The organism is Pantoea sp. SS70 (assembly GCF_029866845.1).
GTDB lineage: Bacteria > Pseudomonadota > Gammaproteobacteria > Enterobacterales > Enterobacteriaceae > Pantoea > Pantoea leporis.
In genome coordinates, this window is sequence record NZ_CP117199.1 from 4,031,645 (window position 1) to 4,223,253 (window position 191,609).

At 52.2% G+C, this 191,609-nt stretch carries 184 protein-coding genes, 1 tRNA gene and 3 rRNA genes (1 of these 188 cut by a window edge); 108 read left to right on the plus strand and 80 right to left on the minus strand.

All coding sequences use genetic code 11. The features are described from left to right. Nucleotides 1–323, minus strand: partial view of a bifunctional aspartate kinase/homoserine dehydrogenase II gene (locus PO881_RS18635; protein WP_176972238.1) — the beginning only. Its footprint begins 2,110 nt before the window's first position; 323 of the gene's 2,433 nt are visible here — the first part of the coding sequence; it begins with the start codon at nt 321–323; its stop codon lies off the left edge, out of view. A gap of 2 nt (nt 324–325) precedes the next feature. Further along, a complete protein-coding gene (gene metB / locus PO881_RS18640) occupies nt 326–1,486 on the minus strand; it encodes a cystathionine gamma-synthase (protein WP_101760640.1) in 1,161 nt (386 codons plus the stop codon). Between the two features lie 274 nt (nt 1,487–1,760). Here metB and metJ point away from each other — a divergent pair, with 274 nt between their 5' ends. Continuing rightward, nucleotides 1,761–2,078 (plus strand): met regulon transcriptional regulator MetJ, encoded by a 318-nt coding sequence (metJ, locus tag PO881_RS18645; RefSeq protein ID WP_007885403.1) that lies wholly within the window; start codon nt 1,761–1,763, stop codon nt 2,076–2,078. 77 nt (nt 2,079–2,155) lie between these two features. On the opposite strand, the gene rpmE is transcribed toward metJ, so the two are convergent. Beyond that, the gene (gene rpmE, locus PO881_RS18650; protein WP_007885402.1) at nt 2,156–2,371 is read right to left on the minus strand and encodes a 50S ribosomal protein L31; all 216 of its coding nucleotides are present in this window, start codon (nt 2,369–2,371) and stop codon (nt 2,156–2,158) included. A 210-nt stretch (nt 2,372–2,581) separates the two neighbouring features. Here rpmE and priA point away from each other — a divergent pair, with 210 nt between their 5' ends. The 6 genes from priA to rraA all read left to right on the plus strand — a co-directional run bounded on the left by priA (nt 2,582) and on the right by rraA (nt 9,650). After that, nucleotides 2,582–4,780, plus strand: coding sequence for a primosomal protein N' (gene priA, locus PO881_RS18655; protein WP_192415334.1), 2,199 nt, complete (start codon nt 2,582–2,584; stop codon nt 4,778–4,780). Between the two features lie 166 nt (nt 4,781–4,946). Then, nucleotides 4,947–5,984, plus strand: a complete 1,038-nt coding sequence (gene cytR, locus PO881_RS18660; protein ID WP_061720292.1) for a DNA-binding transcriptional regulator CytR — start codon at nt 4,947–4,949, stop codon at nt 5,982–5,984. A gap of 151 nt (nt 5,985–6,135) precedes the next feature. Continuing rightward, a complete protein-coding gene (gene ftsN, locus PO881_RS18665; RefSeq protein WP_192415333.1) occupies nt 6,136–7,041 on the plus strand; it encodes a cell division protein FtsN in 906 nt (301 codons plus the stop codon). Nucleotides 7,042–7,130: 89 nt separating this feature from the next. Continuing rightward, nucleotides 7,131–7,667, plus strand: coding sequence for an ATP-dependent protease subunit HslV (hslV, locus tag PO881_RS18670; RefSeq protein WP_101760642.1), 537 nt, complete (start codon nt 7,131–7,133; stop codon nt 7,665–7,667). Between the two features lie 5 nt (nt 7,668–7,672). Further along, complete coding sequence (hslU, locus tag PO881_RS18675; RefSeq protein ID WP_007885388.1) at nt 7,673–9,010, plus strand: HslU--HslV peptidase ATPase subunit; 1,338 nt, start codon at nt 7,673–7,675, stop codon at nt 9,008–9,010. A gap of 154 nt (nt 9,011–9,164) precedes the next feature. After that, nucleotides 9,165–9,650, plus strand: a complete 486-nt coding sequence (rraA, locus tag PO881_RS18680) for a ribonuclease E activity regulator RraA (RefSeq protein ID WP_061720294.1) — start codon at nt 9,165–9,167, stop codon at nt 9,648–9,650. Nucleotides 9,651–9,700: 50 nt separating this feature from the next. On the opposite strand, the gene zapB is transcribed toward rraA, so the two are convergent. Then, nucleotides 9,701–9,940, minus strand: coding sequence for a cell division protein ZapB (gene zapB / locus PO881_RS18685; RefSeq protein ID WP_007885384.1), 240 nt, complete (start codon nt 9,938–9,940; stop codon nt 9,701–9,703). Between the two features lie 420 nt (nt 9,941–10,360). On the opposite strand from zapB, the gene PO881_RS18690 reads away from it, so the two are divergent. The 3 genes from PO881_RS18690 (at nt 10,361) to glpX (ending at nt 13,855) form a co-directional block, all read left to right on the plus strand. After that, nucleotides 10,361–11,209: an MIP/aquaporin family protein gene (locus PO881_RS18690; RefSeq protein ID WP_061720295.1), complete on the plus strand. Its 849-nt coding sequence runs from the start codon at nt 10,361–10,363 to the stop codon at nt 11,207–11,209. 30 nt (nt 11,210–11,239) lie between these two features. Then, nucleotides 11,240–12,748 carry a glycerol kinase GlpK gene (gene glpK / locus PO881_RS18695; RefSeq protein WP_110868179.1) on the plus strand — a complete coding sequence of 503 codons (1,509 nt, stop codon included), beginning with the start codon at nt 11,240–11,242 and terminating at the stop codon, nt 12,746–12,748. 96 nt (nt 12,749–12,844) lie between these two features. Beyond that, a complete protein-coding gene (gene glpX / locus PO881_RS18700) occupies nt 12,845–13,855 on the plus strand; it encodes a class II fructose-bisphosphatase (RefSeq protein ID WP_280172206.1) in 1,011 nt (336 codons plus the stop codon). On the opposite strand, the gene emrD is transcribed toward glpX, so the two are convergent. Further along, complete coding sequence (gene emrD, locus PO881_RS18705) at nt 13,845–15,041, minus strand: multidrug efflux MFS transporter EmrD (protein ID WP_280172207.1); 1,197 nt, start codon at nt 15,039–15,041, stop codon at nt 13,845–13,847. The two genes, glpX and emrD, sit on opposite strands and share 11 nt — an antisense overlap. A gap of 289 nt (nt 15,042–15,330) precedes the next feature. Here emrD and fpr point away from each other — a divergent pair, with 289 nt between their 5' ends. The 3 genes from fpr to tpiA all read left to right on the plus strand — a co-directional run bounded on the left by fpr (nt 15,331) and on the right by tpiA (nt 17,662). Then, complete coding sequence (gene fpr / locus PO881_RS18710) at nt 15,331–16,077, plus strand: ferredoxin--NADP(+) reductase (RefSeq protein ID WP_110868182.1); 747 nt, start codon at nt 15,331–15,333, stop codon at nt 16,075–16,077. Nucleotides 16,078–16,183: 106 nt separating this feature from the next. Next, nucleotides 16,184–16,774: a YiiQ family protein gene (locus PO881_RS18715; protein ID WP_280172208.1), complete on the plus strand. Its 591-nt coding sequence runs from the start codon at nt 16,184–16,186 to the stop codon at nt 16,772–16,774. A 120-nt stretch (nt 16,775–16,894) separates the two neighbouring features. Beyond that, nucleotides 16,895–17,662, plus strand: coding sequence for a triose-phosphate isomerase (gene tpiA / locus PO881_RS18720; RefSeq protein ID WP_008109693.1), 768 nt, complete (start codon nt 16,895–16,897; stop codon nt 17,660–17,662). An 83-nt stretch (nt 17,663–17,745) separates the two neighbouring features. Here tpiA and PO881_RS18725 read toward each other — a convergent pair whose 3' ends face one another. The 5 genes from PO881_RS18725 to PO881_RS18745 all read right to left on the minus strand — a co-directional run bounded on the left by PO881_RS18725 (nt 17,746) and on the right by PO881_RS18745 (nt 23,205). After that, nucleotides 17,746–18,504, minus strand: a complete 759-nt coding sequence (locus tag PO881_RS18725) for a CDP-diacylglycerol diphosphatase (protein ID WP_280172209.1) — start codon at nt 18,502–18,504, stop codon at nt 17,746–17,748. A gap of 63 nt (nt 18,505–18,567) precedes the next feature. Then, a complete protein-coding gene (hisD, locus tag PO881_RS18730; RefSeq protein WP_101760649.1) occupies nt 18,568–19,866 on the minus strand; it encodes a histidinol dehydrogenase in 1,299 nt (432 codons plus the stop codon). Then, the gene (locus tag PO881_RS18735; protein WP_280172210.1) at nt 19,863–21,017 is read right to left on the minus strand and encodes an ester cyclase; all 1,155 of its coding nucleotides are present in this window, start codon (nt 21,015–21,017) and stop codon (nt 19,863–19,865) included. The genes hisD (PO881_RS18730) and PO881_RS18735 overlap by 4 nt, the downstream gene beginning before the upstream one ends. A 152-nt stretch (nt 21,018–21,169) precedes the next feature. After that, nucleotides 21,170–22,138, minus strand: coding sequence for a nuclear transport factor 2 family protein (locus PO881_RS18740; protein WP_110868187.1), 969 nt, complete (start codon nt 22,136–22,138; stop codon nt 21,170–21,172). Next, nucleotides 22,138–23,205: a LacI family DNA-binding transcriptional regulator gene (locus PO881_RS18745; protein ID WP_280172211.1), complete on the minus strand. Its 1,068-nt coding sequence runs from the start codon at nt 23,203–23,205 to the stop codon at nt 22,138–22,140. Before PO881_RS18745 ends, PO881_RS18740 begins: the two co-directional genes overlap by 1 nt. A gap of 298 nt (nt 23,206–23,503) precedes the next feature. Between PO881_RS18745 and PO881_RS18750 the strand changes: the two genes are divergently transcribed. From PO881_RS18750 to PO881_RS18785, 8 genes are all read left to right on the plus strand, one after another. Then, nucleotides 23,504–24,739, plus strand: coding sequence for an MFS transporter (locus tag PO881_RS18750; RefSeq protein WP_110868189.1), 1,236 nt, complete (start codon nt 23,504–23,506; stop codon nt 24,737–24,739). After that, nucleotides 24,736–26,037 carry an amidase gene (locus PO881_RS18755; protein ID WP_280172212.1) on the plus strand — a complete coding sequence of 434 codons (1,302 nt, stop codon included), beginning with the start codon at nt 24,736–24,738 and terminating at the stop codon, nt 26,035–26,037. Before PO881_RS18750 ends, PO881_RS18755 begins: the two co-directional genes overlap by 4 nt. A 170-nt stretch (nt 26,038–26,207) precedes the next feature. After that, the gene (hisD, locus tag PO881_RS18760) at nt 26,208–27,527 is read left to right on the plus strand and encodes a histidinol dehydrogenase (RefSeq protein WP_101760655.1); all 1,320 of its coding nucleotides are present in this window, start codon (nt 26,208–26,210) and stop codon (nt 27,525–27,527) included. Nucleotides 27,528–27,537: 10 nt separating this feature from the next. After that, entirely contained in the window at nt 27,538–28,299 is a 762-nt protein-coding gene (locus PO881_RS18765) for an SDR family oxidoreductase (RefSeq protein WP_280172213.1), read from the plus strand. Nucleotides 28,300–28,309: 10 nt separating this feature from the next. Next, complete coding sequence (locus PO881_RS18770) at nt 28,310–29,491, plus strand: MFS transporter (RefSeq protein ID WP_158238591.1); 1,182 nt, start codon at nt 28,310–28,312, stop codon at nt 29,489–29,491. Nucleotides 29,492–29,493: 2 nt separating this feature from the next. Further along, the gene (locus tag PO881_RS18775; RefSeq protein ID WP_192415324.1) at nt 29,494–30,210 is read left to right on the plus strand and encodes an alpha/beta hydrolase; all 717 of its coding nucleotides are present in this window, start codon (nt 29,494–29,496) and stop codon (nt 30,208–30,210) included. Further along, nucleotides 30,192–30,974, plus strand: a complete 783-nt coding sequence (locus tag PO881_RS18780) for an aldolase/citrate lyase family protein (protein ID WP_192415322.1) — start codon at nt 30,192–30,194, stop codon at nt 30,972–30,974. Before PO881_RS18775 ends, PO881_RS18780 begins: the two co-directional genes overlap by 19 nt. Nucleotides 30,975–30,984: 10 nt before the next feature. Next, the gene (locus tag PO881_RS18785; protein WP_192415320.1) at nt 30,985–32,154 is read left to right on the plus strand and encodes a cupin; all 1,170 of its coding nucleotides are present in this window, start codon (nt 30,985–30,987) and stop codon (nt 32,152–32,154) included. Between the two features lie 45 nt (nt 32,155–32,199). On the opposite strand, the gene PO881_RS18790 is transcribed toward PO881_RS18785, so the two are convergent. The 4 genes from PO881_RS18790 to cpxP form a co-directional block, all read right to left on the minus strand. Then, nucleotides 32,200–33,189 carry a sulfate ABC transporter substrate-binding protein gene (locus tag PO881_RS18790; RefSeq protein ID WP_192415318.1) on the minus strand — a complete coding sequence of 330 codons (990 nt, stop codon included), beginning with the start codon at nt 33,187–33,189 and terminating at the stop codon, nt 32,200–32,202. Between the two features lie 146 nt (nt 33,190–33,335). After that, nucleotides 33,336–34,298 (minus strand): 6-phosphofructokinase, encoded by a 963-nt coding sequence (pfkA, locus tag PO881_RS18795; protein ID WP_101760662.1) that lies wholly within the window; start codon nt 34,296–34,298, stop codon nt 33,336–33,338. Between the two features lie 209 nt (nt 34,299–34,507). Further along, the gene (gene fieF / locus PO881_RS18800) at nt 34,508–35,410 is read right to left on the minus strand and encodes a CDF family cation-efflux transporter FieF (protein WP_280172214.1); all 903 of its coding nucleotides are present in this window, start codon (nt 35,408–35,410) and stop codon (nt 34,508–34,510) included. Nucleotides 35,411–35,612: 202 nt separating this feature from the next. Further along, the gene (gene cpxP, locus PO881_RS18805) at nt 35,613–36,125 is read right to left on the minus strand and encodes a cell-envelope stress modulator CpxP (RefSeq protein ID WP_101760664.1); all 513 of its coding nucleotides are present in this window, start codon (nt 36,123–36,125) and stop codon (nt 35,613–35,615) included. A gap of 150 nt (nt 36,126–36,275) precedes the next feature. Between cpxP and cpxR the strand changes: the two genes are divergently transcribed. From cpxR to trmL, 3 genes are read left to right on the plus strand one after another with little or no spacing between them, the layout of a single operon-like run. Further along, the gene (gene cpxR, locus PO881_RS18810) at nt 36,276–36,974 is read left to right on the plus strand and encodes an envelope stress response regulator transcription factor CpxR (protein WP_007885339.1); all 699 of its coding nucleotides are present in this window, start codon (nt 36,276–36,278) and stop codon (nt 36,972–36,974) included. Then, nucleotides 36,971–38,347, plus strand: a complete 1,377-nt coding sequence (gene cpxA, locus PO881_RS18815; protein WP_101760665.1) for an envelope stress sensor histidine kinase CpxA — start codon at nt 36,971–36,973, stop codon at nt 38,345–38,347. The genes cpxR and cpxA overlap by 4 nt, the downstream gene beginning before the upstream one ends. Before the next feature lie 35 nt (nt 38,348–38,382). Next, nucleotides 38,383–38,856, plus strand: coding sequence for a tRNA (uridine(34)/cytosine(34)/5-carboxymethylaminomethyluridine(34)-2'-O)-methyltransferase TrmL (gene trmL, locus PO881_RS18820; RefSeq protein WP_101760666.1), 474 nt, complete (start codon nt 38,383–38,385; stop codon nt 38,854–38,856). Here trmL and cysE read toward each other — a convergent pair. From cysE to PO881_RS18845, 5 genes are all read right to left on the minus strand, one after another. After that, nucleotides 38,853–39,668 carry a serine O-acetyltransferase gene (gene cysE, locus PO881_RS18825; protein WP_007885334.1) on the minus strand — a complete coding sequence of 272 codons (816 nt, stop codon included), beginning with the start codon at nt 39,666–39,668 and terminating at the stop codon, nt 38,853–38,855. The two genes, trmL and cysE, sit on opposite strands and share 4 nt — an antisense overlap. A gap of 69 nt (nt 39,669–39,737) precedes the next feature. Next, nucleotides 39,738–40,757 (minus strand): NAD(P)H-dependent glycerol-3-phosphate dehydrogenase, encoded by a 1,020-nt coding sequence (gpsA, locus tag PO881_RS18830; RefSeq protein ID WP_101760667.1) that lies wholly within the window; start codon nt 40,755–40,757, stop codon nt 39,738–39,740. Further along, nucleotides 40,757–41,221, minus strand: coding sequence for a protein-export chaperone SecB (secB, locus tag PO881_RS18835; RefSeq protein WP_101760668.1), 465 nt, complete (start codon nt 41,219–41,221; stop codon nt 40,757–40,759). The genes gpsA and secB overlap by 1 nt, the downstream gene beginning before the upstream one ends. 40 nt (nt 41,222–41,261) lie before the next feature. Next, nucleotides 41,262–41,516 carry a glutaredoxin 3 gene (gene grxC / locus PO881_RS18840; protein WP_007885328.1) on the minus strand — a complete coding sequence of 85 codons (255 nt, stop codon included), beginning with the start codon at nt 41,514–41,516 and terminating at the stop codon, nt 41,262–41,264. An 18-nt stretch (nt 41,517–41,534) separates the two neighbouring features. After that, entirely contained in the window at nt 41,535–41,966 is a 432-nt protein-coding gene (locus PO881_RS18845) for a rhodanese-like domain-containing protein (RefSeq protein WP_008109709.1), read from the minus strand. 249 nt (nt 41,967–42,215) lie between these two features. On the opposite strand from PO881_RS18845, the gene envC reads away from it, so the two are divergent. The 3 genes from envC (at nt 42,216) to PO881_RS18860 (ending at nt 45,624) form a co-directional block, all read left to right on the plus strand. Next, a complete protein-coding gene (envC, locus tag PO881_RS18850; RefSeq protein ID WP_137386767.1) occupies nt 42,216–43,517 on the plus strand; it encodes a murein hydrolase activator EnvC in 1,302 nt (433 codons plus the stop codon). Between the two features lie 3 nt (nt 43,518–43,520). Beyond that, nucleotides 43,521–44,417, plus strand: coding sequence for a divergent polysaccharide deacetylase family protein (locus PO881_RS18855; protein WP_192415316.1), 897 nt, complete (start codon nt 43,521–43,523; stop codon nt 44,415–44,417). Nucleotides 44,418–44,547: 130 nt separating this feature from the next. Further along, nucleotides 44,548–45,624 (plus strand): glycosyltransferase family 9 protein, encoded by a 1,077-nt coding sequence (locus PO881_RS18860; RefSeq protein ID WP_277974244.1) that lies wholly within the window; start codon nt 44,548–44,550, stop codon nt 45,622–45,624. A 94-nt stretch (nt 45,625–45,718) separates the two neighbouring features. On the opposite strand, the gene PO881_RS18865 is transcribed toward PO881_RS18860, so the two are convergent. Genes PO881_RS18865 through rfaD form a run of 4 tightly spaced genes read right to left on the minus strand, consistent with a single transcriptional unit; the run spans nt 45,719 to nt 49,577 of the window. Next, nucleotides 45,719–46,618, minus strand: a complete 900-nt coding sequence (locus PO881_RS18865) for a sugar glycosyltransferase (RefSeq protein ID WP_280172215.1) — start codon at nt 46,616–46,618, stop codon at nt 45,719–45,721. Next, on the minus strand, nt 46,619–47,581 hold the full coding sequence (gene rfaC / locus PO881_RS18870) for a lipopolysaccharide heptosyltransferase RfaC (RefSeq protein ID WP_280172216.1): 963 nt from the start codon (nt 47,579–47,581) through the stop codon (nt 46,619–46,621). A 2-nt stretch (nt 47,582–47,583) separates the two neighbouring features. Continuing rightward, a complete protein-coding gene (gene rfaF, locus PO881_RS18875) occupies nt 47,584–48,627 on the minus strand; it encodes an ADP-heptose--LPS heptosyltransferase RfaF (RefSeq protein ID WP_280172217.1) in 1,044 nt (347 codons plus the stop codon). A 17-nt stretch (nt 48,628–48,644) separates the two neighbouring features. Then, nucleotides 48,645–49,577, minus strand: a complete 933-nt coding sequence (gene rfaD / locus PO881_RS18880) for an ADP-glyceromanno-heptose 6-epimerase (protein ID WP_101760676.1) — start codon at nt 49,575–49,577, stop codon at nt 48,645–48,647. A gap of 231 nt (nt 49,578–49,808) precedes the next feature. Here rfaD and PO881_RS18885 point away from each other — a divergent pair, with 231 nt between their 5' ends. Together PO881_RS18885 and tdh are read left to right on the plus strand one after the other, a co-directional pair. Continuing rightward, a complete protein-coding gene (locus PO881_RS18885) occupies nt 49,809–51,017 on the plus strand; it encodes a glycine C-acetyltransferase (RefSeq protein WP_210081794.1) in 1,209 nt (402 codons plus the stop codon). After that, complete coding sequence (tdh, locus tag PO881_RS18890; RefSeq protein WP_101760674.1) at nt 51,014–52,042, plus strand: L-threonine 3-dehydrogenase; 1,029 nt, start codon at nt 51,014–51,016, stop codon at nt 52,040–52,042. The genes PO881_RS18885 and tdh overlap by 4 nt, the downstream gene beginning before the upstream one ends. 35 nt (nt 52,043–52,077) lie before the next feature. On the opposite strand, the gene PO881_RS18895 is transcribed toward tdh, so the two are convergent. After that, nucleotides 52,078–53,160, minus strand: a complete 1,083-nt coding sequence (locus tag PO881_RS18895) for a glycosyltransferase (RefSeq protein WP_280172922.1) — start codon at nt 53,158–53,160, stop codon at nt 52,078–52,080. Nucleotides 53,161–53,365: 205 nt separating this feature from the next. On the opposite strand from PO881_RS18895, the gene PO881_RS18900 reads away from it, so the two are divergent. Beyond that, nucleotides 53,366–54,331, plus strand: a complete 966-nt coding sequence (locus PO881_RS18900; protein WP_280172218.1) for a polysaccharide deacetylase family protein — start codon at nt 53,366–53,368, stop codon at nt 54,329–54,331. On the opposite strand, the gene PO881_RS18905 is transcribed toward PO881_RS18900, so the two are convergent. After that, nucleotides 54,312–55,343: a glycosyltransferase family 9 protein gene (locus PO881_RS18905; protein WP_192415304.1), complete on the minus strand. Its 1,032-nt coding sequence runs from the start codon at nt 55,341–55,343 to the stop codon at nt 54,312–54,314. The two genes, PO881_RS18900 and PO881_RS18905, sit on opposite strands and share 20 nt — an antisense overlap. A gap of 166 nt (nt 55,344–55,509) precedes the next feature. On the opposite strand from PO881_RS18905, the gene PO881_RS18910 reads away from it, so the two are divergent. From PO881_RS18910 to coaD, 6 genes are all read left to right on the plus strand, one after another. Continuing rightward, on the plus strand, nt 55,510–56,499 hold the full coding sequence (locus PO881_RS18910) for a glycosyltransferase (RefSeq protein WP_280172219.1): 990 nt from the start codon (nt 55,510–55,512) through the stop codon (nt 56,497–56,499). A gap of 73 nt (nt 56,500–56,572) precedes the next feature. After that, nucleotides 56,573–57,649, plus strand: coding sequence for a putative lipopolysaccharide heptosyltransferase III (rfaQ, locus tag PO881_RS18915; protein ID WP_192415300.1), 1,077 nt, complete (start codon nt 56,573–56,575; stop codon nt 57,647–57,649). Then, complete coding sequence (locus PO881_RS18920) at nt 57,642–58,775, plus strand: glycosyltransferase family 4 protein (RefSeq protein ID WP_192415299.1); 1,134 nt, start codon at nt 57,642–57,644, stop codon at nt 58,773–58,775. Before rfaQ ends, PO881_RS18920 begins: the two co-directional genes overlap by 8 nt. Before the next feature lie 85 nt (nt 58,776–58,860). After that, nucleotides 58,861–60,135, plus strand: a complete 1,275-nt coding sequence (gene waaA, locus PO881_RS18925) for a lipid IV(A) 3-deoxy-D-manno-octulosonic acid transferase (RefSeq protein WP_101760684.1) — start codon at nt 58,861–58,863, stop codon at nt 60,133–60,135. Nucleotides 60,136–60,138: 3 nt separating this feature from the next. Next, nucleotides 60,139–60,915, plus strand: a complete 777-nt coding sequence (locus PO881_RS18930; RefSeq protein ID WP_192415297.1) for a glycosyltransferase family 2 protein — start codon at nt 60,139–60,141, stop codon at nt 60,913–60,915. Then, nucleotides 60,912–61,397 carry a pantetheine-phosphate adenylyltransferase gene (gene coaD, locus PO881_RS18935; protein WP_192415295.1) on the plus strand — a complete coding sequence of 162 codons (486 nt, stop codon included), beginning with the start codon at nt 60,912–60,914 and terminating at the stop codon, nt 61,395–61,397. The genes PO881_RS18930 and coaD overlap by 4 nt, the downstream gene beginning before the upstream one ends. A gap of 1 nt (nt 61,398) precedes the next feature. Here coaD and mutM read toward each other — a convergent pair whose 3' ends face one another. The 4 genes from mutM to radC all read right to left on the minus strand — a co-directional run bounded on the left by mutM (nt 61,399) and on the right by radC (nt 63,593). Next, entirely contained in the window at nt 61,399–62,208 is an 810-nt protein-coding gene (mutM, locus tag PO881_RS18940) for a bifunctional DNA-formamidopyrimidine glycosylase/DNA-(apurinic or apyrimidinic site) lyase (protein ID WP_280172220.1), read from the minus strand. Between the two features lie 69 nt (nt 62,209–62,277). Continuing rightward, nucleotides 62,278–62,445 (minus strand): 50S ribosomal protein L33, encoded by a 168-nt coding sequence (gene rpmG, locus PO881_RS18945; protein WP_001051798.1) that lies wholly within the window; start codon nt 62,443–62,445, stop codon nt 62,278–62,280. 11 nt (nt 62,446–62,456) lie between these two features. Then, on the minus strand, nt 62,457–62,693 hold the full coding sequence (rpmB, locus tag PO881_RS18950; protein ID WP_007885297.1) for a 50S ribosomal protein L28: 237 nt from the start codon (nt 62,691–62,693) through the stop codon (nt 62,457–62,459). 243 nt (nt 62,694–62,936) lie between these two features. Then, nucleotides 62,937–63,593 carry a DNA repair protein RadC gene (gene radC, locus PO881_RS18955; RefSeq protein WP_101760688.1) on the minus strand — a complete coding sequence of 219 codons (657 nt, stop codon included), beginning with the start codon at nt 63,591–63,593 and terminating at the stop codon, nt 62,937–62,939. Between the two features lie 185 nt (nt 63,594–63,778). Here radC and coaBC point away from each other — a divergent pair, with 185 nt between their 5' ends. The 3 genes from coaBC to slmA all read left to right on the plus strand — a co-directional run bounded on the left by coaBC (nt 63,779) and on the right by slmA (nt 66,148). After that, complete coding sequence (gene coaBC / locus PO881_RS18960; protein ID WP_280172221.1) at nt 63,779–64,999, plus strand: bifunctional phosphopantothenoylcysteine decarboxylase/phosphopantothenate--cysteine ligase CoaBC; 1,221 nt, start codon at nt 63,779–63,781, stop codon at nt 64,997–64,999. Beyond that, nucleotides 64,977–65,435: a dUTP diphosphatase gene (gene dut / locus PO881_RS18965; protein WP_167391166.1), complete on the plus strand. Its 459-nt coding sequence runs from the start codon at nt 64,977–64,979 to the stop codon at nt 65,433–65,435. Before coaBC ends, dut begins: the two co-directional genes overlap by 23 nt. A 116-nt stretch (nt 65,436–65,551) precedes the next feature. Further along, the gene (gene slmA, locus PO881_RS18970) at nt 65,552–66,148 is read left to right on the plus strand and encodes a nucleoid occlusion factor SlmA (protein WP_008109747.1); all 597 of its coding nucleotides are present in this window, start codon (nt 65,552–65,554) and stop codon (nt 66,146–66,148) included. 41 nt (nt 66,149–66,189) lie between these two features. On the opposite strand, the gene pyrE is transcribed toward slmA, so the two are convergent. Further along, nucleotides 66,190–66,831 (minus strand): orotate phosphoribosyltransferase, encoded by a 642-nt coding sequence (gene pyrE / locus PO881_RS18975; protein ID WP_008109749.1) that lies wholly within the window; start codon nt 66,829–66,831, stop codon nt 66,190–66,192. Between the two features lie 49 nt (nt 66,832–66,880). Then, complete coding sequence (rph, locus tag PO881_RS18980) at nt 66,881–67,597, minus strand: ribonuclease PH (RefSeq protein WP_101760691.1); 717 nt, start codon at nt 67,595–67,597, stop codon at nt 66,881–66,883. A 144-nt stretch (nt 67,598–67,741) separates the two neighbouring features. Between rph and PO881_RS18985 the strand changes: the two genes are divergently transcribed. After that, complete coding sequence (locus PO881_RS18985; RefSeq protein WP_110868217.1) at nt 67,742–68,926, plus strand: nucleoside transporter C-terminal domain-containing protein; 1,185 nt, start codon at nt 67,742–67,744, stop codon at nt 68,924–68,926. Between the two features lie 31 nt (nt 68,927–68,957). On the opposite strand, the gene PO881_RS18990 is transcribed toward PO881_RS18985, so the two are convergent. Continuing rightward, nucleotides 68,958–69,401 carry a DUF3574 domain-containing protein gene (locus PO881_RS18990; protein WP_210081787.1) on the minus strand — a complete coding sequence of 148 codons (444 nt, stop codon included), beginning with the start codon at nt 69,399–69,401 and terminating at the stop codon, nt 68,958–68,960. Nucleotides 69,402–69,557: 156 nt separating this feature from the next. Here PO881_RS18990 and PO881_RS18995 point away from each other — a divergent pair, with 156 nt between their 5' ends. After that, on the plus strand, nt 69,558–70,421 hold the full coding sequence (locus PO881_RS18995; RefSeq protein ID WP_280172222.1) for a YicC/YloC family endoribonuclease: 864 nt from the start codon (nt 69,558–69,560) through the stop codon (nt 70,419–70,421). Between the two features lie 233 nt (nt 70,422–70,654). Then, nucleotides 70,655–71,866, plus strand: a complete 1,212-nt coding sequence (locus tag PO881_RS19000) for a site-specific integrase (RefSeq protein ID WP_280172223.1) — start codon at nt 70,655–70,657, stop codon at nt 71,864–71,866. A 4-nt stretch (nt 71,867–71,870) separates the two neighbouring features. Here the strand turns inward: PO881_RS19000 and PO881_RS19005 are convergent, their stop codons facing one another. Further along, the gene (locus tag PO881_RS19005; protein WP_280172224.1) at nt 71,871–72,527 is read right to left on the minus strand and encodes a hypothetical protein; all 657 of its coding nucleotides are present in this window, start codon (nt 72,525–72,527) and stop codon (nt 71,871–71,873) included. A gap of 130 nt (nt 72,528–72,657) precedes the next feature. On the opposite strand from PO881_RS19005, the gene PO881_RS19010 reads away from it, so the two are divergent. After that, a complete protein-coding gene (locus PO881_RS19010) occupies nt 72,658–73,131 on the plus strand; it encodes a hypothetical protein (RefSeq protein WP_280172225.1) in 474 nt (157 codons plus the stop codon). 28 nt (nt 73,132–73,159) lie between these two features. On the opposite strand, the gene PO881_RS19015 is transcribed toward PO881_RS19010, so the two are convergent. Next, nucleotides 73,160–74,662: a DNA methylase gene (locus PO881_RS19015; protein ID WP_280172226.1), complete on the minus strand. Its 1,503-nt coding sequence runs from the start codon at nt 74,660–74,662 to the stop codon at nt 73,160–73,162. Further along, a complete protein-coding gene (locus tag PO881_RS19020; protein WP_280172227.1) occupies nt 74,662–75,771 on the minus strand; it encodes a DNA methyltransferase in 1,110 nt (369 codons plus the stop codon). The genes PO881_RS19015 and PO881_RS19020 overlap by 1 nt, the downstream gene beginning before the upstream one ends. Nucleotides 75,772–75,952: 181 nt before the next feature. On the opposite strand from PO881_RS19020, the gene PO881_RS19025 reads away from it, so the two are divergent. From PO881_RS19025 to PO881_RS19050, 6 genes are all read left to right on the plus strand, one after another. After that, nucleotides 75,953–76,339 carry a hypothetical protein gene (locus PO881_RS19025; protein ID WP_280172228.1) on the plus strand — a complete coding sequence of 129 codons (387 nt, stop codon included), beginning with the start codon at nt 75,953–75,955 and terminating at the stop codon, nt 76,337–76,339. A gap of 183 nt (nt 76,340–76,522) precedes the next feature. Further along, nucleotides 76,523–76,999: a hypothetical protein gene (locus PO881_RS19030; RefSeq protein WP_280172229.1), complete on the plus strand. Its 477-nt coding sequence runs from the start codon at nt 76,523–76,525 to the stop codon at nt 76,997–76,999. A 202-nt stretch (nt 77,000–77,201) separates the two neighbouring features. Next, a complete protein-coding gene (locus PO881_RS19035) occupies nt 77,202–77,594 on the plus strand; it encodes a hypothetical protein (RefSeq protein ID WP_280172230.1) in 393 nt (130 codons plus the stop codon). An 18-nt stretch (nt 77,595–77,612) separates the two neighbouring features. Then, nucleotides 77,613–78,710: a relaxase/mobilization nuclease domain-containing protein gene (locus PO881_RS19040; protein ID WP_348273499.1), complete on the plus strand. Its 1,098-nt coding sequence runs from the start codon at nt 77,613–77,615 to the stop codon at nt 78,708–78,710. Between the two features lie 296 nt (nt 78,711–79,006). After that, nucleotides 79,007–79,594 (plus strand): DUF4755 domain-containing protein, encoded by a 588-nt coding sequence (locus PO881_RS19045; RefSeq protein ID WP_280172232.1) that lies wholly within the window; start codon nt 79,007–79,009, stop codon nt 79,592–79,594. A 41-nt stretch (nt 79,595–79,635) separates the two neighbouring features. Further along, complete coding sequence (locus PO881_RS19050) at nt 79,636–80,202, plus strand: hypothetical protein (protein WP_280172233.1); 567 nt, start codon at nt 79,636–79,638, stop codon at nt 80,200–80,202. 158 nt (nt 80,203–80,360) lie between these two features. Here the strand turns inward: PO881_RS19050 and PO881_RS19055 are convergent, their stop codons facing one another. The 10 genes from PO881_RS19055 to PO881_RS19100 form a co-directional block, all read right to left on the minus strand. Continuing rightward, nucleotides 80,361–80,765, minus strand: coding sequence for a hypothetical protein (locus tag PO881_RS19055; protein WP_280172234.1), 405 nt, complete (start codon nt 80,763–80,765; stop codon nt 80,361–80,363). 90 nt (nt 80,766–80,855) lie between these two features. Next, on the minus strand, nt 80,856–81,254 hold the full coding sequence (locus tag PO881_RS19060; RefSeq protein WP_280172235.1) for a hypothetical protein: 399 nt from the start codon (nt 81,252–81,254) through the stop codon (nt 80,856–80,858). After that, a complete protein-coding gene (locus PO881_RS19065) occupies nt 81,247–83,016 on the minus strand; it encodes a hypothetical protein (protein WP_280172236.1) in 1,770 nt (589 codons plus the stop codon). The genes PO881_RS19060 and PO881_RS19065 overlap by 8 nt, the downstream gene beginning before the upstream one ends. Then, complete coding sequence (locus PO881_RS19070) at nt 83,000–84,331, minus strand: tyrosine-type recombinase/integrase (RefSeq protein ID WP_280172237.1); 1,332 nt, start codon at nt 84,329–84,331, stop codon at nt 83,000–83,002. Before PO881_RS19070 ends, PO881_RS19065 begins: the two co-directional genes overlap by 17 nt. A 1-nt stretch (nt 84,332) precedes the next feature. Then, nucleotides 84,333–85,511, minus strand: coding sequence for a site-specific integrase (locus tag PO881_RS19075; RefSeq protein ID WP_280172238.1), 1,179 nt, complete (start codon nt 85,509–85,511; stop codon nt 84,333–84,335). Between the two features lie 327 nt (nt 85,512–85,838). Next, entirely contained in the window at nt 85,839–86,132 is a 294-nt protein-coding gene (locus PO881_RS19080; protein WP_280172239.1) for a hypothetical protein, read from the minus strand. A gap of 20 nt (nt 86,133–86,152) precedes the next feature. After that, the gene (locus tag PO881_RS19085) at nt 86,153–86,353 is read right to left on the minus strand and encodes an AlpA family transcriptional regulator (protein ID WP_280172240.1); all 201 of its coding nucleotides are present in this window, start codon (nt 86,351–86,353) and stop codon (nt 86,153–86,155) included. Between the two features lie 156 nt (nt 86,354–86,509). Then, nucleotides 86,510–87,337 (minus strand): DUF6387 family protein, encoded by an 828-nt coding sequence (locus PO881_RS19090; protein WP_280172241.1) that lies wholly within the window; start codon nt 87,335–87,337, stop codon nt 86,510–86,512. A 62-nt stretch (nt 87,338–87,399) separates the two neighbouring features. Continuing rightward, nucleotides 87,400–87,870 carry a hypothetical protein gene (locus tag PO881_RS19095; RefSeq protein WP_280172242.1) on the minus strand — a complete coding sequence of 157 codons (471 nt, stop codon included), beginning with the start codon at nt 87,868–87,870 and terminating at the stop codon, nt 87,400–87,402. Nucleotides 87,871–88,418: 548 nt separating this feature from the next. Next, entirely contained in the window at nt 88,419–89,348 is a 930-nt protein-coding gene (locus PO881_RS19100) for a haloacid dehalogenase-like hydrolase (RefSeq protein WP_192415289.1), read from the minus strand. Nucleotides 89,349–89,826: 478 nt separating this feature from the next. Here PO881_RS19100 and PO881_RS19105 point away from each other — a divergent pair, with 478 nt between their 5' ends. The 15 genes from PO881_RS19105 (at nt 89,827) to PO881_RS19175 (ending at nt 104,274) form a co-directional block, all read left to right on the plus strand. Continuing rightward, nucleotides 89,827–90,354 carry a fimbrial protein gene (locus tag PO881_RS19105; RefSeq protein ID WP_280172243.1) on the plus strand — a complete coding sequence of 176 codons (528 nt, stop codon included), beginning with the start codon at nt 89,827–89,829 and terminating at the stop codon, nt 90,352–90,354. A 72-nt stretch (nt 90,355–90,426) separates the two neighbouring features. After that, nucleotides 90,427–92,943 carry a fimbria/pilus outer membrane usher protein gene (locus PO881_RS19110; RefSeq protein ID WP_280172244.1) on the plus strand — a complete coding sequence of 839 codons (2,517 nt, stop codon included), beginning with the start codon at nt 90,427–90,429 and terminating at the stop codon, nt 92,941–92,943. A gap of 71 nt (nt 92,944–93,014) precedes the next feature. Then, nucleotides 93,015–93,764, plus strand: a complete 750-nt coding sequence (locus tag PO881_RS19115) for a fimbria/pilus periplasmic chaperone (protein ID WP_271461475.1) — start codon at nt 93,015–93,017, stop codon at nt 93,762–93,764. Between the two features lie 11 nt (nt 93,765–93,775). Next, nucleotides 93,776–94,279, plus strand: coding sequence for a fimbrial protein (locus PO881_RS19120; protein ID WP_277974284.1), 504 nt, complete (start codon nt 93,776–93,778; stop codon nt 94,277–94,279). A gap of 11 nt (nt 94,280–94,290) precedes the next feature. Beyond that, the gene (locus PO881_RS19125; RefSeq protein ID WP_277974285.1) at nt 94,291–94,782 is read left to right on the plus strand and encodes a fimbrial protein; all 492 of its coding nucleotides are present in this window, start codon (nt 94,291–94,293) and stop codon (nt 94,780–94,782) included. Next, nucleotides 94,783–95,250, plus strand: a complete 468-nt coding sequence (locus PO881_RS19130; protein WP_277974286.1) for a fimbrial protein — start codon at nt 94,783–94,785, stop codon at nt 95,248–95,250. A 5-nt stretch (nt 95,251–95,255) separates the two neighbouring features. Continuing rightward, the gene (locus tag PO881_RS19135; protein ID WP_277974287.1) at nt 95,256–95,771 is read left to right on the plus strand and encodes a fimbrial protein; all 516 of its coding nucleotides are present in this window, start codon (nt 95,256–95,258) and stop codon (nt 95,769–95,771) included. Next, nucleotides 95,771–96,568 (plus strand): hypothetical protein, encoded by a 798-nt coding sequence (locus PO881_RS19140; RefSeq protein ID WP_277974288.1) that lies wholly within the window; start codon nt 95,771–95,773, stop codon nt 96,566–96,568. Before PO881_RS19135 ends, PO881_RS19140 begins: the two co-directional genes overlap by 1 nt. A 13-nt stretch (nt 96,569–96,581) precedes the next feature. Next, nucleotides 96,582–98,294 carry a Wzy polymerase domain-containing protein gene (locus tag PO881_RS19145; protein ID WP_280172245.1) on the plus strand — a complete coding sequence of 571 codons (1,713 nt, stop codon included), beginning with the start codon at nt 96,582–96,584 and terminating at the stop codon, nt 98,292–98,294. A 296-nt stretch (nt 98,295–98,590) separates the two neighbouring features. Continuing rightward, nucleotides 98,591–99,514, plus strand: coding sequence for a kdo(2)-lipid IV(A) palmitoleoyltransferase (gene lpxP / locus PO881_RS19150; protein ID WP_101760701.1), 924 nt, complete (start codon nt 98,591–98,593; stop codon nt 99,512–99,514). A 138-nt stretch (nt 99,515–99,652) separates the two neighbouring features. Continuing rightward, the gene (locus tag PO881_RS19155) at nt 99,653–101,092 is read left to right on the plus strand and encodes an efflux transporter outer membrane subunit (protein WP_280172246.1); all 1,440 of its coding nucleotides are present in this window, start codon (nt 99,653–99,655) and stop codon (nt 101,090–101,092) included. A gap of 115 nt (nt 101,093–101,207) precedes the next feature. Further along, nucleotides 101,208–102,350, plus strand: a complete 1,143-nt coding sequence (locus PO881_RS19160; protein ID WP_280172923.1) for an alanine racemase — start codon at nt 101,208–101,210, stop codon at nt 102,348–102,350. A gap of 106 nt (nt 102,351–102,456) precedes the next feature. Then, complete coding sequence (locus PO881_RS19165; protein WP_101760704.1) at nt 102,457–102,852, plus strand: polyketide cyclase; 396 nt, start codon at nt 102,457–102,459, stop codon at nt 102,850–102,852. 436 nt (nt 102,853–103,288) lie between these two features. Continuing rightward, complete coding sequence (locus tag PO881_RS19170; RefSeq protein ID WP_137386792.1) at nt 103,289–103,555, plus strand: hypothetical protein; 267 nt, start codon at nt 103,289–103,291, stop codon at nt 103,553–103,555. 74 nt (nt 103,556–103,629) lie between these two features. Beyond that, entirely contained in the window at nt 103,630–104,274 is a 645-nt protein-coding gene (locus tag PO881_RS19175; protein ID WP_137386793.1) for an oligosaccharide flippase family protein, read from the plus strand. An 80-nt stretch (nt 104,275–104,354) separates the two neighbouring features. Here PO881_RS19175 and PO881_RS19180 read toward each other — a convergent pair whose 3' ends face one another. Then, complete coding sequence (locus PO881_RS19180; RefSeq protein ID WP_280172247.1) at nt 104,355–105,047, minus strand: LuxR C-terminal-related transcriptional regulator; 693 nt, start codon at nt 105,045–105,047, stop codon at nt 104,355–104,357. Nucleotides 105,048–105,338: 291 nt separating this feature from the next. On the opposite strand from PO881_RS19180, the gene PO881_RS19185 reads away from it, so the two are divergent. Beyond that, nucleotides 105,339–105,956 (plus strand): trimeric intracellular cation channel family protein, encoded by a 618-nt coding sequence (locus tag PO881_RS19185; protein ID WP_008109765.1) that lies wholly within the window; start codon nt 105,339–105,341, stop codon nt 105,954–105,956. Here the strand turns inward: PO881_RS19185 and ligB are convergent. Beyond that, nucleotides 105,870–107,639 (minus strand): NAD-dependent DNA ligase LigB, encoded by a 1,770-nt coding sequence (ligB, locus tag PO881_RS19190; RefSeq protein ID WP_280172248.1) that lies wholly within the window; start codon nt 107,637–107,639, stop codon nt 105,870–105,872. The two genes, PO881_RS19185 and ligB, sit on opposite strands and share 87 nt — an antisense overlap. Before the next feature lie 240 nt (nt 107,640–107,879). Here ligB and gmk point away from each other — a divergent pair, with 240 nt between their 5' ends. Genes gmk through recG form a run of 5 tightly spaced genes read left to right on the plus strand, consistent with a single transcriptional unit; the run spans nt 107,880 to nt 113,742 of the window. Next, entirely contained in the window at nt 107,880–108,503 is a 624-nt protein-coding gene (gmk, locus tag PO881_RS19195) for a guanylate kinase (protein ID WP_008109768.1), read from the plus strand. Nucleotides 108,504–108,560: 57 nt separating this feature from the next. Next, complete coding sequence (gene rpoZ / locus PO881_RS19200; RefSeq protein WP_007885265.1) at nt 108,561–108,836, plus strand: DNA-directed RNA polymerase subunit omega; 276 nt, start codon at nt 108,561–108,563, stop codon at nt 108,834–108,836. Nucleotides 108,837–108,856: 20 nt separating this feature from the next. Further along, the gene (spoT, locus tag PO881_RS19205; RefSeq protein ID WP_101760709.1) at nt 108,857–110,968 is read left to right on the plus strand and encodes a bifunctional GTP diphosphokinase/guanosine-3',5'-bis pyrophosphate 3'-pyrophosphohydrolase; all 2,112 of its coding nucleotides are present in this window, start codon (nt 108,857–108,859) and stop codon (nt 110,966–110,968) included. A gap of 3 nt (nt 110,969–110,971) precedes the next feature. Further along, complete coding sequence (trmH, locus tag PO881_RS19210; protein WP_101760710.1) at nt 110,972–111,667, plus strand: tRNA (guanosine(18)-2'-O)-methyltransferase TrmH; 696 nt, start codon at nt 110,972–110,974, stop codon at nt 111,665–111,667. Next, on the plus strand, nt 111,664–113,742 hold the full coding sequence (gene recG, locus PO881_RS19215) for an ATP-dependent DNA helicase RecG (protein ID WP_277974292.1): 2,079 nt from the start codon (nt 111,664–111,666) through the stop codon (nt 113,740–113,742). The genes trmH and recG overlap by 4 nt, the downstream gene beginning before the upstream one ends. Here the strand turns inward: recG and PO881_RS19220 are convergent. Next, entirely contained in the window at nt 113,739–114,224 is a 486-nt protein-coding gene (locus PO881_RS19220) for a MarR family winged helix-turn-helix transcriptional regulator (protein WP_110868425.1), read from the minus strand. The two genes, recG and PO881_RS19220, sit on opposite strands and share 4 nt — an antisense overlap. A gap of 70 nt (nt 114,225–114,294) precedes the next feature. On the opposite strand from PO881_RS19220, the gene PO881_RS19225 reads away from it, so the two are divergent. The 3 genes from PO881_RS19225 (at nt 114,295) to PO881_RS19235 (ending at nt 118,510) form a co-directional block, all read left to right on the plus strand. Then, the gene (locus tag PO881_RS19225) at nt 114,295–115,230 is read left to right on the plus strand and encodes a zinc-binding alcohol dehydrogenase family protein (protein WP_280172249.1); all 936 of its coding nucleotides are present in this window, start codon (nt 114,295–114,297) and stop codon (nt 115,228–115,230) included. Nucleotides 115,231–115,322: 92 nt separating this feature from the next. After that, nucleotides 115,323–116,708, plus strand: coding sequence for a uracil-xanthine permease family protein (locus PO881_RS19230; protein WP_008109781.1), 1,386 nt, complete (start codon nt 115,323–115,325; stop codon nt 116,706–116,708). Nucleotides 116,709–116,830: 122 nt separating this feature from the next. Beyond that, nucleotides 116,831–118,510 (plus strand): AsmA family protein, encoded by a 1,680-nt coding sequence (locus tag PO881_RS19235; RefSeq protein ID WP_280172250.1) that lies wholly within the window; start codon nt 116,831–116,833, stop codon nt 118,508–118,510. Between the two features lie 92 nt (nt 118,511–118,602). Here PO881_RS19235 and fabY read toward each other — a convergent pair whose 3' ends face one another. The 5 genes from fabY to typA form a co-directional block, all read right to left on the minus strand. Further along, nucleotides 118,603–119,550: a fatty acid biosynthesis protein FabY gene (gene fabY, locus PO881_RS19240; RefSeq protein WP_280172251.1), complete on the minus strand. Its 948-nt coding sequence runs from the start codon at nt 119,548–119,550 to the stop codon at nt 118,603–118,605. A gap of 59 nt (nt 119,551–119,609) precedes the next feature. After that, nucleotides 119,610–120,047, minus strand: a complete 438-nt coding sequence (gene dtd / locus PO881_RS19245) for a D-aminoacyl-tRNA deacylase (protein WP_101760716.1) — start codon at nt 120,045–120,047, stop codon at nt 119,610–119,612. After that, a complete protein-coding gene (locus PO881_RS19250) occupies nt 120,044–120,916 on the minus strand; it encodes a virulence factor BrkB family protein (RefSeq protein ID WP_101760717.1) in 873 nt (290 codons plus the stop codon). The genes dtd and PO881_RS19250 overlap by 4 nt, the downstream gene beginning before the upstream one ends. Further along, entirely contained in the window at nt 120,917–121,513 is a 597-nt protein-coding gene (gene yihX / locus PO881_RS19255) for a glucose-1-phosphatase (RefSeq protein WP_101760718.1), read from the minus strand. 184 nt (nt 121,514–121,697) lie between these two features. Beyond that, a complete protein-coding gene (typA, locus tag PO881_RS19260) occupies nt 121,698–123,518 on the minus strand; it encodes a ribosome-dependent GTPase TypA (protein ID WP_008109794.1) in 1,821 nt (606 codons plus the stop codon). Nucleotides 123,519–123,957: 439 nt separating this feature from the next. Between typA and glnA the strand changes: the two genes are divergently transcribed. From glnA to glnG, 3 genes are all read left to right on the plus strand, one after another. Next, the gene (gene glnA, locus PO881_RS19265; RefSeq protein WP_007885243.1) at nt 123,958–125,367 is read left to right on the plus strand and encodes a glutamate--ammonia ligase; all 1,410 of its coding nucleotides are present in this window, start codon (nt 123,958–123,960) and stop codon (nt 125,365–125,367) included. A gap of 187 nt (nt 125,368–125,554) precedes the next feature. After that, a complete protein-coding gene (gene glnL, locus PO881_RS19270; protein WP_008109798.1) occupies nt 125,555–126,604 on the plus strand; it encodes a nitrogen regulation protein NR(II) in 1,050 nt (349 codons plus the stop codon). Nucleotides 126,605–126,611: 7 nt separating this feature from the next. Beyond that, complete coding sequence (gene glnG / locus PO881_RS19275; protein WP_008109800.1) at nt 126,612–128,021, plus strand: nitrogen regulation protein NR(I); 1,410 nt, start codon at nt 126,612–126,614, stop codon at nt 128,019–128,021. A 51-nt stretch (nt 128,022–128,072) separates the two neighbouring features. On the opposite strand, the gene hemN is transcribed toward glnG, so the two are convergent. Together hemN and yihI are read right to left on the minus strand one after the other, a co-directional pair. Further along, nucleotides 128,073–129,446, minus strand: a complete 1,374-nt coding sequence (gene hemN, locus PO881_RS19280) for an oxygen-independent coproporphyrinogen III oxidase (protein ID WP_280172252.1) — start codon at nt 129,444–129,446, stop codon at nt 128,073–128,075. Nucleotides 129,447–129,682: 236 nt separating this feature from the next. After that, nucleotides 129,683–130,204, minus strand: a complete 522-nt coding sequence (gene yihI, locus PO881_RS19285) for a Der GTPase-activating protein YihI (protein WP_280172253.1) — start codon at nt 130,202–130,204, stop codon at nt 129,683–129,685. A gap of 555 nt (nt 130,205–130,759) precedes the next feature. On the opposite strand from yihI, the gene yihA reads away from it, so the two are divergent. After that, nucleotides 130,760–131,401 carry a ribosome biogenesis GTP-binding protein YihA/YsxC gene (gene yihA / locus PO881_RS19290; RefSeq protein WP_101760721.1) on the plus strand — a complete coding sequence of 214 codons (642 nt, stop codon included), beginning with the start codon at nt 130,760–130,762 and terminating at the stop codon, nt 131,399–131,401. 395 nt (nt 131,402–131,796) lie between these two features. Here the strand turns inward: yihA and polA are convergent, their stop codons facing one another. From polA to PO881_RS19310, 4 genes are all read right to left on the minus strand, one after another. Then, the gene (gene polA, locus PO881_RS19295) at nt 131,797–134,589 is read right to left on the minus strand and encodes a DNA polymerase I (protein WP_280172254.1); all 2,793 of its coding nucleotides are present in this window, start codon (nt 134,587–134,589) and stop codon (nt 131,797–131,799) included. A 367-nt stretch (nt 134,590–134,956) separates the two neighbouring features. After that, the gene (gene dsbA / locus PO881_RS19300) at nt 134,957–135,586 is read right to left on the minus strand and encodes a thiol:disulfide interchange protein DsbA (protein WP_110868418.1); all 630 of its coding nucleotides are present in this window, start codon (nt 135,584–135,586) and stop codon (nt 134,957–134,959) included. A gap of 26 nt (nt 135,587–135,612) precedes the next feature. Then, complete coding sequence (locus PO881_RS19305; RefSeq protein ID WP_277974950.1) at nt 135,613–136,599, minus strand: serine/threonine protein kinase; 987 nt, start codon at nt 136,597–136,599, stop codon at nt 135,613–135,615. Nucleotides 136,600–136,645: 46 nt separating this feature from the next. After that, the gene (locus tag PO881_RS19310) at nt 136,646–136,921 is read right to left on the minus strand and encodes a YihD family protein (protein ID WP_277974951.1); all 276 of its coding nucleotides are present in this window, start codon (nt 136,919–136,921) and stop codon (nt 136,646–136,648) included. A 72-nt stretch (nt 136,922–136,993) separates the two neighbouring features. Between PO881_RS19310 and mobA the strand changes: the two genes are divergently transcribed. After that, nucleotides 136,994–137,569, plus strand: coding sequence for a molybdenum cofactor guanylyltransferase MobA (mobA, locus tag PO881_RS19315; protein WP_280172255.1), 576 nt, complete (start codon nt 136,994–136,996; stop codon nt 137,567–137,569). Next, complete coding sequence (mobB, locus tag PO881_RS19320) at nt 137,566–138,069, plus strand: molybdopterin-guanine dinucleotide biosynthesis protein MobB (RefSeq protein WP_192415268.1); 504 nt, start codon at nt 137,566–137,568, stop codon at nt 138,067–138,069. The genes mobA and mobB overlap by 4 nt, the downstream gene beginning before the upstream one ends. Before the next feature lie 76 nt (nt 138,070–138,145). Here the strand turns inward: mobB and rrf are convergent. The 5 genes from rrf to PO881_RS19345 form a co-directional block, all read right to left on the minus strand. Beyond that, nucleotides 138,146–138,261: ribosomal RNA gene (rrf, locus tag PO881_RS19325) — 5S ribosomal RNA — on the minus strand. Nucleotides 138,262–138,362: 101 nt separating this feature from the next. After that, nucleotides 138,363–141,267 (minus strand): 23S ribosomal RNA (locus tag PO881_RS19330). 215 nt (nt 141,268–141,482) lie between these two features. Beyond that, nucleotides 141,483–141,558 (minus strand) — tRNA-Glu (locus tag PO881_RS19335). Nucleotides 141,559–141,646: 88 nt separating this feature from the next. Then, nucleotides 141,647–143,186, minus strand: a 16S ribosomal RNA gene (locus tag PO881_RS19340). The 16S, 23S and 5S rRNA genes sit together here with 1 tRNA gene alongside, the layout of an rRNA operon. 403 nt (nt 143,187–143,589) lie before the next feature. Next, complete coding sequence (locus PO881_RS19345) at nt 143,590–143,802, minus strand: hypothetical protein (protein WP_167391204.1); 213 nt, start codon at nt 143,800–143,802, stop codon at nt 143,590–143,592. On the opposite strand from PO881_RS19345, the gene mdtD reads away from it, so the two are divergent. Beyond that, entirely contained in the window at nt 143,741–145,144 is a 1,404-nt protein-coding gene (mdtD, locus tag PO881_RS19350; RefSeq protein ID WP_101763927.1) for a multidrug transporter subunit MdtD, read from the plus strand. The genes PO881_RS19345 and mdtD overlap by 62 nt on opposite strands. On the opposite strand, the gene rbsR is transcribed toward mdtD, so the two are convergent. The 7 genes from rbsR to PO881_RS19385 form a co-directional block, all read right to left on the minus strand. Beyond that, nucleotides 145,141–146,124 carry a ribose operon transcriptional repressor RbsR gene (rbsR, locus tag PO881_RS19355; protein ID WP_192414456.1) on the minus strand — a complete coding sequence of 328 codons (984 nt, stop codon included), beginning with the start codon at nt 146,122–146,124 and terminating at the stop codon, nt 145,141–145,143. The two genes, mdtD and rbsR, sit on opposite strands and share 4 nt — an antisense overlap. A gap of 13 nt (nt 146,125–146,137) precedes the next feature. Continuing rightward, nucleotides 146,138–147,067: a ribokinase gene (gene rbsK / locus PO881_RS19360; protein WP_280172256.1), complete on the minus strand. Its 930-nt coding sequence runs from the start codon at nt 147,065–147,067 to the stop codon at nt 146,138–146,140. A gap of 64 nt (nt 147,068–147,131) precedes the next feature. Then, nucleotides 147,132–148,007, minus strand: coding sequence for a ribose ABC transporter substrate-binding protein RbsB (gene rbsB / locus PO881_RS19365; protein ID WP_008106759.1), 876 nt, complete (start codon nt 148,005–148,007; stop codon nt 147,132–147,134). A 26-nt stretch (nt 148,008–148,033) separates the two neighbouring features. Beyond that, the gene (gene rbsC, locus PO881_RS19370) at nt 148,034–149,005 is read right to left on the minus strand and encodes a ribose ABC transporter permease (RefSeq protein WP_008106756.1); all 972 of its coding nucleotides are present in this window, start codon (nt 149,003–149,005) and stop codon (nt 148,034–148,036) included. Next, nucleotides 149,002–150,510: a ribose ABC transporter ATP-binding protein RbsA gene (gene rbsA, locus PO881_RS19375; RefSeq protein ID WP_101763923.1), complete on the minus strand. Its 1,509-nt coding sequence runs from the start codon at nt 150,508–150,510 to the stop codon at nt 149,002–149,004. Before rbsA ends, rbsC begins: the two co-directional genes overlap by 4 nt. A 7-nt stretch (nt 150,511–150,517) precedes the next feature. Further along, nucleotides 150,518–150,937, minus strand: coding sequence for a D-ribose pyranase (rbsD, locus tag PO881_RS19380; RefSeq protein WP_101763922.1), 420 nt, complete (start codon nt 150,935–150,937; stop codon nt 150,518–150,520). 172 nt (nt 150,938–151,109) lie between these two features. Then, nucleotides 151,110–151,505, minus strand: a complete 396-nt coding sequence (locus PO881_RS19385; RefSeq protein WP_176973313.1) for a YgiW/YdeI family stress tolerance OB fold protein — start codon at nt 151,503–151,505, stop codon at nt 151,110–151,112. A 180-nt stretch (nt 151,506–151,685) separates the two neighbouring features. Between PO881_RS19385 and qseB the strand changes: the two genes are divergently transcribed. Both qseB and qseC read left to right on the plus strand, forming a co-directional pair. Beyond that, nucleotides 151,686–152,348 carry a quorum sensing response regulator transcription factor QseB gene (gene qseB, locus PO881_RS19390; RefSeq protein WP_137386813.1) on the plus strand — a complete coding sequence of 221 codons (663 nt, stop codon included), beginning with the start codon at nt 151,686–151,688 and terminating at the stop codon, nt 152,346–152,348. After that, a complete protein-coding gene (gene qseC / locus PO881_RS19395) occupies nt 152,345–153,676 on the plus strand; it encodes a quorum sensing histidine kinase QseC (RefSeq protein WP_192414266.1) in 1,332 nt (443 codons plus the stop codon). The genes qseB and qseC overlap by 4 nt, the downstream gene beginning before the upstream one ends. An 11-nt stretch (nt 153,677–153,687) precedes the next feature. Here the strand turns inward: qseC and kup are convergent, their stop codons facing one another. Beyond that, on the minus strand, nt 153,688–155,556 hold the full coding sequence (gene kup, locus PO881_RS19400) for a low affinity potassium transporter Kup (protein WP_101763918.1): 1,869 nt from the start codon (nt 155,554–155,556) through the stop codon (nt 153,688–153,690). A 297-nt stretch (nt 155,557–155,853) separates the two neighbouring features. On the opposite strand from kup, the gene ravA reads away from it, so the two are divergent. The 24 genes from ravA (at nt 155,854) to PO881_RS19520 (ending at nt 182,452) form a co-directional block, all read left to right on the plus strand. Then, nucleotides 155,854–157,350 (plus strand): ATPase RavA, encoded by a 1,497-nt coding sequence (ravA, locus tag PO881_RS19405; RefSeq protein ID WP_192414269.1) that lies wholly within the window; start codon nt 155,854–155,856, stop codon nt 157,348–157,350. Continuing rightward, on the plus strand, nt 157,347–158,807 hold the full coding sequence (gene viaA, locus PO881_RS19410; RefSeq protein WP_280172257.1) for an ATPase RavA stimulator ViaA: 1,461 nt from the start codon (nt 157,347–157,349) through the stop codon (nt 158,805–158,807). Before ravA ends, viaA begins: the two co-directional genes overlap by 4 nt. A gap of 67 nt (nt 158,808–158,874) precedes the next feature. Further along, the gene (ovoA, locus tag PO881_RS19415) at nt 158,875–161,001 is read left to right on the plus strand and encodes a 5-histidylcysteine sulfoxide synthase (RefSeq protein ID WP_280172258.1); all 2,127 of its coding nucleotides are present in this window, start codon (nt 158,875–158,877) and stop codon (nt 160,999–161,001) included. A 106-nt stretch (nt 161,002–161,107) separates the two neighbouring features. Beyond that, entirely contained in the window at nt 161,108–161,569 is a 462-nt protein-coding gene (gene asnC / locus PO881_RS19420; protein WP_008106733.1) for a transcriptional regulator AsnC, read from the plus strand. A 154-nt stretch (nt 161,570–161,723) separates the two neighbouring features. Continuing rightward, a complete protein-coding gene (gene mioC / locus PO881_RS19425) occupies nt 161,724–162,164 on the plus strand; it encodes an FMN-binding protein MioC (protein ID WP_064738315.1) in 441 nt (146 codons plus the stop codon). 442 nt (nt 162,165–162,606) lie between these two features. Beyond that, nucleotides 162,607–164,496 carry a tRNA uridine-5-carboxymethylaminomethyl(34) synthesis enzyme MnmG gene (gene mnmG, locus PO881_RS19430; RefSeq protein WP_280172259.1) on the plus strand — a complete coding sequence of 630 codons (1,890 nt, stop codon included), beginning with the start codon at nt 162,607–162,609 and terminating at the stop codon, nt 164,494–164,496. A 48-nt stretch (nt 164,497–164,544) separates the two neighbouring features. Then, nucleotides 164,545–165,162, plus strand: coding sequence for a 16S rRNA (guanine(527)-N(7))-methyltransferase RsmG (rsmG, locus tag PO881_RS19435; RefSeq protein WP_280172260.1), 618 nt, complete (start codon nt 164,545–164,547; stop codon nt 165,160–165,162). A 713-nt stretch (nt 165,163–165,875) separates the two neighbouring features. Beyond that, nucleotides 165,876–166,256 (plus strand): F0F1 ATP synthase subunit I, encoded by a 381-nt coding sequence (atpI, locus tag PO881_RS19440; protein WP_064738312.1) that lies wholly within the window; start codon nt 165,876–165,878, stop codon nt 166,254–166,256. 8 nt (nt 166,257–166,264) lie between these two features. Then, complete coding sequence (gene atpB / locus PO881_RS19445) at nt 166,265–167,083, plus strand: F0F1 ATP synthase subunit A (protein WP_007893608.1); 819 nt, start codon at nt 166,265–166,267, stop codon at nt 167,081–167,083. Nucleotides 167,084–167,132: 49 nt separating this feature from the next. Beyond that, the gene (gene atpE / locus PO881_RS19450; protein ID WP_003849523.1) at nt 167,133–167,372 is read left to right on the plus strand and encodes a F0F1 ATP synthase subunit C; all 240 of its coding nucleotides are present in this window, start codon (nt 167,133–167,135) and stop codon (nt 167,370–167,372) included. 107 nt (nt 167,373–167,479) lie between these two features. Beyond that, complete coding sequence (gene atpF / locus PO881_RS19455; protein WP_007893603.1) at nt 167,480–167,950, plus strand: F0F1 ATP synthase subunit B; 471 nt, start codon at nt 167,480–167,482, stop codon at nt 167,948–167,950. Between the two features lie 14 nt (nt 167,951–167,964). Then, entirely contained in the window at nt 167,965–168,498 is a 534-nt protein-coding gene (gene atpH, locus PO881_RS19460) for a F0F1 ATP synthase subunit delta (RefSeq protein ID WP_008106723.1), read from the plus strand. A 14-nt stretch (nt 168,499–168,512) separates the two neighbouring features. After that, nucleotides 168,513–170,054, plus strand: a complete 1,542-nt coding sequence (atpA, locus tag PO881_RS19465; RefSeq protein WP_008106721.1) for a F0F1 ATP synthase subunit alpha — start codon at nt 168,513–168,515, stop codon at nt 170,052–170,054. A gap of 52 nt (nt 170,055–170,106) precedes the next feature. Then, nucleotides 170,107–170,973, plus strand: a complete 867-nt coding sequence (gene atpG / locus PO881_RS19470) for a F0F1 ATP synthase subunit gamma (RefSeq protein WP_101763910.1) — start codon at nt 170,107–170,109, stop codon at nt 170,971–170,973. Nucleotides 170,974–171,036: 63 nt separating this feature from the next. Further along, on the plus strand, nt 171,037–172,434 hold the full coding sequence (atpD, locus tag PO881_RS19475) for a F0F1 ATP synthase subunit beta (RefSeq protein ID WP_008106718.1): 1,398 nt from the start codon (nt 171,037–171,039) through the stop codon (nt 172,432–172,434). 24 nt (nt 172,435–172,458) lie between these two features. Continuing rightward, complete coding sequence (locus PO881_RS19480; protein ID WP_008106717.1) at nt 172,459–172,878, plus strand: F0F1 ATP synthase subunit epsilon; 420 nt, start codon at nt 172,459–172,461, stop codon at nt 172,876–172,878. Between the two features lie 163 nt (nt 172,879–173,041). After that, the gene (gene glmU / locus PO881_RS19485) at nt 173,042–174,412 is read left to right on the plus strand and encodes a bifunctional UDP-N-acetylglucosamine diphosphorylase/glucosamine-1-phosphate N-acetyltransferase GlmU (RefSeq protein WP_280172261.1); all 1,371 of its coding nucleotides are present in this window, start codon (nt 173,042–173,044) and stop codon (nt 174,410–174,412) included. Nucleotides 174,413–174,542: 130 nt separating this feature from the next. After that, nucleotides 174,543–176,372, plus strand: coding sequence for a glutamine--fructose-6-phosphate transaminase (isomerizing) (glmS, locus tag PO881_RS19490; RefSeq protein ID WP_222185620.1), 1,830 nt, complete (start codon nt 174,543–174,545; stop codon nt 176,370–176,372). Nucleotides 176,373–176,548: 176 nt separating this feature from the next. Next, nucleotides 176,549–177,592 carry a phosphate ABC transporter substrate-binding protein PstS gene (pstS, locus tag PO881_RS19495; protein ID WP_049852409.1) on the plus strand — a complete coding sequence of 348 codons (1,044 nt, stop codon included), beginning with the start codon at nt 176,549–176,551 and terminating at the stop codon, nt 177,590–177,592. A gap of 89 nt (nt 177,593–177,681) precedes the next feature. Next, on the plus strand, nt 177,682–178,644 hold the full coding sequence (gene pstC / locus PO881_RS19500) for a phosphate ABC transporter permease PstC (protein WP_101763907.1): 963 nt from the start codon (nt 177,682–177,684) through the stop codon (nt 178,642–178,644). Next, nucleotides 178,641–179,528, plus strand: coding sequence for a phosphate ABC transporter permease PstA (pstA, locus tag PO881_RS19505; protein ID WP_101763906.1), 888 nt, complete (start codon nt 178,641–178,643; stop codon nt 179,526–179,528). The genes pstC and pstA overlap by 4 nt, the downstream gene beginning before the upstream one ends. A 43-nt stretch (nt 179,529–179,571) precedes the next feature. Then, nucleotides 179,572–180,345, plus strand: a complete 774-nt coding sequence (pstB, locus tag PO881_RS19510; RefSeq protein ID WP_101763905.1) for a phosphate ABC transporter ATP-binding protein PstB — start codon at nt 179,572–179,574, stop codon at nt 180,343–180,345. A 14-nt stretch (nt 180,346–180,359) separates the two neighbouring features. Then, nucleotides 180,360–181,094 (plus strand): phosphate signaling complex protein PhoU, encoded by a 735-nt coding sequence (gene phoU / locus PO881_RS19515; RefSeq protein ID WP_007893583.1) that lies wholly within the window; start codon nt 180,360–180,362, stop codon nt 181,092–181,094. Nucleotides 181,095–181,213: 119 nt separating this feature from the next. Next, nucleotides 181,214–182,452, plus strand: a complete 1,239-nt coding sequence (locus tag PO881_RS19520; RefSeq protein ID WP_101763904.1) for an MFS transporter — start codon at nt 181,214–181,216, stop codon at nt 182,450–182,452. A gap of 173 nt (nt 182,453–182,625) precedes the next feature. Here PO881_RS19520 and yieH read toward each other — a convergent pair whose 3' ends face one another. Next, on the minus strand, nt 182,626–183,288 hold the full coding sequence (yieH, locus tag PO881_RS19525; protein WP_280172262.1) for a 6-phosphogluconate phosphatase: 663 nt from the start codon (nt 183,286–183,288) through the stop codon (nt 182,626–182,628). Nucleotides 183,289–183,439: 151 nt separating this feature from the next. Here yieH and PO881_RS19530 point away from each other — a divergent pair, with 151 nt between their 5' ends. Then, the gene (locus tag PO881_RS19530; RefSeq protein WP_280172263.1) at nt 183,440–184,753 is read left to right on the plus strand and encodes an NCS2 family permease; all 1,314 of its coding nucleotides are present in this window, start codon (nt 183,440–183,442) and stop codon (nt 184,751–184,753) included. Between the two features lie 28 nt (nt 184,754–184,781). On the opposite strand, the gene PO881_RS19535 is transcribed toward PO881_RS19530, so the two are convergent. After that, the gene (locus tag PO881_RS19535; protein ID WP_280172264.1) at nt 184,782–185,528 is read right to left on the minus strand and encodes a 4'-phosphopantetheinyl transferase superfamily protein; all 747 of its coding nucleotides are present in this window, start codon (nt 185,526–185,528) and stop codon (nt 184,782–184,784) included. A 294-nt stretch (nt 185,529–185,822) separates the two neighbouring features. Here PO881_RS19535 and PO881_RS19540 point away from each other — a divergent pair, with 294 nt between their 5' ends. Further along, nucleotides 185,823–186,332 carry a flavin reductase family protein gene (locus tag PO881_RS19540; RefSeq protein WP_192414279.1) on the plus strand — a complete coding sequence of 170 codons (510 nt, stop codon included), beginning with the start codon at nt 185,823–185,825 and terminating at the stop codon, nt 186,330–186,332. A 46-nt stretch (nt 186,333–186,378) separates the two neighbouring features. On the opposite strand, the gene PO881_RS19545 is transcribed toward PO881_RS19540, so the two are convergent. The 6 genes from PO881_RS19545 to rpmH all read right to left on the minus strand — a co-directional run bounded on the left by PO881_RS19545 (nt 186,379) and on the right by rpmH (nt 191,007). Further along, on the minus strand, nt 186,379–186,969 hold the full coding sequence (locus tag PO881_RS19545; RefSeq protein WP_137386827.1) for a malonic semialdehyde reductase: 591 nt from the start codon (nt 186,967–186,969) through the stop codon (nt 186,379–186,381). Nucleotides 186,970–187,161: 192 nt separating this feature from the next. After that, complete coding sequence (gene mnmE, locus PO881_RS19550) at nt 187,162–188,526, minus strand: tRNA uridine-5-carboxymethylaminomethyl(34) synthesis GTPase MnmE (protein WP_137386828.1); 1,365 nt, start codon at nt 188,524–188,526, stop codon at nt 187,162–187,164. A 96-nt stretch (nt 188,527–188,622) separates the two neighbouring features. Further along, complete coding sequence (gene yidC, locus PO881_RS19555) at nt 188,623–190,269, minus strand: membrane protein insertase YidC (RefSeq protein WP_101763898.1); 1,647 nt, start codon at nt 190,267–190,269, stop codon at nt 188,623–188,625. Between the two features lie 2 nt (nt 190,270–190,271). Beyond that, nucleotides 190,272–190,529: a membrane protein insertion efficiency factor YidD gene (gene yidD / locus PO881_RS19560; RefSeq protein ID WP_007893564.1), complete on the minus strand. Its 258-nt coding sequence runs from the start codon at nt 190,527–190,529 to the stop codon at nt 190,272–190,274. Continuing rightward, the gene (gene rnpA, locus PO881_RS19565; protein ID WP_036648555.1) at nt 190,493–190,852 is read right to left on the minus strand and encodes a ribonuclease P protein component; all 360 of its coding nucleotides are present in this window, start codon (nt 190,850–190,852) and stop codon (nt 190,493–190,495) included. The genes yidD and rnpA overlap by 37 nt, the downstream gene beginning before the upstream one ends. Nucleotides 190,853–190,866: 14 nt before the next feature. Then, nucleotides 190,867–191,007 (minus strand): 50S ribosomal protein L34, encoded by a 141-nt coding sequence (rpmH, locus tag PO881_RS19570; protein ID WP_003849659.1) that lies wholly within the window; start codon nt 191,005–191,007, stop codon nt 190,867–190,869. Between the last annotated feature and the right edge of the window lie 602 nt (nt 191,008–191,609).

The window sequence follows — 191,609 nt, forward strand, 5'->3', positions numbered from 1 at the left end:
CTTTCCAGATCGCGTATAAAGGAAGACGTCAGGGTTTCGGCATATTCAGCAGGCAGCAGCGCAGCAATTAACTCGCTGTGAAAACGCCGTAAAGCCTGTTGCACCTGATGAGCAGATAAGCGATCGCTCTGGCTCAATTTCAGCCAGCTGATCAACTGGTTAGTGGTGCTGCCTGCGGCAGAGACCACCATTAAGTCGCCTGGCTGGCTGTAATCCGCCATGATGCTGGCCACGCGCTGATAGCAACGTGCGTCGGCCAGGCTACTGCCACCAAATTTATGCAACTGCTTGATCGGCGTTCCCGCGCCCACTGAACTCGTCATGATTACTCCTCGGCTGCGATCCGGAATGCATTATCCAGATCGGCGATTAAATCTTCGTGATCTTCAATCCCAACAGAAATACGCAGCAGTGTTTCCGAAATTCCCGCTGCCGCGCGTGCTTCTGCAGACATGCCAGCATGCGTCATGGTCGCGGTATGCGAAATCAAACTTTCTACGCCGCCCAGCGATTCGGCCAGCGTGAACAACTGCAGCGCTTTCAGGAAGCGGCGCAGGCGAGCCTCATCGGCATCGATTTCGAAACTCAGCATGGCACCAAAACCACGCTGCTGACGTACCGCAAACTCATGACCGGCATTTTCCGGCAGGGACGGATGATACAGTTTTTTCACCAGCGGTTGTTGCTTCAGGTAATCAACTATCGCCAATGCATTGCGTTGTGCAGCGGCGATGCGCGGTGACAGCGTGCGCAAACCGCGCAGCAGCAGGTAGCTATCAAACGCCGCGCCGGTTACACCAATATTATTCGCCCACCACGCCAGATCGGTGGCCATCGCTGGATCTTTCGCAATCACCGCGCCCGCCACCACATCAGAGTGACCATTCAGGTATTTGGTGCAGGAGTGAACAACCAAGTCGGCACCCAGCGCCAGCGGGTTTTGCAGCGCCGGGCTGAGGAAGGTGTTGTCTACCACGCTAATGGCGCCAGCTTCACGCGCGGCGGCGCAAATGCTGGCGATATCGACCACACGCAGCAGTGGATTACTTGGGCTTTCAACCAGCACCAGTTTTGGCTTCTCGGCCAGAGCAGCGGCCAGCGCAGCTTTATCGCCCTGATCGACAAACTTCACGCGATACGCGCCGCGCTTGCTCAGGCTATCGAACAGGCGATAGCTGCCGCCGTAACAGTCGTGTGGCGCCACCAGCAGATCGCCCGGCTTCAGGAACACGGTTGTCACCAGATGAATCGCTGACATGCCGGTATTGGTCAATACCGCGCCTGCGCCACCTTCCAGTTCTGCCAGCGCGCGCTGAACCACATCGCGCGTTGGGTTACCACGACGTGAATAGTCATGCGCACGCGGCTCATTGAAGTCGAGGAAGTTATAGGTGCTGGAAAGATGAATCGGTGGGACAACGCAGCCATATTGCTCGTCATCATTCAAACCGCTACGTACTGCGATGGTTGCCTGTTTACGCGTCATGGTGCTTACTGTTCCTGAAGAAAAAGAAGAGCAACAGGATAACATTCCGCACATAGACGTCAATACATCTGGACATCTAAATGTCTTTGCGTATAGATTGAGCAAATCATCAATAACCGCTAAAATTGTCCGTCATCGCCTGGTGTTCAGCGCGCTTTCCTTTGCAGAAGCGGTGCTCAAGCATAAAACCTGCGGTTTAAGGGGTCAGGCATCGAAAAATCGGGCATAATCAACGGATTTCCCCATATTCAACTTTTATTGATTAAGGTAACCCATGGCTGAATGGAACGGCGAATATATCAGCCCTTACGCTGAACATGGCAAGAAGAGCGAGCAGGTTAAGAAAATCACAGTTTCTATCCCGCTGAAAGTGCTGAAGATTTTAACGGACGAGCGCACCCGCCGTCAGGTGAACAACCTGCGTCACGCCACCAACAGCGAACTGCTGTGTGAAGCCTTTTTGCATGCTTTCACCGGGCAGCCTCTGCCGAACGATGTCGATTTGCGTAAAGAACGCAGCGATGAGATTCCGGAAGAAGCGAAACAGATTATGCGTGAAATGGGCATCGATCCCGATAGTTGGGAATACTGAAGCCAGAAATAAAAAAACCCAGCCGAGGCTGGGTTTTTTCTTGCTGCCGAATCGCGAAGATTCGACGGCCAAAAATCTTATTTCTTGCTTGCTGGCACGCTGAAACGCTTGTTGAAGCGATCTACACGGCCACCGGTGTCAGCAATACGCTGCTTACCAGTGTAGAACGGGTGGCATTTGCCGCACACGTCCAGGTTCAGACCAGAAGCCATGGTTGAACGGGTGTTGATCACGTTACCGCAAGAGCAAGTCATGGTTACTGCTTCGTACTTAGGGTGAATACCTTGTTTCATGGGAGAACCTCATAAAAGGCCGTGTCGCTCTCCGTGCCAGGCTCAGCCTGCACAGCACCACACGCGGTTGAACATTAAGTGTATGCTCCGACAAGTGATCTCATCGAAGGCGGCATAGTATACAGAAATTAACCGGTTTTAGCAAATAGCCGCTTCCTAATTAGCCGTGTACACTACTTCTCCTTACTTCAGAACCGGATAGAGATTCAGATGCCCGTTGTTCAGGTTGCCCTGCCCGTTCCGCTACCTCGCCTGTTTGATTACTTGCTGCCTGCCGATGCGCCGCAGCCGGTGGCGGGCGCACGCGTGAATGTGCCGTTCGGCAGTCGCAAAATGATCGGCATTGTGATCGGCACGTGTGAGACCAGCGATCTGCCGCTGACGCAGCTCAAGCAGATAGAGAGCGTGCTCGACGATCAAAGTCTGTTCTCGCCCGCCCTGTGGCGCATTTTGCATTGGGCCGCCAACTATTATCATTCGCCGCTCGGCGAAGTGCTGAGCCATGCGCTGCCGGTGCTGCTGCGTCAGGGCAAACCCGCGCAGGAAGCGCCGCTGTGGCAATGGGTGATTAATGATGCTGGCCGTGAAGTGGCGATGGAGAGCCTGAAGCGCGCGCCGAAACAGCAGCAAGCGCTGGCGATGCTACGTCAGCGACCGCTCTATCGTCATCAGGTCAGCGAACACGATTTTACCGATGCCGCGCTGCAAGCGTTGCGCGCAAAAGGCTTGTGCGAACTGCGTGAACACACGCCGCAGATGCACGACTGGCGTACCAGCTTTGCCGTCAAAGGGGATCGCCTGCGCCTGAATACCGATCAGGCGATGGCGGTGGGCGCGATGCGCAGTGAAGACGATCACTATGCGCCGTGGCTGCTGGCTGGCATTACCGGCTCGGGTAAAACTGAAGTGTATCTCAGCGTGCTGGAGAACGTGCTGGCACGCGGCAAACAGGCTTTGGTGCTGGTGCCGGAAATCGGCCTGACGCCGCAAACCATCGCCCGCTTCCGTGAGCGCTTTGATGCGCCGATTGATGTGCTGCACTCGGCACTGAATGACAGCGAACGCCTCGCCGTCTGGCTGCGTGCGCGCAGCGGCGAAACGGCGATTGTTATCGGTACACGCTCGGCGCTGTTCACGCCGCTGGCGCGCCCCGGCGTCATCATCATTGATGAAGAGCACGACAGCTCGTACAAACAGCAGGAAGGCTGGCGCTATCAGGCGCGCGATCTGGCGGTGTTCCGCGCGCATGAGGAAGACATTCCGATTGTGATGGGTTCCGCCACGCCCGCGCTGGAAACCTTGCACAACGTGCGCGTCGGCAAATATCGCCAGCTCAATCTCACCAAACGCGCGGGCAATGCTAAACCGGCGTTACAGCAGCTGATCGATCTTAAAGGTCAGCAGCTGAAAGGCGGATTGGCGCCAGCACTGCTCGGCAAAATGCGTCAGCACCTGCAGGCCGACAATCAGGTTCTGCTGTTCCTCAACCGCCGTGGCTTCTCTCCGGCGCTGATGTGCCACGATTGCGGCTGGCTGGCCGAGTGCCAGCGCTGCGATAGCTACTACACGCTGCACCAGAACCATCGCCAGCTGCGCTGCCACCATTGTGACAGCCAGCGCCCGCTGCCAAATCAGTGCCCAAGCTGTGGTTCAACGCATTTGATGCCGGTCGGCGTCGGCACCGAACAGCTGGAACAGCAGCTGGGCACGCTGTTCCCCGACGTGCCGGTATCGCGCATTGATCGCGACACCACCAGCCGTAAAGGCGCGCTGGAGCAGCATCTGGCCGATGTGCATCGCGGCGGCGCGCGCATTCTGGTGGGCACGCAGATGCTGGCGAAAGGCCATCATTTCCCGGATGTCACGCTGGTGTCGCTGCTGGATGTTGATGGCGCGCTGTTCTCAGCCGATTTCCGCGCCGCCGAGCGTTTCGCTCAGCTCTACACGCAGGTCGCGGGTCGCGCCGGTCGTGCGGGTAAACAGGGCGAAGTGTTGCTGCAGACCCATCATCCGGAACATCCATTGCTGCAAACATTACTGCATCGCGGCTATTTCGCCTTTGCCGATCAAACGCTGCTGGAGCGTCAGTCCGTTCAGCTGCCGCCGTGGACCAGCCATGCGCTGTTCCGCGCTGAGGATATGGATAACCAGCAGGCGGCGGAATTCCTCACACAGCTGCGTAATTTGCTGGAAGCCAGCCCGCTTAAAGATGAGGCGATGTGGCTGATGGGGCCGGTTCCGGCGTTGGCACCGAAGCGCAGTGGACGCTGGCGCTGGCAGCTGCTGTTGCAGCATCCGTCGCGCAAACGTCTGCAACAGCTGTTGAGCGGATCGCTGCCGCTGATCGCCACCTTGCCGGCGTCACGCAAAGTGAAATGGACGCTGGATATCGATCCCACCGAGAGCTAAGCCACGCCACAACTGCGAGCCAGATCGAAAAAAGTCGCACAAGTCACAATTTTTATGCAAATTAAGTAACAACCCGACGCGACCTTGGGTTAACAATAGTGCCGACCCGGTTGAAGCCCGGTAATGTCTGAAAATCAATGCGCTGTACCGCGTCAGGAGTTATACGTTGGACCAGAAGCAACCCTCCACCGCCGCCACCATGAAAGATGTGGCCGAGAAAGCAGGCGTTTCAACCGCTACGGTTTCACGTGCGTTGATGAATCCAGAAAAAGTCTCTGCTGCTACCCGGCTCAAGGTCGAAAAAGCGGTGATTGCCGTGGGTTATGCGCCGCACGGTTTGGCGCGCAATGCCAAACGCGGTGAAACGCAAACCATTCTGGTGATTGTGCCGGACATCTGCGATCCCTTCTTCAGTGAGATCATTCGCGGCGTGGAAGTCACCGCTGCGCATGAAGGTTATCTGGTACTGATTGGCGATTGCGCGCATCAGAATAAACAGGAAAAAACCTTTCTGAATTTAATGCTGACGCGACAGATCGACGGCATGGTGCTGTTGGGTTCACAGCTGCCGTTTGAGGCGGGCATTGAAGATCAGCGCAACCTGCCGCCGATGGTGATGGGTAACGAATTTGCGCCGGAGATGGCATTACCCACGGTCCATATCGATAACCTCACCGCCGCCTTTGAAGCGGTGAATCACCTGCTGCAGCTTGGTCATCGCCAAATTGCCTGTATCACCGGGCCAGAACACATTCCGCTGAGCCAGTATCGTTTGCAGGGCTACATTCAGGCGCTGCGTCGCAGCAGCATCGCCATCGACCCAACGATGATTGTGCATGGCGATTTCACCTTTGAAGCCGGCGCGAATGCGCTTAAGCAGTTGATGAGTTTGCCGCAGCCGCCGAAAGCGATTTTCTGCCATAGCGATTTGATGGCGCTGGGCGCGATGAACCAGGCGCGTAAACTTGGCATGCGCATTCCGCAGGATCTGTCGGTGGTGGGCTTTGATGATATCGAACTGGCGCAATACTACGATCCGCCGCTGACCACCGTGGCCCAGCCGCGTTTTGCCATCGGCCGAGAAGCGATGCTGCTGTTACTTGATGAGCTGCAGGGTAAACGCGTGAATAACGGTTCGCGCCTGCTGGATGCGGAGCTGCGCGTGCGCGGCAGTACGGCACCGGCGGCAAAACGGGAAAAATAGTGCGTAGACGCCTGCATTTTCAGCGGATTCTGAAGGCAGACTGTGCTGGTCAAAGTTCCAGCCCTTGCGTAACATGGCGCATTCATTGCCGGGCAATTAACAGCACATTTACATGCCCATTGGCATTTTTTTGAAGGGTAGCAGAACGAAAGTGGCACAGAAAGATTATGTAGGCCGCGGGCGTTCAACAGGGACGCGTCGCAAAAAACCCGCCAGCCGCAGCAAGAAAAGCAAAGGCGGATCAGGCACTTCAAAGCTCATGATGGTACTGGCCGCGGCCGTGCTGGTCACCTTTGCCGGTGGTTTATGGTTTATCTCGCATCATAAGAAAGAAGAGATTGAGGTCATTCCAAACCACAAAGCCAACGGTAACGGCCTGCCGCCGAAGCCGGAAGAGCGCTGGAAGTACATCAAAGAGCTGGAAAATCGCCAAATTACCGTTCCGTCGCCGACTGAGCCTTCGGCTGGTGGCGTGCAATCACAAACGCAGCTGACCGATGAACAGCGCCAGCTGCTGGAGCAGATGCAGGCCGATATGCGCCAGCAGCCGACGCAGCTGAACGAAGTGCCGTGGAACGAACAAACCCCGGCGCAGCGCCAGCAAACGCTGCAGCGTCAGCAGGTGCAGCAACAGCAGGTTCAGCAACAACAACAGCAGCAGTTGCAACGTCAGCAGCAACAGTTACAACAGCAGCAACGCCAGCAACAGTTGCAGCAACAACAGGCCGCGCGTCAGCAGCAACAACAAGCTGCGCCGATCACGCGTGAGCCAACGCAGCAAACCAAGCCGCAGGAAACGGCCAAGGCGAAAGCGGAAGAGAAAGCCGCTTCACAACGCTGGATGGTGCAGTGTGGTTCGTTCAAAGGCACCGATCAGGCGGAATCTGTGCGCGCCGGTCTGGCATTTGAAGGATTTGAGAGCCGCATTACCACCGGCGGTGGCTGGAATCGCGTGGTGATCGGGCCGTTCAAAGATCGCAGCAGCGCCGACAGCACAGTCAAACGCTTACACAGTTCCGGCCACGGAAGTTGTATTCCCCTCGCTCTCGGGGGTTGAAACCCCTTTTTCCTACCCCATATCTGGTTGCATGATACTCCGCGCCGAGTGCGCGGAGTTCCTTTTCTACTGCAACAAGGGGTCTGCCCGTGACAACAATAGTAAGTGTACGACGCAACGGCCAGGTAGTGATTGGCGGTGATGGCCAGGCTACGCTCGGCAATACCGTAATGAAAGGCAACGTTAAAAAAGTCCGTCGTCTTTACAACGATAAAGTGATCGCCGGCTTTGCTGGCGGTACCGCAGATGCCTTCACCCTGTTTGAACTGTTTGAGCGCAAGCTGGAAATGCACCAGGGCCATCTGGTGAAAGCGGCGGTCGAACTGGCTAAAGATTGGCGTACCGATCGCATGCTGCGCCGCCTTGAAGCGCTGCTGGCGGTGGCCGACGAAAACGCCTCATTAATCATCAGCGGCAACGGCGACGTTATCCAGCCGGAAAATGACCTGATCGCAATTGGTTCTGGTGGGCCTTACGCCCAGGCAGCGGCACGCGCGCTGCTGGAAAACACCGACATTGGTGCACACGATATCGTGGAGAAAGCGCTGAACATCGCTGGCGATATCTGTATCTACACCAACCACAATATTAACTTCGAAGCATTACCGTCTAAGGCTAAGGACTAAACATCATGTCTGAGATGACTCCACGCGAGATTGTCAGCGAGCTTAATCGCTTTATCATCGGCCAGGACGGCGCAAAGAAGGCGGTCGCGATCGCCCTGCGTAATCGCTGGCGCCGCATGCAGCTCGACGAAGAGCTGCGCCATGAAGTGACGCCAAAAAACATTCTGATGATTGGTCCAACCGGTGTCGGTAAAACCGAAATCGCCCGTCGCTTAGCCAAACTGGCGAACGCACCGTTCATCAAAGTGGAAGCCACCAAATTCACCGAAGTCGGTTACGTCGGTAAAGAGGTTGATTCCATCATTCGCGATCTGACCGATTCTGCCATCAAGATGGTGCGCAGCCAGGCAATCGAGAAGAACAAGTACCGCGCGGAAGAGATGGCGGAAGAGCGCATCCTGGATGTGCTGATCCCACCCGCGAAAAATAACTGGGGCCAGGCTGAACAAGCGGCTGAGCCATCGGCAGCGCGTCAATCCTTCCGCAAGAAACTGCGCGAAGGCCAGCTGGATGACAAAGAGATTGAGATCGATCTGGCCGCTTCATCGGCTGGCGTTGAGATCATGGCGCCTCCGGGCATGGAAGAGATGACCAGCCAGCTGCAATCGATGTTCCAGAACCTCGGTGGGCAGAAGCAGAAACCGCGTAAGCTGAAAATCAAAGAAGCCATGAAGCTGCTGATTGAAGAAGAAGCGGCCAAGCTGGTGAACCCGGAAGAGCTGAAGCAGGATGCCATCGATGCGGTTGAGCAGCACGGTATCGTGTTCATCGACGAAATCGACAAAATCTGTAAGCGCGGCGGCCAGAATGCGGGCGGTCCAGACGTGTCACGCGAAGGCGTACAGCGCGACCTGCTGCCGCTGGTGGAAGGTTGCACCGTTTCCACCAAGCACGGCATGGTGAAAACCGACCACATTCTGTTTATCGCTTCCGGCGCGTTCCAGGTCGCCAGCCCGTCAGATCTGATCCCAGAACTGCAAGGCCGTCTGCCGATTCGCGTTGAACTGCAGGCGCTGACCGTCAATGACTTCGAGCGCATTCTTACCGAGCCAAACGCCTCGGTTACCGTGCAGTACAAAGCGCTGATGGGCACCGAAGGGGTCAACATCGACTTCACCGATGACGCAGTGCGGCGTATCGCCGAAGCCGCATGGCAGGTGAACGAGACCACCGAGAACATCGGTGCGCGTCGTCTGCATACCGTGCTGGAGCGTCTGATGGAAGATATCTCCTATGACGCCAGCGATCGTAACGGTGAGTCGATCACTATCGATGCCGAGTACGTTGGTAAGCATCTGGATGAGCTGGTGGCCGACGAAGATCTCAGCCGCTTCATTCTGTAAGCTTCACCCGCGAAATCTCTGCCCGGCCACTGTGCCGGGCTTTTTTTTACGCAGGATATTGATGCAACGCTTTTTTTGGCGGTTGATGATTTTGCCAACAATCGCCAGATAGCGATATACTTAGCGCTCCTGTGGCAAACAGACGAAAACCCTCATGAAATACGATACATCTGAACTCTGTGACATCTACCACGAAGCTGTGAATGTTGTTGAACCGCTTTTTTCGAACTTTGGTGGGCGCAGCTCATTCGGTGGTCAAATCACCACAGTGAAATGTTTCGAAGATAACGGCTTACTCTACGATTTGCTGGAAGAGAACGGTCGGGGTCGCGTATTGCTGGTGGATGGCGGCGGTTCGGTCCGTCGCGCACTGGTCGATGCTCAGCTGGCGAGTCTGGCGGCGCAAAATGAGTGGGAAGGCATTGTGGTGTACGGCTCGGTGCGTCAGGTTGACGATCTCGAAGAGCTGGAAATCGGCATTCAGGCGATTGCGGCGATTCCGGTGGGAGCAGCGGGTGAAGGCATTGGCGAAAGTGACGTGCGCGTTAACTTCGGCGGCGTGACTTTCTTCTCTGGCGACCATCTGTATGCCGACAATACCGGCATCATCCTGTCTGAAGACGCGCTCGACATCGAGTAAGCCGCAACAAAAACGGGTGCCGCGGCACCCGTTGGTTTAAGCATTGACGCTTAAACTTCTTCCATTTTTCCCAGCAGTGCCCGCAGACGATCCTGCCAGACATGCTGCTCTTCTTTCAGATGCTGATTTTCACGCACCAGTGCATCCTGGTTGCCTGAAGCCTGGCTGACTTCGTTTTTCAGCGTGTTGTTTTGCTCTTTCAGCTCTTCAATTTCCATCTGCAGCAGAGTGATGGTATCAATCGCCTGCTGTACTTTCGCTTCCAGTTTCTCGAACACTTCAAATGACATCTTTCTGACCTCTCCTAAATCTTGCAAGGCGTTGATGGGGCTAGTGCATGCCTTATTACAGTGCGCTCAGCCACGATGACTCGATTGTATGTAGCCAAACCCAGCAAGTCCAGCGGCACAAGGCCTGCGAGGGCAGTCTGTAACACTTTTCAGTCTATGCCTAAAAAAATGCGCATCTTCGCGCATCTGTGTGCGCGATCACGTCAGCATCGACCAGTAAAGCGCGGTGAATGGGCCTTAAAGAAACGCAAAAGACGCGAAAACGCGCATTTTTATGACGCAGTACACAGTTTTCAATTTCGCTATTTCTCGTTTATGCTCGTTAACGATAAATTCACATCAACCCTACATTGATAGCTGGGCGACTCATGGATGAGAACAAAAACTGATAAAATTTAACCTCGCTTCAGGAATGCCATTATGAGTCAGACAACTAACACACTAAAAGGTCAGTGCATCGCTGAATTTCTCGGTACAGGTTTGATTATCTTCTTTGGTGCAGGCTGCGTTGCTGCACTGAAACTGGCCGGTGCGTCATTCGGTCAGTGGGAAATTTGTATTATCTGGGGTTTAGCCGTCTCCATGGCAGTCTATCTGAGCGCAGGCGTTTCCGGCGCGCATCTTAACCCAGCCGTTACCGTCGCGCTGTGCCTGTTTGCTAATTTTGAAGGTCGCAAAGTTGTTCCCTATATTCTGGCGCAGGTTGCCGGCGCGTTCTGCGCTGCCGCGTTGGTTTACGGTCTCTACTACAATCTGTTCTTTGATTACGAAGCGGGCCATCAAATGGTGCGCGGCAGTGTTGAAAGCCTCGATCTGGCCGGTATCTTCTCGACTTACCCGAACCCGCACATCAGCGTAGCTCAGGCGTTCCTGGTTGAGATGGTGATTACAGCGGTGTTGATGGCAGTGATCATGGCGCTGACCGATGACGGCAACGGCGTGCCGCGTGGTCCGCTGGCTCCGCTGTTGATTGGTCTGTTGGTGGCGGTCATCGGTGGCTCAATGGGTCCACTGACCGGCTTCGCACTCAACCCGGCGCGTGACTTCGGTCCAAAACTGTTCGCGTTCTTCGCTGGTTGGGGCAACGTCGCCTTCACCGGTGGCAAAGATATTCCTTACTTCCTGGTTCCGATTTTTGGCCCGCTGGTCGGTGCTTGCCTCGGAGCCTTTGGTTACCGTTCGCTGATTGGCCGCCATCTGCCAGTTAACGTCGCGGAAGCCAGCACAGCAGAAAAACCGGTTGCGCGCGCTCAGCAGCGTAAAGCGTAAGTTTCATCGATACCACATCAGGACAGCACAATGACTACTGATAAAAAATATATCGTTGCACTCGATCAGGGCACAACCAGCTCACGCGCCGTGGTGCTTGATCATGATGCCAACATCGTTGCGGTTTCTCAGCGCGAATTTACCCAGATCTACCCGAAAGCGGGTTGGGTTGAACATGACCCAATGGATATCTGGGCGTCACAAAGCTCGACGCTAGTGGAAGTGCTGGCGCACGCCGACATTAACTCCGATCAAATCGCGGCGATTGGTATCACCAACCAGCGTGAAACCGCCATCGTATGGGATAAAGAGACCGGCAAACCGGTTTACAACGCTATCGTCTGGCAGGATCCGCGCACCGCAGATTACTGTAACAAACTGAAGAAAGAGGGTCTGGAAGAGTACATCCAGCACACCACCGGTTTGGTGATTAACCCGTACTTCTCCGGCACCAAAGTGAAGTGGATTCTTGACCACGTTGAAGGCGCACGTGAGCGTGCAAAACGCGGCGAACTGCTGTTCGGTACCGTTGATACCTGGCTGATTTGGAAAATGACGCAGGGACGTGTGCACGTCACCGATCACACCAACGCCTCACGTACCATGATGTACAACATCCACAAGCTGGAGTGGGATGAGCGCATGCTGGAGATCCTCGATATCCCGCGTGAAATGCTGCCAGAAGTGAAAGGATCTTCCGAAGTGTACGGCCAGACCAACATTGGTGGTAAAGGCGGTACGCGTATTCCTATCGCCGGAATCGCCGGTGACCAGCAAGCGGCGCTGTATGGCCAGCTGTGCGTACAACCGGGTATGGCGAAAAACACTTACGGCACCGGCTGCTTTATGTTGATGAACACCGGCACCGAAGCCGTGACGTCTACGCACGGCCTGCTGACCACCATCGCTTGCGGCCCACGCGGCGAAGTGAACTATGCGCTGGAAGGTGCGGTGTTTATCGGTGGTGCGTCGATTCAGTGGCTGCGCGATGAGATGAAGCTGATCAGTGATTCAACCGACTCTGAATACTTCGCGTTGAAAGTGAAAGACACTAACGGCGTATATATGGTGCCGGCCTTCACCGGTTTGGGCGCGCCTTATTGGGACCCGTATGCACGCGGCGCGATTTTCGGTCTGACGCGCGGTGCGAACGCTAACCACATCATCCGTGCCACGCTGGAGTCGATTGCGTACCAGACGCGCGATGTACTGGAAGCGATGCAGAACGATGCTGGCACCCGCCTGCAGTCACTGCGCGTGGATGGTGGTGCGGTCGCCAACAACTTCCTGATGCAGTTCCAGTCTGACATTCTCGGCACGCGCGTTGAGCGTCCGGAAGTGCGTGAAGTCACGGCGCTGGGTGCGGCGTATCTGGCTGGCCTGGCCGTCGGTTTCTGGGGCGACCTGGAAGAAGTTCGCGCTAAAGCGGTGATTGAGCGTGAGTTCCGCCCAAGCATCGAAACCACCGAACGTAACGTCCGTTACGCCGGCTGGAAGAAAGCCGTCGCTCGCGCTAAAGCGTGGGAAGACGAAGAGTAACATCCTGCTGACCCGCGGTGCCCTGCCGCGGGTTTTTCCCCCGTCCCGCTTCCCCGCTGTGTTAAACTGCCTGCCTGTTTTTTGTCAGGTGCCACCATGAAACGAGAACTCGCGATTGAATTTTCCCGCGTGACCGAAGCCGCCGCTCTGGCGGGCTATCACTGGTTAGGACGCGGCGATAAAAATGCGGCCGACGGCGCAGCCGTTCACGCCATGCGCATTATGCTCAACACTATCAATATCGACGGCCAGATTGTGATTGGCGAAGGCGAAATCGACGAAGCGCCGATGCTGTATATCGGTGAGAAAGTCGGTACCGGCCGCGGCGACGCGGTGGATATCGCGGTCGATCCGATCGAAGGCACACGCATGACGGCGATGGGCCAGGCCAATGCGCTGGCGGTGCTGGCGGTTGGTGATAAGGGCAGCTTCCTGCACGCACCTGATATGTACATGGAAAAGCTGATTGTTGGACCGGGCGCACGTGGCGCCATCGACCTCAATCTGCCGCTTGATATCAACCTGAAAAACATCGCGCTGGCATTGGGCAAACCGCTCAGCCAGTTAACGGTATCGATTCTGGCCAAGCCCCGCCACGATGCGGTGATTGCCCAGTTTCAGCAGCTCGGCGTGCGCGTGTTCTCCTTCCCGGATGGCGATGTCGCGGCCTCGATTCTGACCTGTATGCCGGATAGCGAAGTGGATGTGATGTACGGCATCGGCGGCGCGCCGGAAGGTGTGGTGTCGGCGGCCGTGATCCGTGCGATGGACGGCGACATGCAGGCACGCCTGCTGGCGCGCCATCAGGTGAAAGGGAATAGCGAAGAGAATCGTCGTCTGGGCGAGAATGAACTGCAACGCTGCGCCGAGATGGGCATTGAAGCGGGTCAGGTACTGAAACTGGATCAGATGGCGCGCAACGATAACGTTATCTTCGCGGCCACCGGCATCACCACCGGCGATTTGCTAAAAGGCATCACGCGTAACGGCAACATCGCCACCAGCGAAACCCTGCTGGTGCGCGGTAAATCGCGCACCATTCGCCGCATCCAGTCAATCCACTATCTGGATCGCAAAGACGCGGCGCTGCATCAATTTATCCTGTAATCGCCTGCTTGCCGCTCTCCGGATGACGTGAGAGCGGCCACCAGCACAGCAGCATCACCAGCGACGTCACGAACATCAGCATGCCAAGGCTGGATTGATCGTGCTGCGGCAACAGCGCAGAAAGCCACGCCACCACGCCAGAACCGAGATTCTGCAAGCCTCCGATTAACGCACCCGCGCTGCCCGCCAGCCACGCATACGGCTCCATCGCGCCCGAGGTTGCCAGCGGAAACAGCATACCCGCGCCAAAGAAGAACAGCGCAGCCGGCACCAGCAACGTCCAGATGTTCATCACGCCAAACCAGGCCGGAACCCACATCAGCAAGCCCGCTAACAGGCAGCTGTTCACGCCGTACCACATCAGCGTGTGCCAGGATTTCTGCTCACGTCCGGCAAACCAGGCGCCAAAGAACGCCGCCGGAATCGGCAGGATAAACAGGATGCTGACGGTCAATCCATCCAGCCCCAACACGCCGCCCATCAGCACGCCACAGCTGGCTTCAAACACTGCGATGCCCGCCAGCGCGCCAATCAGCAGCAGCAGGTACCGCACAAAGTTGCCGTCGCTCAGCAAAGTGGCATAACGGCGCAGGAACGGCGTGGCGGGCGTATCCGCTGGACGCGTTTCCGGCAGCCAGCGCGCCATCGACGCGGTGACGCCGACGCACAGCAGCAGCAGGAAGGCGAAACAGGCGTGCCAGCCAAACAGATGCGTCAGCAGCGCCCCAATCACCGGAGCCAGCAGCGGACTCACCAGAATGCCCATATTAAGCAAGCTGTTCGCCTGGCGCAGTGCGATGCCGGCGTAGAGATCGCGCGGCATGGTGCGCGCCATCACGCCCGCCACGCCGGTACCTAAACCTTGTACCGCGCTGCCCAGCACCAAAATATCCAACGAGGGCGCGAACATAGCGATCAACGCGCCGACGGCAAAGATCGTCATGCCAATCAGGATCACCGGACGTCGGCCAAAACTGTCCGACAGCGGGCCGTAGATCAACTGCGATCCGCCGTAGGTCATCAGGTAGGCGGCCATCACCTGCTGGATCGCCCCGCTGCGCACATTGAGCGTTTCGGCCATGTGGGCCATCGCTGGCACATAGATGGTTTGCGCCATCTGCCCAACCGCCACCAGCACGATCAGCATGAATAACAGAAAGCGATTTTGCGTTTTACTTATCAACATGGAACAAAATGTCTGCCTGAGAAACAAAGAATAAGCAGCACAAAAAAGGCCGCCTCGGATTTATGGCGGCAAAAATATCAGGATTCAGTGACAAATCGAGAGGTGCGGGCAAAGCTGTATGTCTTCAGCCGTCAAGTTGGTAGTCCAGATTGTAAACCGCCCGCTACAGTTGCTGATCTGTGCGCTGCGTTTGTCGCTGAGAGCCCTTTACTGGGTGCAGGGCTGGAAATTTATCGGATAGATAACGATGATAATCATGTGCCTGAATATTCAACACTAAGGAGTGAGCATGGCTGAGTGGATCAATGCTGAAGTGAAAGAGGTAAAAAACTGGACCGACGCACTGTTCAGCCTGCGCGTTGCAGCGCCGATTGATACCTTTACCGCGGGTCAGTTTGCCAAGCTGGCTCTGGAGATTGACGGTGAGCGCGTGCAGCGTGCCTATTCGTACGTCAACGCGCCGCAGGATCCGCTGCTGGAGTTTTATCTGGTCACGGTGCCGGAAGGCAAACTGAGCCCGCGTTTGCAGGCGCTGCAGCCCGGCGAGCAGGTGATGATCACTAAAGAGGCGGCGGGTTTCTTTGTGCTCGACGAAATTCCAGATTGCCAAACGCTGTGGATGCTGGCGACCGGTACGGCGATCGGCCCCTATTTATCGATCCTGCAACAGGGCGAAGATCTGGATCGTTTCGACAATATTGTGCTGGTACACGCCGCGCGCTTCGCCGATGACCTGAGCTTCCTGCCCTTGATGCAGGCGTTGCAGCAGCGCTATCAGGGCAAGTTACACATCCAAACGGTGGTGAGCCGCGAAGAGATCGCCGGTTCGCTGCACGGCCGCGTACCGCAGTTGATTGAAAGCGGAGAACTGGAGCGTGCGGTTGGCTTGCCGCTGACGGCAGAAACCAGCCATGTGATGCTGTGCGGCAATCCACAGATGGTGCGCGATACCCAGCAGCTGCTGAAAGATACGCGTGAGATGCGCAAACATTTCAAACGCAAACCCGGCCACATGACCAGCGAGCATTACTGGTAATCGGCGCGGAGCGAATAATCTGAGATTTTTCCCAGTGTGGGTTTTGACTTTGCCCGGTAAAAACCGTTCTAATCGTGGGCTAAGTGAATGATTTAGGGCCGAAGCAATGAACAACCTGCCAGTCGCGCTGCTGCTTGGCCTCGCACTGACATTTCCCGCCTGGGCGGACGATGCACCCGCGTTGGATCGTAGCGATCATCTGCCTGCAGCGCCCTATCTGCTCGCGGGTGCGCCGACGTTCGATATGACCGTTGCTCAGTTCCGTGAGAAGTACAACGCGGCTAATCCCAATGCATTGCTGCAGGAGTATCGCGCGATTGATAGTCGCGGCGATAAAAGCAATCTGACGCGTGCCGCCAGCAAAATCAGCGAAACGCTGTATGCCTCAACTGCGCTGGAGCAAGGCACCGGAAAAATCAAAACCCTGCAAATCACCTGGCTGCCGGTTCCCGGCCCCGATATGAAAGCCGCGCAGGCTCGCGCCATGGATTACATGACCGCCCTGCTGCGCTTCTTCATTCCCGGCTTGTCGCCTGAAGAGGGGCGTAAAAAACTCGATTCCCTGCTGAGCGTCGGTAAAGGTGCGCGCTATTTTGCCCGCACCGAAGGTGCATTGCGTTTCGTGGTGGCAGACAACGGCGACAAGGGTTTGACCTTCGCCGTTGAACCGATAAAACTGGCGCTCGCGACGCCCTGATCGCACCGGCAAAAATGACGAAAAGCAAAGCCAGCAACACATTTGATCTCTATACTGTCTCGCAGACATCGCTGCCCGATGGCAGCGCTATTTCATGAATCGCGTTATGCGGAGGAAAGAATGCGACATCCACTGGTTATGGGTAACTGGAAACTGAACGGTAGCAAGCAGATCACCAAAGAGCTGATTGAAGGCCTGCGCAAAGAGCTGTCTGGTGTTGATGGTTGTGGCGTCGCGATTGCACCGCCAGCCATCTATCTGGACCTGGCAAAACACGCCATTTCCGGTAGCCACATTGCTCTGGGTGCTCAGAACGTTGACGTTAATCTGTCTGGCGCATTCACTGGCGAAACTTCCGCAGACATGTTGAAAGACGTTGGCGCGAAATACATCATCATCGGCCACTCTGAGCGCCGCACCTACCACAAAGAGAGCGACGAGTTCATCGCGAAGAAATTTGCCGTAGTGAAAGAAGCGGGTCTGGTGCCGGTTCTGTGCATCGGTGAAACTGACGCAGAAAACGAAGCGGGCAAAACGGAAGAAGTGTGCGCACGTCAGATCGACGCCGTGCTGGAAACGCAGGGCGCCGCGGCGTTCGAAGGCGCAGTCATCGCTTATGAGCCAGTTTGGGCTATCGGTACCGGCAAATCTGCTACGCCAGCGCAGGCTCAGGCGGTGCATAAATTCATTCGTGACCATATCGCGAAGAAAGATGCGGCTATCGCTCAGCAAGTGATCATTCAGTACGGCGGTTCGGTCAACGACAAAAACGCCGCTGAGCTGTTCACCCAGCCAGATATCGATGGCGCGCTGGTTGGCGGTGCTTCACTGAAAGCGGATGCTTTTGCGGTAATCGTGAAAGCGGCAGCAGCAGCGAAAAACGCGTAACTTAGCGTTTAGATGCAGATTAAGGCGGCTGATTAGCCGCCTTTTTTATTGGCCGCTATTAATTGCGTCCCTACGAAAAAGGGTTATTGCGGCAATATGCTGCAGTTATGATCCTGCAGCTCTTCCGCCGAGCCGCTGTTCAGTTTCAGCCAGTTACGTTCCAGCGCCAGCAGCGCTAAACGGCCATCCGGCAGCTGTGCCAGCGCCAGGCCATATTTCCCCATCTCGCTGCGCGCATGCGGCACTTCATCCGCCAGACGGATAAACGCACTCTGCTGCGACAGCTCTTGCTTAGAAAGCGCCCGCACCAGATAACCATGCTTGCGCAGCGTTTCACTCTGCCACTGTGCATTCAGTCTCGGTGCCAGCGCATTCAGCTGCTGGCGCACATCCGGACGCAGACAGGAAATATGAATATGCAGCTGATTCTGCGTACGCCCGTATTGCGCATTGATGGCCAGCGACAGCGCGCTATCGGGAATCGGCGCGCCGTGCCTTTGCGCCAGTAATGCGCGCTGTTGCCAGGCTTCGGCAAACAGATTTGGCGTTGCAGGTTCAAGAATGATGGGACTTTCCATGCCGGTGATTTTTTCGACCGGCATCAGCAGATACTGCAACGGCCCGTTGAGATCTTTTAGCGTGACGTAACCCTGCGCGCTATTCACCTGCTGGCATGGCGCTGGGTTGCCCGTCGCCGCCATATTCGGCACGCACTTTTCGCTGATGATCTGCCATAAGGCGTTGGCGTTTTTATGGAAATGGATGGCGCCGGCGATCAGTCCGACAATCAACAGCACCAATAAAGCGGTAAGTAACTTCAGGGTACGACGACTGCCCTGCATAGCCCGATTCCTCTGTTCATCACCTGCCAGCATCCTCGCCTGGCAGGTGATGAAAGTCACGGACTAATCCTCCGCGCCACGCAGGATGGCGTCGAGTTTTTCTGGCTGCAAACGAATCTGCGCTGCACGACGATGCGCCTGCATCCCTTCGGTACGGCTCTGGCGCACCGCAGGAGCAGCGATGGCGGCGATGCCCTGATCGTCAATCCATTGATGCGTGCAGGTTTTCAGATACGCACCGACCCACAATCCGCCGGTGTAACGTGCCGCCGCCATGGTGGGCAGAGTGTGGTTGGTGCCGCAGCATTTATCAGAAAACACCACGCTGGCGTTTTGCCCGATAAACAGCGATCCGTAATTGCGGATGCGCGCCGCCAGCGCATGGGGATCGCGCGCATGGATTTGCAGATGCTCAGTGGCGATTTCATCGGTGTACGCCACCATCGCATCCTCGTCGGCACAGAGAACAATTTCGCCCTGACGCTGCCACGCCTCACCAGCCGTTTTCGCCGTCGGCAAGGATGCCAGCTGCGCCTCAATTTCCCGCAATGTTGCATGCGCCACGCGCTCGCTGGTGGTGGCCAGCCCAACACGCGTGCGCACGTCATGCTCCGCCTGCGCCAGCAGATCCGCTGCCAGCACGCGCGGATCAGCACTGTCATCGGCGACGATAAAGATTTCGCTCGGCCCCGCCAACGCATCAATACCCACTTTGCCAAATACCTGACGCTTCGCCTCATTGACGAAAGCGTTGCCCGGCCCGACGATCTTGTCCACCGCCGGCAGCGATGCGGTGCCGTATGCCATCGCGGCAATGGCCTGCGCACCACCAACTTTGAAAATGCGGTGCGCTCCGGCCAAGTGGCAAATTGCAATCATTGCCGGATGAGCGCCCGGCGGCAGACAGGCGATGATGTTATCGCAGCCCGCCACAACCGCTGGCACGATAGACATCACCGGCGCGGAGAGGATCGGATAGCGTCCGCCCGGCACATAGCAGCCCACGGTTTCAATCGGGATGATGCGATGCCCCAGATGAACGCCCGGCAACGTCTCAATCTCCAGCGGCTGCAAGGTGGCGCGCTGCGCTTCGGCGAAGCGGCGCACCTGCGCAATAGCAAACTCACTGTCCTGGCGGGTTTGATCGGCGAGTTGCGCCAGCGCCTGCTCGATCTCTGCTGCCGAAACTTCCAGCTGCTCCGGCGCGACACCATCAAATTTCTGCGAATAATCACGCAGCGCCGCGTCTCCGCGCTGACGCACGTTGCTAATAATGTCGCTCACGGTGGCGATCAGGCTGGCATCCGCCTGCGCATCCTCGCCCGCGGCTTGCTTGATAAACTGCACGCGTTGTTTGCTCATACTTCCGTCTCCGCCAGTTGTCCCAATTTGATCTGCGCCAGCATCGCCAGGTGATCGTAAACCACCCATTCATCAACAATTTTGCCGTTTACTACGTGATAATGGCTCATGCCCATCACCAGCAGACGCTGTCCCGTCGGTTTACCCAACTCGCCGTAGCCAAGATGATGCCCTTCCATTACCCAGCGCACCGCCACTTTGGTGCCGCCCTCTTCACATGGATTGGAGCAGATATGCTGCGGCATCCATGCGCCGTCCGGGATCATGCCGATCAGCGCCAGCGTCTGATGGATCACCGATGCCTGACCATACAGCTCTTTCATCAAAGGGCCGTGCCACTGCACATTGCTGGCGTAAACCTCTTTCACTTTGCCCAGCATGCGTTTGTTGTAAATCTCGTGCAGCCAGCCCAGCACCTGTGCTTCGGTATCACTGTGCGCCAGCGTGTAATCCGGATCGCTTTCCGGCGGATACTGGCCGAGCAGACGACGGTTTTCGCCAATCTCCGTCAGTCGGAAACCCTTATCAAACTGCTCTTTCGCCATGTTGTAGGCGATCTGATCGGTATCCAGCCCCAACTGACGCATCAGCGACATGTTGTCGCTCACCACCCATTCGCGGTAAATCTTGTTTTCCAGAATCATGCAATCCGCCACGGTACGCGTGGTAAAGGTGCGATTAGTGGGTTTACCGTACTGGCTTGGCTGCGTGTGGCGGCCGCTACCGGTAACCAGATGCGAGGTGTAAAAACCGTCAACGTCGTTGCCGTTCCAGATCACCTGCGTTGCCATGCCGCGACGTTCCGGGAAGGCGACCAAACGTTGCAAGGTATCGAGCACTACTTGTTCACGGGTATAAATGGTGCCCAATGCGTTATATAACACGCAGTTATGGGTGTAATGGCTGTAGATCAGCCCGACATCGCGCTCATCCCAGATCTTGTGGGTACAGCGCACGATGTAATCAACGATATCGGTATAGCAGGGATCGAAACCGCGCATTGGCTGCACCCGCGCACGGTTTTCTGGAACCAGATCGACAAAATCCCGTCGCTCAACCTGCAAAACCGGTTCGGCCTGGGTGCGTGCTGAGGTTTTTTCTGCGCTCTTTTCACTGGCGGTGGCTTTATTAGCCGTGTCCGTTGTAGACATAAACACTCCTGCTTTTGACGAATTAAGGGTGAGCGCGGTCCTCGCAATCAAGCGCTGCCGATTCACCCGGCTGAATTCAGGGTGCAGAACGCCGTCGGTAATTAAGGGATTAATTACCGTGACGTGATGCGTTATTTAAAAGTGCTGATTAATCAGCTGAGTAGCTGTAACCAGATTGAGAGTTCATCAATACCTAAATATTCCCGCATGATGACGCCATCACGTAATTCCAAATGAGAAATACCGGAAATACACACTGGCTTGCGCGACGGCGGACCAAACTTTCCGTAGCCGTCATGCCAGCTCAACAGTGACCAGCGCAGGCTGATGCGCACCGGTTCGTTGGCATCGCGGCGCACCACCAAATGATGCAGCTGCGTTTCGCTGTCAGCGAATGAGGCGCGATAGCCGGAAAGGAAGCTGCCAATCTCCTGCTCGCCGGTAAAGCTGCTGTGGCCCGGTCCGTGCAAGGTGGCGGCAGGATGATAAACACCTGGCACCACACCGCTGTTGCCGCCGGCCCACATGCTGAGATAGCGCTCAATCAAGCCCGCGATGGTTCCTTCGGCATCATCGCCATCCGGGCCGCCAGCCCAACGCGCTTCCAGCTCTTCGGGCGCGGGCATCTCCAGCCCTTGCTGCTGGCGCATCTGCGTTAGATGCTGGGCAAACTCCGCCACGTTGGTACCAATCTGCGCAAGAATGCCCGCGCGATCCTGCAGCAGCCACTCTTGCTCCACCAGCCCATCACGACAAATACGATCGGCGAAAGTACGTACCCAAACCGTTTTGCCACTCGGCGCGCCAAAGAAGCCTTCGCCCAGATGCTGAATACGTGCCTGCGTGCGCTGCGAGGCGTACCAACAGGTATCGCCTTCACGCGCGGTGAGAATATCTTCGGTCAGCACCTGACGCTGCGGGAAGCAATGTAACGCTTCCAGCGTCAAACGCATGAAATCGCTGAGTTCGGTCAGGCGCTTTTCCGGCGTGTGAAATACCACCGGCGTGGCGTAGAAATCAGCCAGCTGCCCGATATCCTTCTGCTCCCATACCACGTGGGTTAACGTCAGAATAAACTGCTGAATAGAATCAAACTGGGGACTGAAACCCGGCAATCGCATTACTCAACCTCCTCTGAACGAAATAGCAGCTGGCCGTTCTCTTCTACCACGCCGTGACGCGGACGCCGCGCGGAGTGGCGTACTACCAACGTGCCGGGAATAACAATTTGCTCGGGTGCCATCACCGCGCTGTCGATTTGCTGCATTAGCAGGCCAATGGTGCGTTGCACCATCACTTCAACCGGCTGACAGATAGACGTCAGCGCATACGAAGGCCAGCCCGCTGGCCCAACATCGTCATAACCCACCACCGACACATCCTGCGGAATGCGCAGACCAAACTCGTAACGCGCCACATCCATAACCGTCAGCGCCATATGATCGTTGACGGCAAACACCGCATCGGGTGGCGTGCCGCTGCTGAACAATTGACGCGCCGCCTGTGCGGTTTGCTCGCTGTCGTTTTGACCCGCTAACACCGTGACGTCGATGTTGCGCGCGCGCAATGCCTCGCGAAAACCGTCCAGCCGTAGCTGATTTACCGAAGCGTTGTTCGCGCCGGTAATGCAGGCAAAGCGTTGATGTTCGCCTGCCAACAGAAATTCGGCGATCTGACGTGCGGCGGCACGGTTATCGGTATTCACGCTTGACGCCATTTCGCTTTCGGCGGTGCGGTTGAACAGCACCACCGGAATGCCCGCGCCGTGGCACTCTTCGGATAAGGCATCGGATAACGCGCCGGATGCCAGCACAATGCCATCCACGCGGTACTGCATGATCTGATCGAAAATGCGGTCAACATTGCTATCCCGATCGCTGACGAACAGCAGCAGATGGTAGTTAAGCGCATCCAGTTCACGCCCCAGCGCTTCCAGCACATGGGGATAAAACGGATTATCGAAACAGGAGATCACCACACCAACGATGCGCGAACGTGCGGTGTTCAGCGATCGCGCCAACGCGTTGGGTCGATAACCCAACTCACGGGCAGACTGCAGCACCTTTTCACGCGTGGCCGGTGAAATACTGGCGCCCGGCGTGAAGGTACGCGATACCGCAGACTGTGAAACGCCGGCGTGCTGCGCAACTTGTTGTGAGGTCACTGGACCGAAGGTCTTACGTTTCATGGCGTTATCTTCCTGTTTAGCACACTGATGCACGGGTGACTGCCGGGCATTGTAGCCAATTTCATCAACCGGACTCACCTGCTTCGGTGTGTGTTTTTTACTCTTACACCTTTTTTGCATGCGTATGCAACACTCAATAACTTTTTTTTCACATTGCCAAGCACACACTTTACAAACATGAAATCATTTCGTAACTTCGGCCGTTGAATACGTATTCAATGCATGCAACATAACCGACCCGGACTCAGGATGAAACCCGCGTTTTTAGTCACTTATCTGTGTTGATAAGAGGTTTAACATGTTTCGAGCACTGTTTAGCCGTCCCGAGCTGTTGACGTTTTTCACCATGAGCGTGCTGTTTTTTATCTGCATTCACGGCTTCGATGCCTTCATGGCGCCTTACATGGTGAGATTAGGCATTGAACCGCAAACCATCGGCATGATCATGGGCGCCTCTGGTTTGGCGTCGCTGTGTATCCGTTTTCCGCTCAGCGTCATCTCTGACGTGATGAAAAATCGCAAAGTGTTTATGCAGTTCGCCCTGCTGCTGCCGGTGATTGCCTGGCCGCTGGCGTGGATGTTCCCCGCTGCGCTGACATTCTGGCTGGCCAAGCTGGCCTGCGGCATCGCTGCCGCGAGTTGGGTGCTCTACAACATCATTTTCATCCGCTATTTTCCTCGTGATGACGCGCCGGCTGCAGTGGCGCTGTTGGCATTGGCCGGGCCGATTGGCGTATTTATTAGCAATGCCATTTGCGGTGCCGTTGCCCTATGGCTGGGCAGTACGCAGGCGTTTTTTGTGCCAGCGATTGCCGGTTGCCTGGCGCTGCTTCTCAGCCTGCGCGTTCGTGAAGAGGAAGATAGCCACAAAGCGCCGCACCTCAAAGCCTGTATCGACAGCGCTAAACGCCAGCTAGCGGACCGCTCAATTTGGTTTATTGGGCTGCTGGCGACGGTGGTGATTTTGGTCCCGTTTGCCACTCGCGACACGCTCACGCCCATATACGCTCAGCAGTTAGGTGCCAAGGCGGGCACGCTGGCAGTGCTGAGTAATATCCACTTGTTGTTTTATGGTGTGGCCGTGGCATTGTGCAGTTCCGTGTTTTATCAGCGGCTGGGCTTGGTTAACACCGCGCTGGTGGGCATCGGATTACAAATCATCTCGTCAATTTTCGTCCCCTTGACCAGCAACATGTGGCTGATTTACCTGTGGCAAGGTCTGGCCGGTTTTTCCTTTGGCATGGCGTTTGCCGTGTTTATGTCCTTGAGCGTGGTTAACACTTCGGAACATGAACAAACCACCCGGATGGGTCTGTTTCAAACCATCTATTCGTGCGGCATGTTTTTCGGCCCGGTGTTGATGGGCGTGTTGTTGCAACACGTCAATGTCTACGCGGGTTATTGGGTGATTGGTGGCTTGTGTCTGATCGCTGGCGTGTTAACACCGCTAGCGGCAAAACGGGTGCAGCAGCGTCAGTTGCCGCCAGCGGCACGTAAAGCGAGCGGCATGCTGTCGCAGGATGCGGTGAAATGAGTGCCGCGCGCCTGCAACCGCAGCGCAACAGTGCGGAAGAGGTTGAACGCCGCTTAGCCGCTATCAACGCAGGTCGCGCGCTCAACGCGATTATCAGTATTAATCCCCAGGTGATGAAAGAGGCACAGCGCTGCGATCGCTTATGGCGTAGCGGCGCGCCGGTTGGCGTGCTGCACGGCATTCCGCTGGTGATAAAAGATAATATTGATTGCGTCGGCATGGCTACCACGCTCGGCTGCCGGGCGCTGGCCGAAGCACAGCCACGTGAAGATGCGCGCGTAATTGCACGCCTGAGAACTGCGGGTGCGCTGATTCTCGCCAAAGCGAATCTGTCTGAGTTCGCCTTTGACGTACGTTCGCGCAGTTCGCTCGGCGGCGATGTGCGCAATCCCCTGAATCCACAGCTGACCGCCGGTGGCTCAAGCGGCGGCAGCGCAGCGGCGGTGGTGGCCGGTATGGCGGATGCGGCACTCGGCAGTGATACTGGCGGATCGATTCGCATTCCCGCGGCATGGACCGGTCTGGTGGGACTGCGTCCGGCATTTCGCCGCCGCCAGCTGCGCGGCGTCGCACCGCTTTCGCTCAGCAAAGACACCGTTGGGCCGATGACATGGTGCGTGGATGATGCGGCGCTGCTGCATCAGGTAACGCATGGGCTGCCGGTGCGCCCGCTAGCGCAGCGAACCTTGCGGGGTGTGCGGCTGGGTATGATTAACGATCTGTCAGGCGATGATGACGCGCAACGTCAGGCATTAGCACTGGCTTTCTCTCGTCTGCGGCGGGCAGGCGCCACACTGATTCCGCTGCGGTTACCGCTATCATCGCGCGTGGCGCAGGAACCTTGTCTCAGCATGCGCGAATTCCATCCGGCGATGTCCCGCTGGCTAAGCAAAATGGACCATGCGCCTGCTTCGCTTTCGGATCTGCTGGCACGAGGCGAACATCTCGCCGAGTTCGATGAACTGCTGCAATTACACCTCACGCGCAGCGCGCTGGTGTGTGCCGCATGGCGCGAGCAACGCCGTTTTCAACGCCATTTGCGTCAGCAACTGCAACAGCAGATGCAGGATCAGCGGCTGGAGGCGCTGATTTATCCCACCAGCCAGCGCACTCCGATTTCACTGGAGAAGATGCCGCCGGGCTGGGCGCCGGAGCTGGCGGCCATCAGCGGCTTACCCGCCGTAACGTTGCCGTTTGGTCAATTGACTAACGGTTTGCCGCTGGGGCTGGAACTGCTCTATCCAGCGCCTGATGAAGAAGCATTGCTGGCGCTCGCTTTGGCGATAGAGCGACTGTAAAACCAGAAAATTCATCATGTTAATCCCCGTTCTGCGGGGCTTTCTGCTGCCTGCAATTTGAAAAAACTGCGCACATTCTCACTTTTCATCTTTTCCCCTTTCAGCCTCTTTACGCTCTTTGCATACGTATGCAAACCTGATTAACAGCAATCAATGATGAGGAAAAGAGCATGGCAATCTGGTTAAAACAGGCGGCAGCGAAAGCAGAACGCCAACAGCAGCAACAGCGCGTTCGCAGCGATGTGGAAGCAGTGCTGGCGCAAATTGAAGCGCGCGGCGATGACGCGGTGCGCGAACTCTCGATTAAGTTCGATGGCTTTGCCCGCGATGATTTCCGCTTAACGCCGCAGGAGATCAATGCCTGCCTGCAACAGCTGACCAAACAAGATATTCGCGACATCGAATTCGCTCAGGAGCAGGTGCATAACTTCGCTCAGGCGCAAAAAAATTGCCTGACCGATTTGGCGATTGAAACGCGTCCGGGCGTGATACTTGGCCATCGCAACATTCCCATCAGCAATGTCGGCTGTTACGTGCCGGGCGGCAAATACCCGCTGCTGGCTTCGGCGCATATGTCGATCATTACCGCCAAAGTCGCAGGCTGCGATCGCATCGTGAGCTGCGCCCCGCCGTTTCACGGTAAACCGGCTGCAGCCATTGTTGCGGCGCAGTCGATGGCCGGCGCCGACGAGATCTATGCGCTCGGCGGCATTCAGGCGGTGGGCGCCATGGCGATTGGTACTGAGCGGATTGCGCCGGTCGATATGTTAGTCGGGCCGGGCAACGCGTGGGTGGCCGAAGCCAAACGCCAGCTATTTGGCCGCGTTGGCATCGACCTGTTCGCTGGCCCGACCGAAACGCTAGTGATCGCCGATGACAGCGTTGACGGTGAACTCTGCGCAACCGATCTGCTCGGCCAGGCGGAACATGGCCCCACCTCACCCGCGATTCTGCTGACCTGCTCGCGCCAGCTGGCGCAGGAGACCGAGCGCTATATTCACCAGCTGTTGCTGCAACTGCCTACCGCCGATGTGGCGCAACAAGCCTGGCACGACTATGGCGAAATCATTCTCTGTGCCGATCACGACGAGATGCTGGCAGAAGCCAACCGCATCGCTTCTGAACACGTGCAGGTGATGACCGATCGCGATGACTGGTATCACCAGAACATGCGCAATTACGGCGCGCTGTTTCTCGGGCCGCGTACCAATGTGGCTTATGGCGACAAGGTGATCGGCACCAACCATACGCTGCCCACGCTGGGTGCATCGCGTTATACCGGCGGCTTGTGGGTGGGCAAATTTATGAAAACCTGCACCTGGCAGCGCGTCACCAGCGATGCGGCTTCGGCAGAAATCGGCGCTTACTGCTCGCGCCTGGCGCTGCTGGAGGGCTTTGCCGGTCATGCCGAACAGGCCAACATCCGCGTGCGCCGCTACGGCCAGCAGGAAGTGGCCTACGCCGCACCCGCGCCGGTTACGGTGAAATAAGGAGGCGCGCATGGTTCCGACTACCCCTTTATTTCGCCTGGATGGACAGCGCGCGCTGGTGACCGGCGGCTCGCGCGGTATCGGTTTTGCCGCCGCTATCGCGCTGGCCGACGCCGGAGCGCAGGTGTGGATTGCCGCGCGCGACGCCGATCGCCTGGCGCACGCCTTGCAGCAGGCGGCGAGCGCCGGCCTGACATTGCATCCGCTGCCGCTCGACGTCTGCAACACGCACGCGGTGCGCCAGACACTGCACGATTTGCCGAGCTTTCATGTGCTGGTCAACAGCGCCGGGCTGGCGCGCCATCAGCCGTTTAGCGAGGTCAGCGAAGCCAACTTTGATGCGGTGATGGACGTCAACCTGCGCGCCACGTTTTTCCTGTCGCAGCAGGTCGCAGCCGGTATGCAGGCCGCCAGACACGGCGGCAGCATTATCCATCTCTCTTCGCAGATGGCGCACGTCGGCGGCCCGCAGCGCAGCGTCTACTGCGCATCAAAAGCGGCGCTGGAAGGGCTGACGCGTGCCATGGCGCTGGAGCTGGGACGCGACGGCATTCGCATCAACACCTTGTGCCCCACCTTTATCGAAACCGAACTGTCGCAGGCCTCGCTGGCAGATGAAGCGTTTCGCCAGCAGACGCTGCGCCGCATTCAGATTGGTCGTCTTGGCACGCTGGAAGATGTGATGGGGCCGGTGGTGTTTCTGGCATCACCGGCCGCAGCGTTGATCACCGGCAGCGCGCTGAAGGTGGATGGCGGCTGGACGGCTTATTGAGGAACTCATTATGAAAGCGTTATTGCGTCGTGATGTGCTGCTATTTTTCATTATTAGCTTGCTGTTTTTTATCAGCATTCACGCCTTTGATCCGTTTCTCGCCCCCTACATCATGTCGCTGAATGTCGAGGCGCGCGTGATGGGAATCATCATCGGTGCGACCGGATTGGCCTCGATGCTGCTGCGTTTTCCGACCGGCATTCTGTCGGACCGCTTTCGCCGCCGCAAACGCATTATCCAGATTGGCTTGTTGTTTACGCTTATCGCCTGGCCGGTGGTTTACCTTTGGCCGACACCGGAAACACTGTTTATCGCCAAGCTCGCCGATGGCGTCACCAGCGCGACGTGGGTGGTGTATAACGTGATGTTCGTGGCTTACTTCCCGCCGCTGGAAGCCGCCGCCGCGATCGCCATGCTGAGCGTCACCTCGCCGGTAGGCACTTTTATTGGGATTTCGGTGGCAGGATTTATTGCCCGTCATTTCGGTGCCGAATCGAGCTTTTTGGTGGCGTCCGCTGCCGCGCTGCTGGCTTTTTTGCTGACGTTCTTTATCCGTGAAAAACGCCCGGAAGCGATGCCCACGGCGCAACGTCTCTCTGCGGTTCGCACTCAGCTGCGTGATCCTTCGGTGTGGTATCTCGGCGGACTCTGTGCACTGGTGATGATGGTGCCATTTGCCACGCGCGACACGCTGACGCCGCTACTGGCAGAAGGCTTTGGCATGGCGGCCGCTTCGCTGGCGACGCTAAGCGGCATCCATCTGTTCTTTTATGCGCTGGCCACCGCGCTGTGCGCGCCCTTCTTCTATCGCCTGCTGGGCTTACGCAACACGGCAATTATCGGCGGCGTGCTGCAAGGGGCCGTAGCGATAGCCATGCCTTACGCGCCCAATATCTGGCTGCTGTATGGCTTGCAGGCGCTGGCGGGCTGTGCCTTCGGCATGATCTCCACCGTGCTGAATTCGCTAATCGTCACCCGCACGCCCGCCTGGCAGCAATCCACTCGCGTTGGGCTATATCAAAGCATCTACTCCGCCGGGATTTTCTTTGGCCCGGTGCTGGTCGGCTACATCAAATACTACTTCGCGATGCAGCAGGGCTTTATGGTGATTGGCATTATTTCATTGCTGTCGCTGCTGCTGGTGCGCCATGTGATGCGGATGGTGAATGCCCGTCCTGTGGCGGAGGGCTAATCATGTCACTGCCTTTGGTGTTACTGGGCGGTACCTTGTGCGACGGCGCGTTGTGGCAACCGCTTTGCCGCCATCTACCGCAGCAGCCGATGATCATTCCCGAGATGAGCGGTGCTGACAGCGCCGAACAGCTCGCGGCGCAGCTGCTGACTGACTTGCCGGCGCGCTTTTTACTGGTGGGATTCTCGCTGGGTGCGCTGGTGGCACTGGAGATGCAGGCGCAAGCCGCGCAACGCATCGCGGGCCTCGCGCTGCTGGCGGTGAATCCGTTGGCGGATGCGCCGGTCAACGCTGCGGGACGTATTGCCTTGCTTGATCGAGCTGCGAAAAACGGTATGCGATCGGTGATTGAGCAACTCTGGCCGCGCTATGTGCATGCATCGCGGCTGGCGGATCGCGAGCTGCTTGGCGCGCTGGTGACGATGGCAGAACGCAGCAGCGTTGAGCGCTTTCGTCAACAGACCGCCATCGCCATACAACGTCGCGATTTACGGCATACCTTACCGGCGCTGCAGGCACCGCTGTTGATCCTCAACGGCGACAGCGACGCCATCTGCACCCCCGAACACCATCACCTGCTTGTCAAAGCGGCTCCCGCCGCACGCCACATCACGCTTGAACAGTGCGGACACTTTCTGCTGCTGGAGCAGCCGCAAGCCTGTGCCCGCGCGCTGCAAACCTGGATTAAGAGGAGTGAATTATGCGTATCAACCCTTTAAAACAACGCCGCGGACCGATTATTAACGGCTGGCTGGCGATCCCCAGCAGCTACAGCGCCGAGATTGCCGGACATCAGGGCTTTGATGCCGTCACCGTTGACCTGCAACATGGCCTGATCGATTTCGCCGCCGCACTCAGCATGTTGCAGGCGCTATCCTCCACACCCGCGACGCCGCTGGTGCGCGTCTCGCACAACGAGCCGGCGCAGATTATGCGCATGCTGGATGCCGGCGCCTACGGCATTATCTGCCCGATGATCAACGATGCCGCCGAAGCGCAGCAGTTTGTCGATGCCTGCCGCTATGCGCCGCAAGGTTCGCGCTCGTTTGGTCCAGCGCGTGCGCTGCTGTATGGCGGCAAAGATTATCCGCAGCATGCTAACCAGCAAATTCTGACGCTGGCGATGATTGAAACACGCGCGGGGTTGGCCAATCTTGATGCCATTCTCGACGTCGAGGGATTGGACGGCGTGTTTATCGGCCCCAACGATCTGTCCCTTACGCTCACCGGCCAGGCCAGCGCCGAATCGCAGCATCCTGAGATGTTAAATGCCATTGAACGGGTGCTGAGCCGCACCCGCGCCGGCCACAAACTGGCCGGTATTTTTTGTACCAGCGGAGAAGCCGCCGCACAGCGCATCGCACAGGGCTTTCAGTTGGTGACCCCCGCCAATGATGTGATGCAGCTAACGCATGCCGCACGCCACGCTGTCGCCACCGCGCGCGGTGAGGCGTTGCCTGTTCGTTCTGGTTCGGGTTATTGAGGAGAAGAAGATGAAACAGCAAACATTGTCCGCTACAGCAGCACGTGCGCGCCTGATCGCGCCGCAAGATATGGTGTCGTGCAATCTGGCGTTTATCGACTGCAAACTGCCGGGTTCGCATCTCAAGCAGAATTACTCATTTATCGGGCCGGGCGTGACGCAGTCGTCTGAGCAGGTGATCAATATTCCTGAAGCGCACGGTTTTAACATTGGCGCGGCAGCGATGCCAAAAGGCGTGACCAATAATCTGCATCTGCATTTCACTGCCGAAGTCTTCCTGATCCATGAAGGCCGCTGGCGTTTCCGCTGGGGGAATAAAGGCGAAGAGTCGCTGGAGCTCGACGCTCCGGCGATTGTCAGCCTGCCCACCTGGATTTTCCGTGGCTTCACCAATGTGTCGGCTACCGATACCGATGGCTGGGTATTTACCGTGCTGGGCGGCGATAACACCGGCGGCATTATCTGGCATCCCGATGTGATGTCGGCGGCGGCGGAGTATGGACTCTATCTCAGCCCCAATAACATGCTGATCGATACCTCAACCGGCGCGGCGATCCCGCCGGTTGCAGAGCGTATGCCGCCGCTGCCCGAGGCGGAGATGGCGCATTTACAGCATTTTACGCCCGAGCAGATGGCGCAGTTTGCCGTCACCGGTGAGCAGCGCGCCTGGAGCGAACACGCGCTACTGGATGCCATGTTGCCGGGTCACGGTGCGCGTATGGCACCCGTTATCGGCTATGGCATCAATCAGGATCGTCAGGTCGCTCCGCCCATCAACACGCCACACGGCTTCTCGGTAGAGTGGCTGGCTTTGCCAAAAGCGGGCGAAATGGGTACGCATCGCTGCGCACAGGTGCAAGTACTCATGGTGTTTAAAGGCACGCTTACTGTGACCTTCAATCGTGATGGTGAAGAAGTGACGATGACAGCGCCGGAGCGTTCGGTGATTTCCGTGCCGGCAGGCAGCTGGCGTCGCTATCAGGCACCCGATCATGCGTGTGAAGTGGTGATTACCACTGCGGGTGACGGACGGAAAAAACTGGAATGGGATAAAGCGATTGTCGATGCCGCTGCTGCGTTAGGTTGGGGGCTGGATCCAGATGGCTATCTGGTACGTCAGGCATTGTTGCCGCTGGTGGCCCAGCGTGCCGGTCGGCGGTTGGCGACGCAAGAGGCGTAATGGTATGTAAAAAGGTCGCCATAAATGGCGACCTGACGATGTACGTTATGGCTTCATCACCTGGTCGTAGCTGCCGCCATCGGCGAAGTGGGTTTTCTGGGCTTGCGTCCAGCCACCAAACTTGTTGTCGATAGTGAACAGTTTTACCGGGGCGAATTTATTGGCAAATTTCTCCGCAACGGCTTTATCACGTGGACGATAGAAATTTTCCGCCGCGATAGTCTGACCTTCCGGCGAGTAGAGATACTTGAGGTAATCTTCGGCTACTTTGCGGGTGCCCTGCTCGTCAACCACTTTATCCACTACCGAAACCGTTGGCTCCGCCAGAATCGATTCGCTTGGGGTGACGATCTCAAACTTATCTTTACCCAGCTTATTTACCGCCAGATAGGCTTCGTTCTCCCACGCTATCAGCACATCGCCAATGCCGCGTTCCACGAAGGTGTTAGTGGCACCACGTGCGCCGGAATCCTGCACTTCTACGTTCTTAAACAGCGATCTCACGTAAGCCAGCGCTTTGGCTTGATCGCCGTTGTTCTGATCCAGCGCCCAGCCCCATGCAGCCAGATAATTCCAGCGTGCGCCGCCTGACGTTTTCGGGTTTGGCGTGATGACGGAAACGCCCGGTTTGATCAGATCTGGCCAATCATGAATGCCTTTCGGGTTGCCTTTGCGCACCAGGAACACGATGGTTGAGGTGTAGGGTGCGGAGTTGTCCGGCAGGCGTTTAATCCAGTCTTTATTGATACGACCACGGTCAGCAATAGCATCGACATCAGATTGCAGCGCCAGCGTAACCACATCAGCACGGATGCCATTGATCACTGAGGTTGCTTGTTTACCTGAACCGCCGTGTGACTGGCGAATCACCACGTTGTCGCCGGTTTCCTGCTTGTAATGCGCGCTAAACGCTTTGTTGTACTGCTCGTACAGCTCACGGGTTGGATCGTAAGAGACGTTTAACAGCTGAATATCCTTTGCCAGAACACTGGTTGAAGCCAGTAACAGGGTGACACCAATACTCCACTTATTCATTGCTTGCTCTCCCGAGGTCGTTATAGAACAAGACTGACACAAACTTATCCACGGATTAAAGAATTAAAAATAAGCTGTTATAACCGCACGGAATATGAGCAGGCATAAAAAAGGCGCGAATCGCGTCGCGCCTTGATGCTGAATAATCAGTAGAGTTTTTTCGCGGTATCCAGCCAGTCGCGTTTGAATGGACGCTTCATATTTTCAATCGCATCGATGATGTCGTGATGCACCATCTTCTCGTTCTGAATACCGACGCAGCGGCCGCCGTAGCCTTGTAGCAGCAGCTCGATGGAGTAGGAACCCATGCGCGAGGCCAGAATGCGGTCATAGGCACAAGGTGCGCCGCCACGCTGAATGTGACCGAGAACGGTAGCGCGGGTTTCGCGTTTGGTTTCAGCTTCGATGAAGTGCGCCAGATCGTCGATATCGCAGATGTGCTCGGTGATCGCCACGATGGCGTGCTTTTTACCTTTGGCAATGCCGGCTTTGATTTCAGCAACCAGCTCTTCACGGGTATACGGGATTTCAGGCAGCACGATGAACTCGCAACCACCGGCAATCGCTGCCGCCAGGGTTAAATCGCCGCAGTAACGGCCCATCACTTCCACGATGGAGATACGCTGGTGGGAAGATGAGGTGTCACGCAGGCGGTCAATCGCTTCAACCACGGTTTCCAGCGCAGTGAAATAACCGATGGTGTAATCAGTACCTGCTACGTCGTTATCAATGGTGCCAGGCAGGCCGATGCACGGGAAGCCCATTTCGGTCAGGCGCTTAGCACCCATGTAGGAACCATCACCGCCGATAACCACCAGCGCATCAATACCACGCTTTTTCATGTTATCAATCGCGGTCTGGCGCACTTCATCGTTGCGGAATTCTGGGAAGCGGGCGGAACCGAGGAAGGTGCCGCCGCGGTTGATCATGTCTGACACGCTGTAGCGGTCAAGGTTGATCATGCGATCTTCGTACAATCCCAGATAGCCGTCGTAAATACCAAAAACTTCCAGTCCTTCACTCAGCGCGGAACGTACAACTCCGCGAATGGCTGCGTTCATGCCTGGGGCGTCGCCGCCGCTGGTCAGTACTCCGATTTTTTTGATCATGACAACCTCTGGATTGTTCAAAAACTAAGGATTATTCCTGCCATGTGTCCGGCGTGGACCAGCTCGCGATCGCATGGCTTAATAGTTGCAAAATAGTATATCAAACGCTTGATGCTGAATTGATTCAGGTCAGACAAGTTTTCGCTAATTTTTTACAGAGTTGTTAGCGTTACGTCACTTTTTTTGTGTAATTGCATGATTTTAAATCGCTAACCTTGAAAAAATCCATGTTGATTGTTCGGCACAACAGAACAGGGATCTTGATGGATGATGACGTCCGAGCCGGGAAACTTCTTGAGTAACGCCTGCTCAATTTGATCGGCCACCTGATGGGCCTGCACCAGCGGCAGCTGATCTTCCATCTCCAGATGCAGCTGGATAAAACGCGTGGGGCCCGATTGTCGCGTGCGTAATGCATGCGCGCCGCGTACGCCCGGCCAGTTGGTCACCACGTTGATAATCTCCTGCGTTTCATGCTCGGGCAAAACGCGATCCAACAGCGCCTGTACCGCGTCATAACCCATCCGCAACGCGTTATAGAGAATGTAAACGCCGATGCCGAGCGCGAACAACGCATCCGCCCGTACAAAACCATAGCTGCTCAAACCGAGGGCGACCAATATTGCGCCGTTCATTACCACGTCAGATTGATAGTGCAGCATGTCTGCGCGAATCGCCTGGCTGCGCGTGCGTCGCACCACCCAGCGCTGGAAGGCAACCAACGTCAGGGTTGAAAACAGCGCAATCACTGTCACCACAATGCCCACCAGCGGCGCATGTAAGGTTTCGGGCGAGGCCAGATGCTGAATGCCGGTGAGAAACAGAAACAGCGCCGAGCCGGAGATAAACATGCTTTGCGCCAGCGCGGCCAGTGATTCGGCTTTACCGTGGCCGAAGGTGTGATCGTCATCGGCCGGCTGCAGCGAATAGCGCACCACCAGCAAGTTGGTTAGTGAAGCGGCGATATCCACCAATGAATCCACTAACGCCGCCAACATACTGACTGAACCGGTATGCCACCAGGCGAAAATTTTCACGATTAACAGCAACGTCGCCAACGTAGTCGCCGCCAGCGCCGCCCGATTCACTAACTTTGCATAGGAAGAATCCATGCTATGCCTCGCCGGGTCGCACGCTTCATAGGTGCGGCCTTTAGGTCTCAAGATGGCTAAAGTTTATCATCGGCATAAGTGTGCTGCGTGATTGAATTTTAAGGCAATGATGTTAGAGAGAAATGACAGGCAAAAAAAACCCCCGCATCATGCGGGGGAAGACAGGGATGGTGTCTATGGCAAGGAAAACAGGGATACTATGTTACTGGTTACTGCTGGTACTACTCACTGCTTGCAGCGGTGATGATGGCTGCAATCCTGAGAGCCGACGAACTTCAGCTAATCGTCGCTCATAATTTTTCTGCAATGTCGCTTGCTGTGCAGGCGTTAGCAGGTGATACATCTGATTACGAACCCGAGCCATCTCGACTTGCTGTTCTACCGCTGCGCGGGCTTGTTTCTCTGCCTGCTGTCGGATAGCCGATTCGTTAAATTTGTCTGCAATGACAAGGTCATGCATAGTTTCTATATCTTGAACGCTGATGGTTGGGCGTTCGTGTCGCGCTTGCTGCATCAGGTCTCGCATCTGTTGCCGCTGTTGTTCAGTCAGCTCAATGCCATCGAACATGTAGCTTTGCGGATTTTGCGTCATACTGCCTGTCGTCAATCCGCTGTTCGGATGCATCTCGTCAATCGTCGTCGTGTCTGCTGCTTCGGCGCTGGCGTGACTGAGAACCATCGCTGAGGCAATGACGACGGCGGTTAAGTAGCGCATCGTTAACTCCCAGTTCGTTCCGTTTTGCGATTCAACGAGAGCCAGTGTACGGCGGTGGCTGCAAACATCCGTCAGGGGGTGTAAAACTACGTAAAGCGTTGGATTGCAAGTCAAGGAACACGGTATTTTGCCTGCGGAGGGCAATAAAAAATGAATAAAATCCTGTTGGTTGATGACGACCGCGAATTAACTTCGCTGCTTAAAGAACTGCTTGAGATGGAAGGTTTTGAAGTCATTGTGGCAAGCGATGGTGAGCAGGCGCTTAACCTGCTAGACAACACCGTGGACTTGCTATTGCTTGATGTGATGATGCCGAAGAAGAATGGTATCGACACTTTGAAAGAACTACGCCAACAGCACCAAACTCCGGTCATTATGCTGACTGCACGTGGCAGCGAACTGGACCGCGTTCTGGGCCTCGAACTGGGTGCAGATGACTATCTGCCTAAACCGTTTAACGATCGTGAACTGGTAGCGCGTATTCGTGCCATTCTGCGCCGTTCAAACTGGAGCGAGCAGCAACAGCAGCACGATAACAGCTCACCCACGCTGGAAGTCGACTGCCTGCGCCTGAATCCGGGTCGTCAGGAAGCCAGCTTCGACAGCGAAACTTTGGACCTCACCGGCACCGAGTTCACCCTGCTCTATTTGCTGGCACAGCATCTGGGTCAGGTAGTATCGCGTGAGCACCTTAGTCAGGAAGTGTTGGGCAAACGTCTGACACCGTTTGACCGCGCTATCGATATGCACATTTCTAACCTGCGTCGTAAATTGCCGGAACGTCGTGATGGTCATCCGTGGTTTAAAACCCTACGCGGACGCGGCTATCTGATGGTTTCGGCATCATGATTGGAAGTTTAACCACCCGCATCTTCGCCATCTTCTGGCTCACGCTAGCGTTGGTGTTGATGCTGGTTCTCATGGTGCCTAAACTCGATTCGCGCCAGATGACCGCGTTACTGGAAAGCGAGCAACGTCAGGGCACCATGATTGAACAGCACGTTGAAGCGGAGCTGTCTCAGGATCCACCCAACGACTTAATGTGGTGGCGTCGCCTGTTCCGCTCCATCGACAAATGGGCGCCGCCCGGTCAGCGTTTATTATTAGTGACCAGCGAAGGCCGGGTGATTGGCGCGCAGCACAATGAAATGCAGATCATCCGCAACTTTATTGGGCAGTCGGATAACGCCGACCACCCACAAAAGAAAAAGTATGGTCGCGTGGAGATGGTTGGACCTTTCGCGGTCCGCGATGGCGAAGACAACTATCAGCTCTACCTGATTCGTCCTGCCACCAGCTCGCAGCTCGATTTCGTTAATCTGCTGTTTGACCGCCCGCTACTGCTGCTGATTGTCACGATGCTGATCAGCTCGCCGCTGCTGCTGTGGCTGGCGTGGAGCCTGGCGCGCCCCGCGCGCAAACTTAAATATGCGGCGGATGAAGTGGCAAGCGGCAATTTGCGCCAGCATCCGGAACTGGAATCGGGGCCGCAAGAGTTTCTGGCTGCGGGTTCCAGTTTCAACCAAATGGTGAGCGCGCTCGAACGCATGATGACGGCGCAACAGCGTCTGCTATCCGATATCAGCCATGAATTGCGTACGCCGTTAACTCGCTTGCAGCTGGCAACCGCGCTCCTGCGTCGGCGTAACGGTGAAGGCAAAGAGCTGCAGCGCATTGAAACGGAAGCGCAGCGTCTGGATGGCATGATTAACGATCTGCTGGTGCTGTCGCGAACGCAGCACAATAACGCGTTGGTTAGCGAAGCGATGAAGGCCAATCAGCTGTGGAATGGCGTGCTGGAAGATGCCAAATTTGAAGCCGAGCAGATGGGCAAACTGATGGAAGTGCCCTATCCGCCTGGCCCGTGGCCGCTGTACGGTAATCCCCATGCGCTGGAGAGTGCGCTGGAGAATATCGTGCGTAATGCGCTGCGCTATTCGAATTCGCACATCAGCGTCAGCTTCTCGGTGGATATTGCGGGCATCACCATTCATGTCGATGATGATGGTCCAGGAGTCAGCCCAGAAGATCGCGAGCAGATTTTCCGTCCGTTCTACCGCACCGATGAGGCGCGCGATCGTGAGTCAGGCGGCACCGGATTGGGCCTGGCGATTGTCGAAACCGCCATCCAGCAGCATCGCGGCTGGGTTAAAGCGGATGACAGCCCGCTCGGCGGTTTACGCCTCACGCTGTGGCTGCCGCTGTACTCCGCCCGTCAATAATTTGTTATGCTTCGGCCCTCGTTTCTGGGGGCCTTATGCTAAACATTGTCTTATTTGAACCTGAAATTCCGCCAAATACCGGCAACATCATTCGCTTGTGCGCAAATACCGGTTTCCAGTTACACCTGATTGAACCGCTGGGCTTTGCCTGGGATGACAAGCGCCTGCGCCGCGCCGGGCTGGATTACCACGAATATACCGCCTTAAAAAAACACGCCAATTACGCAGAGTTTCTGGCAACAGAAACGCCACAGCGCATGTTCGCCCTCACCACCAAAGGAACGCCTGCGCACAGCGCGGTGAGCTATCAGAAGGGTGATTATTTGGTGTTTGGTCCGGAGAGTCGCGGTTTACCCGCAGAAATTCTCAACGCGCTACCCGCTGAGCAGAAAATCCGCATTCCGATGATGGCGGAGAGCCGCAGCATGAACCTGTCTAATGCAGTATCAGTGGTGGTGTATGAAGCGTGGCGCCAACTCGATTATGCTGGCGCACTGATCAAAGGCTAGATGCCGTCGCCGTACTCAAAGCCTGCGCCGTTGAAGTGCTGATCCATATCCATCGAGGGTTTATCGCTGGTCGGTTTACCGACAATGCGCGCTGGTACGCCGGCCGCCGTGGTATGCGGCGGTACAGGCTGCAGGACAACCGAACCGGCTCCGATTTTTGCGCCGCGCCCCACTTCAATGTTGCCCAGAATCTTGGCGCCGGCGCCAATCATCACACCTTCACGGATCTTCGGATGGCGATCGCCGCTGGTTTTACCGGTACCGCCGAGCGTCACCGATTGCAGAATAGAAACATCATTTTCAATGATTGCCGTTTCGCCGATGACAATGCCGGTGGCATGGTCAAGCATGATGCCGCGACCAATGCGCGCCGCCGGGTGAATATCCACGGCAAATGAGACGGAGATTTCGTTCTGCAGATAGACAGCCAGCGCGCGGCGGCCCTCTTTCCACAGCCAATGGCCGATGCGATAAGCCTGCAAGGCGTGGAAACCTTTGAGGTAAAGCAGCGGCGTAGAGTATTTATCAACGGCGGGATCGCGCTGGCGTACAGCCTGAATATCGTAGGCCGCAGAGACAATCATCTCTGGGTCTTCACGATAGGCTTCTTCCACGATTTCGCGAATAGCGATAGCGGGCATGATCGGGTTCGCCAGCTTGTTAGCGAGCATGTAGCTGAGCGCGCTGCCGAGGTTTTCGTGTTTGAGCAGTGTCGCATGGTAAAAGCTGGCCAGCATCGGTTCACAGTCGGCCAGGGCTCTGGCTTCGGCTTTGATATGGTTCCAGACCAGTTCTAACTCTTCAGACGACATTGCTGTTTGCTCCCGATAAAAAAAGCGCCTGATGGGGCGCTACAGGTGGTGACGCTGGCGCATCCTGCTTTAGCTTTGGCTGTTTTCGTCCTTCCTTGCACGGCCAAGTAAGGTCAATGCTGCCTCTCGCGCTGATTTTCCGCAATAGAGCACCTGATAAATCTGCTCGGTAATCGGCATTTCTACGCCGACGCGCGCGGCCAATGCTTTGACTTCTTTGGTGTTTCTGTAGCCTTCTACAACTTGTCCGATAATGCGTTGCGCCTCGTCTACGCTCTCGCCTTGCCCCAGCATCATGCCGAAACGACGGTTGCGCGACTGATTATCGGTACAGGTCAGCACCAGATCGCCTAAACCGGCCATGCCCATAAAGGTGGTGGCATCGGCGCCCAGCGCTGCGCCAAGACGGCTCATTTCCGTCAGGCCGCGAGTGATCAAGGCGGTACGCGCGTTGGCACCAAAGCCAATGCCGTCAGAAATCCCCGCACCAATCGCAATCACGTTCTTCACCGCGCCGCCTAACTGCACGCCGATGAAATCCTGATTGTTGTAGACGCGGAAACTTTTGCCGCAGTGCAGCTTCTGCTGCAGGTCTTCAGCGAACTCCGCATCGGTGGATGCCAGTGCGATGGCCGTTGGCATGCCGGCTGCCAGCTCTTTTGCAAAGGTAGGTCCGGAAATCACCGCGAGTGGAATCGCATCGCCGAGGATTTCACGCGCCACATCCTGCAGCAACCGGCCGGTCTCTTTTTCCAGTCCTTTAGTCGCCCAGACAATCCGCGAATCGGCACGCAAATGCGGCTTAAGCTGCGTCAGCACGTCGCCAAATACATGGCTCGGCACGACGACCAGCAGATCGCGACTGGCGTTAACCACGGTTGCCAGATCGGCTTCAGGAACAAGATTATCAGGGAAAGGGACATCGGGCAGGAAAGCGGCATTGCAGCGGTCAGCTTGCAGCTGCGCCACGCTTTGAGGATTGTGGCCCCAGAGCAGAACCGGATGGCCGTTGCGGGCCAGCGTGATGGCCAATGCGGTGCCGTACGAGCCGGCACCGATGACGCTAATTGAAGCGTTGAGTGTAGTCATCAGGCATCCTGATGTGGCGCTTCGCCTTCACCTTGCTGCTGCAGATAGTTCATGAACAGCGCATCGAAGTTCACTGGCGCCAGGTTGAGCTGCGGGAAAGTACCACGAGACACAAGGCTGGTTACGCATTCGCGTGCATACGGGAACAGAATGTTCGGGCAGTACGCGCCGAGGCAATGCGCCATCTGCGTGCCTTCGATACCGCTAATGGTGAAAATGCCCGCTTGCTGTACTTCACACAGGAATGCGGTTTCTTCGCCAACGGTTGCCGTTACGGTAACGCGCAGAACGACTTCAAAAACGCCATCAGCTAACTGAGAAGAGGCGGTGTCCAGATCCAGCTTCACTTCCGGTTCCCACTCTTTCTGGAAAACCTGCGGTGCATTTGGCGCTTCGTAAGAAACATCTTTGGTGTAAACACGTTGAATCTGGAACTGCATTTCGCTGCTGCTTTGCTCTGACATGTGACTAAATCCTGTGAGTTAAAATTGTCTGACCGAAAAGTTATGCCTGGAGTAAAGGATCAAGTCCCTGACGCCCATCCAGCGCGTAAAGATCGTCACAGCCGCCAATGTGCTGCGCATCAATAAAAATCTGTGGCACCGTAGTGCGGCCGCTGCGTTGAATCATCTCTTCACGTTTCGCCGCGTTCCCGTCAATGGGAATCTCCTGGAACGACACGCCTTTCTGATCCAACAACGCCTTTGCACGGTGGCAATAAGGACAAGTGACTTTGGTGTAGATCTCTACATTCGCCATACGGTTACCTCTGAGAAGTTATTTACCGCGCACCAGTGGCAGATTTTCACCACTCCAGCCGCTCACGCCATCTTTCAGAACGGAGACTTTTTCAAAACCCGCTGCGCTCAATTTCGCTGCAGATTCACCCGCACTTTGACCGGTCGCGCAAACTACAATTATGTGCTGTGACTTGTGCTTTTCCAGCTCGCCAAAGCTCTCTTTTTTGATGTCTGCTGCCGCTACGTTGATAGCCCCAGAAATGTGTCCTTTGCGGTAATCGTCACGTGAACGCACGTCTACCACCACCGCGTCCTCTTTGTTAATCAGGTGGGTAGCTTCACCACGGCTGATAGTTTTTACTTTAGAGAACATACCTTTAACGGTGGTCACAATCACGAGAACGAGTAAAGCGACCCATGCCAGACTGAGGATGGGGTGATTGCTTGCAAACTGCATAATTTCTTGCATGAGGGGTAACGACTCCAAACCGGGCTGATAAGCTAAAACAAGGGTTCTGAGTATACCTGCGCCACTTCGCATGTACAGTCGCTAAGGGGACAGAGTTACGATTTGTGCGTCATTTTCCAAAAAAAGTGTTCTAATCCCAAAATTAAGACAAAGTTTATGCCGGTAAGCTCGGCACAGACATTTTTAGTAAAGTAAAACCCGGCCGGGCTAACTGGTAAGCGGCTGTTCATCGTGGAATAATTATCGACTATGAAGGGAAAAGCGACCGTTACACACACAAGGACCCGTTACAACGGCACTGCGCTTCCGTTGTCATTTCGCTGGTCCGAAATCTCCCTGAGTCTGCTTCTGGCGGGCACATTATTACTTCCTGCCGCTGCACGCAGTGCGGATGACAGTAAAACGCAGTTGAAGTCCATTCAGCAGGACATTGCCGAGAAAGAAAAGAGCGTTAAAGCGCAGAAAGTGCAGCGCAGTAAGTTGTTGGATCAGCTGCAAAGCCAGGAAAAAGTGATTGCGCAGGCCAGCCGTCAGCTGCGCGAAACGCGTAACAGCCTCAGCACGCTTGAGGGTGAAATCGCGCAGGTCACCTCTTCTATCTCGCGGCTGGAAAAGCAGCAAGCACAGCAGGAAAAACTGCTGGCACAACAGCTTGATGCCGCCTTCCGTCAGGGACAGCATAATGGTCTGCAGTTGCTGCTCGGAGGCGAAGAAGCCCAGCGCAGTGAGCGCATTCTTGCCTATTTCGGCTATCTCAACGCCGCACGCCAGAAAAACATCGACGATCTCAAACAAACCCAGCAGCAATTAGCGGAACAGCGTCAATCATTGCAGGGCAAACAGGAGCAGCAAAAATCGTTGTTGGCCCAGCAGCAGACGCAGCAAAGCAAGCTGGAAGTCGCCAGCGCGGCGCGTAAGAAAACGCTCACCATACTGGAAAGCTCGCTGGAGAAAGATCAGGCGGACCTGGTTGAAATGCGTGAGAACGAAAGCCGCCTGCAAAGCAAAATCGCTAAGGCAGAGCGTGAAGCACGCGAACGTGCGGAACGCGAAGCGCGCGAGGCGGAAAAAGTGCGTCAGCGTCAGGCGCAGGCGAAAGCCAAAGGATCAAGTTATCAGCCAACGCAGAGTGAGCGCGAGCTGATGGCGCGTACCGGCGGATTAGGCAAGCCCGGCGGGCAAGCGGTTTGGCCGGTACGGGGACGTATTGAACATCGCTTCGGTGAATCGATGCAGGGCGAATTGCGCTGGAAAGGTCTGGTCGTCGATGCGCCAGAAGGTACCGAAGTGAAAGCCATCGCTGATGGACGCGTATTGATGGCCGACTGGCTGCAAGGCTATGGTCTGGTTGTCGTTCTGGAACACGGTAAAGGTGATATGAGCCTTTATGGCTACAACCAAAGCGCACTGGTGAGCGTGGGTGCTCAGGTGAAGGCAGGACAGCCTATCGCCCTTGTGGGCACCAGCGGCGGCCGCGGCACGCCTTCGCTCTACTTTGAAATCCGACGCCAGGGACAGGCCGTCAATCCACTACCGTGGTTAGGAAGATAAGTTTTGTTTCAACCCTCTAAGCTCTCGGCCGCCCTATGCGGCCTGTTTCTGTCACTTTCCGCCCATGCGGGAAAACTCTCCATCGTGATCGATGACTTTGGTTATCGGCCAAAAGAAGAGAATAAAGTGCTGCAGATGCCCACCGCGATTTCCGTTGCGGTCCTGCCGAATGCGCCCCATGCGCGTGAGATGGCCACCAAAGCGCATCAGGGTGGTCGCGAAGTGCTAATTCACCTGCCGATGGCACCGCTCAGCAAACAGCCGCTGGAGAAAGACACGCTGACGCCCGAGATGAGCAGCACGGAAATCGAGCGGATTATTCGAGAAGCCAGCGGCAAAGTGCCTTTTGCGGTTGGCCTGAATAACCATATGGGCAGCAAAATGACCTCCAGCCTGCCCGGCATGCAGAAAGTGATGCAGGTGCTCAATCACTACAACTATTACTTTCTCGATAGCATGACGATTGGCAATAGTCAGTCGATCCCAGCCGCGCAAGGTACCAACGTTAAAGTCCTGAAACGCCGCGTGTTCCTTGATGATAGTCAGGATGAGGCTTCAATCCGCGCGCAGTTTACCCGCGCAGTGAAACTTGCGCAGCGCGATGGTTATGCCATTGCGATTGGTCATCCGCATCCGACGACGGTGCGCGTACTGCAGCAGATGCTGCCGACATTGCCAGCCGATATCACGCTAGTGCGGCCAAGCCAGTTGCTGAATGAGCCGCTGCATCAGGGTGCGACTCCGCCGCCATCCAAAACCCAGCCGCCACGCTTCCGTGCGCCAGGCGTGTGTAAGCCGGGCAAACCATTGCCGCCCGTGCCGCAGCACTATGCCGTTGAGTTGATTAGTGAAAGCATTGCGCAAAGCCCATTGTTCAAGCATTTAGAGTCTTTGTTCTAAATTAAGTCAAAGTGCAAATCGGCCTTAACGTTAGCCTCTATACGGGGCTGATGTTTTTTTCGTTATAATGGCGAAATTATTTTTTGCTATGGCTGTCGAATAGTCAGATTCTCTAGGGTAAGCCGTATTAATGAAAAAGCGTTGGAAAATAAATCTAATTAACTCCGTGCTGAGTCTGCACGCTAAACTGAGCCAAATCGACAGAAATAAGTCCCCGCTGAGCGCGACCCATGAGTTCGAGCGCATCGTTATTTTTTCGACGACGGCATTAGGTGACTTGCTGTTTAACACACCAGCAATAAAAGCGATTAAGCGCCGTTATCCATCCGCCAAAATCATGCTGGTTTCCAGCGATAAAAACCGCGATCTGGTTGAAGACAGCGAATGGTTTGATCAAGTGGCTATTTGGGACAATAAAATTGTCCGTGCGCCTAATCTGATCAGGAAACTACGCCGTTTCAAACCTGATCTAACGCTGCTACTGCACTCCAGCTTAGGCTACGATATTCTTTGCGCGCGGTTAAGCGGCTCAAAATATCTGGTTAGAGATAATTTCGGTAGCGATAATCCTGTATTTAATCATTGGCTTGATCTCTACTCACCGCGAGCAGAATCACACATTATTCAACGTAAACTGAATCTTATTGGTTCATTAGGCTGTGACACCACTGATATCCGCATGGAATTTCCTATAAAAGTTGATAATGGTCACCAGCAGGAAAGCTCAACCATTGTCGGTTTTCAAATGGGCGCATCAGGTGATAACCGTCGCTGGCCCGTGGAACACTTTGCACAATTGGCAGAACGTATTTTTAGCCATAGTCCAGAATCCACTTTGGTTCTGACTGGCGCCGGCCAGGATCGCCCGATCGAAAGCGCCTTCTTTGCACTACTGCCAGAAAAGTATCATCATCGGGTCACTTCATATATTGGCAAAACGCGTCTGCCCGAACTGCTTCAGCTTATTAAGCGAATTGATGTATTGATAACGGGCGATACGGGGCCATTACATATTGCTGTTACCGCGCAAACGCCGACGGTAAGTCTGTATGTGGGTGCCAATCCTCGCCATACTGGACCTTATCAGGATCTGGATATTCACCAGATAATCCGTATTGAGCCTGAGGAAAATGATGACCCACAATTTCCTATGCGGAAAATCAATGTGGAACAGGTCTATAACGCAGTGTTGAAAACGTTAAATTGATAATATATACCAGGTTTTAATGTGAAGCCTGGTATAGTTTTTTATAAATTAGAAAAATAAAAAAGAATAAATAGATTTCAGGTTGTGATCTATTTTAAAAAATAGCTTCTGGTGTAGCCTTCTCAAAAATATTCTCATCAAGAGCACTTTCTAATGAAAGGTTATACGCTTTAATCCCCGCTCGTTCTAATTCCCGGCTTGCATGGATAAAGGCGGGTTTAATAACCGCGCTAAAGTTAGATTCAAGTAGGCTTGGAAGCTTATCATTGTCGCTTTCATAAAAGCGCGGCGCTGAAAAATTATTCATATCAACGCCAGCTAATAAAATACGACTGGCACCCAGCCAGACGGATATCTGCAAGGCCCAATAAGCAACCGTGCCAGCATCGAAAACCCCCTGACATATATCCCAGGAAAAACCAGATATGAATGGCGTTTCAGAGAGAGAGATCCCCATTTTCCCCTGATAATTGAGGGCATATTCTTCAGGGCGAACGATACTTCTGAATACTTTAAAGCTGAGATCTTCAATAATTGCCAGGCGGCACTTAACGTCCCGTAAATCAGCGCGCTGCAAGATATCATTGAAGCAGTGCACGGTTGTAAACAGAACCAGCTTTTCGTCATTAATAATATCAGTGACAAGATCGAATCTTTTATCGATAAATCCCCGATCGACGATGACATAATATGCAAAGGTAATTCTATCGCGCAGATTATAGGCGCCATTCACGCCCACAAATGTGGTGCTGGCAAGTTTCTCAATGTCTAATGATTTAACCGAAGGGCCAGTAGCCAGGATTGTCACATCTCCCGTTATCGTGGCACGCAATGCGATGAGATCCTCAATCTTAACTTGCTTTCCCCAGTAGCTTAGCCGCTGAATATTATCGGTTTTGGCTCGGCGGATCTTAATATGGGGCCACAAGTTTTCGTTATGTCTCAATGCCCTTGCATGAGTATAACGATAGATTTGTTTAAAAATTGAGGTCATTCAGAGCAGTTCCTTCAATTTTTCCATAACCATCTCGGCCGTAATTGCCTGCATGGTACCATCGCTTGCTTTTAATTCATGCTGATTCTTGCCATACCCGCCAATCAATCCCGGATCGGTGGGACCAAATAGCGTGATATTCGGAAGATCCAGCGCTGCCGTCAGATGACTTAAACCGGTATCTACCGACACCACCGCGCGCGCACCAGCTAATTCTTGCGCTACCTGCTCCAGCGTTAACTTAGGCAATACCTCAACATGGTCGAAGCCTTCGGCCAGACGCTGTGCGCGTTGATGTTCATGCTCTGCGCCCCACGGCAATTTCACGCGCAATCCTGTTGGCTGAACTAACTCAATCAGCGCACGCCAGTGTGACTCCGGCCAGTGTTTGTTATCACGCGTGGTAGCATGCAGAAACACCAGATAAGGCTGCGTGTCATTGGGCAGCGTAGAGCGGAAATGGCCGGCAATCGCGTAGTCGCCCTGCGTTGCAGGCTTTTCATAGCCGAGGCTTTTGGCAAACAGCTCGCGCGTGCGTTCGACGGCATGCTGTTGCTTGTTGATTTCATGGCGTTTGTCATACCACCAGCTGGCGAAAGGTTCGCGTGCGCTGCGGCTGTCCTGCCCGTGCTTCTCGCCTTTTGCCAGGCGCGTCACCAGCGCGGCGCTTTTGATCAAACCTTGCGCATCCAGCACTACATCATACTGACGCGATTGCAGCTCACGCTTAAATTGCACACGCTCTTCACGCTGCTGGCTACCGAACCAGTGCTTGCGCCAGCGGCGAATCGCCACCGGCAGCACTCTATCCACAGCCGGATGCCAGGCGGGAATTTGAGCAAAGTTTTCTTCAACCACCCAATCAAACTTGATGCCAGGAATCGCCTGCATCGCATCCGTGAGCGCGGGCAAGGTATGCAGCACGTCTCCCATCGAGGAGGTTTTAACAATCAAAACGTGCATCTTTACTCCTGCACCGGATGCAACAGCGCGCTCAATTCCTGATGGACGCGCGCTGGCTGAATATCAATCAGGCTCTGGTGATAACCTTGTTCGGCATCACCTTTGCGGACTTTGTGATAGCCGGTGATTAAACGAATAATGCGCGCGTGCTGAGACAACGGCGGAGTGAAGTCCGGGCTGCTTGGACCATACAGCGCCACCAGCGGACGATTAAGCGCCGCAGCGATATGCATCAGGCCGGAATCGTTACTGACCACCGCCGCACAGTTCGCCAGCAGAATCACGGCTTGCCCAAGTTGCGTTTCACCCGCCAGATTTTTACAGTGCGCACGCGCCGCTTCTGACAGCGTCTGCACAATGGTGTCGCCGGTTTCACGATCTTTCGCCGAACCGAACAGCACCACCTGATAACCTTCGCCAATCAGCTGCTCTGCCAGCGCGGCATAATGATAATGCGGCCAGCGCTTCGCCGGGCCAAACTCTGCACCCGGACAAAATCCAATCACTGGACGATCGGCTGACAGCGCAAATTGCGCCGCCGTCATCCGCTTTTCATCGTCATCGACGCGCAATTGCGGCCACAGCAACGGCTGCGGCAGCTGCTGCGCGGAAGCAACCGGTTTGTCATAGCCGAGCGCCACATAGCGCTCAACCATCAACGGAAAGGCCGCTTTGTCCAGCACGCGGACATCATTCAACACGCCATAGCGCATCTCGCCGCGCCAGCCGGTGCGACGTTTGATCCCGGCGAAAAACGGCACCAGCGCAGATTTGAAGGAGTTCGGCAGCACATAGGCGCGGTCATAGCCGCTGGCCTGCAGGGTTTTCCCCAAACGACGACGCTCGCCCAGCGCCAATGCGCCGTGGCCGAGCGGCATCGCCAGCGCCTGATTCACTTCCGGCATACGCGACAGCAATGGGCGGCACCAGGCCGGCGCCATCACGTCGATCACCGCTTCAGGATGCTCAGCCTTGAGCGTGCGATAGAGACTTTGCGACATCATCATATCGCCGACCCATGATGGGCCAATAACCAGAATTTTCATCGCTGCTGCCGGTTTCCTTATACGTTACGGTTCAGCCAGGCCATGTATTCGCCCACGCCTTGCGCAACGGTTTTGAACGGCTTGTCGTAACCGGCTGCACGCAGATTGGTGAGATCGGCTTGGGTAAACGCCTGATAACGGCCTTTCAGCTTGTCCGGGAACGGAATGTATTCAATCTGGCCTTTCTGATGGAAGTTCAGCACCGCATCCGCCACTTCCTGGAAAGATTCAGCACGGCCTGTTCCGCAGTTGTAGATACCGGAAACGCCGTTTTCCCAGCACCACAGATTTACCGCAACCACGTCATCAACATGGATGAAGTCGCGGCGGAAATCGTCGCTGCCTTCGAACAGTTTTGGATTTTCACCGTTGCTAATTTGCGTATTGAGGTGGAACGCGACGCTCGCCATACCGCCTTTGTGGCCTTCACGCGGACCGTACACGTTGAAGTAACGGAAGCCGCACACCGGTGAGTCTGCTTCAGGCAGAATCTGGCGCACGTAGTGATCGAACAGCATTTTTGAGTAGCCGTACACATTCAGCGGCTGCTCGTACTGGCGCTCTTCGATGAAGTTCTCATTGCGGCCGCCGTAAGTGGCAGCAGATGAGGCGTAGAGGAACGGGATTTCGCGCTCGAGGCAGAAGTGCAGCAGATCTTTGGAGTACTGATAGTTGTTATCCATCATGTACTTGCCATCCCACTCGGTGGTTGCGGAACACGCACCTTCATGGAACACGGCTTCGATGGGGCCGAGATCTTCGCCAGACATGATGTAGCTGAGGAATTCCTCTTTATCCATGTAATCGGCGATGTCGAGATCCGCCAGATTCACGAACTTGGTGCCATCCTTCAGATTATCCACCACCAAAATGTCGGTCAGACCGCGGTCGTTCAGCGCTTTAACAATGTTGCTGCCAATCATGCCAGCGCCACCGGTTACGATAATCATATGCTTTGCCTTTAAAGAGTTGGGGGGAAACAGGAGGTTTCACCCACGAATGCCTATCATCATAACATTTCAGCCAGACGCAGGCAGCCAGATGACGCCGTATGCGCTGCACAAATCCTGTTCGCAGCGTGAACTATGCTGCAAAACCGAGATATTGATGGCTAAAATGTCGTTGATTCGCTTTTCGATCAGTAATATGTGCCAAATATTTGCTATCTGAGGAGCATAATCATGTCCAGTCAGTTTTATTCGCAAATTCGTCAACAACTTGAGACAACACGTCAGGACGGATTGTTCAAACAAGAACGCACCATCACGTCGGCGCAGCAGGCAGAAATCAACGTTGCCAACAGCCCGCCCGTCATCAACTTCTGCGCCAATAACTATTTGGGTTTAGCCAATCATCCGGCATTGATCCAGGCGGCGAAAGACGGCATGGATTCGCACGGTTTTGGCATGGCCTCGGTGCGCTTTATCTGCGGCACGCAGGACATCCACCAGCAGCTGGAACACAAGCTGGCTGCGTTCCTCGGCATGGAAGACGCGATTCTGTTCTCGTCCTGCTTTGATGCCAACGGCGGCCTGTTTGAAACGCTGCTCAGCGCCGAAGACGCGATTATTTCAGATGCCCTTAATCACGCATCGATCATTGATGGCGTGCGTTTGTGTAAAGCGCAGCGCTATCGTTACGCCAATAATGACATGAGTGAGCTGCGTGCGCGTTTACAGGAAGCACGCGACAAAGGCGCGCGCCACATCCTGATTGCCACCGATGGCGTGTTCTCGATGGATGGGGTGATTGCCAATCTGCAGGGCATTTGCGATCTGGCCGATGAATTCGATGCGCTGGTGATGGTCGATGATTCCCATGCGGTGGGCTTTGTGGGTTCTGCCGGACGCGGCACGCACGAATATTGCGGCGTGATGGATCGCGTCGACATTCTGACCGGCACGCTGGGTAAAGCGCTGGGTGGCGCATCGGGCGGCTACGTGGCGGCGAAAAGAGAAGTGGTTGAGTGGCTGCGTCAGCGCTCGCGTCCGTATCTGTTCTCCAACTCGCTGGCGCCTGCGATTGTGGCTGCCTCGCTGCGTGTGCTGGAGCTGCTGAGTGAAGGTGACGGTTTGCGCCAGCGTCTGTGGGAAAATGCCCGCTTCTTCCGCGAGAAGATGACTGCCGCAGGCTTCACGCTGGCCGGCGCCGATCACGCCATCATCCCCGTAATGCTGGGCGATGCCAAAGTGGCGCAGCAATTTGCCAGCCTGTTGCAGCAGGAAGGAATCTACGTCACAGGCTTCTTCTATCCGGTGGTACCGCAAGGTCAGGCACGTATCCGCACGCAGATCTCTGCCGGACATACGCAGGCGCAGCTGGAACACGCCGTGGCGGCCTTCACCCGTATTGGTCAACAGCTGGGCGTTATTTCAGGAGCAGGGAAATGAAAGCACTCGCCAAATTAAAAGCCGAAGAAGGCATTTGGATGGTCAAGGACGCGCCAATACCTGAACCCGGCCATAACGACCTACTGATTAAGATTCGTAAAACCGCTATCTGCGGTACCGACGTGCACATCTACAACTGGGATGACTGGTCGCGCAAAACCATTCCGGTGCCGATGATCACCGGCCACGAATATGTGGGTGAAGTGGTGGGAATGGGCCAGGAAGTTAAGGGCTTTGCCGTTGGCGATCGTGTTTCCGGTGAAGGCCACATCACCTGCGGCCATTGCCGCAACTGCCGCGCTGGACGCACGCATCTGTGCCGCAATACGGTAGGCGTTGGCGTCAATCGTCAGGGCTGCTTTGCCGAATATCTGGTGATTCCGGCGTTTAATGCCTTTAAAATTCCCGACAACATTTCTGACGAACTGGCGGCGATTTTCGATCCCTTTGGCAATGCGGTGCACACTGCGCTTTCGTTCGATCTGGTGGGCGAAGATGTGCTGATCTCCGGTGCCGGGCCGATTGGCATCATGGCGGCGGCAGTGTGCAAGCACGTCGGCGCGCGCCATGTGGTGATCACCGACATCAACGACTATCGCCTCGATCTGGCGCGCAAAATGGGCGTAACGCGCGCCGTCAACGTGGCGCAGGAAAATCTGCGTGATGTGATGGCCGAACTCGGCATGACCGAAGGTTTTGATGTCGGTCTGGAGATGTCTGGTGCGCCACCGGCGTTCCGCACCTTGCTGGAGGTAATGAACCACGGCGGCCGCATCGCGCTGCTGGGCATTCCGCCGGGCGAGATGTCCATCGACTGGAATCAGGTGATCTTTAAAGGCTTGTTCATCAAAGGCATCTACGGCCGCGAGATGTTCGAAACCTGGTACAAGATGGCGGCGCTGATTCAGTCCGGCCTCGATCTCACCCCTATCATCACCCATCGCTATCACATCGATGAGTTCCAGCAGGGCTTTGATGAGATGCGCTCGGGAAGATCCGGCAAAGTGGTGTTGAGCTGGGATTAAGCACTCATAAAAGGGAGCAATGCTCCCTTTTATGATTATTCAGCCAGCGCCAGATAGCGCTGGCAAATCACTTTGGTATCAAAAGCAGCGAACTCATCAGCATGGAGCTGAGGCGGAGCCTGATAAATCTCCAGCATCTTTTCTGCCACTGATTCAGGTGTTAAATCCGCCAGTCCGCGCGCCAAATCGCCTTGTAGTAACGAAGCTGGCCCACCCGGACAGCGCGTACTCACCACCGGCGTACCGCACAGCATCGCTTCAATCAGGACATTACCAAAACCTTCGCTGTCCGAGCTGACTATCAGCATTGTTGCCCGGCTAATCCACGCATAAGGATTGAGCGTAAATCCCTGAAAGATGACGCGATCCGCAATACCCAACTGCTGGGCCAGCGTCTGCAGCGCAGCTTTACGCTGCGGTGATCCCTGGCCTAATAACACCAGCGGCAGCGGTATGTTGCTCAGTGCATAGGCTTGCAACAAGCGATCATGACGTTTGGTTTCGTGAAATCGCCCCACATGGACCAGAAATCCTTGCGGCGGCACATCAGCCGGCTCGGCTGCACGTTGCATAATATCTTCGATATCGAACGGATTACCAATCACGGCCTCGCGCGCCGGCGTAACCGCAAAAGCAGTCTTTAGGTCTTCCACCACAGCAGCAGAGACGCCAATCACGTTGCGTGCCTGATAAACACGGTGAATTTTGCGTGCTTTTAACCAGCGCGATAGTCCCGCACGATGGCCCAGATAGGAGGCGGAGAATACACCGTGTAGACAAAACCAGGTTTTACGAGGCAAGAGGGTTCGACAACGGCGCACAATACGATCGGTTTTGTGTAAATGAGATACCACTAAATCGTACTTACCGGCGCTCTGCTCCGCCCGCAGAACAGCGTCATCCAGCAATCTGGCGCGACGCGTTAATTCGGTCAGCTTGCGCCAGGGCTGACGATTAGTATCCTGGATGACCTGATAATCAACGCCGTCAGGCAAAGGGTAATCGCATACTTTGCGCAGCGAAAACAGCGACACCCGATGTCCCAACTCAAGCATACCGGTCACCAACGTCAGCACGACTTTTTCGGCTCCACCGCCCGGTAAACCATCAATCACCATCAGTATGCGCTTTGACAAAATGCTCCACCTGTCTGATTTTAAAACTCTGTTTGACTAAATAATGCCGCGTGAATCTTAACGCAGTCTGCTAGCAAATCCGATTTTTCACGGCGCTATTTTCGCTTTAAGCATCCGCAGCAATTAGTTTTGCGTCACTGAAAAGCACAGCGTAACATTGCGATTTTATTGGCCTCAGGCGGCAAACATGACCCGGCATGCTTTCCTTATTACCATAGACACCGAAGGCGACAACCTTTGGCGCAATCATCGCTCCATCACCACTGAAAATACCGGCTATTTGCCACGCTTTCAGGCTTTATGTGAGCGCTATGGTTTTAAACCTACCTGGCTAACCAACTATGAAATGGCAACGGATCCTGCTTTTGTCGAATTCGGCAAAGATGTGATTGCACGCAACCAGGGCGAAATCGGCATGCATCTTCACGCCTGGAACAGCCCACCGGAAGCGCCACTCACCGATGATGACTGGCGCTGGCAACCTTTTCTGATTGAATATCCCGATGCAGTACTGCGGGATAAAGTTGCTTATATGACTGATCTGCTGGAGGAGAAGTTCCAGACAAAAATGCTCAGCCATCGTGCCGGACGCTGGGCTTTTGATGAGCGCTATGCGGCGATCTTAACTGAACTGGGCTATAAGGTAGACTGCTCCGTCACACCGCGCGTTAACTGGGCCTTCACCCGTGGTGCGCCGCAGGGGAAAGGCGGCACGAACTACACTCACTTCCCGCATAAACCTTATTTTATCGATCCTGACGACATCTCACGCAGCGGTCGCTCCTCGCTGCTCGAAATCCCCATGAGCATTCAATACAAGTATTCACCGCTGATGAATACGGTCAAACAGGGTCTGTACCGCTTACGCGGCAAACAAAAGAGTCCTGCCGTTTATTGGTTACGTCCATCAGGCGGGAATCTGGCTGACATGAAACGCGTGGTTGAAATGTCGCTGGCCGAAGGCCAGGATTACGCCGAGTTTATGCTGCACAGCTCAGAATTTATGCCTGACGGCAGTCCAACGTTCAAAAACCAACAGGATATCGAGCGACTGTACGAAGATTTAGAAGCGTTGTTTAGCTGGTTAGCCCCCCGCTTCGTCGGACAAACACTGTCGGAGTATCACGACAACTTCAAATTGCAACAGGCTTAACGCTGAGTTGCTGCCATGCTTCCCATACTGCTTCTGGCGAGACATCCTGACATTCGCCCGAAGCGGTCTGCATGATCCGGTATTCCCCTGACCACGGATGCCACCGGCTGGCATTGGTATCACCAAAAAACACCACCTGCTTTTTGTGCAGCCCGGCGGCAAGATGCATCTGCCCGCCATCGCTACACAGAATCTGCTCACAGCGATCAAAACCCGCCACCAGTTCGCGCACAGATGCGGTGGGATAGCGCGCCACACGCGGCGAATTGACCAACTGCATCAGCTCATCGGTGCGTACTGCATCGCCTTTATCATTGAAATCAAGCGTTCCCTGCGGCGACCAGAATACCAGCACGCGCGCCTGCTCATCTTCCAGCAGCTTATTGATAAAGGCCGCATAGGATTCAACCGGCCAGCGGCGCTTTGGGCTGCGGCTACTGATGTGCACGCCGTAAACCTTGCCCAATGAGGGGAACAGAGCGCTGATGCGTTTGCCAGCTGCTTCACGTTCGCTGGTGGAGAGATAGAGATTCACAGCGGGTATAGCAGGCGGCGTGCTGGTTAGCGCAGAGAGATAAGAGTAAGTGTGTTCAACCTGATGCTCGCCGTGGAAATCACTTTTCTGGAACGGATGATCAAGCTGTGCGTCATTCTGAGCCGCGCCAATCACATTCCCTGCACCGGCCATTTTCGCCAATCGCAGACTGTATTTACACGGCACAGGATTCGCCAGAATGGTCGCATCAAAGCGCGTTTTACGCAGCGCCAGCATGACCTTTATTCGCTGCCAATAGACACCTAGCGTGGTTTCGTTTTTAGCGCGGTGCTTAGCTTTCTTGTAAACATACAGGCGATCAACATGCGGATTATGGCTCACCACATCCTCAGCAACTTTGTTTACTAACAAGGTCAGTTTTGCCTCGGGAAAGGCCCGTTTTAATCCTTCCAGTAGCGGGGTGGTACACACCATGTCGCCAATGTTATCGCGCCTAATCACGAGAATATTTTTCATGCTGATGCCCAGATTGAGGAGCGTTGTCTCGCTTATCCACTAAGACAAACTCAAAAAAAAATGCGGAAAACCAGGGAACAAAAGGCTTTTGACCATTAATGTGCAAAAAGTTCTGAATTCCTTACTAATAATTGATGTAATAAATTTGTAAATTATTAGATGAACAATGTCGCAAACTATCCCTTTGCTCTCGGTCATCACGCCCCTGTTCAACGCTGGCGTGATGTTTGAGACGTTTATGAATTCGCTGCTGGCTCAAACTCTCACCTCACTGGAAATTATCATTGTCGATGATGGTTCCACTGACGGTTCGGGCGAACGTGCTGATGCTTATGCGCAGCAGCATCCCCATGTTCGCGTTATCCATCAGACCAATGGCGGCGTATCGCGCGCGCGTAATGCGGGCTTAGCGGTGGCGCGCGGTAAGTACGTTTCGTTTCCGGATGCTGACGACACCATGGATGCCGCGATGTATCAAACGCTGGTTGAGATGGCGGAGCGCGACAACCTGGATGCCGCACAGTGCAACGCGGAATGGTTTTTCAAAGCCAGCCAGCAAGTAAAACCGCTGATTCCGCTCGATCGCCTCACCAGCACCGAGGTACTGAGCGGCCCTGAGTGGCTTAATAAGGCGCTGCAAACGCATCGCTACATGCATGTGGTTTGGCTGGGCATTTACCGCCGAGAGTTGATCGAACAGCTCAAACTCTACTTTGAACCCGGCCTGCATCATCAGGACATTCCATGGACCACCGAGTTCATGCTCAACGCGCAACGTGTGCGTTACACCGATAAAGTGTTGTACTGCTACTACATGCATGATGCTTCCATCAGCAACCGTAAGCGCACCGGCCAGCGTAATGTGGAATATCAGCGTCACTACCTGAGAATCGCGCAGTTGCTGGAAGAGCTCAATGCACGCTACCGTCATAAGGTAAAAATCTACCCGGCATTTCACTACCAGATTACGCATGAGGCGCTCAGCGTCTGCCACAGTATCCGACGCGAACCCGAAGAGAGCGCACGTCAGGCGATGATTGCCGATCTGTTCGCTACGCAAACTCACAGGCGCATGCTGCGTAACGCGCGCGGTATAAAGCAATGGTATCAACTGCTGCTGTGGCTAAGCCGGATTTACCGCTGGCGCAAGAAATAAGCGCCGCGTCCGGCTTTCACGCCTTTGGGGTTTGCCTTACAATCAGCTGACTGAATTCTGAGATCATTTGAGTATGGCAAGCCCGATTCCAGACCAATTTGCACCGAAAAATATTCTGCTGATCAAGCTGCGTCATCACGGCGACATGCTGCTGACCACGCCCGCGATAAACGCGCTGCGCCAACGCTATCCTCAGGCGAACATCGACGTTCTGCTCTACAAAGAAACCCGTCCAATGCTGGAGGCGCACCCGGCCATTCGCCAGTTGCACATCATCGATCGCAACTGGAAGAAGGAAGGCGGCTGGCAGAAATTCCGGCATGAAATGGCCCTGCTTTCCGCGGTGCGCGCGTGCCATTATGACCTGGTGATTAACCTCGCCGATCAGTGGCGCAGCGCCATCATTACCGGATTCTCTGGCGCGCCGGTGCGTATTGGTTTCGCCTTCCGCAAACGTGATAACGCCTTATGGCGCTGGATGCACAACCATCTGGTCAGTACGGAAGATCATCATCAGCTGCATACGGTTGAACAGAATATGGCCGCGCTGAAGCCGCTGGGCATCAGCGCCGCCGGCGCAAAAGCCTCGATGCATTTCAGCACAGCCGATCAACAAAAAGTGCAGGATGTACTGGCTCATCATGCGGTGAAAATGCCGTTTGTTGTGCTGCAACCCACTTCACGCTGGCTGTTTAAATGCTGGGAAGATGAAAAAGTCGCACAGCTAATTGATGCGCTCGCTGCCGAAGGCCGCACCGTGGTACTGACGGCGGCGCCGGACCAGAAAGAAATGGCAATGATCGCCAATATTCAGTCGCTGTGTCGCAGCCACAATGTGGTGTCGCTGGCGGGAGAATTATCCTTGCCGCAGCTGGCGGCGCTGATTGACGCGGCACAGCTGTTTATCGGCGTAGATTCTGCGCCGATGCACATGGCCGCCGCGCTGGAAACGCCGTGTCTTGCGCTGTTTGGACCGACCAAGCTGCAACACTGGCGTCCGTGGGGCGATCATAATCGCGTGATTTGGGCCGGTGATTACGGCCCGCTACCCTCGCCAGACGACATCGATACCAACACGCAACAGCGCTATCTTTCTGCCATTCCCGTTGAGGATGTGGTGGCTGCCGCCCGGAGTTTTTTGCATGAGTAAGTTACGCCTGGCGATTGTCCGGCAGAAATACCGCCCAGACGGCGGCGCTGAACGTTTTATTTCGCGTGCGCTGGAAGCGCTGGATAGCGAGCAGCTCGATCTCAATATCATCACTCGCAGCTGGCAGGGCACGCCGAATCCGGCCTGGCATCTGCACATCTGCAATCCAGCGAAATTCGGTCGCATCTCGCGCGAGCGCGGTTTTGCGTGTGCCGCGCGTGCATGCTGGGAACGCGAAAAGTTCGATATTGTGCAAAGCCACGAACGCATCGCCGGTTGCGATATCTTTCGTGCCGGTGATGGCGTGCATCGCGTCTGGCTGGAGCAGCGCGCGCGCATTGTGACGCCGTGGCAGCGCTTAAGCGCCCGCCTTAGTCGTTATCATCGTTATGTGTTACAGGCGGAAGCCGATATGTTCAACGCGCCGTCGTTGAAAGCGGTGATCTGTAACTCAGAGATGGTGAAACAGGATATTTTGCGTCATTTCAGGCTCGATGCCAGCAAGATCCATGTGATTCACAACGCGATTGATAGCCAACGCTTCCAGCCAGCCAGCGAAGCGCTGCGTCATGCAGCACGTCAGCAGCTCAAACTGCCGCAGGATGCCACGGTGATGATTTACGTGGGTTCGGGTTTTGAGCGTAAAGGCTTAAAAGCGGCGATTGAAGCGGTGGCGAAAAGCGATCGCTATCTGGTGGTGGTCGGCCAGGATAAGCAGCTGTCGCGCTATCAGCAGCTGGCAAACCAGCTCAATTGCCTCGATCGCTTACGCTTCGTCGGCGTGCAGCAGGACGTGCAACCGTTCTACCATGCAGCCGATGCGCTGCTGCTGCCTACGCTTTATGATCCCTTCCCAAATGTAGTGCTGGAAGCGATGGCTTGCGGCCTGGCGGTGATCACCAGCACCGGCTGCGGCGGCGCAGAGTTTATCACTGCGGGTCAGGAAGGTTTTGTCTGCGATGCATTAGATATCAACGCGTTAAACGAAGCCGTGCTGGCAACACCGGCGCTTTCACACAATTCTGCCATGGGCGAAGCCGCACGTCGCAGAATTGAACCTTATGGTCCGCAGCGGCTGGCGCACGCGCTGACCTCGCTGTATCAGCAAGTGCTGCAGACCAGCTGACGAAGTGGTATGAGCAGGCGGTTAATTTCTGATAACATGCCGCCTTTCATCTGTTTTTTGACGCGATTCTGTCGTAACGGTAACTATGACGACTCTATACACAGCCTTGCTCTACCTGATTCAGCCACTAATCTGGTTGCGCCTGTGGCTGCGCGGTCGAAAAGCACCGGCCTATCGTAAACGCTGGGCAGAACGCTACGGCTATTGCAGCGGAAAAGTGCTGCCACATGGCATTGTGCTGCACTCGGTTTCCGTCGGCGAGACGCTGGCGGCAGTGCCGCTGGTGCGCGCGTTGCGCCACCGCTATCCAACGCTGCCGATTACCGTCACCACCATGACGCCAACCGGCTCCGAGCGTGCGCAGTCCGCGTTTGGCAAAGATGTACACCACGTTTACCTGCCCTACGATCTGCCAGGTTCGATTAACCGTTTCCTCGATACCGTCGATCCGCGACTGGTGATCATCATGGAAACCGAGCTGTGGCCAAACATTATCCGTATTCTGCATCAGCGCAAGATTCCGCTGGTAATTGCCAACGCGCGCCTATCTGAGCGCTCGGCCAAAGGCTACAAGAAACTCGGCGGCTTTATGCGCGACCTGCTGCAGCGCATCACGCTGATTGCCGCGCAAAACGCCGAAGATGGCGACCGTTTCCTCAGCCTTGGCCTGAAACGTTCGCATCTCACCGTTACCGGCAGCCTCAAGTTTGATATCTCCGTAACGCCAGAGCTGGCGGCAAAAGCGGTCACGCTGCGTCGTCAGTGGGCGTCGCGTCGTCCGGTGTGGATCGCCACCAGCACTCACGAAGGCGAAGAGGCAATTGTGCTCGATGCGCATCGACGTCTACTGCAGCAGTTCCCCGATCTGCTGCTGATTTTGGTGCCGCGCCATCCGGAACGTTTCAAAGATGCCTGCGACCTGACACAAAAACGCGGCTTCAGCTTTATCCTGCGTAGCAGCGGCGAAATTCCATCAAGCTCCACGCAGGTGGTGATTGGCGACACCATGGGCGAGCTGATGATGCTGTACGGCATCGCCGACCTCGCCTTTGTTGGCGGCAGCCTGGTTGAGCGCGGCGGCCACAATCCGCTGGAGCCGGCAGCGCATGCCATTCCGGTGCTGATGGGCCCGCACATCTGGAACTTCAAAGATATCTGCGCCAAGCTGCAGCAGGCCGAAGGGCTGATTACCGTTACTGACGTGGTATCGCTGCAGAAAGAAGTCGCTAACCTGCTGCAGGATGACGATTATCGCCGCTATTACGGCCGTCATGCTGTGGAAGTGCTGCATCAAAATCAGGGCGCATTACAGCGTCTGCTACAGTTACTCGAACCTCACCTACCGCCGCGAGCTCACTAATTCATGTCGCAACGCCAACGTCTCTCCGTGGTGATGATCGCCAAAAACGAAGCTGAACTGCTGCCGGAGGCGCTGGCTTCTGTCAGTTGGGCAGATGAGATTGTGGTGCTCGATTCCGGCAGCAGCGACAACACGATGCAGGTCGCTCGCGAACAGGGCGCGCAGGTTTTCCAGGCTGAAGGCTGGCAGGGGTTTGGCAAGCAGCGCCAGCGCGCGCAGGCCCATGCGCAAGGCGAGATGATTTTGATGATCGATGCCGACGAACGCGTTACACCCGAATTGCGTCGCGCTATCGAGCAGGTTCTCGCACAGCCTGCCTCGGACAATGTTTACAGCCTCGGTCGCAGCAACCTGTTTCTTGGCCGCTTTATGCGCCACAGCGGCTGGTATCCCGATCGCGTTATGCGCCTCTATCCGCGCAAGTTCAATTACAACGACAATCTGGTGCATGAATCACTGGAGACGCAGGGTGCGCCGGTAGTGAAGCTGGCGGGCGATCTGCAACATCTCACCTGTCGTGACCTGATTGCGTTTCAGCGTAAGCAGATGAACTATGCCGAAGCCTGGGCAAATGAGCGTTTCCAGCGCGGCAAACGCTGCGGCTTGTTCTCGATCTTTAGCCACACGCTCGGCGCATTTGTTAAAACGCTGCTGCTGCGCGCCGGTTTTCTCGATGGCAAGCAGGGCTGGATTCTGGCGGTGGTTAATGCGCAGTACACTTTCAACAAATACTCGGCGCTCTGGGCGCTGCATCACACCTCAACACAAGGTCGCGTATGAGTACGAAAGCGATTTATCCCGGCACCTTTGATCCCTTCACGTTGGGTCATCTGGATATTGTGACGCGTGCAGCGAAGATGTTTGACCACATCGTCGTGGCGATTGCCGCCAGCCCGAGTAAAAAGCCGCTGTTTAGTCTCGATGAGCGCGTGGATATGGCGCGTCAGGTGACGGCACATCTGCCGAATGTCGAAGTAATCGGGTTTAGCGACCTGATGGCGAACTTTGCCCAGGCGCAGAATGCCAATGTGCTGGTGCGTGGATTGCGTGCGGTATCGGATTTCGAATATGAGCTGCAGCTGGCGCAGATGAATCGTCATCTGTTGCCCACGCTGGAGAGCGTGTTTCTGATGCCGTCAGAAGGTTTCTCGTTCGTCTCTTCTTCGCTGGTCAAAGAAGTCGCGCGCCATGCCGGTGACGTGCAGGCATTTCTGCCTGCCGTTGTGCACAAGGCGTTACTGGCGCGACTGGCGCAGCCTTAACTCAGTGCTGGCAGCGTGGACACCAGAAGGTGCTGCGCTGACCATGTTTGCCGCTGACAATCGGCGTACCGCAGGCACGGCAAGGTTCGCCGGCGCGGCCATAAACCTGCAACTGCTGCGCGAAGTAGCCGGGTTTACCGTCCGTTTGCAGGAAATCTCGCAGCGTGGTGCCGCCCTGCTCAATCGAGCGTAACAACACCGCTTTGATGGTGTTAACCAGCAACTCGGCCTCTTCCTGACTCAAACTCATTGCCGAACGATCGGGCAAGATCCCGGCAGTAAACAGTGATTCGCTGGCGTAGATGTTCCCGACGCCCACCACCACTTTGTTATCCATCAGCCACTGTTTAATCACGGTGCGTTTGCCGCGTGACTTTTCAAACAGATAGGCACCATCAAATTCGCTGCTGAGCGGTTCCGGACCGAGATAGGCCAGCACGCTGCTGCCTGCGAGGTCATTGCTCCACAGCCAGGCGCCAAAGCGACGTGGATCGGTGTAGCGCAACACTTTGCCGTTGCTCATCACCAAATCGACATGGTCATGTTTGGCGGCCGGTTGTTCGCCGGGTAGCACGCGCAGACTGCCGGACATGCCGAGGTGAATGATGATCCAGCCATGCGGCAGTTCGAGCAGCAGATATTTAGCGCGACGCTGCACGCTCAATACGGGTTGATCGCTCAGCGCGTGGATTTCATGCGAGACCGGCCAGCGCAAACGTGGATTGCGCACCACCGCATGCAGAATCGTGGCACCCACCATGTGGGGTTCGATACCGCGACGACTGGTTTCTACCTCAGGTAATTCAGGCATCTCATCTCCTCAACGAATCGCAGAAACAAAAAACCCGGCCGAAGCCGGGTTTTTCACAGAACACTAAAATTACTTAATTTTAGCTTCTTTGTAGATCACGTGCTGACGTACAACCGGATCGAACTTTTTCAGTTCTAATTTCTCTGGTTTAGTACGTTTGTTCTTCGTGGTGGTATAGAAGTGACCTGTACCAGCAGAGGAAACCAGCTTGATCTTCTCACGAATACCTTTAGCCATGATTCAGTTCCTTAGTACTTCTCACCACGGGCGCGGATTTCGGTCAGAACCGTATCGATGCCCTTTTTATCAATAACACGCATACCTTTAGCAGATACACGCAGAGTAACGAAGCGCTTTTCGCTCTCAACCCAGAAACGGTGAGAGTGCAGGTTCGGCAGGAAACGGCGTTTCGTCGCGTTCATTGCGTGGGAACGGTTGTTACCCGTTACCGGACGCTTTCCAGTTACCTGGCAGACTCGTGACATTTCTATTCTCCAAAAATCAAATCAGCTCGAGCTTTAAAAACTAGGTTTTGGCCGCCTCGTCAGGCCTTAGCCCGCCCAGGCGAGTTCCATGTGAACCCGCTAAGCTGGCCCAAACGCCAAACCCGAGATTCTCAAAGGTGGCGTAGTATACGCCGCTCAGCCCGAGTGCTCAAGTCCCGAACAGATAAAGATCCCTCTGGATCGCGCAAAAATGCCCTATTTCTGTTCAGTTGAATCGATGAATTACAACCAACCGCGCTCGGCGAAAGAGGTAAACTCGCCGTGACCGATCACCAAATGATCAAGTAAACGGATATTGAGCAGCGCGCACGCTTGCCCGACTTTTCCGGTAATATCGCGGTCGGCGCGACTGGGTTCAGCGATTCCCGACGGATGATTGTGCGCCAGAATCACCGCCGCCGCGTTAAGTTTCAGCGCTTCGCGCACGATTTCGCGCGGGTGAACCTCCACGCTGGCAATCGAGCCGGAAAACATCTTCTGCGCCTGCAACACGCGGTGCTGATTATCGAGGAACAGCGCCATAAACACTTCGCGCTCCTGATGCGCCAGCACGCTTTGCAGGTAATGGCGCGTCACCTGCGGATTCTCCATCACGTTTTCCCGCGCCAGCTGGCTGGCAAAAAATCGCCTTCCCAGTTCCGCGATGGCATAAAGCTGCGTCATTTTGGCGCTGCCCACGCCTTTAATCTGCCCGAGTTCCTCTTTGCTGGCCGTCATAATGCGATAGAGCGAACCAAACTCGTTCAACATCTGATGCGCCAACAGCAGCACGCTGGTGCCGCTGATGCCGGTACGCAAAAAAATCGCCAGCAGCTCAGCATCACTCAACACTTCAGCGCCCATTAACATAAGTTTTTCCCGTGGTGCCAGTTCCGTCATGACCATCTCCTCCCTGCGATGCGGCGATTCTGCGCGTCAGCCACCGTCAGCGCCAGCACGTGCTGAACGATTTCAGAGCCAGCTCGCAAAGGCCGCAGGCAGTGAAAAGGCGCACTGTGGATTTTGTGATAAAGTTGCCTGCATCTGCCGCCCCTGACGCGGCAATTTGCTTTGAGGCGAACAACATGACGGGATTAGCTGGAAAGAAAATTCTGCTGGGCGTGAGCGGCGGCATTGCTGCATACAAAGCGCCGGAGCTGGTGCGTCGGCTGCGCGATCGCGGTGCTGATGTGCGCGTAATGATGACCGAAGCGGCCAAGGCCTTTATTACTCCGCTGAGCCTGCAGGCGGTTTCCGGTTATCCGGTATTTGATGATTTGCTCGACCCGGCAGCCGAAGCGGCGATGGGCCATATTGAACTGGCGAAATGGGCCGATTTAATTGTGCTGGCGCCGGCTACCGCCGATCTGATTGCCCGCGTCACTGCCGGCATGGCGAATGATTTGGTCACTACCGCGAGCCTGGCAAGCGCAGCGCCGGTTGCCATCGTCCCGGCCATGAATCAGCAGATGTACCGCGCGGCGATCACGCAAGAGAACCTGCAGCGTCTGCAGCAGCGCGGCGTACTGATTTGGGGCCCCGACAGCGGCAGCCAGGCGTGCGGCGATGTGGGTCCCGGCCGCATGCTCGATCCGCTGGCGATTGTGGCGCACGCGCTTGAATGGGCTGCGCCCGTCAACGATCTGCAACATCTCAGCATTATGATCACCGCCGGTCCAACCCGCGAAGCGCTGGATCCGGTGCGTTATATCAGCAATCACAGCTCGGGCAAGATGGGCTTTGCGATTGCTGCGGCTGCGGCCAAACGCGGTGCGAAGGTGACATTAGTTACCGGCCCAGTGGCGCTGCCAACGCCAGCTGGCGTGCAACGCGTGGACGTCGACAGCGCGCTGGAGATGGAAGCGGCGGTGATGGCGCAAATCCAGCAACAACATATTTTCATTGCCAGCGCAGCCGTGGCAGACTACCGGGCGGCTAACATTGCCGCAGAGAAAATCAAAAAACAGGGTGGCGACGACAGCGTCACGCTGCAGTTGGTGAAGAACCCCGATATTGTCGCAGGCGTCGCGGCGCTGCAGGAAAATCGCCCTTATGTTGTGGGATTTGCTGCCGAAACCCAGAATGTGGAAGAATACGCGCGGCAAAAACGGGTGCGAAAAAACCTGGATCTGATTTGTGCCAACGATGTGGCGCAGGCGGGTCAGGGCTTCAATAGCGACACCAATGCTCTTCACCTTTTTTGGCAGGAAGGAGAAAAAGTCTTACCGCTCAGTGATAAGACGCTCCTTGGCCAACAATTACTAGACGAGATTGTCAGCCGTTATGATGAAAAAAATCGACGTTAAAATTCTTGATGCACGCGTGGGCAACGAATTCCCGCTGCCGACTTATGCAACCTCTGGTTCCGCAGGCCTCGATTTACGCGCCTGCCTGGATGATGCGCTTGAAATCACACCAGGCATGACCACGCTGGTTCCCACCGGTTTGGCGATTCACATTGCCGATCCTGCTCTTGCCGCCGTGATTCTGCCGCGCTCCGGTCTTGGCCATAAACATGGCATCGTGCTGGGTAATCTGGTCGGTTTAATCGACTCCGATTATCAGGGCCAACTGATGGTTTCCGTGTGGAACCGCGGTCAGGACAGCTTCACGCTGCAGCCAGGCGACCGTTTAGCACAGCTGGTCTTCGTGCCGGTCGTGCAGGCCGAATTTAACCTGGTGGAAGATTTTGACACCAGCGACCGCGGCGCAGGCGGCTTCGGTCACTCAGGCCGCCAGTAATACGCGACACTTTTCGCTTAGCCATCTTTTTATTTCTTGTCGCCACAGGCCGCTATGTCTGTGGCAGATGAGGCAGTATTGCCTGTTTTTGGTGAATTTCAGGGGTGTTGAAGGTCATGGCAGAAAAAAAAGTCGCGAAACGGAATCGTCGCGAAGAGATTTTGCAGGCGCTGGCGCAAATGCTGGAGTCGGGCGATGGCAGTCAGCGCATCACCACCGCGAAGCTGGCCGCTAATGTCGGCGTGTCGGAAGCGGCGCTTTATCGCCACTTTCCCAGCAAAACGCGCATGTTTGACAGCCTGATCGAGTTTATTGAAGACAGTCTGATTACCCGCATCAATCTGATCCTGAAAGATGAAAAAGAGACGCTGACGCGCCTGCGTTTAATCGTGCAGCTGATTCTGGGATTTGGTGAGCGTAATCCGGGGCTGACGCGTATTTTGACCGGCCACGCGCTGATGTTTGAACAGGATCGCCTGCAAGGGCGTATTAATCAGCTGTTTGAGCGTATTGAAGTGCAGCTGCGTCAGGTGATGCGCGAGAAGAAAATGCGTGATGGTGAAGGTTTCCAGAACGACGAAACGCTGCTGGCGAGCCAGTTACTGGCGTTTTGTGAAGGGCTGTTGTCGCGCTATGTGCGCTCCGAATTCCGCTTTCGTCCAACCGCAGATTTCGAGAGCCGCTGGCCGCTGATGGCGGCGCAGTTGGTTTAAAAGACCAGGTCGGCATAAATGCCGACCTCATTACCGAATAATTAAATCCCGTACTCTTTACGATACGCGCGCACTTTCGCCAGATGGTCAGCCATCTCCGGCTTCTCTTCCAGGTAATCAATCAGCTCAGCCAGGGTAATAATCGCCGTCACTTTGCACTTATAGTCACGTTCCACTTCCTGAATCGCCGAAATATCGCTGCGACCGCGTTCCTGACGATCCAGCGAAATCAACACGCCCGCCAATGTCGCGTTATGCGCACTGATGATATCCATTGATTCACGAATCGCGGTACCGGCGGTGATCACATCATCCACCAGCATCACTTTGCCTTGCAGCGGGCTGCCCACCAGCAAACCGCCTTCGCCGTGATCTTTGGCTTCTTTGCGGTTGAAGCAGTAAGGCACGTCACGTTCATGATGATCGGCCAGCGCCACCGCGGTAGTGGTGGCAATTGGGATGCCTTTGTACGCCGGGCCAAACAGCAGATCGAAATCAACGCCGCCATCAACGAGCGCCTGCGCGTAGAAACGGCCTAACAGCGCTAAATCGCGACCGGTATTAAACAGACCGGCATTGAAGAAATAGGGGCTTTTACGTCCCGATTTCAGGGTGAACTCACCAAACTTCAGCACCCCTTTGTTCAGGGCGAATTCAATAAACTGACGCTGCCAGGCTTTCATTTCTCACTCCTCAAATAAAGAAAAGGCGACTCTATGGTCGCCTGTTACATCAATTAGTTAGCGCCGCTTTCTGCGCCTGAATCAACTGCTCAATGCCGCCTCGCGCCAGCGCCAGCAGCTGCAGTAACTCGTCGTGGCTGAAGGGCTCACCTTCTGCGGTGCCCTGCACTTCAATCATGCGGCCGTCTTCGGTCATCACCACGTTCATGTCAGTTTCTGCGGCGGAATCTTCCACATACTCCAGATCGCACAGCGCTTCACCGCCGACGATACCCACAGAAATCGCCGCCACCATACCCTTCAGCGGGCTGGCTTTCAGCTTGCCAGCCGCCACCAGCGCATTCAGTGCATCGGCCAGCGCCACGCAGGCGCCGGTAATAGATGCAGTACGCGTACCGCCATCGGCCTGAATCACGTCGCAATCCAGCGTGATGGTGAATTCGCCTAGCGCTTGCAAATCCACTGCTGCGCGCAGTGAACGGGCAATCAGACGTTGAATCTCCAGCGTACGTCCGCCCTGTTTGCCTTTGGCGGCTTCACGCGCCATGCGGCTGTGGGTCGAACGCGGCAGCATGCCGTATTCAGCGGTGATCCAGCCTTGACCTTTGCCTTTGAGGAAACGCGGCACGCTCTCTTCGACGGTTGCGGTGCACAGCACTTTGGTTTCGCCGAATTCAACGAGCACAGAGCCTTCTGCATGTTTGGTGTAGTGACGAGTGAGTGTGACGGGACGTGTTTCAGATGCACTACGGCCTGCTGGACGCATGGTTTCTCTCCGGCTTGCTTAGGTTTGGCTGCGCATTATACGGACTTCAGCTGCGGCTGTCCCGCCCGCGATCGCCACAATCCTGGATGAAATTCTCTGGTGGCTGTGGCTAAATGCGCGTTTCCTCCCTTAAAAAGATAAATGATGATCGCGATACTCCATTTCCTGCTGGCGCTGGTGGTGATATTTGCCCTTGCGCTGTTGGTCAGCCACGACCGCAAACGCATTCGTCCCCGCTTTATTATTCAGCTGCTGGTTGTCGAAGCTGCGCTGGGCTGGTTCTTCCTGCACTCGGCGGGCGGACAATCGGTGGTCACTGCGGTGGGCGGCTTCTTTGAAACCTTATTAACCTACGCCGCGCAAGGAACCAACTTTGTCTTCGGCAATATGGCAGATCAGGGATTAGCCTTTATTTTCCTCGGCGTGCTCTGCCCGATTGTGTTTATTTCCGCACTGATCGGCATTTTGCAGCACTGGCGCATTCTGCCGCTGCTGATTCGCGCCGTAGGCACTCTGTTGTCAAAAGTGAATGGCATGGGCAAGCTGGAATCGTTTAACGCCGTGAGCACCTTGATTCTCGGCCAGTCGGAAAACTTCATTGCCTATAAAGGCATTCTCGCTGATATTTCCGCGCCACGCATGTACACCATGGCGGCGACGGCGATGTCGACGGTTTCGCTGTCGATTGTTGGCGCGTATATGTCGATGATTGATGCCAAATATGTGGTTGCGGCGCTGCTGCTTAATATGTTCAGCACCTTTATTATCCTGTCGATCATCAATCCAACCCGCCCGGAAAACGAAGAGCAGATTGCGCTGGATAAGCTGCATGAAGATCAGAGCTTCTTTGAGATGCTGGGCGAATACATTCTCGCCGGCTTTAAAGTGGCGATGATCATCATGGCGATGCTGATTGGCTTTATCGCGCTGATTGCAGCAATCAATGCGCTGTTTTCTGCGGTATTTGGCTACAGCTTCCAGCAGCTGCTTGGCTACGTTTTCTATCCGTTTGCATGGCTGGTTGGCATTCCCTCCGCCGATGCTTTGCAGGCGGCGAGTATTATGGCCACCAAACTGGTAGCGAATGAATTTGTTGCGATGATCGAGCTGAAGAAAGTGGCGGCTGAAATGACGCCACGCGGACTGGGGATTCTGTCAGTGTTCCTGGTGTCGTTCGCTAACTTCGCCTCAATCGGCATCGTTGCCGGTGCGATTAAAGGCCTGAACGAGAAACAGGGCAATGTGGTTTCCCGTTTTGGCTGGAAGCTGGTGTATGGCTCCACGCTGGTGAGCTTGCTCTCGGCCGCGTTCGCCGGGCTGTTTATCTGATAACGCATGGCGGCTGCATGGCCGCCATTTTTTAAAACGCCACGCACACCAGTGAATCAACCCGCATCACCGATTCCTGCTCGAAGCGCTGTTTATACACATCACGAAGTTTGTTGATGCTGTCAGAACTCGCCACATCCGGAGTGTGAATCAGCATCAATGCTTTGCTGTTTTCCCGCGCCAGCTTACCGTTCTCGCCCAGCCACTGACCTTTGGCGTCATATACCGATAAACCGTCTTTGAAACGCGGCGTCACATCGTTATCGACAAACTGCTGCCATTCGCTGCTGCTGACGATGCCACCTTTCGGTTTGTTCATGCCAAACCACAACGTTGTTTGCATCATCACGTCACCAGAACCGCATACCGCAACCGGCGCGGTGTTGGGCGGGATCTGATGCGTTTTCGTCGACGGAGCCTGACAGCCAGCGAGCAGTAAGGTTAATAAAGCAGGAAGAGCCAGAGAGCGGAACATCACTTCATCCTTTTAAGCGAACCAGCGCTAAGCATAAGTGTCTGTCGGTAAAAGAGGTAATTTTTTGTTATTCACGCTTAAGTGCGCTTATGCCTGTTAGCGTCGAGGCTGCCTCGCTATACTTCACCCAACATTTCTGAAAAAGAGAAGACGATTATGATCCGCAGTATGACCGCTTACGCCCGCCGCGAAGCCAAAGGCCACTGGGGCAGCGCCGCCTGGGAAATTCGTTCGGTTAACCAGCGCTATCTGGAAACCTATATCCGTCTGCCGGAGCAATTTCGTGGCCTGGAGCCGGTCATCCGCGAGCGCATCCGTAATCGCCTGACGCGCGGTAAAATCGAATGCAACCTGCGTTATGATGCCGATGCCAGCGCACAAGGCGAACTGCAGCTGAATGAATCACTGGCCAAACAGCTGGTGCAGGCCGCCAACTGGGTGAAGATGCAGAGTGATGAAGGCGCGATCAATCCGCTGGATATTCTGCGCTGGCCGGGCGTGATGTCCGCGCAAGAGCAGGATCTCGATGCCATCAACGCCGAACTGCTGGTGGCGCTGGATGGCGCGTTAGATGACTTTATCGAAGCGCGTGAAAGCGAAGGCACCGCGCTGAAAGCGATGATTGAACAGCGTCTGGAAGGCGTATCGCACGAAGTCAGCAAAGTGCGCGCGCAGATGCCAGATGTGATTAAATGGCAGCGCGAGCGTCTGGTCACCAAGCTGGAAGAAGCCGAAGTGCAGCTGGAAAATAATCGCCTGGAGCAAGAGCTGGTGATGATGGCGCAGCGCACCGATGTGTCGGAAGAGCTGGATCGCCTGGATGCGCACGTTAAAGAAACCTACAACATCCTGAAAAAGAAAGAAGCCGTTGGCCGCCGCCTCGACTTTATGATGCAGGAGTTCAACCGCGAGTCGAACACGCTGGCTTCAAAATCAATTAATGCCGAGATCACGACATCAGCGATTGAGCTGAAAGTGTTGATTGAACAGATGCGTGAGCAGATTCAGAATATTGAGTAAACTCCACTTAAGACCAATAAAATTCACAAGCCCATGTTAAATGGGCTTTTTTATGCAATTCACTTTCCAATAATGAACATATATCTCCACTAAAATCCACAGCTTTGTGGTGAGTGGATTGGTGAGTAGTTTCCGTTTACTAGTCAAAATTCATAAGTTATAAGTAACCACTCCCCATTACCAATGGTAACTCCTTACACACAGAGGGTTATCTCAACTAGAAGGATTCATTTATGGGTTCGCTAACCGTAAAAACTGTTCAGGCTCTTGTTAAAACAAGACAGCCCGGTAGATACAGTGACGGCGAAGGTTTGTATCTGAGGATTCCTAAGGAAGGTGAATCATACTGGATGCTGAGATACACAATCAGCTCTAAGAGGAGAGAAATCACCTTAGGTAAGGTTTCTGTAGTGTCACTCGCAGAAGCTCGCAACCTTGCGGGAGATGCTCGTAGGAAGGTAGTGACCGGAAATGATCCTATTGCAGAGAGAAAACTAAACCGTCCTAAGTTACTGACTACAGTGAATGATCTTTTCGAAGACTGGTATAAGGATCTTGTTAGAAGATTAAAATATCCGGGCATTCCTGAGAGGGTTTACCGAAAAGACATTGCTCCGACCATTGGTGGACTTGCCTTAAGCAAAGTTACTCCCATAGATGTTAGAGAAATTCTTCAAAATATTACGAAAAGTGGAAGACTAACTATTTCTAATGATGCTCTTCTATACATGAAGCAGCTATTCGATCACGGCATTAAGCTTGGCTTGATTCAGAACAATCCAGCAGCAGCATTCAAAGTAAATGATGCCGGAGGAGTTGAGAAGAGCAGAGAAAGAACATTGAGCCTGGATGATATTGCTTATGTTTTTAAAGTGTTCAGAGAACACTCAGATAGCTTCTCTCGTGATAATTATCTTGCCTGTTCATTACTTCTGGTGCTGGCAGTTCGGAAAAGTGAACTCACAGAAGCACCTTGGAAAGAATTTAATTTAACCGAAAAAAAATGGTTCTTACCAAAAGAAAGAAGTAAATCTGGTGTTGGTATTGTCATCCCTCTTCCAGAAGTAGCTGTTGAAATTTTGAACGAACTAAAAGTCAGATCCTGTGAATCTCAATTTGTCTTTCCAAACCGGCGGGTCAGTAAGTCCCAACATATGGGAAAAGATACTCTCAACAGGGCTATAGCTAAGCTTTTTGGCATTGAACCTGGAAAGAAGAAACAACCCCCTAATGTCATGGGACACATTGAATATTTTACTGTTCATGATTTGAGAAGAACCAGTAGAAGCTTGCTTGCTTCACTGTCCGTTCCTCCACATGTTGCTGAGAGGTGCTTGAATCATAAACTTAAAGGTGTTGAAGGAATCTATGACAGATATGATTATTATGATGAGAGAGTAGAAGCACTTTGTAAACTATCCACTAAATTAAAAAGTTGCATATAATTAGCTATTTTCTTTTTGTCCAAATTGATTCAGAAAAATCAATTGAAGTTTTACAATAAAAGAAGACCAAGAGGCAGACAATAATTGACGAGCTGACTAAAAGAGTAACAGGCCAATTAATTGAGTATATTAAAGAAAACTCTGGCAGTGAATATACTAATAATATAACCCAAAGTATTGTGACATATAAACTAATAATTTGATTAATCTTTGATACTGACATTGGTTTTGAACCAGTAAGAAAGTGGCGAACTCTACCTGATAATCCTTTGATTTTCTGAGGAGAAGCTACAACTTTATATAAAGGCCCTGAAATAGAATCTTCAAGAGAATCGACATGTTTCTCCCAATTCTCCTGCCAAAATTTACTACCTCTATTTACGCAATACCATGAAAAAGAAAAAACCAAACCTAAGCAGCATATCAGTATTGTTAATATTTCTTTAGAGGAGGCTTGAGTCGAAGACAAAGATTGTATTGAGATAAATCCAACTAAGCTGGCTCCTATGAAAGTCCAAAAGTAAGAAGCTCTTTTCCAATATAAATCTATTTCGAACTTGCGGATTTCAAGAGCATAAGTTAAAGCTATTTTATTCTTTTCTGGATCTGACATAAATTCCCGGTGGTAGTCAAAACCACCCAAGCCATTGTTTTCTAACAATTTGAAACTCCTTTAACTTCCAGACTTGTGCTTTAGATTCAAATAATCAGTTTACACACATAAATTTACATGTACTATCAATAAAAACATAGATATAATTAAGACTAATCTTAGTTATTTGGGGAAAGCTATGTATAATCAGACACTTATTGTGGTTTTGGTAGATTCTGATACTAATAGAATCATGGCAGATTATGGCGAAAAAGCAGGGAAAGGAACTCAATATATTTGGTTGAGCATGAGTTGTGAAGACTTTTTTCCTCCACTCGATCAGAGAAATAACCGTGAAAAAGTCGCAGTTTTTACCTACATAAATTTACATTATGTTGATTTGAATGAAACAGACTCTGTTAGAGTTACTCATGAATTAAATAACAACTCCGATTTCCGATTATCCACAGGAGAACTCAAGTTTACCAAATTAGCAAGAACTGGAGATATAGCCTGTATAACACGAATTGGCGAAAGAGATTATGAGTTAAGGCTAATAAGCCAAGAATCATCTCAATTTGAGTATCTAAGCAGATTCGCAACAACTTCAGTCGGATATAAAGGAAAGAGAATTGGTTATATACCAAATGAAAATCTTTATGAGATTCTATAATGGTCATGAGGGCATTTTGCCCTCATTACTATTTTTTCAAAATAATCAATCTTTCGCTATCGATAGAGTTCAACTTATGAAGATCATATCTTTTATAAACTTCTAAAGTAATGTCATCATGTAAAGTCCATCCTACCAATTTCGCAATATCAATAAGATAAGATGGTGTATCTAACTTGAACAACCTGCCACCAAGAGTAGTTGCATTGTGACCAACCACTAAAGCAAATTTAGCATCATATTTCATCATTGAGAAAACATTTTCAAACATTTTTTTCATGTCAGAAAAATATCGGTATACAATAAAAGGCATTGCTTGTCTTCTAAAACCATCTTTATCTGTTAGGCTATTAAACATCTCAATGCATAATTCATGTAAGCTAACAGGGATTTCAAAAGAATTTTCAATCAAAGACTTCATTAAGTCTCTCTTGAGTGATGGAGATAACTCCCGAGAACCTATTAAATCCCGGTCTAATTTCTTTACTTCATCAGGCGAAGCTAAACCAAGCCATATTATGCTAAGTCTCTGTGTATCGATATAAGGTAAAGCTGTAGCATAAGGAGGACTGGTTATTGCACAATCAAATCCTCGAAATCCTTTCAAAGCTTCGCTATCTCTTATATCAATATTAACAGCTTTAGAATTAATACTTCTAAAATTAGTAATATTATGTAGTGATTCTATGTTGTCACAAACCGAATTCACTTTTCGATCAACTGCCTCCCAGAAATTAATTTCTGGCATTTCTGAGGTTCTTCTCCTGATTCTTAGATCCGCAGGCTCCTGTAAAGAATACTCTCTAACTAAATCGCTAACTAAGGCAAACAGTAAGTTACCAAACTTTAAGTTATTAGCTTCTAACACTACAAAACGAAAAGCCTCTAATTTTTTTAAGGTTTCAATTTCAAACCATTTTTTTAAATAAATTAACCTTATATCATTTTCAATAACAAAATCTTTAGCCAAATTCATGGCTGCATCAATGCAATTTCTTGAAAAAGACTTAAACTCTTTGATGTCCATATCCAAAGTGGATAACTTAGCATTACTAATGAAGCAAGCTAATGGATTATAATCGAATCCTACACCTTCTAAATTATTTAAAGCAGATTCATAAAGAGTTGTTCCGCTACCGCAAAAAGGTTCTAATATTTTAGAAGCTTTATCAACCTCTAAAATGTTTAAGATCGAAGAAACAATTTGAGGATTAAATTTACCCTTGTATTCGTGCAATCCATGTGCACCATATCGTGTAGGCTGCCTTTTTTTGTTCCCACTTCTAAGGCAAGATTTTTCTTTGAACTCCTGCAAGGATGCGACAGAAAATCCATCTTCGTTTATTAATCTTAAAAAGGTTAACTTACTAACCTGAAACTTTTGGGCATCATTCAAAGAGTTTAAATTAATACAATAACCAAAGTCAGACTTATGAATCTCTTCTGATGGGAAAACTTTAGCAAGTTCTTTTATTGCGAGCTTTTTTTCGTATTCAAAAAGCTTGTAGTTTGGAAATTTGAAATTTAACATCACTTCTTCCTAAGAACCACAATTGTTTCTTCTTTAATTTTCGCATAAGAAAGATTAAATGATTTCCTATTAGAATTCATATTTCTGTTAAATCTTTCAGAAATATCAAAACCAAGATTTTCTGCTGCTTCAATAATGAGGTCAGCATTATCTATGTTTTTTCCATGAATGATGGATCTGCCTACCACAAAAGCGGCATACCCTCCGACTATAAGCACGGAGTCGATGAGCTTAAGTGTTCCATACATTTGATGGTAGAAATCCCTCTCAGTATGATGATTTTTTTTAAAGAAATGTGCTCTAGCCCCAATTTCTCTTTCTTTAACTTCTTTAGGATCGAAACCCAACCACCACATTCTATATTTATGATAAAGCCAATATTCATATGCATTTGGATAAGGTGGTGAAGTAACGACAAGACCTATTTTTGAATGAATATCATCCGGTGCCACTGTTAATATGTCTTTATTAATAATCTGACATGATAAATCATCATTATAATGTAACAATGAACTGTTTAATTTCTCGCAAGAAATTTCAAATAAATCAAAAACATCTTTAGCATTTAGATTTTTTTCAATAGCAGCATATCGAGTGTCACTTTCCTGGTTAGATGCTTTAACAATAATCGAAGAAAAAGCAACACACAGAGCATCGAAACTATCATGACCAAAGAATTCGTTAATGCTTTTTTTCAATTTTAATAAATTAGTTTGAATATCTAATTTAAACCAATGATTCAAATTAGGAATTAATCCTAACTCATTAATATCAACTTTCTTTGATTTCGCATTAGCTATAACGGCTTTAAAAACTTTTTCGAAATCCACAGGTGTTCTGGATGTCTTAACTTTAGACACCAAACAAGCAATAGGATTCAGATCAACTCCAACACTCGAAAAACCAAGTGACTGTGCAACTTTTAAAGTTGTCCCAGACCCACAGAAAGGATCTAAGATCGATGTGCCTTTTTTACAACCTAAATGATTAATTAGCTGAAACGGAATCTCCGGTATAAACTTGGCAGGATAAGGATGGATTCCGTGAACAGAATCTTTGATAATTTTCTCTTTGAAATCCCAATCCAAGTCAGTAATCAGTTCAGCCATTTGCATCACGCCCTTAAAATTCAACCCTAAAATTTACCATAATTCACAATAGAAAACAATGGGATTTTGCCGTCATTTATATTGGATAATATTATAAATACTTACTATAGTTAAAACAGTTTCACAATCCGATTTGCACACCTCATTTTTCAACTTTCTAAGATTAGTTAAGGAATTTGTAATGGAAAAAATCGAAACTTTCGACGAAAACTATGATGTTTGTGGAGAAATTGACACACAAACAAATAAACCAAAATTATTTGGAATTTCTCTCACAAATTCAACAGTAATTATAAGTCCAATGTTTGGTTCAATTGATGAGGCTCGAAGCCATGCCAGAAGTCTTGTCGAAGAATTTAAAAGAAGAAAATCACAGGCCGTTCTTGATACAAGTAAAAATGAAAGTGGTAAATCTAATGAAAACAGAACAACCGATACTGAAGTTGAAAATAAAGAAATTGATGAACTCTCATCAATTACAGAAAGCATAGAAGAAGAAATAACTGATCATGACCCGTCACCAGTCGTAGATAAACATAAGCCTTCTTCAAGAAGGAAACTGAGTTAGTATTTTTTAGACTTGACGCCTCCTTTATAATATTTTAATTTCAAATAATAAATACTATAATAGGAGGCAGTATGCTAATAAACTTTTTAAGTTTTTTTTCTGGATTCGTCTTTAGTAAATCAGTCAGATAAAAACGGCAGGACACCAATATTTTACTCAAGCGATCCCTTATTCACTGAAATTATGGTTGCTAATGGTGCTAACATTAATCATACAGACAAATTTAATAGGAATTCTTTGTTTTATCCTTGGCCTCAAGATGAAAAAATAATTGATCTTTTTTTTCGAAACGGGATTGACCTGGCTCATTTAGACTGTAATAACTTAACCTCATTTTCTTATTCCCTTTTTTCAATGTTTCCAGAATCTTATATCAAACATATTAACAAATTTAATTTCAAAGAGATTAAAATAGCAAACCTATATTTATCATCAAGCACTGCATTAGAAAAATTGATAGCACAGGGTATTAAAATAAAATTAGAAAGCTCTGTTAAAATTCATTACCCTCCTAAATTATGTAATACTGAACTTCAGGATGTTTTTAAATTACTCATTAAAAATAAAATAGATGTCGAAAACATCCGCTATTTCACAAGCGACTCAATGAAAGTAACATCTCTGTTAAATTATAAAGATCTGACACAGTTAATAAAGTAGCAAACAGTAAAATAGTAAAATAGTAAATAGCAAGGGCTAACCGAGCGATGCTCAGTTGCCTTGCTTTTTCTTCCTTATAGTCAGAAAAAGAAAAAACAACATCAAACCAATACATAATGCATTGACACAATTGCATATTATGATATTCATTTATACATAGCATATGGACTTGCTATAAACCACATAATCAAAAGGAGTTGATATGGGAAAAATTAATAATATGTTTGATGACGAATTCCCTTCGTCGTTCAGTGATGATCCGAAAGCAAAGAAACTACCACCTAACCGCATCCGCAAGCACACAGTAACGGTTCGTCTTAACGATTTTGAACTCAAGCAAGTGAATGACTCTCGGAACCAGCTCAGCAAAAGCTGTTGGCTGAGATCTTCAGCTCTTCAGCAACTCCCTCCAACAGTTCCAGAACCCAACAAAGAAGCCTGGCACCAACTAACGGCTTCACTACAGAAACTCAACGATCTTGGGTCATTCCTTCTTCGCAGAGGGGAAGATGCTCAGCCTCTCTCACAAGAGTTAACTGCTTTGAAAGTGAAGCTGTCGCATGTAAGAGAGGCTCTGCTGACACTCGATAAGTAAACATCCTATATGAAGGGAATGAACAGGATTCGCCGGGGTAAAAACTTTAGTGGGGTCATCTCGTATGCTCTTGCCCCTGCTCCTCATCACAAAAGAGTGCCAATAATAATTGGTGGAAATATTATTGGTTCTTCTGTTGCCGAAATCACCACTGAGTTCATGCGAACTCAGAATCTTCGCTCAGATGTGCAGAAACCTGCTTGGCACAATTCTCTCCGTCTTCCATCTGGCGATTCGTTGACCAATGAGCAATGGAAGCTTTTGGCTGACGACTATATGACTCGCATGGGCTTCTCAAACACTCATCTTCGCTGTTATGTCCTACATGACGATGAAGCTGGTCAACACATACATATCATTGCTTCCCGCATAAATGTTTTGGTGGATGGCCAACTCTATCTCGGTAGGAACGAGAATCTGATAAGCACCCGTATAATCCAAGATCTTGAGAAAGCACACCATCTTACCCAAACTGCTGGCCCTCCGCCTGCCATAACTACTCAGAAGCACAGGAAACTCACCCGTAATGAAAAGATGATGAAGGATAGGACAAAAGCTAAAGTCCCTAAGGAAACGATCCAGGAAGCGATAGATGCGGTTCTCACATTCTTCGATACCATCACTATCGAAGACTTCGTAGGTGAACTGCGAAAGCAAAATATAACTGCAAATCCAAACATAGCCTCAACAGGTAAAATGAGTGGATTCTCGTTCGAGTATCACGGCATTGCTTTCAAAGCTTCACAACTGGGAAAAGCATACAGTTGGTCAAACATGAGCAAGCGAATCATTGTGGCTCAACCAACAGAGGCTATCACTCCTGTATTCACTCCGGTGAATGTTAACTTCCCGATTCTCACTGAGGTTCATTCTACAGCTACTTTAACCCCACTTACGGTAAGTTCCAGTGAACATAGCCGATACCGCTGGTTACAGTGGATACCTTACCTTGAAGAACTTGTTGCAAGTTTAAAAGCTATTGGTTTGACGATTCTCAAGCCTGTTAAGAAAACAGTCCTCATCAAGAAAATCATGGATGAAAGCCCAAAGCCTGTGCAATTTTCAAAAGTGGATTCTCAAGATTTAGTAAGAAAATCGCCCTTCAATCCTGTTTAACTAACTAGTTTTCAGTGAGTTAAAATCAGTCACTAAGTCAAACCTCATAAATATTTTCATTCCTTTTCAAATCGATAGGCAAAAACGATCGATCGTTATTACTGATCAATATATTACTCATGATAGTCATGGGCTATCAAAAGAAAGCGATCGATCGGTACAAATGATTTGCTAGACCCTGTTTCTAAGTCGTAATGTAACTTCAAACGAAACCTCGTAGCACACTGATTTATCGGCAGAATAAGCTGATGCATACGTGCGCCTTCGATTCTGTGAAACTAAACCTGGAAGAACCTATGACAGCAATGACTGAAGTAAAACAGCCCAACTTCCTTATGATGAAAAGAGTGTGGATTGCTATTGCACTTCCGATTGTCATTTTCTATTTCTCTGGTCTTAAAGGTTTGGTTCAGCTTGCAATTGTCTGGGTTTTTGCAAGCATCATGCTCTTGATGTTTGCCTACAAAAAATTTCGAATTAAAAAATGGAATGCAGGCACTAAGGATTTTTTCAATAATAATAATGATGGAATTTGGAGTCATGAATTTGGTCCAACATGGATGAAAATCGATGAACACAAGGGATTAATTCATCTTAAAGAAGAAAACAAACAAAAGAGTTATCCATTTTCCGCTGTAAAAGAGTGGAGGTATAATTTAACTACCAACATGCAACGGACTGGCACCCAAAGAGAACTTGATAGAAAAAATAACTTCCATGAATCAGGATTTTTCATCACCGTCGATGATATTCAACATCCTGAATGGCGAGTTATGTTTTTCCCCACAAGTGGTGATTTCAACTCGCAAGAAGGTTCTCGTAATACAGAAATTCAATTAAAAAGATGGATGCAAGTTTTTGATAATGTGATCAATAAAAATTAAGAAAAAATCATTCTAACATATTTACTAAATTAGGAATAAAAATGTCTTCAACTAATAAAATGACTTTTGTTGCTGGTTTATTTCTTGTCTCTGGCTGTCAAGAATTACAAAGCGGTATTAATGGTATTGATTCTTCCATTCAATCTTTGAATCAAAAGTTATCACCTAACAGTGTTAAGTCAGAAACTAAAGAATTAAATAAATATTCATCAGCCATGAGTGTTAATGGATTAAAAGAAATCTGTGCAGATTACACTGGCAATGCAATGTATGCTGAAAAGAAATGGACAGGAAAAGCCATCTCTATAAAAAATGCAAAAATCATCCGTGTATCAGAGTTTAACAGTGCAAGAACAATGGGTGCAAATGTGCATGGTGAATACGGAATTTTTTTCAAAACCTCTGATACCAACAAATGCTTAGGAAGGTTGCATATCCAATATTACTCTGGTTTAGAAAATGACATTATGAGACTTAAGAAAGGAAGCTCTGTTAATTTGTCTGCTAAGTTCAATGGTTTCACTGACCTCAGCAATTGGAGTGAATACACAGCGACTGAAGGAAGCTCAACCGTAGTTGATCTAACAGGTGTGATTTCAAATCAATAACAATATATTATTGAAGTGGTAAAAGCGTTTTCATTATAAGCATAACCTATTAAAAATGCCACAGGATCTGTTTGCAGAACACTTCCCATTTGTTTGAAGTGAACAGATCCTGTGGCATTTATTATTATAACATAGATAAAGCTTCGCAATCATCTTTGTCAAACTCGTCTTCTCACTTCAACTTTTGGCTTGGCTGAATGGACATGTTCAAAACTCTGTTTTTGACTATTAAATGTTTTCTCAACTTCATATTCATTCCAAATGATATATTCAACTATAAATTTATAGAAATATAAAACACGTTCTAAGCTTATAGTATTTGGTATGGTATAAAAATTGGGACTTAAAATTGCGGAAGATAGAACAGCTATGATATTGGTTGCCCCTTGTAAGTGTGGGTTTTCATAGTCACTTTGATATTTTAAAAAATAGCCAACACAAAAGAGATAAGCATCTTTAACTATTTTTTGCTTATTGCAATTTGATTCATCATATCTAAGAATAAAGCGATTAAGTAGTATCAAAAATCTTTGGTCGGGTAAATATCTGTTTAATTTATTCATAATAAGCATCCTTGCTATTTGTGAAATGTCATCCTGACAAGTAAAGAAATATCATAATATTCAATCATGTCAATAGTTAAAACCTATCAATTAAGTATTTTTCTTGGATAAAGGCTTCTCTAATTGCTCACGGGTAATATGATGAAGCAATGCATTGTATTGCCAAATAATAAATTGTTCAGAAAGTTTGTTGTTAATTTTAGTTAAAGATTCAACTTCTGCCTTTAATCTTTTTATTCTTTGGGCAGCTATTTTTAGGTTAGCAGGTTTGATAATTTCTTTTTCACCGTTTTTTATTTTTAATTTCTTTTCATTAAATACTTCTGCAATCAATTTATGACTGCTAAGTGATTGTCGTGTAGGTCTCTTTCCGACGATCAAAGTTACTTCATCACACAAAGCCTCCCATGAAATCTTTTGGTTTTGAGGCCAAGCATTAATAACATCAATTATATTTTTTTGATCAAGTCTCGATAGATGTTTAGCCATTTAATTCTCCTAAGGTTATAATTTTAATGTGAAATTCTTTCCATTTTTCTGCACCCTGATTGCCTTTTTTAAAATCAGACTCAGCAATCGAGTGAATTTTTTTCTGTAAGCTAATAACTTCTTCTATTTCCGATCCTGATTCATTAGCAGGGTAATACATGCATGGTTGCATTGCATAATTAAGTCTGCAAAGCCCATGCTTGCTCACTAAAGTAGAACCGTTTATTTCTTTATCTTCAACAGGTTTATTATAGAATATCTTTTTTATAGGTATTGCATCTCCAATTTTTTCCAAAGCTTTTGTTTTTACAGCCTGGGCAACCATATGAGCATGTGGTGTGTGATTATAAACACTATTTTGTGCTATACATTGTCTTCCAGACCACCTTGCTAAGTCGAATTCTGACATACCCGCTATTTGTGCCAAGGTGTTTAAAAAATGCCTTATTGAGTGTGTTTTAAAACATGAAATTGAATCACCCTGCCTTTTGGGTCTGGAAAATAATTTTCCATTATTAATGTCAGTATAAATGCATGATCGGGTCGGCTTAATTAATATATTACTGTTTGTTTTAAATAATCCTTGAAATTCAAATCCACTTAGTAAACAAAGAGCATTTGAGTATTTGATCTTTTTTTTCCTGTCATACCAAGGGAAATTATCTGGTGCTTTTTCCCTAAGTGCATTTTTCAGGGAATTAAAAGAGTATGCATAATTGTTAGGATTTAAATTTAGCGAACTCAGCTTTTTTTCCATCGACGAGCCAGATATAAATTCTAAATTCAATACAATACAAACTTGTTCTGCTGTTAGCAAACAATTATCACTAATGTCATTTTTAAGTGAGTTTTTATAAACTACAGATCCCTCCAAATATTTAGCCAATTCCCTACCGCTTTTTGATAAATATCTTAACCTTGCAATGGCTTTTATAGCAACAGGAACCATTGATGATGGAATCCATTTCACATCGCCCTCGTAACCTTTTGATGAAAAGAATCTAATTCCATATTTCTCATAACCGTTACTGTCTGTCTCCCATACTTCGCAGTCCGCTGGTAAAGAAAGAATTTCACTTATTCTACTCGGTGCACACATCAGTAAAGTTAAGACTGAGGAAGTGAACATAACCCTTTTCGAAAGTTCTTTATCATCCAGTGCGAAGACTTTTGCGAGTTCAACTAAAGATAAAGTATCAGGCAACTTGTCATGTCCTGAAAGATTATGATCATAACTTTTAACTTCATATGTTGGCCTTTTAAGAGGATTGAACCATTGCACATATCCTAAATCTGCTAAATTGAACTCCCTCAAGAAATTTTCAATTTCTTTGAGTTCTTTCCCAGCTTGATATGCACTTACCTCAGAGTAAACATGAGTGAAAACTTCCACACACTTATCGAAGACAAAACTATTACAATTATATAATTTTGCCGATTCAAACTCATTCAACAAAACACTTTCCAGTATTTTCAATACACTCATTCTTGGGTTGTAATCCTTTCTTCTTCCATGAGAATGCAAATATTTCATATATGCTTTTGCAAATTGAATAAAATCAGAATCAAGAGGAATGTTGTTTCGCTTTCCCTTAACAAAATTATATTTATAAAAATTATAATACCGATTCCAAGTGAGAGAATCCCATATCATTCTATTATTTTCAATATAGAAATCACCTTCCATTTCTTTTATGAAATTATCTATATTTTTTGAATAGGATAAATTTTTTATTTCTTTAATATCACTTGTTTTGTTCATATTGTCCTTCCCAACTTTCAAAAAACCTACAGTTTTTACAATGAATATTTTTATTCTCAATTTCTGCAACTTGAAAAGTAGCTCTCATAAGATCTTTAAACCTATCTGTATTAATTTCAGATTCTACTCCTAAAAATATTTTTGAGAGTGGTTCCAAAAATACATTCATTCTTTTGTCTATTTCAGAAGCATTGTCAGCATGATTTTTAATGTAAATACCTGAACAAGCTACACTGCTGTGGTCTAATGCTTTTGCAATTGTGTCTATTGAAACACCTTTCCTTGCTAATTCACTTCCTAATGTATATCTAAAACGAGCTGGATTAACCTTTAGTGGCTTGTCAGCTCGTGAAGATAAAACTGGATTTATCCTGAAAAGATTATTTATTCTCTTTGTTAAACTTCGGTTTTTAGAGTGGAGAAAATCAGAATCTAATTTACTAATTAAATCATCCTTATTTGAGCAAAGAGCCAGTTCTCTTCTACTAAAAAACAATGGTAATTCTTTATATAAATCATCGCTCAATCTATCTCCTATTTGTTTCTCAACGGTATTTAATACTAACTTTGAAAGACTATTAAGTTTGCAATATAAAAAATGATTTATTTCAACAGAAGAAAACTCACTTCTGAAATTATATCTTTGTTTAATTCTCGGTATATTTAAATAAAAATCACCATCAATATTCATTATATCCTTGATACGAAGTGAAGAAATTTGCTGTGTTCTTCTTCCTGTATAGATCAGTAATAAAAGAAAGCAATAAGTATCAATCCTTAACTTACCATCATTATTGAGATCGCGTAATTTTTTCAGTATCCTTTCAATTTCACTCTGAGTAAAAGATCCGCAATCAGGATCTTTTCTTTTAACTGAATCACCATAAGTTGCACTCTTGATATATAATTTACCAAGTAGTTGAACTGAAGGGTAATCCACTCCATAATAACCAAATTCATGCCACTTTAAGATGAAGTTTTTAATAATTTTGATTTTGTATTCTTGTTCCTCACCAAGATACGATTTGAACTCCAGAATAGTCTTCTTATCGATTAAGGTTATTCCCAGCTCCTTTACCCAACGAGTAAATATTTGATTGATTTTTCTTGTATGCCCAGAGCTATATTCCATAGCGAAAAAGGCCAATGTTTTGAGATATCCCTCTTGCATTTCTGGCTTTAAATATTGAGTGACATTTTTTGAATATACAATAATATCCTTACTCAGTTTCCATCCATCTTCATTTAAGTAAAAATGATACCCTCTCATCCTTGCATGATAAACATCTTCATTAATTTTATTGTTAACTAACATTTTATTTACCTGCTAATATTCTATTTCTATAATCGTAAAGTGATTTAATGACTTCTTTTTCAGTTTCAACAAGAAACTTACGATTATAAACCTCGCACATTTTGGAATTATCTGACCAACCCATAAGATAATTCCTCAATTTATCTTCTGAACATGTTTTAAGTTTATCTTTTGAAACAGATCTTGAAAATGCATAGTTCCAAGAGTGTCTTAACATATGCCCGGACAAATTATTCAAAATAAAGTTTTTATCTTTTATAGTTGATATGATTTTTTCATATGCATGGACAGTAAGAGGTTCTCCTTTATTTTTTCCATTACCATGAGTTACAAGTAGATAATCATGGATTTTATTCTTCGCATGTTCTTCTCTATCATTAAACACATAATCATAAACTGCATCAATTAGTTCCTCTTTTAATGGTATCTCTCTACTAAGAGTTTTAACTAATGGTTGTATTTTACGAATATCACTCTTGTCATCATGCCTTCTCTTAATTGTTACGATTTTCTTAACAAAATCGAAATCGATAATTTTCAAGTTTAGTAGCTCACCAGCTCTTATACCAAGATGATACAGAAGCAAAAAAACCAATCTATTACGAAGTCTCACATCAGAACTGAAGGGATTTTCATTGTTATCAATTTCCAGCAAATTGAATAGGGTAAAAATCTGTTCATCATTTAGTGTTTTTTCTTTTGCTTTAAAATTTTTATAGGATTTAGGGTTTGGTTTATTTGCCTTTATATTATCAATAAAGGAATTAACTTTTCGTTTGTCATTAATGCCATTTGCTTTATGAATTATGTCACATAACCATTTCAGGTATGTGCAAATTGTGTGTATTCGATATCCAAAAGTCCCTTTAGCAACATGGTTATCTATGGGTAATAATTTTTTCTTTTTTTTCAAATCTGATAAGTTTCTTCTTAAAACCTCAACAAGGTCCTCTATTTCAACAAGGGTAAAATACTGCCCTGTAGAAATCCTTTCCTCCAAGTCAATTTTATTTCGATTTAGAAATCGCATGAGGGCAATGATATTTGATGATGCAATTTCTACGGTTGAAACCGAAACTCTTTTTTTCCTTAATACGGAAGTAATGAAGAGGTTGGGATAGTATAATGGCATATCGTCCCCTTTATTAACGATTAGACAATATCTTTCACCATCACTCATAATTAACCTTCTAATTTTGTAGGGCATATTTTTATTAACCTCCTAAATTTTTACATTAAGTTATCATTCCGACATAATTTCTATTTGAATAGATTTTATTTTGCAAATTTTTTTTAAATAATCAGAGTTAATATAAAATAAATTTCGCTAAATTAATGAGTTAAAAAAAATTTCTTTCACGTGAAAGAAACCGGTATGGCTAGTTACGGATATCCCTACTCGATATTCAGTAAAACTTATTAAACCTTAAAGAAAAAGCGGTGCGAAAAAAAACGTTAAGAATTTCGTAAATTATAGATGTTTTCTAATTGAAAAAATTAACGGTTTTCAATAATAGAACTTGAAAATAGTTAAACATAATCGACTTAATTCTTCCGGGCATTTAATCAATGAGCACCATGTTTCAAAGATTTCAAATTGCTCCTTGTAGGTTTTAGATTTTATAAAATATAACGGATCTTCCACATTACCCACTAAATACTGACTTAATAATAAGACCTTTTCTCTATTTGCCATATTGTCTTCTAAAACTTCAATTTCGTGATAATTGAAGATGTAATGAAGTTGTTCTCCTAAATTTGCCATATGGTTTTCATCACTAACAAAAATTTCAATTTTCATTTAGCACTTCCTCTTTTTTTTTAAAACTTTCGTGACTCGCTGATTTTGTTGGCAATCCATTGGTCAACTTCTTCTTCAATAAAGGCTACTGATCTAACACCTAATTTGATAGGTTTAGGAAATAAATCCTTTGATATTAATAGGTAAATCCAAGATTTCCTGTATCCGGTTTTCCTAAGCACTTCTGTGAACCTAATTAATCGTGATTGTGATTTGTGCATGTGCAGTTCTCCCCATCTGTCGTTGGAGTGATACTAGCCTGCTGTCAAAGAGTGAAGAAAGGGACCAACAAAGAGGAAATATTTAGGAGGAAAATTTTAGATAAATTTTTGAAAGGATAAATTTTATTTTAACTTACCCCTTGACTCTGAATTTTATCATTTCAAAGACATGTGATCTTTGAGAAGTGTATCTCTGAACTCTCTGTTTTTATTGATGTAATGTTCTAAACTTCTACCTGTCTCACCCAATAGAATCCTATCGGCCATAGGACGGTCAGTGTCTTTAATATTGTCTTCACTTCTCAGAATTTGGCTCTCATGCGGATAGAGAACCCGAGCTATCACTGCATTTGGCATTGTAAATCCTTGCAAATTTGCCCAAATCAACAGATCAACGAGAGCCATAATTCTGAACTCAATGATTTTTTTCGTTTTACCGGGTCCATATTTCTCAATGGATTGTGGATTAGGGACTTTATGATGGTTTCTAAGTTTTTTTAGCTTGTGGTTCAATGAAGCAATAATTTCATCATCAGTGGACTTGTTTATATCGAATGATATAAATACTTCTGTCTTATTGGATTTAAATATAGATTTTTTTAATAATATTGAGATTGGTGATTTCATTCTTTCAGGTTTCATACTTCCTGATTTTTGATATATATCTTCAGAGTATTTCTTTAAGTGCCTTTCTATCTTCGCAATATCATTGAAGGTGATTTCATTTAAAACTTCAGATTTGTCATAAATTTCACTATTAGTATTAATATAATTGCTTAATATTACTTCACCAGTAAGTATACGTTCCATTTCATTTTCTTTAGTATGTGGTAATCCAAACATGCTAACTGATTCGTAAAATTCCTTCCTTATAAACATCTCCTTTTTTAAAGTTTCGAGACTGATATCCTCAAATGCTTTGTATTTTTTCAAATCGAACCATTCCAAAACCTCACTGTATACATCTTCTAATCTCTTTTTCATTTATGTAACTCACCTGAATTTATCAAGAATCAATTGTTTCATTACTACACCACAATTGTGGACTAAATCTTTCTCAAAGGTTTTCTGGCACCAGGATTTGCAAATTTTGATTGGTAAGAACCTATTGACTCTTCACCTGACTTAGGTGACTTATGATATAAACTGACAATACTATAAAATGGCTTGTTATTATCGAGTTGATATTCTAATACAAGAAAACACTCTGGGGCCAATCTGACATATAAATTTGTCTTGAATTTTTTGTTACCTTTATAGAATGATCCTCCACCCGTTGATAACTTTGCCCAAATCAATTCGCATGGTTCTCTTCTCAGTTTTTCAAACCATTTACCATGCCTTAATAAAATGTGTGTTAACCCAAATTCATTATCTCCCACTCGTAACCTGATAGGCATATCTCTTTTTTGACCTTTTATCGTATATGCGGGAAGTGTAGCCCAATCAATGTGACCATCAACTGTGACATACACATTGGGATGTCCTGTCATAGGAGAAAAAAATGGCTGTGACATATGATTCTTGATATATTATTAATTAGTTATAAACATATTTATACTATGACTTCTCCTTTTCCTAAAGCTTTTCTTGACTCTACTGATTATTTATGCCATCATTTCATCGTGCAGTTAGGAAGATGAGGTAGGATCGAACAAGTTGAGTCCCTGTTCCCTACGAATGCCATTGTGTTACCAACACCCTGTATAGGGTTCACAAAAGCGAGCTTGGCTGGGTTGAAAGTTACCCTAACCCTCTTCTAGCGAAGTCGGTCATACGAAGCTCGGCTGCACAACAAAAAGACCGCTTAATTGCGGTTTTTTTGTGTCTATTTTCGTCTCTAAGAACCCAAACTTTTTATCTTCACCCAGATAAATTTCTTTGTTCACACTGGTGGGTAGAAAGGGGAGTGGAAAAATTATTTCACTCACCATCATCGCTCAAGTCAATGATATTTAATACCTTTCTTGCAGTAGTCAACATTCAGATTCAGAATATTGAGTGATCACGCCCTCCATTAATAACGTCAAGTCCGTCATCCTACGGGCTTGACGGTTAATGTGGGTTAACGATTTATTGAGCGTGCCATGCGCGTGTAAGTATGTCGGATACCGCGAATGGCAATGCTGTAAGCCATGATATTTTCAGGCAATGCCATCCCGATGTAACCGGTGTCACCAATATGATGAAGATCTGCGCCCGCCATCTTACTCATTAACGCGATTTGACGAATGGTATTCACATCTGCCCCCTCTTGCGATGTCCCGATCGCGGTCATAGCCAAAGCGCCATGCGAATGAATACATTCAATGAGTGAGGCAACTTTCTGCTGACTCATACCCGGTAGTGTGCCGGGTGCAGGCACCAACACCACATCAACCCCTTGCTGCACGAACTCAGCAATATCTTGCTCGGTGAGGATGTCGCTGCCACTCTCCTGAACAATGCCAGCACCATGCATCTTACCGGTGATAATGAGTGCGCTGTTACCAACCGCCTCGCGGATCATTTTCGCCGCTTTAGCCAGCGCACGATTGCTCACACCGTTATTAGGATTGCCCGTGAGAACCAAAATTTTGGCTCCCATTTGCACCAAACGGCAGGCGTTTTCCGCTGTTGCCGCGCGCCCTGGCACCATTTGTAATTCATCAAGATGCGTGGCATCAAAATCAGGATCTACCGCTTCAAGATTGACCCCAATAATACGCCCGGTCAGCCGGCATATTTCATGTAAAGTTTGTTCCGGCGCAATGTTTGCGGGCATGCCATGAATAACAGGGTTTTCACTGTCGAACATGTTGATCAATACAATATCAGCCCCCTGAGAGGCCGCCAATTCGGCGTTAGTAATATTATGCAGCAAGGGTGAAGTCATGCCGATAGTTTCGCTGACTACTACCCGTCCTTCGCTGGCACGCACAGCATATATCAACGCATCTTTATCCATCGGCAGCAGCTCGGAAGCTGAGCAATCCAGCAAACGTTTATGTGTCATAGAATTTATTCTCTTTGGTAAGCATCAGATTAAGATCGGGAAATTATGCATAAAATAACAGTTAGGGATCCAAAAGATATTCGCCCTGATCAACTCTTCGTAAATATCCCCTGTACCAGGTAGCGAAAGCTATACATGAAAAAAATGTTCATCATCAGGCAACGCCTTATTTCATTTTAAATAAGACATTTTCTTTTCCGTGTATAAGAAATGTCTCTAATTTTAAATTTTCTCCTTAATATCTCTAGCACAAAACTTATTAATGCCCTAAGGATGAAAAGAAAAATACCCTGTTTTTCTGAATATTACTCGTGATCGTAATATTTTACTTTTCCTATTAATTTTTTCGAGAAACCTGTCGCCCTTCAATTCGTGCACATGCAATGGATCGTTTAAGGAAAGCGAATTTTATGCTCATCACTGTCGCGGTTCTTTTCCTTTGCGCCTTCAAACACCCATATAGGAACAGGTAAATATTATGAGATTTAACAAGATGTCAGTCGCACTCGGCTTGGGATTGATGATGACCGCCAGCATGGCTAACGCTGTCAATAGCCAGGGTGCAGGTACTGTCACCATTAAGGGCTCAATTATTGATGCACCTTGTTCAATCAACCCAGGCTCGCAGGATCAAACCATTGATCTGGGTCAGGTATCGAAAAAGCAGTTGGCAGCGGGTGGTAAATCAACACCGGTACCCTTCAACATCAAACTGGAGAATTGCGATTTCACCGCAGGTAAAGATGTGAGTGTGACCTTTACCGGACAGGCCTCTGCTGCCGTACCGACTCTAATTGGCATGACCGGTACCGCTAGCGGTGCCAGCATTGGCCTGACAGATGGCTCAGGCCAGCTAATTAAATTGGGTCAGCCATCAACCATGACTCTGCAGAATGGTAGCAACACTTTGTCGTTCTCTGCATATCTGCAGGGTGATGGTGCCTCTGCAACCATCACACCGGGGGTATTTCAAAGCACCGTCGACTTTAGCCTGGATTATCAGTAATCGTTTTCCACGCTAATTAGAGACATGCGTAATCTGCGCATCTCTTGTTTATTTCAACAGGGTGTTAGTAGTATGTCAGTCCATACCAGGAACTCATTTCCTTTTCAAAATAACTGGCGCTTACGCCCGTTAGTAATTGCTTTATCATTGGCTTTTTTTAGCAGTGCATTAGCAGAGGAAGTTGAGTTTAATCTGGACAACATGGATATTTCCGACCGGGAAAACATTGATATGAGTCAATTTTCCCGGGCAGGTTATATGATGCCTGGTCAATATGACATGGCAATCAAAATTAATGACAATGAATCACCCACCGAGGAGGTTACTTTTTTACCGTCTGAACATGATGAAAACGAAACTGTCGCCTGCTTAACACCAAAAATGATGGCAGGCTTCGGTTTAAAGAAGTCATGGTTAGATAAAGTTACCTACTGGAATAATGAAAAATGTGCCCGGCTTGATATCATGCCGGGTATCATTTTGCGTCCTGATCTCGCGTCATCAACGCTCTACATGAGTGTTCCTCAGGCATATATTGAATATCAAACTGCTAACTGGGATCCCCCTTCACGCTGGGACGAAGGGATTGCTGGATTTATTGCGGATTATAACACCAATTTTAATTACTCCTCCCCGGCACAAGGCAGTGAATCACGCGAATTAAGCGGTAATGGCGTGGTAGGTGTCAACGCCGGTCCCTGGCGTATGCGTGCGTTCTGGAATGGTACTCATTACACTGCCAATAACACTAAAACCTCTACTTTTAACTGGAATCAATATCAGGCATTTAGGGCAATCAAACCTTGGGGCGCAAAATTAATTATTGGTCAAAATGACCTCGCCAGTGATGTGTTTGAAAATGCACGCTATGTTGGCGCCAGCCTTATTAGTGATGATAGCCAGTTACCCCCCAATTTGCGTGGATACGCACCGGAGGTCCGTGGCGTGGCGAAGACCAATGCAAAAGTCACCATTAGTCACGCTGGACGTGTGTTATATGAAAGCCAGGTGGCTCCCGGTCCTTTTATTATTCAGGACTTGAGCGACTCTATTACTGGCACGCTGGATGTCAAAGTTGAAGAGCAAGATGGCAGCATTCAGACCTTTCAGGTCGAAACCGCATCTGTTCCCTATCTTAGTCGCCCTGGACAGGTTCGCTTTAAGGCGGCGGTAGGGCAAACGACAGACGATAGATTTCATCTGCAGAATGAAAGGTTAATGGCAGGGGAATTCTCATGGGGTATTAGTAACGGTTGGTCGCTGCTCGGGGGTGGATTATCCTCTGGAAAATATCATGCCGCGTCGTTGGGTGCAGGGCGTGACCTCTTATCGTTTGGGGCCCTGGCACTCACCGCAACCCAATCTTATGCAAAGCTGCCTAATAACCAAACGCGCTCTGGCGGCTCCTATAGCCTGAGTTATTCTAAACGCTTCGAAAACTATGACACGCAGGTTACCTTCGCAGGTTATCGCTTTACGGAGAAGAGCTATCTTAGTCTAAATCAATATCTTGAGGCGAGCCGTAAGCATTTGGTTATTCGTAATAATGCAGCGAATAAGCAGACCTATACCGTTTCACTTAATAAACAATTCCGTACACTCGGCGTCAGCGCATTTTTAAATTATAACTATCAGACTTACTGGAATCGTCAGGCGACCAGCCGCTGGAATATGTCGTTTGCGCGTTATTTCGATGTGGGAAATTTTAAAAACGTCAGTTTCAATCTCTCCGCCTATCGCGCACAAAATTCAGGTATACAAGATGACGGAGTGTTCTTAAGCCTGAACGTGCCTTTCGGGACCTCATCGGGCTTGAATATCAATGCACAAAATTCAGATGCCGGCCAAATCAATAGCCTGAGTTGGTATAACCGCATGGATGAACGCAACAGTTATCGCTTAGGCGCCAATGTCGATCGCCAACAACGAAGCGCTTACAGTGGCTACTACACCCATACCGGCGATAACACGCTAACGAACTATAGTGCCAGTTATAAACCCGGTCAGTATCGCTCCGCAGCCCTGTCCATGCAGGGGGGATTAACGGCCACAGCACATGGAGCAGCATTACATCGCACCATAATACCTGGAGGCACGCGTCTGATGCTGGATACTGAAGGTATTAGCGATGTGCCCATTAAGTCTTCCGGTGCGGCCACTCATAGCAACAAATTCGGAAAAGCGGTACTGGCGGATGTCAGTAGCTATATACGTAATCAGGCACATCTGGATATCAACCAACTCAACGATGACATTGAAGCGGAGTCGCCCGTTTTGCAATTAACCTTAACCGAAGGCGCCATTGGCTATCGTCGCTTTCGATTAATTAAAGGTCAAAAGCTAATGGCGGTTATTCGCCTAAGTGATGGCAGTTATCCGCCGTTTGGCGCGAGCGTATTAAGTAAAGGGCGTGAGACCGGCATTGTTGATGAGATGGGTAGCGTCTGGCTTAGTGGTGTAAACCCTGAAATGCTGATGGATGTTCGCTGGAACGGCAATATTCAATGCCAAATTACCTTCCCAAAAATATTACCCATTGATGAGAGTGGAGAAACAAACCTGCTGCTTCCGTGTACAGAAAAAGAATAATTTTGCGCATTAAAGTTTGTTGAGTATCTGTCGCTCTATTACCCCAGACATATAGAGTGAGTATTAATTTTATGAACCTGAAGGCTTCTCTCGCTACCGTGGCGATGCTGTTTGGCGCTATGATTTTTTCACAAAGCACGCTGGCTGCTGTTGCATTGGATCGCACCCGCGTCATTTATGACGGCGCTGAACGCTCAATCAGTTTGAATATCAGCAATGAAAATAAAGCGCGTCCGTATCTGGCGCAAAGCTGGCTGGAAGATGAGCAAGGAAAAAAAATAAAGTCGCCGCTTATGGCGCTCCCTCCAGTTCAGCGTATTGAGCCGGGTCATAAAAGCGCGATTAAAATCCAATCTTTACCTGCCGCAAAATCATTGCCTCAGGATCGTGAATCTTTGTTTTACTTTAATTTGCGCGAGATTCCGCCACGCAGTGAAAAACAAAACGTATTACAAATTGCGTTACAGACCCGCATCAAACTATTTTATCGTCCAGAAAAATTAATGATCGATCCACGAGCTTCAATCAAACCCGTACAAAATCAACTCACGTTGAAAAAAAACGGTGATCAATACACGGTGATAAATCCTACCGGATATTATGTCACGCTGATTACTGCAGCCAGTCATGTTGATGGTAAAGAAGAAAGTGATTTTAAACCGATCATGATTCCGCCACAAGGCAGTGCCGCTATTAACGTAAAAGCCAGTAAGTTAGGTTCGCATCCGGTATTAAGCTATATCGACGATTTCGGCGGTCGGCCAAAATTGACATTCAGTTGCAAAGCCAATGTGTGCCGTGTCACCGATAGCCGCGAATAAGCATGAACAGCATGAAGTGGCTGGTCATCTTCTTCGCACTGCTGCACTGCAAAATGCTCTTCTCAGCGCCGATCGCGCCGCATGAAGAAATTATCCCCGGCACGAATAGATATCCAATTAATGTGTCGGGGATTATCGTCAGCTCCCAATGTACTTTGAATGGTGATCGAGAAAGTCGTGTTAACTTCGGCGATATCATCATTCAACTAATTGATGGTATCCGGTTCAGTAAATCGGTGCCATTCACCGTCACGTGTCCGGGAGCTTTCAACGGGGAGCAGGAAGTTTTTATCTCAGCTACAGCGGCGGTGTTTGATAAAAATGTCATTTCTACCACCAACAGCAATGTGGGCATCAAATTAATATTAAACGGTAAAGACATTGAAATAAATAAAGCACACAATATTGACTGGCGAGTATCAAACACATTGATTGCCGTACCGGTTAAAAACAAGGTCAAAGTCACAGCGGGGGAATTTACTGCAACCGCTACCATGGTATTGAATGTTCGTTGAGAAGACGCGGAATGCAGATCTTAAAAATAATGTTCTGTCCACTGATCATTACATTTGCGTTGCATAGCACGTTGTCTAGTGCCAATGCAGGCGTCAATTTTTCAGGAAAGCTGATTAACGTCCCGTGTAAAATTGACAATAATAATGATATTGATGTTAACTTTGGCGACAGTGTGGATATTAATGAAATAGATGGCCTGAAATACACTGAATTGCTAACGCTGTCGATTAAGTGTGATGAAAACTATTCCGAAAACCTTTACTTCCGTGTATCGGGCAACGCAGCAATATTTGATAAAGCAGCAATACGCACTAACATCACTAACGTTGGGATAAAATTCATCAATGGTAAAGATGGCACACCACTCGAAATAAACAAAAAATACAATTACGTGCAGACAGGTGATTTTTCTCTAAAGGTGGTACCTGTTAAAAAATCTGGTTCAATACCCTTGCCAGGTAAGTTAACAATAAGTGCTCAACTGATTGTCGAGCCTCAGTGAATGAAAACTGCAATGCTCATACTGTCACTCTTTATTTATTGTTGTAATTCACACGCTGTGAAAATAAATTTTTCAGCCACACTGATCAGTATTAATTGCGTAATAAACAATGACAAACCGGCAGACGTTGATTTTGGTGATGCAGTAGGAGTAAATCATGTTGATGGTGTGAGATATCAACAGCGTGTTCCCATCAGTATCGTATGTCGGACCCCGCCGGGAAAACAGCTGGAACTGGCATTTTTGGGCATAACCAGCAATTTTGATGCCAGCGCATTATTCACAGGGATTGATGATTTAGGTATCAGGATAATGCAAAATAATCAACCCATTATAATCAATCAGCGCTTTACGCTTGATGATCTTACGCAGCCAATATTTTATGCCGTTCCGATAAAGCGAGCTGGCAGCGCTTTGAAAAGCGGACGTTTTAAAGCGCTTGCAACGCTTGTTATTAAATACGAGTAATGATTATGCGCTTCCATATTATGTTAATAACTCTGCTATCAACATGTTCTATAAACGCCTTTGCAGCTGCTGACTTTTCTTTTACAGGCGGATTAGTGCAGGAACCCTGCATTCTCGACCCCAACAGCAGTGATATTGTTATTGATTTTGGCAGCGTCATTAATAAATTTCTTTATCGCTATCAACGTACCGCAGGTATTTCCATAACGCTTAATTTACAGGGTTGCGATACCTCAACATCCGATAAACTCTCAATCACCTTTAAGGCAACAGAAGATGTGCAACAAGCGGGCATGATGGCACTTGATCCATCCAGTACCGCAAAAGGCATCGCCATTGGCGTTGAAGAAAAAGGTATTTTTATTCCGATAAACAAAAGCGTCGAGAGGATTTTCCATTCTGGTGACAACAAAATGGTCTATCACTTATTCCTGTCTGCTAATCGTGAAAGCATTAAAAATAACGAATTACATCCCGGTACAATCAATGCCAGCGCAACCGTAGAACTGGAGTATCACTAATGAGCATTTTTAAACTCATCATTTATTTTATTTGCATAATTACTCCTGCATCAGCACAAGCCACAATCATCAGCCATAATGTTTATTTTTCCTGGGTAGGGAAATATACTACCTTTCGTGTTTATGTTGATCACTGGGATGAAGATAGCCCTTTAAAAAATCCGTGTTATAAGCAGCCGGGCTGTAAAATCGCGTCCTTTCCCGAAAATAATAATGTTCCTGCTGACATTCATGCGCCAAATGTTTTATTCGCAGAAAACTATGCAACCATTGGCGAACTGGGAAAAGCGTATAAAGCTAAATATCCTTTATCGACAGAACATACCTTCCAGATAGACGGATGGTCCACTGATTATAATTGTTTCCGACTGGCAACATTTCAAAATGATTGGCATGATGCAACCTTTCTGCCTGATAATATATGTATCAGAGATCATAAATATCCTGTTAGTTGTTCACTTTTGGGTGATACTAATCTCTATCACGGCTATGTTTCTGATAAAAGCATAAACGGTAATACTGCTCAAACGCAGTTAACACTATCCTGTAGCTCAGCGGCAACGGCAAAAATTTACGCGGTAGGGTTTAACACCAATATTGTCTCACTCCGTTCGGATGACAGTTTGCAGACTGAATTAAAAGTCAACGATCAAGATGCTTCTGAAGGCATTGAGATTGAAGTTAATTCAGCCGACTCGCTGGCAACGTTTACGCTTAGCTCAACGCTGCGTACTCATGGAGCAGTCACACCTGGCGCATTTAATGGTGCCGGCACGCTCATCATTTCCGCTTATTGATTAGAAGAAAACCATGTTTTTCAGCCCTACTGTTCGCAAGCCCCCATTTACTACATTGCTTGTTTCATTGGTCGTGGCGAGCGACTTAATATTGATGCTGCAAGTTTACGTTGCCAATATGGGCGGTTCAGGTTTTCGCCTGCCGCAAAATCTTATTACGCTCATTTTTATGGGCACCTGTATTTTTATCGTGGCAATAAAATGCCTCTTTTCGCCCCCCTCAACGGACGGGGTGCGAGTGGCAAAGGTGACACCGACATGGCTGCTAGCGTTTCTGATCCTTAGCCAGCCCGTACTCTGTACGTTTTACGGCAATCATGATGTGACCTTACTCCCCCAGTTAACTGCCTATGCTCTGGCAGTGCTGTTTTACCTGGCCATGCTACAAATCCCCCTTTCGCCAAACGTTAAAAGGCTCTGGCTGGTATGCATTATTGCTGCGGCCGTGGCGCAAGCGATGCTGGCGCTATGCCAACTCTTCATGACGGGGGCAAATAACTGGATGGAATTTCCGGCAGATGGCACCCGCATCTATGGCATTTTCCAGCAGGTAAATTTACTGGGTAGTTTTCTGGCTACTGGCTGGACATTAGCCCTGTATTTTAGCTTTAAGGCGCGTCATGGCGGGCTTCGTTTACTATCGGCAGCGATCATGGCTGTATTGCTGGTGATTTTGATGATCATCCAGTCTCGCGTTGCCTGGCTTGGTGCGTCGGCCAGTAGCGCTTTACTTATCTGGACATTCCGCCGGCATCGCCATTGGCGGCAACACCTCTTGATTGGCTTACCGATTGCATTAGCAATTGTGATAGCTTGCCAGACCCTGCTCGCGTATGCCCCCATGGCGGGATTACAAAAAGTGGATAAAACCCATTCAACGGCAGGCCGTGTGCAGATGATCACGCACAGCCTGCATATGATCGCCGAACGTCCTTTACGTGGTTGGGGTGCCGGTCGTTTTGAGCACGATTATCTGCTGCACGTACGTGAGGAAACGGCGCATCCGTTGAATTCTCGTCCCCCAACGCACCCGCATAATGAAATCCTGTTTCAGTGGGTGGAAAATGGGGTTATTGCGCTGGCGGGAGTGGCACTAATAATTTGGGCGTGGTTCAAGCCCGTCGTAACCGGTAGCCCTTATGCAAGACGACGCGCCTTTACGTTTTGGGCGATGACCTTACCTATCGTGACCCATCTGCTTTTTGAGTATCCACTCTACCAGTCCGCGCCGCATGGTCTGGTATTACTACTGCTAATCCGTCTGATGCAATCTGAGTCAGATCTGCAAAGCCTGACTCTGCGCCCGTTAGCGCATTACGCTGCAACTGGGTTTGTCACCCTTTTTGCTCTCGCTTTGATGGTTTTTGCGGCAACAGGTTTGCACACCAATGCCATCCTGACGCAAATTGAGCGCAACAGGTTTGCTGATTTTTCCCATGCTGAGCAACTTATTAATCCTTACGCCCAATGGGAGCGCTATCAGTTTGATGCAAACCTTCATCGTCTAATGACGTTCAACAGCACAAACGATGTCGGGCAATTAATCCAATTCAAAGTGTGGGCCAGGGAATACCTGACAAAGCACCATGATGCCAATGTAACCTACTCACTGCTTAAAATTGCCATGTTGCAGGGAGACATGGAATGGCAACAGAGACTGCATCAGCGCGGTCATCAGCTTTTTCCTGAAGACAAACGCTTTAATCTTCCTGAGCAAAGTAAATAAAGCGTAAAGATTAGTGTGTCCTTATTAACAGACAGTTCTTAATCCACTATGTGATGGCTATTTTGACTTCTTTAGGACGAGTTTACCCTGCTGTTTTTAAAGGGAATGAATAAAAGGTGATAGAATGAGGCCGTTCTAACCATGAATGTGCTCAATCCTGAGGATTGCAGAGATTGGGTAACATTGACGGCACTTTTTGCTAAAGTGCTGGTCGTAATCAATACAGTTGTACCGCTCCAGGAACTCAGGGACCCTTTTTCTTCGTGCGATACATTTTTCCCCGACATGAAGGCGTTATGACGAAATCCAGGCAGTTCCGTTCCAAACTTCTGCATCCCCGTTATTGGTTTACCTGGTTTGGGCTAGGTGTGCTGTGGCTGCTGGTGCAACTTCCTTACCCCATTCTGATCCGGCTTGGTGCTGGCGCTGGCAAATTGTCGCGTCACTTCCTGAAGCGCCGCGAACGCATCACCCGTCGCAATATCGAGCTGTGCTTCCCCAATATTAAGGAAGAGAAAATCGAGGCGATGATCGCCGGCAACTTCGAATCGCTAGGAATGGCGCTGGCAGAAACCGGCATTGCCTGGTTCTGGTCTGATGCACGCGTGCGTCGTTACTTCGAAGTGCATGGTCTGGAAAACCTGCAGCACGCACAAAGCCACCAGCGTGGTGTGATGGTCATCGGTGTGCACTTTATGTCGCTGGAGCTGGGCGGCCGCATTACCGGTTTATGCCAGCCAATGATGGCGATGTATCGTCCGCACAATAATCAGGCGATGGAATGGGCACAAACCAAAGGTCGCATGCGTTCGAATAAAGCGATGATCGATCGTCGCGATTTGCGCGGCATGGTGCAGGCGCTGAAAAAAGGCGAAGCGGTTTGGTTCGCACCGGATCAGGATTACGGCCCCAAAGGCAGCGTGTTTGCTCCGCTGTTTGCGGTGAAACAAGCGGCGACCACCAACGGCACCTATGTTTTGTCTCGTCTGGCAAAACCGGCAATGCTGACCATCGTATTGATTCGTAACCAGGATAAGAGCGGTTATCAGCTGATTATTCAGCCTGAACTGGAAAATTATCCGTATGAAGATGAAGCCGCTGCCGCTGCTTACATGAATCGCGTGATTGAGAATGAAATTCTGCGCGCGCCCGACCAATATCTGTGGCTGCATCGTCGCTTCAAAACCCGTCCGCCGGGTGAAGCGTCTCTCTATATCTAATGTCTTGATGCAGCAGGTCTTCACCTGCTGCTCATTTTCTCTGCTCACATTTAACAACCATTCTTAACGAAAAACAGGTTTGTCAAAATCTGCCCCGCCTCTTGTAATGGTCGCCTTCACCTCTCTTTGACCAGAACCATGACACAGCACTTTCACTGCAAATTTCTCGCGCTGGCCGTTGCCACTGCGCTGCTGGCCAGTTGTGCCAATCCACACGGCTTACACCCCAAAAACACGCTGCTTGATGCTAACGCTCTGCAAGCCAGTCAATCCCTGAAAAACGCGCATTTCAGCGCCGCGAATTGGCCAAAAAGCGCATGGTGGCAAGGTTTTAACGATGCTCAACTCAATCGACTGATTAATGATGCGATGGCATCCAGCCCGGATTTGCAGGTAGTCAACGCGCAAGCGGATAAAGCCAATGCACAAGTGATTGCCGCCGATGCCGAACGCTATCCGGATGTCGATCTCAACGCGGGCATTACGCGCTCGCGTGTGGCAAAAGTGGATGATCCGCTGCTGGAGGGGAAAAGCTATAGCACGCTGCGCACCGCTAACGTTGGCTTGAGCTACACCTTCGATTTATGGGGCGGCAAAAAAGATGCCGCTGAAGCCGCATTGGGTCAAGCACGTGCCAGCGAGTTGGATCGTCAGGCCAGTCAGTTAACGCTGGCCGCGAACGTGACGCGAGCGTGGAACAACCTTAATCTCGCCTGGAATAATGCCGAACTGGCGCAGCAGAATGCCGAACGCGCGGCGGGTATTGCCAAAATCCAGCAGCAATATGTCAGCGCTGGACTCACTTCCGATTACCAATATAAGCAGGCGCTGTCGCAGCAGAAAACCGCGCAAGCCGAATTGACGCAAGCTAAACAGCAAGTCACTGATGCCGGTATTCAGCTTTCGACGCTGATAGGTAAAGGCCCGGATTACTGGCATCAGCTAAAACCGGCGCAGATGAATGTTCCAGTCGCCGCCATGCTGCCAAACGCCATTCCGGCCGAACTGCTGGGTCGTCGTCCGGATGTGGTGGCCGCGCGCTGGCGCGTTGAAGCGGCATCAAAACAGATCGCCGCCAGCAAAACCGAGTTCTATCCCAACATCAATTTGGTGGCCGAAGCCGGCACCAAATCACTGCTCAGCGATGCCTTCTTTGGTGCGCCAAGCCGCTTCTTTAATGTGGGACCGAGTTTATCATTGCCAATCTTTGACGCGGGCAAACGTCGCGCCGATTTAGCAGAGAGCGACGCCGATTACGATCTGGCGGTGGCGCAGTACAACAAATTGCTGATTAGTTCACTGGGCAATATCAGCGGCACCATTACTCAGTTGCAGTCGATTCAGGATCAGCTGGCGCAACAGGAAAGCGCCAACCAGCTGATTCACAGCGCGTGGGATGATTTGCATCGTGAATACGCAGCGGGCTTGCGTCCTTATCTTGATGTGCTGACAATCCAAAATCAGCTGATTGAATCCGACCAAAAACGGGTGGCGCTGAAGGCGCAGCAGATTAACCTTGCAGTGGTTTTGATAGAAGATTTGGGCGGCGGATTCCAGAGCTCCAACTCTAAAGTTTAAAGAGTCACCATCAATGGCGGCACTACGCAGGAATGTGCCGATTTTGTCGGCTGGCATTCTACCGTGCATTGATGAATCATAGTCCGCACTGTGTAATTACCTGCGGACTATTATGATGGAACAGAATATTGAGGCTGGCTGGTTGCGGCCTCTGATTGCCGACCGACTAACACCCTACCTCGAAATTGATGCAGCGCGCCTGCAACGCAACCTGCAACAGATGCAGCAAAAAGCCGATGCCGCTGGCGTCACGCTACGTCCTCATATCAAAACCCATAAAAGCGTCTGGATTGCTGAGCAACAGCGCATGCTCGGCGCGCGCGGCATTACCGTATCTAAACCGAGTGAAGGCATCGCTTTTATTATCGGTGGGGAACGCGATCTGCTGCTGGCTTACCCAATTGTGCATGCCGATACGCTGAAAGAACTTTTGGCGGTGGCCGTACAACATCAGGCGCGCATTACCTGCATTGCGGATTGCACGCATGGCGTGGCGGCAATAGCGGCTGCACATCAGCGCCAGCCCGATTGCCAGCTGGCGTTAGCCATCAAAGTGGATGTGGGATTACATCGCATCGGTGTTGATCCGCACGGCGATGCCGCCGTTACGCTGGCGCAGCAGATACAGGGTGCGGGCCTCACGTTTGCCGGGCTGGTTTCTCATGCCGGTCACGCTTATGGCGCAGGCAACGCCGCAGCGATTGCCGACGTTGCCCTGCAGGAAATCACATGGATGCGTGCTCTGCAGCAGCGCCTGATTGCCGCTGGTTTTGCGCACTGCCCGATTTCAGTCGGTTCAACGCCAACGGCATTGGCGGCACCCGTCGCGCAGGGCAGCGATGAAATCCGCCCCGGCAATTATGCGCTGCTCGATCTTACCGCATGGCGTTTAGGTCTTTGCACGCCAGAGGCGTTGGCGCTGAGCGTGGTAACGCGCGTGGTAGCGGTCAATCCGCACTTCGCCATTATTGATGCCGGTTCCAAAATGCTTAGCTCTGACAAAGGGCCGCACGGCACCAATGCCAGCGGATTTGGTATCGCCGTCGATGAGCAAGGCAATCATTATGAAGTATTGAAGCTGTCGGAGGAGCATGGTTTCCTGCAATATGCTGAACAGGCACCCACCGTTGGCGCGCTGCTGCGCATCTTCCCTAACCACAGCTGCGCGGTGGTTGCGCAGTCCGATCGCTTCGTGCTGCGCCATGCTGATGATACGGGTGAAGAGCAGGCTATTCAGGGACGCGGCAAGTTTATCTGATTACAGCGTTTTCACGGAAACCGCTGCTGACCCACACTTCCATGACCGGGCCGTTTGCAGCCCGGTATCAGCGTGCTTTAATGGCTGTATCACATCAGGAGGTCCCATGCTGCCATCTCAGACCGTCACACTAACGGTTCCACGCAACTGGTTAGATTTGTATGAAACCATCTGGAAACCGGAATGCTTTGCCAAATGGGCTAGCGGACTCAGCGCCAGTACGCTGACGCAGGAAGGGAACAGCTGGAAAGCCAAAGGTCCCGAGGGAACGGTAAAGATTCGCTTTACCCCACACAATCCCTTTGGCGTGATGGATCACTGGATTGATACCGGAACGGGTAAAGAGATTTATATGCCGATGCGGGTGATTGCCAATGAGCAAGGTGCGGAAGTGGTGATGGTGGTTTATCGTCAAGCATTCATGTCTGACGAGAAGTTTGCCGAGGATGTTGCATGGGTAAAACGCGACCTGGAACAGCTTCTTCATCTGTTAACTCATTAGAATCAATGGATTATGCAGAGATCGCTTCTTTAACGCATGCTGGAATCAATCAATAAAAATCGCTTACTTTTTTGCTCAGTAGCGTTTAACTGTTTTGCTCAAACCTTCACGTATTTATCTGCTAATCACCAGTTAGGCTTAAGCATCCTCAACAGGAAAATTCCTGGTGAGGATGTGCAGAAAAATGCTGAGTGCCTCTGATTTATCAAAGTTTTTTCTTTTTTTCTTTATCACTGATCCATTCAACCCTATGGAATGAAGAAAAGCACTAATAAATAGTAAATCACTCGCCTTATATATTCTGATGCAAATTCTGAAACCATTTATTCCTGCGGTCTATTTATAGGAGTTTTCTGATGGTGTTAAATTAATTAAAACACGGTATAACTCATTTCACACACAGCAGTAACCATAATAACAACAGCAGGGAAATAACATGGATCGCTCAACCTATCCTTTGTTATCAGAAAAAGAATTTGTTGAGATTGCCAGCCGGATGCTGGCCGGGGAATATATAAACTCAAAGGGATTTTATAATGATCTTACGGATTTCCTCCGCACAGGAGGAGATACCATTAAGACAACAACATCATTAAGCGCCAGGGTCATCTTAATAAATTCAGAACATCATTTAATTGAACGCATTTTTACGTGGCAAAACCTGAAAGGTATATCAGGGCTGCGTCAGGATGCGCTGCATTGATGTAAGCTGTGCTTTGGCCTGTGGCCAGAGTAAACCCTTAATTGCACTGGTACATGTACCATAATGAGCAGAATATGGCGATAAGAGAAAAAAATCTGACCAACGCTAAATGGTCAATTTTGTCATCGATTAAAATCGTCGGCATTGGTGTTTTACAACTTTCACTTCTGGCACAAATACTCCAGGCAAACGAGTTAAATTTACTCGCCATTGCTATTGTAATGTTATTGATTATTGACACACTGGCCGATCGCGGATTTGGCAATGCCATTATCAGAACAAAAAACCTGAACAATAGCGATCTCTCAATATTATATTGGGGGAATGTATTAAGCGGACTCGCTATTTTTGCTGCGCTATTTATTGGTAGCGATATTTCTAGTCGAATGATGAATCAACCCGAAATGGCAATAATGCTGGAAATGATTTCGGTCATCTTCATTATTATTCCACAGGGGCAACATTATCGCGCCATATTACAGCGGGAAAACCAATTTTCACGCATCGCTTTCGCGGAAACATCTTCTGTGCTGGTGGGATTAAGCGTCACACTGTTTACAGTGTGGCTGACACCTTCAGTGCTGTGCGCCATCTGGGGCTACCTCGCCATGGTATCCATCAGAATGCTGATTTACTGCTACTACGGTCGCTCCTGGTTCCAGCCAGAATACCGCTTTAGCCTGAAAAGTTTCGCTAACGTGCGAGCAAGAAACGGATAATAAAAACAAGTCTGTATGGTGGGCTCTGGGCATCTGAAAAGATGCGTTCGCGTGCTGGTCGCCAGCACGCTTTTTTCTTTTCAGGCTTCCAGTAACTCTTCCAGTGACTGAAAACTGAGTTCGCTTAATTTGCCGTTACGCTGCAAGCGCAACCAACTCACTATCATGCGTAACTCATCAATCACCATATAGAGATCGGCCATATCATTCTTGCTTTTAACCTGCAGTCGCGCCAGTGCATTGAGTTTGTGTGCATTCACTGTTTTATGACTGATGCCCAGGCGAATGCCGATGTGCTCAACGCTGTAACCCCACGCCATCATCAGTAGCACCCGTAATTGCCTGTCTGGCAAAAGAATATCCGCACCTTCAACTAACTGAATTTGGGCATTAGTGTTGATGCTGGTGAGAAGACGGCTGGAAAGTATCTGACGAGATGATTTTAAGTCCAACACCGTCAGCGAAGGCAGGTAACGACTGAGCGCATGCATCAGCGGTAACAAACGCCGCGTCAGCACCACGATTTGCATCGTGGGAAACTGCTGCTGTAAGGCGTAAAGCACTTTTAAGGTGCCGGTTAGCGGCATATTTTCATGAAAGATACACACCAGCAAACGCGGTTTCATCTTTTCGCACTTCGCCATGACCGTGCTGAGAGACCATAGCTCATGCAGCTGAAACGCAACAGGTAACGAGGACAAAAGACTCTCAAGCCCCAGCGCCGCCAGTTTGTCAGAGGAGAAAAAGAGAATGTCTTCGTTACGAGTTTTCATGCCTGTCCAATAGTTGCTACGCGTGATGCCTGAGAGCGGAAATCCTGCTTCAATTGCCAGTAATCACGTACGACACAAACTGGCTAGAACTTAAGAAGAGAAGATCTGCCCCTCTTCGCATCATTTATACTTATGCGAAAAGGCCAATAACTGCAGATTTATCCCGCCTGCTAAGCCTGTTAGCATGCACGCCATCAAAAAGCCTAATCCGATAACGCTTTATTTAGAAAATCTCAGTGGTCTACACTCTGAGAAATCTTTAGCCTTGCCGCCAATTTACTGGAGTGCTCTATGTTGTTAACCGTTCTCTATATTATTGGTATTACAGCCGAAGCCATGACCGGCGCGCTGGCGGCAGGACGTCGTAAAATGGACCTGTTTGGCGTGATCATCATCGCCTCGGTCACCGCCATTGGCGGCGGTTCGGTGCGTGACATTTTGCTGGGCCACTATCCGCTCAGTTGGGTTAAAAACCCGGAGTACATCATGATCGTGGCTGCGGCTGCGGTTGTGACCACCTTTGTTGCACCGCTAATGACGCACCTGCGCAAAGTGTTTCTGGTGCTGGATGCGCTGGGTTTAGTGGTGTTCTCCATTATTGGCGCCCAGGTTGCACTGGATAGCGGGCACGCCTCCATCATTGCAGCCATCGCCGCCGTGATCACCGGCGTATTCGGCGGAGTGCTGCGCGATATGTTCTGCAATCGCATTCCGTTGGTGTTCCAGAAAGAGCTGTATGCCGGTATCGCTTTCGCCTCGGGCTGGATGTATATCCTGTTGCTGAAAACGCCGCTGGCGCATGAAGCGGTGGTGATCATCACGCTACTGTTCGGCTTCTTCGCCCGCTTGCTGGCGCTGCGTTTCCGCCTCGGTTTGCCGATCTTCAACTATCCCCATCCTGAACATTGAATCAGTTGCAGGAATCTCCTGCTGCTGCAGAAAGTGAATCAACTGCTGCAGGTGCGCATCCTGCAGCATCATCACAATCCGTTGTGCTAACACGCTACCGATACCGGGCAGCTGCTGCCAGCTTTCCGCCGTTCGCGCCAGCAACTGCGACCACTGCGCATCCGGTAAAGCCTGTAACGCTGCACGCGGCAACGGCAAGCCAAGCGCACTCACCCAGCGTCGCAGCGGCTGCTCACGCGTCAGGTTAAAGCGGTGCCAGATAAGTTGCGCGCGAGCCGGCGTGATGCCATTAGCCTGCGCAATCTGATCCGGCGTCAGGGTCAGCCAGGAAAAGAGATGGCTGATAGCGCCGCTATCCAGCAGGCGCTGCCAGCTGCTGCGCTGAACGCCCGCAATATCGAGTACCGACTTCTGGCTGAGCCAGCTAAGGCGAGATAAAAACTGCGCCCGGCAGTCGGCGCTAAAGTGCAGACAGGTTAAGCCGTGGAATTCGCCCTCCTGTGGCGACGCTGGATAATCGCGCTGCGCCACACGCCAAATCACGCGCTCCAGTCGCGGAATGCCTAATCCCGCCAGCGTGAGCGTCACCTCATCACCCGCGATCACATCCAGTTCCCGCCAGCGTCGCAGGGAACCAATGTTTACCCGGCGTACCGTTTTGTCCTCCAGTTGCACCGGTATCAGATTTAGCACCACGGCGATCTTGCCCGTGCGGCCCACATTGAAATCCACTGACAGCACTTCGCTGCTGACTTCTGCTGGTTGATACTTCCATGCCGCTGACCAACTGCCCTGGCCGGGCTGCCAATCGCGCCCTGCGCTGACGGGTGATTGATGAATTACCACGCCATCGGTGACAAACGGCAGCGATTCGCGGAACCAGCGATCGCGCCATACCGCGACCTCTTCTTCATTACTCACCTGACGGCTCCAGCTCTGCGCCAGCCCAAATCCCCATTGTGTGAGCTGCGCCAGACGATCGGGCATTGAATTGGGTCCATCCGGCCACGCCCAGATAAATACGCTAAGCTGCTCAAGTAGCGGGCTGTTGTCGTGGCGCATCATCGCTCCCGCCACCTGCGCGCGCGCGTTCTTGCCGCCGTCACGCGCCTGTTGATGATCGGTCATTTGCAGAAACAGCTCACCCTGCAGCACCACTTCCTCGCGCAAGGTATCCAGCTGCTGCGGGATGGAGGGAATATGTGCGGATTTGGCCAGCCACTCTTCGCCACGTAAACCATCACCGCGACTGATCAATGAGGCCAACTTACCCTGTCGATATACCAAAGTAACGGCGACGCCATCGACTTTCGGCTGCAGCCACAGCGCAGATTTGTCCTGCATCCAGTACGCCACTGCCAGCTTATCGCGCAGTTTGCGCACGCCGGTATGCGCCACCGGATGATGCGTACTGCCATCGGTGGTGAGTTGTGCATCGTAGGTGGCGTGCGCCGGAGTGAAACAGCGCTGCCACTGCTGTAATCGCAGTTGCAGGCTGTCGTAATCGGCATCGGTCACCAGATTTGTGCCCTGCCGGTAATACGCGTCATCCCACTGTCGTAGCTGGGTTTGCAGCTGTGTGATTTCCTGCCCCGCGCGCACCGGCGACCAATTCGGGCAGAGCGCTTCGGCCCAGCAACCCATACTGAATAAGCAACACAATAGACTCAGGCATCCTTTCATCTTCGCTCTCCTTTTTTGCTATTGGAGCGCGCAGCGCAGGCCTTTACCAGCCATGAAGATTGCGCGCTGGATGCAGATTCCAGAGATTAAATTGCTGTTGCAGCCTGCTACATCAGCCTCTGGCGCGGCTTCACAGAAAAAAGAATTGCCTCAGCCAAGCGGCAAACGCTGCGTGACCACCCCAAGCCGTGTATACTGTGCAGGAAATCGACTCCGCTCTTTACTCAATTCAAGATAACCATGGCTCAAGGCACGCTTTATATAGTTTCCGCCCCCAGCGGCGCGGGTAAATCCAGCCTGATTCAGGCGCTGTTAAAGACACAACCGCTGTACGATACGCAGGTGTCTATTTCTCATACCACCCGTGGCGTGCGTCCCGGTGAAGCTCATGGTGAGCACTACTTTTTCGTCTCTAAGTCCGAATTCGAGACCATGATTGCAACAGACGACTTCCTCGAACATGCGGAAGTGTTTGGCAATTATTACGGTACGTCACGCGCTGCGATTGAGCAGGTGCTGGCGACCGGCGTGGACGTCTTCCTGGATATCGACTGGCAAGGTGCGCAGCAAATTCGCCAGAAAATGCCTGCCGCTCGCAGCATCTTTGTGCTGCCGCCTTCTACCGAAGAGTTGGATCGTCGCCTGCGTGGCCGCGGTCAGGACAGCGAAGAGGTGATTGCCCGTCGTATGCAACAGGCCGTGGCGGAAATGAGCCACTACGCCGAGTATGACTATTTAATTGTTAATGATGATTTCGATCTGGCGCTGTCAGATCTGAAAACCATTATTCGCGCAGAACGTCTGCGTATGGGTCGCCAAAAATCGCGACATGATGCTTTAATCAGCAAACTATTGGCAGTCTGAATTCACTTTCAGTATTATGCCCAGTCATTTCTTCATCATCTGTGGAGTAGCACACCTATGGCACGCGTAACCGTTCAGGACGCAGTAGAGAAAGTTGGTAACCGTTTTGACCTGGTGTTGGTCGCTGCACGTCGTGCACGTCAGATGCAGGTAGGCGGTAAAGATGCGCTGGTTCCGGAAGAGAACGATAAGCCAACCGTTATCGCCCTGCGCGAAATCGAAGAAGGTTTGATCACTACCCAGATTCTGGATGTCCGTGATCGTCAGGAACAGCATGAGCAGGAAGCCGCTGAGTTACAAGCCGTTACCGCTATCGCTGAAGGTCGTCGTTAACAGCACTTCGCAGGTCGCCCTTGTATCTGTTTGAAAGCCTCAATCAACTGATTGAAAAATACTTGCCTGAGGAGCAAATTAAGCGCCTCAAGCAAGCTTATCTAGTCGCGCGTGATGCCCACGAGGGTCAAACACGCTCCAGCGGCGAGCCTTATATCACCCATCCTGTTGCTGTAGCCTGCATTCTGGCCGAGATGAAACTCGACCACGAAACGCTAATGGCGGCGCTGCTGCATGATGTGATCGAAGATACGCCCGCCACTTACCAGGATATGGAACAGCTGTTTGGTAAAAGCGTTGCCGAACTGGTGGAAGGTGTATCCAAGCTCGATAAGCTGAAGTTCCGCGACAAGAAAGAAGCGCAGGCTGAAAACTTCCGCAAAATGATCATGGCGATGGTGCAGGATATCCGCGTCATCTTAATCAAACTGGCTGACCGCACGCACAACATGCGCACGCTCGGCGCGTTACGTCCGGATAAAAAACGCCGTATCGCGCTGGAAACGCTGGAGATTTACAGTCCTCTGGCGCACCGCCTTGGTATTCATCACCTGAAAACAGAACTGGAAGAGCTCGGCTTTGAAGCGCTCTACCCGAACCGTTTCCGCGTGATTAAAGAGGTGGTGAAAGCGGCGCGCGGTAACCGTAAAGAGATGATTCAGAAGATCCTTGCTGAAATCGACGGTCGCTTACAGGAAGCAGGTATTCCCTGCCGCGTAAGTGGACGCGAAAAACATCTCTACTCGATCTACCGCAAAATGCACCTGAAAGAGCAGCGTTTTCACTCGATCATGGATATCTACGCCTTCCGCGTCATCGTGAAAGATCTGGATACCTGTTATCGCGTGCTCGGACAGATGCACAGCTTGTACAAACCGCGTCCCGGACGCGTAAAAGATTACATCGCCATTCCCAAGGCCAACGGCTATCAATCGCTGCATACTTCAATGATCGGCCCACACGGCGTACCGGTTGAAGTGCAGATCCGTACTGAAGATATGGATCAGATGGCAGAAATGGGTGTGGCAGCACACTGGGCGTATAAAGAGAGCGGCGAAGTCAGCGGTACTACCGCGCAGATTCGTGCTCAACGCTGGCTACAAAGCCTGCTGGAGCTGCAGCAAAGCGCCGGTAGCTCATTTGAATTTATCGAAAGCGTGAAATCCGATCTCTTCCCGGATGAGATCTACGTGTTCACGCCGGAAGGCCGCATCGTCGAATTGCCGGCTGGCGCCACGCCGGTCGATTTCGCCTATGCGGTGCATACCGATATCGGTCATGCCTGCGTCGGCGCACGCGTCGATCGCCAGCCTTACCCGCTGTCACAATCGCTGACCAGCGGTCAAACCATTGAAATCATCACCGCGCCGGGTGCTCGCCCGAACGCTGCCTGGCTCAATTTTGTCGTCAGCTCGAAAGCGCGCGCCAAAATCCGTCAGCTGCTGAAAAACCTCAAACGTGAAGACTCCGTCAACCTGGGTCGTCGTCTGTTGAGCCACGCGCTCGGCGGCAGCAAGAAGCTGGCAGAGATTCCGGTTGAGAACATTCAGCACGAACTTGAGCGCATGAAGCTGACCGCCATCGATGATTTGCTGGCAGAAATCGGCCTGGGCAACGCCATGAGCGTGGTGGTGGCAAAGAACTTGCTGCAGTCAGGCAGTGAAGAGCCGCAGAGCAACAGCAAACGCAAAAAGCTGCCGATCAAAGGCGCGGATGGCGTGCTGATTACCTTTGCCAAATGCTGCCGTCCAATTCCTGGTGACCCGATTGTGGCGCACGTTAGTCCCGGAAAAGGTTTGGTGGTGCATCACGAATCCTGCCGTAACATCCGTGGCTACCAAAAAGAGCCTGAAAAGTTCATGCCGGTTGAGTGGGATAAAGTGACCGACCAGGAATTTGTCGCAGAGATTAAAGTCGACATGTTCAATCATCAGGGCGCACTGGCGAATCTGACCGCGGCAATCAACACCGCCAGTTCCAATATTCAGAGCCTGAATACCGAAGAGCGTGATGGTCGCGTGTATAGCGCCTTTATCCGCCTCACCGCGAACGATCGCGTCCATCTGGCGAATATTATGCGCAAAATCCGCGTAATGCCGGACGTGATCAAAGTTCACCGCAACCGTAACTAGCCCATGAACGCTCAACGTTTTGCCCGAATTCAGGAGATGCTGGCCCTGCGCCAGCACGATCTCACCGTCTGCATGGAACAGGTGCATAAACCGCATAACGTCTCGGCAGTGATCCGTACCGCCGATGCGGTGGGCATTCATGAAGTGCACGCCGTCTGGCCAAGCGTGCGTATGCGCACCATGGTTTCCGCTTCGGCCGGCAGCAACAGTTGGGTGAAGGTTAAAACGCATCAGCATATTGCAGATGCAGTGCGTCATCTGAAGGATGAAGGCATGCAGGTGCTGGCGACCAATCTGTCCGCCAAAGCGGTAGATTTTCGCGACATCGATTACACCAAACCGACCTGCATTCTCATGGGTCAGGAAAAAACCGGTATTACCGCTGAAGCGCTGGCGCTGGCCGATCAGGACATCGTTGTGCCGATGGTGGGCATGGTGCAGTCGCTCAATGTCTCGGTGGCTTCCGCGCTGATTTTGTATGAAGCGCAACGTCAGCGACAGAATGCTGGAATGTATCAGCGCACCTATAGCCTGCTGGATGAAGATGAGCAGCAGCGTTTGCTATTCGAAGGTGGTTATCCGGTGCTGGCGCGCGTTGCCAAGCAGAAAGGCCTGCCGTATCCGCACATCAATGGTCAGGGCGAAGTAGAAGCCGACGCCGAGTGGTGGGCCACCATGCAATCAACAGGTAGAAAATGAAAGGCCGTCTGCTGGATGCCATCCCGCTCAGTACCCTGACCGGCGTCGGCGCCAGTCAGGCGGGCAAGCTGGCCAAACTTGGCCTGTTCACCATTCAGGATTTACTGCTGCATCTGCCACTGCGTTACGAAGACCGCACCCAATTGTATAAAATCAATGACCTGCTGCCGGGCGTTTATGCCACGGTGGAAGGTGAAGTGCTGAGCAGCGAAATCACTTTTGGTCGCCGCCGCATGTTGGTGTGCCAGATCAGCGACGGCAGCGGCATGCTGACCATGCGTTTCTTCAATTTCAATGCCGGGATGAAAAACAGCCTGTCGCCGGGCCGCCGCGTCACCGCCTACGGCGAGATTAAGCGCGGTCAGCGCGGTGCTGAAATCATTCATCCCGAGTATCGCGTGCAGGGCGAACAGGGCGGCGTTGAGCTGCAGGAAACCCTGACGCCGGTTTATCCCACTACCGAAGGCATTCGCCAGGCGACACTGCGCAATCTCACCGATCAGGCGTTGACGTTGCTGGAGAGCTGCCCAATTGCCGAGCTGCTACCGTCCGAGCTGAGCGGCGGGCTGATTAGCCTGCCGGATGCCCTGCGCACGCTGCATCGTCCACCGCCGGATCTGCGTCTGAGCGAGCTGGAAACCGGCCGCCATCCGGCACAGAAACGCTTAATTCTGGAAGAGCTACTGGCGCATAACCTCAGCATGCTAGCCGTACGCGCCGGTGCGCAGCGCCATCATGCATTGCCGATGACGGCGCGCCACGAGCTGGTTGATCAGCTACTGGCGGCGCTGCCCTTCTCGCCAACCGGTGCGCAACAGCGTGTGGTGGCAGAAATTGAAAAGGATTTGGCCAACGATTTTCCGATGATGCGTTTGGTGCAGGGCGATGTCGGCTCCGGTAAAACGCTGGTAGCCGCACTGGCGGCACTGAACGTCATCGCACACGGCAAACAGGTAGCGCTGATGGCGCCGACCGAACTGCTGGCCGAGCAGCATGCCAACAACTTCCGCCAGTGGTTTGCACCGCTGGGAATTGAAGTGGGCTGGCTGGCGGGCAAGCAGAAAGGCAAAGCGCGCGAAGCGCAGCAGGAAGCCATTGCCAGCGGTCAGGTCGCGATGGTGGTCGGCACCCACGCGCTGTTCCAGGAACAGGTGAAATTCAACGGCATGGCGCTGGTGATCATTGATGAGCAGCATCGCTTTGGCGTGCACCAGCGCTTAGCGCTGTGGGAAAAAGGCGAGGAACAAGGTTTCCATCCGCATCAGCTGATCATGACCGCTACGCCGATTCCGCGCACGCTGGCGATGACGGCTTACGCCGATCTCGATACCTCCACCATCGACGAATTACCGCCAGGTCGTACGCCGGTGACCACGGTGGCGATTCCCGATAGCCGCCGCAGTGAGATCATCACGCGTGTGCAAAGCGCCTGTCACGAAGGGCGTCAGGCTTATTGGGTGTGTACGCTGATTGAAGAGTCAGAAGTGCTGGAAGCGCAGGCGGCGGAAGCAACGTGGGAAGAGCTGAAAGTGGCGCTGCCCGATTTGCAGGTTGGTCTGGTGCACGGCCGCATGAAGCCCGCCGAAAAGCAGGCGGTGATGGCGGCGTTTAAGGCTAATGAAATCCAGCTGCTGATCGCCACCACGGTGATCGAAGTGGGCGTGGATGTGCCGAACGCCAGCTTGATGATAATCGAAAACCCGGAACGTCTCGGTTTGGCTCAGTTACATCAGCTGCGCGGCCGCGTTGGGCGTGGTGCTGTCGCTTCACACTGCGTGTTGTTGTACAAAGCGCCGCTCAGCAAAACCGCGCAGAAGCGGTTGCAGGTGCTGCGCGATAGCAATGACGGCTTCGTGATTGCCCAGCACGATCTGGAGATTCGCGGTCCGGGTGAAATGCTCGGCACACGTCAAACCGGCAACGCCGAGTTTAAAGTAGCGGATTTACTGCGCGATCAGGGCATGATTCCCGAAGTTCAGCGCGTGGCGCGTCATATCCACCAGCACTATCCAGAGCAGGCGCAGGCACTGATTGAGCGCTGGCTGCCGGAAACCGAGCGCTACAGTAACGCTTAATCCGCCGTCTTGCTTTTATCGATGGCAATAAAATCCCCAACAAATTTCTGCAGCAGACGCGCCAGCTCGGCGCGCTCTTCATCCGGCCAGCTGGCAAACAGGTTCTGATAAATTTGCGCGCGCGCCGCATCGATTTTGTCGGTCATTGCTTTACCTGCCGCAGTGATCACCGCTTCATTCACCCGTTTGTCTTTGGCATTTTTCTGGCGCTGCGCCAGCCCTAACTCCTCCAGCTTCGCCACCTGACGACTGACGGTGGTGTAATCGCGTCCGGCCCGCTCCGCCAGCTCCACCACGCCAATTGGCCCGAAGCGACCGATTTGAATCAGTAGCGGAAACAGCGCGCGATCAAGCTGAATATTTGACTCTTTTATCAATAATTCATCACGTTGTGGACGATTGAAAGTTCCTACAATCATCAGCAGCGCATTGTGCAGATCATCAAATGCAGCACTATTATGTGTATTTTGCACGCTTTTCATTGACGTTATCCTGAGGCAAGCCTAATGTGTGCATATTACACATAGTTTCCACTTAACTGAAGGTGAAAGCATGAAAGCAGCGATAGTTTCCGCGGCAGGTGAACTGCCCGTTTACGGTGATTTTCCTGAACCGCAGGCCGATGAAAGCCATGTGGTGTTAACAGTGAAAGCCGCCGCCGTCAGCCAGCTGGCAAAAGCACGCGCCGCCGGAACGCATTACAGCGCGGCCGCGCACTATCCCTTTATTACCGGCATCGATGGTACCGGCACGCTGAGTAATGGCGATCCGGTTTACTTCCTTGCCTTTAATGCACCTTGGGGCAGCATGGCGGAGAGAACCTTAGTGCCCGCCGACAGCATCGTTTCGTTGCCGCCGAAATTGGATCCGGTGCTGGCCGCTGCGCTGGCGAATCCGGGCATGTCATCCTGGGCGGCATTAACCCGACGCGCCCAGCTGCGCACTGGTGAAACCGTATTGCTCAATGGCGCAACCGGTACGTCGGGCGGTTTAGCGGTGCGTATCGCACAGCATCTAGGTGCAGGCAAAATTATCGCCACCGGTCGTAATCGCGCCGCGCTGGATCAACTGCGCGCGCAGGGCGCCGACCTCACTTTCACGCTGGATGAATTGCCGGACGCGTTACCGGCGTTGATGAAAGAAGGTGTTGATGTGGTACTCGATTATCTGTGGGGCCAGAGCGCACTCGATATCATGCACGCCGCCGTAGCGGGCGGAGAGAAAACGGTACGCTTTGTACAAATCGGTTCCTTAAGCGGACAGGAAATTACCCTGCACAGCAAACTGCTGCGCTCGTCCGGGCTGACATTAATGGGCAGCGGCCTCGGCAGCGTGTCGGATAAAGAGTTGCTCGCCTGCATCGGCGAAATGCTGACGGCCGCCGCCGAGAGCGATTTTTCGATCGCCTTCCAGATGCGCTCGCTGAGTGACGTCGCGCTGGCGTGGCAGGAAGATGACAGCCGTTGCCGTACGGTGTTTACGCTTTAGATCAACGGAAGTAAAAAGGGGCATTGCAAACGATTGCTTTCACAACGCAACCGTTTAAAATCGCCCCTTTGTTGTAATTGAGAACGTCCACCATGTCCGTCAACACCGCTGAAACTCGCCAGCCTGCCAGCGCTGCAAGCCCGAAAAGTGAACTGATTTACCGCCTCGAAGACCGTCCACCGTTACCGCAAACCTTGTTTGCTGCCTGTCAGCATTTGCTGGCGATGTTTGTCGCGGTGATTACGCCTGCGCTGCTGATTTGCCAGGCGCTGGGTTTACCGGCACAGGACACGCAACACATCATCAGCATGTCGCTGTTTGCCTCGGGCGTGGCATCCATTCTGCAAATCAAAACCTGGGGACCCGTGGGCTCTGGCCTGTTGTCGATTCAGGGCACCAGCTTTAACTTCGTGACGCCGCTGATCATGGGCGGCATGGCGCTGAAAAATGGTGGCGTTGATGTGCCGACCATGATGGCGGCGCTGTTTGGCACGCTGATGGTGGCGTCTTGTACCGAAATGGTGCTGTCACGCGTGTTGCACCTGGCGCGCCGCATCATTACGCCGCTGGTTTCCGGCATTGTGGTGATGATTATTGGCCTGTCGCTGATTCAGGTCGGTTTGACCTCCATCGGCGGTGGCTTTGCGGCGATGAGCGATCACACGTTTGGCGCTCCGAAAAACTTGTTGCTGGCGGCTTCGGTATTGGTGGTGATTATCCTGCTTAATCGTCAGCGTAATGCTTATCTGCGCGTGGCTTCGTTGGTGATCGCGATGGCGGTAGGTTATGCGCTGGCCTGGGCGCTGGATATGCTGCCCGCCACCAGCACGCCAGCCGATCAGCCGCTGATTGCCGTGCCATCGCCGCTCTACTACGGCCTGGGCTTTGACTGGAATCTGCTGATCCCGCTGATGTTGGTGTTTATGGTGACCTCGCTGGAAACCATCGGCGACATCACCGCGACTTCTGATGTTTCCGAGCAGCCGGTAAGTGGCCCGCTGTATATGAAGCGTCTGAAAGGCGGCGTGTTGGCCAACGGTCTTAACTCCTTTGTCTCTGCGCTGTTCAACACCTTCCCGAATTCCTGTTTTGGCCAGAACAACGGCGTGATTCAGCTTACCGGCGTTGCCAGCCGCTATGTGGGCTTTGTCGTGGCGCTGATGCTGATCGTGCTTGGCCTGTTCCCAGCCGTGAGTGGTTTTGTGCAGCATATTCCAGAACCGGTGCTGGGCGGTGCCACCATTGTGATGTTTGGTACCATCGCCGCATCTGGCGTGCGCATCGTTTCGCGTGAACCGCTGAATCGTCGTGCCATCATGATTATCGCGCTGTCGCTGGCGGTAGGTTTGGGCGTTTCTCAGCAGCCGCTGATTCTGCAATTTGCCCCGGACTGGCTGAAAACCCTGCTTTCATCTGGCATTGCGGCCGGTGGTATTACCGCCATCGTGCTGAACCTGATCTTCCCGCAAGAAAAGTAATCCTGCAGGCAGGCTTCGGCCTGCCTGATATTTATCCGCATTTACATCCAGGCTGTTGAGCTGTAACGGTAATTCAGGCATAACAACCACTCACCGGATAAATATCGGGATGGATAAGTGCGATGAAATTTTTAGGCAAGTTTTTCCTTACCTTACTGCTGCTAATTCTGCTGGCGCTGGTAGTGCTGTATGTGTTGCTACAAACACAATGGGGCGCAGGTTGGTTTAGCCGCTGGGTAAGCGATAAAACCGCTTGGCATCTCTCTCTCAGCAAGATTGAGCACGACTTCTCCTCCCCTTCGCATATCATTCTCGATGACTTCAGCTTTGGTCATGATGGTCAGCCCGCCGTGTTGGTGGCGAAACGCGTTGATCTTGGCCTGGCGCTGGTTCAGTTCAGCGATCCACTGCACTTCAACAGCATCGAAGTGCGCGACGGTGAAATCAATCTCGCCAATCAAGCGCCCGATACCACGCTGCCGATTCAGGCCAATCGCCTGCAGCTGAATAATGTGCGTATTGAGAATCCGCACAGCGCATTGCCGATGACCGCTCAGCGCGTGAACGGCGGTCTTCTGCCGTGGAAACCGCTGCCTAACGACGTGCTGGGCAGCGATGCGCAGTTCCAGATTAGCGCTGGCACCCTGACGCTGGATGGCGTACCGGGTAACAACGTGCTGCTGCAGGGCAGTATCAAGCAACGTCGTCTGGTGCTGAGCAATATCGGCGCCGATCTGGCGCGCGGTTCGATGACCGGCAACGCCGAGCGCGATGCGCTGGGTAACTGGAAGATCGACCAACTGCGCCTCAACGATATCCGCATGCAAACCCATCAAAGCCTGAGCGACTTCCTCAATCCGCTGCGCGCTGTGCCTTCTGTGAGCATCAACCGTCTGGATATGACCGATGCACGCCTGCAAGGACCTGACTGGGCGGTGACCGATCTCGATTTAACCCTGAAAAATGTCACCCTGCGCGGCGATGATTGGGAAAGCGATGGCGGTTCTCTCTCCATGAATGCCGGGAATTTTATTAACGGTGGCTTTGAGCTCAACGATCCTATCGTCAATGCCGAATTCTCGGCGCAGGGCATCGCGCTGACGCAGTTCAGTTCGCGCTGGGTGAATGGCGTGGTGCGCGCCAGCGGCAACTGGACGCGCAGCGACAAACGTCTGACGCTGGATGAACTGGCGATCGCCGGGCTGGAATATACTTTGCCGCAAAACTGGCGTGAACGCTGGCAGCAAACCTTACCGGACTGGCTGGATAGCGTGCTAATAACCCGCGCTACTGCCAACCGTAACCTGATTATTGATATCAATCCGGCGTTCCCGTTCCAGATGACGTCACTGGATGGCAGCGCGAATAATCTGCTACTGGCGCGTCAACATCAGTGGGGAATCTGGTCCGGTAAAGCCAGCTTCAACGCGGCCGAAGCCACCTTCAATCGTACCGATCTGCGTCATCCGTCCATTGCGCTGAATGCCAACGATCAACAGATTCAGGTAACAGAATTGAGCGCCTTTAACGGCAGCGGTTTACTGGAAGGATCAGCAACGGTTGGGCAGGACGCGCAACGTCCGTTGACGCTGAATCTGAAAGGCCAGGCTGTGCCGGCAAACGTGCTGGGCAATTGGGGTTGGCCAACGCTGCAGTTGAGCGGTAACAGTAATTTACAGCTGCAGCTGAAAGGTTCGCTGAACGCCAGCGCGCCGCTGCGCCCCAGCGTGGATGGCACGTTGTCGGTAACCACCGATGCCCAAGCTGTACAGCAAACGATGCGGGGCGGGCAAGTGCAATAATTCTGTAGCGGCGCGATTCATTGCGCTCTTTTGACTTTAAAAAGCGATGCGCAATAAATTGCGCCGCTACAGTATGTAAAAAAATTGCAGGACTAATCGATACGGGCGCCGGAGCCGCCCTCTTCCAGTGCTCCGTCAGAATCGGCGGGCAGCACGATATACACACCTTCGAATACCGCGCCCAGCTCATCATCCCCAAACAGCTCCACTTCCATCTGCACGCGCGCTTTGCGGCCACGCGCCAGACGATCAAGATCGCCGCTGAGCGAGCCGAGATCGGCAATCGCGCCCGGACGGCCGCTGATCGGTTCGCTGTAGCGAATATGCGCATCCGCCAGAATAATGGTGCCACCGAGATGGCGCTCGCGCAGCAGCAGCCAAATTAAACCCCAACCGGTGAGCGTGGCGAGCGAAAACAAGCTGCCCGCAAATAGGGTGTGATGGGGATTCTGGTTGCCCGCTTCGGGCATGGTGGTAACGAATTTCTGCCCGGTATATTGCAGAATGCGCACGCCCATTTTTTCACTCAGCGGAATGTGCTCGTACCAGGCTTGTTGCAGCTGTCCGCACCAGTCGGCGCGATGCAGAATATCGTCGAGCGTCACGACCGGTTTTATCATCAGGAAGTGGCGCACTGGCGTAGTTTGCGGCGCGGTGATTTCGCCCTGGTTGACGTAGCCGAGCTTGGCAAAAAATTCGACGGCGTCTTCACGCGCGCTACAAGTGACGCGTTTTGCCCCTTCCTGACGCGCGACCGATTCCAGCGTCATCGCCACCAGCGTGCCAAGACCTTTGCCCTGCACCGAAGGATGCACGGCAAGGAAGCGAATCGCGGCTTCGTTCTCGGCATTGATGTACAGACGGCCGATTGCCACCGGTTTGCCTTGCTCATCCACCACCATTTGATGATGCGCCAGCGCATCCCAGGCATCACGCTCAGAACCCTGCGGCTGACGCAGCGGCTTTCGTAACATTTCCCAGCGGAACTGGTAATACATATCCAGCTCTTCCGCCGTTTGCGGTACGCGAAGATGATACATAAAGTGATTCTCTCGTTCGAAGCTTGCGTGGCTAAGTCCTTGCCGCTCGGCTGAAACCCTCACACCTGTAACCAGAAGGTCACCGGACCATCGTTTACCAACGAAACCTGCATATTGGCGGCGAAGCGCCCGTTTGCGGTGGCCACACCCTGTGCACGGCAGCAATCGCTAAAGTATTCATAGAGGCGCTCGGCTTCCGCCGGTTCTGCGCCGCCAGAAAAAGAGGGACGCATACCTTTATTGGTATCTGCAGCGAGAGTGAATTGCGACACCACCAGCACGCTGCCACCTGCCTGCTGCACATTAAGATTCATTTTGTCATTCTCATCCGCAAAGATACGGTAGCCCAGCACGCGCTCGGTTAATCGCTGCGCTTTTTGTTCGTCATCGCCCTTTTCCACACCCAATAACACCAGCAAGCCGGCGCCAATTTCGCCCACTGTCGCGTCGTCAACGCTGACACTGGCGCGGCTGACGCGCTGAATCAAAGCAATCATGTTTCCTCACGTTCTTTTTCGCGTTCCTGCTGTTTTAGCTGGCGATAGTCATCCAGCGTGACGGTGATTTCCGCGCCTAACAACACAATACACCACGACCAATAGACCCATAGGAACAGAATGGGGATGACCGCCAGAACGCCGTAAATTAACTGATATGAAGGGAACATCGTAACATAGAGCGCAAAGCCTTTTTTACCCAGCTCGAACAGCAATCCGGCAACAATGGCGCCGATCAGTGCATCACGCGTCGGCACGCGCCGCGTCGGCACAATGCTATACAGCAGCCAGAAAGCGAGGATCGAGAGGCACAGCGGGAATATGCGCAGCAGATGATCGATCAAGCTGGTGACGCCCGTGACGTTTACCCAGCGCAGCGACAGCAGATAGGAGCTGAGCGCTAAACTTGCGCCGGCCAGCAGCGGGCCCAGCGTTAAGATCATCCAGTAAACAGCAAAGGAGTAGACCATTGGACGCGGTTTATCGCTGCGCCAGATGGCGTTCAACGCGCTGTCCACCGAATGCATCAGCAGCAGCGCGGTGACGATCAACCCCACAATGCCGACCGCCGTCATCTTATTGACGTTGGCGACAAACTGATCGAGATAACGCTGAATCACGTCGCCCGTTGCCGGAATGAAGTTGGTAAAGATGAAGTTCTTCAACTGCACGCTGATGTCCGAGAACATCGGAAAAGCAGCAAACAGAGCGAACACCACTGCAATCAGCGGCACCAATGCCAGCAATGAGACGTAGGCGAGATTACCCGCCTGCGTCGTCATGTTGTCATCGTCAACGCGTCGCCACAGCAGTTTTACCCACAAATAAAAGGCATGCGCCGAGTGGCGCAGATGTCGATGGTTCAGCACTCAGAGACGACCTGCAAACCAGTCCGGCACAGTTTTCTCATCAACCACCAGCACGCTCTCAATGCCGAGTGCGCGCGCAGCGTCGATATTGGCTTGATTATCATCGAAAAATACCGCCTGATCGGCCTGATAACCTTCGTGCTGCAGCACATAGTTGTAGATGCGCGCTTCCGGCTTACGCATGCCGATATCCTGCGACATATAAAGATGATCGGCCGCCTGTTGAACATCGGGATATTGGGTTGGCCAGAACTCGAAGTGCAGCTGATTGGTATTGGACAGGATCACCACGCGCTCGCCATTGGCACGCAGCTTGTTCATGATCGCCAGCGTTTCCGGACGCACGCCGACAAAGACCGCCTGCCAGCCAGCGGTGAATTGCGGATAGCTCAACGCGATATCCAGCTGGTCGCAAATGCGCGCAGCAAATTCTGGATCGCTGATTTCGCCACGTTCGTGTTTCTCAAAAGCCTCATCCATGCGGAAACGACTTTGTAGCGTGGATAACGGCACGCGCCCTAAGTCGCTCCAGACGCCGAGCACACGATTGAAATCGATATCAACAATCACATTGCCTAAATCAAAGATGTACAGCATGACGACTCTCCTTTTCGTTCCCTGGATCATTCACTTTAGCGGCAAAAGTGGGAGCTGAACAGGGACGAGGGGCGGGAAATCAGTAATCTGGAAGCGGAGGCAAACTTCATTAAGCGAGCGTTGCAGCGGGTTGCAGGCATAAAAAAGCCCCGCGGGTGCGGGGCTCAATATCAGACTGTTTCGCTTACTCTTTGCTGCCGCGAGAAGAACGTTTACGATCGTTCTCGGTCAGATGACGTTTACGAATACGGACTGACAGCGGAGTCACTTCTACCAGTTCGTCATCATCGATGAACTCGATAGCCTGTTCCAGCGTCATTTTCTGCGGTGGAACCAGAGTGGTGGCTTCGTCAGTACCTGACGCACGCATGTTGGTCAGTTTCTTACCGGTCAGGCAGTTTACTGTCAGGTCGTTAGAACGGCTGTGAATACCAATGATCTGGCCTTCATACACTTCCGCACCGTGACCGAGGAACAGCTTGCCGCGATCCTGCAGACCGAACAGGGCGAACGCTACCGCTTTACCCTGACCGTTAGAGATCAGCACGCCGTTCTGACGCTGGCCCACTTCGCCCGGACGAACATCGTCATAGTGGCTGAAGGTGGAGTACAGCAGACCGGTACCTGAAGTCATGGTCATGAATTCGTTACGGAAGCCGATCAGACCACGGCTTGGGATCATGTAGTCGAGACGTACACGGCCTTTACCATCTGGATCCATGTTTTTCAGATCGCCTTTACGCTCACCCATCGCTTGCATCACAGAACCCTGATGGGTTTCTTCGATGTCGAGGGTCACGTTTTCGAATGGCTCCTGCTTACGGCCTTCGTGCTCGCGGAAGATAACTTTCGGACGGGATACCGCCAGCTCGAAACCTTCACGACGCATGTTTTCGATCAGAACCGACAAGTGCAGCTCACCACGACCGGAAACGCGGAACGCATCCGAATCTTCGGTTTCTTCAACGCGCAGTGCCACGTTGTGTACCAGCTCTTTGTTCAAACGCTCCAGAATCTGGCGCGAGGTCACGAACTTACCTTCTTTACCGCAGAACGGTGAGGTGTTCACGTTGAAGAACATGGTAACGGTTGGCTCATCAACGCTCAGGGCTGGCAGCGCTTCCACATTCTGCGTGTCGCAGATGGTGTCAGAGATGTTCAGCTCGCCCAGACCGGTGATGGCGATGATGTCGCCCGCTTCTGCCAGGGTACTTTCGATACGTTCCAGACCCAAGTGGCCCAGCACTTTACCGACTTTACCGTTACGGGTTTTGCCTTCGCTATCAATGATAGTGACCTGCTGGTTCGGCTTCACGGTACCGCGCTTGATGCGGCCGATGCCGATCACGCCCAGATAGTTGTTGTAGTCCAGCTGCGAGATCTGCATCTGCAGTGGCGCTTCAACTTCAACCTGAGGTGGAGAAACGTGGTCAACGATCGCCTGATACAGCGGGGTCATGTCGTCAGCCATGTCGGTATGTTCCAGACCCGCGATACCGTTCAGCGCCGAAGCGAAGATAATCGGGAAGTCCAGCTGCTCGTCAGTCGCATCCAGGTTAACGAACAGGTCAAATACCTGATCAACAACCCAATCAGGACGCGCGCCCGGACGGTCAACTTTGTTGATAACCACAATCGGCTTCAAACCATGAGCAAATGCTTTCTTGGTTACGAAGCGGGTTTGCGGCATAGGGCCATCCATCGCATCTACAACCAGCAGCACCGAATCCACCATGGACATGACGCGCTCCACTTCACCACCGAAGTCGGCGTGTCCTGGGGTATCAACGATGTTGATACGGTAGTCATTCCATTTGATGGCGGTGTTTTTTGCGAGGATGGTAATCCCACGCTCTTTCTCCAAATCGTTGGAGTCCATTACGCGCTCAGTCGCTTCGGTACGAGCATCAAAAGTACCGGACTGTTGGAGCAGCTTGTCAACCAGGGTGGTCTTACCATGGTCAACGTGCGCGATGATGGCGATGTTACGCAAATTTTCGATCACAGCTTTGCCTCAGGCATTATAGAAATAACGCGGTATTGTACACGGATTAAGCGGAAGACTGAACATGATCACAGATTTCGCCGAAAGTTTCTTGTAGCGCTGATTTTTAGCACCGTTTACGGTGCATTAATCTGCACTGCGATAGTAATTTGCACCAAATTAGTGCTTAACTTCACCTGTAGCGCACCATAACGATGCATGCAATCCATCCTGGTGCAGCCTTCGACTCACGAAAGGGCGCATTGTAGCGCCATTTTCGCCATTGTCATAAAGTTGGCACAGAATTCGCTTTATATATTTTAAGCGAAAACGACAGTTATAAAACGGTTGAAAGAGCTTGCCGAGATCTTTGGTTAGGAGTGGTCAGCAGTCGTGACACATTCCCGGCAACGAAGTTCTCTCACCATGACGATAATGACCATTTCCAGGAGAGTTGAGTATGTCCGCTGAACACGTTCTCTCGATGATGAACGAGCATGAAGTTAAGTTTGTTGACCTGCGTTTTACCGATACCAAAGGTAAAGAACAGCACGTTACTATCCCTGCTCACCAGGTTAACGCTGACTTCTTCGAAGAAGGCAAAATGTTCGATGGCTCCTCCATCGGTGGCTGGAAAGGCATTAACGAATCAGACATGGTGCTGATGCCGGATGCAACCACTGCAGTCATGGATCCGTTCTTCGAAGACTCGACCCTGATCATCCGTTGCGACATCCTTGAGCCAGGCACACTGCAGGGCTACGACCGTGACCCACGCTCCATTGCTAAGCGTGCAGAAGAGTTCCTGCGTTCTTCAGGCATCGCGGATACCGTGCTGTTTGGACCAGAGCCAGAGTTCTTCCTGTTCGATGACATCCGTTTCGGTTCTTCTACTTCAGGTTCACACGTGGCTATCGACGATATCGAAGCAGCCTGGAACACCGGTAAAGAGTACGAAGGCGGTAACAAAGGTCACCGTCCAGGTCTGAAAGGCGGTTACTTCCCAGTGCCACCGGTTGACTCAGCACAGGACATCCGTTCTGCTATGTGTCTGACCATGGAGCAGATGGGTCTGGTGGTTGAAGCACATCACCACGAAGTAGCCACAGCTGGTCAGAACGAAGTGGCAACCCGCTTCAACACCATGACCAAAAAAGCTGACGAAATTCAGATCTACAAATACGTGGTGCACAACGTTGCTCACGCGTACGGCAAAACGGCAACCTTTATGCCTAAGCCAATGTTCGGCGATAACGGTTCTGGTATGCACTGCCACATGTCTCTGTCAAAAGGCGGCGTGAACCTGTTCTCTGGCGACAAGTACGGCGGCCTGTCTGAAACTGCTCTGTTCTATATTGGCGGTATCATCAAGCACGCTAAAGCGATCAACGCCCTGGCGAACCCAACCACCAACTCCTACAAGCGTCTGGTCCCAGGCTACGAAGCGCCAGTTATGCTGGCTTACTCTGCCCGTAACCGTTCTGCTTCTATCCGTATCCCAGTGGTTGCCAGCCCGAAAGCACGTCGTATCGAAGCTCGCTTCCCGGATCCAGCGGCTAACCCATACCTGGCATTCACCGCGCTGCTGATGGCCGGTCTTGATGGTGTTATCAACAAGATCCACCCTGGCGATGCGATGGACAAAAACCTGTATGACCTGCCACCGGAAGAAGAAGCTGAGATTCCAAAAGTTGCAGGTTCTCTGGAAGAAGCACTGAACGCACTGAACGAAGATCGCGAGTTCCTGACCCGTGGCGGCGTGTTCACTGATGACGCTATCGATGCGTACATCGAACTGCGTAAGCCAGAAGTTGACCGCGTGCGTATGACTCCGCACCCAGTTGAGTTCGAACTGTACTACAGCGTTTAATTTAAAAATTTCAGCTCCCTGTTCACGCACTCTTTTTGCTGCGTGAACAGCCTGAAAGATTTTTAATTGCCGTGGAAACTTTAGCCCATCTCCGGATGGGCTTTTTTCTCCGCGCATTCATGGTTCGAAGCACAGATTTCCGTCCTGAAAGGCTATAATGCACTAAATTAGTGCAGAGGAACGCTGTATGGCAACTGGCACGCTGCCCGACGCGGGGCAGATTCTCAACTCCCTGATCAACAGTATTTTGCTGGTCGATAACGATTTAGTTATCCATTACGCCAATCCGGCGGCTCAGCAATTACTGGCGCAAAGCTCACGTAAATTGTTCGGCACGCCATTACCGGAATTAACCGGCTATTTTTCGCTGAATATTGAGGTGATGAGCGAGAGTCTCGGAGCTGGCCAGGGCTTTACCGATAGCGAAGTCACTCTGGTGGTTGATGGCCGCGCGCACATTATGTCGCTCACGGCACAGCGCTTACCGGATGGCTTTATTCTGCTGGAAATGGCGCCGATGGATAATCAACGTCGTCTTAGCCAGGAACAAATTCAGCATGCTCAGCAGGTCGCTGCCCGCGATTTAGTGCGCGGTCTGGCGCATGAGATTAAAAACCCGCTGGGAGGATTACGTGGCGCCGCGCAGCTACTGACTCGCGCGTTACCCGATCCTTCCCTGCATGAATATACGCGCATCATCATTGAGCAAGCCGACCGCCTGCGTAATCTGGTTGATCGTCTGCTTGGCCCGCAACAGCCGGGCTTGCACGTAACGCAAAGTATTCATCAGGTTGCCGAACGCGTGGTGAATCTGGTGTCGATGGAGCTGCCGGATAACGTTTCGCTGGTGCGTGATTACGACCCAAGCCTGCCGGAACTGCCGCACGATCCCGACCAGATTGAACAAGTGCTGTTGAATGTGGTGCGAAACGCGCTGCAGGCATTGGGCGATGAAGGCGGCACCATTGTGATTCGTACGCGTACCGCCTTCCAGCTCACGCTGCACGGCACGCGTTACCGCTTAGTCGCGCGTATTGATATTGAAGATGACGGCCCAGGCATTCCGGCCCAGCTACAAGATACCCTGTTCTATCCGATGGTTAGCGGACGCGAAGGCGGCACCGGTTTAGGTCTGTCCATCGCCCGTAGCCTGATCGATCAGCATTCAGGAAAAATAGAATTTAACAGTTGGCCAGGTCACACCGAATTCTCGGTTTACCTGCCTATTCGCCAGTGAGGTTTCTATGCAACGAGGGATAGTCTGGATCGTCGATGACGATAGCTCCATCCGCTGGGTGCTTGAAAGGGCACTCACTGGAGCCGGTTTGAGCTGTGCAACCTTTGACAGCGCTAACGAGGTATTGGACGCGCTCGCAAGCAAAACCCCAGACGTATTATTGTCAGACATTCGTATGCCTGGCATGGATGGACTTGCGCTGCTGAAACAGATTAAGCAGCGCCATCCGATGCTACCGGTGATCATTATGACCGCACACTCCGATCTGGATGCGGCCGTCAGCGCTTATCAGCAAGGTGCGTTTGATTACCTGCCAAAGCCGTTTGATATTGATGAAGCGGTCGCGCTGGTTGAACGTGCGATTAGCCACTATCAGGAGCAGCAGCAGCCGCGTAATCAGCCCGTCAGCGGCCCAACCACCGACATTATCGGCGAAGCGCCGGCAATGCAGGATGTGTTCCGCATCATTGGTCGTCTTTCACGCTCCTCAATTAGCGTGCTGATCAATGGTGAATCCGGTACCGGTAAAGAGTTGGTGGCACATGCGCTGCATCGCCACAGTCCACGCGCGAAATCTCCTTTTATCGCGCTGAACATGGCGGCGATTCCCAAAGATTTGATTGAATCAGAGCTATTTGGTCACGAGAAAGGCGCGTTCACCGGTGCCAACCAGATTCGTCAGGGACGTTTTGAGCAGGCCGATGGCGGCACGCTGTTCCTTGATGAAATTGGTGATATGCCGCTTGATGTGCAAACCCGCTTATTGCGCGTATTGGCCGATGGCCAGTTTTATCGCGTTGGCGGCTATGCGCCGGTGAAAGTGGATGTGCGTATCATCGCGGCAACCCACCAGAATCTTGAGCTGCGCGTGCAGGAAGGCAAATTTCGTGAAGACTTGTTCCATCGTCTTAACGTGATCCGCGTTCATCTGCCGCCGCTGCGTGAACGACGTGAAGATATTCCGCGCCTGGCGCGTTACTTCTTGCAGGTTGCTGCACGCGAGTTAGGGGTGGAAGCGAAGATTCTGCATCCCGAAACCGAAACCGCGCTGACGCGTCTGCATTGGTCCGGTAACGTGCGCCAGCTGGAAAATACCTGTCGCTGGTTGACGGTGATGGCAGCTGGCCAGGAAGTGTTGATTCAGGATCTGCCGCCTGAACTGTTTGAATCCAGCACGCCAGACAATCCGGTGCAATCGTTGCCGGACAGCTGGGCTACGCTGCTGGCGCAGTGGGCAGATCGCGCCTTGCGTTCCGGTCATCAAAACCTGTTGTCGGAAGCACAGCCGGAGATGGAGCGCACGCTGCTCACCACCGCGCTGCGTCATACACAAGGGCACAAACAGGAAGCGGCGCGCTTGCTCGGCTGGGGACGAAATACCCTGACGCGTAAGTTGAAAGAGCTGGGGATGGAATAACGCGCACGTTTTGCGTTTTGAAACCGGGGAGCGAATGGGCTCCCCGTTTTTTTATATCACTCGCGAGAATTGCTGCATGCGCACCTTTTGGCGCATATACACATCGAAGCACATACAGATGTTACGAATCAGCAACCGACCGACGCCGGTAACGTGCAGGCTGCGACCGTGCTGCTCCACCAATCCATCCGCCACCAGCGGCGCTAACAGCGCTAAATCCTCGGCAAAATAGTGTTCAAACTCAACCGGGTATTGCGCCTCTACCGCGGCAAAATCCAGTGCGAAATTACAGATTAAGGCTTTAATCACATCGCGGCGCAAACAATCATCGTTACTCAAGGTAAGCCCGCGCCACAGCGCATTGCCGCGCTGCTCGACATCTGCGTAATAGGCTTTCAACTCTTTGTGATTTTGCGCATAGCTGTCGCCCAGCATGCTGATGGCCGACACGCCCAAACCGAGCAAATCGGTTTCGCCCTGTGTGGTGTAACCCTGAAAATTACGATGCAGTTCGCCAGCGCGTTGTGCCACCGCCAGCTCATCATCCGGACGCGCGAAGTGATCCATACCGATAAACTGATAGCCTTCGCCGGTTAAGGTGGCGATGGTTTCCTGCAGGATCTGCAGTTTCTGTGCTGCACCTGGCAGCTCCTCATCTTTAATTTTACGCTGCGCAGCGAACAGTGAAGGCATGTGCGCATAATTGAAGACGCTGAGGCGATCGGGATTGAGTGCAATAACGCGCTGTAAAGTAAAGGCGAAGCTTTCCGGCGTTTGCAGCGGTAAGCCATAAATCAGATCAAGGCTGACCGAACGGAAGCCTTGCTCACGCGCACGCTGCACCAGAGCGAAGATGGTTTCTTCATCCTGCACGCGATTTACGCGCTCCTGCACCGCTTTATTAAAGTCCTGCACGCCCATGCTCAGGCGATTAAAACCTTCCGCGCGCAGATGATCGATCATCTCCAGTTCGATTTCACGTGGATCAACCTCGATCGACATTTCGACGTCATCGGCAATCGTAAAATGCTCGCGTAGCAGTGCCACCAGCCGGCTCACCTGCTGCTGGTTGAGGAATGTCGGCGTGCCACCACCCCAGTGCAATTGAGTGACGCAGCGGCCCGCAAATAAAGGTGCACGCTGACGAATTTCCAGCTCCAGCACATCAAGGTAGCGATCGGCTTTATGCAGCTGGCGCGTCACGATTTTATTGCAGCCACAAAAATAACAAAGCCGATGGCAAAACGGGATGTGCACATACAGCGATAACGGACGATCGGGATAGCGCTGCACGGCTTGCTGAAAATCTGCCTCACCAAATTTCTCACTGAATTCGAGCGCGGTGGGATAAGAGGTATAACGTGGGCCAGCGTAATTGTATTTTTCGATGAGGCGCTGATCCCAATCAATCTGCTGCGATGACATGCTCACTCCTTACGGTGACGTCGTCTGAGAGAGGGTCGCGTAGCAGAAGAGTGGACGAAGCGATGGGCTGAACGCCGACGTAAACGCGACTTAAGACGCGACAGGCGGCGTAGTTTAAACAATAACCAGAGCAGATAACATGTCAGCAGCAGCGCGAAAATTGATCCAGGCCAAAACATAGGTGAATACCTGTTTAGCGCGGCATGCGCGAAAACGCATGCCGATCAAAATTTGCCTTAATTACCTTTTAGCAGGCGCATCATATCTTCTTCCGCCTGCTCATCTTCCGCTTCGTCATCCAGCGCGATGCCCAGCGTTTCCATCAGCTCATCGATGCGGTCTAAGGTTTGATCCAGCCAGGCCTGATCTTCGCCACTCAAGGTTTCACCGTTTTCCAGGCGATCCAGCAGCGTATCCAGACGTTCGTCATTTTCCAGCTTCGCCAGCTCTTCTTGCGGCGTCAGGCGAACTTTTTCTGCTTTTGGCTTTGATTTCGCTTCAGGCTTTTTCGCCGGCTGGGTTTTACCATCAGCAACTAATGCGATCGGCTTTTTGCTGCCCAGGCGTGGATCCTGAGCTTTTTTACCCTGACCTTTGCCAGCGGCTTGCGTTTCCGGATTGGCGCGGCTGCCAGATTTATGGCCGCTATGTTTTTTATCGCGTTTGCGATCGCGCGCTTCCTGATTGAGGTCTTCACGCGATTTGCGTTTGGCTTTCGCAGCAGGTTTGCCACGCGGGGCTGATGCAGGTTGCTTCATGGTGTCCGGTCTCGGCGGTGCTTTGTGAGTTCAGTATAGAATTGCGGCGAAATCTAGCAGAAAGTAAGCAAAGAAAAAAGGCGATAGCCTATGCTATCGCCTTTTATCGCACCTTCATATGAAGGAAACACTGAATAAATCCTTTACGGCTCACAACGTCCCGGTTGCTCCATCGCCACATCGCTCCTGCGATTAATCCCTGTCCTTGTTCGATTCCTGCCTGAATCGCTTCCCGCCATGCTCTTGGTCATCCCCGACACTCCTGAGCTCATCATCCTGATGGGTGCTGCCGTGCACTGACAACAAATGTAGACTAATAGGTAAAATGAACAAGTGAGACTTGTCTCTATTTTAGAGTGGCATTGCCTAAAATAATTTCAAATCATTGAAATATAACATTTAAATGGATTGTTAATATTCCATGAAGCGGTAATCGCTGGCAGTAAAAATCCTAGATCTCTTACAAAATGGCGCATTTGGACGCTATCGGGTACTTTTGCGCCATTACAGGTATAATCAGCCCAATTGCCCGATTCATTTTGCTGGAGTTTCACTTTGTCTGCTTTGAACTATCACATGACCCATTTCATGCTCAGCGCCCCCGATATTCGCCACTTACCGGCGGATGTGGGTATTGAAGTTGCTTTTGCCGGGCGCTCGAATGCAGGCAAATCCAGCGCGCTGAACACCATCACTAACCAAAAAGGTCTGGCCCGTACCAGTAAAACGCCAGGTCGTACCCAGCTGATTAACCTGTTTGAAGTGGTTGAAGGTAAATGTCTGGTCGATTTACCCGGTTATGGCTATGCCCAGGTTCCGGAAGAGATGAAGCGCAAATGGCAGCGCTCGCTGGCGGAATATCTGCAAAAACGTCAGGCGCTGAAGGGTCTGGTGGTATTGATGGATATTCGCCATCCGCTGAAAGACCTCGATCAGAACATGATTGAATGGGCCGTGCAGAGCCAGATTCCCGTGCTGGTCTTACTGACCAAAGCCGACAAACTGGCATCCGGCGCACGTAAAGCACAGCTGACGATGGTGCGCGAAGCGTCGCTGGCCTTTAACGGTGATGTGCAGGTGGAAATGTTCTCGTCGCTGAAGAAGATGGGCGTTGATATTGTGCGTAAGAAGCTGGACAGCTGGTTTAGCGAACTAGAGCCAGCGCAAGAAGGCGACGGCGAAGAAACAGCAGAGTGATTTTGTTGCGGCTTTTGAGAAAAAGCCCAATAAAAAACGCCCCAGTCATAAATGACTGGGGCGGCTAAATATTCAGCCAAATCCGATTACGTGAAGTAAAAGGTCTGAAAGATAGAACATCTTACCTCTGTACCCTACGCGACAAACTCTACCTGATTTTCAGCGCCCTACAAAGGGTTTTTTGTTGTTAAGTTTCAGGATTCGACATCTTTTTTACTAAGCTCATCACACTTTCACGCGTTCGATGTAGTTTAATTACTAAAAAAATGCTTAGACGATAGGCAGTTACAAAACGCGCATTTAATAGACCGCTTTGTGAGGTTGCTGAACCGATTAAGTAAACTTTTTTCTTATGATGATGCCAGCGGCACGCAAATACCGCTGAATCAGCATGATCAGTGTGCCTCATCCCAGTTATCGCCGGTGCCTACTTCCACCTGCAGCGGCACATCCAGCTTCATGCTGTTCTCCATCAGATCACGGATGGTCTTAATGGCGCTATCCACTGCATCGCTGCGGATCTCAAACACCAGTTCATCGTGTACCTGCATAATCATGCGCACGGCATCGTCTTTTTGCTCCAACAGCCAGCCATCAACCGCAATCATCGCGCGTTTGATGATGTCTGCTGCCGTGCCTTGCATTGGGGCATTAATCGCCGCTCGCTCCGCCGCTTTACGACGAATGGCATTGCTGGAGGTGATATCAGGCAGCCACAAACGACGACCATCGAGCGTTTCTACATAGCCTTTCTCTGCTGCCTTCGCGCGCGTCTCTTCCATATAACGCAGCACGCCCGGATAGCGTTCAAAGTAGAGATCCATGTATTTCTTCGCCTCACCCGCACCGATATTGAGCTGGCGGGAAAGACCAAACGCGCTCATTCCGTAGATCAGACCAAAGTTGATCGCCTTAGCACTGCGACGCTGCTCACCTGAAACTTTGCTTAACGCCACACCAAACACTTCTGATGCGGTGGCACGGTGGATATCTTCGCCCTGGGCAAACGCATCCAGCAGGCCTTTGTCTTGCGACAGATGCGCCATGATACGCAGTTCAATCTGTGAGTAGTCCGCGGCAACAATGCGATTGCCCGATCCGGCGATAAACGCCTGGCGGATTCGGCGCCCTTCTTCGTTGCGCACCGGGATATTCTGCAGGTTAGGATCGGTAGACGAGAGTCGTCCCGTCGCCGTTACCGCCTGATGATAGGATGTATGTACGCGGCCGGTAAGCGGATTGATCATCAATGGCAGCTTATCGGTGTAAGTCGATTTCAACTTCGATAAACCACGATGTTCCAGAATCACTTTCGGCAGTGGATAATCAAGCGCCAGCTCAGCCAGCACCTCTTCGCTGGTCGACGGCGCGCCGCCCGGCGTTTTCTTGGTCGGTTTAATACCCTGCTTTTCAAACAAAATGGTTTGCAGCTGTTTAGGTGAAGAGAGGTTAAACGGTTCGCCTGCCAGCTCGTGCGCTTTCAGCTCAAGCTCGGCCACACGCGTGGTCAGCTCCTGCGAGTGTTTCGCCAGGATATTCTGGTCAATCAGCACGCCGTTGCGCTCAATCCGCGATATCACCTTCAATAACGGCATTTCGATCTCTTCAAATACCTGTTTCGGCCCCGCTTCCGGCTCCAGTTTCTCCCACATTTTCAGATGCAATTGCAGCGTGACATCGGCATCTTCCGCCGCGTAGTGGCCGGCTTGTTCGATAGCAATCTGATTAAAAGTGAGCTGATTTTTACCTTTACCCGCGATCTCTTCGAAAGTCACCGTTTTATGGTTTAGCCAGCGCGCGGCCAGACTGTCCATATCGTGTTTTCCGCCCACGCTATTCAGGCAATAAGATTCCAGCATGGTGTCAAATTTGATGCCGTTCAGTTCAATGTCGTAATTCTTCAGCACGCCGCGATCGTATTTGAGATTCTGACCAACCTTCGCCGCGTTACCATCCTCCAGCAGCGGTTTTAGCTGCTTCAGCACTTCGCTGCGATCCAGCTGATCTGGCGCATCCAGATAATCGTGGGCGACCGGCAGATAAGCGGCTTCACCCGGCGCGACGGCAAAACCAATGCCGACAATATTGGCGCTTAAAGTATCCAGCGAGTCGGTCTCAAGATCGAAAGCGAAGAGCTCGGCGCTTTTCAGCTTTTTGAGCCATGCGGCAAATGTCGCTACATCGAGGATAGTGACGTAGCCATCCGCAGAGAGCACGCTGGTCGCTTCGGCAGCGGGCGCAGCAGGTTCGCTGAGCTGCGGTTTCTTAGCCTGCGCGTTGCTCTTCTTACCTTGTTGCAGCCATGAACCATCCTGCAAATCGGTGATCCAGCGCTTAAATTCATAACGGCTAAACAAGGTTTTCAGCGCTTCGACATTGGGTTCATTGACGACAAGCTGATCGCAGGTCAGATCCAACTCAACGTCGGTTTTGATGGTTGCCAGCTGATAAGACAGGAACGCGACGTCGCGATTTTGCTCCAGCTTCGCCGCCATGGTTTTCGCACCGCGGAACGAGAGATCGGCCACTTTATCGAGATTGTCATAGATTGACTGCATACCGCCTAAGCCTTGCAGCAACGCCTGCGCAGTTTTCTCACCGACTCCCGGCACGCCTGGAATGTTGTCCGAGCTGTCGCCCATCATGGCGAGGAAATCGATAATCAGTGCTGGCGGCACGCCATATTTCTGCTCGACCTCTTCCGGACCGAGCACGGTATTCGTCATGGTGTTGATCAAGGTAATCGCAGGCGTCACTAACTGCGCCATATCTTTATCGCCGGTGCTGATCAACACCGGACGGCCGAGTTTTTCCGCCTCTAGCGCCAGCGTACCGATAACGTCATCCGCCTCAACGCCAGATACCGCCAACAGCGGCAGGCCCATCGCCTTCACCATTTCATGCAGCGGCTCAATCTGCGCACGCAGATCGTCTGGCATCGGCGGACGGTGCGATTTGTAGTGTTCAAAAAGCTCATCGCGGAAGGTTTTGCCTTTCGCATCGAAGACCACAGCCACATGGCTTGGCTGATACTGCATCAACAGGCTTTTCAACATGTTGAGCACACCATACATGGCGCCAGTTGGCTCGCCTGCACTGTTCGTTAGCGGCGGAAAGGCATGATATGCACGGTACAGATAAGATGAGCCGTCGACCAGAATCAGGGGATTTTCTGCAATTTGCGCCATAGGTTCGTATTTTCTTCGTTGCGATAATGAGGGCTATAAGGATGCCACAACCAGAGGAGAATGTTGAATGCACTCGGGGAAGTCAGGATCTTTTTCGTCGTTACGCGGCACAGATCGCAAGGATCAAACTGTGGATAAGTTTGTGCGTAAAAATCATAACGTATTGTTATTTACGTTAATTGCAATTACTTTAATATTAAAAATTCATTTATATCAGCAAGTTAAATACTTATCGTGATCTTGCTCGCCCTAATGAAAAGACGATCGTCCATGTGGATATTAAGCGAAGGGTTAATAAATACATCGCATAAATAAGAGAATGAAGGCAATAAAAAACGCCGGCAGAGCCGGCGTTCTAAAAACTAAATTACTTCTTTTCTACCAGGAACTTCACTACATTGGCGTAATCAGCAACGAAGTTGTCCATTGAGCTGGTATCCAGGCCGCCGTTGTTAACCATATATTTGCCGTTAACGAAGATCGCTGGCACACCTTGCAGATTGACGTCTGCTGCTGCTTTCTGCTGCTGCGCAACCAGCGCTTTTACTGCGAAGCTATTCCACGCTGCATCGTAATCTTCTGAAGAGATACCCGCTGCTTTAATAAAAGTCTCTTTCAGGCTTGCTGCATCGGTAACGGTTTGGGTTTTCTGAATACCGTCGAAAATCGGTGCAGTAACTTTGCTTTCTACGCCTAGCGCCATGGCAACAGCCCATGCCTGAGTGACAACCGGACCGAATGGACCACCAAGGAAATCAACGTGGTATTTGGTCACTTTCGTGTCCGCCGGCAGGTTCTTTTTCACTGCCTCGCTCACGTGATAAACGCGTTCGAACTGGTAGCAATGTGGGCAGAAGAAGGAGAAGAACTCCAGAACCTGCGGCTCACCCGCCACTGGCTTTGGCAAAGTAACGAACTGCTTACCATCGTTGAACTGTGCCGCCGAGGCGCCAAATGCCAGCATTAAACCTACCAGCGCAAACATGATCTTTTTCATCGTGAAACAATCTCCTGAGTACTTCATTAATATTGCGGGCTAAGCTGCAACGGCGGTTCGTGTAACAGCCTTTCCTGCTCGATAAATAATGCAATCTGCCGGCGCCAAAAATCCTCATCTGTCATCCAGGGGAAGGCGCGCGGAAAAGCGGGATCCTGCCAGCGGCGTACTACCCAGGCCAAATAATAAACCATGCGCATAGCGCGTAAAGGTTCAATCAGTGACAATTCATGTAAATCAAAATCACCGAATTCATTATAGGCTTCCAGCAGAATGTCCCATTGAATCAACCGTTCCTGACGATCGCCATTAACCAGCATCCACAAATCCTGCACTGCTGGCCCGTTACGGGCATCATCTAGATCGACAAACATCGGGCCTTCACGCCACAGAATATTGCCGGGATGGCAATCGCCGTGCAACCTTAACGGCTGCCAATGGCTATGCCAGCGCTGCTGCAGCGTCGCGCTGAGCTTATCAACGGCAGCAAGCAGTAAGTCTTTGACTGAAGCCGGTACTAATGCGCTTTGTTCCAGCTCCCGACGCGGTTGAAAAATATACTCTTCAAGGCCGAAAGTGGGTCGCTGCTGAAACAGACTTAGCTTTGCGGTTTGATGGATGCGCCCCAAAAAGCGGCCAACCCATTCCATCTGATTCTCGTTATCGGTTTCATACTGCCGTCCGCCTAAACTGGGGAAGACCGCGTACATGAAGCCGGCATGATGATTCAACGTGCTGCCCTGCAGAACGAGCGGCGCGGCAACCGGCACTTCATCCTCTAATAAATCCTGAGTGAACTGATGCTCTTCAAGGATCTGTTGTGCGCTCCAGCGCTGCGGACGATAAAACTTAGCCACATAGCGGCGTTTATCATCGTCGCTGAACTGATAGACGCGGTTTTCATAGCTATTGAGGGCGGTTAAGCCTGATTCGACACGCAGACCCGCATCCCAAAGTGCATCAAGGATGACATCGGGATTCAACGTCTGGAAATTAAAGGCGGCTTCGCTCATCATTTTGCCTGTGTGTTACCTTTGCGATTAATGCGCAAGGATAACATTACTCATCATCCTTAATCACACCGCGTGCACGTAATAGCGCGGTTTTGAAGTCCACTTCATAATCCTTTTTCAGGCCGGGAATGGCACTCTGGCTATCTGTGTCACGCATTTTAAGATGGTAAATCAATACATCATCGGTTAATTCACTTAATGGGCCACTGAAACCAGATTCCTGCGCCAGTTTTTGCAAAAATGCCAGCAAGTTGAGATCGGCATACTTTTGCCATGCGGGTTGCAGAAGCTCGAGCAGTTCATTGAGTCGGTGATATTTCATCATTGATTCCTTTATGCAGATGGTACGCTGCCGCTAAGTAAGTATCGTCCAGAATGAAGCAAGGAGACGGAGATGACAGCATTTACCGGCGTGATCCTCGCGGGTGGCCAAGGCAGTCGTATGGGAGGCCAGGATAAAGGGTTATTGATGTTACAGGGCGAACCCCTTTATCAGCACGTTTTGCGGCGATTTCGGCCGCAGGTCAATATTGTGTTGATAAGCGCTAACCGTAACATTGATCGCTATCAGGCAAGCGGTTGTCAGGTTGTTATCGATACATTGCCCGATTATCCCGGACCGCTGGCCGGCATGCTCAGTGGTTTACGCAGCAGTAAAAATGAATGGGTCGCTTTCTGCGCTTGTGATACGCCATGGATCCCCAATGACTTTGTCGCGCGTCTGTGGCAGCAGCGTAATGATGCGCCCGCTGTGTGGGTGAAATCCTCTCAGCGTGATCATCCAGCCTTAGCGCTGGTCAATCGTACATTGGCTGATGATCTTGAAACCTGGCTACTGCGCGGCGAGCGACGTTTAATGCAGTTCTTACGTGAGCATGGCGGGCATGCTATTGCGTTTTCAGACCCAGAATCTGCGTTCCGCAATATCAATACGCCAGACGATCTCATTAATGAGGAAAAGTATTTATGAGTGTGCGCTTACTGGCGATTTCCGCATGGAGCGGGATAGGAAAAACCACTTTGCTTGAGCAAGTCATTCCACTTCTCAAAACTCAGGGGATTCGATCAGGCTTAATTAAGCACACACATCATCAGATGGATATCGATACGCCGGGGAAAGACAGTTATTTGCTGCGTAAAGCTGGGGCGGATCAGGTGATCGTCGCCAGTAATCAGCGCTGGGCATTGATGGTCGAATCACCTAATAAGCCTTTAAGCCTAATGCAATTAGCATCACAGATGGATAGCTCAACGTTGGATCTGGTGCTGGTCGAGGGCTTCAAAGATGAGCCGGTCCCCAAAATTGCACTTTGGCGGCGTGGCGTTAAAGGTGAGATTAAGGATTTGCTGGATCAGTATGTGATTGCCGTCGCTACTGATGAGGATATGGAACTGAATTTGCCCATATTGGATATTAATCAGCCAATGCAGGTTGCCGATTTTATTGTTCAGTGGCTTAAAAAGCGTTGAAATAGCCAGATTTTGGATAAGATTCAGACGTAAAAAAGCCCCGGACTTTCGTCCGGGGCTTCTTCACTTATTTGATGCCTGGCAGTTCCCTACTCTCGCATGGGGAGGCCCCACACTACCATCGGCGCTACGGCGTTTCACTTCTGAGTTCGGCATGGGGTCAGGTGGGACCACCGCGCTAAAGCCGCCAGGCAAATTCTGTTTCGTCCGCAGCCCCTCTCAGGCGCCGCAGACCAGTCCGTAAACAAGCTGAAAATATCCGGTCTCTCAGACCAAAACGCCTCTGGCGTTGTAAGGTTAAGCCTCACGGGTCATTAGTACCGGTTAGCTCAACGCATCGCTGCGCTTACACATCCGGCCTATCAACGTCGTAGTCTTCAACGTCCCTTCAGGACTCTCAAGGAGTCAGGGAGAACTCATCTCGGGGCAAGTTTCGTGCTTAGATGCTTTCAGCACTTATCTTTTCCGCACTTAGCTACCGGGCAGTGCCATTGGCATGACAACCCGAACACCAGTGGTGCGTTCACTCCGGTCCTCTCGTACTAGGAGCAACCCCCCTCAATTCTCCAGCGCCCACGGCAGATAGGGACCGAACTGTCTCACGACGTTCTAAACCCAGCTCGCGTACCACTTTAAACGGCGAACAGCCGTACCCTTGGGACCTACTTCAGCCCCAGGATGTGATGAGCCGACATCGAGGTGCCAAACACCGCCGTCGATATGAACTCTTGGGCGGTATCAGCCTGTTATCCCCGGAGTACCTTTTATCCGTTGAGCGATGGCCCTTCCATTCAGAACCACCGGATCACTATGACCTGCTTTCGCACCTGCTCGAGCCGTCACTCTCGCAGTCAAGCTGGCTTATGCCATTGCACTAACCTCCTGATGTCCGACCAGGATTAGCCAACCTTCGTGCTCCTCCGTTACTCTTTGGGAGGAGACCGCCCCAGTCAAACTACCCACCAGACACTGTCCGCAGCCCGGATTACGGGCCTACGTTAGAACATCAAACATTAAAGGGTGGTATTTCAAGGTTGGCTCCACGCAGACTGGCGTCCACGCTTCAAAGCCTCCCACCTATCCTACACATCAAGGCTCAATGTTCAGTGTCAAGCTATAGTAAAGGTTCACGGGGTCTTTCCGTCTTGCCGCGGGTACACTGCATCTTCACAGCGATTTCAATTTCACTGAGTCTCGGGTGGAGACAGCCTGGCCATCATTACGCCATTCGTGCAGGTCGGAACTTACCCGACAAGGAATTTCGCTACCTTAGGACCGTTATAGTTACGGCCGCCGTTTACCGGGGCTTCGATCAAGAGCTTCTCCTTGCGGATAACCCCATCAATTAACCTTCCGGCACCGGGCAGGCGTCACACCGTATACGTCCACTTTCGTGTTTGCACAGTGCTGTGTTTTTAATAAACAGTTGCAGCCAGCTGGTATCTTCGACTGCCTTCAGCTCCATCCGCGAGGGACTTCACCTGATGACAGCGTGCCTTCTCCCGAAGTTACGGCACCATTTTGCCTAGTTCCTTCACCCGAGTTCTCTCAAGCGCCTTGGTATTCTCTACCTGACCACCTGTGTCGGTTTGGGGTACGATTTCGTGTTACCTGGAGCTTAGAGGCTTTTCCTGGAAGCAGGGCATCAGTTACTTCACCACCGTGGTGGCTCGTCGTCACGCCTCAGCCTTAAGATACCCCGGATTTACCAAAGGTATCAGCCTACACGCTTAAACCGGGACAACCGTCGCCCGGATAACCTAGCCTTCTCCGTCCCCCCTTCGCAGTAACACCAAGTGCAGGAATATTAACCTGCTTCCCATCGACTACGCTTTTCAGCCTCGCCTTAGGGGTCGACTCACCCTGCTCCGATTAACGTTGAACAGGAACCCTTGGTCTTCCGGCGAGCGGGCTTTTCACCCGCTTTATCGTTACTTATGTCAGCATTCGCACTTCTGATACCTCCAGCATGCCTCACAGCACACCTTCAACGGCTTACAGAACGCTCCCCTACCCAACAACACATAGTGTCGCTGCCGCAGCTTCGGTGCATGGTTTAGCCCCGTTACATCTTCCGCGCAGGCCGACTCGACCAGTGAGCTATTACGCTTTCTTTAAATGATGGCTGCTTCTAAGCCAACATCCTGGCTGTCTGTGCCTTCCCACATCGTTTCCCACTTAACCATGACTTTGGGACCTTAGCTGGCGGTCTGGGTTGTTTCCCTCTTCACGACGGACGTTAGCACCCGCCGTGTGTCTCCCGTGATAACATTCTCCGGTATTCGCAGTTTGCATCGGGTTGGTAAGCCGGGATGGCCCCCTAGCCGAAACAGTGCTCTACCCCCGGAGATGAGTTCACGAGGCGCTACCTAAATAGCTTTCGGGGAGAACCAGCTATCTCCCGGTTTGATTGGCCTTTCACCCCCAGCCACAAGTCATCCGCTAATTTTTCAACATTAGTCGGTTCGGTCCTCCAGTTAGTGTTACCCAACCTTCAACCTGCCCATGGCTAGATCACCGGGTTTCGGGTCTATACCCTGCAACTTAACGCCCAGTTAAGACTCGGTTTCCCTGCGGCTCCCCTATACGGTTAACCTTGCTACAGAATATAAGTCGCTGACCCATTATACAAAAGGTACGCAGTCACCCCATTAAAGAGGCTCCCACTGCTTGTACGTACACGGTTTCAGGTTCTGTTTCACTCCCCTCGCCGGGGTTCTTTTCGCCTTTCCCTCACGGTACTGGTTCACTATCGGTCAGTCAGGAGTATTTAGCCTTGGAGGATGGTCCCCCCATATTCAGACAGGATACCACGTGTCCCGCCCTACTCTTCGAACTCACAGAATGTGCACTTTCGTGTACGGGACTATCACCCGGTATCGTGCGACTTTCCAGACGCTTCCACTAACGCACAAACTGATTCAGGTTCTGGGCTGTTCCCCGTTCGCTCGCCGCTACTGGGGGAATCTCGGTTGATTTCTTTTCCTCCGGGTACTTAGATGTTTCAGTTCCCCGGGTTCGCCTCGCAACACTATGTATTCATGTTGCGATGATGCACTGGGTGCACCGGGTTTCCCCATTCGGACATCGTCGGCTGTAGCGGTTCATATCACCTTACCGACGCTTTACGCAGATTAGCACGTCCTTCATCGCCTCTGACTGCCAGGGCATCCACCGTGTACGCTTAGTCGCTTAACCTCACAACCCACAGGCGTTTTGCAACGCGCGCAGACTGCAAGCATTTGAGAGACTCGAACGCGCTGTTATTCATTTCTTATTACGGAGAAATGAACCAACGCGTCGTTTCAATTTTCAGCTTGTTCCGGATTGTTAAAGAGCAGTATCTCAGACGCAGCTCGTAAGCTTCGTTTGAGATACGTCGTGGAGACACCTTTCACCTGTCACCAAGCAAGTGGCGTCCCCTAGGGGATTCGAACCCCTGTTACCGCCGTGAAAGGGCGGTGTCCTAGGCCTCTAGACGAAGGGGACACGATAGTGTCGCGACTTCGCAGCCGTCTTGCTCATTACTTTCTATCAGACAATCTGTGTGAGCACTTCGCGGGAAGGTATCTTCAGGTAAGGAGGTGATCCAACCGCAGGTTCCCCTACGGTTACCTTGTTACGACTTCACCCCAGTCATGAATCACAAAGTGGTAAGCGCCCTCCCGAAGGTTAAGCTACCTACTTCTTTTGCAACCCACTCCCATGGTGTGACGGGCGGTGTGTACAAGGCCCGGGAACGTATTCACCGTAGCATTCTGATCTACGATTACTAGCGATTCCGACTTCACGGAGTCGAGTTGCAGACTCCGATCCGGACTACGACGCACTTTATGAGGTCCGCTTGCTCTCGCGAGGTCGCTTCTCTTTGTATGCGCCATTGTAGCACGTGTGTAGCCCTACTCGTAAGGGCCATGATGACTTGACGTCATCCCCACCTTCCTCCAGTTTATCACTGGCAGTCTCCTTTGAGTTCCCGGCCGAACCGCTGGCAACAAAGGATAAGGGTTGCGCTCGTTGCGGGACTTAACCCAACATTTCACAACACGAGCTGACGACAGCCATGCAGCACCTGTCTCAGAGTTCCCGAAGGCACCAAAGCATCTCTGCTAAGTTCTCTGGATGTCAAGAGTAGGTAAGGTTCTTCGCGTTGCATCGAATTAAACCACATGCTCCACCGCTTGTGCGGGCCCCCGTCAATTCATTTGAGTTTTAACCTTGCGGCCGTACTCCCCAGGCGGTCGACTTAACGCGTTAGCTCCGGAAGCCACTCCTCAAGGGAACAACCTCCAAGTCGACATCGTTTACGGCGTGGACTACCAGGGTATCTAATCCTGTTTGCTCCCCACGCTTTCGCACCTGAGCGTCAGTCTTTGTCCAGGGGGCCGCCTTCGCCACCGGTATTCCTCCAGATCTCTACGCATTTCACCGCTACACCTGGAATTCTACCCCCCTCTACAAGACTCCAGCCTGCCAGTTTCGAATGCAGTTCCCAGGTTAAGCCCGGGGATTTCACATCCGACTTGACAGACCGCCTGCGTGCGCTTTACGCCCAGTAATTCCGATTAACGCTTGCACCCTCCGTATTACCGCGGCTGCTGGCACGGAGTTAGCCGGTGCTTCTTCTGCGGGTAACGTCAATCGGTGAAGCTATTAACTTCACCGCCTTCCTCCCCGCTGAAAGTACTTTACAACCCGAAGGCCTTCTTCATACACGCGGCATGGCTGCATCAGGCTTGCGCCCATTGTGCAATATTCCCCACTGCTGCCTCCCGTAGGAGTCTGGACCGTGTCTCAGTTCCAGTGTGGCTGGTCATCCTCTCAGACCAGCTAGGGATCGTCGCCTAGGTGAGCCATTACCCCACCTACTAGCTAATCCCATCTGGGCACATCCGATGGTGTGAGGCCCGAAGGTCCCCCACTTTGGTCTTGCGACGTTATGCGGTATTAGCTACCGTTTCCAGTAGTTATCCCCCTCCATCGGGCAGTTTCCCAGACGTTACTCACCCGTCCGCCACTCGTCACCCAAGAGCAAGCTCTCTGTGCTACCGTTCGACTTGCATGTGTTAGGCCTGCCGCCAGCGTTCAATCTGAGCCATGATCAAACTCTTCAATTTAAGTTTGATTTGCTGAAACCAGTTCAGCGATGCTCATCTGTAAAACGTCATAATGAATTTCATTATGTGTTCACTCATGAGGCTTTGATATTTTTTTGCGTCCGGAGACGCGGATATCAATCCTGCGAGTGCCCACACAGATTGTCTGATAAATTGTTAAAGAGCGTTGCGAACAGCGGCTGAACCGTCTGTCGCGAGGTGGCGTATACTACGCTACTCTCCTTCGGAGTCAAACACTTTTTTCAGCGTTTTCATCCGGCGGGATGAATTTCTTCACTCCCTCATGAGCCGTCTGCGTTGCCGCTTTGCCGTCTCAGTGGTGGCGCATTATAGGGAGTTATTCGGAGCTGACAAGGGTTAATTGCAAAAAAATGACTGAGCGCCTCTTTTTTAAACGAACGCGTTAAAAACGGACATTTCCCGGCGAAGAATCAGTCAAAATCGCCGCTTCATCGGCATAAATCAGCGCCATCACCTTAAACACCAATGCTATTCTCTTTAACCAAACGTAATTTCTTTGTCGCAGGCTGACAATTATTCGAGAAGGACTTTCAATGATTCGCTCCGCGCGCAGCATGGCCGGCTTGCCCTGGATCGCCGCCATGGCGTTTTTCATGCAAGCACTTGATGCCACCATCCTGAATACTGCGCTCCCTGCTATCGCCACCAGCCTTGAACGTTCCCCTCTTGCCATGCAATCCGCCATCATCAGTTACACGCTAACGGTAGCGATGCTGATTCCGGTGAGTGGCTGGTTAGCCGATCGCTACGGCACACGCAAAATCTTCATTCTTGCGGTATCGCTATTTACGCTGGGTTCGCTGGCCTGCGCCTTATCCGGCTCGCTGAGCATGTTGGTGGTCTCGCGCGTGGTACAAGGGATTGGCGGGGCGATGATGATGCCCGTCGCGCGCCTGGCGTTGTTACGCGCTTATCCACGCAGTGAACTGCTGCCGGTGCTGAACTTCGTTACCATGCCGGGTTTAGTGGGCCCGATTCTGGGCCCAATGCTGGGCGGATTGTTAGTAACCTACGCCAGCTGGCACTGGATATTCCTCCTCAACATTCCCATCGGTATCGCCGGCATCTTCTACGCACGCAAATATATGCCGGACTTCACTACCCCAAAACGCCGCTTCGACTTTTCAGGCTTCCTGCTGTTTGGTTTGGGTCTGGTGCTGATCTCGGTCGGTATCGAGTTGTTTGGCGAGCGCGTGGTGTTGCCGTGGCAAGCGTTGTTGGTACTGTTTGGCGGCATTGCATTACTTCTTCTCTATATAGTGCACGCGCGTCGCCATCCGGCACCGCTGATTAATCTGCCAATGTTTAAAACCCGCACCTTCTCGGTCGGCATCATTGGCAACATAGCTTCGCGCCTGGGAACCGGCTGCATTCCGTTCCTGATGCCGCTGATGTTGCAGGTGGGCTTTGGTTATCCCGCACTGATTGCCGGTTGCATGATGGGTCCAACGGCGATTGGCGCGCTGCTGGCGAAATCCACGGTGACGCAAGTGCTACGCCGCTTTGGTTATCGCCATACGCTGGTAGGTATCACCATTATTATTGGCATATTGATCGCCACCTTCTCACTGCAATCGCCGGGTGGCAGCGTGGTGATGTTGCTGGCGGCACTGTTGATTCTGGGGATGGCGATGTCAACGCAGTTCACCGCGATGAACACCATCACGCTGGCAGATTTAAATGATGAGAACGCCAGCGGCGGGAACAGTGTGCTAGCGGTAACGCAGCAGCTGTCGATCAGCTTTGGCGTGGCGGTGAGTGCCGCAGTGCTGCGTTTCTATCAGGATGTCGAGGCCACAACCGTCGCGCAATTCCACGCCACCTTCCTGACGATGGGCGTCGTCACGGTGTTGTCTGCCTTTACCTTTATGATGTTACGTCCGAGCGATGGGCGTAATCTGATCGCCAACCGTGAGAAAAAGAAGAAAGCGACTTAGACCGAACCGCGCTCCACCAGCTCCGGCGTCAGCACCAGCGTTTGCTGACTGGCGTCGGGATCGCCCATACGATGAATCAAGGTATCAATCGCCAGTTCACCTAACTCATCTTTCGGCTGATGGATGGTACTAAGCGGCGGAGTCAGGTAACGCGCCAGCTCAATGTTGTCATAGCCCATCACCGCAATATCCTGCGGCACGCGCAATCCGGCCTGGAACAAGGCGTGATAGACGCCAACCGCCATCGCATCGTTGCTGGTAAATATCGCTTCTGGCAGCGTATCCAGCGTCAGCAGTTGATTCATGGCGTTGAAGCCGCCCTGAAACTCGAAATCGCCATCAACCACATAACCCGGCGGCACCGATAATCCGCTGTTGGCCATCGCTTTATGGAAACCTTCAAGACGCAAACGCGCGGGCGTTTTATCCTGCGGCCCGGCGATACAGGCAATGCGCGTATAGCCACGATCGATCAGATGCTGGGTTGCCAGTTCGCCGCCGAGCAGCGCGTTGTCCTGAATAATGTCGCCGCGCCCTTCAAATGGCGCCCAATCCATCATCACCATCGGCACCGAGGGATAACGATTGAGGATCTCCGCCGACGGCAGATGGGTTTCGGTGCACATCATCAGTAAACCATCGACGCGCTTTTGCATCAGCGTTTCGAGGCTGCGATTCATACGCTCTTCATCGCCTTCGGTATTACACAGAATCAGGCTGTAACCGCGTTCGTAGCAGCTGTTTTCTACGCCGCGCACCACTTCGGAATAAAACGGGTTACTGCTGGCGGTCAGCAGCATGCCGATGGTGCGGGTTTGTTTGATCTTCAGGCTGCGTGCCAGCGCGGACGGCGCATAGTTCAGCTCACGAATTGCCTGCTCCACCTTTTTGCGCACCTGCTCGCTGACAAAGCGATTGTTATTGATGACGTGTGAAACGGTGGAGGTAGAGACGCCCGCAAGGCGGGCGACATCTTTCATAGTAGCCAAGCGCTTAGTCCTGTTGTTGCAGGAAGGCGTCAATCTCAGTGCGCCACGGCACTGAGGGCTGCGCGCCCGGACGCGTCACTGCAATCGCAGCGGCGGCATGGGCGAAACGTACAGCATCATGCATCGCCACACCTTCCAGACGTGCGGTAATAAATGCCCCGTTGAAGGTATCGCCCGCTGCGATAGTATCGATGGCCTGCACGCTGAAGCCCGGAATGCGCACGCCGTTGCCTTGCTCACTCAGCCACACACCGCGACGGCCTAGCGTAATTAACACGGTAGCAATACCTTTCGCATGCAATGCCGCAGCAGCACGCGCGGCATCTTCATCGCTCTTCACCGCAATGCCGGTGAGAATTTCAGCTTCGGTTTCATTTGGCGTGATGATGTCGATAAGCGCGAGCAGCTCATCAGAGAGCGCCGTGGCCGGTGCGGGATTCAGGATCACTTGCGTCTGCTGCGCGCGAGCAATCTTCGCGGCGGCCAGAACGCTTTCCAGCGGAGATTCCAGCTGCATCAGCAACGCATCAGCATCGGCAATCACCTGCTGATGCTGCGCAACGCGAGCCGGCGTCAGCGCGGCATTGGCACCGGAATAGATGCCGATATTATTTTCGCCTTCGCCATTCACGAAGATCATCGCTACACCGGTCGATTCATCTGCGACAGTTTCAACCGGTGCGGTATCAATGCGGTCTTGCTGCAACTGCTGACGAATACGCTCGCCAATATCATCAGCGCCTACACAGGCAATAAAAGCAATGTCTGCACCGGCACGGCCCGCAGCCACAGCCTGATTGGCCCCTTTGCCGCCAAAAGCAATTTGATACTGTTTCCCGATCACCGTTTCGCCCGGACGTGGAAAATGGGCGAGGTTAAGGATGTGATCGGCATTGATGCTGCCGAGAACGGCCAGTTTTGCGCTTGTGGTCATTGGGATTCATCCAGAAAGATGCGCCACCAGGACGGTGGCGCGTTGCCCTGCTTTTCTTTACTTATTATTTGGTCACCAGCTTCAGGTCAACCGGATTAACCGCCTGCACCTTCTCGCCTTTCAATACTTTATCGGCAGTCTGCACGCCAATCACACCAATCTTGTCTGGCATCTGCGCCACAGTGGCGGTCAGTTTACCCGATTCAACGGCTTTCACACCGTCAGCGGTGCCGTCAAAACCCACCACCAGCACGTCGGTTTTACCCGCGGTTTGCAGCGCACGCAGCGCGCCCAGCGCCATTTCATCGTTCTGAGCGAAGACCGCCTGCACATCCGGATGTCCCTGCAGCAGGTTCTGCATGACGTTCAGACCTTTAGTACGGTCGAAGTCAGCAGGCTGGCTCGCCAGGATGTTGAATTTGTGGGCATCGGCTGCCTGTTTGAAGCCTTCGCCACGCTCGCGCGCCGCAGAGGTACCGGCAATGCCTTGCAGTTCAATAATTTTCGCGCCATCGCCCAGTTTTTTGGCGATGAAGTCACCCGCCATTTTGCCGCCGAAGCGGTTGTCAGAAGCTACGTGGCTCACCACGGTGCCTTGTGCTGCTACGCGGTCCAGCGTGATCACCGGAATATTTGCCTGGTTCGCCATCTTCACGGCGTTACCCACCGCATCAGAATCAGTTGGGTTGATCAGCAGCAGCTTGGTGCCGCGCACCGTCAGATCCTGCACGTTCGCCAGCTCTTTCGCCGGGTTGTTCTGCGAATCCAGCACCACGAGGTTATAACCCAGTTGGTCAGCTTCTTTCTGTGCGCCATCTTTCAGTGACACAAAGAACGGATTATTCAGCGTAGATACCACCAGAGCAATGGTGTCCTTTGCCATCGCGCCAGCACTGAGGGTGGCGCCAAGAATGACGGCCAATGCAGTTAACTTTTTCATTTTTAAATCCTGTGTGAAGGTCAGAGTTATTTACTGCTTTTGTTATCCACTAGCACCGCTAGCAGAATGACGACGGCTTTAACAATCATTTGGTAGTAAGACGATACGCCCATCAGATTCAGGCCGTTATTCAGGAAACCGAGGATCAACGCACCAATCAGCGTGCCCATGATGCGACCTTTACCGCCCGCCAGGCTGGTACCGCCCAGCACCACCGCAGCAATCGCATCCAGTTCATAACCGGTGCCCGCTGTAGGTTGTGCGGAAGAGAGACGCGCCACTTCGATGGTGCCCGCCAATGCCGCCAGCAGGCCGCACAGCGAATAGACGATGATTTTAACGCGATTGACGTTGATGCCCGACAAACGCGTAGCCGCTTCGTTGCCACCCAGCGCATAAATGTAACGACCAAGGCGCGTGTGATGCAGCATGTACCACGCCAGCCCGAACACCGCGACCATCAGCCACACCGGCGTTGGAATGCCCAACGGGCGACCGATGCCGAACCAGCCGAACAGATCGGCGTTATCGTTAAAACCGGTATTGATTGGGCTGCCGTTGGTGTAAACCATGGTGACGCCGCGCAGCAGCAACATCATCACCAGCGTGGCGATGAAAGCCTGCACCTTGCCGCGCGCCACAATCACGCCGGTAATACCGCCAATCGCCGCCCCCAGCGCCAGCGAAGCCGCAACGGCCACCAGCGCATTCACCTCCAATCCGACAATCGATGCCGCCACCGCGCCGGTCAGCGCCAGCAGCGATCCCACCGATAGATCAATGCCCGAGGTCAGAATCACCAGCGTCATGCCGACCGCCATAATGGCGTTGACCGACGTCTGCTGCAGAATGTTGAACATGTTGGCCAGCGTGAAGAAGTTCGGACTCTGGCTGGCAACCACGGCAATCAGCACGATCAATGCAATCAGTGATTTCTGCTCCAGCAGCCAGGCTTTGCTAAACCAACGACGGCTGGCGGGTAAGGTTTGGGTGCTCATACAACTAACTCCTCGCTGTGTTGCTTACCGACTGCCGCCGCCATCAGGGATTCCTGGGTAGCTTGCTCACGGGAAAATTCGCCACTCAGATGGCCTTCATGCATCACCACGATGCGATCGCTCATGCCCAGCACTTCCGGCATTTCCGACGACACCAAAATGATGCTCAGCCCTTCGGCTTTAAACTGGTTAATTAACTGATAAATTTCTTTTTTTGCCCCGACATCGACGCCGCGTGTCGGCTCATCAAGAATCAGCACATCAGGGCGCGTCATCAGGCCACGCGCAATCGCCACTTTTTGCTGATTACCGCCAGACAGCAGACCAATCGGCTGCTCCATTGACGGGGTTTTAACGTTGAACAGGCGGATAAAATCGCCCACCGCCAGCTGCTCGTCGCTGTGGCGCAGGTTGCCCGCGCCGGTGCTGAAATAGCGCAGCGCGGTCAGCGACATGTTCTCTTTCACCGACATGCCGAGCACCAGACCATCGCGCTTGCGGTCTTCCGAGATATACACAATGCCGCTGGCGAGGCCATCCTGCGGAGAGCGGGTCACGATCTCGCGGCCGTTCAGCGTCACTTTGCCTTTGCTGCGCGGCAGCGCGCCGTACAGCACTTTCATCAGTTCGGTACGTCCTGCGCCCATCAGACCCGACACGCCAAGGATTTCCCCTTTGCGCAGCGTAAAGCTGACGTTATCAACGCCCGGACCGCTGAGATTTTCGACTTTTAAGCGGATCTCGCCCGGCTGTTGATCGATACGCGGATATTGATCTTCCAGCTTGCGGCCGACCATCATCTCGATCAGGCTCTCTTCGCTGAGATCGCACACCGCGCGTTCGGCAATAAACTGCCCATCGCGGAACACAGTGACGTCATCGCAAATCTCGAAGATCTCTTTCATGCGGTGCGAGATATAGACGATGCCGCAGCCCTGCGCTTTCAGTTCATTGATGACGCGGAACAGCGACAGCGTTTCGGTATCTGTCAGCGCATCAGTCGGTTCATCCATAATGATGACTTTCGACTCGAAGCTGAGCACTTTGGCGATCTCCACCATCTGCTGATCGCCAATCGATAAATCGCCCACCAGCTTGTGGCTGTCGAAACGCAGATTGAGGCGCTTTAACAGCGCATCCGCCTCGGCATACATCTTTTTCCATTCGATGCGGCCAAAGCGGTTAACACATTCGCGGCCAAGGAAGATATTCTCGGCAACAGTCAGCTGCGGAATCAGGTTCAGTTCCTGATGGATAATGCCAATGCCTGCTTCCTGCGACGCCTTTGGACCGGAGAACGCCACATCCTTACCCAGCCACTGCAGGGAACCGGCATCCATGCTGTAAATGCCGGTCAGCACTTTCATCATGGTGGATTTGCCCGCGCCGTTTTCACCCACCAGCGCCATCACGCGTCCCGGATAAACGGCCAGCGATGCGCCATTCAACGCCTTCACGCCAGGAAACGACTTTTCAATTCCTTTGAGTTGCAATAACGGTTGCATAGCGGCCTCAGAAGGTCACGCCGGCGCTCAGGATGACATTCGCATACGGAGAACACTCTCCGCTGCGAATGACCGCCTGACTACGCTGCGTATGTTGTTTGAATTGTTCATGGCTGGTGTAACGGATGGTGATGACATTCCCCTGGTGCTGTTGCAAGGCTTCGAGCACGGCGAGCAGTGCGCTGTGGAGCTGCGGATTGTGCTGCTTAATCTCCTCCGCCATCAGGGCGCTTTCGACCTGCATCTCCTGCGTGACAACGTCAACTACCTGTAGAAATTCGGGCGTACCCGGCGTTAACGCCAGATCGATGCGCTGTGGACCGGCCGGAATCGGCAAGCCTGCATCTGCAATCGTCAGCGTATCGGTGTGCCCCAGGCGAGCAATCACATGTGAGACTTCAGCGTTTAACAAGCGACCTTTTTTCATTTATTCCACTCCACAGCGAAACGTTTCGCTGATCGGGAGTGTATAAAATGCGCACGGCAACTCAATGGCGGCATCGCGGAAATGTGATCGCCATCGAAACGTTTCGCTTGTGCCAGAGAGAATTTGAGTTTGGTGGGATTTTGGAGCCGCTGCTGCGGCCCCGAAGATGGGATTACGGCAGTTTACGTACCTGTTTCACGTCCAGTTCGATGGAGTTGAAATCTTTATCCAGTTCGCCGGTCAGTTCTACCTGATCCTTCGGCGTGATGGTCAAACCGTTCCAGCGTTTATGATCGATTTCAACTTTCATGGTGCCGGTGGCATCACGGAACTGATAATCCTCATCACCGATTTGCTTCTCAAGCGTACCGCGCACGGTAATCCAGCTATCGTCTTTCATCTCTTCGGCCTGTTTCACCGTGACAACGCTGGTGTTATCGGCTTTGAACCCACCGGACTTCACCTGCGCGGATGGCGCATTGGGATCAACAAAGCCACCTTGCTGAGCGGCAAGAACCGGCGTGGCGGCCAGGGCGACAATCGCTAACAGAGCTGCAGACTTTTTCATAATTCACCTCTTTTCCATGAATGTGTCGGTTTACGGGAGCTATTTCACCATAAGGTTCTTAACAGGATCTTAAGAGAATCCGTTTGGCTAACATTCATGAAAAATAGTCTATTTGCCGGGATTTTCGCTGTACAAGAGCAATTGTGCTTCGTATAACTCCGCTTAACAGAAGGAGAGTTGATGCGCATTTTACTGATTGAAGATGACACGCTGATTGGCGACGGTTTGAAAGTCGGGTTGACCAAACTTGGTTTCAGCGTGGATTGGTTTGTCTCCGGCGAAGCCGGATTTCAGGCGTTGACCGCCGCACCCTGGGACGCGGTGGTGCTGGATCTGTCGCTGCCCGAACGCGATGGTCTGGATATCCTGCGTCAGTGGCGCCAGCAAGGACACGATGTGCCGGTGCTGATTCTCACCGCGCGCGATGCGCTCGATCAGCGCGTACAGGGATTACAACTCGGCGCCGACGATTACCTGTGTAAGCCGTTTGCGTTAACAGAAGTGGCGGCACGCTTGCAGGCGTTGATCCGTCGCCGTCATGGGCAACTGCAGCCGGAACTGAAACACGGCAACGTGGTAATGGCGCCCGGCAGCCACAGCGTGCTGTGCGATGGCGAACCCGTTAGCCTGAAAAGCCGCGAACTGGCGCTGCTGGAACTGTTTCTGCGTAATCCTGGCCGCGTGCTGACGCGCAGTCAGCTGGAGGAGAAGCTCTACAGCTGGGATGAAGATGTCTCCAGCAATGCGGTGGAAGTGCACATTCATCATCTGCGCAAGAAACTCGGCAGCCAGTTTATTCGTACCGTACACGGCGTCGGTTATACGCTGGGAGCGGCGGAATGAGTCTGTTTCTGCGCCTCGCCATCGGCTTTGTGCTGCTGATTATAGTGTGCGGCGGCCTGGCCGGCCTCAGCGCCTGGCATCAAACCCGCGATACGGTGAACGAGCTGTTTGATACTCAGCAAATGCTGTTCGCCAAACGGCTGATAGCGCTCGATCCCACCTCGCTGCAGGACGTGACGCTGCCGAAAACCAAAGCGATCCTGCGCCATCACCGCGGCGATCAGGATGATGATGCGCTGGCATTTGCCATTTTCAGCGCGGAAGGCCAGCCGCTGTTGAACGACGGCGAAAATGGCCGCGATCTGCAATTCGATCATCAGCGCGATGGCTTTGTTGATGGACGACTGCGCGGCGATAAAGACAGCTGGCGCCTGGTGTGGCTCACCTCCGAGGATAAGCGCTATCGCGTGGTGGTCGGGCAAGAGTGGGAATACCGCGAAGATATGACGCGCGATCTGGCGCTCAGCAGCCTGCTGCCGTGGCTGATTGCCATGCCCTTTATGTTGCTGCTGCTACTGGCGCTGGTGTGGTTCGAGCTGCGCCCGTTGAAACGCCTCACGCTTTCCCTGCATCAGCGTGCGCCGGATGATGCCACGCCATTGCCGGACACGCGCTTGCCTAAAGAGGTGAAGCCGCTGGTGGTGGCACTTAACGGTTTGTTCAGTCGTATGGCGCATCTGGTGCAGCGCGAACGTCGCTTTACCTCCGATGCCGCCCATGAACTGCGCAGCCCGCTGGCGGCGCTGCGCGTGCAGAGTGAAGTGATTCAACTGGCTGATGATGATGAGGCGATGCGCAAACGCGCCATTCAGCAACTGGATAGCGGCATCGTGCGTGCCACGCGTCTGGTGGATCAGCTCTTAACGCTGTCACGCGTGGAAGCCGACGATCTGCGCAGCGAGTTTCAACCGGTGGCGCTGGCGCCGCTGCTGCAAAACCTGCTGGCGGAGCACTTCCCGCAGGCAGAACAACAAAACACCGCTTTGCAGTTCACCAGCCATGCCGAACCGGTGATGAACGGTCATCCGCTGTTGCTGGGGTTGATGGTGCGCAATCTGCTGGATAACGCGCTGCGCTATTCGCCGTCGGGCAGCACTATTGATGTGCAGCTCAATGCCCGCGCCATTACCGTTGATGATAACGGGCCAGGCGTCAGCGATGAGCAGTTGATAAGGTTGGGTGAACGCTTTTGGCGACCGCCAGGACAGGCGCAAACCGGCAGCGGATTAGGGCTTTCCATCGTGAAAAATATTGCCCAGTTGCACGGCGTTCGCTTGCAGTTCAGCCAGCGCGCCAGCGGAGGATTGCGCGTCACCTTGAGTTGGTGACGCGCACAACATTAAATCTCGACCTGGGTTCCCAACTCGATCACGCGGTTCGGTGGGATTTCAAACTGATCCGGCGCGCGTAGCGCATTGCGTTGCAGCGCGAGGAACAGCTTGCCGCGCAGGCGCAGGTACCACGGACGATCGCCGATAATCAGCGATTCATGCGACATAAAGAAGGAGGTTTCCATCATGCGGCAGTTCAGGCCTTCAAGACCGCAACGGTGGAAAATCTCTTCGACGTTTGGCGTTTCGCGCCAGCCGTAACTCGCCACCACGCGCCAGAAGGTCGGCGACAACTGTTCGATGGTCACACGACGGACGTTGTGCACGTAAGGCGCATCTTCCGTACGCAGCGTCAGCAGCACCACGCGCTCATGCAACACTTTGTTGTGCTTGAGGTTATGCAGCATGGCAAACGGAATCACATTCAGCGCACGCGACATATACACCGCGGTGCCCGGCACGCGTACCGGCGGCGATTTCTCCAGCGACGCAATCATCGCTTCCAGTGAATTGCCGTGCTCATGCATACGACGCAGCAGACGGAAACGCTCGCTTTTCCAGGTAGTCATGATGATGAACATCATCAGCGCCAGCGTCAGCGGCAGCCAACCGCCGGAGAACACCTTGATCAGGTTGGCGGAGAACAGCGACACGTCGATGATCAGCATGGCAATCAGAATCAGCACCACCAGATAGCGGTTCCAGTGCCAGTTTTGAATCGCCACGGTAGAACAGAGAATGGCGGTCAGCACCATGGTGCCGGTGACCGCGATGCCATAAGCCGCCGCCAGATTGCTGGAGTGCTCGAAGCCGACAATCACAATCACCACCGAGAAGTAGAGCAGCCAGTTAATCACCGGAATATAGATCTGCCCGGACTCCTCTTCTGAGGTGTGCACAATGCGCATCGGCGGCAAATAGCCGAGACGCACTGCCTGACGCGTTAATGAGAACACGCCGGAAATCACCGCTTGCGAGGCGATCACTGTGGCTAAGGTGGCGAGAATCAACATCGGGATCAGCATCCAATCCGGCGCAAGCAGGAAGAACGGGTTTTTGATCGCTTCAGGATGTTTGAGCAGCAGCGCGCCCTGACCAAAGTAGTTGAGCACCAGTGAAGGCAGCACCACGATAAACCAGGCGAGACGAATCGGAAATTTACCGAAGTGGCCCATATCGGCATACAGCGCTTCCACGCCGGTAATCGCCAGCACCACCGCGCCCAGCGCGAAGAAAGAGACACTTTTGTATTGAATAAAGAAGTGCAGCGCCCAGTAAGGATTCATGGCGTGCAGCACGTCAGGATTATTAATGATGCTACGCGCACCCAATACGGCGAGGATGATAAACCACAGCAGCATCACCGGCGCGAACAGCTTACCGACAATGCCGGTGCCGTGCTTCTGGATGACAAACAGCAAGGTCAGCACCGCAATCGCCAACGGCACGATGTAGGTATCGAGGCTCGGCGCGGCAATTTCCAGACCTTCTATCGCCGATAACACCGACACCGCCGGCGTGATCACCACTTCCCCGTAGAAGAAGCTGCCGCCGATCAGGCCCATGATCACCAGTATCGCGGTGGCTCTGGCGCCGGTGTTTCGTCCGGCCAGTGACATCAGCGTTAAAATCCCGCCTTCACCGGCGTTATCTGCACGCATTACGTAGCTGATGTACTTTAGCGACACCACCAGAATCAGCAGCCAGAAAATCAGCGACAGGAAGCCAAAAACCGCTTCGCGCTCCACGCCAAATCCAAACTGACCAGAGAGGCATTCACGCAATGTATAGAGTGGGCTGGTACCGATATCGCCATACACCACGCCAATTGCCGCCAGCGTGACTGCCCCAAGGGACTGTTTCTTATCCGAGCTCATAAGTTGTCTTTTGTTGGAGCCGGAGGCGCTTGCCTTCCGCTCAAGCCATCAAAAAGCGCACAGTATGCACATATTCCCAAAAAAACCTACTCTTACAAAGTGTCACCATCGCGTCGGTGACGCGGTTTTTCGCCGAAAATAGCGCCAAAAAACCGTTGGAAGCGGCGAGTTTTCTCGCATCAACCTTCTGAAACAAAAAAGCTGACGGCTATCAACGCAATCGCGCATGATAATCAGTAGAGTATTGCGCTCGCCAGACTATGACGGCACCAGGATCAAAAGGATAATGATGTGATTATGGCTCAACCCCATCTTTTGGCAGAAAGAATTTCTCGCCTGAGCAACGCTCTGGAAAAAGGGCTGTATGAACGCCATCATGCGATCCGCCTCTGTTTGCTGGCTGCCTTAAGTGGCGAAAGTGTGTTTCTGCTCGGGCCGCCGGGCATCGCCAAGAGTCTGATTGCCCGCCGATTGAAATATGCCTTCCAGCACGCCCGCGCATTTGAATACCTGATGACCCGTTTTTCCACCCCCGAAGAGGTGTTTGGCCCGCTGTCGATTCAGGCACTAAAAGATGAAGGGCGTTATCAGCGTCTGACCAAAGGTTATCTGCCGGATGCCGAAATAGTCTTCCTCGACGAAATCTGGAAAGCCGGCCCGGCAATTCTTAATACCTTGTTGACTGCCATTAACGAACGCCGCTTCCGCAATGGCGACAGCGAAGAAAAAATCCCAATGCGCCTGCTGGTTACCGCTTCCAACGAATTGCCGGAAGCCGATAGTGGCCTCGAAGCGCTGTATGACCGCATGTTGATTCGCCTGTGGCTGGATAACGTGCATGAGAAGCAGAACTTCCGCAGCATGCTCACCCACCAGCAGGATGAAAACGACAATCCAGTGGCGGAATCGTTGCGCATCAGCGACGAAGAGTATGAGCAGTGGCAGAAAGGCATCAGCCAGGTCAGTTTGCCGGATCATGTGTTTGAACTGATTTATCAGCTTCGTCAGCAGTTAGAAACGCTGCCGGACGCGCCGTACATTTCCGATCGTCGCTGGAAGAAAGCCATTCACCTGTTGCAGGCTAGCGCCTTTTACAGCGGCCGCGTGGCCATCGCGCCCATCGACTTAGTGCTGCTGAAAGATTGCCTGTGGCATGACGTGGCGTCGATGAAAATGCTGGATCGCGAAATCGATACGCTAATGTCGCAACATGCGTGGCAGCAACAGGCGCTGCTACATAAGCTGCAGCAGATCAAAAGCCGCCAGCTGGCGCTGCAACAGCAGCAAAGCGTGGCGCAAGCGCTGACGCTGGAGAAACACAGCGGCATGTTCAGCCGCAAACCGCACTACGAATTACCCGCCGCCATCACCGATGATCAACTGACACTAATGCTGCAACAACCGTTGATGCTGCACGACATGCAGGTGACGCACATTCTGATTGGCCGCGAAGCGCTGGATCAGTGGCTGCTGAAGGGCGGTGAAATCCGTGGCAAGCTGAACGGCATCGGCTTTGGTCAGACGCTGGATATGCTGGTGGATACTCATCACTGTTTGACGCTGCGCGATGCCAGCCTGCAATCCACGCGTCTGACGCTGCCGGGCGCCAGCAGCAGCAGCGAGATGCCGCAGGAGATCGCTGATGAATATGACGCGCTGGAAACCCAGCTGCGCGCGCAGCGCACGCTGTTCAGCCAGCATCAGCGCTGTCTGTTCATTAGCGATGACTGGCTGGCACGCATCGAAACCAGCCTGCAGGATGTCGCGGAACAGCTGAAACAGGCGAGAAAATGATCTCACTGGAGACGCTGAGTGCGCTGTTGTCGATTGGCGAAACCGAGTTAATCGAAGAGCTGATTATCGCGCTGCTCGCCTCGCCGCAACTGGCGCTGTTCTTTGAGAAATTTCCCCGCCTGAAACAAGCCATGATGCGCGATCTGCCGCGCTGGCGATCGGAGATCGCCGAGCAGATCAAAGTCACGCCGGTGCCAGAAGCGCTGGCGCAGGAGTTTCAGCTGTTTCAACAGATGCAGCTACTCAGCACGCAACATTTCACCCAACAGTTACCCAACATCATGACGCAGCTGAAAAGCCTACCGTCGCCATTCATCGAAGAAGCCAGCAAACTGCTGCTGAATGCTGAAAGCGACCAGCTCAGCAACGCGCAACACACCTTGTTCCTGCAACGCTGGCGCCTCAGCCTGACGCTGCAAACGCTGACGCTGAATGAAACCCTTCTGGAAGAGCAGCGCGAACGCTTGATGGCCGAGCTGCAGCAGCGCATGGCGATCAGCGGTCAGCTGGCGCCGATTCTTACCGATGACGATGAAGCTGCCGCCGGACGCCTGTGGGATTTAAGCAAAGCGCCGCTGCAGCACGGCGATTATGAACTGATTGTGCAGTACGGCGATTTCCTCGCCCAGCAGCCGGAATTGATGAAGCTGGCGCAGCAGCTGGGTCGCAGCCGCGAGGCCAAATCGGTGCCGTCGCAGGATGTACCGCTGGAAGCGTTTCACCAGCTGGTGCGCGAACCGGATAACGTACCGGAAGAAGTCAGCGGCATTCATCAAAGCGATGATGTGCTGCGTCTGTTGCCACCTGAGCTAGCGGCATTGAGCATTAGCGAGTTAGAGCTGGAGTTTTATCGGCGTTTAGTCGAGAAACGCTTGCTGACTTATCGTCTACAGGGCGATGCGTGGCACGAAAAAATCACCATGAGTCCGGTCAGCCACCAGCAGCATGAAGAGCAACCGCGCGGCCCGTTTATCGTCTGCGTTGATACGTCCGGATCGATGGGCGGTTTCAATGAACGCTGCGCCAAAGCCTTTTGCCTGGCGCTGCTGAAAGTGGCGCTGGCGGATAAGCGCCGCTGCTACATCATGCTGTTTGCTCATGAAGTGATCGGTTATGAACTCACCGCTGATAACGGCATTGAGCAGGCGATCCGTTTCCTCAGCCAGCGTTTTCGCGGCGGTACCGATCTCGCTGCCTGCCTTGCGGCGGTGGTGAAACGCATGGAAGGCAGCGCGTGGCAGGAAGCGGATGCGGTGATCGTTTCGGATTTTATTGCCCAGCGTTTGCCGGACGACATCGTCAGCACCATTAAGCAGCGTCAGCGCCAACATCAACAGCGCTTCCACGCGGTAGCAATGTCGCTGCATGGCAAACCCGGCATTCTGCGCATCTTCGATCACATCTGGCGCTTCGATACCGGCCTGAAAAGCCGTCTGCTGCGCCGCTGGCAGCGCTAATTCATCTGGCGGAAATGCTAATTTGCTATATTGATAAGTTCGAGCATTTAGCAAACTGGAGCACCTTGTGACGACCGCCCAACTTCCCGCACCGACCCGTACGCTGAAACTTTCCGGCCAACACTCCGAACAAAAACGGGCCGAGCTGCTGGCGTACTTCACCCAAACCTGGGAACTGTATGAAAGCTTGTTTGATTGCCTGGCGGACGAGCGCGCCTGGTTTAACAAAGCCATTTCGCTGCGCCATCCGCTGATCTTCTATTTTGGCCACACCGCAACCTTCTACATTAATAAGCTGATGGCGGGCCGCTACCTCGATCAACGCGTTGACGATCGTATTGAGGCGATGATGGCGATCGGCGTGGATGAGATGAGCTGGGACGATCTCAACGACAGCCATTACGACTGGCCGACCATCGCAGAAGTGCGCGACTATCGTGGCAAAGTGAAAAGCCTGGTGAGTGAGTTTATTCGCACCATGCCGCTGGAACTGCCGATCGACTGGGACAGCCCGGCGTGGGTGGTTTTGATGGGCATCGAACACGAACGTATTCATCTGGAAACCTCCAGCGTGCTGATGCGCCAGTTGCCGATTGAATGGGTTAAGCCGCAGCCGCACTGGCCAGTTTGCCCGCAGGCGCGTCACGATCGTCAATCGGTACCGGAAAATTCTCTGATCGCGATGCCCGGCGGCCGTGTGCAGCAGGGCAAAACCGACGACACTTATGGCTGGGATAACGAATACGGTAGCCAGCAAACCGAACTGAAGCCGTTTAAGGCCAGCAAAATGCTGGTCAGCAATGCTGAGTTTTATCGTTTTATTGCGGCGGACGGTTATAACGATCGCCGCTGGTGGGATGACGAAGGTTGGGGCTGGCGTGAATTTTCCGGTGCGCAGATGCCGACATTCTGGGTCGGTGACGAAAAGCTGCCCGATCAGCTAAAACTGCGCGTGCTGGCCGAAGAGGTGGCGATGCCGTGGGATTGGCCGGCGGAAGTGAATCAACTGGAAGCCGCCGCGTTCTGTCGCTGGATGGCGGAAGAGACCGGTAAATCTGTTCAGCTTCCCTGCGAAGCCGAATGGGCGCAGCTGCGTGAGCAAGTTGGCGGCGATCAGCCGGACTGGACTGAAGCGCCGGGCAACATCAATCTGGCATACTGGGCTTCCTCCAGCCCGGTCGATCGCTTCGCACAAGGTGAGTTTTACGACATCGTCGGCAACGTCTGGCAGTGGACCACGACGCCAACCAACGGTTTCGAAGGCTTTAAGGTACATCCGCTCTACGACGATTTCTCCACACCCACCTTTGATGGCAAACATGCGCTAATCAAAGGTGGCAGCTGGATTTCCACCGGCAATGAAGCGTTGAAATCTGCGCGCTATGCTTTCCGTCGTCACTTCTTCCAGCACGCCGGTTTCCGCTATGTCGTTTCTTCCCATGAAGAGAGCATGACGCTCAATCCTTATGAAACCGACAGCATGGTGTCGCAGTATCTCGATTTCCAGTACGGGCCGAGCTACTACAACGTAACCAACTACGCGGCTGCGCTGGTGGAAAAACTGCTGCCGCACTGTACTGCGCGGGGTCAGGCGCTGGATATCGGCTGCGCCACCGGGCGGGCCAGCTTTGAACTGGCGCGACACTTCGAGGCAGTAACGGGCATGGATTACTCGGCGCGCTTTATTGATGTTGCGCTGCAGCTGACCTCCGGTGAGGATTTCCGCTATGTGGTGCCCGAAGAGGGCGATCTGGTGGAGTATCGTCAGGTGCGGCTGAAAGAGTTTGGTCTGGAAGCTGAGCAAGCGCAGCGTATTCAGTTTGTGCAGGGCGATGCCTGTAACCTGAAGCCGCAGCCGGACCGTTACGATCTGGTGCTGGCCTCTAACCTGATCGATCGTCTGCGTCAGCCAAAACGTTTCCTGCAGGATGTCACGCCGATGATCCGCGCCGGTGGTTTGCTGGTGCTGTCATCGCCGTATACCTGGCTGGAAGATTTCACGCCGAAAGAGAACTGGCTGGGCGGTGTTCGCGAAAATGGTGAAGCGCTGACAACCTATCAGGCGCTGCAGCGTCTGTTACGTGATGCCTTTGACGAAGTGGCACCGCCGCAGGATGTACCCTTTGTGATCCGCGAAACGGCGCGCAAATTCCAGCACACGCAGGCGCAAGTGACCTTCTGGCGTAAGCGCTAAAAAGCAGGCAGACAACGGCATGGCTGTTGTCTGCACCTTGCCTGCACCGCTAATTTGCTGCACATTCTCCTCTATTCATAGAAGAAGAACTCAACGAGGATGGACAATGGCGGAACACCTTCAGCTGGATAACCTGGATCGCGGGATTCTGAATGCGCTGCTACAGAACGCGCGTACCGCCTATGCCGAGCTCGCCAAGCAGTTCAACGTCAGCCCCGGCACCATTCATGTGCGGGTGGAGAAGATGCGTCAGGCGGGCATTATTTTGGGCACGCGCGTGGAGATCGATCCGCGTCAGCTCGGCTTCGATGTGTGCTGCTTTATCGGCATTATCCTTAAAAGCGCGCGCGATTATCCGGCGGCTCTGAGCAAACTTGACGCGCTGGATGAAGTGGTGGAAGCCTGGTATACCACCGGCCACTACAGCATCTTTATCAAAGTGATGTGCCGATCAATCGATGCCTTGCAACAGGTGTTGATCAACAAGATCCAGACCATCGACGAAATTCAGTCCACCGAAACCCTGATCTCCCTGCAAAACCCGATCATGCGCACTATTAAGCCGTAACCCCTCTCTAATCTGTGCACAAACTTATCCCCGGCAGATCGCGCGTATGGCGCGACTTGCCGCCTGATGCTTTCTACTATTAACCCTGTTTTCCACAGGTGGATCACGGCTTGATCACAGCGTACAATGCTCGCCTTTAGTGCGGGAGAGCATCATGGCCGATATTACGTTAATCAGTGGAAGTACCCTTGGCAGCGCCGAATATGTTGCTGAACATCTGGAAGAAAAACTGCAGGAAGCGGGCTTCTCAACCGAGGTGCTGCATGGCCCAGAGCTGGATGAGCTGCAACCGGAAGGGATTTGGCTGATCGTTACCTCCACGCACGGTGCCGGTGAACTGCCTGATAATTTGCTTCCTTTATATGAAGCACTGCAGGAAACAAAACCGGACCTCTCTGGCTTACGTTATGGCGCAGTCGGCATTGGTAATCATGAATACGATCTTTTCTGCGGCGCGATCAAACTGCTGGAAGAGCAATTGAACCAGTTGGGCGCCAAACGCATTGGCGATCGACTGGAGATCGACGTGCTGGAGCATGAGATCCCGGAAGACGCGGCCGAAGTGTGGGTCGCCACATGGAAAACGCAGATTTAAAACGATCTTTAGTGGCTGGGGATCGGGAAAATAGAATGATCCCCAGTTGATTGCGCTGTTTTTTTACCTTAAACCCGCGATCGACTGTGGATAACATGGCCTGTTTCATGCGTATAACCAGTAGTTATCCAAATAACAACGTCTGTTTCTTTTTTAGGCTGTGCATAAGTAGCCATTTTGATCCCAGCTTATACGGATCAGGATCACCGATCATTCACAGCTAATGATCCTCGCTAATTTGCTGTTTAGCATGAACTTTTTGGGGTTATCAACAGCCGGATGCGATCCTAATAGTAGATCTAACAGAAAGATCATATAAAAGACTTAAGATCCTTTCTTTTAAACCTCGGGATCCCGCGACTTTCGCCGCCGACATTATTTCAGTAGAATCCACCGCCCAGGGCAACGATCCCTGTCCGAAACACTAACGAGGACCCACTTCATGTTTTATCCAGATCCTTTTGACGTCATCGTAATCGGTGGTGGTCATGCGGGCACAGAGGCCGCGATGGCCGCAGCCCGAATGGGTCAGCAAACCCTGTTACTCACCCATAACATTGATACGCTTGGACAAATGTCCTGTAACCCGGCGATCGGTGGCATCGGGAAAGGACATCTGGTGAAGGAAGTGGATGCCTTAGGCGGTTTGATGGCCACGGCAATTGACCAGGCAGGTATCCAGTTTAGGATACTAAACGCGAGTAAAGGCCCCGCCGTTCGCGCCACTCGTGCTCAGGCTGACCGTGTACTGTATCGCCAGGCGGTACGCACCGCATTAGAGAACCAGCCAAACCTGATGATCTTCCAGCAGGCGGTTGACGATCTGATTGTGGAAAACGATCGTGTCGTCGGTGCTGTGACGCAAATGGGCCTGAAGTTCCGCGCCAAAACCGTGGTGCTGACCGTCGGGACCTTCCTCGATGGCAAAATCCACATCGGCCTGGATAACTACAGCGGTGGCCGTGCAGGCGATCCGCCATCAATCCCATTGGCAAAACGCCTGCGTGCACTGCCGCTGCGCGTAAACCGTCTGAAAACCGGTACGCCGCCACGCATCGACGCACGCTCGATTGATTTTTCGATGCTGACACCGCAGCACGGTGATCATCCGATGCCGGTGTTCTCGTTCATGGGCAAGGTTTCGCAGCATCCACAACAAGTGCCATGCTGGATCACCTACACCAACGAACAGACGCATGACGTGATCCGCAATAACCTCGATCGCAGCCCGATGTATGCCGGGATCATCGAAGGTATTGGTCCACGTTATTGCCCATCGATCGAAGACAAAGTGATGCGTTTTGCCGATCGTAATGCGCACCAGATCTTCCTGGAGCCGGAAGGCCTGACCAGCAACGAGATCTACCCGAATGGTATCTCCACCAGCCTGCCGTTTGACGTACAGATGCAGATTGTACGTTCGATGAAAGGACTGGAAAACGCGAAGATCATCCGTCCGGGTTACGCCATCGAGTATGATTTCTTCGATCCACGCGATCTCAAACCGACGCTGGAAAGCAAATTTATCCACGGTCTGTTCTTTGCCGGCCAGATCAACGGCACCACTGGCTACGAAGAAGCGGCAGCGCAAGGTTTGCTGGCCGGCCTCAACGCAGCACGCGCTTCCGCCGACAAAGAGGGCTGGGCGCCACGTCGCGATCAGGCTTACCTTGGTGTGCTGGTTGATGATTTGTGCACGTTGGGCACGAAAGAGCCGTACCGCATGTTTACATCACGCGCTGAATACCGCCTGATGCTGCGCGAAGACAACGCCGATCTACGTTTGACCGAAGCCGGTCGCGAGCTCGGTCTGGTTGATGATGCCCGCTGGGCGCGCTACAACCAGAAACTGGAGGCGATTGAGCAGGAGCGTCAACGCCTGCGCGATCTGTGGGTGCATCCAAAATCGGATAACGTGGCGGAAGTGAACGCGGTGATCAGTGCGCCGCTCACCAAAGAAGCCAGCGGTGAAGATCTGCTGCGTCGTCCAGAGATGACCTATCCGCTGCTGACGTCACTCGCCAGCTACGGTCCGGCACTGCCAGATGAGCAAGCTGCTGAGCAGGTGGAAATTCAGGTGAAATACGAAGGGTACATTGCGCGTCAGCAGGAAGAGATTGATCGCCAGCTGCGCAATGAAAACACCTTGTTGCCTGTCGAGCTCGACTATCGTCAGGTAAATGGCTTATCGAATGAAGTGATCGCCAAACTCAACGATCACAAACCGACTTCCATCGGCCAGGCTTCTCGTATTTCGGGTATCACGCCTGCGGCAATCTCAATTCTGCTGATTTACCTGAAAAAACAGGGCCTACTGCGTAAAAGCGCCTGATCGACTTTGGGGCGAGGCAACTCGCCCCCCGTTAATGGAATTCTCGTTGTGATCAACAAACTCTCCTCGCTGCTAAAAGCGGCAAACATTTCCCTTACCGATCAACAAAAACAGCAGTTGGTTGGCTATGTTGAGTTGCTGCATAAGTGGAATAAGGCCTATAACCTGACATCAGTGCGCGACCCGCAGCAGATGCTGGTACGCCATATTCTCGACAGCGTGGTGGTTGAGCCACATTTGCAGGGCGAACGCTTTATTGACGTCGGCACCGGTCCGGGCTTGCCAGGCATTCCGCTGGCCATTGTGCGCCCGCAATCGCATTTCACCTTGCTTGATAGCCTCGGCAAACGCGTGCGTTTCCTGCGTCAGGTACAACATGAGTTAGGACTTACTAACGTCACGCCGGTGCAGAGCCGCGTTGAAGAGTATCCGTCTGAGCCGCCATTCGACGGTGTTATCAGTCGTGCATTTGCTTCACTCGAGGATATGCTGACCTGGTGTCATCATCTGCCGGGTCCTGAAGGTCGCTTTTATGCCCTGAAAGGTGTGCGTACGGATGATGAGATTGCTGCATTACCCGCTGGCTTTACGGTGGAAAAAATTCAACCTCTGCAGGTACCCGAGCTGGATGGTGAACGTCATCTGGTGGTGATTACCCGCCAATAGCCTTTTAAACGGTATGGATTTAAGCTGCTTCACGCCGTTTGTCTTAGTTATTGGCCTGAACGAAAAAGCAGCGATTGAACACTTTTAGGTAAAAGCTTTTATTTCGCAGGGCAGGGCGCGCGAGTTAACATCCCCGGCGGAAATTATCCGAAAATCTCTGTTACATTTAACGAATAATTCACATTTCATTATCACGGAGATCACTTTTTTGGGTGTATTTACCCAACCAAATAATCACTGGTGAAAATATAACTTTGCAATAAATTGGCGTACGTAATATCAGTTTTGCGTTTTTATTGCAGCGCATGATGTCAATAGAGTGTTTTTCTCGAAAATCGAAGTGCGACAGTTAAATAAAAAATCTAAATTTCTGATTTATTAGTGTTTTAGTCGATTTTGAAATTCTATAAATCTTGTCTGAAACAAATTCAGTCAGGCATTCCTTGTTTATTATGTGATCTAAAGCACGCTTTAAAAGCAAGTCGGTCGGGCATTTTCAGACTTAAAGTCAGACATTGCCTGAAGACGATGTTTTGAAAAATAGCCCTTCAGAAAGAAATTTAAATAATTGTTCACCTTTTCGCTACTTACCGATTGAAATCGCAGGTGGCGCCCGTATAATTTGCACGGCTTTTGCTGCTTGACTCAAATGAGTAAAGGCAGTCTTATACGACACGCGACATACCCCGTTCGGGGCAGGAGAGTTCAGCGTCATGTCAGTGTCTCTTTACAGTGTGAAATTAGCCCGGGCCGTGCTGATCATTCAGCTGGTGACCTTTGTCATCATCGGTGCGCTCTTTACCCTGAAAGAGGTTACCTGGGGCGCCTCCGCCATCGCGGGTGGCGTGGCAGCCTGGCTGCCGAACGTGTTGTTTATGTTTTTGGCCTGGCGCCTGCAGGATCAAACGCCTGCGAAAGGACGTGTTGCCTGGAGCTTCGCCCTCGGTGAAGTGTTGAAGGTTTTCACAACCGTCATTTTCCTCGCGGTGGCGTTGGGTGTGTTTGGAGCGGTCTTCTGGCCACTCGCAATCACGTGGTTATCGGTGCTGGTGGTGCAGATCGTCGCTCCGGCTGTAATTAACAACAAAGGGTAAGAGGCATCATGGCTGCTGGAGAAATCTCTACTCCGCAAGAATACATAGGTCACCACCTGAATAACCTTCAGTTGGACCTGCGTACTTTCGAGTTGGTGAATCCGCACGACGCTCCCGCGACGTTCTGGGTATTAAATATCGATTCCATGTTTTTCTCTGTGGTGCTGGGACTGATTTTCCTGGTGTTGTTCCGCAAAGTGGCGAAAAGCGCTACCAGCGGTGTTCCAGGGAAATTACAAGCGGCTATCGAACTGGTTGTCGGCTTCGTTGATAACAACGTGCGCGACATGTACCACGGTAAAAGCAAACTTATCGCCCCGCTGGCTCTGACGATTTTCGTCTGGGTCTTCCTGATGAACTTCATGGATCTGCTGCCTATCGATTTGCTGCCGTTTATCGGCGAGCACTATTTAGGCCTGCCGGCGCTGCGCGTCGTGCCGTCTGCAGACGTGAACATCACGCTGTCTATGGCGCTGGGCGTATTTATTTTGATTCTGTTCTACAGCATCAAAATGAAAGGCATTGGCGGCTTCACCAAAGAGTTGACGCTGCAGCCTTTTAATCACCCGATCTTCATCCCCATTAACCTGATTCTTGAAGGTGTTAGCCTGCTGTCCAAGCCTGTTTCACTGGGTCTGCGACTGTTCGGCAACATGTATGCGGGTGAGTTGATCTTTATCCTGATTGCCGGCTTGCTGCCGTGGTGGTCGCAGTGGTTGTTGAATGTGCCTTGGGCCATTTTCCACATCCTGATCATTTCGCTGCAGGCTTTCATTTTCATGGTCCTCACGATCGTCTATCTGTCGATGGCATCTGAAGAACATTGATTTTTATCTCAACACTTAAGCTTTTAACTGAAACAAACTGGAGACTGTCATGGAAAACCTGAATATGGATCTGCTGTACATGGCTGCCGCTGTGATGATGGGCCTGGCGGCAATCGGTGCTGCGATCGGTATCGGCATCCTCGGAGGTAAATTCCTGGAAGGCGCCGCGCGTCAACCGGATCTGATCCCTCTGCTGCGTACGCAGTTCTTTGTTGTAATGGGTCTGGTGGATGCAATCCCGATGATCGCTGTAGGTCTGGGTCTCTACGTGATGTTTGCTGTCGCTTAAACCTGGTAGCCTTGTTCACTCATGGCACCTGGTGTGATGAGGGACGGATTCTGCCGTTTATCTCTGATAGCGGCAGAGCAAGTTAACTTAATAAGAGGCATTGTGCTGTGAACATTAATGCAACAATCCTCGGCCAGGCCATCGCGTTCATTCTGTTTGTCGCGTTCTGCATGAAGTACGTATGGCCGCCGATTATGGCTGCCATCGAAAAGCGCCAGAAAGAAATTGCTGAAGGCCTTGCTTCTGCTGAGCGCGCGAAGAAAGATTTAGATCTCGCGCAGGCCAATGCGACCGACCAGCTGAAAAAAGCGAAAGAAGACGCTCAGGTCATTATCGAGCAGGCGAACAAACGCCGTGCCCAGATTCTGGACGAAGCGAAAACCGAAGCTGAGACTGAACGTAACCGCATCGTGGCGCAGGCGCAGGCAGAAATTGATGCCGAGCGTTCGCGTGCCCGTGAAGAGCTGCGTAAGCAAGTCGCGTTGCTGGCATTAGCTGGCGCCGAGAAAATCATCGAACGTTCCGTGGATGAAGCTGCTAACAGCGACATCGTTGATAAACTGGTCGCTGAACTGTAAGGAGGGAGGGGCTGATGTCTGATCTGATTACTGTAGCTCGCCCCTACGCCAAAGCAGCTTTTGACTTTGCTGTTGAGCATCAAAGCATCGATCGCTGGCAATCCATGCTGGCGTTTGCCGCAGAAGTGGCTCGCAACGAACAGATCGCAGATCTTCTTTCCGGTGCGCTCGCACCGGAAGCTTTGTCTGCTTCTTTCATTGCAGTTTGTGGCGATCAACTTGATGAAAACGCCCAGAACCTGATTAAGGTAATGGCCGAAAACGGACGTTTGACAGCGCTTCCAGCCGTACTGGCTCAGTACATTCAACTGCGTGACGCTTATGAAGCGACAGCCGAAGTTGATGTGATTTCTGCCAGCACGCTGAGTGACAGTCAGCTGACTAAAATCAGCGCCGCGATGGAAAAACGTCTGTCACGTAAAGTTAAGCTGAATTGCAAAATTGATAAGTCTGTAATGGCAGGTGTGGTTATCCGTGCGGGTGACCTGGTCATTGATGGCAGCGTACGCGGCCGTCTTGATCGTCTGGCAGACGTCTTGCAGTCTTAAGGGGACTGGAGCATATGCAACTGAATTCCACCGAAATCAGCGAACTGATCAAGCAGCGCATTGCTCAGTTCAATGTCGTGAGTGAAGCTCACAACGAAGGTACTATTGTTTCTGTAAGTGACGGTATCATCCGCGTACACGGCCTGGCCGATGTCATGCAGGGTGAGATGATTGCCCTGCCGGGCAACCGTTACGCTATCGCACTGAACCTCGAGCGTGACTCGGTTGGTGCAGTAGTGATGGGCCCGTATGCTGACCTCGCGGAAGGCATGAAAGTAAAATGTACGGGTCGTATTTTAGAAGTTCCAGTTGGCCGTGGCCTGCTGGGCCGTGTGGTGAACACACTGGGTGCACCGATCGACGGTAAAGGCGCAATCGAAAACGACGGCTTCTCGCCTGTTGAAGTGATTGCACCGGGCGTTATCGACCGTCAGTCTGTAGACCAGCCTGTTCAGACCGGTTACAAATCTGTCGATGCGATGATTCCAATCGGCCGTGGCCAGCGTGAGCTGATCATCGGTGACCGTCAGACCGGTAAAACTGCAATGGCAATCGACGCCATCATCAACCAGCGCGATTCAGGCATCAAGTGTGTCTACGTTGCGATTGGTCAGAAAGCGTCAACCATTTCTAACGTAGTACGCAAACTGGAAGAGCACGGCGCGCTGGCTAACACCATCGTGGTTGTCGCTTCTGCTTCTGAATCTGCAGCACTGCAGTACCTGTCACCGTACGCCGGTTGTGCAATGGGTGAGTACTTCCGTGACCGCGGTGAAGATGCACTGATCGTGTACGATGACCTGTCTAAGCAGGCTGTTGCTTACCGTCAGATTTCTCTGCTGCTGCGCCGTCCACCAGGTCGTGAAGCATTCCCTGGTGACGTGTTCTATCTCCACTCTCGTCTGCTGGAGCGTGCATCACGCGTTAGCGCTGACTACGTTGAGCGCTTCACCAACGGTGAAGTGAAAGGCCAGACCGGTTCTCTGACCGCACTGCCAATCATCGAAACTCAGGCGGGTGACGTTTCTGCGTTCGTTCCGACCAACGTAATCTCGATTACTGATGGTCAGATCTTCCTGGAATCTAACCTGTTCAACTCCGGTATTCGTCCAGCCGTTAACCCGGGTATTTCGGTATCCCGTGTTGGTGGTGCTGCACAGACTAAGATCATCAAGAAACTGTCCGGTGGTATTCGTACCGCGCTGGCACAGTATCGTGAACTGGCTGCGTTCTCTCAGTTCGCTTCCGATCTGGACGATGCAACGCGTAAACAGCTGAGCCACGGTCAGAAAGTGACCGAGCTGCTGAAACAGAAACAGTATGCGCCGATGTCAGTCGCGCAACAGGGTCTGGTGCTGTTTGCTGCTGAGCGCGGCTATCTGAACGATGTTGAACTGGCGAAAGTCGGCAGCTTCGAAGCCGCTCTGCTGGCGTTCGCGGATCGCGATCACGCTGAGCTGATGGCTGAAATCAACCAAGCGGGTAACTTCAATAACGAAATCGAAGAGAAGCTGAAAGGCCTCCTCGAAACGTTTAAAGCAACCCAGTCCTGGTAATGTCTGGCGGCTTGTCTGAAAAGGCAGGCCGCAAGGCTTTGAGGAGAAGCTAATGGCCGGCGCAAAAGAAATACGTAGTAAGATCGGAAGCGTAAAAAATACGCAGAAGATCACCAAAGCGATGGAAATGGTCGCCGCCTCCAAAATGCGTAAAACGCAGGAACGCATGGCGGCCAGCCGTCCGTATGCAGATACCATGCGCAAAGTGATTGGTCACCTTGCCTTGGGTAATCTGGAATACAAGCACCCTTACCTGGATGAGCGTGACGTTAAGCGCGTCGGCTACCTGGTCGTTTCGACTGACCGCGGGCTTTGTGGTGGTTTGAACATTAACCTGTTCAAAAAATTGCTGGCAGATATGAAAAGCTGGGCGGATAAAGGCGTACAGAGCGATCTGGCTGTTATCGGTTCGAAAGGCAATTCATTCTTCGGCTCTGTAGGTGGCAACATCGTGGCACAAGTCACCGGTATGGGCGATAAGCCTGCACTGTCTGATTTGATCGGCCCGGTAAAAGTGATGTTGCAGGCCTACGATGAAGGTCGCATCGACAAGCTGTATATCGTTGCCAACAAGTTTAATAACACCATGTCTCAGACTCCGACCATTACCCAACTGCTGCCGTTACCGCCAGCGGAAGGTGAAGAAGAGATGAAGGCGAAGACCTGGGATTACCTGTACGAACCCGATCCGAAAGCGCTGCTGGATACTCTGCTGCGTCGTTACGTCGAATCGCAGGTTTATCAGGGTGTGGTGGAAAACCTGGCCAGTGAGCAGGCCGCACGTATGGTTGCAATGAAAGCTGCAACCGATAACGGCGGAAACCTGATCAAAGAGCTGCAGTTGGTTTACAACAAAGCTCGTCAGGCCAGCATCACCCAGGAACTTACCGAGATCGTCTCGGGAGCCTCCGCGGTTTAACCAGGCATATATCCTGTCGCGCGAGCGCGGCTGGGTATTTTCGTATTAGGTAGAGGATTCAAGATGGCAGCTGGAAAGATTGTCCAGATTATCGGCGCCGTAGTTGACGTCGAATTCCCTCAGGACGCGGTACCGCAGGTATACAGCGCTCTCGAGGTGAAAAATGGTGATGCTCGTCTGGTGCTGGAAGTTCAGCAGCAGCTGGGTGGTGGCGTGGTTCGTACCATCGCCATGGGTACTTCTGACGGCCTGAAGCGCGGTCTGGAAGTTACCGACCTGAAAAAACCTATCCAGGTTCCGGTTGGTAAAGCAACCCTCGGCCGTATCATGAACGTATTGGGTGAGCCAATCGACATGAAAGGCGACCTGCAGAATGACGACGGCACTGTAGTAGAGGTTTCCTCTATTCACCGTGCAGCACCTTCGTATGAAGATCAGTCTAACTCGCAGGAACTGCTGGAAACCGGCATCAAGGTTATCGACCTGATGTGTCCGTTCGCTAAGGGCGGTAAAGTCGGTCTGTTCGGTGGTGCGGGTGTAGGTAAAACCGTAAACATGATGGAGCTGATCCGTAACATCGCGGCTGAGCACTCAGGTTATTCGGTATTTGCTGGTGTGGGTGAGCGTACTCGTGAGGGTAACGACTTCTACCACGAAATGACTGACTCCAACGTTATCGATAAAGTAGCGCTGGTGTATGGCCAGATGAACGAGCCGCCGGGTAACCGTCTGCGCGTAGCACTGACCGGTTTGACCATGGCGGAAAAATTCCGTGATGAAGGCCGTGACGTTCTGCTGTTCATCGACAACATCTATCGTTACACCCTGGCCGGTACTGAAGTATCAGCACTGTTGGGTCGTATGCCATCTGCGGTAGGCTATCAGCCAACGCTGGCAGAAGAGATGGGTGTGTTGCAGGAGCGTATTACCTCCACGAAGACCGGTTCAATCACCTCTGTACAGGCCGTTTACGTTCCTGCGGATGACTTGACTGACCCGTCACCAGCAACCACCTTTGCTCACTTAGACTCAACCGTTACGCTGAGCCGTCAGATCGCCTCTCTGGGTATCTACCCAGCCGTTGACCCGCTGGATTCTACCAGCCGTCAGCTGGATCCACTGATCGTGGGTCAGGAGCACTATGACGTTGCGCGTGGCGTGCAGTCTCTGCTGCAGCGTTACCAGGAACTGAAAGACATCATCGCTATCCTGGGTATGGACGAGTTGTCTGAAGAAGACAAACTGTTGGTGGCACGTGCGCGTAAGATTCAGCGCTTCCTGTCTCAGCCGTTCTTCGTTGCTGAAGTCTTCACCGGTTCTCCAGGTAAGTACGTCACCCTGAAAGACACCATCCGTGGCTTCAAAGGCATCATGGAAGGCGAATTCGACCACCTGCCAGAGCAGGCGTTCTACATGGTCGGCGCTATCGAAGAAGCCGTAGAAAAAGCGAAGAAACTGTAATTTAGGTTTCCCAGGAGGAATGGTATGGCTATGACTTATCATCTGGACGTGGTCAGCGCGGAGCAACAAATGTTCTCCGGTCTGGTCGAGCGTATCCAGGTGTCAGGTAGCGAAGGTGAGCTGGGGATTCGTCCTGGCCACGCCCCGCTGCTGACAGCCATCAAGCCTGGTATGATTCACATCGTGAAACAGCACGGCGAAGAGGAGTTTATTTACCTCTCTGGCGGCGTGCTGGAAGTTCAGCCTGGCAGCACCACCGTTCTGGCCGACACCGCGATTCGCGGTGAAGACCTCGACGAAGCGCGCGCGCTGGAAGCGAAACGTAAAGCGGAAGAGCACATGAACAGCAGCCACGGCGACGTGGATTATGCTCAGGCTTCTGCGGAACTGGCGAAAGCCATCGCGAAACTGCGTGTCATCGAGCTGACCAAAAAAGCGATGTAATCAGGCTTTATGCGTCACGAAATGCCAGCCCTTTGGGTTGGCATTTTTTTTGCCCAAAATTTGCCGCCTGGCGCTGAGCCCGGCTAATTTCGACCCGAGAAAAATGTAGTAATCTCGGGGTTAAACCTTACACTTTCGAAAGTTGAAGAGAATCAGGATAGTTATGTCTACGAACGCGATGAGTGTGGTGATCTTAGCCGCTGGCAAAGGCACCCGAATGTATTCCGACCTGCCCAAAGTACTGCACACCCTTGCAGGTAAACCAATGGTTCAGCATGTTATTGATGCCGCAACCGGTTTGGGCGCCCAGCAGATCCATCTGGTTTACGGCCACGGCGGAGATTTACTGCAGTCAACGTTAGCGCATAACGCACTCAACTGGGTGCTGCAGGCCGAGCAACTGGGTACTGGTCATGCGATGCAGCAGGCGGCACCCTTCTTTGCCGATAACGAAGATATTCTGATGCTGTACGGCGACGTGCCGCTGATCTCGCAGGCCAGTTTGCAACGTCTGCGCGACGCGAAACCCGCGGGCGGCATTGGCTTACTCACCGTAGTTCTGGATAACCCAACCGGCTACGGTCGTATCGTGCGTGAAAACGGCACGGTGATCGGCATCATTGAGCAGAAAGATGCCTCGCCAGAACAGCTTAAAATTCAGGAAATTAACACCGGCATTCTGATTGCCAACGGTGGCGACCTCAAGCGCTGGCTGGCACAACTTAACAACAATAATGCGCAGGGCGAATTCTATATCACCGACATCATCGCCATGGCGCACCACGAAGGCCGCGTGATCAATGCGGTGCATCCGGCGCGCATCAGCGAAACCGATGGCGTCAACAATCGCCTGCAGCTGGCAACGCTTGAGCGTGTCTACCAAAGCGAGCAGGCAGAAAAGCTGCTGCTGGCGGGTGTGATGCTGCGCGATCCGGCGCGTTTCGATCTGCGCGGTGCGTTGCAACACGGCCGCGATGTGGAGATCGACACCAATGTGATCATCGAAGGCAAAGTCACGCTCGGCAACCGCGTCAAAATCGGTGCCGGCTGCATCATCAAAAACAGCGTGATTGCTGACGACTGTGAAATCAGCCCTTATTCGGTGATCGAAGATGCCACGTTAGCCGCTGCTTGTACGGTTGGGCCTTTTGCGCGTCTGCGTCCGGGCAGCGAGTTGGCGGAAGCGGCGCATGTGGGCAACTTTGTAGAGATGAAGAAAGCCACGCTCGGCAAAGGCTCCAAAGCCGGTCATCTCTCTTATCTCGGCGATGCGGAAATTGGCGCGGGCGTGAATATCGGTGCGGGTACCATTACCTGTAACTATGATGGCGCCAACAAATCCAAAACCATCATTGGCGACAACGTGTTTATCGGTTCGGATACCCAACTGGTGGCGCCAGTCAGCGTGGCGAGCGGTGCGACCATCGCCGCGGGCACCACGATAATGAAAGATGTGTTAGCTGCGGATCTGGTCTACAACCGTAAAGAACAGAATCAAAAATCGGGCTGGCAGCGTCCTGTTAAGAAAAAATAAATTTTAAAGGCCGACAACGATCGGCCTGTTAGCAGTGCCATAAAAAAATATCCCCACTCTCTACAAGGCTCGGGGAAATCAGGTCGTATGACAACGCAATGGCCGAAAGCCATGAAGTCAGGAAATTACTATGTGTGGAATTGTTGGTGCAGTAGCGCAGCGTGACATCGCAGAAATTCTGCTGGAAGGTTTGCGTCGTCTTGAGTATCGCGGTTATGACTCCGCGGGATTAGCCGTCGTCGATCGTCAGGGCCATATGACGCGCCTGCGTCGTCTGGGTAAAGTGCAGAACCTGGCGGAAGCCGCAGAGCAGCAGCCGCTGATTGGCGGCACCGGTATCGCACACACGCGCTGGGCGACACACGGAGAACCGTCGGAGGCCAATGCGCATCCGCACGTTTCCGAGCACATCATCATCGTGCACAACGGCATCATTGAAAACCATGAGCCGCTGCGCGCGCAGTTGCTTGAGCGCGGCTATCACTTTGCCTCAGAAACCGACACCGAAGTGGTGGCGCATCTGGTGCATTGGGAGCAGAAGCAAGGCGGCACACTGCGTGAAGTGGTGCTGCGCGTCATTCCGCAGCTGCGCGGTGCGTATGGCATGGTGATCATGGACAGCCGCGATCCTTCGCTGCTGGTGGCGGCGCGCTCCGGCAGTCCGCTGGTGATTGGCCGTGGCGTGGGTGAAAACTTTATCGCTTCCGATCAGCTGGCGCTGCTGCCAGTGACGCGTCGCTTCATCTATCTGGAAGAGGGTGATATTGCCGAGATCACCCGCCGCGAAGTCACCATCATCGATCGTGACGGTAAAACCACTAAGCGCGCTGAAATCGAATCGACCGCGCAGTACGATGCTGGCGACAAAGGCATCTATCGTCACTACATGCAGAAAGAGATTTACGAGCAGCCGAACGCGATCAAAAACACCATCACCGGTCGTTTTAATCACGGCGAAGTCGATCTCAGCGAGCTGGGCCCGGATGCTGAGACGCTGTTGAGCCAGGTCGAACATATTCAGATCATCGCCTGCGGTACGTCATACAACTCCGGCATGGTTTCGCGTTACTGGTTTGAGTCGCTGGCTAACCTGCCTTGTGATGTGGAAATCGCCTCGGAATTCCGTTATCGCAAATCTGCAGTGCGTAAAAATAGCCTGCTGATCACGCTGTCACAATCGGGTGAAACCGCCGATACGCTGGCGGCGCTGCGCCTGTCGAAAGAGCTGGGTTATCTCGGTTCGCTGGCAATCTGTAACGTGGCCGGTTCATCGCTGGTGCGTGAATCCGATTTAGCGCTGATGACCAAAGCCGGCACTGAAATTGGCGTGGCATCCACCAAAGCCTTCACCACGCAGCTGGCAGTATTGCTGATGCTGGTGGCGAAACTCGGTCGTCTGCACGGCATGAAAGCCGAAACCGAGCACGAGATTGTGCACGCGCTGCAGGCCTTGCCGAGCCGCATCGAACAGATGCTGGCGCAGGACAAAGTGATCGAAAACCTGGCGGAAGGTTTCTCTGATAAGCATCACGCGCTGTTCCTTGGCCGTGGCGATCAGTATCCGATCGCGATGGAAGGCGCGCTGAAGCTGAAAGAGATCTCCTATATCCACGCCGAAGCCTATGCGGCGGGCGAGCTGAAGCACGGCCCGCTGGCGCTGATTGATGCGGATATGCCAGTGATCGTGGTCGCGCCCAACAACGAACTGCTGGAGAAGCTGAAATCCAATATTGAAGAGGTACGCGCGCGCGGCGGTTTGCTGTATGTGTTTGCCGATCAGGATGCCGGTTTCAGCGACAGCGATGGCATGAAAATCATCTCCCTGCCGCACGTAGAAGAGGTGATTGCACCGATCTTCTACACCGTGCCGTTACAGCTGCTCTCGTACCATGTGGCGCTGATTAAAGGTACCGATGTTGACCAGCCGCGTAACCTGGCGAAATCGGTTACCGTTGAATAATCAGTAACAAGAGTGGGCTCGCAACGGGCCCGCTTCATTTCTGCACGCTGTCATATAACTGTCACATTTCGTACATTTCACTGTCATCAAACTGTCCTATTTTCCCTCCAGCAGCAATCACTGACTCCTACTAAAAAGGCATTGAGCCTGATTTTTTTGAATCCCCTGGAGGGAACATGACACTGATGCGTAGCACCGTAGCCCGAATCCTCGCCGCCACCTTCGCAGTAAGCGCGGTTTCTGCTTTTGCAGCCACCGATCTGACGGGCGCAGGCGGGACATTCCCGGCGCCGGTTTATGCCAAGTGGGCAGCCGAGTACCAGCAAGCCACCGGTAGCAAAATCAACTATCAGGGTATTGGTTCTTCCGGCGGCGTGAAGCAAATCATCGCGAAAACCGTCGATTTCGGTGCGTCTGATGCGCCAATGAAAGAAGAAGATCTGCAGAAAAACGGCCTGTTCCAGTTCCCTACCGTCATCGGTGGTGTGGTGCTGGCGGTTAACATCCCAGGTGTGAAATCCGGTGAACTGACTCTTGACGGTAAAACTGTGGGCGACATCTACCTCGGCACCATCAAAAAGTGGAACGACCCGGCGATCACTAAACTGAACCCAGGCGTGAAACTGCCAGATTCCAACATCAACGTGGTTCGCCGCGCTGACGGTTCCGGTACTTCTTTCGTCTTCACCAGCTACCTGGCAAAAGTGAACGAAGAGTGGAACAGCAAAATTGGTAAAGGTAACACCGTTAACTGGCCAACCGGTCTGGGCGGTAAAGGTAACGACGGCGTGGCCGCGTTTGTACAGCGTCTGCCGGGTTCAATTGGCTATGTGGAATACGCTTACGCCAAGCAGAACAACCTGACCTACACCAAACTGGTTGATGCCGACGGTAAAGCGGTCGCACCAAGTGAAGAGAGCTTTGCTAACGCCGCGAAAGGCGCAGACTGGAGCAAAACCTTTGCTCAGGATCTGACCTTCCAGAAAGGCAACGATGCATGGCCGATCACCTCAACCACCTTCATCCTGATCTACAAAGATCAGGCGAATGCGGAGAAAGGTAGCGAAGTGCTGAAGTTCTTCGACTGGGCATACAAAGGTGGCAGCAAAACCGCAACCGACCTGGATTACGCCGCGCTGCCAGAAAGCGTAGCTAACCAGATTCGTGCAGCGTGGAAAGCGAACATCAAAGATAGCTCCGGTAAAGCGCTGTACCAGTAACAGATTGACCCGGCCAGCCGAGACGGTTGGCCAACCCCAATGGGCGGCCTGCGTGCCGCCCTGACATCCCCCTGAGAACAGAGAATTCTATGGCTGCCACTAAGCCGACGTTCAAAGCCCCCGGTAAACAAGGCGACATGATTTTCGGCGCGCTGGTGAAGCTATCCGCGCTTATCGTGTTGCTGTTGATGGGCGGCATTATCGTCTCCCTGATTTTCTCCTCCTGGCCAAGCATCCAAAAATTTGGTTTCTCTTTCCTGTGGAACAAAACCTGGGATGCGCCAAACGAACAATTTGGTGCGCTGGTACCGATTTACGGCACCCTCGTCACCTCGATTATTGCCTTGATCATTGCCGTGCCGGTGAGCTTCGGCATCGCGCTGTTCCTGACCGAACTGGCGCCAGGCTGGCTGCGTCGCCCGCTGGGCACCGCCATTGAGCTGCTGGCGGCCATCCCCAGCATCGTGTACGGCATGTGGGGCCTGTTTGTTTTCGCGCCGCTGTTCGCCGAATATTTCCAGACGCCGGTTGGCAACGTGATGGCGAATATCCCGATTGTCGGCACGCTATTCTCGGGCCCGGCATTCGGTATCGGTATTCTGGCGGCGGGCGTGATTCTCGCCATCATGATCATTCCGTACATCGCCTCGGTGATGCGCGACGTATTTGAACAAACGCCGGTGATGATGAAAGAGTCGGCTTACGGCATCGGCTGCACCACGTGGGAAGTGATCTGGCGCATCGTGCTGCCGTTCACCAAAAACGGCGTGATCGGCGGCGTGATGCTTGGCCTGGGCCGCGCGTTGGGTGAAACCATGGCGGTGACCTTTATCATCGGTAACACCTACCAGCTCGACAGCGCTTCGCTGTTTATGCCGGGCAACAGTATTACTTCCGCGCTGGCCAACGAATTCGCTGAAGCGGAATCGGGTGTCCACGTTGCAGCACTGATGGAACTGGGTCTGATTCTGTTCGTGATTACCTTTATCGTGCTGGCGATCTCCAAACTGATGATCCTGCGTCTGGCGAAGAGTGAAGGAGCCCGTTCATGACCGCTATTGAAGTTCAGGCTCGCGCTGAGCTGGAAGCCTCGCGCCGCAAAATGCAGGCATGGCGCAGTACTAAAAACAAAATTGCCCTGACGCTGTCGCTGATGACCATGGCATTCGGTCTGTTCTGGCTGGTGTGGATTCTGTTCACCACCGTTACGCGCGGCGTTGATGGGTTGAGCTGGGAGCTGTTTACCGAATCGACACCGCCGCCCAACACCGCAGGCGGTGGTTTAGCCAACGCCTTACTCGGCAGCGGTTTACTGATTTTCTGGTCGACGATCATCGGAACGCCGCTCGGCATCATGGCTGGGATTTATCTGGCGGAATATGGCCGTAAACACTGGCTGGCGGAAGTGATTCGCTTCATCAACGACATTCTGCTGTCAGCACCGTCGATTGTGGTGGGCCTGTTTGTTTACACCATTGTGGTATCGCAGATGCAGCACTTCTCCGGTTGGGCCGGCGTAGTAGCGCTGGCGCTGCTGCAAATCCCGATTGTGATTCGTACCTCCGAAAATATGCTGCGTCTGGTACCCGACAGCATGCGTGAAGCGGCTTATGCGCTGGGTACGCCGAAGTGGAAAATGATTTCGGCGATTACGCTGAAAGCCTCGGTTTCCGGCATCATCACCGGTGTGCTGTTGGCCGTGGCGCGTATTGCCGGTGAAACCGCACCGCTGCTGTTTACTGCGCTGTCGAACCAGTTCTGGAGCACCGACATGATGCAGCCGATCGCTAACCTGCCGGTCACCATCTTTAAATTCGCCATGAGCCCGTTTGCCGAGTGGCAAAGCCTGGCGTGGGCGGGTGTGCTGATTATTACCGTGTGCGTGCTGCTGCTGAACATTGTGGCGCGTGTGGTTTTCGCCAAGGGCAAACACTAATTTCCCAGCGCGGCTTCGGCGGCGCTGCTTATGAGAGACGAGAATGAGTAACGTGACTTCATCAGCCGGTAAAATTCAGGTCCGTAATCTGAACTTCTATTACGGTAAGTTTCACGCGCTGAAAAACATCAATCTGGATATCACCAAAAATCAGGTGACCGCGTTTATCGGCCCATCAGGTTGCGGTAAATCCACTTTGCTGCGCACCTTCAACAAAATGTACTCGCTCTATCCGGAGCAGCGTGCCGAAGGTGACATCCTGCTGGATGGCGATAACATTCTGGCTTCCAATCAGGATATCGCCCTGCTGCGCGCCCGCGTCGGTATGGTGTTCCAGAAGCCTACGCCATTCCCGATGTCGATTTATGACAACATCGCCTTCGGCGTGCGGCTGTTTGAGAAGCTGTCGCGTGCCGATATGGATGAGCGCGTGCAGTGGGCGCTGACCAAAGCCGCGCTGTGGAATGAAACCAAAGACAAGCTGCATCAGAGCGGTTACAGTCTTTCCGGCGGTCAGCAGCAGCGTTTGTGCATCGCCCGCGGCATCGCGATTCGCCCGGAAGTGCTGTTGCTGGATGAACCTTGCTCCGCGCTGGATCCGATCTCAACCGGTCGTATTGAAGAGCTGATCACCGAACTGAAGCAGGATTACACTGTGGTGATCGTGACTCACAACATGCAGCAGGCTGCGCGTTGTTCTGACCACACCGCTTTTATGTATCTGGGCGAGCTGATTGAGTTCAGCGATACCGATACCTTGTTCACTAAGCCCGCAAAGAAGCAGACCGAAGATTACATCACCGGTCGTTACGGCTGATTCAGGAGACGCACATGGATAATTTAAATCTGAACAAACACATCTCCGGTCAGTTCAACGCGGAGCTGGAGCACATTCGCACGCAAGTGATGATCATGGGCGGCATGGTTGAGAAGCAGCTGATGGACGCCATCACCGCGATGCACAACCAGGATGGCGAGCTGGCGCGTCACGTCATCGACGGCGACCAGAAGGTCAACATGATGGAAGTGGAGATTGATGAAGCCTGTGTGCGCATCATCGCCAAACGCCAGCCGACCGCCAGCGATTTGCGCCTGGTAATGGCGATCATCAAGACCATTTCTGAGCTGGAACGCATTGGCGATGTGGCGGAAAAAATCAGCCGCACCGCGCTGGAGAAGTTCAGCCAGCAGCATCTGCCGCTGCTGGTGAGCCTTGAAGCGCTTGGTCATCACACCGTGCAGATGCTGCACGACGTGCTGGATGCGTTCGCGCGCATGGATCTCAACGAAGCCATCAAAATCTACCGCGAAGATAAGAAGGTGGATAAAGAGTACGAAGGCATCGTGCGTCAGCTGATGACCTACATGATGGAAGATCCGCGCACTATCCCAAGCGTGCTGACCGCGCTGTTCTGCGCGCGCGCCATCGAGCGTATCGGCGATCGCTGCCAGAACATCTGCGAAATTATCTTCTATTTCGTCAAAGGTCAGGATTTCCGTCATGTGGGCGGCGACAAGCTGGATGAACTGCTGTCGGGCGATGACGGCAGCAATAAACCCTCTTGATTGATGCGTCGGCGGCCCGTTGCCACTGTGGCTAACGGGCCGCCTGCTTAAATTCTGTCTGTTCTCATCGATTCCCTCTCTTTATACTTGGCGCACTTTTTTCTGCCAGGTGCTGTTACATGTCTTCCCCAACTCCTAAAAAACAAGCCATTACACCGGCGAAAGCCATGGTGGCGGCTATCAGCGGCTACGCGATGGACGGATTTGATCTGCTGATTCTTGGCTTTATGCTGCCGGCGATCAGCGTCTCGCTGGCGCTCGATCCGTCTCAGGCCGGTTCGCTGGTCACCTGGACGCTGATTGGCGCAGTGATCGGCGGCATCGTGTTTGGTCATCTGAGCGATCGTTATGGCCGCATCCGTATCCTTACCGTCACTATTCTGGTGTTCTCGGTATTCACTGGCTTGTGCGCCGTGGCGCAGGGTTATTGGGATCTGCTGGTGTACCGCACGCTGGCGGGCGTGGGATTGGGCGGCGAGTTCGGCATCGGCATGGCGCTGATTGCCGAAGCCTGGCCGAAAGAGAAGCGCAACCGCGCCTCGGCGTGGGTGGGCATTGGCTGGCAGCTCGGTGTGCTGCTGGCGGCCTTTATCACGCCGCCGCTGCTGAGCGTGATTGGCTGGCGCGGCATGTTCCTCGTCGGTTTGCTGCCGGCGCTGGTCTCGTTTGTGATTCGCCGCAGCATGGGCGAGCCGGAGAGCTTTACCCGCCACGTTGAGAAAACGCCGCAGCTCTCCTTTGGCGCACGTCTTAAATTGCTGTTTGCCGATCGCGCCACCAGTAAAGCCAGCCTGGGGATTTTCATTCTCTGCTCGGTGCAGAACTTTGGTTACTACGGATTGATGATTTGGATGCCGAGCTATCTGTCGTCCAGCTTCGGTTTCAGCCTGACCAAATCAGGCTTGTGGACCGCGGTGACGGTGGTGGGCATGACGTTCGGCATCTGGCTGTTTGGCGTGCTGGCCGATCGCTTCGCGCGCTGGAAAATCTTCCTGCTGTATCAGTTTGGCGCGGTGGTGATGGTGGTGGTGTATGCGCAGCTGCGCGATCCTACGGTGATGCTGTTTACCGGCGCGCTGATGGGGATGTTTGTGAACGGCATGATCGGCGGCTACGGCGCGCTGATTTCCGATACTTTCCCACCGCAGGCGCGCGCAACAGCGCAGAACGTGTTGTTTAATTTGGGGCGTGGCGTAGGCGGGTTTGGTCCATTGGTGATTGGCCTGCTGGCGACCAATATCTCTTTCACCGCGGCGATCACGCTGCTGGCGCTGATTTATCTGCTGGATATCGCCGCCACGCTGTTCCTGCTACCGAAGAAGCAGAGCAACGAGGATTCGTTAGGGGCGATTGGCTGATTTGGGTTGTGCTGGCTGTCCCCCATCCCGGCCTTCCCCCATGAATGGGGGAAGGAGATGCTGCCACATGCAACTTCTGAGCTGGCATATGGCAGCATCTTCCTCCCCCATTCATGGGGGAGGACCGAGGAGGGGGACAGCCAGCACAAACCAAGGAGGGGGGAAAACGAGCTCTACCCCACCAAATCCCAGCCACGCGCGCGCCACAAATCCGGCAACTGCGCCATATCATCAAAGCGCGTCACCAGCGGATGATCGAGTTCGGGATTGTGCGCATCTGCGCAGTAGTAAAACACCGGAATCCCGGCCGCGATCCCGGCACGCGCGCCCGCTTCGGAATCATCCACCAGAATGCACTTCTCAATCGGCACCTGCATCTGCTCGGCGGCGTGATACATCAATTCCGGATCCGGCTTCCAGTGGTTAATGTCATACCCGCTGTACAGCTTGCCATCGAGATACGGCAGCATGCCGGTCAATCCCAGTGAATGCTGCATCTTCTTCACCGTGCCGTTTGAAACCACACACATCGGCACGTTGACACTTTCCACCAGCGCTTTGGCACCGGCAATTGGCTTCAAATCGAGATCAAACAATCTCGCCACTTCGGCGCGATAGGCGGTTTCCACCTCTTCGAGTGGTAACTCAACCTGATGTTCGGCCGCCACATCGCGGATGATGTCGTAGAGTTTCACCCCTTTGTACTGCTCAAACATCTGCTGCAGAGAGCGTTCAATACCGTAGCGGGCAAAGGTGTTGACGTAAGCTTGCGTACAGATCACTTCGCTGTCGACCAGCGTGCCGTCGCAATCAAAAAAAATACATTCCACCGACATCGCACATCATCCTTTTGTTAAACAATAAGCTGACACTCTAGCGCACTGAGCGCAGAAAGCGACCCTGAGCAACCGGTTGCGAAAAATCAGTGTTTTGCCACGCTAAACTCTATAGGATACGCGGCGATAAATTTTTTAGCGGAACAGTGGAATGACTAATCAGGGCCTTTTGCAGCGCATCTTCAAACTGCAGGAACACGGAACCACCGTGCGTACCGAAGTGATTGCCGGTTGCACGACTTTCCTGACGATGGTGTACATCGTTTTCGTTAACCCGCAAATTCTCGGTGTAGCGGGCATGGATACGCAGGCAGTGTTTGTTACTACCTGCTTGATTGCCGCGTTCGGCAGTATTCTGATGGGGCTGGTGGCGAATTTGCCGGTAGCACTGGCACCGGCGATGGGCCTGAACGCCTTCTTCGCCTTTGTGGTGGTCGGGGCCATAGGATACTCGTGGCAGATTGGTATGGGCGCGATTTTCTGGGGCGCGCTGGGTCTGCTGATCCTCACACTGCTGCGCGTGCGTTACTGGATGATTGCCAACATTCCGCTCAGCCTGCGTGTTGGCATCACCGCTGGTATTGGTCTGTTTATCGCCATGATGGGGCTGAAAAACGCCGGAATTATCGTGCCAAACGCCGATACCATTGTGGCTGTGGGTAATCTGACCTCGCACAGCGTGCTGCTTGGGGCGCTGGGTTTCTTCATCATCGCGATTCTGGCTTCCCGCAATATCCATGCGGCGGTGCTGGTGTCGATTGTGGTGACGACCGCGCTAGGCTTGATCATTGGCGATGTGAAATTCAGCGGCGTGTTCGCAGCGCCACCTGCGATCACATCCGTTGTAGGCCAGGTTGATATCAAAGGCGCGTTCAATATCGGCATGGCCGGGGTGATCTTCTCCTTTATGCTGGTCAATCTGTTCGACTCCTCCGGCACGCTGATTGGCGTGACCGATAAAGCCGGGCTGACCGACGAGAAAGGCACTTTCCCGCGCATGAAGCAGGCGCTGTACGTCGATAGCATCAGTTCGGTGACCGGTTCGCTGATTGGTACCTCATCGGTAACCGCCTACATTGAAAGTTCGTCCGGTGTGGCGATCGGCGGTCGTACCGGCTTGATGGCGGTGATCACCGGGATTCTGTTCCTGCTGGTGATGTTCCTGTCACCGCTGGCGGCGATGGTGCCCTCTTATGCGGCGGCGGGTGCGCTGATTTACGTTGGCGTATTGATGACGGCGTCGCTGTCACGCGTGCAGTGGGACGATCTCACCGAAGCGGTGCCAGCGTTTGTTACTGCGGCGATGATGCCGTTCAGCTTCTCGATCACGGAAGGTATCGCGCTGGGCTTTATCTCTTACTGCGTGATGAAGTTGGGAACCGGCCGCTGGCGTGAAATCAGCCCGTGCGTGGTGGTGGTCGCGCTACTGTTCGTGCTGAAAATCGTCTTTATCGATGCCCACTAAACAGTAAAGGCCGCTGATGCGGCCTTTTTTACGGATGTCCCATCTCATGCGGCGTGACCAAACTGGTCAGGCGCAGCGTATGCGGCCCTATATTGGGTTTACTCATCTCGACATCGCGCAGTGCTTGCCACTGCTGCGCGCCATCAATCTCCCACAGATGTAAGCGTTCGGTGCCGGGCGACAGCGCGCACGACCACACCAGCGTGGGCTCAGCATCACACACCGCCTGAATATCGGGGAACACGGTGGAACGCAGCCGACCGGCCGCAGGATGCAAACGCAGTGAATCAATACCGCTATCGGTTGCGCCGGTGAGCTTGAGAATGCTTTGGCGCAGCGTCCAGATTTGCGTCAGCGCTTCCATGAAATCCTGCTGCGCGTTAATCCATGCTTTTTCGCCGGAGGAGAGATCCTGTGTCAGCATATCCTGTGTTTGGCGACTGTGTGCGCGCACAATTTCCATATCCAGTCCGGCGCGGCCGCCTTCTTCGGCCAGCAGCACACCGATAGTGTTTCCGGCGTAGGAGATGCTGAAATCGGGCAGGTTGGCATCGGCAAAACAGGGACGTCCGCTGCTGCTGGTCGTTAGCGCGGGGAGTTCGCGGATACCGTAGACGCGTAACATCAGCTGAGCAAGCAGTTCGCGTGCGGCGAGAAAGCGTCCGCGACGCTTGTCAGCGAAGCGCTGAGCGCTGTTGATTACTTCTTGTGGCACCCGCATGTTCTCAGAAGAAAAGGGCGGATTACCTATCCAACGTACAAAATGACTAGCCATCTGTCGCTCCATGAAAATGGTCGAATAATCATCAGTGCTATTGTAAGAATTTTCTCATGGGTTTGCATCCGGCTTAAGATGGAATAGGCGATATTTCAGATAAGGACGAAGCCATGCGGCAATCCCATTTGGCAACTTTGCATAGAACGCTTTTGCAGAAACCTGCCGGATTGAGTGCCTAACTGTGTGATGTGGTGTAGGATTTGGGCAGTAAAACAGCACATCAAAGTGCGCTAACTCTTAATTCATCTGCCCATTGTGCGCATTGTTAAAACAGGCACGTCGGAGTTTTTTATGTCAGATACCGCTATTTCTCGCCAGGAATCGATCTCGCTTGATGAGTTTCGTCACGGCATGCGTCGCTTAACCGCGGGTGTTTCTCTGGTTACCACCGAATTTCAGGGCGAAAAGCTTGGGCTGATTGCCACGTCGGTCAGTTCGCTTGCGGCTGAGCCACCCAGCCTGCTGGTATGCGTGAATCGTAGCGCGTCCAGTCATGATGCTTTTACCGCAGCCGGCCATTTTGCCGTGAACGTGCTGCGTGAGCAGCATGACGACTTATGTGCCCAGTTCAGCCAATCCTCACGCCGCGCCGAGCGTTTTCAAAACGGTACGTGGCAGACGCTGAATACCGGCGCGCCGATTCTGGCTGATGCGCTGGTGAGTTTTGATTGCCAGCTGGAGAAGGTAGTGGAGTGGAACACGCACAGCGTGCTGCTGGCGCGTATCGTGGGCATTGCTCTGCCAGGTGAAGCGGCAGAGCCGATGATCTACTTCAACAGCGGCTTCCATTCACTGGGATAACCGCTTGAAACGGGCGTCGTGGGCTAAGCCCGACGCCTTTTCTCAATCAGGCAAAGGTGCTGGCTTCATCAAAGCCGAGACGCGGCAGACGCGCGTGCAGTTTGCTGGCTTCGCCATAGCCGAGATTGATCAGTAAGTTCACCTGCCATTTGCTCTCGCTAAAGAAGGCGTCGTTCACTTTTGACGGATCGAAACCGGACATCGGGCCGGCATCCAGGCCCAGCGAACGCGCAGCCAGAATCAAATAACCTGCCTGCAAGCTGCTGTTACGGAACGCGGTCTCTTTCGCCAGATCCGGGCTGCTGGTAAACCAGCTGCGCGCATCACCATGCGGGAACAGCTTCGGCAGCGCTTCATAGAACTCAGGATCCCACGCCACGATCACCGTTACCGGAGCGGACATGGTTTTGTCGACGTTGCCGGAGGAGAGCGCGGGTTTCAGCTTCTCTTTGCCTTCCTGCGAGGTCACAAACACAAAACGGCCCGGCGAGCAGTTAGCCGAGGTTGGACCCAGCGCGGTCAGGTGATAGAGCTGCTCCAGCACCTCCCGAGAAACCGGTTTGTCCTGCCAATAGCTGTGGGTGCGGGCTTCGATGAACAGCGTGTTCAGCGCCACGCTGTCGAGCGTTGTACTCATGTTTCTCTCCTGTTCAGGCAGCAACTTGCGCCCAATATTTAGCATGAATAATGAATGTACCCAGCAGGACCTGTTCGCCGGGCAATGATCGTTATACTGCAAAGGCGTGGGAGAGCCAAATAACAAAGACGCATGTCAACCGGGCGCCAGATGCGCGTGAATGCGCACCCGACATGAGAACGCCGCAGGCCATTACTTACCAATACAGAAACTGGAGAAGATTCTGCCCAGCAAATCGTCTGAGGTGAATTCACCGGTGATTTCGCTCAGCGCCTGCTGCGCTAACCGTAACTCTTCTGCCAGTAATTCGCCGGCCCACGCGCCTAACAGCTGATGCTTGCCCTGCTGCAAGTGGGTTGCGGCTAACTCCAGTGCTTGCAGATGGCGGCGACGGGCGAGGAATCCACCTTCCATATTGCCGGCAAATCCCATGCTCTGTTTCAGGTGATCGCGCAGCGCTTCCACACCTTCCCCGGTGCGCGCCGAGAGACGAATCAGTGAGTGACCGTTCACTTCAGTGAGGCCCAGCTCTTCGCCGGTCATATCCGCTTTGTTACGCACCACGGTAATTGGCAGCGCTTCCGGCAAACGGGCAACAAAATCTGGCCAGATGGCGGCGGCTTCAGTCGCGTCGGTGGTGGTGCCATCGACCATAAACAGCACGCGGTCGGCCTGCTCGATCTCCTGCCACGCACGTTCAATACCAATGCGCTCGACCTCGTCGCTGGCTTCACGTAAACCGGCAGTATCGATGATGTGCAGCGGCATGCCGTCGATATGGATATGCTCGCGCAGGACGTCGCGCGTGGTGCCAGCGATATCAGTAACAATCGCCGCTTCGCGTCCGGCTAAGGCATTCAGCAGGCTCGATTTTCCGGCATTGGGACGACCGGCAATCACCACTTTCATCCCTTCACGCAGCAGGCTGCCCTGACGCGCTTCGGCACGCACGCCGTCGAGGTCGCCGATCACCACATTGAGCTGCGCTTCAATTTTGCCGTCGGAAAGGAAATCGATCTCCTCATCCGGGAAGTCGATGGCTGCTTCCACATAGATGCGCAGGTGAGTAAGCGCTTCCACAAGTGCGTTGATGCGCAGGGAAAACGCGCCCTGCAGCGAGTTTACCGCCGAGCGGGCGGCTTGCTCTGAGCTGGCATCGATCAGATCGGCAATCGCTTCGGCTTGCGCCAAATCGAGCTTGTCGTTAAGGAAGGCGCGTTCGGAGAATTCACCAGGTTGCGCAATGCGTAATCCGGGCAGCGCCACGATGCGCTTGAGCAGCAGGTCGAGAATCACCGGGCCGCCGTGGCCTTGCAGCTCCAGCACATCTTCACCGGTGAAGGAATTCGGGCCAGGAAACCACAGCGCAATGCCCTGATCCAGCACGCTGCCATCGGCGTCGGTAAAGGGCAGATAGTCGGCATAGCGCGGCTTTGGCAGCTTGCCGAGCACGGCTTGCGCTACCTCAGCGGCTTTGGCGCCGGAGATACGCAGAATGCCAACGCCGCCACGGCCGGGAGGCGTCGCCTGGGCAACGATAGTGTCGCTGTGGCTCATGATTCCACCTTAAACTTTTAGGGTATTAATAAATAAAAATAGGGCGACATAAATGTCGCCCTTTGATTATACGCTGCTGCTGGTTGCAGTCAGGCGTTATGCTTTCTTCTTGTCGCGGCTATGCAGACCACGTTTTTCCAGGCCGCGATAAATCAGCTGCTGCTGGAGAATGGTCACCAGATTGCTGACGATGTAGTACAGCACCAGACCTGATGGGAACCACAGGAAGAACACGGTAAAGATCACCGGCATGTAGGTCATGATCTTCTGCTGCATCGGATCGGTCACGGTGGTCGGTGACATCTTCTGAATGAAGAACATGGTGATACCCATGATGATCGGCAGAATGTAGTACGGATCCTGCGCTGACAGGTCATGAATCCACAGAATAAACGGCGCATGACGCAGTTCAACCGAGCCTGACAGCATGTAGTACAAGGCCAGGAAGATTGGCATCTGGATAACCAGTGGCAGACAGCCGCCCAGCGGGTTCACTTTCTCCGCCTTATACAGCGCCATCATTTCCTGGCTCTGTTTCTGCTTATCATCACCCAGACGTTCACGCATCGCCTGAATCTTTGGCTGCAGCATACGCATCTTCGCCATGGAGGTGTACTGCGCTTTGGTCAGCGGGTACATGATGCCACGCACGATGAAGGTGATAACGATAATGGAGAAGCCCCAGTTACCGATAAAGCTGTGGATGAACTTCAGCAGCTTAAACAGCGGCTGCGAGATGAACCACAACCAGCCGTAATCTACGGTCAGATCCAGGTGAGGCGCGATGGCTGCCATCTGGTCCTGAATTTCCGGGCCTACCCACAGCGTTGCGCCGAGATCTTGCTGTGCGCCTGCGCCAACGGTCACAGGAGCAGATTTGTAGCCAATTGCCGCTACGCCATTGCCGAGGTTAGTGGTGTACAGCGTGTTATTACCCTGCGTGCGCGGCACCCAGGCGGTAGCAAAGTACTGCTGCAGCATCGCCACCCAACCATTGCTGGTGGTGGTGTTCAGGTTCTCGTTATCCGCGATGGTGTCGAATTTATATTTTTCGTATTTCGCATCGCTGGTTGAGTACGCTGCGCCACGGAAGGTGTGCAGAGCAAAATTGTTGCTACCGGTATCGCGGTGCTTAGGCACCTCGATGGTCTGCTTCAGCTGACCAAACATCGACACTTCCAGCGGCTGCTGAGTGGTGTTGTTGATGTTGTAGTCAACGTTTACCGCATACTCACCGCGCTTGAAGACGAAAGTCTTGGTGTAAACCACGCCGTTTTCACCGGTCCAGGTCAACGGTACGCGCAGTTCGCTCTGGCCATCTGCCATCACGAAGCTATCTTGCGAAGTGGTATACAGCGGACGTGCGCCATTGTTCGGGTTATCCGGGCCGTTGCGGCCAGTTAAGCCACTCTGCGCCTGATAAACGAAGGCCGGTGTAGTTTCAAGCAGCTGGAACGGTGCATCTGAACCCAGTTTGTCCGGGTAAGTCAGCAGCTGAGCCTGCTCAATATCGCCACCACGCGTATTGATGTTGAGTGACAGGACATCTGTCTTAACGGTGATCGTTTTGCCCTGTCCGCTAGCCGGCACGCCGGAAGTGGCGGCATCACCCGCTGCGCTGTTTGTGTTTTGCGTGGTCTGGGTTTGCTGTGGCTGCGGAGCGTGGTCCGTCTGCCAGGCTTGCCAGATCATAAAAGACACGAACAGAAAAGCGATGAGAAAGAGATTGCGTTGCGAATCCATCGTTAATGTTCTCTGGTATCAAAGGTTTTTGGCGGCACAGGATCGTCACCACCCGGGTTCAAAGGGTGGCATTTTAATACGCGTTTTATCGTCAACCAACTGCCTTTTACAACGCCAAAGCGGCGCAAGGCCTCAATCCCATACTGCGAACAGGTGGGATGGAACCGGCAATGAGGTCCCAGCAGTGGGCTGATGGCGCGTTGATAAACGCGTATCAGGGCAATCAGGAGCCGCGAGCCAGGCGACAGTGACGACGCCATAGTTTCTCCAACGCTTCCGTCAGCGCACGGTTATCCAGGTCAGCAATCCCTTTTTTAGCCACGATCACAAAATCCATTGCAGGGAGCTCATGTTGACGCAGACGAAAGCTTTCGCGGGTCAATCGCTTGATCCGGTTGCGTTCATGGGCGCGTTTTACATGTTTTTTTGCGACGGTGAGACCGATGCGGGGATGCCCCAGCGCGTTAAGTCGGCCGAGTATGGTGATTTGCGGCGTACCGGCTCGTTGTGGCTGCTGGAAGACGAAAGTGAAATGAGTGGGAGTTAACAAACGTAACTCCCTGGGAAATGCGAGCTTAACCACGAGGGTTAGCTTTATTACTTAGAAACGGTCAGACGAGAACGGCCTTTAGCACGACGACGTGCCAGAACCTGACGACCATTTTTTGTTGCCATACGAGCACGGAAACCGTGTGAACGGTTGCGCTTCAGTACGGACGGTTGAAAAGTGCGTTTCATGGCGATTTCTACCTAAACTTGAAAATTTTCACTGGGTGACGCGTTTTCGGGCCAGTAAATCGACCAACGCCTCAATGTGTCTTTAATAAAGAGGCGGGATTGTAATAATTGTACAGTCCAGAGTCAATTCACTTCGCTGGTCGCGGCACCTGGAAACCCAGATACAGCCCGCTGATTCCGGGCATCAAGGCTTCACGCAATAATGCCGGGTGGGGAATTATACGGGCTGTGGGTTAAAGCGCAAGGATCGCGCAGGATCTTCTTGCGATCAGTTTGCAGATTTGCTGCGCGGAAACGAGAGCTTGCCAGAAAAATTAACGCTTTCAGCCACATTAACGCTGGCTTTTTTTGCAGAAAGCGTAAACTCATTATCGCTTCAGTAGCCTGTGGATAAATTGGATCAAAACTGTGTAGAAAGGGAAGATCTCTGTGCAGCTTTACGTTATGATCCGCCCTTCCGCTGACGATCCTCGCTGCGATCGCCGGGGAAGACTACCGCGAATAGCGGTCGCAGGCGCTTTCCAACCGTCTGTGTCTAAAAATTACGTTTCTATTTATTAGCGCCTAAAATTCTTATCGATTTTGTACGAGTGGAGTCCGCC

Bases quoted from the DNA above. Each gene is read 5' to 3' on its own strand.
- metB (WP_101760640.1), bottom strand. From the start codon at position 1,486: ATGACGCGTAAACAGGCAACCATCGCAGTACGTAGCGGTTTGAATGAT.
- metJ (WP_007885403.1), top strand. From the start codon at position 1,761: ATGGCTGAATGGAACGGCGAATATATCAGCCCTTACGCTGAACATGGC.
- rpmE (WP_007885402.1), bottom strand. From the start codon at position 2,371: ATGAAACAAGGTATTCACCCTAAGTACGAAGCAGTAACCATGACTTGC.
- priA (WP_192415334.1), top strand. From the start codon at position 2,582: ATGCCCGTTGTTCAGGTTGCCCTGCCCGTTCCGCTACCTCGCCTGTTT.
- hslU (WP_007885388.1), top strand. From the start codon at position 7,673: ATGTCTGAGATGACTCCACGCGAGATTGTCAGCGAGCTTAATCGCTTT.
- rraA (WP_061720294.1), top strand. From the start codon at position 9,165: ATGAAATACGATACATCTGAACTCTGTGACATCTACCACGAAGCTGTG.
- zapB (WP_007885384.1), bottom strand. From the start codon at position 9,940: ATGTCATTTGAAGTGTTCGAGAAACTGGAAGCGAAAGTACAGCAGGCG.
- PO881_RS18690 (WP_061720295.1), top strand. From the start codon at position 10,361: ATGAGTCAGACAACTAACACACTAAAAGGTCAGTGCATCGCTGAATTT.
- glpK (WP_110868179.1), top strand. From the start codon at position 11,240: ATGACTACTGATAAAAAATATATCGTTGCACTCGATCAGGGCACAACC.
- glpX (WP_280172206.1), top strand. From the start codon at position 12,845: ATGAAACGAGAACTCGCGATTGAATTTTCCCGCGTGACCGAAGCCGCC.
- emrD (WP_280172207.1), bottom strand. From the start codon at position 15,041: ATGTTGATAAGTAAAACGCAAAATCGCTTTCTGTTATTCATGCTGATC.
- fpr (WP_110868182.1), top strand. From the start codon at position 15,331: ATGGCTGAGTGGATCAATGCTGAAGTGAAAGAGGTAAAAAACTGGACC.
- PO881_RS18715 (WP_280172208.1), top strand. From the start codon at position 16,184: ATGAACAACCTGCCAGTCGCGCTGCTGCTTGGCCTCGCACTGACATTT.
- tpiA (WP_008109693.1), top strand. From the start codon at position 16,895: ATGCGACATCCACTGGTTATGGGTAACTGGAAACTGAACGGTAGCAAG.
- PO881_RS18725 (WP_280172209.1), bottom strand. From the start codon at position 18,504: ATGCAGGGCAGTCGTCGTACCCTGAAGTTACTTACCGCTTTATTGGTG.
- hisD (WP_101760649.1), bottom strand. From the start codon at position 19,866: ATGAGCAAACAACGCGTGCAGTTTATCAAGCAAGCCGCGGGCGAGGAT.
- PO881_RS18735 (WP_280172210.1), bottom strand. From the start codon at position 21,017: ATGTCTACAACGGACACGGCTAATAAAGCCACCGCCAGTGAAAAGAGC.
- PO881_RS18740 (WP_110868187.1), bottom strand. From the start codon at position 22,138: ATGCGATTGCCGGGTTTCAGTCCCCAGTTTGATTCTATTCAGCAGTTT.
- PO881_RS18745 (WP_280172211.1), bottom strand. From the start codon at position 23,205: ATGAAACGTAAGACCTTCGGTCCAGTGACCTCACAACAAGTTGCGCAG.
- PO881_RS18750 (WP_110868189.1), top strand. From the start codon at position 23,504: ATGTTTCGAGCACTGTTTAGCCGTCCCGAGCTGTTGACGTTTTTCACC.
- PO881_RS18755 (WP_280172212.1), top strand. From the start codon at position 24,736: ATGAGTGCCGCGCGCCTGCAACCGCAGCGCAACAGTGCGGAAGAGGTT.
- hisD (WP_101760655.1), top strand. From the start codon at position 26,208: ATGGCAATCTGGTTAAAACAGGCGGCAGCGAAAGCAGAACGCCAACAG.
- PO881_RS18765 (WP_280172213.1), top strand. From the start codon at position 27,538: ATGGTTCCGACTACCCCTTTATTTCGCCTGGATGGACAGCGCGCGCTG.
- PO881_RS18770 (WP_158238591.1), top strand. From the start codon at position 28,310: ATGAAAGCGTTATTGCGTCGTGATGTGCTGCTATTTTTCATTATTAGC.
- PO881_RS18775 (WP_192415324.1), top strand. From the start codon at position 29,494: ATGTCACTGCCTTTGGTGTTACTGGGCGGTACCTTGTGCGACGGCGCG.
- PO881_RS18780 (WP_192415322.1), top strand. From the start codon at position 30,192: ATGCGTATCAACCCTTTAAAACAACGCCGCGGACCGATTATTAACGGC.
- PO881_RS18785 (WP_192415320.1), top strand. From the start codon at position 30,985: ATGAAACAGCAAACATTGTCCGCTACAGCAGCACGTGCGCGCCTGATC.
- PO881_RS18790 (WP_192415318.1), bottom strand. From the start codon at position 33,189: ATGAATAAGTGGAGTATTGGTGTCACCCTGTTACTGGCTTCAACCAGT.
- pfkA (WP_101760662.1), bottom strand. From the start codon at position 34,298: ATGATCAAAAAAATCGGAGTACTGACCAGCGGCGGCGACGCCCCAGGC.
- fieF (WP_280172214.1), bottom strand. From the start codon at position 35,410: ATGGATTCTTCCTATGCAAAGTTAGTGAATCGGGCGGCGCTGGCGGCG.
- cpxP (WP_101760664.1), bottom strand. From the start codon at position 36,125: ATGCGCTACTTAACCGCCGTCGTCATTGCCTCAGCGATGGTTCTCAGT.
- cpxR (WP_007885339.1), top strand. From the start codon at position 36,276: ATGAATAAAATCCTGTTGGTTGATGACGACCGCGAATTAACTTCGCTG.
- cpxA (WP_101760665.1), top strand. From the start codon at position 36,971: ATGATTGGAAGTTTAACCACCCGCATCTTCGCCATCTTCTGGCTCACG.
- trmL (WP_101760666.1), top strand. From the start codon at position 38,383: ATGCTAAACATTGTCTTATTTGAACCTGAAATTCCGCCAAATACCGGC.
- cysE (WP_007885334.1), bottom strand. From the start codon at position 39,668: ATGTCGTCTGAAGAGTTAGAACTGGTCTGGAACCATATCAAAGCCGAA.
- gpsA (WP_101760667.1), bottom strand. From the start codon at position 40,757: ATGACTACACTCAACGCTTCAATTAGCGTCATCGGTGCCGGCTCGTAC.
- secB (WP_101760668.1), bottom strand. From the start codon at position 41,221: ATGTCAGAGCAAAGCAGCAGCGAAATGCAGTTCCAGATTCAACGTGTT.
- grxC (WP_007885328.1), bottom strand. From the start codon at position 41,516: ATGGCGAATGTAGAGATCTACACCAAAGTCACTTGTCCTTATTGCCAC.
- PO881_RS18845 (WP_008109709.1), bottom strand. From the start codon at position 41,966: ATGCAAGAAATTATGCAGTTTGCAAGCAATCACCCCATCCTCAGTCTG.
- envC (WP_137386767.1), top strand. From the start codon at position 42,216: ATGAAGGGAAAAGCGACCGTTACACACACAAGGACCCGTTACAACGGC.
- PO881_RS18860 (WP_277974244.1), top strand. From the start codon at position 44,548: ATGAAAAAGCGTTGGAAAATAAATCTAATTAACTCCGTGCTGAGTCTG.
- PO881_RS18865 (WP_280172215.1), bottom strand. From the start codon at position 46,618: ATGACCTCAATTTTTAAACAAATCTATCGTTATACTCATGCAAGGGCA.
- rfaC (WP_280172216.1), bottom strand. From the start codon at position 47,581: ATGCACGTTTTGATTGTTAAAACCTCCTCGATGGGAGACGTGCTGCAT.
- rfaF (WP_280172217.1), bottom strand. From the start codon at position 48,627: ATGAAAATTCTGGTTATTGGCCCATCATGGGTCGGCGATATGATGATG.
- rfaD (WP_101760676.1), bottom strand. From the start codon at position 49,577: ATGATTATCGTAACCGGTGGCGCTGGCATGATTGGCAGCAACATTGTT.
- PO881_RS18885 (WP_210081794.1), top strand. From the start codon at position 49,809: ATGTCCAGTCAGTTTTATTCGCAAATTCGTCAACAACTTGAGACAACA.
- tdh (WP_101760674.1), top strand. From the start codon at position 51,014: ATGAAAGCACTCGCCAAATTAAAAGCCGAAGAAGGCATTTGGATGGTC.
- PO881_RS18895 (WP_280172922.1), bottom strand. From the start codon at position 53,160: ATGGTGATTGATGGTTTACCGGGCGGTGGAGCCGAAAAAGTCGTGCTG.
- PO881_RS18900 (WP_280172218.1), top strand. From the start codon at position 53,366: ATGACCCGGCATGCTTTCCTTATTACCATAGACACCGAAGGCGACAAC.
- PO881_RS18905 (WP_192415304.1), bottom strand. From the start codon at position 55,343: ATGAAAAATATTCTCGTGATTAGGCGCGATAACATTGGCGACATGGTG.
- PO881_RS18910 (WP_280172219.1), top strand. From the start codon at position 55,510: ATGTCGCAAACTATCCCTTTGCTCTCGGTCATCACGCCCCTGTTCAAC.
- rfaQ (WP_192415300.1), top strand. From the start codon at position 56,573: ATGGCAAGCCCGATTCCAGACCAATTTGCACCGAAAAATATTCTGCTG.
- PO881_RS18920 (WP_192415299.1), top strand. From the start codon at position 57,642: ATGAGTAAGTTACGCCTGGCGATTGTCCGGCAGAAATACCGCCCAGAC.
- waaA (WP_101760684.1), top strand. From the start codon at position 58,861: ATGACGACTCTATACACAGCCTTGCTCTACCTGATTCAGCCACTAATC.
- PO881_RS18930 (WP_192415297.1), top strand. From the start codon at position 60,139: ATGTCGCAACGCCAACGTCTCTCCGTGGTGATGATCGCCAAAAACGAA.
- coaD (WP_192415295.1), top strand. From the start codon at position 60,912: ATGAGTACGAAAGCGATTTATCCCGGCACCTTTGATCCCTTCACGTTG.
- mutM (WP_280172220.1), bottom strand. From the start codon at position 62,208: ATGCCTGAATTACCTGAGGTAGAAACCAGTCGTCGCGGTATCGAACCC.
- rpmG (WP_001051798.1), bottom strand. From the start codon at position 62,445: ATGGCTAAAGGTATTCGTGAGAAGATCAAGCTGGTTTCCTCTGCTGGT.
- rpmB (WP_007885297.1), bottom strand. From the start codon at position 62,693: ATGTCACGAGTCTGCCAGGTAACTGGAAAGCGTCCGGTAACGGGTAAC.
- radC (WP_101760688.1), bottom strand. From the start codon at position 63,593: ATGACGGAACTGGCACCACGGGAAAAACTTATGTTAATGGGCGCTGAA.
- coaBC (WP_280172221.1), top strand. From the start codon at position 63,779: ATGACGGGATTAGCTGGAAAGAAAATTCTGCTGGGCGTGAGCGGCGGC.
- dut (WP_167391166.1), top strand. From the start codon at position 64,977: ATGATGAAAAAAATCGACGTTAAAATTCTTGATGCACGCGTGGGCAAC.
- slmA (WP_008109747.1), top strand. From the start codon at position 65,552: ATGGCAGAAAAAAAAGTCGCGAAACGGAATCGTCGCGAAGAGATTTTG.
- pyrE (WP_008109749.1), bottom strand. From the start codon at position 66,831: ATGAAAGCCTGGCAGCGTCAGTTTATTGAATTCGCCCTGAACAAAGGG.
- rph (WP_101760691.1), bottom strand. From the start codon at position 67,597: ATGCGTCCAGCAGGCCGTAGTGCATCTGAAACACGTCCCGTCACACTC.
- PO881_RS18985 (WP_110868217.1), top strand. From the start codon at position 67,742: ATGATCGCGATACTCCATTTCCTGCTGGCGCTGGTGGTGATATTTGCC.
- PO881_RS18990 (WP_210081787.1), bottom strand. From the start codon at position 69,401: ATGTTCCGCTCTCTGGCTCTTCCTGCTTTATTAACCTTACTGCTCGCT.
- PO881_RS18995 (WP_280172222.1), top strand. From the start codon at position 69,558: ATGATCCGCAGTATGACCGCTTACGCCCGCCGCGAAGCCAAAGGCCAC.
- PO881_RS19000 (WP_280172223.1), top strand. From the start codon at position 70,655: ATGGGTTCGCTAACCGTAAAAACTGTTCAGGCTCTTGTTAAAACAAGA.
- PO881_RS19010 (WP_280172225.1), top strand. From the start codon at position 72,658: ATGTATAATCAGACACTTATTGTGGTTTTGGTAGATTCTGATACTAAT.
- PO881_RS19015 (WP_280172226.1), bottom strand. From the start codon at position 74,662: ATGTTAAATTTCAAATTTCCAAACTACAAGCTTTTTGAATACGAAAAA.
- PO881_RS19020 (WP_280172227.1), bottom strand. From the start codon at position 75,771: ATGGCTGAACTGATTACTGACTTGGATTGGGATTTCAAAGAGAAAATT.
- PO881_RS19025 (WP_280172228.1), top strand. From the start codon at position 75,953: ATGGAAAAAATCGAAACTTTCGACGAAAACTATGATGTTTGTGGAGAA.
- PO881_RS19030 (WP_280172229.1), top strand. From the start codon at position 76,523: ATGGTTGCTAATGGTGCTAACATTAATCATACAGACAAATTTAATAGG.
- PO881_RS19035 (WP_280172230.1), top strand. From the start codon at position 77,202: ATGGGAAAAATTAATAATATGTTTGATGACGAATTCCCTTCGTCGTTC.
- PO881_RS19040 (WP_348273499.1), top strand. From the start codon at position 77,613: ATGAACAGGATTCGCCGGGGTAAAAACTTTAGTGGGGTCATCTCGTAT.
- PO881_RS19045 (WP_280172232.1), top strand. From the start codon at position 79,007: ATGACAGCAATGACTGAAGTAAAACAGCCCAACTTCCTTATGATGAAA.
- PO881_RS19050 (WP_280172233.1), top strand. From the start codon at position 79,636: ATGTCTTCAACTAATAAAATGACTTTTGTTGCTGGTTTATTTCTTGTC.
- PO881_RS19055 (WP_280172234.1), bottom strand. From the start codon at position 80,765: ATGAATAAATTAAACAGATATTTACCCGACCAAAGATTTTTGATACTA.
- PO881_RS19060 (WP_280172235.1), bottom strand. From the start codon at position 81,254: ATGGCTAAACATCTATCGAGACTTGATCAAAAAAATATAATTGATGTT.
- PO881_RS19065 (WP_280172236.1), bottom strand. From the start codon at position 83,016: ATGAACAAAACAAGTGATATTAAAGAAATAAAAAATTTATCCTATTCA.
- PO881_RS19070 (WP_280172237.1), bottom strand. From the start codon at position 84,331: ATGTTAGTTAACAATAAAATTAATGAAGATGTTTATCATGCAAGGATG.
- PO881_RS19075 (WP_280172238.1), bottom strand. From the start codon at position 85,511: ATGAGTGATGGTGAAAGATATTGTCTAATCGTTAATAAAGGGGACGAT.
- PO881_RS19080 (WP_280172239.1), bottom strand. From the start codon at position 86,132: ATGAAAATTGAAATTTTTGTTAGTGATGAAAACCATATGGCAAATTTA.
- PO881_RS19085 (WP_280172240.1), bottom strand. From the start codon at position 86,353: ATGCACAAATCACAATCACGATTAATTAGGTTCACAGAAGTGCTTAGG.
- PO881_RS19090 (WP_280172241.1), bottom strand. From the start codon at position 87,337: ATGAAAAAGAGATTAGAAGATGTATACAGTGAGGTTTTGGAATGGTTC.
- PO881_RS19095 (WP_280172242.1), bottom strand. From the start codon at position 87,870: ATGTCACAGCCATTTTTTTCTCCTATGACAGGACATCCCAATGTGTAT.
- PO881_RS19100 (WP_192415289.1), bottom strand. From the start codon at position 89,348: ATGACACATAAACGTTTGCTGGATTGCTCAGCTTCCGAGCTGCTGCCG.
- PO881_RS19105 (WP_280172243.1), top strand. From the start codon at position 89,827: ATGAGATTTAACAAGATGTCAGTCGCACTCGGCTTGGGATTGATGATG.
- PO881_RS19110 (WP_280172244.1), top strand. From the start codon at position 90,427: ATGTCAGTCCATACCAGGAACTCATTTCCTTTTCAAAATAACTGGCGC.
- PO881_RS19115 (WP_271461475.1), top strand. From the start codon at position 93,015: ATGAACCTGAAGGCTTCTCTCGCTACCGTGGCGATGCTGTTTGGCGCT.
- PO881_RS19120 (WP_277974284.1), top strand. From the start codon at position 93,776: ATGAAGTGGCTGGTCATCTTCTTCGCACTGCTGCACTGCAAAATGCTC.
- PO881_RS19125 (WP_277974285.1), top strand. From the start codon at position 94,291: ATGCAGATCTTAAAAATAATGTTCTGTCCACTGATCATTACATTTGCG.
- PO881_RS19130 (WP_277974286.1), top strand. From the start codon at position 94,783: ATGAAAACTGCAATGCTCATACTGTCACTCTTTATTTATTGTTGTAAT.
- PO881_RS19135 (WP_277974287.1), top strand. From the start codon at position 95,256: ATGCGCTTCCATATTATGTTAATAACTCTGCTATCAACATGTTCTATA.
- PO881_RS19140 (WP_277974288.1), top strand. From the start codon at position 95,771: ATGAGCATTTTTAAACTCATCATTTATTTTATTTGCATAATTACTCCT.
- PO881_RS19145 (WP_280172245.1), top strand. From the start codon at position 96,582: ATGTTTTTCAGCCCTACTGTTCGCAAGCCCCCATTTACTACATTGCTT.
- lpxP (WP_101760701.1), top strand. From the start codon at position 98,591: ATGACGAAATCCAGGCAGTTCCGTTCCAAACTTCTGCATCCCCGTTAT.
- PO881_RS19155 (WP_280172246.1), top strand. From the start codon at position 99,653: ATGACACAGCACTTTCACTGCAAATTTCTCGCGCTGGCCGTTGCCACT.
- PO881_RS19160 (WP_280172923.1), top strand. From the start codon at position 101,208: ATGGAACAGAATATTGAGGCTGGCTGGTTGCGGCCTCTGATTGCCGAC.
- PO881_RS19165 (WP_101760704.1), top strand. From the start codon at position 102,457: ATGCTGCCATCTCAGACCGTCACACTAACGGTTCCACGCAACTGGTTA.
- PO881_RS19170 (WP_137386792.1), top strand. From the start codon at position 103,289: ATGGATCGCTCAACCTATCCTTTGTTATCAGAAAAAGAATTTGTTGAG.
- PO881_RS19175 (WP_137386793.1), top strand. From the start codon at position 103,630: ATGGCGATAAGAGAAAAAAATCTGACCAACGCTAAATGGTCAATTTTG.
- PO881_RS19180 (WP_280172247.1), bottom strand. From the start codon at position 105,047: ATGAAAACTCGTAACGAAGACATTCTCTTTTTCTCCTCTGACAAACTG.
- PO881_RS19185 (WP_008109765.1), top strand. From the start codon at position 105,339: ATGTTGTTAACCGTTCTCTATATTATTGGTATTACAGCCGAAGCCATG.
- ligB (WP_280172248.1), bottom strand. From the start codon at position 107,639: ATGAAAGGATGCCTGAGTCTATTGTGTTGCTTATTCAGTATGGGTTGC.
- gmk (WP_008109768.1), top strand. From the start codon at position 107,880: ATGGCTCAAGGCACGCTTTATATAGTTTCCGCCCCCAGCGGCGCGGGT.
- rpoZ (WP_007885265.1), top strand. From the start codon at position 108,561: ATGGCACGCGTAACCGTTCAGGACGCAGTAGAGAAAGTTGGTAACCGT.
- trmH (WP_101760710.1), top strand. From the start codon at position 110,972: ATGAACGCTCAACGTTTTGCCCGAATTCAGGAGATGCTGGCCCTGCGC.
- recG (WP_277974292.1), top strand. From the start codon at position 111,664: ATGAAAGGCCGTCTGCTGGATGCCATCCCGCTCAGTACCCTGACCGGC.
- PO881_RS19220 (WP_110868425.1), bottom strand. From the start codon at position 114,224: ATGAAAAGCGTGCAAAATACACATAATAGTGCTGCATTTGATGATCTG.
- PO881_RS19225 (WP_280172249.1), top strand. From the start codon at position 114,295: ATGAAAGCAGCGATAGTTTCCGCGGCAGGTGAACTGCCCGTTTACGGT.
- PO881_RS19230 (WP_008109781.1), top strand. From the start codon at position 115,323: ATGTCCGTCAACACCGCTGAAACTCGCCAGCCTGCCAGCGCTGCAAGC.
- PO881_RS19235 (WP_280172250.1), top strand. From the start codon at position 116,831: ATGAAATTTTTAGGCAAGTTTTTCCTTACCTTACTGCTGCTAATTCTG.
- fabY (WP_280172251.1), bottom strand. From the start codon at position 119,550: ATGTATCATCTTCGCGTACCGCAAACGGCGGAAGAGCTGGATATGTAT.
- dtd (WP_101760716.1), bottom strand. From the start codon at position 120,047: ATGATTGCTTTGATTCAGCGCGTCAGCCGCGCCAGTGTCAGCGTTGAC.
- yihX (WP_101760718.1), bottom strand. From the start codon at position 121,513: ATGCTGTACATCTTTGATTTAGGCAATGTGATTGTTGATATCGATTTC.
- glnA (WP_007885243.1), top strand. From the start codon at position 123,958: ATGTCCGCTGAACACGTTCTCTCGATGATGAACGAGCATGAAGTTAAG.
- glnL (WP_008109798.1), top strand. From the start codon at position 125,555: ATGGCAACTGGCACGCTGCCCGACGCGGGGCAGATTCTCAACTCCCTG.
- glnG (WP_008109800.1), top strand. From the start codon at position 126,612: ATGCAACGAGGGATAGTCTGGATCGTCGATGACGATAGCTCCATCCGC.
- hemN (WP_280172252.1), bottom strand. From the start codon at position 129,446: ATGTCATCGCAGCAGATTGATTGGGATCAGCGCCTCATCGAAAAATAC.
- yihI (WP_280172253.1), bottom strand. From the start codon at position 130,204: ATGAAGCAACCTGCATCAGCCCCGCGTGGCAAACCTGCTGCGAAAGCC.
- polA (WP_280172254.1), bottom strand. From the start codon at position 134,589: ATGGCGCAAATTGCAGAAAATCCCCTGATTCTGGTCGACGGCTCATCT.
- dsbA (WP_110868418.1), bottom strand. From the start codon at position 135,586: ATGAAAAAGATCATGTTTGCGCTGGTAGGTTTAATGCTGGCATTTGGC.
- PO881_RS19305 (WP_277974950.1), bottom strand. From the start codon at position 136,599: ATGAGCGAAGCCGCCTTTAATTTCCAGACGTTGAATCCCGATGTCATC.
- PO881_RS19310 (WP_277974951.1), bottom strand. From the start codon at position 136,921: ATGAAATATCACCGACTCAATGAACTGCTCGAGCTTCTGCAACCCGCA.
- mobA (WP_280172255.1), top strand. From the start codon at position 136,994: ATGACAGCATTTACCGGCGTGATCCTCGCGGGTGGCCAAGGCAGTCGT.
- mobB (WP_192415268.1), top strand. From the start codon at position 137,566: ATGAGTGTGCGCTTACTGGCGATTTCCGCATGGAGCGGGATAGGAAAA.
- mdtD (WP_101763927.1), top strand. From the start codon at position 143,741: ATGATTCGCTCCGCGCGCAGCATGGCCGGCTTGCCCTGGATCGCCGCC.
- PO881_RS19345 (WP_167391204.1), bottom strand. From the start codon at position 143,802: ATGAAAAACGCCATGGCGGCGATCCAGGGCAAGCCGGCCATGCTGCGC.
- rbsR (WP_192414456.1), bottom strand. From the start codon at position 146,124: ATGAAAGATGTCGCCCGCCTTGCGGGCGTCTCTACCTCCACCGTTTCA.
- rbsK (WP_280172256.1), bottom strand. From the start codon at position 147,067: ATGACCACAAGCGCAAAACTGGCCGTTCTCGGCAGCATCAATGCCGAT.
- rbsB (WP_008106759.1), bottom strand. From the start codon at position 148,007: ATGAAAAAGTTAACTGCATTGGCCGTCATTCTTGGCGCCACCCTCAGT.
- rbsC (WP_008106756.1), bottom strand. From the start codon at position 149,005: ATGAGCACCCAAACCTTACCCGCCAGCCGTCGTTGGTTTAGCAAAGCC.
- rbsA (WP_101763923.1), bottom strand. From the start codon at position 150,510: ATGCAACCGTTATTGCAACTCAAAGGAATTGAAAAGTCGTTTCCTGGC.
- rbsD (WP_101763922.1), bottom strand. From the start codon at position 150,937: ATGAAAAAAGGTCGCTTGTTAAACGCTGAAGTCTCACATGTGATTGCT.
- PO881_RS19385 (WP_176973313.1), bottom strand. From the start codon at position 151,505: ATGAAAAAGTCTGCAGCTCTGTTAGCGATTGTCGCCCTGGCCGCCACG.
- qseB (WP_137386813.1), top strand. From the start codon at position 151,686: ATGCGCATTTTACTGATTGAAGATGACACGCTGATTGGCGACGGTTTG.
- qseC (WP_192414266.1), top strand. From the start codon at position 152,345: ATGAGTCTGTTTCTGCGCCTCGCCATCGGCTTTGTGCTGCTGATTATA.
- kup (WP_101763918.1), bottom strand. From the start codon at position 155,556: ATGAGCTCGGATAAGAAACAGTCCCTTGGGGCAGTCACGCTGGCGGCA.
- ravA (WP_192414269.1), top strand. From the start codon at position 155,854: ATGGCTCAACCCCATCTTTTGGCAGAAAGAATTTCTCGCCTGAGCAAC.
- viaA (WP_280172257.1), top strand. From the start codon at position 157,347: ATGATCTCACTGGAGACGCTGAGTGCGCTGTTGTCGATTGGCGAAACC.
- asnC (WP_008106733.1), top strand. From the start codon at position 161,108: ATGGCGGAACACCTTCAGCTGGATAACCTGGATCGCGGGATTCTGAAT.
- mioC (WP_064738315.1), top strand. From the start codon at position 161,724: ATGGCCGATATTACGTTAATCAGTGGAAGTACCCTTGGCAGCGCCGAA.
- mnmG (WP_280172259.1), top strand. From the start codon at position 162,607: ATGTTTTATCCAGATCCTTTTGACGTCATCGTAATCGGTGGTGGTCAT.
- atpI (WP_064738312.1), top strand. From the start codon at position 165,876: ATGTCAGTGTCTCTTTACAGTGTGAAATTAGCCCGGGCCGTGCTGATC.
- atpB (WP_007893608.1), top strand. From the start codon at position 166,265: ATGGCTGCTGGAGAAATCTCTACTCCGCAAGAATACATAGGTCACCAC.
- atpE (WP_003849523.1), top strand. From the start codon at position 167,133: ATGGAAAACCTGAATATGGATCTGCTGTACATGGCTGCCGCTGTGATG.
- atpH (WP_008106723.1), top strand. From the start codon at position 167,965: ATGTCTGATCTGATTACTGTAGCTCGCCCCTACGCCAAAGCAGCTTTT.
- atpA (WP_008106721.1), top strand. From the start codon at position 168,513: ATGCAACTGAATTCCACCGAAATCAGCGAACTGATCAAGCAGCGCATT.
- atpG (WP_101763910.1), top strand. From the start codon at position 170,107: ATGGCCGGCGCAAAAGAAATACGTAGTAAGATCGGAAGCGTAAAAAAT.
- atpD (WP_008106718.1), top strand. From the start codon at position 171,037: ATGGCAGCTGGAAAGATTGTCCAGATTATCGGCGCCGTAGTTGACGTC.
- PO881_RS19480 (WP_008106717.1), top strand. From the start codon at position 172,459: ATGGCTATGACTTATCATCTGGACGTGGTCAGCGCGGAGCAACAAATG.
- glmU (WP_280172261.1), top strand. From the start codon at position 173,042: ATGTCTACGAACGCGATGAGTGTGGTGATCTTAGCCGCTGGCAAAGGC.
- glmS (WP_222185620.1), top strand. From the start codon at position 174,543: ATGTGTGGAATTGTTGGTGCAGTAGCGCAGCGTGACATCGCAGAAATT.
- pstS (WP_049852409.1), top strand. From the start codon at position 176,549: ATGACACTGATGCGTAGCACCGTAGCCCGAATCCTCGCCGCCACCTTC.
- pstC (WP_101763907.1), top strand. From the start codon at position 177,682: ATGGCTGCCACTAAGCCGACGTTCAAAGCCCCCGGTAAACAAGGCGAC.
- pstA (WP_101763906.1), top strand. From the start codon at position 178,641: ATGACCGCTATTGAAGTTCAGGCTCGCGCTGAGCTGGAAGCCTCGCGC.
- pstB (WP_101763905.1), top strand. From the start codon at position 179,572: ATGAGTAACGTGACTTCATCAGCCGGTAAAATTCAGGTCCGTAATCTG.
- phoU (WP_007893583.1), top strand. From the start codon at position 180,360: ATGGATAATTTAAATCTGAACAAACACATCTCCGGTCAGTTCAACGCG.
- PO881_RS19520 (WP_101763904.1), top strand. From the start codon at position 181,214: ATGTCTTCCCCAACTCCTAAAAAACAAGCCATTACACCGGCGAAAGCC.
- yieH (WP_280172262.1), bottom strand. From the start codon at position 183,288: ATGTCGGTGGAATGTATTTTTTTTGATTGCGACGGCACGCTGGTCGAC.
- PO881_RS19530 (WP_280172263.1), top strand. From the start codon at position 183,440: ATGACTAATCAGGGCCTTTTGCAGCGCATCTTCAAACTGCAGGAACAC.
- PO881_RS19535 (WP_280172264.1), bottom strand. From the start codon at position 185,528: ATGGCTAGTCATTTTGTACGTTGGATAGGTAATCCGCCCTTTTCTTCT.
- PO881_RS19540 (WP_192414279.1), top strand. From the start codon at position 185,823: ATGTCAGATACCGCTATTTCTCGCCAGGAATCGATCTCGCTTGATGAG.
- PO881_RS19545 (WP_137386827.1), bottom strand. From the start codon at position 186,969: ATGAGTACAACGCTCGACAGCGTGGCGCTGAACACGCTGTTCATCGAA.
- mnmE (WP_137386828.1), bottom strand. From the start codon at position 188,526: ATGAGCCACAGCGACACTATCGTTGCCCAGGCGACGCCTCCCGGCCGT.
- yidC (WP_101763898.1), bottom strand. From the start codon at position 190,269: ATGGATTCGCAACGCAATCTCTTTCTCATCGCTTTTCTGTTCGTGTCT.
- yidD (WP_007893564.1), bottom strand. From the start codon at position 190,529: ATGGCGTCGTCACTGTCGCCTGGCTCGCGGCTCCTGATTGCCCTGATA.
- rpmH (WP_003849659.1), bottom strand. From the start codon at position 191,007: ATGAAACGCACTTTTCAACCGTCCGTACTGAAGCGCAACCGTTCACAC.